General features: G+C 66.6%; 193 protein-coding genes, 3 tRNA genes, 8 pseudogenes and 1 riboswitch (2 of these 205 running past the window's edge). Of the genes and pseudogenes, 88 read left to right on the top strand and 116 right to left on the bottom strand.

Translation table 11 applies throughout. The features are described from left to right. The 4 genes in view from BDD16_RS17445 to BDD16_RS17430 are tightly spaced (at most 21 nt apart) and all read right to left on the bottom strand, a layout consistent with a single transcriptional unit that may run on beyond the window. Positions 1-2,114 carry the 5' portion of a transglutaminase family protein gene (locus BDD16_RS17445; protein ID WP_179635106.1) on the bottom strand. It extends 1,483 nt beyond the left edge of the window, so only the first 2,114 of its 3,597 coding nucleotides appear in the window; the start codon lies at positions 2,112-2,114; its stop codon lies beyond the left edge, outside the window. A 21-nt stretch (positions 2,115-2,135) separates the two neighbouring features. Beyond that, positions 2,136-3,092, bottom strand: coding sequence for an alpha-E domain-containing protein (locus BDD16_RS17440; RefSeq protein WP_179635105.1), 957 nt, complete (start codon positions 3,090-3,092; stop codon positions 2,136-2,138). A gap of 5 nt (positions 3,093-3,097) precedes the next feature. Beyond that, complete coding sequence (locus BDD16_RS17435; protein ID WP_179635104.1) at positions 3,098-4,531, bottom strand: circularly permuted type 2 ATP-grasp protein; 1,434 nt, start codon at positions 4,529-4,531, stop codon at positions 3,098-3,100. After that, the gene (locus tag BDD16_RS17430) at positions 4,528-7,017 is read right to left on the bottom strand and encodes a DNA internalization-related competence protein ComEC/Rec2 (RefSeq protein WP_179635103.1); all 2,490 of its coding nucleotides are present in this window, start codon (positions 7,015-7,017) and stop codon (positions 4,528-4,530) included. Before BDD16_RS17430 ends, BDD16_RS17435 begins: the two co-directional genes overlap by 4 nt. A 129-nt stretch (positions 7,018-7,146) precedes the next feature. Here BDD16_RS17430 and BDD16_RS17425 point away from each other — a divergent pair, with 129 nt between their 5' ends. The 4 genes from BDD16_RS17425 (at position 7,147) to BDD16_RS17410 (ending at position 10,639) form a co-directional block, all read left to right on the top strand. Then, positions 7,147-7,605, top strand: coding sequence for a RidA family protein (locus BDD16_RS17425; RefSeq protein WP_179635102.1), 459 nt, complete (start codon positions 7,147-7,149; stop codon positions 7,603-7,605). Continuing rightward, on the top strand, positions 7,602-8,129 hold the full coding sequence (locus tag BDD16_RS17420; protein WP_246332589.1) for a disulfide bond formation protein B: 528 nt from the start codon (positions 7,602-7,604) through the stop codon (positions 8,127-8,129). The genes BDD16_RS17425 and BDD16_RS17420 overlap by 4 nt, the downstream gene beginning before the upstream one ends. A gap of 154 nt (positions 8,130-8,283) precedes the next feature. Then, on the top strand, positions 8,284-9,864 hold the full coding sequence (locus BDD16_RS17415) for an ATPase, T2SS/T4P/T4SS family (protein ID WP_179635101.1): 1,581 nt from the start codon (positions 8,284-8,286) through the stop codon (positions 9,862-9,864). Next, a complete protein-coding gene (locus BDD16_RS17410) occupies positions 9,842-10,639 on the top strand; it encodes a hypothetical protein (protein WP_179635100.1) in 798 nt (265 codons plus the stop codon). The genes BDD16_RS17415 and BDD16_RS17410 overlap by 23 nt, the downstream gene beginning before the upstream one ends. Here BDD16_RS17410 and BDD16_RS17405 read toward each other — a convergent pair. From BDD16_RS17405 to BDD16_RS17360, 10 genes are all read right to left on the bottom strand, one after another. After that, complete coding sequence (locus tag BDD16_RS17405; protein WP_310732775.1) at positions 10,591-12,009, bottom strand: ATP-binding protein; 1,419 nt, start codon at positions 12,007-12,009, stop codon at positions 10,591-10,593. The two genes, BDD16_RS17410 and BDD16_RS17405, sit on opposite strands and share 49 nt — an antisense overlap. Continuing rightward, positions 12,006-12,716 carry a winged helix-turn-helix domain-containing protein gene (locus BDD16_RS17400; protein WP_179635099.1) on the bottom strand — a complete coding sequence of 237 codons (711 nt, stop codon included), beginning with the start codon at positions 12,714-12,716 and terminating at the stop codon, positions 12,006-12,008. The genes BDD16_RS17405 and BDD16_RS17400 overlap by 4 nt, the downstream gene beginning before the upstream one ends. Positions 12,717-13,192: 476 nt before the next feature. Beyond that, a complete protein-coding gene (parC, locus tag BDD16_RS17395) occupies positions 13,193-15,538 on the bottom strand; it encodes a DNA topoisomerase IV subunit A (RefSeq protein ID WP_179635098.1) in 2,346 nt (781 codons plus the stop codon). A 60-nt stretch (positions 15,539-15,598) separates the two neighbouring features. Next, entirely contained in the window at positions 15,599-16,141 is a 543-nt protein-coding gene (locus BDD16_RS17390) for a hypothetical protein (RefSeq protein ID WP_179635097.1), read from the bottom strand. Positions 16,142-16,154: 13 nt separating this feature from the next. Then, complete coding sequence (locus BDD16_RS17385; RefSeq protein ID WP_179635096.1) at positions 16,155-16,940, bottom strand: DUF481 domain-containing protein; 786 nt, start codon at positions 16,938-16,940, stop codon at positions 16,155-16,157. A 224-nt stretch (positions 16,941-17,164) separates the two neighbouring features. Continuing rightward, complete coding sequence (locus BDD16_RS17380) at positions 17,165-18,286, bottom strand: hypothetical protein (RefSeq protein ID WP_179635095.1); 1,122 nt, start codon at positions 18,284-18,286, stop codon at positions 17,165-17,167. 282 nt (positions 18,287-18,568) lie between these two features. Next, positions 18,569-19,219 (bottom strand): response regulator, encoded by a 651-nt coding sequence (locus BDD16_RS17375; RefSeq protein WP_179635094.1) that lies wholly within the window; start codon positions 19,217-19,219, stop codon positions 18,569-18,571. A gap of 14 nt (positions 19,220-19,233) precedes the next feature. Next, positions 19,234-20,820: a GAF domain-containing sensor histidine kinase gene (locus tag BDD16_RS17370; RefSeq protein WP_179635093.1), complete on the bottom strand. Its 1,587-nt coding sequence runs from the start codon at positions 20,818-20,820 to the stop codon at positions 19,234-19,236. An 18-nt stretch (positions 20,821-20,838) separates the two neighbouring features. Continuing rightward, positions 20,839-22,110: a mechanosensitive ion channel gene (locus tag BDD16_RS17365; RefSeq protein WP_179635092.1), complete on the bottom strand. Its 1,272-nt coding sequence runs from the start codon at positions 22,108-22,110 to the stop codon at positions 20,839-20,841. Continuing rightward, positions 22,111-24,108, bottom strand: coding sequence for a DNA topoisomerase IV subunit B (locus BDD16_RS17360; protein WP_179635091.1), 1,998 nt, complete (start codon positions 24,106-24,108; stop codon positions 22,111-22,113). It abuts the gene before it with no gap. Positions 24,109-24,255: 147 nt separating this feature from the next. Between BDD16_RS17360 and BDD16_RS17355 the strand changes: the two genes are divergently transcribed. The 6 genes from BDD16_RS17355 to bamC all read left to right on the top strand — a co-directional run bounded on the left by BDD16_RS17355 (position 24,256) and on the right by bamC (position 29,097). Beyond that, entirely contained in the window at positions 24,256-24,993 is a 738-nt protein-coding gene (locus BDD16_RS17355) for a hypothetical protein (RefSeq protein WP_179635090.1), read from the top strand. Positions 24,994-25,059: 66 nt separating this feature from the next. After that, entirely contained in the window at positions 25,060-26,298 is a 1,239-nt protein-coding gene (locus BDD16_RS17350; RefSeq protein ID WP_246332588.1) for an MFS transporter, read from the top strand. After that, complete coding sequence (locus BDD16_RS23220; RefSeq protein ID WP_257644977.1) at positions 26,295-26,429, top strand: hypothetical protein; 135 nt, start codon at positions 26,295-26,297, stop codon at positions 26,427-26,429. The genes BDD16_RS17350 and BDD16_RS23220 overlap by 4 nt, the downstream gene beginning before the upstream one ends. Before the next feature lie 17 nt (positions 26,430-26,446). Beyond that, positions 26,447-27,007, top strand: coding sequence for a class I SAM-dependent methyltransferase (locus BDD16_RS17345; RefSeq protein WP_179635089.1), 561 nt, complete (start codon positions 26,447-26,449; stop codon positions 27,005-27,007). Positions 27,008-27,035: 28 nt separating this feature from the next. Further along, complete coding sequence (gene dapA, locus BDD16_RS17340) at positions 27,036-27,917, top strand: 4-hydroxy-tetrahydrodipicolinate synthase (RefSeq protein ID WP_179635088.1); 882 nt, start codon at positions 27,036-27,038, stop codon at positions 27,915-27,917. 1 nt (position 27,918) lies between these two features. After that, positions 27,919-29,097 (top strand): outer membrane protein assembly factor BamC, encoded by a 1,179-nt coding sequence (gene bamC / locus BDD16_RS17335; protein WP_246332587.1) that lies wholly within the window; start codon positions 27,919-27,921, stop codon positions 29,095-29,097. Positions 29,098-29,222: 125 nt separating this feature from the next. On the opposite strand, the gene BDD16_RS17330 is transcribed toward bamC, so the two are convergent. Both BDD16_RS17330 and BDD16_RS17325 read right to left on the bottom strand, forming a co-directional pair. Further along, positions 29,223-29,474, bottom strand: coding sequence for a hypothetical protein (locus BDD16_RS17330; RefSeq protein ID WP_179635087.1), 252 nt, complete (start codon positions 29,472-29,474; stop codon positions 29,223-29,225). Positions 29,475-29,790: 316 nt separating this feature from the next. Beyond that, positions 29,791-30,990: a JmjC domain-containing protein gene (locus tag BDD16_RS17325; protein WP_246332586.1), complete on the bottom strand. Its 1,200-nt coding sequence runs from the start codon at positions 30,988-30,990 to the stop codon at positions 29,791-29,793. A gap of 64 nt (positions 30,991-31,054) precedes the next feature. Here BDD16_RS17325 and BDD16_RS17320 point away from each other — a divergent pair, with 64 nt between their 5' ends. After that, on the top strand, positions 31,055-31,582 hold the full coding sequence (locus tag BDD16_RS17320; RefSeq protein ID WP_179635086.1) for an FKBP-type peptidyl-prolyl cis-trans isomerase: 528 nt from the start codon (positions 31,055-31,057) through the stop codon (positions 31,580-31,582). 28 nt (positions 31,583-31,610) lie between these two features. Here the strand turns inward: BDD16_RS17320 and dut are convergent, their stop codons facing one another. Beyond that, positions 31,611-32,099: a dUTP diphosphatase gene (dut, locus tag BDD16_RS17315; RefSeq protein ID WP_179635085.1), complete on the bottom strand. Its 489-nt coding sequence runs from the start codon at positions 32,097-32,099 to the stop codon at positions 31,611-31,613. Between the two features lie 3 nt (positions 32,100-32,102). Continuing rightward, positions 32,103-32,516, bottom strand: a complete 414-nt coding sequence (locus BDD16_RS17310; protein ID WP_179635084.1) for a GlcG/HbpS family heme-binding protein — start codon at positions 32,514-32,516, stop codon at positions 32,103-32,105. 143 nt (positions 32,517-32,659) lie between these two features. Between BDD16_RS17310 and BDD16_RS17305 the strand changes: the two genes are divergently transcribed. Beyond that, the gene (locus BDD16_RS17305; RefSeq protein ID WP_179635083.1) at positions 32,660-33,355 is read left to right on the top strand and encodes a Bax inhibitor-1 family protein; all 696 of its coding nucleotides are present in this window, start codon (positions 32,660-32,662) and stop codon (positions 33,353-33,355) included. 70 nt (positions 33,356-33,425) lie between these two features. Here BDD16_RS17305 and dnaB read toward each other — a convergent pair whose 3' ends face one another. From dnaB to ppsA, 8 genes are all read right to left on the bottom strand, one after another. After that, a complete protein-coding gene (dnaB, locus tag BDD16_RS17300; RefSeq protein WP_310733998.1) occupies positions 33,426-35,870 on the bottom strand; it encodes a replicative DNA helicase in 2,445 nt (814 codons plus the stop codon). Positions 35,871-36,008: 138 nt separating this feature from the next. Continuing rightward, positions 36,009-36,461, bottom strand: coding sequence for a 50S ribosomal protein L9 (gene rplI, locus BDD16_RS17295; RefSeq protein ID WP_179635081.1), 453 nt, complete (start codon positions 36,459-36,461; stop codon positions 36,009-36,011). A gap of 10 nt (positions 36,462-36,471) precedes the next feature. Continuing rightward, positions 36,472-36,756, bottom strand: coding sequence for a 30S ribosomal protein S18 (rpsR, locus tag BDD16_RS17290; protein WP_179635080.1), 285 nt, complete (start codon positions 36,754-36,756; stop codon positions 36,472-36,474). A gap of 9 nt (positions 36,757-36,765) precedes the next feature. Beyond that, positions 36,766-37,104, bottom strand: a complete 339-nt coding sequence (gene priB, locus BDD16_RS17285) for a primosomal replication protein N (protein ID WP_246332585.1) — start codon at positions 37,102-37,104, stop codon at positions 36,766-36,768. After that, complete coding sequence (gene rpsF, locus BDD16_RS17280; protein WP_179635079.1) at positions 37,104-37,472, bottom strand: 30S ribosomal protein S6; 369 nt, start codon at positions 37,470-37,472, stop codon at positions 37,104-37,106. The genes priB and rpsF overlap by 1 nt, the downstream gene beginning before the upstream one ends. Before the next feature lie 117 nt (positions 37,473-37,589). Continuing rightward, a complete protein-coding gene (locus BDD16_RS17275) occupies positions 37,590-39,695 on the bottom strand; it encodes a sodium:solute symporter family protein (protein WP_179635078.1) in 2,106 nt (701 codons plus the stop codon). Beyond that, entirely contained in the window at positions 39,688-39,969 is a 282-nt protein-coding gene (locus BDD16_RS17270) for a DUF4212 domain-containing protein (RefSeq protein ID WP_179635077.1), read from the bottom strand. The genes BDD16_RS17275 and BDD16_RS17270 overlap by 8 nt, the downstream gene beginning before the upstream one ends. Positions 39,970-40,124: 155 nt before the next feature. Further along, positions 40,125-42,527: a phosphoenolpyruvate synthase gene (gene ppsA / locus BDD16_RS17265; RefSeq protein WP_179635076.1), complete on the bottom strand. Its 2,403-nt coding sequence runs from the start codon at positions 42,525-42,527 to the stop codon at positions 40,125-40,127. A gap of 219 nt (positions 42,528-42,746) precedes the next feature. On the opposite strand from ppsA, the gene ppsR reads away from it, so the two are divergent. Then, the gene (gene ppsR / locus BDD16_RS17260; RefSeq protein WP_179635075.1) at positions 42,747-43,568 is read left to right on the top strand and encodes a posphoenolpyruvate synthetase regulatory kinase/phosphorylase PpsR; all 822 of its coding nucleotides are present in this window, start codon (positions 42,747-42,749) and stop codon (positions 43,566-43,568) included. A 6-nt stretch (positions 43,569-43,574) separates the two neighbouring features. Here ppsR and BDD16_RS17255 read toward each other — a convergent pair whose 3' ends face one another. The 16 genes from BDD16_RS17255 to rpsB all read right to left on the bottom strand — a co-directional run bounded on the left by BDD16_RS17255 (position 43,575) and on the right by rpsB (position 58,749). Beyond that, positions 43,575-44,351 (bottom strand): TrmH family RNA methyltransferase, encoded by a 777-nt coding sequence (locus BDD16_RS17255; protein ID WP_179635074.1) that lies wholly within the window; start codon positions 44,349-44,351, stop codon positions 43,575-43,577. Further along, the gene (rnhB, locus tag BDD16_RS17250) at positions 44,348-45,031 is read right to left on the bottom strand and encodes a ribonuclease HII (protein ID WP_179635073.1); all 684 of its coding nucleotides are present in this window, start codon (positions 45,029-45,031) and stop codon (positions 44,348-44,350) included. Before rnhB ends, BDD16_RS17255 begins: the two co-directional genes overlap by 4 nt. Next, positions 45,003-46,151, bottom strand: coding sequence for a lipid-A-disaccharide synthase (gene lpxB / locus BDD16_RS17245; protein WP_179635072.1), 1,149 nt, complete (start codon positions 46,149-46,151; stop codon positions 45,003-45,005). The genes rnhB and lpxB overlap by 29 nt, the downstream gene beginning before the upstream one ends. Positions 46,152-46,163: 12 nt before the next feature. Next, positions 46,164-46,952, bottom strand: a complete 789-nt coding sequence (lpxA, locus tag BDD16_RS17240; RefSeq protein ID WP_179635071.1) for an acyl-ACP--UDP-N-acetylglucosamine O-acyltransferase — start codon at positions 46,950-46,952, stop codon at positions 46,164-46,166. A gap of 16 nt (positions 46,953-46,968) precedes the next feature. Next, positions 46,969-47,409, bottom strand: coding sequence for a 3-hydroxyacyl-ACP dehydratase FabZ (gene fabZ / locus BDD16_RS17235; RefSeq protein ID WP_179636215.1), 441 nt, complete (start codon positions 47,407-47,409; stop codon positions 46,969-46,971). A 59-nt stretch (positions 47,410-47,468) separates the two neighbouring features. After that, complete coding sequence (gene lpxD, locus BDD16_RS17230) at positions 47,469-48,527, bottom strand: UDP-3-O-(3-hydroxymyristoyl)glucosamine N-acyltransferase (RefSeq protein ID WP_179635070.1); 1,059 nt, start codon at positions 48,525-48,527, stop codon at positions 47,469-47,471. Beyond that, entirely contained in the window at positions 48,524-49,078 is a 555-nt protein-coding gene (locus BDD16_RS17225) for an OmpH/Skp family outer membrane protein (RefSeq protein ID WP_179635069.1), read from the bottom strand. The genes lpxD and BDD16_RS17225 overlap by 4 nt, the downstream gene beginning before the upstream one ends. 2 nt (positions 49,079-49,080) lie before the next feature. Continuing rightward, positions 49,081-51,384, bottom strand: coding sequence for an outer membrane protein assembly factor BamA (gene bamA, locus BDD16_RS17220; protein ID WP_179635068.1), 2,304 nt, complete (start codon positions 51,382-51,384; stop codon positions 49,081-49,083). A 4-nt stretch (positions 51,385-51,388) separates the two neighbouring features. Then, positions 51,389-52,753 carry an RIP metalloprotease RseP gene (gene rseP / locus BDD16_RS17215; protein ID WP_179635067.1) on the bottom strand — a complete coding sequence of 455 codons (1,365 nt, stop codon included), beginning with the start codon at positions 52,751-52,753 and terminating at the stop codon, positions 51,389-51,391. 6 nt (positions 52,754-52,759) lie between these two features. Then, complete coding sequence (gene ispC, locus BDD16_RS17210; protein ID WP_179635066.1) at positions 52,760-53,995, bottom strand: 1-deoxy-D-xylulose-5-phosphate reductoisomerase; 1,236 nt, start codon at positions 53,993-53,995, stop codon at positions 52,760-52,762. Then, positions 53,992-54,828 carry a phosphatidate cytidylyltransferase gene (locus tag BDD16_RS17205; RefSeq protein WP_179635065.1) on the bottom strand — a complete coding sequence of 279 codons (837 nt, stop codon included), beginning with the start codon at positions 54,826-54,828 and terminating at the stop codon, positions 53,992-53,994. The genes ispC and BDD16_RS17205 overlap by 4 nt, the downstream gene beginning before the upstream one ends. Positions 54,829-54,841: 13 nt before the next feature. After that, on the bottom strand, positions 54,842-55,594 hold the full coding sequence (uppS, locus tag BDD16_RS17200) for a polyprenyl diphosphate synthase (protein WP_375139081.1): 753 nt from the start codon (positions 55,592-55,594) through the stop codon (positions 54,842-54,844). Positions 55,595-55,653: 59 nt separating this feature from the next. Then, positions 55,654-56,214, bottom strand: coding sequence for a ribosome recycling factor (frr, locus tag BDD16_RS17195; protein WP_179635064.1), 561 nt, complete (start codon positions 56,212-56,214; stop codon positions 55,654-55,656). Between the two features lie 30 nt (positions 56,215-56,244). Further along, positions 56,245-56,955: a UMP kinase gene (gene pyrH / locus BDD16_RS17190; RefSeq protein ID WP_179635063.1), complete on the bottom strand. Its 711-nt coding sequence runs from the start codon at positions 56,953-56,955 to the stop codon at positions 56,245-56,247. Between the two features lie 51 nt (positions 56,956-57,006). Next, entirely contained in the window at positions 57,007-57,903 is an 897-nt protein-coding gene (gene tsf / locus BDD16_RS17185; protein WP_179635062.1) for a translation elongation factor Ts, read from the bottom strand. A gap of 96 nt (positions 57,904-57,999) precedes the next feature. Then, a complete protein-coding gene (rpsB, locus tag BDD16_RS17180) occupies positions 58,000-58,749 on the bottom strand; it encodes a 30S ribosomal protein S2 (protein ID WP_179635061.1) in 750 nt (249 codons plus the stop codon). Positions 58,750-58,962: 213 nt separating this feature from the next. Between rpsB and BDD16_RS17175 the strand changes: the two genes are divergently transcribed. From BDD16_RS17175 to BDD16_RS17165, 3 genes are read left to right on the top strand one after another with little or no spacing between them, the layout of a single operon-like run. Next, a complete protein-coding gene (locus tag BDD16_RS17175) occupies positions 58,963-60,318 on the top strand; it encodes an amidase (protein ID WP_246332584.1) in 1,356 nt (451 codons plus the stop codon). After that, positions 60,315-60,770, top strand: a complete 456-nt coding sequence (locus tag BDD16_RS17170) for a PIN domain-containing protein (RefSeq protein ID WP_179635060.1) — start codon at positions 60,315-60,317, stop codon at positions 60,768-60,770. Before BDD16_RS17175 ends, BDD16_RS17170 begins: the two co-directional genes overlap by 4 nt. Continuing rightward, positions 60,767-62,320 carry an NAD(P)H-hydrate dehydratase gene (locus tag BDD16_RS17165; RefSeq protein WP_179635059.1) on the top strand — a complete coding sequence of 518 codons (1,554 nt, stop codon included), beginning with the start codon at positions 60,767-60,769 and terminating at the stop codon, positions 62,318-62,320. Before BDD16_RS17170 ends, BDD16_RS17165 begins: the two co-directional genes overlap by 4 nt. A 9-nt stretch (positions 62,321-62,329) precedes the next feature. On the opposite strand, the gene rnr is transcribed toward BDD16_RS17165, so the two are convergent. Beyond that, the gene (gene rnr / locus BDD16_RS17160) at positions 62,330-64,702 is read right to left on the bottom strand and encodes a ribonuclease R (RefSeq protein WP_179635058.1); all 2,373 of its coding nucleotides are present in this window, start codon (positions 64,700-64,702) and stop codon (positions 62,330-62,332) included. Between the two features lie 68 nt (positions 64,703-64,770). Between rnr and BDD16_RS17155 the strand changes: the two genes are divergently transcribed. The 3 genes from BDD16_RS17155 to BDD16_RS17145 all read left to right on the top strand — a co-directional run bounded on the left by BDD16_RS17155 (position 64,771) and on the right by BDD16_RS17145 (position 65,192). Beyond that, a tRNA-Leu gene (locus tag BDD16_RS17155) sits at positions 64,771-64,855 on the top strand. An 81-nt stretch (positions 64,856-64,936) separates the two neighbouring features. Further along, a tRNA-Leu gene (locus BDD16_RS17150) sits at positions 64,937-65,021 on the top strand. Positions 65,022-65,107: 86 nt separating this feature from the next. Then, positions 65,108-65,192 (top strand) — tRNA-Leu (locus BDD16_RS17145). 114 nt (positions 65,193-65,306) lie between these two features. Here BDD16_RS17145 and BDD16_RS17140 read toward each other — a convergent pair. The 22 genes and pseudogenes from BDD16_RS17140 to BDD16_RS17035 form a co-directional block, all read right to left on the bottom strand. Next, positions 65,307-65,828 (bottom strand): phosphoribosyltransferase, encoded by a 522-nt coding sequence (locus tag BDD16_RS17140; protein ID WP_179636212.1) that lies wholly within the window; start codon positions 65,826-65,828, stop codon positions 65,307-65,309. A gap of 30 nt (positions 65,829-65,858) precedes the next feature. After that, a complete protein-coding gene (locus BDD16_RS17135) occupies positions 65,859-67,208 on the bottom strand; it encodes an adenylosuccinate synthase (protein ID WP_179635057.1) in 1,350 nt (449 codons plus the stop codon). 47 nt (positions 67,209-67,255) lie between these two features. Then, entirely contained in the window at positions 67,256-68,419 is a 1,164-nt protein-coding gene (locus tag BDD16_RS17130; RefSeq protein WP_179635056.1) for an ATP phosphoribosyltransferase regulatory subunit, read from the bottom strand. Between the two features lie 146 nt (positions 68,420-68,565). After that, positions 68,566-68,754 carry a DUF2065 domain-containing protein gene (locus tag BDD16_RS17125; RefSeq protein WP_310732777.1) on the bottom strand — a complete coding sequence of 63 codons (189 nt, stop codon included), beginning with the start codon at positions 68,752-68,754 and terminating at the stop codon, positions 68,566-68,568. After that, positions 68,755-69,633: a protease modulator HflC gene (gene hflC / locus BDD16_RS17120; protein WP_179635055.1), complete on the bottom strand. Its 879-nt coding sequence runs from the start codon at positions 69,631-69,633 to the stop codon at positions 68,755-68,757. A gap of 15 nt (positions 69,634-69,648) precedes the next feature. After that, positions 69,649-70,995, bottom strand: a complete 1,347-nt coding sequence (hflK, locus tag BDD16_RS17115) for an FtsH protease activity modulator HflK (RefSeq protein ID WP_246332583.1) — start codon at positions 70,993-70,995, stop codon at positions 69,649-69,651. 20 nt (positions 70,996-71,015) lie between these two features. After that, the gene (hflX, locus tag BDD16_RS17110) at positions 71,016-72,266 is read right to left on the bottom strand and encodes a GTPase HflX (protein WP_179635054.1); all 1,251 of its coding nucleotides are present in this window, start codon (positions 72,264-72,266) and stop codon (positions 71,016-71,018) included. A 41-nt stretch (positions 72,267-72,307) separates the two neighbouring features. Then, positions 72,308-72,550: an RNA chaperone Hfq gene (gene hfq, locus BDD16_RS17105; RefSeq protein WP_179635053.1), complete on the bottom strand. Its 243-nt coding sequence runs from the start codon at positions 72,548-72,550 to the stop codon at positions 72,308-72,310. 75 nt (positions 72,551-72,625) lie between these two features. Next, positions 72,626-73,966, bottom strand: a complete 1,341-nt coding sequence (gene der / locus BDD16_RS17100; protein WP_179635052.1) for a ribosome biogenesis GTPase Der — start codon at positions 73,964-73,966, stop codon at positions 72,626-72,628. A gap of 51 nt (positions 73,967-74,017) precedes the next feature. Beyond that, positions 74,018-75,157 (bottom strand): outer membrane protein assembly factor BamB, encoded by a 1,140-nt coding sequence (locus tag BDD16_RS17095; protein WP_179635051.1) that lies wholly within the window; start codon positions 75,155-75,157, stop codon positions 74,018-74,020. Continuing rightward, positions 75,154-75,828 (bottom strand): YfgM family protein, encoded by a 675-nt coding sequence (locus BDD16_RS17090; protein WP_179635050.1) that lies wholly within the window; start codon positions 75,826-75,828, stop codon positions 75,154-75,156. Before BDD16_RS17090 ends, BDD16_RS17095 begins: the two co-directional genes overlap by 4 nt. 66 nt (positions 75,829-75,894) lie before the next feature. Beyond that, positions 75,895-77,178: a histidine--tRNA ligase gene (gene hisS / locus BDD16_RS17085; RefSeq protein WP_179635049.1), complete on the bottom strand. Its 1,284-nt coding sequence runs from the start codon at positions 77,176-77,178 to the stop codon at positions 75,895-75,897. Positions 77,179-77,212: 34 nt separating this feature from the next. Next, positions 77,213-78,496, bottom strand: coding sequence for a flavodoxin-dependent (E)-4-hydroxy-3-methylbut-2-enyl-diphosphate synthase (gene ispG, locus BDD16_RS17080; RefSeq protein WP_179635048.1), 1,284 nt, complete (start codon positions 78,494-78,496; stop codon positions 77,213-77,215). Between the two features lie 8 nt (positions 78,497-78,504). Next, positions 78,505-79,473 carry a helix-turn-helix domain-containing protein gene (locus BDD16_RS17075; RefSeq protein WP_179635047.1) on the bottom strand — a complete coding sequence of 323 codons (969 nt, stop codon included), beginning with the start codon at positions 79,471-79,473 and terminating at the stop codon, positions 78,505-78,507. Then, entirely contained in the window at positions 79,466-80,377 is a 912-nt protein-coding gene (gene pilW / locus BDD16_RS17070; protein ID WP_179635046.1) for a type IV pilus biogenesis/stability protein PilW, read from the bottom strand. The genes BDD16_RS17075 and pilW overlap by 8 nt, the downstream gene beginning before the upstream one ends. A 15-nt stretch (positions 80,378-80,392) precedes the next feature. Next, positions 80,393-81,559, bottom strand: a complete 1,167-nt coding sequence (rlmN, locus tag BDD16_RS17065) for a dual-specificity RNA methyltransferase RlmN (RefSeq protein WP_179635045.1) — start codon at positions 81,557-81,559, stop codon at positions 80,393-80,395. Positions 81,560-81,585: 26 nt separating this feature from the next. After that, on the bottom strand, positions 81,586-82,011 hold the full coding sequence (gene ndk, locus BDD16_RS17060) for a nucleoside-diphosphate kinase (RefSeq protein ID WP_179635044.1): 426 nt from the start codon (positions 82,009-82,011) through the stop codon (positions 81,586-81,588). Between the two features lie 96 nt (positions 82,012-82,107). Continuing rightward, a complete protein-coding gene (gene rluB / locus BDD16_RS17055; RefSeq protein ID WP_179635043.1) occupies positions 82,108-84,222 on the bottom strand; it encodes a 23S rRNA pseudouridine(2605) synthase RluB in 2,115 nt (704 codons plus the stop codon). Between the two features lie 91 nt (positions 84,223-84,313). After that, a pseudogene (gene scpB, locus BDD16_RS23460) lies at positions 84,314-84,454 on the bottom strand (SMC-Scp complex subunit ScpB); the annotation flags it as partial. 127 nt (positions 84,455-84,581) lie between these two features. After that, positions 84,582-85,661, bottom strand: a complete 1,080-nt coding sequence (locus tag BDD16_RS17045; protein ID WP_179632624.1) for an IS5 family transposase — start codon at positions 85,659-85,661, stop codon at positions 84,582-84,584. Between the two features lie 64 nt (positions 85,662-85,725). Beyond that, a pseudogene (gene scpB, locus BDD16_RS17040) lies at positions 85,726-86,103 on the bottom strand (SMC-Scp complex subunit ScpB); the annotation flags it as partial. 206 nt (positions 86,104-86,309) lie between these two features. Next, a complete protein-coding gene (locus BDD16_RS17035) occupies positions 86,310-87,335 on the bottom strand; it encodes an RluA family pseudouridine synthase (RefSeq protein WP_179635041.1) in 1,026 nt (341 codons plus the stop codon). A 57-nt stretch (positions 87,336-87,392) separates the two neighbouring features. Between BDD16_RS17035 and BDD16_RS17030 the strand changes: the two genes are divergently transcribed. After that, positions 87,393-88,208, top strand: coding sequence for an outer membrane protein assembly factor BamD (locus BDD16_RS17030; protein WP_179636209.1), 816 nt, complete (start codon positions 87,393-87,395; stop codon positions 88,206-88,208). Between the two features lie 18 nt (positions 88,209-88,226). Here the strand turns inward: BDD16_RS17030 and BDD16_RS17025 are convergent, their stop codons facing one another. Beyond that, complete coding sequence (locus BDD16_RS17025) at positions 88,227-90,251, bottom strand: DNA repair helicase YoaA (protein WP_179635040.1); 2,025 nt, start codon at positions 90,249-90,251, stop codon at positions 88,227-88,229. 39 nt (positions 90,252-90,290) lie between these two features. On the opposite strand from BDD16_RS17025, the gene BDD16_RS17020 reads away from it, so the two are divergent. Further along, the gene (locus tag BDD16_RS17020; RefSeq protein ID WP_179635039.1) at positions 90,291-91,058 is read left to right on the top strand and encodes a PP2C family protein-serine/threonine phosphatase; all 768 of its coding nucleotides are present in this window, start codon (positions 90,291-90,293) and stop codon (positions 91,056-91,058) included. A 15-nt stretch (positions 91,059-91,073) separates the two neighbouring features. Here the strand turns inward: BDD16_RS17020 and zapE are convergent, their stop codons facing one another. The 5 genes from zapE to BDD16_RS16995 all read right to left on the bottom strand — a co-directional run bounded on the left by zapE (position 91,074) and on the right by BDD16_RS16995 (position 99,527). Then, the gene (gene zapE / locus BDD16_RS17015; RefSeq protein ID WP_179635038.1) at positions 91,074-92,174 is read right to left on the bottom strand and encodes a cell division protein ZapE; all 1,101 of its coding nucleotides are present in this window, start codon (positions 92,172-92,174) and stop codon (positions 91,074-91,076) included. Between the two features lie 101 nt (positions 92,175-92,275). After that, positions 92,276-93,703 carry a dihydrolipoyl dehydrogenase gene (gene lpdA, locus BDD16_RS17010; RefSeq protein ID WP_179635037.1) on the bottom strand — a complete coding sequence of 476 codons (1,428 nt, stop codon included), beginning with the start codon at positions 93,701-93,703 and terminating at the stop codon, positions 92,276-92,278. An 83-nt stretch (positions 93,704-93,786) separates the two neighbouring features. Continuing rightward, complete coding sequence (odhB, locus tag BDD16_RS17005) at positions 93,787-95,016, bottom strand: 2-oxoglutarate dehydrogenase complex dihydrolipoyllysine-residue succinyltransferase (RefSeq protein WP_179635036.1); 1,230 nt, start codon at positions 95,014-95,016, stop codon at positions 93,787-93,789. Positions 95,017-95,037: 21 nt separating this feature from the next. Then, positions 95,038-97,893, bottom strand: a complete 2,856-nt coding sequence (locus BDD16_RS17000) for a 2-oxoglutarate dehydrogenase E1 component (protein WP_179635035.1) — start codon at positions 97,891-97,893, stop codon at positions 95,038-95,040. A 413-nt stretch (positions 97,894-98,306) separates the two neighbouring features. Then, entirely contained in the window at positions 98,307-99,527 is a 1,221-nt protein-coding gene (locus tag BDD16_RS16995) for a TIGR03790 family protein (protein WP_246332582.1), read from the bottom strand. Here BDD16_RS16995 and BDD16_RS16990 point away from each other — a divergent pair. Beyond that, a complete protein-coding gene (locus BDD16_RS16990; RefSeq protein WP_179635034.1) occupies positions 99,490-100,266 on the top strand; it encodes an IclR family transcriptional regulator in 777 nt (258 codons plus the stop codon). The two genes, BDD16_RS16995 and BDD16_RS16990, sit on opposite strands and share 38 nt — an antisense overlap. Positions 100,267-100,288: 22 nt before the next feature. On the opposite strand, the gene pbpG is transcribed toward BDD16_RS16990, so the two are convergent. From pbpG to BDD16_RS16950, 8 genes are all read right to left on the bottom strand, one after another. Beyond that, positions 100,289-101,251, bottom strand: coding sequence for a D-alanyl-D-alanine endopeptidase (pbpG, locus tag BDD16_RS16985; RefSeq protein ID WP_179635033.1), 963 nt, complete (start codon positions 101,249-101,251; stop codon positions 100,289-100,291). 194 nt (positions 101,252-101,445) lie between these two features. Next, a complete protein-coding gene (locus BDD16_RS16980) occupies positions 101,446-102,987 on the bottom strand; it encodes a 2-isopropylmalate synthase (RefSeq protein WP_179635032.1) in 1,542 nt (513 codons plus the stop codon). A gap of 42 nt (positions 102,988-103,029) precedes the next feature. Further along, positions 103,030-104,739, bottom strand: coding sequence for a 2-isopropylmalate synthase (leuA, locus tag BDD16_RS16975; protein WP_179636207.1), 1,710 nt, complete (start codon positions 104,737-104,739; stop codon positions 103,030-103,032). 215 nt (positions 104,740-104,954) lie between these two features. Further along, a complete protein-coding gene (gene pssA / locus BDD16_RS16970; RefSeq protein ID WP_375139099.1) occupies positions 104,955-105,806 on the bottom strand; it encodes a CDP-diacylglycerol--serine O-phosphatidyltransferase in 852 nt (283 codons plus the stop codon). Then, positions 105,806-106,594, bottom strand: coding sequence for a class I SAM-dependent methyltransferase (locus tag BDD16_RS16965; protein WP_179635030.1), 789 nt, complete (start codon positions 106,592-106,594; stop codon positions 105,806-105,808). Before BDD16_RS16965 ends, pssA begins: the two co-directional genes overlap by 1 nt. 166 nt (positions 106,595-106,760) lie before the next feature. Beyond that, positions 106,761-107,777 (bottom strand): ketol-acid reductoisomerase, encoded by a 1,017-nt coding sequence (ilvC, locus tag BDD16_RS16960; protein ID WP_179635029.1) that lies wholly within the window; start codon positions 107,775-107,777, stop codon positions 106,761-106,763. A gap of 36 nt (positions 107,778-107,813) precedes the next feature. Further along, positions 107,814-108,305 (bottom strand): acetolactate synthase small subunit, encoded by a 492-nt coding sequence (gene ilvN / locus BDD16_RS16955; RefSeq protein ID WP_179635028.1) that lies wholly within the window; start codon positions 108,303-108,305, stop codon positions 107,814-107,816. Between the two features lie 107 nt (positions 108,306-108,412). Further along, complete coding sequence (locus BDD16_RS16950) at positions 108,413-110,197, bottom strand: acetolactate synthase 3 catalytic subunit (RefSeq protein WP_179635027.1); 1,785 nt, start codon at positions 110,195-110,197, stop codon at positions 108,413-108,415. A 285-nt stretch (positions 110,198-110,482) separates the two neighbouring features. Between BDD16_RS16950 and BDD16_RS16945 the strand changes: the two genes are divergently transcribed. The 5 genes from BDD16_RS16945 to BDD16_RS16925 are packed head-to-tail and all read left to right on the top strand — an operon-like array spanning position 110,483 to position 113,329. Then, complete coding sequence (locus BDD16_RS16945) at positions 110,483-111,049, top strand: RNA polymerase sigma factor (RefSeq protein WP_179635026.1); 567 nt, start codon at positions 110,483-110,485, stop codon at positions 111,047-111,049. Positions 111,050-111,054: 5 nt separating this feature from the next. Then, entirely contained in the window at positions 111,055-111,597 is a 543-nt protein-coding gene (locus tag BDD16_RS16940) for a DUF3619 family protein (RefSeq protein WP_310732864.1), read from the top strand. A gap of 4 nt (positions 111,598-111,601) precedes the next feature. Continuing rightward, positions 111,602-112,333, top strand: a complete 732-nt coding sequence (locus tag BDD16_RS16935) for a DUF3106 domain-containing protein (protein WP_179635025.1) — start codon at positions 111,602-111,604, stop codon at positions 112,331-112,333. 21 nt (positions 112,334-112,354) lie between these two features. After that, entirely contained in the window at positions 112,355-112,903 is a 549-nt protein-coding gene (locus BDD16_RS16930; RefSeq protein ID WP_179635024.1) for an RDD family protein, read from the top strand. Between the two features lie 45 nt (positions 112,904-112,948). Further along, positions 112,949-113,329: a diacylglycerol kinase gene (locus tag BDD16_RS16925; protein WP_179635023.1), complete on the top strand. Its 381-nt coding sequence runs from the start codon at positions 112,949-112,951 to the stop codon at positions 113,327-113,329. 19 nt (positions 113,330-113,348) lie between these two features. Here the strand turns inward: BDD16_RS16925 and BDD16_RS16920 are convergent, their stop codons facing one another. Further along, a complete protein-coding gene (locus BDD16_RS16920; RefSeq protein ID WP_179635022.1) occupies positions 113,349-113,687 on the bottom strand; it encodes a P-II family nitrogen regulator in 339 nt (112 codons plus the stop codon). 64 nt (positions 113,688-113,751) lie between these two features. Beyond that, positions 113,752-115,416 (bottom strand): energy-dependent translational throttle protein EttA, encoded by a 1,665-nt coding sequence (gene ettA / locus BDD16_RS16915; RefSeq protein ID WP_179635021.1) that lies wholly within the window; start codon positions 115,414-115,416, stop codon positions 113,752-113,754. A gap of 204 nt (positions 115,417-115,620) precedes the next feature. Between ettA and BDD16_RS16910 the strand changes: the two genes are divergently transcribed. From BDD16_RS16910 to BDD16_RS16880, 7 genes are read left to right on the top strand one after another with little or no spacing between them, the layout of a single operon-like run. Continuing rightward, positions 115,621-116,130 carry a type IV pilin protein gene (locus BDD16_RS16910; RefSeq protein ID WP_179635020.1) on the top strand — a complete coding sequence of 170 codons (510 nt, stop codon included), beginning with the start codon at positions 115,621-115,623 and terminating at the stop codon, positions 116,128-116,130. A gap of 2 nt (positions 116,131-116,132) precedes the next feature. Further along, the gene (locus tag BDD16_RS16905) at positions 116,133-116,771 is read left to right on the top strand and encodes a pilus assembly FimT family protein (protein ID WP_179635019.1); all 639 of its coding nucleotides are present in this window, start codon (positions 116,133-116,135) and stop codon (positions 116,769-116,771) included. A gap of 10 nt (positions 116,772-116,781) precedes the next feature. Beyond that, on the top strand, positions 116,782-117,222 hold the full coding sequence (locus BDD16_RS16900; RefSeq protein WP_179635018.1) for a PilV family protein: 441 nt from the start codon (positions 116,782-116,784) through the stop codon (positions 117,220-117,222). Positions 117,223-117,233: 11 nt separating this feature from the next. After that, entirely contained in the window at positions 117,234-118,421 is a 1,188-nt protein-coding gene (locus BDD16_RS16895; protein ID WP_179635017.1) for a PilW family protein, read from the top strand. A 22-nt stretch (positions 118,422-118,443) separates the two neighbouring features. Next, on the top strand, positions 118,444-119,109 hold the full coding sequence (locus tag BDD16_RS16890) for a pilus assembly PilX family protein (RefSeq protein ID WP_180552406.1): 666 nt from the start codon (positions 118,444-118,446) through the stop codon (positions 119,107-119,109). 43 nt (positions 119,110-119,152) lie between these two features. Beyond that, positions 119,153-122,524 (top strand): pilus assembly protein, encoded by a 3,372-nt coding sequence (locus BDD16_RS16885; protein WP_179635015.1) that lies wholly within the window; start codon positions 119,153-119,155, stop codon positions 122,522-122,524. 1 nt (position 122,525) lies between these two features. Then, positions 122,526-123,194: an energy transducer TonB gene (locus BDD16_RS16880; protein ID WP_179635014.1), complete on the top strand. Its 669-nt coding sequence runs from the start codon at positions 122,526-122,528 to the stop codon at positions 123,192-123,194. Between the two features lie 29 nt (positions 123,195-123,223). Here BDD16_RS16880 and BDD16_RS16875 read toward each other — a convergent pair. Further along, positions 123,224-124,161, bottom strand: a pseudogene (locus tag BDD16_RS16875) (histone deacetylase family protein). Between the two features lie 87 nt (positions 124,162-124,248). Between BDD16_RS16875 and BDD16_RS16870 the strand changes: the two are divergent. The 3 genes from BDD16_RS16870 to BDD16_RS16860 are packed head-to-tail and all read left to right on the top strand — an operon-like array spanning position 124,249 to position 128,326. Then, positions 124,249-125,214, top strand: a complete 966-nt coding sequence (locus BDD16_RS16870) for an AAA family ATPase (RefSeq protein ID WP_179635013.1) — start codon at positions 124,249-124,251, stop codon at positions 125,212-125,214. A gap of 2 nt (positions 125,215-125,216) precedes the next feature. Further along, on the top strand, positions 125,217-126,233 hold the full coding sequence (locus tag BDD16_RS16865) for a DUF58 domain-containing protein (protein ID WP_179635012.1): 1,017 nt from the start codon (positions 125,217-125,219) through the stop codon (positions 126,231-126,233). Continuing rightward, positions 126,230-128,326, top strand: coding sequence for a transglutaminase TgpA family protein (locus tag BDD16_RS16860; RefSeq protein ID WP_179635011.1), 2,097 nt, complete (start codon positions 126,230-126,232; stop codon positions 128,324-128,326). The genes BDD16_RS16865 and BDD16_RS16860 overlap by 4 nt, the downstream gene beginning before the upstream one ends. On the opposite strand, the gene BDD16_RS16855 is transcribed toward BDD16_RS16860, so the two are convergent. Beyond that, complete coding sequence (locus tag BDD16_RS16855; protein WP_179635010.1) at positions 128,264-129,202, bottom strand: sugar transferase; 939 nt, start codon at positions 129,200-129,202, stop codon at positions 128,264-128,266. The genes BDD16_RS16860 and BDD16_RS16855 overlap by 63 nt on opposite strands. Before the next feature lie 259 nt (positions 129,203-129,461). Continuing rightward, entirely contained in the window at positions 129,462-130,442 is a 981-nt protein-coding gene (locus tag BDD16_RS16850) for a glycosyltransferase family A protein (protein ID WP_179635009.1), read from the bottom strand. A 326-nt stretch (positions 130,443-130,768) separates the two neighbouring features. Between BDD16_RS16850 and BDD16_RS16845 the strand changes: the two genes are divergently transcribed. Then, positions 130,769-135,043, top strand: coding sequence for a DEAD/DEAH box helicase (locus tag BDD16_RS16845; protein WP_179635008.1), 4,275 nt, complete (start codon positions 130,769-130,771; stop codon positions 135,041-135,043). A gap of 60 nt (positions 135,044-135,103) precedes the next feature. Here BDD16_RS16845 and BDD16_RS16840 read toward each other — a convergent pair whose 3' ends face one another. The 4 genes from BDD16_RS16840 to BDD16_RS16825 form a co-directional block, all read right to left on the bottom strand. Beyond that, positions 135,104-136,672, bottom strand: a complete 1,569-nt coding sequence (locus tag BDD16_RS16840; RefSeq protein WP_179635007.1) for a chemotaxis protein CheW — start codon at positions 136,670-136,672, stop codon at positions 135,104-135,106. After that, positions 136,665-139,073 carry a methyl-accepting chemotaxis protein gene (locus tag BDD16_RS16835; RefSeq protein WP_179635006.1) on the bottom strand — a complete coding sequence of 803 codons (2,409 nt, stop codon included), beginning with the start codon at positions 139,071-139,073 and terminating at the stop codon, positions 136,665-136,667. Before BDD16_RS16835 ends, BDD16_RS16840 begins: the two co-directional genes overlap by 8 nt. A 117-nt stretch (positions 139,074-139,190) precedes the next feature. Next, positions 139,191-140,741: a methyl-accepting chemotaxis protein gene (locus tag BDD16_RS16830; protein ID WP_179635005.1), complete on the bottom strand. Its 1,551-nt coding sequence runs from the start codon at positions 140,739-140,741 to the stop codon at positions 139,191-139,193. A 120-nt stretch (positions 140,742-140,861) separates the two neighbouring features. Then, a complete protein-coding gene (locus BDD16_RS16825) occupies positions 140,862-142,157 on the bottom strand; it encodes an acetyl-CoA hydrolase/transferase family protein (RefSeq protein WP_179635004.1) in 1,296 nt (431 codons plus the stop codon). Positions 142,158-142,269: 112 nt separating this feature from the next. Here BDD16_RS16825 and BDD16_RS16820 point away from each other — a divergent pair, with 112 nt between their 5' ends. The 4 genes from BDD16_RS16820 (at position 142,270) to BDD16_RS16805 (ending at position 147,448) form a co-directional block, all read left to right on the top strand. After that, the gene (locus tag BDD16_RS16820) at positions 142,270-143,127 is read left to right on the top strand and encodes a 23S rRNA (adenine(2030)-N(6))-methyltransferase RlmJ (RefSeq protein ID WP_179635003.1); all 858 of its coding nucleotides are present in this window, start codon (positions 142,270-142,272) and stop codon (positions 143,125-143,127) included. Between the two features lie 114 nt (positions 143,128-143,241). Further along, the gene (locus tag BDD16_RS16815; RefSeq protein WP_179635002.1) at positions 143,242-145,095 is read left to right on the top strand and encodes a multicopper oxidase family protein; all 1,854 of its coding nucleotides are present in this window, start codon (positions 143,242-143,244) and stop codon (positions 145,093-145,095) included. A gap of 5 nt (positions 145,096-145,100) precedes the next feature. Continuing rightward, positions 145,101-145,769 (top strand): SCO family protein, encoded by a 669-nt coding sequence (locus BDD16_RS16810; protein ID WP_179635001.1) that lies wholly within the window; start codon positions 145,101-145,103, stop codon positions 145,767-145,769. Further along, entirely contained in the window at positions 145,766-147,448 is a 1,683-nt protein-coding gene (locus tag BDD16_RS16805) for a c-type cytochrome (protein ID WP_179635000.1), read from the top strand. The genes BDD16_RS16810 and BDD16_RS16805 overlap by 4 nt, the downstream gene beginning before the upstream one ends. Here BDD16_RS16805 and BDD16_RS16800 read toward each other — a convergent pair. The 8 genes from BDD16_RS16800 to BDD16_RS16765 form a co-directional block, all read right to left on the bottom strand. Then, positions 147,390-148,751 carry a sensor histidine kinase gene (locus tag BDD16_RS16800; RefSeq protein WP_179636205.1) on the bottom strand — a complete coding sequence of 454 codons (1,362 nt, stop codon included), beginning with the start codon at positions 148,749-148,751 and terminating at the stop codon, positions 147,390-147,392. The two genes, BDD16_RS16805 and BDD16_RS16800, sit on opposite strands and share 59 nt — an antisense overlap. 26 nt (positions 148,752-148,777) lie before the next feature. Then, positions 148,778-149,437, bottom strand: a complete 660-nt coding sequence (locus tag BDD16_RS16795) for a response regulator transcription factor (protein WP_179634999.1) — start codon at positions 149,435-149,437, stop codon at positions 148,778-148,780. Between the two features lie 50 nt (positions 149,438-149,487). Next, positions 149,488-150,039 carry a cytochrome b/b6 domain-containing protein gene (locus BDD16_RS16790; RefSeq protein ID WP_179634998.1) on the bottom strand — a complete coding sequence of 184 codons (552 nt, stop codon included), beginning with the start codon at positions 150,037-150,039 and terminating at the stop codon, positions 149,488-149,490. A gap of 30 nt (positions 150,040-150,069) precedes the next feature. Continuing rightward, complete coding sequence (locus tag BDD16_RS16785; RefSeq protein WP_179634997.1) at positions 150,070-150,327, bottom strand: PepSY domain-containing protein; 258 nt, start codon at positions 150,325-150,327, stop codon at positions 150,070-150,072. Between the two features lie 118 nt (positions 150,328-150,445). Further along, positions 150,446-151,405, bottom strand: coding sequence for a cation diffusion facilitator family transporter (locus BDD16_RS16780; protein WP_179634996.1), 960 nt, complete (start codon positions 151,403-151,405; stop codon positions 150,446-150,448). A 19-nt stretch (positions 151,406-151,424) separates the two neighbouring features. Next, a complete protein-coding gene (locus BDD16_RS16775; RefSeq protein WP_179634995.1) occupies positions 151,425-152,045 on the bottom strand; it encodes a bifunctional 4-hydroxy-2-oxoglutarate aldolase/2-dehydro-3-deoxy-phosphogluconate aldolase in 621 nt (206 codons plus the stop codon). Positions 152,046-152,102: 57 nt separating this feature from the next. Beyond that, a complete protein-coding gene (gene edd / locus BDD16_RS16770; RefSeq protein ID WP_179634994.1) occupies positions 152,103-153,920 on the bottom strand; it encodes a phosphogluconate dehydratase in 1,818 nt (605 codons plus the stop codon). A gap of 237 nt (positions 153,921-154,157) precedes the next feature. Further along, positions 154,158-154,682 (bottom strand): OmpA family protein, encoded by a 525-nt coding sequence (locus BDD16_RS16765; protein WP_179634993.1) that lies wholly within the window; start codon positions 154,680-154,682, stop codon positions 154,158-154,160. A gap of 124 nt (positions 154,683-154,806) precedes the next feature. Between BDD16_RS16765 and BDD16_RS16760 the strand changes: the two genes are divergently transcribed. Then, positions 154,807-155,457 carry a gamma-glutamylcyclotransferase gene (locus tag BDD16_RS16760; protein ID WP_179634992.1) on the top strand — a complete coding sequence of 217 codons (651 nt, stop codon included), beginning with the start codon at positions 154,807-154,809 and terminating at the stop codon, positions 155,455-155,457. Here the strand turns inward: BDD16_RS16760 and BDD16_RS16755 are convergent. Further along, complete coding sequence (locus BDD16_RS16755) at positions 155,398-156,054, bottom strand: nucleotidyltransferase family protein (RefSeq protein ID WP_179634991.1); 657 nt, start codon at positions 156,052-156,054, stop codon at positions 155,398-155,400. The genes BDD16_RS16760 and BDD16_RS16755 overlap by 60 nt on opposite strands. 248 nt (positions 156,055-156,302) lie before the next feature. On the opposite strand from BDD16_RS16755, the gene pdxH reads away from it, so the two are divergent. After that, positions 156,303-156,941 carry a pyridoxamine 5'-phosphate oxidase gene (gene pdxH, locus BDD16_RS16750; protein ID WP_179634990.1) on the top strand — a complete coding sequence of 213 codons (639 nt, stop codon included), beginning with the start codon at positions 156,303-156,305 and terminating at the stop codon, positions 156,939-156,941. An 87-nt stretch (positions 156,942-157,028) separates the two neighbouring features. Further along, positions 157,029-157,817: a YdcF family protein gene (locus tag BDD16_RS16745; protein ID WP_310732857.1), complete on the top strand. Its 789-nt coding sequence runs from the start codon at positions 157,029-157,031 to the stop codon at positions 157,815-157,817. Here the strand turns inward: BDD16_RS16745 and BDD16_RS16740 are convergent. Further along, entirely contained in the window at positions 157,804-159,372 is a 1,569-nt protein-coding gene (locus tag BDD16_RS16740) for a UbiD family decarboxylase (protein ID WP_179634989.1), read from the bottom strand. The genes BDD16_RS16745 and BDD16_RS16740 overlap by 14 nt on opposite strands. A 258-nt stretch (positions 159,373-159,630) precedes the next feature. On the opposite strand from BDD16_RS16740, the gene BDD16_RS16735 reads away from it, so the two are divergent. From BDD16_RS16735 to BDD16_RS16660, 16 genes are all read left to right on the top strand, one after another. Next, positions 159,631-160,590, top strand: a complete 960-nt coding sequence (locus BDD16_RS16735; RefSeq protein ID WP_179634988.1) for a lytic transglycosylase domain-containing protein — start codon at positions 159,631-159,633, stop codon at positions 160,588-160,590. 20 nt (positions 160,591-160,610) lie between these two features. After that, a riboswitch (ZMP/ZTP riboswitch) is annotated at positions 160,611-160,743 on the top strand. A 64-nt stretch (positions 160,744-160,807) separates the two neighbouring features. Next, a complete protein-coding gene (glyA, locus tag BDD16_RS16730) occupies positions 160,808-162,061 on the top strand; it encodes a serine hydroxymethyltransferase (protein ID WP_179634987.1) in 1,254 nt (417 codons plus the stop codon). 19 nt (positions 162,062-162,080) lie between these two features. Beyond that, the gene (nrdR, locus tag BDD16_RS16725; protein ID WP_179634986.1) at positions 162,081-162,524 is read left to right on the top strand and encodes a transcriptional regulator NrdR; all 444 of its coding nucleotides are present in this window, start codon (positions 162,081-162,083) and stop codon (positions 162,522-162,524) included. 142 nt (positions 162,525-162,666) lie between these two features. Beyond that, a complete protein-coding gene (locus BDD16_RS16720; RefSeq protein ID WP_179636203.1) occupies positions 162,667-163,242 on the top strand; it encodes a GspH/FimT family protein in 576 nt (191 codons plus the stop codon). Then, positions 163,236-163,718, top strand: a complete 483-nt coding sequence (locus BDD16_RS16715) for a type IV pilin protein (protein WP_179636202.1) — start codon at positions 163,236-163,238, stop codon at positions 163,716-163,718. The genes BDD16_RS16720 and BDD16_RS16715 overlap by 7 nt, the downstream gene beginning before the upstream one ends. Further along, complete coding sequence (locus BDD16_RS16710) at positions 163,715-164,440, top strand: hypothetical protein (protein ID WP_179634985.1); 726 nt, start codon at positions 163,715-163,717, stop codon at positions 164,438-164,440. Before BDD16_RS16715 ends, BDD16_RS16710 begins: the two co-directional genes overlap by 4 nt. A gap of 16 nt (positions 164,441-164,456) precedes the next feature. Beyond that, on the top strand, positions 164,457-165,677 hold the full coding sequence (locus BDD16_RS16705) for a hypothetical protein (RefSeq protein WP_179634984.1): 1,221 nt from the start codon (positions 164,457-164,459) through the stop codon (positions 165,675-165,677). Continuing rightward, positions 165,674-166,876 (top strand): hypothetical protein, encoded by a 1,203-nt coding sequence (locus BDD16_RS16700; protein ID WP_179634983.1) that lies wholly within the window; start codon positions 165,674-165,676, stop codon positions 166,874-166,876. The genes BDD16_RS16705 and BDD16_RS16700 overlap by 4 nt, the downstream gene beginning before the upstream one ends. A gap of 35 nt (positions 166,877-166,911) precedes the next feature. Then, positions 166,912-168,063 (top strand): bifunctional diaminohydroxyphosphoribosylaminopyrimidine deaminase/5-amino-6-(5-phosphoribosylamino)uracil reductase RibD, encoded by a 1,152-nt coding sequence (gene ribD, locus BDD16_RS16695; RefSeq protein WP_375139080.1) that lies wholly within the window; start codon positions 166,912-166,914, stop codon positions 168,061-168,063. An 18-nt stretch (positions 168,064-168,081) separates the two neighbouring features. Next, entirely contained in the window at positions 168,082-169,173 is a 1,092-nt protein-coding gene (gene ribBA / locus BDD16_RS16690; RefSeq protein WP_179634982.1) for a bifunctional 3,4-dihydroxy-2-butanone-4-phosphate synthase/GTP cyclohydrolase II, read from the top strand. Between the two features lie 28 nt (positions 169,174-169,201). Then, on the top strand, positions 169,202-169,666 hold the full coding sequence (ribH, locus tag BDD16_RS16685) for a 6,7-dimethyl-8-ribityllumazine synthase (RefSeq protein ID WP_179634981.1): 465 nt from the start codon (positions 169,202-169,204) through the stop codon (positions 169,664-169,666). After that, a complete protein-coding gene (gene nusB / locus BDD16_RS16680) occupies positions 169,663-170,172 on the top strand; it encodes a transcription antitermination factor NusB (protein ID WP_179634980.1) in 510 nt (169 codons plus the stop codon). The genes ribH and nusB overlap by 4 nt, the downstream gene beginning before the upstream one ends. Before the next feature lie 32 nt (positions 170,173-170,204). Continuing rightward, a complete protein-coding gene (locus BDD16_RS16675; RefSeq protein ID WP_375139098.1) occupies positions 170,205-171,386 on the top strand; it encodes a pyridoxal phosphate-dependent aminotransferase in 1,182 nt (393 codons plus the stop codon). A 31-nt stretch (positions 171,387-171,417) separates the two neighbouring features. Continuing rightward, a complete protein-coding gene (locus BDD16_RS16670) occupies positions 171,418-172,788 on the top strand; it encodes a serine/threonine-protein kinase (protein WP_246332581.1) in 1,371 nt (456 codons plus the stop codon). Positions 172,789-172,903: 115 nt separating this feature from the next. After that, positions 172,904-173,350, top strand: a complete 447-nt coding sequence (locus BDD16_RS16665) for an acyl-CoA thioesterase (RefSeq protein ID WP_218897848.1) — start codon at positions 172,904-172,906, stop codon at positions 173,348-173,350. Between the two features lie 101 nt (positions 173,351-173,451). After that, positions 173,452-174,744, top strand: coding sequence for a tyrosine-type recombinase/integrase (locus tag BDD16_RS16660; protein ID WP_179634977.1), 1,293 nt, complete (start codon positions 173,452-173,454; stop codon positions 174,742-174,744). A 194-nt stretch (positions 174,745-174,938) separates the two neighbouring features. Here BDD16_RS16660 and BDD16_RS16655 read toward each other — a convergent pair whose 3' ends face one another. Continuing rightward, positions 174,939-175,367: a hypothetical protein gene (locus tag BDD16_RS16655; protein WP_179634976.1), complete on the bottom strand. Its 429-nt coding sequence runs from the start codon at positions 175,365-175,367 to the stop codon at positions 174,939-174,941. 26 nt (positions 175,368-175,393) lie between these two features. Beyond that, complete coding sequence (locus BDD16_RS16650; protein ID WP_179634975.1) at positions 175,394-175,600, bottom strand: hypothetical protein; 207 nt, start codon at positions 175,598-175,600, stop codon at positions 175,394-175,396. Positions 175,601-176,082: 482 nt separating this feature from the next. Between BDD16_RS16650 and drt2 the strand changes: the two genes are divergently transcribed. Next, complete coding sequence (drt2, locus tag BDD16_RS23340) at positions 176,083-177,366, top strand: antiviral reverse transcriptase Drt2 (RefSeq protein ID WP_179634974.1); 1,284 nt, start codon at positions 176,083-176,085, stop codon at positions 177,364-177,366. Positions 177,367-177,471: 105 nt separating this feature from the next. Then, complete coding sequence (locus tag BDD16_RS16640; protein WP_179634973.1) at positions 177,472-179,187, top strand: hypothetical protein; 1,716 nt, start codon at positions 177,472-177,474, stop codon at positions 179,185-179,187. A 52-nt stretch (positions 179,188-179,239) separates the two neighbouring features. Here the strand turns inward: BDD16_RS16640 and BDD16_RS23410 are convergent, their stop codons facing one another. The 5 genes from BDD16_RS23410 to BDD16_RS16615 all read right to left on the bottom strand — a co-directional run bounded on the left by BDD16_RS23410 (position 179,240) and on the right by BDD16_RS16615 (position 182,583). Continuing rightward, positions 179,240-179,368, bottom strand: a complete 129-nt coding sequence (locus BDD16_RS23410; RefSeq protein ID WP_179634972.1) for a DUF4113 domain-containing protein — start codon at positions 179,366-179,368, stop codon at positions 179,240-179,242. Continuing rightward, positions 179,365-179,586 (bottom strand): hypothetical protein, encoded by a 222-nt coding sequence (locus BDD16_RS16630; RefSeq protein ID WP_179634971.1) that lies wholly within the window; start codon positions 179,584-179,586, stop codon positions 179,365-179,367. Before BDD16_RS16630 ends, BDD16_RS23410 begins: the two co-directional genes overlap by 4 nt. Positions 179,587-180,093: 507 nt before the next feature. Further along, complete coding sequence (tnpC, locus tag BDD16_RS16625; RefSeq protein WP_179636110.1) at positions 180,094-181,725, bottom strand: IS66 family transposase; 1,632 nt, start codon at positions 181,723-181,725, stop codon at positions 180,094-180,096. Positions 181,726-181,795: 70 nt separating this feature from the next. Next, positions 181,796-182,134 (bottom strand): IS66 family insertion sequence element accessory protein TnpB, encoded by a 339-nt coding sequence (tnpB, locus tag BDD16_RS16620; RefSeq protein ID WP_034011921.1) that lies wholly within the window; start codon positions 182,132-182,134, stop codon positions 181,796-181,798. Then, positions 182,131-182,583 (bottom strand): transposase, encoded by a 453-nt coding sequence (locus BDD16_RS16615; protein ID WP_246332523.1) that lies wholly within the window; start codon positions 182,581-182,583, stop codon positions 182,131-182,133. Before BDD16_RS16615 ends, tnpB begins: the two co-directional genes overlap by 4 nt. A gap of 218 nt (positions 182,584-182,801) precedes the next feature. Between BDD16_RS16615 and BDD16_RS16610 the strand changes: the two are divergent. Beyond that, positions 182,802-183,048: pseudogene (locus BDD16_RS16610) on the top strand (ISKra4 family transposase); the annotation flags it as partial. Positions 183,049-183,084: 36 nt separating this feature from the next. On the opposite strand, the pseudogene BDD16_RS16605 reads toward BDD16_RS16610, so the two are convergent. Further along, positions 183,085-183,186 (bottom strand): annotated as a pseudogene (locus BDD16_RS16605) (SAM-dependent methyltransferase); the annotation flags it as partial. A 25-nt stretch (positions 183,187-183,211) separates the two neighbouring features. Between BDD16_RS16605 and gloB the strand changes: the two are divergent. From gloB to pal, 3 genes and pseudogenes are all read left to right on the top strand, one after another. After that, positions 183,212-183,925, top strand: a pseudogene (gene gloB / locus BDD16_RS16600) (hydroxyacylglutathione hydrolase). Next, positions 183,922-185,664: a transglycosylase SLT domain-containing protein gene (locus BDD16_RS16595; protein ID WP_246332580.1), complete on the top strand. Its 1,743-nt coding sequence runs from the start codon at positions 183,922-183,924 to the stop codon at positions 185,662-185,664. The pseudogene gloB and the gene BDD16_RS16595 overlap by 4 nt, the downstream one beginning before the upstream one ends. A gap of 283 nt (positions 185,665-185,947) precedes the next feature. Beyond that, positions 185,948-186,493 carry a peptidoglycan-associated lipoprotein Pal gene (gene pal / locus BDD16_RS16590; RefSeq protein WP_179634970.1) on the top strand — a complete coding sequence of 182 codons (546 nt, stop codon included), beginning with the start codon at positions 185,948-185,950 and terminating at the stop codon, positions 186,491-186,493. Positions 186,494-186,641: 148 nt separating this feature from the next. Here the strand turns inward: pal and BDD16_RS16585 are convergent. From BDD16_RS16585 to BDD16_RS16565, 5 genes and pseudogenes are all read right to left on the bottom strand, one after another. Then, positions 186,642-186,917 (bottom strand): annotated as a pseudogene (locus tag BDD16_RS16585) (tRNA (adenosine(37)-N6)-threonylcarbamoyltransferase complex transferase subunit TsaD); the annotation flags it as partial. A gap of 8 nt (positions 186,918-186,925) precedes the next feature. Continuing rightward, complete coding sequence (gene lgt / locus BDD16_RS16580) at positions 186,926-187,747, bottom strand: prolipoprotein diacylglyceryl transferase (protein WP_179634969.1); 822 nt, start codon at positions 187,745-187,747, stop codon at positions 186,926-186,928. Between the two features lie 265 nt (positions 187,748-188,012). Then, positions 188,013-188,213: pseudogene (locus BDD16_RS16575) on the bottom strand (ATP-binding protein); the annotation flags it as partial. 133 nt (positions 188,214-188,346) lie between these two features. Continuing rightward, complete coding sequence (locus BDD16_RS16570; RefSeq protein WP_179634968.1) at positions 188,347-188,655, bottom strand: helix-turn-helix domain-containing protein; 309 nt, start codon at positions 188,653-188,655, stop codon at positions 188,347-188,349. A 128-nt stretch (positions 188,656-188,783) separates the two neighbouring features. After that, positions 188,784-189,095: a helix-turn-helix domain-containing protein gene (locus BDD16_RS16565; protein WP_179634967.1), complete on the bottom strand. Its 312-nt coding sequence runs from the start codon at positions 189,093-189,095 to the stop codon at positions 188,784-188,786. 225 nt (positions 189,096-189,320) lie between these two features. Between BDD16_RS16565 and BDD16_RS16560 the strand changes: the two genes are divergently transcribed. From BDD16_RS16560 to BDD16_RS16520, 9 genes are all read left to right on the top strand, one after another. Next, positions 189,321-189,797: a hypothetical protein gene (locus tag BDD16_RS16560; protein ID WP_179634966.1), complete on the top strand. Its 477-nt coding sequence runs from the start codon at positions 189,321-189,323 to the stop codon at positions 189,795-189,797. A gap of 560 nt (positions 189,798-190,357) precedes the next feature. Further along, positions 190,358-192,721 (top strand): AAA family ATPase, encoded by a 2,364-nt coding sequence (locus BDD16_RS16555; RefSeq protein WP_179634965.1) that lies wholly within the window; start codon positions 190,358-190,360, stop codon positions 192,719-192,721. Positions 192,722-192,930: 209 nt separating this feature from the next. Next, positions 192,931-196,155, top strand: a complete 3,225-nt coding sequence (locus tag BDD16_RS16550; RefSeq protein ID WP_179636197.1) for a helicase-related protein — start codon at positions 192,931-192,933, stop codon at positions 196,153-196,155. Next, positions 196,152-196,940, top strand: coding sequence for a DUF4391 domain-containing protein (locus tag BDD16_RS16545; RefSeq protein WP_179634964.1), 789 nt, complete (start codon positions 196,152-196,154; stop codon positions 196,938-196,940). The genes BDD16_RS16550 and BDD16_RS16545 overlap by 4 nt, the downstream gene beginning before the upstream one ends. Then, positions 196,930-198,594 carry a GmrSD restriction endonuclease domain-containing protein gene (locus BDD16_RS16540; protein WP_179634963.1) on the top strand — a complete coding sequence of 555 codons (1,665 nt, stop codon included), beginning with the start codon at positions 196,930-196,932 and terminating at the stop codon, positions 198,592-198,594. Before BDD16_RS16545 ends, BDD16_RS16540 begins: the two co-directional genes overlap by 11 nt. Next, a complete protein-coding gene (locus BDD16_RS16535; protein ID WP_179634962.1) occupies positions 198,591-199,292 on the top strand; it encodes a DUF6988 family protein in 702 nt (233 codons plus the stop codon). The genes BDD16_RS16540 and BDD16_RS16535 overlap by 4 nt, the downstream gene beginning before the upstream one ends. 82 nt (positions 199,293-199,374) lie before the next feature. Further along, positions 199,375-201,279 carry a site-specific DNA-methyltransferase gene (locus BDD16_RS16530; protein ID WP_179634961.1) on the top strand — a complete coding sequence of 635 codons (1,905 nt, stop codon included), beginning with the start codon at positions 199,375-199,377 and terminating at the stop codon, positions 201,277-201,279. An 80-nt stretch (positions 201,280-201,359) separates the two neighbouring features. Further along, positions 201,360-204,365 carry an ATP-binding domain-containing protein gene (locus BDD16_RS16525; protein ID WP_179634960.1) on the top strand — a complete coding sequence of 1,002 codons (3,006 nt, stop codon included), beginning with the start codon at positions 201,360-201,362 and terminating at the stop codon, positions 204,363-204,365. A gap of 49 nt (positions 204,366-204,414) precedes the next feature. Next, positions 204,415-207,513 (top strand): type III restriction-modification system endonuclease, encoded by a 3,099-nt coding sequence (locus BDD16_RS16520; RefSeq protein ID WP_179634959.1) that lies wholly within the window; start codon positions 204,415-204,417, stop codon positions 207,511-207,513. A gap of 74 nt (positions 207,514-207,587) precedes the next feature. Here BDD16_RS16520 and BDD16_RS16515 read toward each other — a convergent pair whose 3' ends face one another. Together BDD16_RS16515 and hsdR are read right to left on the bottom strand one after the other, a co-directional pair. Continuing rightward, positions 207,588-208,139: an N-6 DNA methylase gene (locus BDD16_RS16515; RefSeq protein WP_246332579.1), complete on the bottom strand. Its 552-nt coding sequence runs from the start codon at positions 208,137-208,139 to the stop codon at positions 207,588-207,590. 107 nt (positions 208,140-208,246) lie between these two features. Then, a complete protein-coding gene (gene hsdR, locus BDD16_RS16510) occupies positions 208,247-211,738 on the bottom strand; it encodes a type I restriction-modification system endonuclease (protein ID WP_179634958.1) in 3,492 nt (1,163 codons plus the stop codon). A gap of 1,017 nt (positions 211,739-212,755) precedes the next feature. Between hsdR and BDD16_RS16505 the strand changes: the two genes are divergently transcribed. The 9 genes from BDD16_RS16505 to BDD16_RS16465 all read left to right on the top strand — a co-directional run bounded on the left by BDD16_RS16505 (position 212,756) and on the right by BDD16_RS16465 (position 221,168). After that, positions 212,756-213,957, top strand: a protein-coding gene (locus BDD16_RS16505) for an IS3 family transposase (RefSeq protein WP_375139092.1) whose coding sequence is annotated in 2 segments (ribosomal slippage) — positions 212,756-213,044 and positions 213,044-213,957 — 1,203 coding nt in all. Because the reading frame shifts where the segments join, the coding sequence is not laid out codon by codon here. 85 nt (positions 213,958-214,042) lie between these two features. Continuing rightward, on the top strand, positions 214,043-215,659 hold the full coding sequence (locus BDD16_RS16500; protein WP_179634957.1) for a site-specific integrase: 1,617 nt from the start codon (positions 214,043-214,045) through the stop codon (positions 215,657-215,659). Continuing rightward, a complete protein-coding gene (locus BDD16_RS16495; RefSeq protein ID WP_179634956.1) occupies positions 215,649-217,670 on the top strand; it encodes a hypothetical protein in 2,022 nt (673 codons plus the stop codon). The genes BDD16_RS16500 and BDD16_RS16495 overlap by 11 nt, the downstream gene beginning before the upstream one ends. Beyond that, complete coding sequence (locus tag BDD16_RS16490; RefSeq protein ID WP_179634955.1) at positions 217,642-218,124, top strand: hypothetical protein; 483 nt, start codon at positions 217,642-217,644, stop codon at positions 218,122-218,124. Before BDD16_RS16495 ends, BDD16_RS16490 begins: the two co-directional genes overlap by 29 nt. Positions 218,125-218,239: 115 nt before the next feature. After that, positions 218,240-218,584, top strand: a complete 345-nt coding sequence (locus BDD16_RS16485) for a YbgC/FadM family acyl-CoA thioesterase (protein WP_375139079.1) — start codon at positions 218,240-218,242, stop codon at positions 218,582-218,584. Next, positions 218,581-219,303 carry a protein TolQ gene (gene tolQ / locus BDD16_RS16480; RefSeq protein WP_179634953.1) on the top strand — a complete coding sequence of 241 codons (723 nt, stop codon included), beginning with the start codon at positions 218,581-218,583 and terminating at the stop codon, positions 219,301-219,303. Before BDD16_RS16485 ends, tolQ begins: the two co-directional genes overlap by 4 nt. A 1-nt stretch (position 219,304) precedes the next feature. Further along, the gene (locus BDD16_RS16475; RefSeq protein ID WP_179634952.1) at positions 219,305-219,766 is read left to right on the top strand and encodes an ExbD/TolR family protein; all 462 of its coding nucleotides are present in this window, start codon (positions 219,305-219,307) and stop codon (positions 219,764-219,766) included. Between the two features lie 18 nt (positions 219,767-219,784). After that, entirely contained in the window at positions 219,785-220,876 is a 1,092-nt protein-coding gene (gene tolA / locus BDD16_RS16470; RefSeq protein ID WP_179634951.1) for a cell envelope integrity protein TolA, read from the top strand. A gap of 4 nt (positions 220,877-220,880) precedes the next feature. Beyond that, complete coding sequence (locus BDD16_RS16465; RefSeq protein WP_179634950.1) at positions 220,881-221,168, top strand: GNAT family N-acetyltransferase; 288 nt, start codon at positions 220,881-220,883, stop codon at positions 221,166-221,168. A 3-nt stretch (positions 221,169-221,171) separates the two neighbouring features. Here the strand turns inward: BDD16_RS16465 and BDD16_RS16460 are convergent, their stop codons facing one another. Then, the gene (locus tag BDD16_RS16460; RefSeq protein ID WP_179634949.1) at positions 221,172-222,269 is read right to left on the bottom strand and encodes a S1C family serine protease; all 1,098 of its coding nucleotides are present in this window, start codon (positions 222,267-222,269) and stop codon (positions 221,172-221,174) included. 152 nt (positions 222,270-222,421) lie between these two features. Between BDD16_RS16460 and rarD the strand changes: the two genes are divergently transcribed. From rarD to BDD16_RS16445, 3 genes are read left to right on the top strand one after another with little or no spacing between them, the layout of a single operon-like run. Then, positions 222,422-223,300, top strand: coding sequence for an EamA family transporter RarD (rarD, locus tag BDD16_RS16455; protein WP_179634948.1), 879 nt, complete (start codon positions 222,422-222,424; stop codon positions 223,298-223,300). A gap of 4 nt (positions 223,301-223,304) precedes the next feature. Beyond that, on the top strand, positions 223,305-224,699 hold the full coding sequence (locus BDD16_RS16450; RefSeq protein ID WP_179634947.1) for a TAXI family TRAP transporter solute-binding subunit: 1,395 nt from the start codon (positions 223,305-223,307) through the stop codon (positions 224,697-224,699). A 21-nt stretch (positions 224,700-224,720) separates the two neighbouring features. Continuing rightward, positions 224,721-226,550: an aminopeptidase P family protein gene (locus BDD16_RS16445; RefSeq protein WP_179634946.1), complete on the top strand. Its 1,830-nt coding sequence runs from the start codon at positions 224,721-224,723 to the stop codon at positions 226,548-226,550. A gap of 31 nt (positions 226,551-226,581) precedes the next feature. Here BDD16_RS16445 and BDD16_RS16440 read toward each other — a convergent pair whose 3' ends face one another. Further along, complete coding sequence (locus BDD16_RS16440) at positions 226,582-227,940, bottom strand: methyl-accepting chemotaxis protein (RefSeq protein WP_179634945.1); 1,359 nt, start codon at positions 227,938-227,940, stop codon at positions 226,582-226,584. 264 nt (positions 227,941-228,204) lie between these two features. Beyond that, positions 228,205-230,686 carry the 3' portion of a zinc-dependent metalloprotease gene (locus tag BDD16_RS16435; RefSeq protein WP_179634944.1) on the bottom strand. The gene runs 305 nt beyond the window's last position, so the window shows 2,482 of its 2,787 coding nt (coding positions 306-2,787); the start codon falls outside the window, past its right edge — the gene reads right to left on this strand; its stop codon occupies positions 228,205-228,207.

Below are 230,686 nucleotides of genomic sequence, written 5' to 3'. Positions count from 1 at the left end.
GTGGCCTGGCCCACGCCTTCGGCCTTCGGGCCATTGGCGCGGCGCGGGTCACGCGCCTCGACGCACAGCGCGGTGCGGGTGATCCAGTGGGCCGACTCGAAGCGCTGCGGGTGGCGGGCGAGTTCCTCCGCACTCAGCGACGACAACGCGGACAGCGGCGCGGCACGCGACACGGTTCCCGGGCCATTGCCCACACCAGCCGCACCGCCTGCACCGGCTTCCGAACCAGCACCGAGGCCTGCGCCGGAACCCGTGCCGGTACCGGAACCCGACGTGGTCAGGTCCGCACCGAAGACATCGCCGAACGCATAGTCACCTTCGGACGGCCCGCCACGCTGCAGCGCCACCGTGCCACCTTCAGCAAAGCCGCCACCGATGACATGCGCGGCGTACTGGCTGCGCACCTGCGACGACGCCGGCAGCGTGTCGCGCTGGGCGAACGGGTCGTGGTCGATCTGGTACGGATAGTCCTTCTTGGCGACCCAGGGCAGCGAGTCCAGCGGCAGCCGGTAGCCCATCGGCGAGTCGCCGGGGATCAGGTACATGCGCTCGTCGCGGAAGAACCACGGGCCGGTCACCCAGCGCGGGCCGGCCAGCGACGGCGCGTCGCTAGGCTTGAGCGGCAGCACGTAGCCGATCGGCTCGTCCAGCCCCTGCGCGAAGACCCGGCGCAGGCGCACCCGCTCCAGCTCGTCCTCCAGCCGGCTGTCGAACGGGTCGACGTTGACCGGCAGGCGGCGCTCGCGCCACAGGTAGTACCAGGTGTCCTCGTAGCCCGTCTGCACGAACTGGTCGGTCATGCCGAGCTTGGCGCTGAGCAGGCGGATGAAGCGCTGCGCATCGTCGGCGGTGTACTGGTGCGGATCGCGCTCGTCGGCGAACAGCTCCGGGTTGTGCCAGCAGGGCTGGCCGTCCTTGCGCCAGTAGATCGACAGCGCCCAGCGCGGCAGCTGCTCGCCCGGGTACCACTTGCCCTGGCCGAAGTGCAGGAAACCGCCCTGCCCGTACTCGTCCCGCAGGCGGCGCACCAGTTCCTGCGCATAGAGGCGCTTGGTGGGGCCGAGCGCGTCGGTGTTCCATTCGGCGCCGTCGCGGTCATCGACCGAGACAAAGGTCGGCTCGCCGCCCATCGTCAGGCGCACGTCGCCCGCGACCAGCTCGGCATCCACCGCCTCGCCCAGCGCCAGCATCTCGCCCCACTGGTCTTCGGTGTAGGGCTTGGTGACCCGCGGCGATTCCCAGACGCGCGTGACGCGCATCTCGTGGCTGAACTCCACCTCGCACTTGTCGACGGCACCGCTGATCGGTGCCGCGCTCGACGGCTGCGGCGTGCAGGCCAGCGGGATGTGGCCTTCGCCGGCCATCAGACCCGACGTGGGGTCCAGACCGATCCAGCCGCCGCCGGGCAGGTAGACCTCGCACCAGGCGTGCAGGTCGGTGAAATCGACTTCGGTGCCGCTCGGGCCGTCGAGGGCCTTCACGTCCGACTTCAGCTGGATCAGGTAACCCGACACGAAGCGCGCCGCCAGGCCCAGGTGGCGCAGCGTCTCCACCATCAGCCAGCCCGAGTCACGGCACGAACCCGACTTCAGCGTCAGCGTCTCTTCCGGCGTCTGCACGCCCGGCTCCAGACGGATGCCGTACTGGATGTCGCTCTGCAGGCGCTGGTTGAGGCCGACGAGGAAGTCGATCGTGCGCACTTCCTTGCGGTCGATCGAATCCACGAACGCCTGCAGCGCAGGGGTGGCGGGCTCCGGCACCAGGTACGGCGCCAGCTCCTGCTTCAGCCCGTCCTCGTAGACGAAGGGGTAGTTCTCGGCGCTCGGCTCCAGGAAAAAGTCGAACGGGTTGTAGACCGACATCTCGGCCACCAGATCGACGGTGACCTTGAAGTGGCGCGTCGGCTCCGGGAAGACGAGACGGCCGAGGTAGTTCGAGAACGGGTCCTGCTGCCAGTTGATGAAATGGGTCTCGGGCTCGACCCGCAGCGAATACGACAGGATCGGCGTGCGGCAGTGCGGCGCCGGCCGCAGGCGCACGATCTGTGGCGCCATGTTGACCAGGCGGTCGTAGGTGTAGTGGGTGACGTGACTGAGCGCGACGTGGATGGACACGGGAGAGTGCTTTCTTGTATTTCAGTGAACGGCCACGAGGAAATCGCGGCTGATGCCGGCCCCGAGGTCGCCGACGCGGTCCAGGAACTGCGTCAGGTAGGCGTGCAGGCCGGTCGACAGGATCTCGTCGATGCGGCCGAACTCCAGATCCGCGTGCAGCCGCCCCGCGCGGCGCAGCGTCTCGGACGTGGCGTCCGGCGCCACCAGCTTCAGGTTGGCGACGACTTCCTGCGTGCAGGCCGCCAGCGAGCGCGGCATGTCCTGGCGCAGGATCAGCAGCTCGGCCACCTTCTCCGGCTGGATCACGTTGCGGTAGACCTTGCGGTAGACCTCGAAGCCGGACACCGAACGCAGGATCGCCGACCAGTGGTAGAAGTCGTATTCTTGGTCGCGGGCGTCGGCGGCGCCGTAGAAGTCGCTCTCCACGGCATGGAACTTCACGTCCAGCAGCCGGGCGGTGTTGTCGGCGCGCTCCAGGAAGGTGCCGATGCGCACGAAGTGCAGCGACTCGTCCTGCAGCATGGTGCCGACCTGCACGCCGCGCGACAGATGCGAGCGGAACTTGACCCACTCGAACAGGCCGCTCGGGTCACGCTCGAAGGTGTTCTCGCGCAGCAGGCGGTTGAATTCGAGCCAGGTCTGGTTGGTGGTTTCCCAGACTTCGGTGGTCAGCGCGCCGCGCACCGCACGGGCGTTCTCGCGCGCCGCCCGCAGGCAGCAGAAGATCGAAGACGGGTTACGCTCGTCGCGGACCATGTAGTCCATGACGCTCTTGGCGGTGACCTCGCCGTAGCGGCGCGCGAAGTCGCCGCTCAGCTCGGAGATGCTCAGCAGGCCGCGCCAGCCCAGCTCCGACACCGCCGTGGATTGCGGCAGCAGCGCGGTCTGGTAGTTCACGTCCAGCATGCGGGCGGTGTTTTCGGCGCGCTCCATGTAGCGCGACATCCAGAAGAGGTGATCAGCAGTTCTTGACAGCATTTGGTTCAGTCCTCCAGCACCCAGGTGTCCTTGGTGCCCCCGCCCTGCGAGGAATTGACAACGAGAGAGCCTTCCTTGAGCGCGACCCGCGTCAGGCCGCCCGGCACCATCTGCACCGTCTTGCCCGACAGCACGAAGGGTCGCAGGTCAATGTGACGCGGCGCCACGCCCGATTCGACAAACGTGGGGCAGGTGGACAGGCTCAGGGTCGGCTGCGCGATGTAGTTGCTCGGGTTGGCGACGAGCTGCTCGCGGAAGGCGGCAATTTCCGCCTTGGTGGAGGCCGGGCCGACCAGCATGCCGTAGCCGCCCGCGCCGTGGACTTCCTTGACCACCAGTTCGTCGAGGTGGTCGAGCACGTACTTGTAGTCGTCCGCCTCGCGGCAGAGGTAGGTCGGCACGTTGTTGAGGATCGGCTTCTCGCCCAGGTAGAACTCGATCATCTTGGGCACGTAGGCGTAGATCGACTTGTCGTCGGCCACCCCGGTGCCGACCGCGTTCGACAGCGTCACGTTGCCGGCCCGGTAGACCGACAGCAGCCCCGGGCAGCCCAGCGTCGTGTCCGGTCGGAACACCAGCGGATCGAGGAAGTCGTCGTCCAGGCGGCGGTAGATCACGTCCACCCGCTTCGGGCCGCGCGTGGTGCGCATGAAGACGAAGTTGTCCTTGACGAACAGGTCCTGGCCCTCGACCAGCTCGACGCCCATCTGCTGCGCGAGGAACGCATGCTCGAAGTAGGCCGAGTTGTACATGCCGGGGGTCAGCACGACGACCGTCGGGTCGTTGACGCCGTTCGGGGCGACTTCGCGCAGCGTCTCCAGCAGCAGGTCGGGGTAGTGGGCGACGGGGGCAATGCGGTGGCTGGCGAACAGGTCCGGGAACAGCCGCATCATCATCTTGCGGTTTTCCAGCATGTAGCTCACGCCGCTGGGCACGCGCAGGTTGTCTTCCAGCACGTAGTAGTTGCCGCTGCCGTCCGGGTTGGCGGCGCGCACGATGTCGATGCCGGAGATGTGCGAATACACGCCGCCGGGCACGTCGACGCCGATCATCTCGGGGCGGAACTGTGCGTTGGACAGGATCTGGTCGGCCGGCACGATGCCCGCCTTGACGATCTCCTGGCCGTGGTAGACGTCGTGGATGAAGCGGTTGAGCGCGGTGACCCGCTGCTTCAGGCCCTTCTCCATCTCGCGCCACTCATGGGCAGGAATGACCCGGGGAATGAGGTCGAACGGGATGAGCCGCTCGGTGCCTTCGCCGGAATCCTTGTCGCCGTAGACGGCAAACGTGATCCCGACCCGCCGGAAGATCATTTCGGCCTCTTCGCGCCGGGCATGCATCACCTCGCGCGGCTGCTGCGACAGCCAGCGCTCATAGGTCCGATAGTGTTCCCGCACCGAAGTGCCGGTGGCATTCATTTCGTCGAACATCGGTCTCATGGGGGTGGTGGTTGATCGTTGAGAACAGACTTAGCAATATCAGGGCCATCGGCGACCAGCGGCACAGGTTCGATCAATTGCCAGTAGCGGACGCGCAGATTTCGTGCGCACCAATGTGCTTCGTCCGCACTGCGCCAGTGCCATGCACCACATTGGTTCGTCCTGATGACCGAAATGCCCTGTTCGGCATAGCGCTCCATCACCGGAGGCGCCGGATGCCCATAGCGGTTGTGCCGCCCAGCCTGCACGATAGCCCAGGTCGGTTGCACCGATTTGAGAAAATACAAGCCCGAGGAAGATACGCTGCCGTGGTGGGGCACCAGCAGCACCGCGGCCTTCAGGCGCTCCGGCTGGCGAATCACCAGCCGCAGTTCCTGGTCGATGCCGATGTCGCCCGTGAGCAGCGCGGCCCGACCACCAGACGACGCCACCCGCAGCACGCACGACACCGCGTTGGGCCGCAGCATGGCGATCCCGGGCCGGTCGTGGTCAGCCGCCTCCGGATGCAGCACCTCGAACCGGACGCCGTCCCATTCCCAGCGCGTGCCGGCGGTGCAGCGCTGGTGCGGGGCCCGGGCGCGCAGCGGATGCCCCGGCTCCAGCGAACTCTGCACCAGCCCGACCGGCAGCGCCTGCAGCACCGCGCTGGCGCCGCCGCTGTGGTCCGTGTCGCGGTGGGTGATGACCAGCTGGTCAAGCACGCGCACGCCGAGTGCCTGCAGCAGCGGCACCAGCACCCGCTCGCCAGCATTGCCCGCCTCGCCATGGCGCCCGTACGCCGGCCCGGTGTCGTAGAGCAGGCTGTGGCGGGCCGTCCGCACCAGCACGGCATTGCCCTGGCCGATGTCGGCCGCGAGCAGTTCGAATTCCCCTTCGGACGGCAGCGGCAGGGCGGGCCACAGCATCGGCAGCAGCAGTGGCAGCCCCGCCAGCCGCAGCCGCACCGGCAGCGGCGCAACCAGCAGCGCGGCCGCCGCCATGCCCAGCGCCTGGGCCCATGCCGGCGCGGCCGGCAGGTGCACGCTCGCCCAGGGCCACGCAGCGAGCATCTGCAGCACATGCATCAGTCCGGCAACCACCGGCAGCGCCCAGGCCCACAGCAGGGGGAGCAGCAACCCCAGCAGCGCCAGCGGCGTGATCACCAGCGTCACCAGCGGAATGGCCACGGCATTGGCCAGCAGCGAGACCAGCGAGATCTGCTGGAAAAACAGCAGCGTCCAGGGCGCCAGTCCCAGCGTGACGACCCACTGCGTGCGCCAGAGGCTGCGCAGTTCCTGCCCCGCCCGCCCGCGCCAGCCCGGGGCCACCTCGACCGCCGAGGGCGAGCCGCCCAGCATCAGCAGGCCCACCGCGACGAAGGACAACCAGAAGCCCGCCTGCAGCATCGCCCACGGATCGTGGACCACCACCCCAACCGCCGCCGCCAGCAGGATGCGCCCGCCCGACCAGCGCCGTGCCCCGCTGCGCAGCAGCACGACGATCGCCAGCATCAGCACCGTGCGCTGCGCCGGCACGCCCCACCCGGCCAGCAGCGCATAGGCCACCGCCACCGCCAAGCCGCCCCAGCGCACGACGACCGGCACCGGCAGGACCAGCAGCCATGCACTGCGCAGGCGCCAGATCCACCCGAGGACCACGCCACCCAGCCAGCCCAGCAGCGTGACGTGCAGGCCGCTGATCGAGACGAGGTGCGCGATGCCCGTCGTGCGGAAGACGGCCCAGTCCTCGCGCTCGATCGCCGCCTGGTCGCCCACCGCGAGCGCGGCCAGCATCCCGGCGGCAGGCGTGTCCCCCTGGCGCTCACGCAAGCGGTCGCGCAGGTCCTGGCGCCACCGGTCCACCGTCTCGCCACCGGTCTCGCCCAGCATCGCCGGCCCCACCCCGGCGCGACCCTGCACGGTGCCGACCGCACCGATCCCCCGCTCGAACCAGCCCAGCGCCACATCGAATCCATGCGGATTGACGGGCCCGTCCGGCAGCCGCAAGCGCACGGGCAGGCTCCAGCGCTGGCCGGCGCGGGGCATGGTTGCCGCAGAAAAACCGGGGGCATCGCCCGAGGGGTGCCAGGACAGACTCAGACGGGCGGGAACACCCGCCGGTGACGGCGGCTCCGTGCGCTCCACGCGCAGTTCGAACCGGATCCCTTCGGAGCGCCACACGGGCAGGCCCGACACCACACCGGTGACGCGCACCGGCTGCATTTCCAGGGCGGGATCCAGCCGGTCCGCCAGGCGCTGGTGGGCCCGCCAGTCGGTCACCGACCATGACAGCGCGGTGGCCGCGAGCAGGCAGAGCAGCCCGCGCCACCTCGGCACCCGGACCGCTGCACCCAGCCAGCAGCCCCCCGCAGCCAACACACCCGCCAGCAGCCAGAGCTGCGGAGGCGCGGTGGCAGACTGCTGCAGTTGCAGGGCGCTGCCGCACAGCCAGCCGACGGCCGCCCACCATCCACCGCGCCCGACGCACAGGTCCAGCCGCGCCTTCACCGACGCTCCCTGCCCGCCTGCCGCATCCCCTGCCCCTCGTTTTCTTGATGCCAGCCAGTGTAGGATCCTGCAGACATTCGGCGATTGCACATCGCGATTTTTTCACTTGAAGCCTCTCCGGAACCTCCCATGAGCATCCTCCAACGCCTCCAGGACCTGGGCATCACGCTGCCGCCCGTGGCCATCCCCGCCGCCGCCTACGTGCCCTTCGTGCGCACCGGCAACCTCGTCTTCCTGTCGGGCCACATCGCCAAGCGCGATGGCCAGCCCTGGGTCGGTCAGCTGGGCAAGACCATGGGCACCGAGGAAGGTCAGCAGGCCGCCCGTGCCATCGCCATCGACCTGCTCGGCACGCTGCAGGCCGCTGCGGGTGACCTCGACCGCGTGCGGCGCATCGTCAAGGTGATGAGCCTGGTCAACAGCACCGGTGACTACACCGAGCAGCACCTGGTCACCAACGGTGCCTCGCAGCTCTTCGCACAGGTCTTCGGCGACCAGATCGGCGCCCATGCGCGCAGCGCCTTCGGCGTGGCCCAGATCCCGCTGGGCGCCTGCGTCGAGATCGAGCTGATCGCCGAAATCGAATGAACGCCCGGCACATGCTGAAGCGCCATGCGCGCGCGGTGCTCGTGCTGATCGCGCTGGCCTGTCTGGCCAGCGTGGGCGGGGCACTGTTCGCGCAGCACCGCTTCGGAATGGAGCCCTGCCCCTGGTGCATCCTGCAGCGCATCCTCTTCCTGGCGATCGCGGTCGTCGCGCTGCTGGCGGCGGCCCTGCCGGTCGGCGGCCCCGGACGGCTGTCGGCCGTGCTGTCGTCGGTGCTGGTGGCGGGGCTGGGCGTGGCTGGCGGTGCGGCGGCGCTCTACCAGAATCTCGTCGCCGCCAAGCTGCCATCGTGTGACATGACCCTCGCCGACCGCATCGTTTCCGGCCTCGGACTGGATGCATGGCAGCCGGAGGTGTTCGAGGTGCGCTCGTCCTGCGCCGATGCGGCGGTGTCCCTGCTCGGGGTGCCGTTCGAGCTCTGGAGCTTCGGTCTGTTTGCATTGATCACGCTGATCGCCGCAGGTCTGGTGCTGGCAGCCTTCATGCCAGAGCCAGACAATATGTGAAATACTTGGCGAAATCATCCTGATATTTCGCGATTCATGCCCATCTTCTCTTTGCAGCTGCGCCTGACCCCGCACTTGACGGGGCGTGTCTCCGGGGGCACCGGCCCACAGGCGAGGGACGGTCACGGTCCACGGCATGGGGCCTAATGGCGCCATGAGCGAGCAGGAGCAGACCAGGATGCTGGCGCAGGAACAGGCCGAGCGGGTCGTGCAGCGCCTGATGCGGCGTTACAGCGCCGACACGCACCGCCCCGTGCCCCCGTCGGTGCAGGACAGCGCGTTCCGCGACTGGCTGGGGCTGGCCAGCGGCATGCCGCCGGCCGAGCTGACACGGGCCAGCGTCGAGCAGGCCGACACCCGCCTGATTCCCCTGGACATCAGCCGACAGCGGCTGTGCGTGGCCTTGCGCGCCACGGACGGCGCGATCGCGCTGGTGCTGGCCGACCCCTTCGACCGTGACCACCGGCTCTGGCTGGAAGCGCGCCTGCGCGACGCCGGCCACCCGCGCACGCGCTGGTACGTGACCCCGGTGCAGGCCCTGCTCGGGTTCGTCGACCGGATCGAGCAGACACGGCGGACCGACGAGGCCCTGCACACCGGGGTGCGCCAGCCGGGCCTCGGCGTGCCGGCGGAAACCGCTGCGCTGCGCCACATCAACGGCGTGCTGCGGCAGGCGCTGGGCGCGCAGGCCACCCACCTGCACTGGCTCCAGGCCGAACCAGCCTCCACGCCGGACGGCCAGGCCCGACCGGCCTCCGGCGTCTGGCAGATGCGCGTCGAAGGGACCCTGCGCCGCACCGTGGTGCCCGAGACGCCGGGGCCTTCGTTCGACGCGGTCTTCGAAGCGCTGCAGGCGGCGGCGACCCGCGACGGCCATCTGCCCGTGGTGCATGCCGGACGCCAGCTGACCGCCCACATCCGGGTGCTGCAGCGCACCTCGCCCGACGGGCAGGTGCAGCGTGCCGCCGTGCTGCGTCTTCCGGCGGTGCTGACCCGCCAGCGCCAGCCCGGGCTGGACGAACTCGGACACGACAGCGGCACGCTGGAGCGGCTGCGGCATTCCCTGCAACTCGCCCATGGCCTGTGGCTGGTGGTCTCGCCGCCGGGCGCCGGCAAGTCCGACACGCTGCACGCGCTGGAACGGGAGCTGGGCACGGGTGGCCAGCGCGTGCTGCGGCTGGAACGGCCGACCGTGTCCGAACTCGCCGGGGCGCTGGCACAGGATCCGGACCGGCTGCTGATCGACGAACTGGACACGCCCGAGGTGGCTGCGCGACTGGCCGACGAGGTCCTGAGCGGTCGCCCGGTCGTGCTGGGCGTGGCAGCACCAGACCCCTGGTCGGCGCTGGTGCGGCTGGAGCGGCTGGGCCTGTCGGCGCCCGTGCTCGCCGTCACGCTCAAGGGGATGCTCGTTCAAGGCCTGCTGCGGCTGAACTGCCCTTCGTGCAGCCGACCGGTGGCTCCGGCACGGGCCGGCCAGCCACCCTCGGTGCGCGGCGCGGGTTGCCCGGACTGCGGCCACACCGGTCAGGTGGGACGCCAGGTGATCAGCCGCTGGCTCGCGCTGACGCCTCCGCTGGCCGATCTGCTGACCACACCGGCGCCGTACCGGGCACTGCAGGCGGCGGCCACCCGGGAGGGCTACACCGGCCTGCAGGATGCCGCACTCGAATGGGTCACGGCCGGGCTGGTCTCGCTGGAGGAAGCCCGACGTGTCGCTGCGCTGGCGCTCTGAGCTGCTGCTGGAGCTGCGCATGCGGGGCTGCCAGGCCCAGCTGCTCGGCCCCGGCTGGACGCAGCAGAGCCAGGCATCCGCCAGCGCGGGCGGCAGCGGCAGCAGCGCGCTGTCGGCGGCGCTGGCCGCGCTCCGGCTGGCCGATGTCGACACGCTGCCGTCGATTGCCCACCTGCGGGTGGCGGACGAATATGTGCTGCACCGGCTGATCGACGGCGACGGCCCGCGGTCCGCGGTGCTGGAACAGGCGCGGGCACATTTCGACCAGGCGCTGGGGCCGGGCGAGCGCCACGTGATGCTGCTGCCACTCGGCCGGCGGCGCCACCGCTGGCTGGCGAGCGCCGTCAATGCCAGCGACCTCGCCGCGTGGACGGACGCCCTGCAGCAGGCGGGGGTGCACCTGGAAGACATGCAGCCGATGCTGTTCGACGAATGGCAGCGCCTGCGCGGACAGATCCGCGACGAGGACGCCGTGCTGGCACTGCTGCGCGAGGAAGGGGCCACCCTGATCCGGCTGATCGACGGTCTGCCGGTGGATCTGCTGTGGGAACGCTTCGATCCGGGCGACGCCACCACGCTGGACCGCCGCCTGCGCGCCTTCGCCCGCACGCCGCAGGGCCGCAGCCTGCGTCCGGCCTGGGCCCAGACCGACCATTCCGGCATACCTGCCCCGACCGAAGCCTCCCAGGTGATCTACCTGCTGCCCGAAAGCAGGACCCTGTGCCGCTACGTCTGGGACAACGACGCCGCACGGACCGGCCCGCTCGGCCCCTGAGGCGAATCCGCCTCGGCGCCGGACAGCGCCATGCCCACCTGCACGCGCAGGCCACCCAGCTCCGGCGAACGGTCGACCTCCACCGAGAGCTGCAGCGCCAGCGCGATGCGGCGCACGATCGACCAGCCGAGACCACTGCCCGGCCGCTCGTTGCCGAGTGCACGGAAGAAGCGCTCGCCCAGCCGCGCCAGATGCTCGGGCGGCAGGCCCGGCCCGCTGTCCTCGACCACCAGCATCACCCAGTCGGGCATCACCGGCACCACCGACACCCGCACCGTCGCCCCGCGCGGGCTGTAGCGCAAGGCGTTGTCGATCAGGTTGCGCAGCAGCACCGCCAGCAGCGTCGGCTCGGCGCGGACCCGCAGCCAGCCCTCCTCTTCGGGCGCGTCCAGCTGCAGCTCCTGGCCCTCGTCGAACGCGGCCGAGGCGATCTCGACCACCTCGTCGCGCGCCAGCACCACGAGATCGACCTGGTTCAGCCGGGCCTGGGGTTCGGCCTCCAGCCGGGCCAGCGTCAGCAGCTGCTGCACGAGCCGGGTGGCACGGTCGCAGCCGACCAGCGTCGCCTGCAGCGCGTGGCGCCGTGCGGCCGGATCGTGCACGGCCAGTGCGGCCTGGGCCTGGGCCCGGATGCCGGCGATCGGCGTGCGCAACTCGTGCGCGGCATCGGCGGTGAAGCGCCGCTCGGACGCGAGCAGCGCGGTCGTCCGCTCGAACAGCTCGTTGAGCGCGCTCACCAGCGGCAGCAGCTCGGTCGGCGCATCGTGCATCCGGATGGGATCGAGCGCCGCCGGGTCCCGGCTGGCCAGCTCCTTGCCGAGCCGGTCCAGCGGAACGAGGCCCAGCCGCACGGCCCACCACACGCTCAGTCCGAGCAGCGGCAAGGCCACCAGCAGCGGCAGCAGCGAGCTGCGCAGCACCGCCTGGAGAATCTCGGCGCGCGAATAGCTCAGCTCGCCCACCAGCACGATCACGTCGGACTGGGCCGGCCGGGCCGCGAAGACACGCCAGTCCCGCCCGGCCAGATGCGTCGCATGGAATCCGGGTTGCAGCGGCGCCAGCGGTTCGGAGGGCGCGTTCCAGGAATGCATGTCCAGCTGCCCCGCGCGCCAGACCTGGAACGCGACCCGAGGCGAATACCGGTGCAGGTTGTTGGCCGGTGGCAGGAGCACTTCGCCGCCGTCCTGCAACTGCAAGGCCACCAGCAGTGCCGCCGACTGTGCCAGATGGCCGTCGAGCAGGTCATCCAGTTCGCGCCGTGTGTCTGCCCAGGCCAGCACCGCGGCCAGCAACCACAGCAGCGCCACCCCCGCCAGCACCCGCCGCAGCAGCCGCGTGCGCAGCGAACTGCTGGCGACCCCGGTGCTCACAGCGGCGCAGGACTGCTGTCGGGGCCGGCGTCGGTGGCCACCGGGCTGGACTGGGCGGCAAAGGCGTAGCCGACACCGCGCACCGTGCGGATGCGGTGGGAGCCAAGCTTGCGTCGCAGGTGGTGGACATGCACCTCGATGGTGTTGCTGCCGACTTCCTCACCCCAGCCATAGAGGTGGTTTTCGAGTTGCTCGCGGGTCAGCACCCGGCCAGGACGCAGCATCAGCACGTGCAGCAGGCTGAACTCGCGGCTGGAGAGCTTGACCGTCTCGCCGTCCGCCCAGACCTCGCGTGAAGCCGGTTGCAGATCGACGCCGTTGCAACTGAGGCGGTCCTGTGCCTGGCCGTGGGAGCGGCGCACCAGCGCCCGCAGGCGGGCGGCCAGCTCATGCAGATCGACCGGCTTGACGACGTAGTCATCCGCACCGAGATCGAGCGCCTGGATGCGCTGGGGAACCGCGTCACGGGCCGTCAGCACCAGCACCGGCGTCGCCACGCCACGGGTGCGCAGGTTGTGCAGCACGTCCATGCCATCGACACGGGGCAGGCCGAGGTCGAGGATCGCCGCGGTGTAGGTCTGGTTCAGCAACTCGCGCTCGGCGGCCACACCGTCCCGGACCCAGTCCACCTGAAACCCCAGGGCCTTCAGCCCTGCGCGCAGACCATCGCCCAGCAAGGGGTCGTCTTCTGCCAGCAGCAATCGCATGATTTGAAAATATCCCTCAGTGAATGCCCGATGCTAACGGCTGGGGATGAAGGCCGCCTTAGTCTGACACGATTCCCGAATCGAAAAAAAGAAGGCCCGACCAAAAAGGGCCGGGCCTGAAAGCCCGCGCCACCTGAGTGGCACGGTGCGGGGGAACTGGAATCAGGTCAAGGATCGACCGCATGCGCAAGAACTGCAGGGATTGAGACACCACAATCTCCAGACAGTTCCCTCCGGACGGCGCATCGGGAATAGTTGGCTCACGACAGTTACGATTTGAACACAATCTGGAGCGTGAAACCAACGGCAGGTTACACAGGCAACCTTAACTGAGATTAACCGGAACGGGACTTTATCAATTGAGGTTCCTTATATATCAAATCCACCCCCCTGACGACAATCAGACCGCCATGAATATGCGGCCTGGAATGGCGGTGCCGATTGAGCAGACTCACCCACAAACAACGGGCAACCGTTCAAAGGGCGGTGACGCACTGGACCTTCATGGTCGTGTCGATCACGCGCCCCTTGCGCGCCCGCCGGCCGACATGGGCCGCCAGCGCCGCGGGCCGCAGATCCTCGTCGCGGGCCTTGGCCCCGCGCCCGACACCACGGACCCGCAGCCCGGTCGCGAAGGGCACCGCCATCAGCAGCGGATCGGCGGCCTCGACCTCCATCAGCGTCAGCCCGCGTCCGCCGTTGGGCTGGTGCTTGAGTTCACCCAGGCCAAACACCAGCAGCCGCCCGCCGCCCGCCAGGCAGGCCACCTGCGTGTGCGATGGCTCCACCGTCACTGGCGGGAACCACTGCTCGCCGACCTCCAGCGTCAGGTAGCTCTTGCCGCCCTTCTGCCGCGTCACGAGGTCACCGAGTCTGGCCAGCAGGCCGGTGCCGCCGCTGTGGGCCAGCAGCAGCATCCGGTCGGCCGGACCCGCCAGGTAATGCAGGATCTGCGTGCCCGACTCCATCTCGATCAGCGAGGTGATCGGCGCACCATCCCCGCGCGCACCCGGCAGCGCGCTGACCGGCACCGAGTAGACCCGCCCGTTGCTGCCGCAGACGATCAGCGGATCGACGGTGCGGCACTCGAAGGTGCCGTACAGCCCGTCGCCCGCCTTGAACGCGAAGCCGGCCGCGTCGTGGCCGTGGCCAGTGCGTGCGCGGACCCAGCCCTTCTGGCTCACCACCACCGTCACCGGCTCGTCGATGACCTTCACCTCGGCGACCGCCTTCTTCTCGGCCTGGATCAGCGTGCGGCGGTCGTCGCCGAACTGCTTCGTGTCGGCCTCGATCTCGCGGATCACCAGCCGGCGCAAGGAACTGGCGTTGCCGAGGATGTCCTCCAGTTTGCCCTGCTCGCCGCGCAGCTCCGACAGCTCCTGCTCGATCTTGATCGCCTCCAGCCGGGCGAGCTGGCGCAGGCGGATCTCCAGGATGTCCTCGGCCTGCCGGTCGCTCAGACGAAAGCGCGCGATCAGCGCCGCCTTGGGCTCGTCGCTCTCGCGGATGATGCGGATCACCTCGTCGATGTTGAGCAGCACCGTCTGCCGCCCTTCGAGGATGTGGATGCGGTCGAGCACGCGGGCCAGCCGGTGCTCGGTGCGGCGGCGCACGGTGGCCAGCCGGAAGCCGATCCACTCGCTGAGCATCTGGCGCAGGCTCTTCTGCGTCGGGCGGCCGTCGGCGCCGACCATGGTGAGGTTGACCGGGGCGGAGCTTTCGAGGCTGGTGTGCGCCAGCAGCGTGGTGATCAGCTCCTGCTGGTCGATGGCGCGGCTCTTGGGCTCGAACACCAGCCGCACGGCCGCGTCCTTGCTCGACTCGTCGCGCACGCCGTCGAGCACGGACAGCACCGTGGTCTTGAGCTGCACTTGCTCGGGGGTGAGCGCCTTCTTGCCGGTCTTGACCTTCGGGTTGGTCAGCTCCTCGATCTCTTCGAGCACGCGCTGGCTGCTGGCGCCCGGCGGCAGTTCGGTGACGACCAGCTGCCACTGGCCGCGCGCCAGATCCTCGATCTTCCAGCGGGCCCGCATCTTCAGCGTGCCGCGGCCGGTGCGGTAGGCGTCGCGGATGTCGCTCTCGCTGCTGATGAGCTGGCCGCCGCCGGGGTAGTCCGGTCCCGGCAGCAGCGCGTGCAGCGCGTCGTCGCTCAGGTGCTCGTCGCGGAGCAGCGCGACCACGGCGGCCGAGACCTCACGCAGGTTGTGGCTCGGGATCTCGGTGGCCAGACCCACGGCGATGCCGGACGCGCCGTTGAGCAGCACGAACGGCAGGCGGGCCGGCAGCTGGCGCGGCTCCTCGGTCGAGCCGTCGTAGTTGGGGATGAACTCGACCGTGCCCTCGTCGATCTCGTCGAGCAGCAGGCGGGAGATCGGCGCCAGCCGCGCCTCGGTGTAGCGCATGGCCGCGGCGCCGTCGCCGTCGCGCGAGCCGAAGTTGCCCTGGCCGTCGATCAGCGGGTAGCGCAGCGCGAAGTCCTGCGCCATGCGGACCAGCGCGTCGTAGGCGGCGGTGTCGCCATGCGGGTGGTAGCGGCCGAGCACGTCGCCGACGACGCGGGCGCTCTTGACAGGGCGCGCGCCGCTGGTCTGGCCGCTGCTGCTGCGCGAGGTGGTCAGGCCCATGCGCTGCATCGCGTAGAGGATGCGGCGCTGCACCGGCTTCTGGCCGTCGCAGACATCGGGCAGTGCCCGGCCCTTGACGACGCTGAGCGCGTATTCCAGATAGGCACGCTCGGCGTAGTGCGCGAGCGTCAGGGCGTCATCGCCGGAGCCGGGGTTGCCGGCGGGAGCGGAAGAGAAATCGATCGTGGTCTGGTCCATCTTGCGGCAGTCGGGTCACGGCATGACCCGCCGCCACAGTGGAGACCGGCACGGGTCAGTTCAGGCGCATTGGTGCACCTGCGGCGCGATTGTGCAGGACATCGGCGCGCCGCCCGTGCGGACAGGTACCGGGCGCATGGCACGGGGAGACTCGACCCGGGCCTCCAGCGCCCAGTCCAGGCCGGCGGAATCCAGTGCGCTGTCCAGTGCGACACGGTCTGTCGGCGCCGACCAGTCGGCCAGGCTGAAGCGGGTGTCGGGCACCTGGCCGGGCGCCTTGCCGGGGACCGGGTCCACCTGGGCCCAGTCGGCGCAGGTGTCGGCAAAACAGGGCGGCAGCAACTCCTCGGACACGCGGCTGGACACACCCTGGACGGGTGTGCGCCGCATCGCGACCGGCAACTCGACCAGCACCGGCGCAGGCGGCACGGCAGGTGCCGCAGAACGCATGGACGGCCACGGGGTGGCCGCGGGCGTCGCTGCGCCTGGTGTGGTGTCGCGCCGCTCGCGGTGGAGCCGTATCCGGCGCCGCCCTGCGAACAGGGCCACCAGCACGAAGATCAGCAGCAGTTGCACCAGGATGGAGGCCGTGCCGAGTTCCATGGGCGGATCCGGATCAGTCGAACTTGACCGACACGCCCGTGGTCAGCAGCGTGTCACCCTTCTTGCGGCCGACGCCCGGGTCGGAGTTGAAGGCATAGCCCAGGCCGACATTCAGGTTCATCACGCTGGACATCGCCACCGACAGCCCCGACGCGAAGCTGGCGCGGAACTCGCCGCGGTTGCGCAGGTTCGGGTAGACCGTCAGGCGCTGCCAGGCACTGGTCGTGTCCGACAGGCGGTGCTGCAACTCTTCGCCCAGCAGCAGTGCGGCGTAGCCATAGGACGAGCGCGACTGCCCGTCGATGACGGTGGCGGCCACGTACTTGTCGGCGTTGTAGGCCAGACCGCCGTAGACGTCGAACGTGGTGGCCGGGGTCTTGATCACGTGCAGACCGGCACCGGCGCCGAACACGCCACGCAGCGACAGGTTGGCGAGCTTGTCACGCTCCAGGTCGGCGGTGCCGAACGCGAAGGTGTCGGTGCCCAGGTTGTAGTCGTAGCGGCCACCTGCACGCAACTGCTCGGCCGAGGTCACGCCCGCAGCACGCGCATACAGCGCCGAGCCATAGACCGTCGCCTTGTCCTGCTCCGTCGCCCGCACGCCGTGCGCAGTCAGCGAGACGTTGGACGTGCGGCTGTTGCCGGACGAGAAGCTCGCGCCGAGACCGAGGGCTGCGCGCAGCTTGCCATCCGTCTTCAGCGTGGCGGTCGGAGTGGCCGGCGCGGCGGTCTGGGCCTGTGCCACGCTGGAGGCGAAGGCCGCGATGGACATCAGGCCGAGTGCGAAGAAGTTGTTCATTGGTGTGAGCTGGTGCGTTCGATGCGTACTGACCATTCCCCTGACAGTTGCTTTTTGAAAAAGCCCTCCCTGTCAGTTGTGGTTCCGTGCGGGCCATCCGCGGGGGGGAGGATGTGCGGCCCGCCAGCGAATGGTAGGCACGCATGTTCCGTGCAGTACCGGACCGAGGTCCGGCGCAAGCCTGTCCGAAAGTCTGGTTCGACGCGCCCGGAGGCCGCACCGCCTCACCAGGCGGCCTGGTAGGACCGCGGATGGAAGCGGGGGTGGCGCGTGATGGCGCCGAGGTCGACGAACTCGAAGTCGTTGAGCTTCATGCGCTGGATCTGCCAGATCGTCAGGCGCCCCCAGCGCTCGTCCGGATCGCCCTGGACGTAGAAGTCCGAGCCGATGTCGGCCACGTAGAGGCCGTATTTCTGCATCGCCCGCGCCAGCACCTTGGCCTGGGCCGTCCACCAGAACGGGATGTCGAAGTCCGCCCGCAGGCGCAGCAGCGCACCGAACGGAATGCCATCGGCCCGGGTCGTTCCGGCCGAGTGGCTGGCGGGCCAGGTGTGGCGCCGGTCGAGCACGGCGTCGCGGAAGGTCACGCGCAGCGCATGGGAAATCACGCCCGCCTCGACCTCGTCGGCGCGCGCCAGCAGCGGCAGGATGGGCAGGCCGGCCGCATCGGCAGAGGTCCAGCCGTCGGGCCGCATCTCCATCGACTTCAGGTCCCAGGCGGCGGTGGAATAGGCGCTCCAGCGGCCGTTGATCTGGTAGGTGAAGTAACTCTCCCAGAGGCGGCACGCCCCCTGCTCCAGCACCAGCACATGCCGGTCGCCGCAGGTGGCCGGGTCGTTGCACAGGCCGCGCTCGGCCTTGAGCAGACCGTCATTGGGATAGGGAAAGCGCCGGCGCGCCGGAATCAGGCCGTCGCAGCCACGCTTGATGACGGGCAGCCCCTGGTCCCCGACCGCACAGTCGCTTTCCGATGGCACGCCACTGCCGTTCGCATCGCGGGCGTCCTGGATGGCATGGCTGACGAGCGGCCAGCGGGTCGTGGCCGGGGTGCCGTCGACCACGCTGACGGGGATGCCGTAGTAGCGGTCGGTCTGCGCGGGATCGACCGTGCGGCCCCAGTCGGCGTGCAGCTTGCGGCCCAGGCCGATGGAGCCCAGCCAGGCCGCGCTGCGTTCGTGGGGCGGGAAGCGCTGCACATCGTCGATGCGCTGGCTGAAGATGGCACTGGAGGGAAAGAGTTCGCAGCCGGCCAGGGTCGGCGCGGCCTGTGCGGCCATGCCCGACAGCGCACCAAGCGCCATCGCGGCGGCGAGCACGGTGACTCGGAAGCAGGAATGAATGGACATGGGAATCGGGGCAGCAGCCAGGTGGAGACATCGATCACCCAGTATCGATCCATCACCACCGTCGTCCGCGCCGGACCCTGGTCACAACCCCGGGTGAATCTGGCAGATTCATGTAGTTTGAAAAAATTCCTCCCTGCCAGTTATGTTCCCTGCGAGCCGTCCGCGGGGGGGAGGACATGTTGGCTCGCAGAAACAATGGTAGGCGGGAGCCGCTGCCGCGCTGCCAGCCCTGGGGCGGGGGCGACCCCAGACCAAAGTCCGGGTGTCCGGACGCGCGGGGCGTCAGTTCGGCGGCACCAGCTTGTGGCGCAAGGCGATGAGCACGGCTTCGGTGCGGTTGCCCACGCCCAGCTTGCTGAGGATGTTGGTGATGTGGAACTTGACGGTCGGCAGCGCGATGTGCAGCTGGTCCGAGATGTCCTGGTTGCTCAGGCCGCGGGCCACCAGCGCCAGCAGCTCGCGCTCGCGCTGGGTCAGGTCAGCGCCGGGGGCCGTGTTCTGCGACACGCTGATCAACGCCTCGGTGGCTTCGGGCGACAGCACACGCCGGCCCCCGTAGGCCGCGCGGATCGTGTTGACCAGTTCGTGCGCCGACGCGGTCTTGGTGAGGTAGCCCACGGCCCCCGCGGCCAGCGCCCGCTGCACCTCGCCCGGTTCGGTCAGGCTGGTGAGGATCAGGAAGCGCGTCTGAGGTGCCAGCGGGCGCAGTTGCCGGATGGCCTCGATGCCGTCCATCTGCGGCATCAGCAGGTCCATCAGCACGACGTCCGGCTGCAGCGCCGGGATCATCCGCACGGCATCCGCGCCGTGCCCTGCTTCGCCCACGCAGAGGAAATCGTTCTCGCCGGTGATCATCCCCACCAGACCGGCGCGGATCATCGGATGGTCATCGACGATGAAGACGCTGATGCGCGTCGCTTGGGGATCGTTCATGGAATCGTTCTTGTTCATGGCAGCTCCAGCCGGATTTCGGTGCCCTCGTCCGGTCCCGAGGTGATGTTCCAGGTCGCGCCGATCTCGGCCGCCCGCTCGGCCATGTTGCCGAGACCGAAGTGGCCCGGTGGCGATGCACCGGGGTCGAATCCATGCCCGTCATCGGCGATGCGCAGCCGTCCGCCGGCGCCGTGCTCGGGCACGATCCACTCGACCACGGCATGGCTCGCACCGCTGTGGCGGCCGATGTTGGACAGCGCCTCCTGGGCGATGCGGTAGATGTGGACGCGGCTGGCACCGGGCAGGCGGTCGTCGCGCGCCAGGCGCTGCGAGACCTCGATCGTGCCGCGGCTGGCCAGCGCGTCGATGGCGTGCTGGAGCAGCTCCGCCAGCGGCAGGTGCTGCAGCGCATCGGGGCGCAGCTCGAACATCAGCAGCCGCATCTCGGCCAGCGCGCCCTTGTTGAGCCGCTCCAGGGCCTCGGCCTGCTGCTGCAGCACGGCCGCCGCCGCGTCGCCTTCGGCCAGCCGGGACGCCAGCCGGCCCAGCGTGCCGGCGATCACGTTGGCCGCGAACAGGGTCTGCGACACCGCGTCGTGCAGATCGCGGGCGATGCGGTTGCGCTCGGCCACGACGGCCTGGTCCTTCTGCTGGGCCAGCAGCTGCGCGTGGCGCATGGCCAGCCCGGTCTGGCTGCCGACCGCCGTGAGCAGGCGCACCCGCTCGGCGTCGAAGAAGTCCGGCTCCTCGTGGTCGACCCGCAGCACGCCCATCACCGCCTCGCGCGATTTCAGCGGCACCGCCATCCACGCCTTCGTCCCCCGGTACAGCCCCGAGGTGCGCGCATCGTCCGACAACCAGGACCACAGCCAGGACAGCAGGCTCTGCCGCACGCGGTTCTCGACGATGGGGGCCCCTTCCCGTTCGATGTACTCGTAATGCTGCAGGTTCGATCGCGACAGGCGCATGCCGGTCAGGTCCTCGGCGGGCGACTGCCCGGCGGCGTCGTCATTCTGGCGGTAGCCCATCAGCACGACCTGCCCGCCCTCGTCACGCGCCGTGCGCGACCAGACCGAGGCGCTGGTGTAGGCCATGGTCTGCTCCAGCGCGCCCAGCGCCTCGGCGACCAGTTCATGCAGCTCCGTCTTGCTGGCCAGTCCGATCGAGAGGTCCTGCAGGGTGGAGAGTTCATGCGTGCGCAACTCCAGCCGCCGGCCCAGGGTCTCGGTCTGCGCGATCAGCGCGCGCTGGCGCCGACGCCAGACCTCGATCAGCCGGCGCAGACCCGCGCTGGCCCGCTGCAACTCGGCGCTGCCCGTCTGCAGCGGCAGGTTCACGTCATCGAGCGGCCGGCTGCGGCGCACCATCCGGGTGGCCGCGACGAGTTGCCGCAGCGAACGCCCCACGCGGTGGGCCAGCAGCACGCTGACCACGGTCGACAGACCCGCCGTGGCCAGAACGGCACCGACCACGTCCGGCGCCCCCTGCAGCCCCCAGTGCAGCACGGCAGCCACCAGCAGCGCAGGCAGCAGGGTGGCCACCGCGAACTGCCACACCAGCGGGCGGCTGTCGAAATAGCGGCGGCGCAGTCGGACCCACATGCCGGACCAGGTCCGTGCTCAGTCCGGGAACCGGATGGGCGGCGCGTCCGACGGCGGCGGCTCGGTGCGCAGGGCCTGCACGGCCTCTTCCAGCAGACGACCCGCCACATGGCGACCGCCCACACCAACAGCGACGGCCACACCCACCGCGATCGCCCCCACCACCGAGCCGAAGGCGATGCCGACGATGTCGCCCGGCAGCCCCGCCTGGCGCAGCGCCAGCGCGGCCGTGAAGAACAGGATCGCACCGCGCACCAGATTCGCCAGCGCGGGCGCATTCACCGCCGAACCCGCGCGGATCAGCCCGGCGACCCAGTTCGACAGCCAGAGCCCGCCGATCATCACGACCCCGGCGACGGCCACTCCGGCCATCACGGCACCCAGATTCGCCACCAGCGTGGTCAGGATCGCGAAGCCCAGCACCTCGCAGGCCTGCATCACCGCCACGATCACGATCGCGAACATGACCACCGAGCCGGCCAGCTCCGACGGGGTGCGCGCGCCCGCGCGTCCCATCTCGCCCAGCCCGAGGTGCTGCGAGAGCCGGTTGAAGCCCATGCCGCTCAGCACGCCGGTGGTGATGCCCGCCACGGCGCGCCCGATCAGCGCCGCGACCGCCACGATGACGGCCGATGCGGTGACCTTCGGGATCAGCGCGATCACGGTGTCGAGCAGGTTGCTCACCGGCTTGGTCACGGCGTCCAGCCCGAGCGGCTCCAGGGAAGCAGCCAGCACCGGCAGCATGATGAAGGCGAAGACCATCGAGCCGACCAGTCCGGCCAGCCCGCCCTCGCCCAGCGAAGTGGTCAGCCCCATGCGCTCGGCCATCTTCTCGGAGCCGGCTGCACGCAGCATGCCCGTGACGATCTGGCGCACGATGCGCGCGACCAGAAAACCGATGCCGAACACCACGATGGTGCCGACCAGATTCGGCACGAACCCCATGATGCGCGACACCATGACGTTGACCGGGTCGAGCAGACCCTTGAGTTCGAGCGTCTCCAGCAACCCCGGCAGCGTGAACAGCCAGACCACCCCGACGCCGACATTGGCCAGCATCGCCGAGAAGCCTGGTGACTGCAGCTTCTCGTCCAGCCCGCGCTTCTGGCACAACCGCGTGACCGCGGTGCGCACCAGCCGGCTGCCGATCCACGCGACCAGCACCAGCACCAGCGCACCGATCACCTTGGGCGCGTAAGGCCCCAGTCCGGCCGCCAGCGATCCCACCACACCATTGAACTGCTCCATCTCTCCACCCCCATCACCGGCCAGCAACCGGCCGGACTTCATTCAGACATCGACGTCCACTGCATCACCGTGCAGCTCCATCAGTTCGCGCCGAGAGGCCGCTTCACCCTTGCCCATCAAGCGGGTCAGCGCCGCGGTCGTCTCGGTCACACCCAGTGCACCGCACTCCACCCGCATCAGCCGGCGCGTGTCCGGATTCAGCGTGGTTTCCCAGAGCTGCTCGGCATTCATTTCACCCAGCCCCTTGAAACGGCTGATGCTCCATGAACCGTCGCGAGCCCCTTCCTTGCGCAGTTTGTCAAGTATCGCCTGCAATTCACCTTCGTCGAGTGCGTAAAACTTCGCGGCCGGTTTCTTGCCGCGGGCGGAAGCGTCCACCCGGTACAGCGGTGGCTTGGCGATGAAGATGTTGCCGTTCTCGACCAGCCGGGGGAAATGGCGGAAGAACAGCGTCAGCAGCAGCACCTGGATGTGCGAGCCGTCCACGTCCGCGTCGCTGAGGATGCAGATCTTTCCGTAGCGCAGACCCGACAGGTCGGGCTGGTCGTTGGGGCCGTGCGGATCGACGCCCACCGCCACCGCGATGTCATGGATCTCGTTGTTGGCGAAGAGCCGGTCGCGCTCGACCTCCCAGGCATTGAGCACCTTGCCGCGCAGCGGCAGCACGGCCTGCGTCTCCTTGTTGCGGCCCATCTTGGCGCTGCCGCCGGCCGAGTCGCCCTCGACGAGGAAGACCTCGTTCATCGCCAGGTCGCGGCTCTCGCAGTCCGTCAGCTTGCCGGGCAGCACGGCGACACCGGAGCCCTTCTTCTTCTCGACCTTCTGTCCGGCGCGCTGGCGCGCCTGCGCCTGCTTGATGACCAGTTCGGCCAGCTTCTTGCCATGCTCGACGTGCTGGCTCAACCACAGCTCCAGCGTCGGCTTCACGAACGACGACACCAACCGCAGCGCGTCCCGGCTGTTCAGGCGCTCCTTGGTCTGGCCCTGGAACTGCGGGTCGAGCACCTTGGCTGACAGCACAAAGCTGGCCCGGCCGAACACGTCGTCCGGCATCAGCTTCACGCCCTTGGGGCACAGCGCATGCATCTCGACAAAGCCCTTGACCGCCTGGAACAGCCCGTCCTTCAGCCCCGCCTCGTGCGTGCCGCCGGCAATCGTCGGGATCAGGTTGACGTAGCTCTCGCGCAGGTTGGCGCCCTCCTCGCTGAAGGAGACGCACCAAGCGGCACCCTCGCCTTCCGCGAAAGTCTCGTCGGCGCCGCTGCTGGCGTACTGCGCGCCCTCGAACAGCGGGATCAGCGGCTCGCCGTTCAGGTGCTGCGCCAGGTAGTCGCGCAGGCCGCCCTGGTACAGCCAGGTCTGCACCTCGCCGGTCTTCTCGTGCGTGAGCGTGACGGTCACGCCCGGCATCAGCACCGCCTTGCTGCGCAGCAGGTGCACCAGCTCGTGCTTGGGCAGCTCTGGCGATTCGAAGTACTTCGGGTCCGGCCAGACGCGCACCGTCGTGCCCTGCTTGCGGTCGCCCGACGAGGGCGGACCGGCCGGGCGGATCACCAGCGGCTCGACCACGTCGCCGCCAGCAAAGGCGAGCGTCGCGACCTGCTTCTCGCGCCACACCGTCACCTGCAGCCGGGTCGCCAGCGCGTTGGTCACCGACACGCCCACGCCGTGCAGGCCGCCCGAGAAGCTGTAGGCGCCGCCCGAGCCCTTGTCGAACTTGCCGCCCGCGTGCAGCCGGGTGAAGACGATCTCGACCACCGGGACGCCTTCGTCCGGGTGCAGGCCGAAGGGGATGCCGCGGCCGTCGTCCTCGACGCTGACCGAGCCGTCGGTGTGCAGGGTCACGCCGATGCGCTTGCCGTGGTGGGCGAGTGCCTCGTCGGCGGCGTTGTCGATCGCCTCCTGCACCATGTGCAGCGGGTTCTCGGTGCGGGTGTACATGCCCGGGCGCTGCTTGACCGGCTCCAGCCCTTTCAGGACGCGGATCGAGGCTTCGCCATAGGCGGCGGGGGAAGTGGAAGTCGGGGTCTTGGTGGCCATGGCGGCGGATTGTAGGTTTGCAACAGGCGGCACAACTTCCTGCACTTCGGTGCGGTCCGTCACAAGCCAGGCACAAGCCGGCAATACCCGGGTGCTAGCCTGCCCGCTCTCCTTGCACTCCAGACCCAGAACCTGAAGGATCCCCGAATGAAGCTCGCACTGCGCACCCTGCTGACGGCCACCGCCACCGCGACCACCCTGCTGGCCACCGGCGGCGCCAATGCGCTGGAGATCAACACCCTCAACCTGCTGACGCAGTCCGAGTTCCGCGCCCTGAGCGAAGACCTCGGCGCCGCGCTGTCCTACAAGGCCCTGGTGCCGGCGGAACCGCTGGGCGTGATCGGCTTCGACATCGGCGTCGGCGTCACCGCCACCGAACTGCAGCACCGCGACGTGCTGTCCAAGGCCGCTGCCGGCGCGGACGTGCCCAAGGCGCTGCCGGTGGCCTCCGTGCGCGCGGTCAAGGGCCTGCCGTTCAACATCGACATCGGCGCCTCGCTCGGCCGTGTGCCGACAACCGGCGCCACCACCGCAGGCGGCGAGCTGCGCTGGGCCTTCGTGCCGGGCGGCGTGCTGACGCCGGCGCTGGCCGTGCGTGCCAGCTATTCGCAGCTCAGCGGCATCGACCAGCTCAAGGCCAGCAGCGCCGGGCTGGACGTGTCGATCTCCAAGGGCTTCCTGTTCGCGACGCCCTATGCCGGCATCGGCACCGTCACCACCCGCACGCAGGTCACCGGCACCACGCTGCTCCAGAAGGAGCGCATCCACCAGACCCGCGTCTTCGGTGGCGTCAACGTCAACCTCGGTCTGGTGAACCTCGCGGTCGAAGCCGACAAGACCGGCGATGCCACCAGCTACGGTGTCAAGGCGGGCTTCCGGTTCTGACGCCGCGTCGAGGCACCCGGGCCGGCGTGCCAGCGGTGCCGTGTGAAGTTCGCTACAGTCTGCGGGATGCGCGCTTCACACCCACCCCCTTCCGCCCACGCACCAGCCCGCCTCTCGATGGTGCAGGTGCTGCTGTGCGGCGCCCTCATCGTCACGCTGTCGATGGGCATCCGCCACGGCTTCGGGCTGTGGCTGGCACCCATCACGATGGAGCGTGGCTGGACGCGCCAGACCTTCGCCTTCGCGATGGCAGTGCAGAACCTGTCCTGGGGTCTGGCCGGTCCGATCGCCGGCATGCTGGCGGACCGCTACGGTGCCTTCCGCGTGCTCATGGGCGGCAGCCTGCTCTACGCGGGCGGGCTGGTGCTGATGTCGCAGGCCACGACCGGGCCCGCCTTCATCGCCAGCACCGGACTGCTGATCGGCATGGCGCAATCCGGTACGACGTACGCGGTGGTCTACGGCGTGATCGGGCGCCAGATCGACCCGATGAAGCGTTCGTGGGCCATGGGCGTGGCCGCAGCGGCCGGCTCGTTCGGCCAGTTCCTGATGGTGCCGGTCGAGAACTGGCTGATCGGGCACCTCGGCTGGCAGCAGGCGCTGGTGCTGCTGGGCTGCGCCGCGCTGGTCATCATCCCGCTGGCCTGGGGCCTGCGCGAGCCGCAGCAGGCGGGTGGCCCGACGCGCCCGCAGCAGAGCATCGGCGCCGCGCTGCGCGAGGCGATGGGCTACCGCAGCTTCCAGTTGCTGATGGCGGGCTATTTCGTCTGCGGCTTCCAGGTGGTCTTCATCGGCGTGCACATGCCCAGCTACCTGAAGGACCACGGCATGGCACCCGAGGTGGCCACGACGGCGCTGGCACTGATCGGCCTGTTCAACGTGATCGGCACCTACGCGGCCGGCTCGCTCGGCCAGCGCATGGCCAAGCGGCACATCCTGTCGGCGATCTACCTGGCGCGCTCGGTGGTGATCGTCGCCTTCCTGGCCGCGCCGCTGACGCCGACGAGCGTCTACCTGTTCGCGGCCGTGATGGGCGTGCTGTGGCTGTCCACCGTGCCGCCCACCAACGCGGTGGTCGCGCAGATCTTCGGCGTGCAGTACCTGTCGATGCTGGGCGGCTTCGTGTTCCTGAGCCACCAGGTCGGCTCCTTCCTGGGCGTCTGGCTGGGCGGCCTGCTGTACGACCGCACCGGCAGCTACGACATCGTCTGGGGCATCGCCGTGGCGCTGGGCGTGTTTGCCGCGCTGGTGAACCTGCCCGTGCGCGAAACCGCTATCGCCCGTCCGATGGCCCAGCCGGCATGAGCATGCGACGGTCCGTGCGCCAGGGACTGGTCGGCGCCGTGGTGGCCGTTGCCCTGGGGCTGGTCTTCGCGGCCTACCTGCAACCGGGGCTGATCGTCGATCTGGGCAACCGCCTGTGGAGCTGTTTCTGAGCGCGCACCTGAACCCGATGCCGAACCCCTCTGCCTGGATCCGCCGCCATGCCGGCCTGATCCCGAACCTGGACAACGGCGCCTCTGTGCTGGATCTGGCCTGCGGCAGCGGCCGCCATGTGCGCTGGCTCGCGGCGCGTGGCGCGCAGGTCACGGCGGTCGACCGGGATGCCGCGGCCTTGGCCACGCTGCACGGCGTTGCGGCGGAGGTGATGCTGGTCGACATCGAGAACGGTCCCTGGCCATTGCCGGGCCGCACGTTCGACGCCGTCGTCGTCACGAACTACCTGTGGCGACCGCTGCTGCCGGCGATCGTCGCCAGCGTGGCGCCGGGCGGCGTGCTGCTGTACGAGACCTTCGCGCACGGCAATGCCAGCGTGGGCAAGCCGTCGCGGCCTGATTTCCTGCTGCAGCCGGGCGAGTTGCTCGACCGGGTCCGACCGGAACTGCGGGTCGTCGCTTACGAAGACGGCTTCCTCGACAGCCCGCCGCGCTTCGTTCAACGCATCGCCGCCGTGCGCCAGACCATCGCCGACACGTCAGCCAACCCGGAGCGGTGGCCCCTGCCCGACAGTTAGAATCCCGAGATCACAAGGACTATTGCACATGAATCCCATCATTGGCAGCATCGTCGCACTCGTCACGCCGATGCATGAAGACGGCAGCGTGGACTACCCCAGCCTGCGCCGCCTGATCGACTGGCACATTGCCGAGGGCACCGCCTGCATCGGCGTGGTCGGCACCACCGGCGAATCGCCCACGGTGTCGGTCGAGGAGCACTGCGAGATCATCCGCGTCGCCGTCGAGCAGACCGCCGGCCGCGTGCCGGTGATGGCCGGCGCTGGCGGCAACTCGACCCGCGAGGCCATCGAGTTGTCGAAGTTCGCCAAGGAAGTCGGCGCGGACTGCACGCTCAGTGTCGTGCCCTACTACAACAAGCCTTCGCAGGAAGGCATGTTCCAGCACTTCAAGGCCATCACGGAAGCCGTGGACATCCCCGTGATGCTCTACAACGTGCCCGGCCGGACGGTGGCAGACATGCTGCCCGAGACGGCGCTGCGGCTCGCGAAGCTGCCCGGCGTGATCGGCATCAAGGAAGCCACCGGCAACATCGAGCGCGCCTGCTGGCTGATCAAGCACGCGCCGGAAGGCTTCGGCGTCTACTCCGGCGACGACGGCACCGCCATCGCGCTGATGCTGATGGGCGGCCAAGGCAACGTGAGCGTCACCGCCAACATCGCTCCGCGCGCCATGGCCGACCTGTGCCGCGCCGCAGTGGCGGGTGACGCGAAGACCGCCCGCGAGATCCACTTCAAGCTGCTGTCGCTGAACAAGCTGCTGTTCGCCGAACCGAACCCGGTGCCGGTCAAGTGGGCGATGCAGCGCCTGGGCCTGTGTGGCGGCGCACTGCGCCTGCCGATGGTGCCGATGTCCGACAGCCTGGTCGCGCCCCTCGAAGGCGCCATGCGCGAAGCCGGCATTCTCTGAGATGGAAAGCAACCTGATGTCCCTGCGCTCCCCCGCACGTGCCTCGCTGGCCGCGGCCCTGTTCGCTTGCGGCCTCGGTGGCTGCACGACCGTGTCGGACTCGTTCACGTCAAGCAAGATCGACTACCGCTCGGCCGCGGCCACACCGGCACCGACCCTGCAAGTGCCGCCGGACCTGACGCAACTGGCCAGCGATCCGCGCTACCAGCCACCGGCCGGTGGTGCGATCAGCGCCAGCGCCATGCAGACCGAAGCATCGGCGCCTCAGGCCGGAGCTCCCGTGGCAGCAGCGCGGGTGAACGACGACGTGCGCATCGAGCGCGCCGGCAACCAGCGCTGGCTGGTTGTCCGCCAGACCCCCGAACAGGTCTGGGACACGCTGCGCACGTTCTGGCAGGACAACGGGTTCACGCTGGTCATCGACACCCCCCAGGTTGGCGTGATGGAGACCGACTGGTCAGAAAACCGGGCCAAGCTGCCGACGGACATCGTCAGCCGCGCAGTGGGCAAGGTATTCGACAAGCTGAGAGACACCGGCGAACGGGACCGCTACCGCACCCGCGTCGAACGCAATGGCCCGGTCACCGAGATCTACATCAGCCACCGCGGGGTCGAACAGGTCAGCGTCGAGCGCACTGCAGACATCCTGCGCTGGCAGAGTCGCCCCAGCGACTCCGGTCTCGAAGCAGAAATGCTGGCCCGGCTGATGCTGCGGCTCACCGGGGCAGAAGATTCCAGCAAGGCTGGCAGCGCCAAGGCGGTGGATGCGGCAGTCCGATCGGTCAGCGCGGCAACGGCCGCCGCACCCAGGGCACGGGTGGTCGATGAGGCCACTGGAATGGTGTTGCAGATTGACGACAATCTGGAGCGCAGCTGGCGCCGGGTCGGGCTGGCACTGGACCGCAGCAGTTTCACGGTCGAAGAGCGTGACCGTGCCCAGAGTGGGTATCTGGTGCGTTACGTCGATCCCAGACTGGCCGGCCAGGAAGAACCCGGCTTCTTCTCGCGTTTATTCAGCGGCGCCCGCAAGGAGGATCTGAAAGGCACGCGGTATCGCCTGAAATTGAGTCCAGGCAGCGGCACGTCGACGTCACTGTCCATACTGGACGAGCAGGGTGCCACCATCAAGGATGAAGGCGCGCGCAATATCGTACAGTTACTGGCCAACGAGTTACGCTGAAGTTTCAGGCAGCAATACGGCATTTGCTGCCACCCCATGCCGCCTGCGCGGCATGGGAGATCTCGCAAGCTTCAAGACAAGAAAAAAGCCGCCCTGAGGCGGCTTTTTTGCTTTCGGTCGACTGCTTACTTGGAAGCAGCGGCATCGACAGCAGCCGAAGCGGCATCAGCCACAGCGGCGGCGGCGCCGGATGCAGCGTCGGCAACGGTGCCAGCAGCCGAAGCAGCAGCGTCAGCCACGGCCGAAGCAGCGGGAGCAGCCATCGAAGCGGCGGCGTCAGCAGCCGGGGCGACCACGGCAGCGGCTTCTTCCTTCTTGCCACAGGCGGCCAGAGCAACAGCGGCGATCACGGCGGCCATCAGGAGCGACTTGTTCATGCTTTATTCCTCAGTCAAAGAGTCTAACAATTACCGGTAATTGACGGCCTCTCTGACAAGTTGCTGCTGCAGCATCCAGTCATCAAGCGCCTTCACGGGAATGAAAAGCTCGAGCATTTCCATACCCAGCCTTCCATTATACATAACGAAACCATCTCGGCTTCTTACGGTCCCCGGTCTGACCAAAAGCGCCTGAGAGCTCACGGCCATCTTCAGAATGGCGCAATCAGGCTGCTATGTGCTGATCATGCTAACGCGTCAGCATGTCAGTCCAGACTTTCTCGCTTGCGCCGGAGCGTCAAGTGTGTCATTCACGCTACGCCAGTGGGTGGATCCAGCCATCGTCACACCACTGCTCCAGCAATCCGCGCACGTCACTGCTGGCCGCAGCCAGGGTCGCTGCATCCAGTCGCCGCGCATCCGCGAGGCGCCGAAGAACCTGCGCATCGTCGCCAGCGGCGTGCCATGAATCGCCATTCATGAAGACATGGTGATCGTCGTAGAGCATGCAGCTGCGCGCGTCGAGCACCACCCCGCGGTTCGCCGGCAGGGGATCCCCGAACGCGAAGCTCACCGTCGGCTTGGGCTCGCTCATGTATTCGCCCAGTGCACGCTCCAGGGCACCCGGCTCTTCCAGCACACGGCGCAACCCATCCGCGGCAAACCGCACCAGCGCGGCCGGAATGCGCCCCGGCTCGGTGGTCGCCGGCTGGTCAGGGTCCGCATAGACGACCGGGCGAACACCCTCGTCGCCCGCGTCTTCCACCGCATCGGCCAGGCGCAGCAGTGTCTCGCGCGCCAGTTCGGAGCGGTGCGGCGAGCGGAAGCCGACGGAGCAGGTCATGCATTCGCCACCCACCGCATCGCCATCGTGTGCCCAGCCAGGCGGGAGATAGAGCATGTCCCCGGGCGAGAGCACCCACTCCTGCTCGGGCTGGAAGTTCTCGATGATCTTGACCGGCAAGTCCGGGCGCAGCCGGGCGTCCGGCATGCGGCCGATGCGCCAGCGGCGCTGACCCTGGACCTGGATCAGGAACACGTCGTAGGAATCGAAATGCGGACCGACGCCGCCCCCTTCGGCCGCCCAGGAGATCATCAGATCGTCCAGTCGGGCCTGCGGAATGAAGCGGAATGGCGTCAGCATCCCCTGTGCACTGGGCAGGTGCAGGTCCAGCCCCTGGACCAGCACGGTCCAGTCCGGCTGCTTCAGCGCCGGCAGGCGGCGCCGCGCCAGCGGGCCACGCTCCAGGCTCCAGACCTCGTCAGCGCCCCGCCCGCGGCGCGTCACGAGGCGGGATTCCACCTCTTCGCTTTCGGCCAGCTTGAAAAGATCGGCACGCGTCAGCGGTGGCTGGATGCCCGGCAAGGCCTGGCGCACCAGCAGCGGCGCGCGTTGCCAGTGCTGTTGCATGAATTCGGACGGGCTCAGACCACCCAGCAGCACGGCGGGTTGATCGAGCGGAGGGACGGCTGCATCGGGGTGCTGCCGCAGCGAGGGGCCGGAAGATTGGTTCATCCCGACATTGTGCCGGTCCGCCGGGCAGCACTCGCGGGCGCGCGCGCATGAGATGATGTCGCCCATGCAGATATCAGCCCCTTGCGTCGTCAGCCTGACCTGGCGACTCGAAGACGCCCACGGCCAACTGATCGACGACCTCGGCGACCCCGTCGAGTTCTATGTCGGTGGCGACGACCTGTTCGCCAAGGTCGAAGAAGTCCTGACTGGCCAGGGCGTCGGTTACCAGAACACGCTCCACCTGGAGCCGGAACATGCCTTCGGCGAGTACCACGCCGAACTCGTGTTCTTCGAAGAGCGCAGCATCTTCCCGGACGAGGTCTCGCCCGGCATGCAGTTCGAGGGACCGCCACCCGGCAGCGCCACCCCCGACATGCCCGCGGACGTGATCTACACCGTCACCGAGGTCTACGACACCCACGTCGTGCTGGACGGCAACCATCCGCTGGCCGGCGTGGCGCTCGTGCTGCAGCTGGAAGTCCGCGGCGTGCGCGAGGCGACCGAGGCCGAGATGGCCCAGGGCAGCGTCGGCGACGGTGAGGGCGAAGGCGGCCTGTTCAGCGTGGTACCCCCCGGCACGACCCTGCACTGACCCGCCCTGCCCGGTTCACGCCACCCGCTCAGGCGGGTGTGCTGGCGCTGGTAACGCCGGTCGAACCGAATCCACCCAAGCCCCGCTCGCTGCTGGCGGCGAACTCCTCCACGACCACCAGCCGCGGCCGCAGGATCGGCACGAACAGCATCTGCGCAATCCGGTCGCCCGGCTGGATCACGATCGGCTCCCCCGACGGATTGCGGTTCCAGACACTCACGTAGCACTGGGCCATGTAGTCCGCATCGATGACGCCGATGCTGTTGCCCAGGACCAGCCCCTTCTTGTGGCCGAGGCCCGAGCGCGGCACGATCACTGCACAGAAACCCGCACTGTTCATGTGCAGCGCCAGTCCGGTGGGCACCAGTTGCGCCGGCGCCTGCGGATGGATCTCCAGCGGCGCATCCAGGCAGGCGATCAGATCGATGCCGGCGGCCTGCTCGCTCTGGTAGCGTGGCAGGCCCCAGTCCTGCAGACGGGCATCCAGCACCTTGACTTCGACATCCGGTCCGACCACGGCTCAGGCCCCCGTCACGAGTGCAGCGATGCCGGCGCGCGCCACCTGCGCATCCTCGCTCGACTTCACGCCGCTGACCCCCACGGCACCGACACAGACGCCCTGCACCAGGATCGGCACGCCGCCTTCCAGCAGGCCTTCCACCGCCGGCGCGCTCAGGAACGAATACCGTCCCTGGTTGATCATCTCTTCATAGACGCGCGACTCACGCTGCCCCAGGGCAGCCGTGTGGGCCTTGGCCGGCGCGATGTGGGCCGACAGCGGGGCGGCACCATCCAGCCGCTGCAGCCACAGCAGGTGACCGCCGTCATCGACGATCGCGATCGTCACCGCCCAGTGGTTGCGCACGGCCTCGGCTTCAGCGGCCTGGGCCATGCGGCGGGTATCGTCCAGCGTCAGTACGGGCTTGGTCTTCATGGGATCGGTCCTGTTGTCCTGTTACGAAACACAAAGCGTCGCACTTTACCGCGCCGCTTCCCATGGCGCACGGCCCGGAACTAAACTGGACCTGCGGGCTCCAACGAACCGCAACATCTTCTTCACACCCTACTGGAGGTTCCATGAACGAACGCCTGCCCACCTTCCCCGGCGTGTCTGGTCAAGGCGCGCTGGCTGCACAGCAGAACCGCGTGCTGCGCAACACCTACCTGCTGCTCGCCGCATCGATGGTGCCCACCGTGCTGGGCGCCTGGATCGGCGTCTCCACCGGCCTGCTGGCCACGATGGGCAATGGACTGTCGATGGTCTTGTTCCTGGCCGGTGCGTTCGGCTTCATGTTCGCCATCGAGAAGACCAAGCACTCGGCCGCGGGCGTGGGCGTGCTGCTCGGTTTCACGTTCTTCATGGGGCTGATGCTCTCGCGGATGCTGGCCTTCGTGCTGGGCATGTCCAACGGGGCCTCGGTGATCATGCTGGCCTTCGGCGGCACGGCGGGTGTGTTCTTCGCGATGGCCGCACTGGCCAGCGTGATCAAGCGCGACCTGTCGGGCATGGGCAAGTTCCTGTTCGTCGGCGCTGTCGTGCTGATGGTGGCGATGGTCATCAACCTGTTCGTGCAGTCGAGCGCGATGATGATGGCGCTGTCGGTGCTGGCCATCGGCATCTTCTCGGCCTTCATGCTGTACGACATCCGCCGCATCCTCGACGGCGGCGAAACCAACTACATCAGCGCGACGCTGGCGCTGTACCTGGACCTCTACAACGTGTTCCAGAACCTGCTGATGCTCTTCGGCATCGGCTTCGGCAGCGACGACTGATCCACGGCGTTTCCACAACGCAGAAGGGGCCGCGAGGCCCCTTTTTCATGCACAACCGGCAGGAGACCGGTCAGTATTCGCCGCCGTAGCTGCCGGGCGCCAGGTTCTCGAACTTGGTCAGCGGCTTCATGAAGGCCAGCTTGACCGTGCCCACCGGGCCGTTCCGCTGCTTGCCGATCACGATCTCCGCCACCCCCGGCTCCTTCGACTCCTTGTTGTAGTAGTCGTCGCGGTAGATGAACATGATGACGTCTGCATCCTGTTCGATGGCACCAGATTCGCGCAGGTCGCTCATCATCGGCCGCTTGTCGGTGCGTGTTTCCACCGACCGGTTGAGCTGCGACAGGGCAATCACGGGGCACTGCAGCTCCTTGGCCAGCGCCTTCAGACCACGCGAGATCTCGCTGATCTCGGTCGCCCGGTTTTCACCGCTGCTGGAGCCGGAGCCGCTCATGAGCTGCAGGTAGTCGACCACGATCAGGCCAAGCTGCCCGAACTGCCGCGCCTGCCGACGCGCCCGCGCCCGCACCTCACCCGGCGTCAGCGCGGGCGTCTCGTCGATGAACAGGTGAACGCCATGCAGCAGGTCCAGCACCTCGGACAGCCGCCCCCATTCATCGTCGTTCAGCGCCCCGGTGCGCAGGTGCTGCTGGTCGATGCGACCGAGCGAGCCGACCATCCGCAGCGCCAGTTGGGACGCCCCCATTTCCATGGAGAACACGACGACCGGCTTGCGCTCCTTGACGGCGACGTGTTCGGCGATGTTGAGCGCGAAGGCCGTGTTGTGGGTGACGATGTCCTGGTCCGTGATGTAGAGCCGCTCAGGGTGACTGACGGAGATGCACTGGCAGACCGTCTCCCGTGTCGGCTCGATCGAGGTGATCGTCAGACGCTTCTGACGGGTCCAGGCCGCTGGCGCGCGGGCCTGTTTTTCCGAGAGGAGGAACAGGCTCTGTGGTTCCGGGTGGCTGATGTGGCAGACATAGGCCGGCAATCCTGGCACCCGCTCGCCGGCCGCGTTCGTGAAGTGTGGTTGCTTGACAGTGATCGAACACCAGCCGCCGAGCGAACGCACCAGTTCCGCCACATCGTCGGCCAGTTGCCGGCTCGACGTCGAAAAGCGAACGCTGCCCCATCGCTCCACCCAGCCATCGGTGTCGAGCAGACCGCGCAGCACATCCAGACGAGCGTCCCGATGAGCCTCCAGATAGCAGCGAGGCACGAACTTGTGCGCACTGGACAGGCCAGACACACCTAGCGCCTCCAACGCCATGCGCAAGGGATTGGGTTGCGAGCCAGCCAGACCTGCGACATGGCCCCGGTCCTGTCGCACGATCCGGTAGTCGTAGCCTCCAGCCTCGGTCATCACCATGCCGTCGCCAACCCGCGCCGACATCAGCGCGCACATCTGGGCGGACGCCGTCGAGAATCGAACGCTGCCGGTGCCCGAGAGTCCGCCATCCCCCAGCAATGCGCCGAGTACCCAGGGATCCACGGGCAATGAATCATGGTGTCCAAAGTCGCCACTGGCTCGATCAACCCAGAGTCGGGACTGGTGGCGCTTGGACCGAAGCAGGCCGATCAAGTCGGCTGTAGACACGACCCGCGGCGCCTTCCAGTGCCGCGAAGACACCCGCCAGAGATGTTCCGCACAACATTCGGTCGATCGACCATCCGAGAACGTGATTCGATAGACCTGACGAACACCCTGCGGGTAGACACCGGTGACGATCGACGGCCGGCCGTCCACCGACGCCAGCGCATCACCCACCGCCAATTCGCCCATCGATTTCCAGCCACCGCGGGTGCGCACGCGGGCATCCAGCGGTTGCGCCTTCCCCATCGAGGGCCGCGCCGCCAGGATGATCAGATCGCCGCCCTGGAACCCCGCCGTCATGCGGTCCAGGTCGATGAAACCGCTCGGCACACCGGTCACGTCACCCGCGCCGCTGTCGGCCAGTTCCTGCACGCGGTCGATCAGCGAGACGACGAGGTTGTCGAGCGAATGGAAGCCCTGCTTGTTGCGCGAGCCCTCTTCGCCGATCTTGAAGATCTTGCTTTCTGCTTCGTCGAGGATGATCGAGACGGGTGTGCCCTGCGGGTTCAGCGCCTTGGTCGCGATCTCGTCGCTGGTCTCCACCAGCTTGCGCAGGATGGCCCGCTCGCGGACGATCTCGGCGTACCGGCGCAGGTTGGCGGCGCCGGGCACGCTGTTGGCCAGCGCGTTCAGATAGCCCAGACCGCCCACGTCGTCGGACTTGCCCAGGCTCTGCAGGTGCTCGAACACCGTGATCACGTCGGCGGGCTTGTTGCCGCTGATGAGGGCCATGATGGCCGCGTAGATCAGCTTGTGTTCGTAGCGGTAGAAATCGTTGTCGGTGAGCAGGTCACCGGCGCGGTCGGACGCGCTGTTGTCGAGCAGCAGGCCGCCCAGCACGCTCTGTTCGGCTTCGACCGAGTGGGGGGGCACGCGCAGGCGCGCGACCTCGTCGTCACCGCCCCGGGAGGACGGCATCATGGATCCGGATGACAGGGAAGACATCGTTCGATGATAGGTCGGGAGGCGGGCTGTGGACAGGCCAAATGAAAAGGCCGGCTTGCGCCGGCCTTCAGGAGCGCCGTGACCAGCACGGCGCGGGCACAAGGACTGGGATCAGTCCGTCGCGCCGACGACAGCCACGGTCACATCGACCACGACGTCATGGTGCAGCGCAACCGCCACGGTCTGCGAGCCAACGACCTTCAGCGGGCCATTGGGCATGCGGACCTGGGCCTTGGCGACGACAAAGCCGGAAGCCTTGAGGGCTTCGGCGACGTCGGCGTTGGTCACGGAACCGAACAGACGGCCATCGACACCGGCCTTCTGGGCGATGGTGACGGTCTTGCCAGCCAGCTTTTCGCCTTCGGCCTGTGCGGCAGCCAGCTTGTCAGCCAGCACTTTTTCGAGTTCGGCGCGGCGGACTTCGAATTCCTTGATGGCCTTTTCGGTGGCACGACGTGCGGCACCGGTCGGGATCAGGAAGTTGCGGGCGTAGCCGTCCTTGACCTTGACCACGTCACCCAGGGTGCCGAGGTTGGCCACTTTTTCGAGCAGGATCACTTGCATACCGGACTCCTCAGACCTTGTGCTGGTCGCTGTACGGCAGCATCGCGAGGAAGCGCGCACGCTTGATCGCGGTGGTCAGCTGACGCTGGTAGATCGCACGGGTGCCGGTCAGGCGGGCCGGGGTGATCTTGCCGTTTTCGCCGACGAAATCACGCAGGATGTCGAGATCCTTGTAATCGATCGATTCGACACCGGCGACGGTGAAGCGGCAGAAACGCTTGCGCTTGAACAGCAGGGATTGCTGGTTGCGCTTGACCTTGCGGTCCTTGGAAAACTTACCACGTGGCGGGGGCATGACAACCTCCTAAGTCAATACTGGAACGTTGGGACGGGTGTCGAGCTGACGGATGTGGAACATGACGCCTCGACCGCTGCGCTGCTTGCCCAGGAATCCGTGGAAGACCGCGGATTCGCCGACGGCCAGTCTTTCGAGCTGGCGGGCAGTGTCCCCGAGGGCCGTCGCATGGATTTCCACGCTGACCTGCCTGGGGTGTCCGGCGTGCTCGATCTGCGAGGCGTGAGCCAGCCGCACATCCAGCGCCGGCAGACCTGCCGGGGTATAGCGCATGGCCGCACGCTCGACGACCTGGGCTGCGAGCAGCACCTGGTTGACCATCGGAGCGTGGCAGGCGTCTGCCGACATCAGTTGCTCGTTTCCTGCTGGGACGACGACTTGCGCGCTTCTTCCTTCTCCACGCGCTTCATCATCGACGAAGGACCGGTTTCGGCCTTGTCGCGACGAACCGTCAGGTGGCGCAGGACTGCGTCGTTGAAGCGGAAGCCGGTTTCGATTTCAGCCAGGGTTTCCTTGCTGCATTCGATGTTCAGGCACAGGTAGTGCGCCTTGGCCAGCTTGTTGATCAGGTAAGCCAACTGGAAGCGACCCCAGTCTTCGACACGGTGGATCTGACCACCGGACGCGGCCACCAGAGCCTTGTAACGCTCCAGCATGGCCGGAACTTGTTCGCTCTGGTCGGGGTGGACCAGCAGAACGATTTCATAGTGACGCATGGATACTCCTCATGGATTCCTGTTGCGGAAGCCGCCCCGTCGCGTCAAGAAACGGGTGCAGCAAGAGAAAAGCCTGCGATTGTAGCGCGTTTCTGGAATCGGGCGGATTCGGAGCCGCTACGACCACCCCGGCGTGCGCAGACGGTCCACCACCGCCTGCTCCGCCGGCCCTGGCGGTGGTGTCAGCAGGCTGGCGATCACGAGCACCAGCGCGCCGGCAGGTGCACCGAACACACCCGCCGCCATCGGATCGATGCCCCACCACGCACAGTCCTGCAAGCTCCGCGTGATACCGAACGCCCGGCGCAGCAGTTCGTGGTTGGTGACCATGTAATAGGCGCACACGCTCAGGCCCGACAACATGCCCAGCACCGCGCCGACCCGGTTGGCCCGGCGCCAGAAAATGCCCATCACCAGCGCTGGAAAGAAGGTGGCGGCCGCGAGCGAGAACGCCGCTGCGACGAACTGCAGGATGTCGGCAAACCGCATGGACGCGATGAACGCCGCCAGCAGCGCCACCACCAGCACCAGGAACTTCGACAGCATCACGCGCCGCATCGCCGGCGCACGCGGATTGATGAGCCGGAAATACAGGTCATGCGACAGCGCGTTCGAGATGGTCAGCAACAGGCCATCCGCCGTGGACAACGCCGCCGCCAGCCCGCCCGCCGCCACCAGATAGGTCACCACCAGCGGCAAGCCACCGATCTCGGGAGCGGCCAGCACGATGACGTCGCCCCCCAGGTGCAACTCGGCCAGCTGCAGCAGGCCATCGCCATTGATGTCCTCGACCGACACCAGCGTGGAATCCAGCTTGGACCAGCGCCGGATCCAGCCGGGCAACTGGTCGAAGGGCGTGCCGATCAGGTTGGTGAACACCTCGTACTTGACCATCACCGCCAGTGCCGGTGCCGCCAGGTACAGCAGCGCGATGAAGAACAGCGACCACGCCACCGAGCGCCGCGCCTCGCTGACCGATGGCGTCGTGTAATAGCGCGTCAGCACATGGGGCATTGCCGCCGTGCCCAGCATCAGGCACAGCACCAGCGCCAGGAAGTTGCGCCGCCCCACTTCGTAGGCCTCCCGCGCCACGGCATCCCCCCGCGGATTCCCCGCGGCGATCGGCTGCGCCTGAGGCGGCATGCCACCCAGCGGCAACGCCCGTTGCCGGGCATCGTCGTATTCATGCTGGTAGGCCATGCGGGCAGCACTTTCCGTCTGGGGCCGGCTCAGCAGCCGGCGCTCGGCCTGCTGCACCCGTGCCGGTGCCGCATCGGCGACCTGCAGGGCCTTGACCTGTGCCGACAGCGTCTCGGCATCATCGACCATCGCCTGGCGGACGTCGGCGAGCTTGCGCAGCGCATCGTCCGCACGCACCTGCAGTTGCCGGATCACGGTGAGTTCGGCCGGGTCCTTCTTGAACACCTCCTCGCGCTGGGTGACATGCTCCAGTTGCTGCCCGTACGAAAACAGCGGGAACGGGCTGCCGGTCTGGTTCAGCGACATCCACACCACAGGCGTCAGATAGGCCAGGATCAGGATGATGTACTGCGCCACCTGCGTCCAGGTCACCGCCCGCATGCCGCCGAGAAACGAGCACACCAGCACGCCACCGAGTCCGACGAAGATGCCGATCTCGAAGCTGAACCCGGTCAGGTGCGAGGTGATGAGCCCCACCCCGTAGATCTGGACCACGACGTAGACAAAGGACACCAGCGCGACCGCCACGACACCGACCAGCCGCGGCAGTTCGCCGCCGTAGCGCGCGCCCAGGAATTCGGGGATGGTGAAAAAGCCGAGTCGGCGGAGATAGGGCGCCAGCAGCAGCGCCACGAGGCAGTAGCCCCCCGTCCAGCCCAGGATGTAGGCGAGCCCGGCGAAGCCCTGCAGATAGAGCACACCCGCCGTGCCGATGAAGGAGGCGGCCGACATCCAGTCCGCGGCGGTCGCCATGCCATTGAAGATCGCCGGCACGCGGCGGCCGGCGACGTAGTACTCCGCCTCGTCGGTCGTGCGCGACATCAGGCCGATCGCCGCATAGACCGCCACCGTGGCAATCAGGAAGGTGCCGCCGATCCAGCTGCGCGGCCAGCCCATCCGCTCCATCGCGCCCAGCCCGAGGATGAACAGGAGCACGCCCAGCGTGTAGACCGCATAGCGGCGAAACAGCACCTGCGTGAAGACCCGTGTCTCCTCGGACGCCCCCAGACGCGGATCAGCCATGGCGGGAATCGCCCTCGGTCAGGACCTCGCGCTCCAGGCGGTCCATCAGCCAGGCGTGTCCGACGATGATCAGCAGGTACACGCCGATCGCGCCCTGCGTGGCCCACCAGTAGCCAGCCGGCATGCGCCCGACTTTCCAGGCATCCAGCGCATGGGCCCACCACGACACGCCGAAGGTGACGCCGAACCACAGCCCCAGCCCCAGCAGCGTCCACAGGCATACCCGGTGCCAATAGGTCCGTTTCGGGGAGCGGTCGTGTGTCCTGTCATCCATGCAATCACCTCTGGCGTGAATTGTGCGCAGCCGCTGTCAGACTCGCCACAGGAATGACACCAAGACGAACCACGCAATGCAACAGCCCACCGGGATGGGTGGGCTGTGCGGGGCGAGGCGACGGTGGTCGCCTCATGGGGTGCGCCGAGGCGCGGTCAGCGCTTGGCCAGACGCTGCCAGGTCTCGACGACCGAGTCCGGGTTCAGCGAGATCGACACGATACCCTCCTGCGCCAGCCAGTCGGCGAAATCGGGGTGGTCGCTGGGGCCCTGGCCGCAGATGCCGATGTACTTGCCATGCGCGCGGCAGGCCGCGATCGCACGGGAAATCAGTGCCTTGACGGCCGGATCCCGTTCGTCGAAGTCGGCGGCGAGGATTTCGAGGCCCGAGTCGCGGTCCAGGCCCAGGGTGAGCTGGGTCAGGTCGTTGGAGCCGATGGACATGCCGTCGAAGAACTCCAGGTACTGCTCGGCCAGGATGGCGTTGCTCGGGATCTCGCACATCATGATGACGCGCAGACCGTCCTGACCGCGCTTGAGGCCCTGGTCCGCCAGCATGCCGACGACGCGCTCGGCCTGCTTCAGCGTGCGCACGAACGGCACCATGATCTCGACGTTGGTCAGGCCCATGTCCCCGCGCACGCGGCGCATCGCCTCGCACTCCATCGCGAACGCCTCGCCGAACTCGGCGCTGACGTAGCGCGCCGCGCCGCGGAAGCCCAGCATCGGGTTCTCTTCTTCCGGCTCGTAGCGGCTGCCGCCGATCAGCTTGCGGTACTCGTTCGACTTGAAGTCCGACAGGCGCACGATCACCGGCTTGGGCCAGAAGGCCGCGGCGATGGTGGAGATGCCTTCGACCAGCTTGTCGACGTAGAACGCCCGCGGGCTGGCGTGGCCACGCGCGACCGACTCGACCGCCTTCTTCAGGTCGGAGTCGATGTTCGGGTAGTCGAGGATCGCCTTCGGGTGGACGCCGATGTTGTTGTTGATGATGAATTCGAGGCGGGCCAGGCCCACGCCCGAGTTCGGCATCTGGCAGAAGTCGAAGGCGAGCTGCGGGTTGCCCACGTTCATCATGATCTTGACCGGCGAATACGGCAGCTCGCCGCGCTGCACCTCGCTGACCTCCATGTCGAGCAGGCCGTCGTAGATGTAGCCGGTGTCGCCTTCCGAGCACGCGACCGTGACGAGCTGACCGTCCTTCAGGTGCTCGGTCGCGTCGCCGCAGCCGACCACCGCCGGGATGCCGAGTTCACGCGCGATGATGGCCGCATGGCAGGTGCGACCACCGCGGTTGGTGACGATGGCAGCGGCGCGCTTCATCACCGGCTCCCAGTTCGGGTCGGTCATGTCGGTGACCAGCACGTCACCGGGCTGCACGCGCTCCATCTCGGCGATCGAGTGGACCAGGCGCACCGGGCCGGTGCCGATCTTCTGGCCGATGGCACGGCCTTCGGCGAGGATGGTGCGGTCGGTGCTGCTCTTGAGCTTGTAGCGGTGCTCGACCTTGCCGGCCATCTGGCTCTTCACGGTCTCGGGACGCGCCTGCAGGATGTAGAGCTGGCCGTCGCCGCCGTCCTTGCCCCACTCGATGTCCATCGGGCGGCCGTAGTGCTTCTCGATGATCAGCGCGTAGCGGGCCAGCTCGGTCACGTCAGCATCGGTCAGCGAGTAGCGGTTGCGCATCTCGGGCGGCGTGTCGACGGTGCGCACCAGCTTGCCGGTGGCGGCCTTCTCTTCCGGCGTCGCGAACTCCATGCGGATCAGCTTGGAACCCAGGTTGCGGCGGATCACGGCGGCCTTGCCGTTGCGCAGCGTCGGCTTGTGGACGTAGAACTCGTCCGGGTTCACGGCGCCCTGCACCACCGTCTCGCCCAGGCCGTAGCTCGACGTGATGAAGACGACATCCTGGAAGCCGGATTCGGTGTCCATCGTGAACATCACGCCCGCAGCGCCCAGGTCCGAACGCACCATGCGCTGGATGCCGGCCGACAGCGCGACATCGGCGTGCGCGAAGCCCTTGTGGACGCGGTAGGAGATCGCGCGGTCGTTGTAGAGCGAGGCGAACACTTCGCGGATCTTGTGCAGCACGGCGTCGATGCCGACGACGTTCAGGAAGGACTCCTGCTGGCCGGCGAACGACGCATCCGGCAGGTCTTCCGCGGTGGCGGACGAGCGCACGGCGAACGACGCGCCGGGGTTGCCAGCGGTCAGCTTGTCGAACTCGGCGCGGATCTGCGCCTCGAATTCGGCCGGGAACGGCGCGGACTCGACCCAGCCGCGGATCTCGGCACCGGCTTCCGCCAGCGCACGCACGTCGTCGGTGTTCAGGGCGTCCAGGCGGGCGTTGATCTTTTCGGTCAGATGGCTGGCCGTCAGGAACTCGCGAAAGGCCTGGGCAGTCGTGGCAAAGCCGCCAGGCACGCGCACACCCGAGGCCGCGAGCTGGCTGATCATTTCACCGAGGGAAGAATTCTTGCCGCCGACGGTATCGACGTCGGTCATGCGCAGGTGTTCGAAGGGAACTACCAGGGCGGTCGCCAGAGGGGAAGAAGACATGACAAAGCTCCATGATGTAAAAAACCTGGAGCCGATCCGTGGGTCCCTGGGCAGCGGTGGCGCGGGGCGCAGCTCGACACGCATCCGCTTTCTGGATGTTGTTCGTGCGTGAGGGGTGTCGAGGAGCGCATGACGGTCGGCGTGTTGCCGCGGATTCTAAGGGTGCTGCGGCCTATGATGTACCCCATCTGTACCCTTACGCGCCAACACGCAGAACACATGCCCAATCGCACAGTCTTCTTCGTCTCCGATGGCACCGGCATCACCGCGGAGACCTTCGGCAACTCGATCATGGCCCAGTTCCCGGCCAAGCACCGCCACATCCGCCGACCCTTCATCGACACCCAGGAAAAGGCGGAGCATGTCGTCAAGGAGATCAACCAGCTCGCACTGCAGGAGGGCCAGCGACCGATCGTCTTCCTGACGCTGGCCAAGAACGATGTGCGGGACCTGCTCAGCGAACAGTGCAATGCGCTGGTGCTGGACATGTTCCGCACCTTCGTCGAGCCGATCGAGATCGAGCTGGGCGTGAAGAGCAACCACCGGGTCGGCCGCTTCTCCGACGTCGCCAAGAGTCAGGAGTACCACGACCGCATCGAGGCAATCAACTTCTCGCTGGCGCACGATGACGGCCAGTCGGCACGCAACCTGGCCGAAGCGGACGTGATCCTGGTGGGCGTGAGCCGCTGCGGCAAGACACCGACCTCGCTCTACCTGGCGATGCAGCACGGCATCAAGGCCGCCAACTGCCCGCTGATCCCCGAGGACTTCGAGCGCGACAGCCTGCCCACCATGCTCAAGCCGCACAAGCGCAAGTGCTTCGGCCTGACCATCGACGCCGACCGCCTCAGCCAGATCCGCAACGAGCGCCGCCCCGGCAGCAAGTACGCCGCGCTGGAGAACTGCCGTGCCGAGATCAACGAGGCCGAGCGGATGATGAAGCGCGAGGGCATCGCCTGGCTGTCCTCGACGCACAAGTCGATCGAGGAAATCGCCACGACGATCCTGCGCGACATCCGGCCGGACCGGCTGATCTACTGAGCCGGATCAGAGCGCCTGCCGCGCCGATTCGTAGAGACAGATGGCGGTCGCTGCCGCCACGTTGAGCGACTCCTCGCCGCCGGGCTGCGGAATGCGCACCGTCAGCCCGCAGCGCTGCATCAGCGGCTCGGCAACGCCCTGCCCTTCATGGCCGAAGACCCAGGCGCAGGGCGCGGGCAGGGTCAGCTCGTGCAGCGCCTGCGCGGCGTGCGAACTGGTGGCGATGAGGGTGATGCCCAGCGAATCGAGTTCGCTGACGATCACGCCCTCGACCAGATGCAAGGCGAAGTGCGCCCCCATGCCAGCACGCAGCACCTTGGGCGACCACAGGCCGGCGCTGCCCTTCATCGTCAGCACCTGTTTCACGCCCAGTGCGGCGGCACTGCGCAGGATGGTGCCGACGTTGCCCGGGTCCTGCAGGCGGTCGAGCACCACCGTGGCCACGCCCGCCAGCGGCGCCTGCCCTTTGGCGGGACCGTCGATCAGGAACCCGATCGGCGCAGGCGATTCCAGCGAACTGACCTCGGGCAGCAGGCTGTCGTCGAGCACGCTGATCTCGTCCGCCCTCAGCGCCAGCTCGCGCGGGCCGGGTTGCAGCCAGGCCCCCGCACCGATCACGGCCTGCCGCGGCCGCCCGCCGCGCGCCAGGAAGGCCCGGCACAGGTGATCGCCCTCCAGCCAGACGAGACCGAGCTTGCGGTAAGCGCCCGGCTCCTGGGCGAGCCGGCGCAGGTCCTTGACCAGCGGGCTGCTGCGGGAGGTGATGTGGCGAGGTTCTTTCATCGGGTCGGGTTCGGGATCAGGGGCAGGATCGTGGACGGGTGCAGCAGGGCCGCGGCGCGCACGGGCGCGTAGGAGCGGCGGTGCTGGTCGCAGGGGCCGTGCTCGCGCAGCAGGCTGAGATGGGCGGCGGTCGGGTAGCCCTTGTGGACATCGAAGGCGTACTGGGGATAGCGCAGATGCAGCTCAGCGCAGAGCCGGTCCCGGTGCACCTTGGCCAGGATCGACGCGGCCGAGATCGCCTGCACCTTGGCGTCGCCTTTGACGATCGCCTCGGCGGGGATGCGCAGCGTCGGGATGCGGTTGCCGTCGACCAGCACCTTGACCGGCCGCAGCCGCAGGCCCTCGACCGCGCGGCGCATCGCCAGCATGGTCGCGTGCAGGATGTTGAGCTGGTCGATCTCTTCGACCGTGGCCTCGGCGATGCAGCAGGCCAGCGCCTTGGCGCGGATCTCGTCGAAGAGCCGTTCGCGCCGCTTGGCCGTGAGCACCTTCGAGTCGGCCAGGCCGGCGATCGGCTGCAGATCGTCGAGGATCACCGCTGCCGCCACCACCGGCCCCGCCAGCGGACCGCGGCCGGCCTCGTCCACGCCCGCGATCAGGCCGGGGCGGTCGAAGCTCAGCGCGAACTGCTCGCTGATGAAGGGCGGTGGCTCAGCGGCCGAGGATCTGCGCGATGGCATCGGTGGCTCGTCGCGCCGTGTCCTGGCGCAGCAGGTGGTGCAGTTCGGTGAAGCGCTGGCGCACGCCCTCGCAGCGCGCGGGGCTGTCCAGCCACTGCTCGGCCGCCTGGGCCAGCGCTTCGGGCGTGCAGGAATCCTGCAGCAATTCCGGCACGACAAAGCCGCGCGCCAGGATGTTCGGCAGCCCCACCCACGGCTGGTAGGCCATGCCCTTCATGCGCAGCCAGGACAGCCAGTGCATGTTGTAGGTGATGACCATCGGGCGCTTGAACAGGGCCGCTTCGAGCGTGGCCGTGCCGCTGGCGATGAGGGTCAGGTCACAGGCGGCCAGGGCCTCGTGCGAGCGGCCATCAATGACCTGCAGATCGATCTGGCCAGCAAACTTCGCCACCAGCGGATCGATCAGGTCGCGCACGCCGCGCATCGCGGGCAGCACGAACTTCAGCGCCGGCCGTTGCTTCGTCAGCAGTGCAGCCGCTCCCAGCAGGCTCGGCAGGATGTAGCGGATCTCGCTGCGGCGGCTGCCCGGCAGCAAGGCGATCACGGTCGCCTCATCGGCCAGACCAAGCGCCGAGCGGGCGGCAGCACGCGGCACCTCCATCGGGATCGCGTCGGCCAGCGGATGGCCCACGTAGGTGGCGGCGATGCCGGCGCGCTGGTACAGCTCCGGCTCGAAGGGGAACAGGCACAGCACATGGTCCACGGCGGCGCGGATCTTGTGGATGCGGTTGCCGCGCCAGGCCCAGATCGACGGGCTGACGAAATGGATGGTCTTGATGCCAGCCTTCTTCAGGCGGGTTTCGAGGCCGAGGTTGAAATCAGGCGCATCGACCCCGATGAAGGCGTCCGGGCGCTCCTTCAGCAGCCGATCGCCCAGCTCTGCACGCATCTTGAACAGCCGGCGCAGCCGCCAGAGCAGCTCGAAGCTGTAGCCATGCACGGCCAGCAGGTCGTACGGCCACCAGGCGTCGAAGCCGTGGCGCTTCATCTGCGGCCCGCCAATGCCCGCGGACTGCAGGTCAGGCCAGCGCTGCTTCAGGCCACCCAGCAACAGGCCGGCCAGCAGATCGCCGGACGCCTCGCCGGCCACCAGCGCCAGACGCGGATCGGTCGTGTTCATCGCGTCAAGCGCTCAGCGGACGATGCCGCGGGGCGCGTTGGCCAGGAAGTCCAGCATCAGCCGCACCTCGCCGTCTGCGTCCGGCACCGTGCCCAGCAACGCCTCGATCTCGGCCTTCGCGGCGTCGAGCGTCAGGCTCTTGCGGTAGAGCGCGCGGTACATCTGCTTGACCACACCGATGCGCTCGGCGCTGAAGCCGCGGCGCTTCAGGCCTTCCTGGTTGAAACCGTGGGCTTCGCAGGGGTTGCCGGCGACCATGACGAACGGCGGCACGTCCTGCGCGATGCGCGAGGCGAAGCCGGCCATCGCGTGGGCACCGACGCGGCTGAACTGGTGGATGCCGGTCAGCCCGCCGATGATGGCCCAGTCGCCCACGTGCACGTGGCCGGCCAGCGTCGTGACGTTGGCCATGATGGTGTGGCTGCCGATGCGGCAATCGTGGGCGATGTGGACGTAGGCCATGAGCCAGTTGTCGTCGCCGATGCGGGTGACGCCCTCGTCCTGCGTCGTGCCGGTGGACACGGTGCAGGATTCGCGGAAGGTGTTGCCGTCGCCGATTTCCAGCCGGGTGGGTTCGCCCGCGTACTTCTTGTCCTGCGGATCGGAGCCGATCGAGCAGAACGGGTAGAAGCGGTTGTCGCGGCCGATCGTGGTGTGGCCGTCGATCACGCAGTGCGGACCGACACGGCTGCCCTCGCCCAGGCTGACGTGTGCACCGATGATCGAATACGGCCCGACCTCGACCGAGGGGTGCAGGCGGGCGGCAGGGTCGACGATCGCGGTGGGGTGGATGCTGCTCATGCGCCGTTCGCCCGACTCAGGAGACGATCTTGCGCATCGTGCACATCAGCTCGGCCTCGGTGGCGAGTTCGCCGTTGACCGTGGCGCGGGCCTTGTACTTGAAGATGCCGCCCTTGGCGCGCTCCAGCGTGGATTCGAGGATGAGCTGGTCACCCGGCTCGACCGGCCGCTTGAAGCGCGCGCCGTCGATGCCCGCGAAATACACCACCGTGTCCTCGCCCGGGTCCTCGCCCATGGTCGCGAAGGACAGCAGCGCCGATGCCTGCGCCAGCGCCTCCAGGATCATCACGCCCGGCATCACCGGGCGGTGCGGGAAGTGGCCCAGGAAGATCGGCTCGTTGATCGACACGTTCTTCAGCGCCTTGATGCGCTTGCCCAGTTCGATCTCCAGCACGCGGTCGACCAGCAGGATCGGGTAGCGGTGCGGCAGCTTCTTGAGGATCTGGTGGATGTCCATCTTGAGCAGGACCGGAGCGGGCGTCTCGGTCGTGTCGGCGGGCAGGTTCGGCGTCGTGGTCATGGTGTCATCTTCTTTTCGAGGGCGCGCAGGCGGTCGCGCAAGGTGTGCAGTTGCCGCAGCGTGGCGGCATTCTTCTCCCACGAGGCGTTGTCGTCGAGCGGGAAGACCCCGCTGTACTGCCCGGGCTTGGAAATCGAGCGCATCACGACGCTGGCGGCGGAGATGTGCACGCCATCGGCCAGTGCCAGGTGGCCCAGCACGATCGCGCCACCGCCCACCGTGCAGCCGCTGCCGATGCGCGCGCTGCCCGCAATGCCGACGCAGCCGGCCATCGCGCTGTGGTCACCGATCTGCACGTTGTGGCCGATCTGGATCAGGTTGTCGAGCTTGACCCCCGCACCGATGACGGTGTCGTCGAGGGCGCCGCGGTCGATGCAGGTGTTCGCGCCGATCTCCACGTCGTCGCCGATCTGTACGCCGCCGAGCTGCTCGATCTTTTCCCAGCGGCCCTGGGTGGGGGCGAAGCCGAACCCGTCGGCACCGATGACGACGCCGCTGTGCAGCAGGCAGCGCGCACCGAGGCGTGTGCCTGGCATCAGCGTCACGCGGGGTGCCAGCCGACTGCCCTCGCCGATGACGACACCGGCGCCCACGAACGCATGGGCGCCGACCACGGCGTGGTGACCGATCACCGCACCAGACTCCACCACCGCCAGCGACCCGATGGAAACGCCCTCCCCGAGGACCACATCCGGTGCCACCACGGCGCTGGGATGCACGCCCACCGGCGCGACCGCGCGCGTGCGAGCGGCCCACCACTGGGTCAGGCGGGCAAAGTAGAGGTACGGATCGGGGGTGACCAGCGCGACACAGCCGGCGCGGACACCGTCCTGCACCGCAGGCGCCACGATGACGCAGCCAGCGGCCGTGTCCTGCAGTTGCGCGCGGTAGCGGGGATTCGACAGGAAGCTGATCGTCGTGCCATCCGCGCTGTCGAGCGGACCGATGCGCCGGATCAGGCGCTCGCCGAGTGCGTCGGCGCCGTCGTTCGAGACCAGATCTCCCCCGAGCGCCGCCTGCAGCTCGTGCAGACGCACGGAGAAGACGGGGCTCACTTGGTCGGCGCGGGAGCGGCGTTGAGCGCCTTGATCACCTTGTCGGTGATGTCCACGCGCGGACCGGCGAAGACCACCGGATCCTGCAGGATCAGGTCGTACTTTTCTGCGTCGAAGATCTGCTTGATGACGCGGTTGGCACGCTCCACGACAGCCGACAGCTCTTCATTCTTGCGCTGGTTCAGGTCTTCCTGGAACTCGCGGCGCTTGCGCTGCAGGTCACGCTCCTGCTCGACCAGATCGCGCTGGCGGCGACCACGCTCGGACTCGGCCAGCGTCACCTGGTCCTTCTCGAACTTGTCGGCGGCCGTCTTCAGGCGGGCCGCAGCGTCGTTGAGTTCTTTCTCGCGCTTGCCGAATTCCACTTCCAGCTTGGCCTGCGCGGCCTTGGCAGGGGCGGCATCGCGCAGCATGCGGTCGCTGTTGACATAGCCGATCTTGAACTCCTGCGCCGAGACTGCCGGGGCGGCCAGCAGCGCAGTTGCAGCAACCACGCTGGTGGCGAGGGCGAGCAGGGTCCTGGCGGTCAACGGACGTATGAAGGAAGTCATCATCAGAATGCGGTACCGATCTGGAACTGGAAGCGTTGGATTCTATCCTGAGCAAACTTGCGGATGGGTTGGCCCCAGCTGAGTTTGAGCGGGCCGACCGGCGAGATCCAGGACAGGCCCAGACCGGCCGACGTGCGGAACGAGGCGAGGGTCGGAGTCTCGTTGTCGCCCCAGACATTGCCCGCATCGAAGTAGCCGAAGAAGCGCAGCGTCCGGTCGTTGCCGGTGCCCGGGAACGGGAAATAGAGTTCGCTGTTGAGGTTGATGCGCTTGGTGCCACCGATGTAGGCACCGGTCACGTCCACCGGGCCCATCGAGTTCTGGTCGAACGCCCGGACCGTGCCCAGACCGCCGCCGTAGAAGTTCTTGAAGATCGGAAACGCCCGGCCGCCAAGGCCCATGCCGTGACCGATTTCGGCGTTCAGGCCAAGCGTCAGTTTCTTGCTGATCGGGAAGTACTGCTGCAGCTGGTAGTTGCTGCGCAGGTAGCGGGTGTCGCCAAAGGCGCCCCATTCCAGATTGATCCGCTGGTAACGCCCGTCGGTCGGCACCAGGGCACTGTCACGGCCATCGCGCTGCCAGCCAAGCGTGAGCGGGAACGACGTGCTCGACTGCCCGTAGGTGGCGCGGTAGCGGTAGAAGTTTTCCGGCAGCGCGGTGGCCGACCGGATGCTGGTGCGTTCGACACCAGCCCCGAAGTAGACGGTGTCGTAGTCCGAGAACGGCACGCCGAAACGGATGCCGGCACCCGGAGTGACCAGTTCGTAGGCCTCGCCCTGGCTGTTGAGCGGCTTGTTGGTGCGGTAGTAGACATCCAGCGAGCGCGAGATGCCGTCGCGGGTGAAATAGGGATCGACGCTCGACAGCACCAGCGTGCGGGCCGACTTGCTGGTGTTGACCTCGATGCCCAGGTAGTTGCCGGAGCCGAACACGTTGTCCTGCTTGATCGATCCGGTGAAGGAGAACTTGTCCGCGCTGGAGAAATTCGCACCGACCATCAGGCTGCCCGTGGGCTTTTCCTTGACGTTGATCGTCAGGTCCACCTGGTCGAAGGTGCCGGGCACTTCGTTGGTGTCGACGTCGACCTCGCTGAAGTAGCCCAGGCGGTCGACCCGGTCCCGCGACAGCTTGATGCGCTGGCCGTCGTACCAGGCGGATTCGAACTGGCGCAGTTCACGGCGGATGACTTCATCGCGGGTGCGGGTATTGCCCGACACGTTGATGCGGCGCACATAGACACGCCGGCCCGGATCGGCATTGAGCGCGATCTGCACCCGGCCCGTGTTGCGGTCGATCTGCGGCACCAGTTCCACCTTGGCGAAGGCGTAGCCGAACAGGCCGAAGCGATCGGTGAAGGCCTTCTGGGTGTTGGCCACGTCTTCGGCACGGTAGGGCTCGCCGGGACGGATCTTCACCAGTTGCTTGAACTCTTCTTCCTTGCCCAGGAAATCACCCGTGAGCTTGACGCCGGTGACGGTGTAGCGCTGGCCTTCCTTGATGTTGATGGTGATCGAGATGTCCTGCTTGTCCGGCGAGATCGCCACCTGCGTCGACTCGACGTTGAATTCGAGGTAGCCGCGGTTCAGGTACCACGCGCGCAGCGTTTCCTGGTCGGCGTTGAGCTTGGTGCGGGCGTAGCGGTCACTCTTGGTGTACCAGGTCATCATGCCGCCCGTGGTCAGGTCGAGCTGACCGAGCAGCGTGCCCTCGGAGAACGCCTCGTTGCCGGTGATGTGGATGTCGCGGATGCGCGCCACACCGCCTTCGCTCACGGCGAACGTGACGTTGACGCGGTTGCGGTCCACCGGCGTGATGGTCGTGACCACCTCGGCGCCATAGAGGCTGCGGGTCAGGTACTGGCGCTTGAGTTCCTGCTCGGCGCGGTCGGCCAGGGCCTTGTCGAAGGGCTGGCCTTCGCCGACGCCGATGTCCTTGAGCGCCTTGATCAGCGTCTCGCGGTCGAACTCCTTGGTGCCGGTGAAGTCGACGCTGGCGATGACCGCGCGCTCCTCGACGACCACGACCGCGACCTGCGACTCGACCTCGATGCGCACGTCCTTGAACAGACCGGTGGCGAACAGCGCGCGCAGGGCGGCAGCGCCCTTCTCGTCGCTGTACGTGTCGCCCACGCGGAACGGCAGGGCGGCGAACACGGTGCCGGCCTCGGTCCGCTGCAGACCCTCGACACGGATGTCCTTGATCACGAAAGGCTGTACAGCCAGAGCGGGCAGAGCCGCGGACGCCACCAGCACCGCAACGGCACAGGCACGGGAAGAGAGAGCGAAGTGGTAGGCGGGTACGCGCATGCGGTCAGTGCAGGCCCAGGTAACGGGCCACATCGTTGTAGAGGGCGAGCGACATCATGAGCAGGATCACCATGAAACCGCCACGTTGCAATCTGGCGGTCCAGAGGTCGGAGATCGGCCGACCGATGGCACCCTCGATCAGATAATACAGGAGGTGCCCACCATCGAGCATGGGCAGCGGGAGCAGGTTCAGGACGCCCAGACTGACACTGACGACGGCGAGGAAGCCGAGGTAGTAGGCCAGCCCGAGTTCCGCGGACTGCCCGGCATAGTCGGCGATCGTGAGCGGCCCGCTGAGATTCTTGAGCGATGCTTCACCGATCAGCATGCGGCCGAACATGCGCAGCGACATCATCGACATGTCCCAGGTCCGCACCGCCCCCTGCTGCAGGCCTTCAGCGAATCCCAACGTGACGAGGTCCGTTTGTGGCCGGCTGCCGACAACGGCCTCGATGCGGCCGATCTGCACACCCTGGTCCTCGACACGCACGGGCCGGATCTCGATGACCATCGATCGCCCGGCGCGCTCGATCAGCCAGGACTGCGGCACCGGCTCGCCCTGGGCACCCGAAGCACGGATCCGCGCACGCAGGCTCGTCGCATCGACCACGTCGCGCCCATCGACCCGCAGCACCCGGTCACCGGCCTGCAGACCAGCGCGTTCGGCCGGGCCACCCGGCTTGATGTCGCCCAGCACGGGCTCCGAATAGGCCGACACCAGCCCGATGCGACGCACCAGCTCCGCATCGGCTTCACTGGCCTCCAGGCTCGACAGCGGCAGCACCACCTCGCGACGGCCACTGCCCCCGCTGCTGGTCACCTCCAGCCGCAGATCGTGGTCGTCGAGCGCGGCGCGCGTGAGCTGCCAGCGCAGATCGGTCAGCGAGGCCACGTCCTGCCACTGCTCGGCGTCTGCAGGCGACCAGCGCCGCACCCACTCGCCCGCCTGCAGCCCGGCATGCGCAGCCAGACTGCCCGCGGCGGGCGAGCCGATCACGGCCCGCGGTTCCTGCGTGCCGATCCAGGACGACGCGGCGTAGAGCAGCACCGCGAGCACCAGATTCGCCACCGGCCCCGCGGCGACCACGGCCGAGCGCTGCAGCAAGGTCTTGCGGTTGAACGCGCGATGCACCTCCTCCGGTGCCACCGGTCCCTCGCGCTCGTCGAGCATGCGCACGAACCCACCCAGCGGCAGCGCGCTGATGGCCCATTCGGTCTCGCCGATCTGCCGCTTCCAGAGCGTCGGGCCGAACCCGATCGAGAACTTCAGCACCTTGACCCCGCACGCGCGCGCCACCCGGAAGTGGCCCCACTCGTGCACGACGATCAGCACCCCGAGGGTGACGAGAAAAGCCAGCAGCGTGTTCATGCCGGGTCAGACGCCGTGGCGCCCGACAAGTTCAGCGGCCAGACGGCGGGCCGAGGCATCCAGATCGAGCAGACCCGCCACCGACGCCGTCGCATCCGCCGGAACAGCGATGCGCGCCAGCGTCTCGGCATTGACGGCGTGGATCTGGTCGAAGCGCAGGCGCCGGTCCAGAAAGGCCTCGACGGCGATCTCGTTGGCCGCGTTCAGCACGGCGGTGCTGCCGGGCGTACCCTCCAGCGCGGCCCAGGCCAGTTGCAGACCGGGGAAGCGCTCGGCGTCCGCGGGCTCGAAGGTCAGCGGCTTGAGCGTCAGGAAATCGAGCTGCGACGCGCCGGACTCGATCCGCGCCGGCCAGGACAGCCCATAGGCGATCGGCACGCGCATGTCGGGTGTGCCGAGCTGCGCCAGCACCGAGGCGTCGCGGCAGACCACCATCGAATGGATGATGCTCTGAGGGTGGATCACCACCTTCACCTGGCGCGGGGTCAGGTCAAACAGCCAGCGCGCCTCGATGACTTCGAGCGCCTTGTTCATCATCGTGGCCGAATCGACCGAAATCTTGCGGCCCATGACCCAGTTCGGGTGCGCGCAGGCCTGGTCCGGCGTCACGTCGCGCAGGGTCTTCGGGTCGCGGTCGCGGAACGGGCCGCCGGACGCCGTCAGCACGATGTGGTCGATGCGCTGTGCCCAGGTGCCGCGGTCTTCGGGCAGGCACTGGAAGATCGCGGAGTGCTCGCTGTCGATCGGCAGCAGCTGCGCCCCGCCCTCGCGCACGGCGCGCATGAACAACTCGCCGCCGACGACGAGCGCTTCCTTGTTCGCCAGCAGCAGGCGCTTGCCGGCACGGGCCGCCGCCAGACACGGCGGCAAGCCGGCAGCGCCGACGATGGCAGCCATCACGCTGTCCACGTCCGGATGGGCAGCGACCTCTTCCAGTGCAGCCGGGCCGACCAGCACCTCGGTCGACACGCCGAGCGTGCGCAGGCGATCGACCAGCGCACAGCCGAGTTCGGCGGTCGGCAGCACCGCGAAACGCGGGCGCCAGACGCGGCACTGCTCGGCCAGTTCCTCGACGCGGCTGTGCGCGCTGAGCGCGAACACCTCGTAGCGATCGGGGTGGCGCGAGAGCACGTCCAGCGTGCTGGTGCCGATGGAGCCGGTCGAACCGAGCACCGTCACGCGCTGGCGCGGCGTGCCGGAAGAGGCGGATGCCACGGAGGCAGCGGAAGCAGGAAAGGTCATGAAAGTACCAGGGCTAGTGCCAGCGGACACACGGGCAGGAGCGCGTCGATGCGGTCCAGCACGCCGCCGTGGCCGGGCAGCAAGGCGCTGCTGTCCTTGGCGCCGGCACTGCGCTTCACCAGCGACTCGAAGAGATCGCCGACGACACTCAGACTCGACAGGAACAGGCAGGACGCCAGCAGACCGGCCCAGCCCCAGCGTTGCAGCAGCAGCGTGTAAAGACTCGCACTGTCGGCAAGTCCGCGTTGATCAAAAGCGATCCAGGCCAGCGCCAGCAGCAGGACACCGGCCATGCCGCCGTAGACACCCTCCCAGCTCTTGCCGGGGCTGATCACCGGGGCCAGCTTGCGGCGGCCGAAGGCACGACCGCTGAAGTAGGCGGCGATGTCGGCCATCCAGACCAGACAGAACACCGAGAGCAGGAAGTTCAGGCCGCGCGCCTTGCCCTCCGCGATGGCCAGCCAGGCCAGCCAGAGCAGCAGCACGCCGCCCAGCAGGCGAAGCGCGCGGGGCACATGCTGCCAGGCCTCGACGCCACGCCCGAGCACCAGCGCACCGCCCAGCACCCAGACCAGCATCGCCAGCACCCACAGCATGCCCGGCGTGTGGCCGATCCACCCGGCCTGCCAGAGCAGCGCCGAGCCTGCGGCCACGACACCGCCCGTGAGCAGCGCGGAGACACCGGGGAAGCCATTCAGCCGGGCCCATTCCCAGCCGGCCGCGGCGATCATCACCAGCGTCAGCAGGGCAAACGGCCAGACGGCCTGCGCGAACAGCGCCGGAAGTAGCACCAGCAGCATGAGGACTGCGGTGATGATGCGCTGTTTGAGCATGGGAGCGGAGAGGTCAGGCGTCGGGCGCCAGGGTGATCTTCTGCCCGCTGGCCGAGATGTCGGTTTTCACGCCACCGTAGCGGCGATCGCGGGCGGCGTAGTCGGCCAGGGCCTTGTCGATCTCGGCCGCGTCGAAGTCGGGCCACAGGCAGTCGGTGAAGTACAGCTCCGAGTACGCCACCTGCCAGAGCAGGAAGTTGGAGATGCGGACCTCGCCCCCCGTGCGGATGAACAGGTCCGGATCCGGCGCATAGGCCAGCGCCATGTACTTCGACAGCAGTGCCTCGTCGATCTGCTCGGCGCGCGCGCCATCGGCCACCGCCCGCTGGCAGGCCTGCACGATGTCCCAGCGGCCGCCGTAGTTGAAGGCGACCGACAGCGTGATGCGCTTGTTGCCGGCAGTCACCCGTTCGGCGTGCTCCCAGGCTGCGCGCACCTTCTCGGACACCGCCGCGCGGTCACCGATGATCTGGATGCGCACGCCGATGTCCGACAGGCGGGCCAGGTACTTCGCCACCGCCGTCAGCACCAGGTTCATCAGACCGGAGACCTCGTCCTCGGGGCGCTTCCAGTTCTCGGACGAGAACGCGAAGACCGTCAGGTACTCGATGCCACGGTCGGCACAGGTGTTGATGCAGCCGATGAGCGCATCCACACCGTACTTGTGGCCGACGATGCGCGGCATCAGGCGCTTGTTGGCCCAGCGGCCGTTGCCATCCATCACGACAGCGACGTGGCGGGGAATGCGTTTCGCGTTGTCAGCCACGGCAACAGGCCTCGTGTGCGGAGATGTCGATCGAGAGGTGCATGCAGACGCGGCCTGGCTCAGACAGCCAGGACCTCGGCTTCCTTGGCCGCCACCAGACGGTCGATCTCGGAGATCACGCGGTCGGTGAGTTTCTGCACGTCGTCGATCGAGCGGCGCTCCTCGTCTTCCGAGATGAGCTTGTCCTTGAGCAGGCGCTTGGCCTGGTCATTGCCGTCGCGGCGCAGGTTGCGCACGGCGATGCGGGCATCTTCACCGGCATTGCGCACGACCTTGGTCAGGTCGCGGCGGCGCTCTTCGGTGAGTGCGGGCATCGGCACGCGGATGAGTTCGCCCAGCGACGACGGATTCAGGCCCAGATCCGACTCGCGGATGGCCTTCTCGATCGGCTTGGCCATGCTCTTTTCCCACGGCTGCACGCTGATGGTGCGCGCGTCGATCAGCGACACGTTGGCCACCTGGCTGATCGGCAGCATCGAGCCGTAGTACTCGACCTGCACCTGGTCCAGGATGCCCGGGTGGGCGCGGCCGGTGCGGATCTTCTGCAGTTCGTTCTTGAAGGACTCGATGGACTTGGCCATCTTGGCTTCGGCGTTTTTCTTGATGTCGGCAATGCTCATCGTGGTGCTCCTGCTGGGTCCCGGACGCCGTCAGACGTGGACTAGCGTTCCCTCGTCTTCACCCATGACGACGCGCTTGAGGGCGCCCGGCTTGAAGATCGAGAATACCTTGATCGGCAGGTTCTGGTCACGGCACAGCGCAAACGCCGTCGCATCCAGCACCGCCAGGTTGCGACCGATGGCCTCGTCGAAGGTCAGGGTCGCGTAGCGGGTGGCCGTCGGGTCCTTCTTGGGGTCGGCCGTGTAGACGCCGTCCACCTTGGTCGCCTTCAGCACGATCTGGGCACCGATCTCGGCGCCCCGCAGCGCAGCCGCGGTGTCGGTCGTGAAGAAGGGATTGCCGGTGCCACCCGCGAAGATGACGACCTTGCCCTCTTCCAGGTACTGCAGCGCCTTGGGACGCACATACGGTTCGACGACCTGGTCGATGCTCAGGGCGGACATGACACGCGCGGTCATGCCTTCCTGGCGCATCGTGTCGGACAGGGCCAGCGCGTTCATCACAGTCGCCAGCATGCCCATGTAGTCGGCGGTGGCGCGGTCCATGCCGACCGCACCGCCCGCCACACCGCGAAAGATGTTTCCGCCGCCGATCACCACCGCCACTTCGCATCCCAGCTGGGTGACTTCCTGCACCTCGCGCACCATGCGCACGATGGTGGCGCGGTTGATGCCATAGGCATCGTCGCCCATCAGGGCTTCACCAGACAACTTGAGAAGGATGCGTTTGTAAGCGGGCATGCAGTGACCTCGAAACAGAAAAATGGCGATCGCGAGTTTAGAGCAGGAAGGTCACAGACCCTTGGCCGCGGCCACCTGCGCAGCCACTTCGGCAGCGAAGTCGTCCTGCTTCTTCTCGATGCCTTCGCCGACGACGAACATCGTGAAGCCGATCGGGGTGGTGCCGGTGGCCTTGAAGTACTGGCCGACGGTCTGCTTGCCGTCCGCAGCCTTCACGAACACTTGGTCGAGCAGCGAGACCTCCTTGAGGTACTTCTGCACCGAGCCTTCGACCATCTTGACGACGATGTCGGCCGGCTTGCCCGATTCGGCCGCCTTTTCGGTCGCCACGCGGCGCTCGACCTCGATCAGCGCAGCCGGCACATCGGCCGACGACAGCGCCACCGGCTTCATGGCGGCGATGTGCATCGCTGCATCCTTGGCCGCCACGGCGTCGCCGTTGTACTCGACCATCACGCCGATGCGCACGCCGTGCAGGTAGTGGGCCAGCTGGCCACCGTCGGCATAGCGCTTGAAGCGGCGGATCGACATGTTCTCGCCGATCTTGCCGATCAGGCCCTTGCGGACGTCCTCGACGGTCGGGCCGAAATCGCCCATCACCAGCGGCAGCGCCGACAGCGCGGCCACGTCGGCCGGGTTGTGCGCGACGATCAGATCGGCACACGACTGCACGAACGACAGGAAGCTGTCGTTCTTCGAGACGAAGTCGGTCTCGCAGTTGACTTCGACCAGCGCACCGGTGCTGCCCGACACGGACGCGGCGATGACGCCTTCGGCCGTCACGCGGGAAGCGGCCTTGCCAGCCTTGTTGCCGAGCTTGACGCGCAGGATTTCTTCCGCACGCACCATGTCGCCGTCGGCTTCGGTCAGTGCCTTCTTGCACTCCATCATCGGCGCGTCGGTCTTGGCGCGCAGGTCGCCGACCATCTTGGCGGTAATAGCAGCCATGTCAGTACTCCTCAGGTCCGGATTTCTGCCCGGACATCGTCAAATCTTGAAAAAAAGGGGCTGAATCAGCCCCTTGCACATCGAACCGGAAGGGGCTCAGGCGGCGCCGTTCTCTTCGACGTATTCGTCCGAGCTCGGCGCAGCGACGGCTTCGACCACTTCGTTCAGCGACTGGGCCTTGCCTTCGAGGACGGCGTCGGCCATCACGCGGGCGTACAGCGCCACGGCCTTGGCCGAGTCGTCGTTGCCGGGGATGACGTAGTCGATGCCGACCGGGTTGTGGTTGGTATCGACCACACCGATGATGGGGATGCCGAGCTTCTGGGCTTCAGCGATCGCGATCTTGTGGAAACCGACGTCGATGACGAACATCGCGTCCGGCAGCACGGCCATGTCCTGGATGCCGCCGATGTCCTTTTCCAGCTTGGCCAGCTCGCGCTGGAACAGCAGGCCTTCCTTCTTGCTCATCGACTCGAGGCCGGCTTCCACCTGGGCCTGCATGTCCTTGAGCTTCTTGAGCGAACCCTTGACCGTCTTGAAGTTGGTCAGCATGCCGCCGAGCCAGCGCTGGTCGACGTAGGGCATGCCGGCGCGCTGCGCTTCTTCGGCCACGATGTCACGGGCCTGGCGCTTGGTGCCGACGAACAGCACGGTGCCACGCTTGGCAGCCAGCGAACGGGCAAACTTGGTGGCTTCCTGGAACAGCGGGACCGTCTTTTCCAGGTTGATGATGTGGATCTTGTTGCGGTGACCGAAGATGTACGGGGCCATCTTGGGGTTCCAGAAACGGGTCTGGTGACCGAAGTGGACGCCGGCTTCCAGCATTTCACGCATCGTGAAGGACATGACTAACTCCAGAAATTCCAAAGGTTGGATCTAGAATCCGACTCGAATTGCACGCAGTGCACAGTCAACACCGCACTCGGCGCAACACCTTCAGCCAGTCGGATTCGGGATTGATTTTTCCGTCCCGTGCACCGGGTCTGTCGAGCACACCATGCGCCGGACAGCTCGCCGCTGTGGAAACGGCATCGGAAAAACCCCGAGATTGTAGCAGCCTTGAATCCCATCGATCCAGTTCGGCCACGCGCCGCCCCCATCTCCCCGGCCCATGCGGCCCGCGAAACCTTCGACATCTCGCTGGACATCGCCCTCGGCGAAGCAGCATCGGCCTTCGTGCACGTCGACTGCGACGGCGCACGCGCCGCAGCCGATGCGTCCGACCAGCGCCGCCAGCGTGGCGCAGCGACCGGTCCGCTGGACGGTCGGGCCGTCAGCATCAAGGACCTGTTCGACGTGGCCGGGCAGACCACCACGGCAGGCTCCATCGTGCTGGCGGACCGCCCCGCCGCGACCACGGACGCCCTCGCCGTGGCACGCCTGCGCGCTGCTGGCGCCGCCCTGATCGGCCGCACGCAGATGACGGAGTTCGCCTTCTCGGGCATCGGCATCAATCCCCACCAGGGCACGCCCGTCAATCCGGTGACCGCCGCACTGGGCCTGGCGCCCCGCATTCCAGGCGGATCCACCTCGGGCGGCGCCGTGTCGGTGGCCACTGGCGCCGCGTGGGCCGCGCTGGGCACCGACACCGGTGGCTCCATCCGCATTCCGGCTGCCCTGCAGGGGCTGGTCGGCTTCAAGAACACCCAGTCCCGCACGCCCAACGACGGAGGCATCCCGCTGTCGCCCAGCCTGGACACCACCTGCGCCATCACCCGCAGCGTGGGCGATGCCATCCTGGTGCACGAGGTCCTCTCCGCTCGACGCTGCACGCCCGTCCGCCGTTCACTGGCAGACTGGCAGTTCGGCGTGGTCGAGCCGCTGCTGGATGGCATGGACCCGGAGGTTCAGCGCGCCTTCGAGCGCAGCCTGGCCGACCTGGGCCGCGCCGGCGCACGGATCACCCGACTCGCCCTGCCCGCGCTGGACGACCTGCCCGCCCTGCTGCAGGACGGCGGACTGCCCGCTGCAGAGAGCTGGGCCTGGCACCGCGAACTGCTAGCCCGTGATGGCGATCGCTACGATCCGCGGGTCGCGGCACGCATCCGGCGCGGCGCAGCCATCACGCCAGCAGCCATCGCGGAACTGCATCGACTGCGCGCGCGCTGGATCGAGCGCATGGCCGTGGACCTCGGTGCCGTCGATTGCGTGCTGAGCCCGACCGTGCCGGTGATCGCCCCCCTGCTGGCACCGCTCATCGCCGACGACGAGGCCTTCTTCCGGGTCAACGCCCTGCTGCTGCGCAATCCGTCGATCGTCAACCAGCTGGACGGCTGCGCCATCAGCCTGCCCTGCCACCTGCACGGCAACGCACCGGTCGGCCTGATGCTCTGGACCACCGGCGGACGCGACGAAGCACTGCTCGGCGCGGCGCTGGAAGTCGAAGCCACCCTGCAACCCGGACGCACCCGATGACCCCGGACATCATTCTCGACACCAACGTGGTGCTCGACTGGCTGGTGTTCGAACACGCCAGCGGCCTCGCCATCGGCGAGGCCGTCACCGAAGGCCGGGTCCGCTGGATCGTCAGCCCGGCGATGCAGGAGGAACTGGTCGATGTGCTGGGGCGCCTGCTGTACCTGCCGACGCTGCTGCGCTGGTCCGCCCGCCATGCCCCGGCCATGGCCGCCGTGCAGGCGTGGTCGCAGCCCGTGTCGCCACCCGGTCCGCTGCCGCACGGGGAACGCCTGCGCTGCACGGATCCGGACGACCAGTGTTTCATCGACCTGGCCGTGGCCCGGCGCACGCCGTGGCTCGTCACGCGCGACCACGCGCTGCGCCGGCTGGCACGGCGGGCGCAGCCACTGGGGGTCGCCGTGCTCACGCCCGAAGCGTGGGCCGAATCACAGCCAGTACCCAGCGCATGAACCGCCCGCCTCCCGTCCAGCTCTCGACACTGCTCCGGACAGCCGCCGGCCCCTGGCCCACCCACGACAGCGCCGCGTCCCGCGCGATCGATGCCCTGTCCGCCCAGGACTTGCCGCCCCACACGCTGATGCAGCGCGCCGGCCGGGCCGTCGCGCAACTGGCCATGGCGCTCGTGCCCGACGCCCGCCGCATCGATGTGCTGGCAGGCCATGGCAACAACGGCGGCGACGGTTACGAAGCCGCCCTGCATCTGCACCGGGCCGGTCGGAACGTCGTCGTGCACACCTTCGGCCGGGACACCGACTGGCCACCGGATGCCGCCGCGTCACGCCAGCAGGCGCAGGCAGCGGGTGTGCGCATCGTGGCCGGACTGGACGCTGCCGAGTGGTCCCGCTCCGAGCTGGTCATCGACGCCCTGCTGGGCCGCGGCCTGACGCGACCCGCCAGCGGCGAACTGGCCGAAGCGATCCGCCTGCTGCGCGGACACGCCGCACCCGTGCTGGCCGTGGACCTGCCTTCCGGATTGCCCGGCGACACGGGTGCGCTGGAGGTGGGCGCGCCCTGTGTCCAGGCCCGCTGGACGCTCGCCCTTCTGACCCTGGCACCCGGCCTGTTCACCGCCCGCGGGCGCGACCACGCCGGCGAGATCTGGTGGGACGATCTGGGCGCCACGCTGACGCATGCCGGCACGCCCCTACCGGCCGCCTGGCTACACAGCCCGGTCTGGGCCGAGTCCGTCTGGCCGGCACGCCTCCACGCCCAGCACAAGGGCAGCTTTGGCGATGTCTGGGCGCTGGGCGGCGGACGGTCGATGACCGGTGCCGCCCTGCTGGCCGCCCGCACGGCGCTGTGTGTCGGCGCTGGCCGCGTCTACGTCCACCTGCTCGACCCCGACGCGCATCGGCTCGACCCGCTGCACCCGGAGCTGATGCTGGCCGATGCACCGACCGCCGCGCGCCTGCAGAACGCCACTGTGGTGGCCGGCTGCGGTGGCGGGCAGGCGATCCGCGAACACCTGCCCGACACGCTGCACCATGCAGCCAGACTGGTGCTGGACGCCGACGCACTGAACGCGCTGGCCGAAGATCCCCGCCTTGGTGAAGCCTTGCGCGATCGACGCGACAACGGCTTGCCAACCGTGCTGACGCCGCACCCGCTGGAAGCGGCGCGCCTGCTGGGATGCAGCGCGGCCGAGGTCCAGTCCGATCGCCTGGTCGCGATCCGGACGCTGGCGGCACGCACAGGCGCCGTCGTGGTGCTCAAGGGCTCCGGCAGCCTGGTCGCGTCACCGGACGACATCCCGTGGATCAACACCAGCGGGAATGCTGCGCTTGCCACGCCCGGCAGCGGCGACGTGCTGGCCGGCTGGATCGCCGGACTGTGGAGCCAACTGGCCGGCGCACGCGCCAGCAAGAGCGCATCGCAGGTGTGGCCGGAGGCGGGACTGGCCGCCTGCCACGCCGTGTACCAGCATGGCCTGCGCGCCGAACAGCTCAGCCCGGCTGGCGACGTGCTAGTCGCCAGCCAGCTGATTCCGTCCAGGCCCTGACCGACCGCCTCAACGCTTGCTGCGGCGCCGGCGGCCCTCGACGGCTGGCGTCGTGGCGGCCGCTTCCATCGGCGGATCGACCGGCAGCGATGCCGGACGGGCCGCCGGCTTGCCGGACGATTTCCCCGCCGCCTTCCCGGCGGCTTTTCCTGCGACCTTGCCGGCGCTCTTGCCTGCGGTCTTGCCGGCATGCGGGCCGGACTTGCGTGCAGCCGTCTTGCGCGACGAGCGGCGCACGGCACGGTCCGCTTCCTGGATCGAGGCCAGCTCGTCCTGCGCCGTGGCGTGCCGCTCGCGGGCCGGCTTCGGCACCGCCGCGGGCGTCAGCGGATCGCGCACCATCCGGAAATCGATGCGGCGTCCGTCGAGATCGACCCGGCTGACCTGCACCCGGATGCGCCCACCCACGGCATAGCGCACCCCGGTGCGCTCGCCGCGCAGTTCGTGGCGCACGTCGTCGTAGCGGAAATACTCGCCACCCAGTTCGGTGATGTGGACCAGACCCTCGACGTACAACTCGTCGAGCTGCACGAACAGACCGAAGCTGGTGACCGAGCTGATCGTGCCGCCGTACTCCTCGCCCAGCCGGTCGCGCATGAACTTGCACTTCAGCCAGGCCTCGACGTCCCGCGAGGCCTCGTCCGCTCGGCGCTCGTTCGCACTGCAATGGGCACCGGCAACCTCCCAGACCTCGAGGTCACGGGGTGCGATGCCCTCCATGCGGGGCGCAGGCCCCTCGACCTTGGCCGGCTGCCGACGACGTGCCGGCACTGCCGCACCAGGGACGGCCGCCCGCACCACCAGGCCGTACTTCTTGCCGGCCAGCAGCCCCTTGATGACCCGGTGCACCAGCAGGTCCGGGTAACGGCGGATCGGGCTGGTGAAGTGGGTGTACGCGCTGTAGGACAGGCCGAAGTGGCCATTGTTGAAGGGCGTGTAGATCGCCTGCTGCATGGAGCGCAGCAGCATGGAGTGGATCTGCGTGGCGTCCGGGCGGTCCCGGGTCAGCTGCGCGAGTGCCTGCAACTCGCCGGGCGTCGGCTCGTCGCTGACCGTGAGGTTCAGGCCGAGGCTGCGCAGGTAGTTCTGCAGAGCCAGGCGCTTCTCCGGGGTCGGACCTTCATGCACCCGGTACAGCGACGGGTGCTTGCCCGCCTGGATGAAGTCGGCGGCACAGACATTGGCTGCGAGCATCGCCTCCTCGATCAGGCGGTGCGCTTCAGTGCGCACCCGCGGGATGATCTTGTCGATGCGCCCGTTCTCGTCGCAGACGATCTGCGTTTCGGTGGTCTCGAAATCGATCGCACCGCGTGTCGTGCGCTGTTTCAGCAGCAGGCGGTAGACCTCGTGCAGATGCAGCAGATGCGGCACCAGATGGACCTGGCGCTGGGCCTCGGCTCCACGGGTGTTCGACAGCACGGCCGCCACCTCGGTATAGGTCAGCCGGGCATGCGAGCAGATCACCGCCGGGTAGAACTGGTAGGCAGACACCTCGCCTTCGGCGTCCACGAGCATGTCGCAGACCATCGAGAGCCGGTTCTGGTCCGGATTGAGGGAGCACAGGCCGTTGGACAGCTTTTCCGGCAGCATCGGAATGACACGCCGCGGGAAGTAGACCGAGGTCGCGCGCTCGTAGGCGTCGTCATCCAGCGGGTCGCCCGGCTTGACGTAGTGGCTCACGTCGGCGATCGCCACCAGCAGGCGCCAGCCCTTCTTGCGCCCGACCTTGGCCGGCTCGCAGTAGACCGCGTCGTCGAAGTCGCGCGCATCCTCGCCGTCGATCGTCACCAGCGGCACGTCCGTCAGGTCGACGCGGTGCTTCATGTCGGCGGCGCGGACCTTGTCGGGCAGCTTGCCGGTCTGCGCCAGTGTCGCAGGAGAGAACTGGTGCGGTACTTCGTACTTGCGCACCGCAATCTCGATCTCCATGCCGGGGTCGTCGATGTCCCCCAGCACCTCGGTGATCCGTCCGACCGGCTGCGAGTGCAGTGAAGGCGGCTCGGTCAGTTCGACCGCAACCACCTGCCCGGCTTCTGCATTGGCGGTCGCGTTCTTCGGAATCAGGATGTCCTGTCCGTAGCGCTTGTCCTCGGGTGCCACGACCCAGACACCGTTCTCGAGCAGCAGCCGACCGATGATCGGCGCCTTGCGGCGCTCCAGAATGTCCAGTACGCGGCCTTCCGGGCGCCCCTTGCGGTCCTGGCGCATCACACGCACGCGCACCCGGTCATGGTGGAGAACTGCCCGCATTTCCTGCGGTGCCAGATAGATGTCTGCCTCACCGCTGTCGAGCACGACGAAGCCATGTCCGTCACGGTGACCCTGCACCGTGCCGACGACTTCATTCAATGAATTACCGTTGTTCAACGAGACTCCTTGCATCCTGCTTTTAAGTCATGCTACACTAGCATTCTGCGCTGGTTGGGACAAAATTTCTTCCAGCAAAGAATGCCCAGATGGCGGAATTGGTAGACGCACTAGTTTCAGGTACTAGCGGGTAACTCCGTGGAGGTTCGAGTCCTCTTCTGGGCACCAATGAGATTCAGCATACTCTGAATCTTGCCACTTGCACAGACTGATGAAATCCAAGTCTGTGTTCGTATTCAGGATTTCAATGCCCAGATGGCGGAATTGGTAGACGCACTAGTTTCAGGTACTAGCGGGTAACTCCGTGGAGGTTCGAGTCCTCTTCTGGGCACCAATGAGATTCAGCATGTCTTGAATCTTGCCGTTTGACTTGCACAGACTGATGAAATCCAGGTCTGTGTTCGTATTCAGGATTTCAATGCCCAGGTGGCGGAATTGGTAGACGCACTAGTTTCAGGTACTAGCGGGTAACTCCGTGGAGGTTCGAGTCCTCTCCTGGGCACCAACATGAAAAGCCAGCTTTCGAGCTGGCTTTTTTATGTCCATTCACAAGCCACAAACAAACAAGCAAAAAACCCGCTGGCCCAGCAAGGCAGCGGGTTTTTTGCAGGCCAGTCGTTCAGACTGACAGCTTGCGGGTCAGCGCATCCGGGCGCATCGCGTCATATTCTTCGAACGGCTGGTGAATCCACGGACTCGTGGGCAGCGCCTCGACAAAATAGTCGGGGGTATAACAGGACACGCCCTTCACCCACAGCACGGCCGAACGCAATTCGCGGATCGAAGGCATGCCGCGCAGTCGCTCCACCACCGCCTGCAGCGTAACCCCGGAATCGGCGAGGTCATCCACCAGCAGCACCCGGCCGGCCAGCTCGCCCTTGGGCATGGTGATGTACTTCGCCATGTCCAGTCGACCCTGGATCGTGCCGCTCTCGGCGCGGTAGGAACTGGTCGCCATGATGGCCAGCGGCTTGTCGAATACCCGCGACATCACATCGCCAGGGCGCAGGCCGCCGCGCGCCAGACAGAGAATCTGGTCGAACTCCCAGCCGGACTGGTGCACCTTGATCGCAAGTTTCTCGATCAGCAGGTGGTATTCGTCCCAGGAGACATAGAGGTGTTTGCCGTCATCGGTGAGCATGCTGAATCCTTGCTTGAACGGGGCGGACATTCAGTCCTTGTAGGGATGGCGCAGCAGGATGGTGTGGTCGCGGTCAGGCCCAGTCGACACCATGGCGATCGGCGTCGCGATGAATTCCTGTACACGCTCCAGATAGCGCTGCGCATTCAGCGGCAGACCTTCCCACGTCGTCACGCCGAAGGTCGTTTCCGTCCAGCCCGGGAACACTTCGTAGATCGGCTTGCAGTTGACGATCTCGTCGGCATCGAGCGGCAGGATGTCCACACGCTCCCCGTGCAGTTCATAGCCGACACACATGCGGATCTCGGTCAGTCCGTCCAGCACGTCCAGCTTGGTCAGGCACAGGCCGGTGATGCCGTTGATCAGCATCGCGCGCTTGAGCGCCGCGCCATCCAGCCAGCCGCAGCGACGCGCCCGCCCGGTGACGGTGCCACGCTCCTGGCCGACCGTGGACAGGTGATGACCCACGGTGCCCGGCTCGTCCATCGGCAGCTCGGTCGGGAACGGACCGGAGCCGACCCGCGTGGTGTAGGCCTTGGTGATGCCGAGCATGTAATGCAGCAGTTGCGGGCCGACGCCCGAGCCGGCCGCCGCGTTGCCCGCCACGCAGTTGCTCGACGTGACGAACGGATAGGTGCCGTGGTCGATGTCGAGCAGCGTACCCTGCGCGCCCTCGAACAGGATGCTGCCGCCCGCACGGTTGGCTGCATCGATGCGCACACCGACGTCCGCCATCATCGGCTTGAGCTGCTCGGCCATCTGCATGGCGTGCTCGAAGATGGGCTGGAATTCCAGCGCAGCGCTGTTCAGATAGCCTTCGAGCGCGAAGTTGTGCAGGGCCAGCAGTTCGCGCAGCTTCCTGGCGAAGCGCTCGGGGTGCTTCAGATCCTGGACGCGCAGCGCACGGCGAGCGACCTTGTCCTCGTACGCGGGGCCGATGCCCTTCCCGGTCGTGCCGATCTTGCCGGCGCCACTGGTCTCGCGCAGCGCTTCGCGTGCCTTGTCCACTTCGACATGGAAGGGCAGGATCAGCGGGCAGGACTCGCTGATGAACAGGCGCGAGCGCACATCCAGGCCGGCCGCTTCCAGGCGGCCGATCTCCAGCAGCAGGTGGGCCGGATCGACCACGACACCGTTGCCGATGTAGCAGGCCACGCCAGCGCGCATGATGCCCGAGGGGATCAGTTGCAGGGCAGTCTTCACGCCATTGATCACCAGCGTGTGACCAGCATTGTGGCCACCCTGGAAGCGCACCACACCAGCGGCGTGGTCGGTCAGCCAGTCGACGACCTTGCCCTTGCCCTCATCACCCCATTGCGTTCCGACAACGACGACATTGCGTCCACGAACTTCTGCAGACGCAGCACTGCGTGTATCCATCTCAAGTATCCGATCGAAAGGAAAGGTCCGGTCAGCGGCGGTGGCGCTCAGCGCGCACAGATCACCCACTGCCCGTTGACGGCGACCAGTTCCCGGTCGCACTCGAACTCGTCTGCCTCGTGCTCATGCCCGGGCAACACACAAACCACCGCCTCGCCCATTTCGCGCAGGCGGCGCACGGCAGCACGGAGCGCCGTGTCTTCGCTCCAGGGCGCACGGATGGCGGCACGGCGTCCGTCGAAACGGACATGCTCCACGACCGACTTCAGGTCAAGACTGAAGCCCACCGCCGCGCGCCGGCGTCCGAAGACGGCTCCGACATTGTCATAGCGCCCGCCACGCACCAGTGCATCGGTGCCGCCAGCGCTGTAGATCGCGAACCGGGTACCACTGTAATAGGCATAGCCAGACAGATCAGCCAGATCGAAACCCAGGCGCAACGACGGGTAATCCCTGCGCAGGTGCGTGGCGAGCCACTGCACATCGTCCAGCGCCGCGGTGATCAGCGTGTTGTTCGGCAACCGCGCCCGGGCGATCTCCAGCACCTCGTCGCCACCAAACAAGGCCGGCAGCAGACGCAGTGCCTCGCGGTTCATCGCAGGCAGATCGGCGGTCAGCGCCTCCAGTTCGGCCTGGTCCTTGGACGCCAGCGCGGCACGCAGCGCATCGCCCTGGACAGGCGACAGTGTCACGCCCACCAGCGCACCCTGAACGAAGCGCGCATCCGCCAGATCCATCACCAGCGACTCGACCCGTGCACGGCCCAGGCACTCGAGCGCGAGCTCGTGCACCTCCAGATCGGCTTCGAGCCCGGCATGTCCGTAGATCTCGGCCCCGAACTGCAGGGGCTCGCGCGTGCTGTCCGGGCCTGCCGGCAGCGTGTGCAGCACAGGGCCGCAGTAGCACAGGCGGGTCAGTCCGGCACGGTTCAGCAGATGGGCATCAATGCGCGCCACCTGGGGGGTGGTGTCGGCGCGCACACCCAGCGTGCGGCCGCTGAGCTGGTCGACCAGCTTGAAGGTCCGCAGGTCCAGCGCACGGCCGGTGCCGCTCAGCAGCGACTCCAGATGCTCCAGCAGCGGCGGCATGACCAGCTCATAGCCATAGCCACGGGCGGCATCCAGCAGGATGCGCCGCAACTCCTCGATTCGCCGAGCCTCGTGAGGCAACACATCGGCAATGTGCTCGGGCAACAGCCAAGCAGAAGACATAACGGTGCAGGAAATCAAAACGACGATTCTACCCGGGGGACACCGGCTTCACTGCCCGCCACGACGCAAGAAGCCGCTGCGGGCCTGCTCCAAGTCGGCATGATGACAACAGGCAGGATGGCCGGCAGGAACCGACCACAGGGCGCTCAACTGAAGAGCAGCAGCAACAGAAGTCCGGTCAGGACACTGATCAGACCGATGAACCGGATCTGTCCGTCCCCGAGCGCCAGAACCTGCTCGAAGACGCTGCGCCACCGCCGAGGACCGAACAGCGGCATCAGCCCCTCGATCACCAGCACCAGCGCCAGGGCCGACAGCAGCGTGTCCAGCGTCACTTACTTGCCACCCACACCGCCGTTGCGCATCACACGGAAGAACTCGCTCGACGGGTCGAGCACAAGCACGTCGCTCTTGCTGCGGAAACTCGAACGGTAGGCTTCCAGGCTGCGGTAGAAACTGGCGAACTGGGGATCACGGCCAAACGCCTCGGCATAGATGGCCGAAGCCTTGGCATCGCCCTCGCCCTTGACCTTCTGGGCTTCACGGTAAGCGTCTGCCAGGATCACCTCGCGCTGCCGATCCGCATCGGCGCGGATCTTTTCACCATCCGCCGAGCCTTCGGAACGCAGTTCATTGGCAACACGCTTGCGCTCCGACTCCATGCGGCGATAGACCGACTCCGTGATCGTGACAGCGAAATCGACCCGCTTGATGCGAACATCGACGATCTCGATGCCGAAGTTCTTGGCATCGTCGCTGAGGCGCTGCATCACACCCTGCATCACCTTGTCACGCTCCGTGGAGAGCATCGCCCGCACGGTGCGCTTGGTGACTTCCTCGTTCAGCGCCGCCTGAACGATGGGCGACAGGCGCGCCTCGGCATTGCGCAGATCGACGCCGGTATTGCGGATGAACTGGCGCGGCTCGGTGATGCGCCACTTGACCAGCCAGTCGATCACCAGGCTCTGCTTCTCGGCGGTGAACACCGGGCGCGTTTCCGGGCTGTCGAGCGTCTGCGTGCGGCGGTCGATGAAGATCACGTTCTGCAGGGGCGGCGGCAGCTTGAACTTCAGTCCCGGCTCGGCGATGACTTCCTTGATCTCGCCGAGCGAGTAGACGACGGCGAAGTTGCGCTGATCGACCACGAACAGCATCGACATGGAGACGAGCAACGCCATCAAGGCGCTGATCGCGATTAGTCCGATTCGATTCATTTGAAGTTCCCCTGCTCAGCGCACGTCACGGTCGCGACTGCGTTGTCCGTCGCGTGAACGCACGTCCACGCTGCTGCCCGAAGCACCGTCGTTGCCTGACAGCACCAGCGGCACGCCCGACGCCGCGGTGGCCGATGTGACCGCCGACTGCTGCATCAGCTTGTCCAGCGGCAGATAGAGCAGGTTGCTGCCGCTGCGCGAATCGACCATCACCTTGCTGACATTGGCGTAGAGCTGCGACATGGTGTCGATGTACATCCGGTCGCGGGTCACGCCCGGCGCCTTCTGGTACTCGGCGAGCACGCTGCGGAAGCGCTCGCCATCGCCTTCAGCCTGTGCCACCACGCGGGCGCGGTAGCCTTCGGCCTCTTCGGCCAGGCGTGCAGCCGTGCCGCGGGCCTTGGGAATGATGTCGTTGGCGTAGGCCTGGCCTTCGTTCTTGAGGCGTTCACGGTCGGCGCCGGCCTTGAATGCATCGTCGAAGGCAGCCTGCACCTGCTCGGGCGCCTGCACGCTCTGGACATTGACATTGACGACGAGGATGCCCGCCTTGAGGCGGTCGAGCTGGGCCTGGATCGATTTCACCAGATCCACGGCAATCGCATCGCGCTGCTCGTAGAGAACAGAATCCATCGTGCCGCGCCCGACGATCTCGCGCACTGCCGATTCGGCCGCCTGCAGGACCGCCTCTTCGACATTGCGGTTCTCGAACAGGAAGTCCTTGGCCTGTTTCAAGCGCCATTGCACGGTGAAGCGGATGTCGACGATGTTCTCGTCCTGCGTGAGCATGGACGAGTCGCGCAGACCCGTGGCCTGCACGACGGAGTTGCGCCCCACCTCGGTGGAACGCGTCTGCGTCACGCTGACGGTGTCATGCGACTGGAACGGCGAGGGCCAGCGGTACTGGATGCCGGCATCCACCGTGCGGCTGAACTTGCCGAACGTGAGGATCACGGCCTGCTGACCTTCCTGCACGATGAAGAAGCCGCTGCCCAGCCACAGCAGCGCCGCCACACCCACCAGCAGCCCCCCGCCAACGCCGAACAGACGGCCGTCGGACGAAGGGTCCGGGCGACCGGAGGGCGGCGAGCCCCCTCCGTCACGGCCAGCAGGCGTCTTGCCGCCAAACAGGCCACCGAGTTTCTGGTTGAAGTCGCGCCAGAGTTCGTCCAGATCCGGCGGACCGTCGTTGCGACCGGAATTGGCCATCACGTCTGCGCCAGCGGGCGCATTGCGCGCGCCACGCAACTGGCAGACCAGGGTTCGCGCGGCCCCGGCGACCAGATTCAGCGCAGAACCAGCCACAGCCCCCCACGGGGCCCGAACAGGCGTGTAAGCGTCCATCGGATTCGTCTTGTTCATGTCCGAAATTACAACATGCTTCACGCCGTGGGCGGCGTGGGCAGGGTTTCGACCCGTTCAGGCGTCGTGTCTTCGATCTCGATCACATCGGTATCGCTGCGATCAGGGTCGAAACGGGGATCGGTACGACCAGCAACCTCCATGCGGTCCTGGTTCAGAGCCGCTTCGGCAATGGCCTGCCGCAATGCAGGCAGTCCCTCGCCGGTGCGGGCACTGACAAACCAGCGTGGCACCACCAGCCCAGGCGCGAGCTCGTAGAGATCACCAGGCGCACGCGGGCGCTGCGCCGATTCCATGGCGTCGATCTTGTTGAAGACCAGCACCTGCGCCACGTCATCGGCACCGATCTCGTGCAGCACCCGCTGGACCTCCCGAATCTGGTCAAGCCAGACCGGGCTGGCCGCGTCGACCACGTGGAGCAGCAGATCCGCATCGGCGGCCTCCTGCAGCGTGGCCTGGAAGGCATCGACCAGCGTGTGTGGCAGGTCACGGATGAACCCCACGGTATCCGACAATGACACGCTGCGACGGGCGTCCTCGAGGTACATCTGGCGCGTGGTCGTGTCGAGGGTGGCGAAGAGCTGGTCGGCCGCATAGGTCTGCGCCTTGACCAGCGCATTGAACAGCGTGCTCTTGCCCGCGTTGGTATAGCCCACCAGCGAGACGCGGAAAGTACCTTGGCGCTCGCGCGCCTTGCGCTGCGTGCCGCGCTGACGCTTCACCTTGTCCAGCCGCTCTTTCACGGCCTTGATGCGCACGGCGATCATGCGCTTGTCCAGCTCGATCTGGGTTTCCCCAGGACCGCCGCGCAGACCGACGCCACCACGCTGGCGTTCCAGATGGGACCAGCGGCGCACGAGGCGGGTGGAGAGGTATTGCAGCCGCGCGAGTTCGACCTGAAGCTTGCCTTCATGGCTGCGCGCGCGGGCGCCAAAGATTTCGAGGATGAGTGCGATGCGGTCGAGCACTTCGACGCCGAGGTGGCGCTCGAGGTTGCGTTGCTGAGCAGGGCCCAGTGCCTGATCGAAGATCACGCACTGGGCGCCGTGCTCGGCCACGACGAGCTTGATTTCATCGGCCTTGCCCGAGCCCACGAACAGTGCGGCATCGGGAGCGCGACGGCGGGCGATGATCCGGGCGACCGGCTCATCGCCCGCAGACTGGGCCAGCAGGGCCAGTTCATCCAGCGTCGAATCGAAGGACGCGTTTGCGCCGAAATCGACCCCGACCAGAACAGCGCGTGGGAGAGGGGAAGAGTCCGTTGCAGTCAAGGTGCTTCGAGTTGACGCGTCTGGCTGGCCGCTGCGGGCGGTCAGCTGGCTTCCGGCGATTCTGCCGCGTGGAAGTTCACCGGTCGGCCCGGCACGACGGTCGAGATCGCGTGCTTGTAGACCATCTGGGTGACGGTGTTGCGAAGGAGTACCACATACTGATCAAAAGACTCGATGTGGCCCTGCAGCTTGATGCCGTTGACGAGGTAGATCGACACCGGAACATGCTCCTTGCGCAGCAGGTTGAGGAAGGGGTCTTGTAGCAGTTGCCCTTTGTTGCTCACGATATTCTCCGTGTTGGAAATGGAGTTCAAGAAGGCCCGCACGTTATCACACGCCCGGGACCACGATCCGACGGATCAGGAATCCTTTTCCGTGAAGGGATTGCGCGAGGCGCGCAACTCGATACGCAACGGAGTGCCCACGAGCTTGAAATGCTCGCGAAAACGGCTCTCCAGATAGCGTTTGTACACGTCGGTGATGTGTTCCACGGCATTGCCATGGATCACGATCAACGGCGGGTTCTGCCCACCTTGGTGGGCATAACGCAGTTTGGGGCGGGAAATTCCCGCCCGCTTGGGCTGTTGAAAATCCACCGCTTCCTGCAGCAGACGCGTCAGCACCGGCGTGGGCAGCTTGCGCTTGGCCGACGCCCAGGACTCGTCGATGGCACTCCACAGCGGCCCCAGGCCCTGGCGACGCTTGGCGGAGATGTGCAGGATCGGCGCGAACTTCAGGAAGGCCAGCCGCTGTTCGATCGAGCGCTGCAGCGTCTGGCGCTGGTACTCGTCGATGGCATCCCACTTGTTGATGGCGATGACCACCGCACGGCCTGCGTCCAGGATGTAGCCCGCGATGTGCGCATCCTGGTCCGACACGCCTTCAGTGGCGTCGATCAGCAGCAGCACGACGTTGGCGTCCCCGATGGCCTGCAGCGTCTTGACGACCGAGAACTTCTCGATCGACTCGAACACCTTGCCCTTGCGGCGCAGGCCGGCCGTGTCGATCAGCTTGTACTTGCGGCCATTGCGTTCGAACGGCACCTCGATCGCGTCGCGGGTGGTTCCCGGCAGATCGAAGGCCACCAGACGCTCTTCGCCGAGCCAGGTGTTGATGAGCGTCGACTTGCCGACATTGGGACGGCCACACACCGCCAGACGCGTCGGGCGCTCCTCTTCCGGCAAGCCGTCGTCTTCCTCGACCTCGGGCACCAGGCCTTCGAGCGCCAGCTCGATCAGGCTGCGGATGCCCTGGCCGTGGGCCGATGAAACAGCCAGCGGCTCGCCGATGCCGAGTTCGTGGAACTCGGCCAGCTGCGGGCCGTCCTTCATGCCTTCGGCCTTGTTTGCCGCCAGCAGCACACGCTTGCTGGTGGTGCGCAGGAAGCGGGCGATGTCGTGGTCCTGGGCGGACAGGCCCGCGCGCACGTCGACCACGAAGATCACCGCGTCCGCTTCGGCCACGGCCTGCCGCGTCTGCTTGGCCATCTCCTGGAAGATGCCGGAGGTGCAATCGGGTTCGAATCCGCCGGTATCGATCACGATGAATTCATGCCCGGCCAGGGCGCCGTCGCCATAGTGGCGGTCGCGGGTCAGGCCCGCGTAGTCGGCCACGATGGCATCGCGGCGTCCAGTGAGTCGGTTGAACAGCGTGGACTTGCCGACGTTGGGACGTCCGACGAGGGCAATCACGGGTTTCATGGGTCGGTTCCGATCTGTAGCAGTTGAATGGTTGTTATGGAAAACGCGGGGTCATTCCGGCCGGAACGCGAACACGTTGCCGGACCGGGTCACGGCCAGCATCGTCAGGCCGGAGCGCACCAGCGGTGCAATGATCGCGCTGCCATCGGTGGGCAGACGCAGCAGGGGCTCGCCCCGGTCCTGCGACAGGACATGGAGCCAGCCTTCGCTGTCGCCGAACACCAGCGTCGAGCCGACGGCCAGCGGGGCCGTCAGACCACGGTAGCGGAGCTTGTCCGAGGTCCACGCCACATCCCCGCTGGCGCGGCGCCAGGCGCTGACCCGGTCGGTCGCGTCCGCACCGGACACGAACTCGGCATCGATCGCCAGACCCTCGAAGCCGCCTTGCGGTCGACTCCAGAGCACGGCATGTCGTTCGACATTCAGGCAGGTCACCGCGACCTGGAAGGAACGGGCGCAGACCACGTCCCCGCTGCGTGCAGCCGGCCCGACGAGGTCGGCCAGCCGCTCGACCTCGTTGGTCCCGCGCGGCGATGCGAGGGTGCTGTCCGCGCGCAGGGCCCCCGTGAGCGGATCGAGCGCCAGCAGGCGCGCGCCCATGCCCACCAGCAGCGTGTTGCGGTAGGCCAGCAGCACGCCCGGCTGCGCCAGCGACAGGGCATCGCCCGATCGGCCCACGGTCCACAGGCGGCGACCATCGAACACGTCGAAGGCCTGCACGCTGCGGTCGACGGCCTGGATGAACACCCGCTCGCCCGCCACCAGCGGCGCGGTGACTACCCGCGAGTTGAGCCGGGTGCGCCAGATCTCGCGGTCGCCGTCGATCACGACCAGTTCGTTGTTCCTGGTGACGACGGCCGCATGCCGTCCGTCACTGCCGACACCGGCCGACAGCGGTGCACCGACCGTCACCTGGCCGCGGACCGTGCCGGTTCCAATGTCCATGCTGACGATCTTTCCATCGTCACCCGCGAGCATGAAACGATCGCCCAGCACGGCCACCGTCTGCCCGGCCAGTGGCCGGCCCAGACTCTGGCGCCAGACCTGCTTGCCGGCGATCCGGGGCGTCAGCGGCTCCAGCGGCGTGGGCTTGGGCCGCTCGACCGAAGAGCAGGCCGCCATCAGCAGGGCCACGGCCACCACCAGACAGCGCCGGACAGCGCTGGGACCGCACGCGTTCAGGATGGTCATTTTGCGGCTCCCGAGGCAGCGCCCTCTTCCTGCGGCGCCGCACCCAGCGCAACCAGCTTGGCCTCGACCAGACGGCGGTAGTCCACGTCCTTGGCGAGTGCCTTCCAGGCCTGCTGGTAAGCCGTCACGGCCTCCGCAGTCCTGGACTGGGCCTGCAGGATGTCGCCACGGCGGTCCGCGGCCAGCCCGGCCCAGGCCTCGGGGACCTCGCTGCTGACCAGTTTCAGAGCCTCGTCATGGCGCTTGGCTTCGAGGTGCACGCCCGCCAGACGCAGGCGGGCAATCGCCCGGTATTCGTCTTCCTTGGCGTTCGCGGCCACCCACTCCAGCGTGCCGCGCGCGGCATCGGCCTGGCCCTTGTCGAACTGCACCTTGGCGGCGAGCAGACCGCCCTGCTCCGCAAATGCGGTCGCCGGATAGCGGGCCTGCAGATCGGCCCAGACCTTGGTCACCCGGTCCGCATCGCCGGCCTGGGCCGAGCGCTCCAGTTCGTCGTAGATGCCCCCGGCCTTGGCGGCCTGGTCGCGCTGCCAGTACTGCCAGCCGTTCCAGCCGGCATACGCCGTCAGCACGATCAGCAGCACCCAGGTGATCAGGTTGCCGAACTTGGCCCAGAACTGCTTGAGCTGGTCGAGCTGTTCCTGTTCTTCGAGGTCGAGATGGGATGCCATGCGCGTGTGTCGGAGGTGTAACCGTGGAGAGAGGGATTATGCGGGCCGCACTGGGGCGACGCCGGATCAGTCGGCGATCTCGGCCGACCAGGCGGCCACGTCGGCCAGCGGACGCAGCGCCTGGGCACGGCCGCCATCGCGCAGCGGCTTCACGGCCACCATGCCCTGCGCCAGCTCGTCGCCGCCGAACACCAGTGCGTAACGGGCACCGCTGGCATCCGCCTTCTTGAACTGGGACTTCATGCTGCCCAGGCCGTCCTTGCCACCCGCGTGCAGCACGACCTTCAGGCCCAGCGCACGCAGCGCCTCGGCCGTGACGGTCGCCGGAGCGAGCGCGGCAGCGTCAGGCACGATGGCGTAAGCGTCCGGCACCTGCACCGGCACCTTGACGCCACTGTCCTCCAGCAACGCCAGCACCCGCTCGATGCCCAGGCCCCAGCCCACGGCTGGCGCCGGCTTGCCGCCGATCTGCTCGATCAGGCCGTCGTAGCGACCGCCGCCGCAGACCGTGCCCTGTGCGCCGAGGCGGTCGGTGACCCACTCGAACACGGTCAGGTTGTAGTAGTCCATGCCGCGCACCAGGCGTGGGTTGATGCGGTAGGGCTGGCCGACCGCATCCAGCACAGCGCGCACGGCGTCGAAGTGCTTCAGCGACGCCTCGCCGAGGAAATCCATCAGCTTCGGCGCGGCTTCGACCACCGCCTGCATCGCCGGGTTCTTCGTGTCGAGGATGCGCAGCGGGTTGCTGTGCAGGCGACGCTTCGCTTCCTCATCCAGCACGTCGGCGTGGGCTTCGAAGTGGGCGATCAGCGCGGTGCGGTGCGCCTTGCGCTCGTCGGGCTGGCCCAGGCTGTTGATCTCCAGCCGCACGTCGGTCAGGCCCAGGTCGCGCCACAGGCTGCGCGCCATCAGGATCACCTCGGCGTCCACGTCCGGTCCGCCGTAACCCAGCGCCTCGACGCCGACCTGGTGGAACTGGCGGTAGCGGCCCTTCTGCGGGCGTTCGTGGCGGAACATCGGGCCGATGTAGAACAGCCGCTTCGGGCCTTCGTACAGCAGGTTGTGCTGCACCACGGCGCGCACGACCCCCGCCGTGCCTTCCGGGCGCAACGTGAGCAGATCGCCATTCATCTTGTCTTCAAAGGAGTACATCTCCTTCTCGACGATGTCCGTCACCTCGCCTAGGCCACGCACGAACAGCGGCGTCGGCTCGACGATCGGGGTGCGGATGTTGGCGTAGCCGTAGCGGCGCATCAGGGCGCGCACGCTGTCCTCGAACCACTCCCACCGCGCCGAATCCGGCGGCAGCAGGTCGTTCATGCCTTTGACGGCTTGGAGTTTTTCGCTCATCAGGAAAATTCAGGAATTCGGAGAACTCGGGAGTTCAGGAAACGGCCGTCTTCTGGCCAAAGCGCCGCTCGATGTACTGCTCGACCACGGCCTGGAACTCGCTGGCAATGCCCTCGCCGCGCAGCGTCATGGCCTTCTCGCCATCGATGTAGACGGGAGCCGCCGGGGCTTCGCCGGTGCCGGGCAGGCTGATGCCGATGTCGGCGTGCTTGCTCTCGCCGGGGCCGTTGACGATGCAGCCCATCACGGCCACCTTCATCGTCTCGACGCCCGGGTACTTGACGCGCCAGACCGGCATCTGCGCGCGCAGGAAGTGGTCGATCTGCTGGGTCAGTTCCTGGAAGGTGGTGCTCGTCGTGCGGCCGCAGCCGGGACACGCCGTCACGCTCGGCACGAAGGTGCGCAGACCCAGCGACTGCAGGATCTCCAGCGCGACGGTCACTTCCTGCGTGCGCGCCTCGCCTGGCGCGGGCGTCAGGCTGACGCGGATGGTGTCGCCGATGCCCTGCTGCAGCAGGATGCCCAGCGCCGCGGCCGAGGCGACCGTGCCCTTGGTGCCCATGCCGGCTTCGGTCAGGCCGAGGTGCAGCGGATGGTCACAGCGCTTCGACAGCTCGCGGTAGACCGCCACCAGATCCTGCACGCCACTGACCTTGCAGCTGATCAGCACCTGGCCCGGGTCCATGCCCAGCTCGACCGCGTAACCCGCCGAGTCGAGCGCCGACTGGATCAGGGCTTCGTACATCACCTGACGGCCTTCCCACGGCTGCGCGCGGCGGGCGTTGGTGTCCATCAGGCTGGCGAGCAGTTCCTGGTCCAGGCTGCCCCAGTTGACGCCGATGCGCACCGGCTTGTCGTGGCGCAGCGCGGCCTCGATCATCATGCCGAACTGGCGGTCGCGCTTGTCGCCCTTGCCGACATTGCCCGGGTTGATGCGGTACTTGGACAGCGCCGCCGCCATCGCCGGGTACTCGGTGAGCAGGCGGTGGCCGTTGTAGTGGAAGTCGCCGATCAGCGGCACGTCGATCTGCATGCGGTCGAGCTGGTCGCGGATGTGCGGCACGGCCTCGGCGGCTTCGGGCGTGTTGACCGTGATGCGGACCATCTCCGAGCCGGCCAGCGCCAGCTCCTTCACCTGGATGGCGGTGCCGATGACGTCCACCGTGTCGGTGTTGGTCATCGACTGCACGCGCACCGGCGCATCGCCGCCGACCGTCACGACACGGTCGCCCCAGACCACACGGGCCTGCAGGCTGCGACGCGCGGCAGGTTCGCCCAGCGGAATCGGTTGTTCGGAGGTCGTCAGGGGAGCGTGCATGGTCGGACTCACTTCAGAACGGCGTTGGCGATGTTGCCGCGGGTGAACGGGGCCAGGCTGAACGGCTCGCCACGCACGGTCACCTGGGTGACGCTGGCGATGCCCACCTTCATGCGCATCGGCATGGCGCCATCCAGGCCGATCACCTCGCCCGGCAGCACCGTGCGCGACAGCAGCACGGCGCCCGCCGCATCACGCACCTCGACCCAGGACTCGCCCGTCGTGCGCAGCACCACCGTGCCCGCCGCGGCCGGCGGCGCGCTGGCACCGACAGGCGCCGTGTCGGTGGGTGCCGAGTGCACGGTCTCGGACACCGGAGGGGCCAAGGGCGCGGATGCAGCCGGCGTCACGGGCGTCAACGGAACCGCAGGCACCACCACGGCGGTCGGCGCGGACACCAGCACCCCATCCGACGGCGCCGCAGTGCCACCACTGGCCGCCCCCGACGATGACACGGACGAGGGCACATCGGACACGGCGCTGGCACTGCCCGCGGGGGCATCCGCCGCAGGCCAGCCCAGGCCGCCAAACACCGAACGCATCGGCGGAGCGAACCAGAAGGCCAGTGCGGCCAGCAGCAGCAGCGCCGGCACCAGATAGGCGGGCTTGAGCCATTCCGGCTGCCCTGCTCCGCCGCGGCCGAAGGTATTGCCGCTCACGCCTTCGCGGTACGGCGTCTGCAGCCCGCGGGACACGTTCTCGAGCTGCTGCGGCGGCGTTCCGGACATCGGCAGCACAGCCAGGACCTTGGTGGAGTCCAGACCCAGCTGGCGGGCGTAGGACTGCGCCAGACTGCGCACGAAGGCCAGTCCCGGCAACTCGTCATAGCGATCGGCCTCCAGCGCCACCAGCCGGCGCTCGGGCACCTTCAGCAACTGTGCCAATGCATCGATTTCCAGCCCACGTGCCTCGCGGGCGGCGCGCAGCATGGCGCCGGCCGAGAGGGAGCCAGCTGGCAGCGGTGTCACTTCACTCATCGAACTGTCCTTGGTCATAGGCCGCTGCCTCCCGTGATTTCGGGAATCGTGCACGCAGCAATGACCCCAATTCTTCCACGGACGAGGTGAGGTTTCGTCGGTGCTGGATGCGAATCGCCAGCCACAGCGTTTCAGGGCTCACCAGCTCAGGGGTCTGGTTGAGCCGCTGGATGTAAAGAAATGCACGTTCCAGATCACCTCGGCGCTTCAGGACGTCCGCCAGATTGAACACGGTGGCCGGATTGCCCGGGTCCTGGTCGAAGCTGCGCTGCAGGATGATCTGGGCCGCCTGCAGCTCACCGGCCCGGGCCTCGCAGATGCCGGCAGCGAGCAGCGTGCGCGCCGATTCGCGGTACTGCGGCACCGCCATCGCCGCTTCGAACTGCTGGCGCGCCGGCACGAAGCGGCGCTGCTGGCAGAGGAACCAGCCGTAGTTGTGCAGGGTGTCGGCATCGGCGGGGCGGACCCGCAGGGCCGAGCGAAAACTCTCCTCCGCCAGCTCGTACTCCCCCATGTTGGCGTAGATGAGCCCGCGCAGGCCCAGGGCAGGCACATGACCCGGATCGACGGTCAGCGCGCGCTTGACCTCGTCCAGCGCGGTCACGTACTGCCCCTGGCCGAAATAGGCCGCGGCCAGTTCGGTGCGGATGCGCGCACGCCTGGCCGAGTCGGACTCGTCCGATTCGGTGACCAGATCGCGTCGGCCACCGGTGGCAGCATTCGCGGCAGCCGAACCGCTGGAGTTCGTCGGGCGGGGTGCGTTGATACTGGTGGGACTCGCCTCCCCCATCGGCACCGGCAAGGCCGGCCCGGACACGCAGCCAGCCAGCAGCACCGCAGCCAGCAGCAGACTGCCACACCGGCCGGTGCGGCGCTCGAACCAGCGCAGTGGGGTCATCGTCATCCTGGGGAAGATCGCTCAGTTCGGCGCAGCCGGGGGTGCGCTGCGCACGATGCGGATCGGCGCACGCACCATGCGCTCGTGCGCCCGGGTGCGGTCCTGCACCTCGCCAGCGAGCTGGCCGCAGGCGGCGTCGATGTCATCACCACGGGTCTTGCGCACCGTCGTGACCAGCCCCCCCTCCAGGAGCACCTTGGCGAAGGCCTGCACGCGGGCATTGTCCGAACGCTTCAGGCCCGACGCCGGGAAGGGGTTGAACGGAATCAGGTTGAACTTGCAGGGCAGCCGACCGACCGGTCCCTTCGGCCCGACCAGCGCCAGCAGCGCCCTCGCCTGCTCGTCGCTGTCGTTGACACCGTCGAGCATGCAGTATTCGAACGTGATGAAGTCGCGCGGCGCCGTGTCCAGGTAGCGCTTGCACGCGGCCAGCAGATCGGCCAGCGGGTACTTGCGGTTCAGCGGCACGAGCTCGTTGCGCAGCGCGTCGTCGGGCGCGTGCAACGACACGGCCAGCGCCACCGGCAGGTCGTCGCGCAGCCGGTCCATGAACGGCACGACGCCGGAAGTCGAGACCGTCACGCGCCGGCGCGACAGGCCGTAGCCATGGTCGTCGAGCATCACGCGCAGCGCCGGCACGAGCGCGCCGTAGTTCTGCAGCGGCTCGCCCATGCCCATCATCACGACGTTGGTGATCACGCGCTCGCCAGCGGGACGGTTCAGGTCGCGGCGCAGCGTGTGTTCGGCATACCAGAGCTGCGCGAGGATCTCGCCCGTGCTCAGGTTGCGGGAAAAGCCCTGGTGGCCGGTGGAGCAGAAACGGCATCCCACCGCACAACCCGCCTGCGACGAGATGCACAGCGTTCCGCGGCCTTCCTCGGGGATGAAGACGCTCTCGACGGCATCGCCGGCGCCCACATCGAACAGCCACTTGACTGTGCCGTCGGCGGAGCGGTGTTCGGAAAGGATCGCCAGCGGACGGATGACCGACCCGCTGGCGAGTTTGGCGCGCAGCGACTTGGCCAGATCACTCATCTGGTCGAAGTCGCGCGCACCGCGCTGGTGGATCCACCGGAACAGCTGGACGGCGCGAAAGCGCTTCTCGCCCAGGCGCTCGCAATGCGCAGCCAGCCCGTCGAGGTCAAAGTCGAGCAGGTTGACAGCGTCGAGGGCAGCGTCGGTGGTCATGTCTTCAGCGCGGGTTCAGCAGCCGATCAGCGGCTGTAGACGTTCATGCCGGGGAAGAAGAAGGCGATCTCGACGGCGGCCGTTTCGGCAGCGTCGGAGCCGTGCACGGCGTTGGCGTCGATCGAGTCGGCGAAATCGGCGCGGATGGTGCCGGCTTCAGCCTTCTTCGGATCGGTGGCGCCCATCAGCTCGCGGTTCTTCAGGATGGCGTTCTCGCCTTCCAGGCACTGGATCATCACCGGGCCGGAGATCATGAAGTTCACCAGGTCGTTGAAGAACGGGCGGGCCTTGTGGACGCCATAGAACGCTTCAGCGTCGGCACGCGACAGCTGCACCAGCTTGGCAGCGGCGATCTTCAGGCCGGCGCCTTCGAAACGGGCGTAGATCTGGCCGATGACGTTCTTGGCGACGGCGTCGGGCTTGATGATGGACAGGGTGCGTTCGATGGCCATGGAATGGTTTCCTTGAAACAGGGAGGACAAAGTCGGTCGAATGGGGGTCGAAGCCGGGGAAAACCCGGCATTCTAGCGTTGAAGCGTGTCAGGCCATCAGCGCCGACGGCCGCCGCGGCCCTTGTTGTTACCGCCGCCAGGGCGGGTGAAGTAGGCCTCGGCACCGATGTAGCCGACCGAGGTCTCCATCGGGTCCGGCTGGCGCGGCTCGCCCTTGCGGTTGCCACCTCCGCTGCCCGGCGTCGGCTCCTCGGTCGGCCGGCCGAAGCCGGTCGTGATGCGCTTGGAGCCGGACACGAAGCGCTTGTCGAAGGTCTGCTCCAGCGGATTCGGGATGTGCAGCGGGTCATCGCCCTCGTTGCGCGGACTGCGGCCACCGCCCTGCCCGCCGCCCTGGTTGCCGTAGCCGCCACCACCTTGCGGCGGTCCATCCTGCCGCGGGCCACGCGGCGGACGGTTCTGCTGACCTTGCGGGGCATTGCCCGGGCCGTTCGGACGCCCGCCCTGGCGGTCACCGCGGTCCTGGCCACGGTCACCTCCGTGCTGCGCACCCTTGCCACGCGGCGCCTGCGGATCGCGCTCGGCACGCGGCTCGCCAGCTCCGCGTCCACCGCGGTCATTGGCACGCAGCTCGCCACCACGGTCCGGGCGGTCCTGGCCACGGCCCTTCTGGGGCCGGGCACCACGCGGGCCATCGTTCGGCACCGGCACCACGCGGGCGGGCTGGTCGGGATTGGCAAGAGCACGGATCGTGCGCACGTCCTGGTCGTCCAGTTCCACCCAGACACCGCGCTTGAGACCACGCGGCAGCACCACGGTGCCGTATCGGATGCGGATCAGCCGGCTCACCGCCAGACCCACCTTGTCGAACAGCTTGCGCACTTCGCGGTTGCGGCCTTCGGTGATGACAACGCGGTACCAGCGGTTGATGCCTTCGCCGCCACCGTCCTCGATCGACTTGAAGGCCGCCTTCTGGCCCTCGATGTCCACGCCGTCCAGCAGACGCGCACGCTGCTCGGTCGCCAGGGAACCCAGCACGCGCACGGCGTACTCGCGTTCCACGCCGAAGCGCGGGTGCATCAGCTGGTTCGCCAGATCACCGGAGTTGGTGAACAGCAGCAGGCCTTCGGTGTTGATGTCCAGGCGACCCACCGACAGCCACTTGCCGGTGTGCAGGCGCGGCAGACGGCGGAACACGGTCGGTCGACCTTCAGGATCGTGGTGCGTGACCACTTCGCCGACTTCCTTGTGATACGCCAGCACGCGGGCCGGCGGCGGCGCGATGCGCACCTTGATCGGGCGGCCGGCGATGCGGATCTGGTCGCCCTGGGCGATGCGCATGCCGATGTGCGCCGCTTCACCGTTGACGGACACCTGACCGTCCTGGATCAGCTGCTCCATCTCGCGGCGCGAGCCGATGCCGGCCTGGGCCAGCACCTTGTGCAGCTTGGGCGCCTCGGGCTCGGGACGCAGCACGCGCTTGCCCGGATCGACCAGTTCATCGTCCGCGTCGGGAGTGACTTCGGCGTCGTAGTCGCCCGAGATCACCTCGGCGAACAGCGTGCCGGCATCGACAGGGTCATCGTCACCGCCGCTGACCACGATCACCTCGAACTCTTCCTCGCTGTCAGCCACCGACCCGGCAGCAGCCTGCGCACCGGAAATCGCGGCACCGCCCTCCTCGCGCGGACCACGGCGCTCCTTGCGGCGCTGGCGATCACGGTCGCGCCGGCGACCACCGGCTTCTTCACCCACCGGTGCCGCAGCGCCCGTTTCCGGCGCAGCGTCCGGGGCCGACTCTGCCGCCACCGGCACCACCACCACCGGTTCAGCGACCGGCTCCACGCTCGGAGCGACGTCCGTCGAAGCGATTGCCGGCTCGGCGACCACGTCCTTCTTGCGGCTGCGCGGCGCCCGCGCAGGGCGCGTGGCCGGCACCGCGACGTCAGCGGCCTCGACCACCGCCGGAGCGACGTCCTGGGCCACCGCCTCGCCCGCAGGCTCGACCGACACAACCGCCGCCACCGGCTTGCGGGGCGCACGCGGCTTCTTGGCGACAGGCGCCGCTGCGGGCGCCTCGGTCGTGCCCACGTCCACGGCCACGACGTCCGCAGCCACCTTGCGGGGCGCACGGCGCTTCTTCGGGGCCTCGGGGGTCTCTGCAGCGGCGTCGGCGCCAGTCTGGTCAGCGGTATCTTGATGTTCGTTCATGCGTTCGGCCTCAGGCCTCGGAGAGAGATGACGATGCGCCATCGGGTCCCGAGGGCACAGGGTTGGTGTCGACGACCAGGTCGGACCCGATCGCCTCCAGGGATGGCAGTTGATCCAGGGATTTCAATCCCAGATCGTCCAGAAATTGTCGGGTCGTCGCATACAGCGCGGGACGCCCTGGGCCCTCGCGGTGCCCGATCACCTCGATCCAGCCACGCTCTTCGGGGCACTTCTAGAAACCGGCCCTGCAGCCCTGAACCTGGTCTGAGCCTGCACAAATCCAGCTCAGACGAGCAGTGGATGACGGCGGCGAGCCCCTGTCCCCGCCGCCGCGGTGCCCCGCGACGGGGTTTTTCCCCTCACGCGGGCTGTGCGGACGGACCTGCGCTCTTGACCAGCCACACCAGCCTGCGCGCGTTGTAGGCCGCGCACTGCAGCGTGATCGCCAGCGCATTGCGCGCCAGCGTCATCGCCCGCACGCACTTGCCGCCCTGCTGGCTCAGCGCCGCGAACACGTGCTCGACCCGCGCCCGCGTGCGGTTGATCGTCTTGTTGCGCTGCTTGAGTCGAACCTTGGCCGTCTGCCCTGGCTTGGCGCGACGCGCGATGCCGTCGGCCAGTCCGTGCTGCTGCAGCGTCTGACGGTTGGCCGCGCTGTCGTAGCCCCGGTCGGCCAGCAGCCGCTTGCGCGTGTTCGCCACCTGCAGCACGTCGGGCAGTTGCTGTCCGTCGTCGGCGTTGGCCGCCGTGATCTTCATCTGGCGGATCAGCTTGTAGCGTGCGTCCACGTTGCCGTGCAGCTTGTAGCCGTAGTACGACTTGCCGTGCTTTTGCGTCCAGCGCGCGTCCCGGTCGGTGTGCGCCAGGCGCTTCTTGCTCCAGCCCTCGGGCGCCTCCCCCTTGTTCAGCGCATCGCGCTCCCGGGCGTTGGCCTGCGTGATCGGCGCCTGCACGATGCTGGCGTCCACGATCTGCCCGCCCCTCGGGATGAAGCCGTGCCGCTGCAACTGCTGGCTCAACGCCTCGAAAATCGCCCGGCCTCCCAGCCCGCCTTCGGCCAGCCGCTGCCGGAAGTTCCACAGCGTGCGTGCGTCCGGAATGTTCAGCGCGCCGTCCAGCCGGCAGAACCGCTGGAAGCTCATCCTGTCCAGCACCTGGTGCTCGCACTGCTCGTCCGACAGGTTGTACAGCCCTTGCAGGAACACCATGCGCACCAGCGCCTCGGTCGGGTACGGCGGGCGTCCGCCCTTGCTGCGGTCAGCGCGAGGGCAGGCCTTGTCCACCGCCGCGGCCATCGCTGCGAAGTCGATCAGTTCGTCCATCGCCGCCAGCGTCTGTACGTAGCCCTCCAGCTTGGCCTTGCGCTGCTGCACCACGAACAGGTCGTCCGCGGCCTCCTCAGGAAAGAAGCTCGATGGCTTGGTGCGGGGTGTGATCATGGGGCGGTATCTTGCCGCAGCGCGCGGCTCAGGCGGCGGTCAGGGTCGGTTTCTAGAAGTGCCCTTCGAGCTGCCGGACGATCTGCGTGCTGACCGTCACGCCACGGATGTCCTCGATGTCACCCCGGGTGACGGGCTGGCGGTAGGCCACGATGGACAGGGTCTCCATCGTGGCGCGCGAGTAGCGGGCTGGCTTGTCCGGATACAGCCGGTCCAGATGGACCCGCATCTCCGGGCGGCTCTGAAACCGCCACCCGCTCGCCACACAGACCAGCTCGACACCGCGCCCCTGCCAGTCCTGCGCCAGTCCGTCCAGCAGCATGCGCACCGTGTCCGCGCTGACTGCACCATCGAACAGTTGCCGGAGTTCGCGAACCGGCAACGGCTGGTGCGCACAGATGAGTGCGGTCTCGAGGACGCGTTTGGCATCCCGTGTATTCATGAATTCCGTCTGATACCTGGGCGGCCCTGACCAGCACATCGCCAGGGGCGGCCGGTCCGGGGAATTCGCTGTCGGGTTTCGGGGTGTGCGCCCGGACCAGGTGGGGTCGGGGCTCGCAGGACGCAGGCGCAAGGCGCAAGGCTCGTTCCTGCTGGATTGGACCACATTCTAGCGTCGAACGGACCGCCGTGCGCTGTGGCCGCCGTTCAACCTTGCGTGACCTGCTTCCACACGCCAGCCAGATCGTCCGGCAGCGCCGCATCGAAGGACAGCCATTCGCCCGTCAGCGGGTGCTCCAGCCCGAGGTGCGTGGCATGCAGCGCCTGCCGGGTGACCCCCAGCACCGGCTTGCCACCGTACACCCCGTCCCCCAGCAGCGGGTGCCCGCGCCGCGCCAGATGCACGCGGATCTGGTGGGTGCGCCCGGTGTGCAGCTTGCAGCGCACGGCACTGACACGCCCGGCCTCGGGCGACTTGCCGAAGTCCCGCACGGCCAGACAGGTCACATCGGTGCGTGCCGGCTTCCCATTGGTCACGACGGCCATGCGGATACGCGACACCGGATCACGCCCGATCGGCGCCTCGATGGTGAACGGCTCCTCGTCGACCGCGCCATGCACCAGCGCCAGGTATTCGCGGTGCACTTCGCGCGCCGCGATGGCGCGGGTCAGCGCGGTCTGCGCCAGCTGCGTCTTGGCCACGACCATCAGGCCGGAGGTGTCCTTGTCGAGCCGGTGGACGATGCCCGCCCGTGCCAGCGACGCAGCACCTGCGTGGTGTGCCAGCAGACCATTGAGCAGCGTGCCCGACCAGTGCCCCGCGGCCGGATGCACCACCAGACCCGCCGGCTTGTGCACCACCATCAGCGTCTCGTCCTCGTAAACCACGTCCAGCGGGATCGCCTCGGCGCGGAAGGCACTGCTCTGCGCCGTGGGCTGCAGCGCCACCTCGATGATCTGCCCGGCCCCGACCTTGCGCGACGCGCTGGTCAGCACCTGCCCGGCGCTGCGCACATGGCCGGCCTCGATGAGCTGCTGGAGATGGCTGCGCGAGAACTCCGGCGCCAGCCCCACCAGCCACTTGTCCAGCCGCAGTCCGTGCGAGGCACGGTCGACCTCGGCCTGCCGGCATTCGATCTCGGCAGTCGATGCCGCACCGCCCGGCTCCGGGCTCTCCTCTTCAATGTCCTCGACAACTTCCGAAGCTTCATGCTGGCCCTGGGGCCCGTTCATATAATTCACGCTCTGTATCCAATCTGGCCCGACCTGCGGGTCCGGCCCATGACCACCATGTTCAAGCCCTGCCCGACACCGGCTCTGCGCCTCGCCTCCCTCGTGCTCGGGGTGGCGTTGGCCTGTCAACTGGGCGGTTGCGCGTCGGCGCCCAAAAACGTCGATGACGGCAAGAGCATTGCCAAATTGTACGAAGAGGCCCGGGAAGAATCCGCCAACGGCGCCTACGACCGTGCGATCAAGCTCTACGAGCGCATCGAAGGCCGTGCGGCCGGCACCCTGCTGTCGCAGCAGGCGCAGCTCGAACAGGCCTATCTGCTGTACAAGCAGCAGGAAAAGGCACGCGCGCTGGCCGTGGTCGAACGCTTCCTGAAGCTGCACCCGACCAGCCCCGCAGGCGACTATGCCTACTACCTCCAGGGGCTGATCAATTTCAACGACGACCTCGGCCTGTTCGGCTCCATCGCCAGGCAGGACCTGTCCGAGCGCGACCAGCAGGCCTCGCGCGACGCCTACCAGAGCTTCAAGCAGCTCGTCGACCGCTTCCCCGAGTCCAAGTACGCACCCGACGCCAAGGTGCGCATGAAGTACATCGTCAACGCGCTGGCCTCCTACGAGGTGCATGTGGCGCGCTACTACTACATGCGCGGCGCCTACCTGGCCGCCGCCAACCGCGCCCAGCAGGCACTGCAGGACTTCCGCGGCGTGCCGGCCGCCGAAGAAGCCCTGTTCCTGATGGCCGCCAGCTACGACAAGCTCGACCTCGCGCCGCTGCGTGACGACGCGCAACGCGTGCTGAAGACCAACTACCCGCGCAGCGAGTGGATCGGTCGCGACTACGACGAAAAGGCGCGCTGGTGGCGCCTGTGGTGACCGGCTGAGCGCCTGGCGCTAGACCGGCGTCGTGGCGTGCGACGCCGACGCAGCGTGGGCCTCCGCCAGCTCCCGCAGCCACGCCAGCGCCAGATCCTCGCTCGCCAGTGGTGTCATCGGCGGCAGTGCAGCCCGCAGGCGCCTCCCGTAGCCCATCTGCACCAGCCGGCTGTCGCACACCACCAGCAGGCCGCGGTCGGTCTCGCTGCGGATCAGCCGTCCGGCGCCCTGCTTCAGCGCGATCGCGGTTTCGGGGATGAAGTAGTCATTGAAGGCGTTGCCGCCCTCGGCTTCGAGCTGCCGGCTGCGTGCCTCGGCCAGCGGATCGTTCGGCGGCGGGAACGGCAGCTTGTCGATCAGCACGCACTGCAGCGCATCCCCCGGCACGTCGATGCCTTCCCAGAAGCTGTGCGAGCCGACCAGCACCCCGCGCGGCGCGGCCAGGAACTGCGCCAGCATGGCCCGCTTCGGCGCCTCGCCCTGCACGAACACGGCAATGCCGTCCGGCGCCAGCCGCTCGCGCAAGGCAGCGCCGATCTGCTGGAGTGACCGCAGCGTGGTCGTCAGCACGAAGGTGCGGCCGCCCAGCGCCTGTGCACAGCGTCCGGCCAGTTCGGCCACCGCGCCCGGATGCGCCGGCTCGCCCGGCTTGGGGAAGCGCGTCGGCACATACAGCCGGGCGTGCGCCGCGTAGTCGAAGGGGCTGCCGGCCTGCAGCGTGCGGGCCTCCTCCATGCCGACGCTGCGGGTGAACCAGCTCAGCGCCGGATCCGCGCCCAGCGTGGCCGAGGTGAAGATCCACGCCCGGCTGCCACCCTCGACCTGCGCGCGCAGCGTCTCGCGGATGTCCAGCGGCGCTTCGGTCAGGCGGGCCTGGTGGGTGGTCAGGTCGATCCAGCGCACATGGTCGTGCGCAGGCGCCTGCAGGAAGGCTTCGACACGGGCCGCCAGCGCCCGCGCCCGGTCTTCGAGCTTGGCCAGATCGGGGCCACCATCGGCCACGGCGACCAGGTGCTCCAGCATCTCGGCGCTCACCGTGCGCACACGCTCCAGCGCCTCGGTGAATTCGGGGCGACCTGCGCGCTCCTCCCAGCGCAGCCGCACGGCGCCCCGCAGCGGCCCCGCGCTCGCCAGCCGCAGCTCGCGTGCCGCCAGCTCGCAGCGGGCGGCCAGTTCGGTCCATGGGCCGAAGCCGCGTGCCTCGGTCAGCCCGACCGCCAGCAGATCGCGGCTGAAGTCGAGCAACTGGCTGGTGCCGAGCATCTTGCCCAGGAACTGCACGCCGGCCTCGTTGAGCTGGTGCGCCTCGTCGAAGACCACGGCGTCCACCGTCGGCAGCAGCTCGGCCATGCCGGTGTCCTTGAGCGCCATGTCGGCGAAGAACAGGTGGTGGTTGACCACGACGATGTCCGCCTGCAGGGCCGTTCGGCGCGCCTGCACGACGTGGCACTGGCGGAACTTCGGGCACTCGCTGCCGAGGCAGTTCTCCCGGTTCGACGTCACCAGCGGGATCACGGGCGAGCGTTCGTCGAGGCTGTCCAGTTCGGCCAGATCCCCCGTGCGGGTGCCCTGCGCCCAGACCTCGATGCGCGCCAGCTGGCGCATCGCCTGCCGGTCCGGCCATTCGCTGGTGTGGCGGGCCTGCTCCAGCCGGTGCAGGCAGAGGTAGGAGCCACGCCCCTTCAGCAGCGCGATCTGCACCGGCAGGCCGAAGGTCTGCATCAGCCGGGGAAGATCGCGCAGGAAGAGCTGGTCTTGCAGGCTCTTGGTCGCCGTGCTGACCATCGCCCGCAGCCCGGACAGCAGCAGCGGCACCAGGTAGGCGAAGGTCTTGCCGACCCCCGTGCCGGCCTCGGCGACCAGCACGCTGCGCGACTCCAGTGCCTCGGCGACGGCGTCGGCCAGGTCCGTCTGCACCTCGCGCGACTGGAAACGGCGATCGGCCTGCGCCAGCTCGCCGTCCGCGGAAAACGCCTGCGCCACTTCCGCGCGCAGCGGGGATCGTGCGCTCGTTGCCGCTATTCGCTCTGGCGTTGACTTCATGGGCAGGAAAAGCGGGTTGAACCGTTTATAGTTTTCGACATGACACCGGACTCCCCTGGATATCGATTATTGGCGGCCACAGGCATCGACCGCGGTGATCGACTGTATCAACAAGATCAGGTGGAGGTCTTCACGCACCCTCGCGCCGAAGGTTGCCTGCTGGCCATTCTTGCCGACGGCATGGGTGGCAAGAGCGGGGGCCGCAAGGCCGCCGACCAGGTGCTGCTGATCGCCCGCCAGCTCTTCGAGCGCTTCGCGCCGGCCAAGGACTCCGCGTCCGAACTGCTGCGCAAGATCGTGCTCGAATCGCACCTGATGATCAAGCTGACCGCGATCACCTCCGAACAGGAGCCGCACAGCACCCTCGCCGCCTTCCTCGTCCTGCCCAACCGCGAGTGCCACATCATCCACGCGGGCGACTCGCGGGTGTATGTGTTCCGCGGCTCGAACATGCTCACGCGCACCTTCGACCACTCGCTGGTGCAGCGCATGGTCGAAGATGGCGAGATCAACGAGGAAGAGGCGAACGACCACCCCCATGCCCACCTGCTGACCGGCTGCCTGGGCGCGGACGAGGACCCGCCCATCACCGTGGCCCGCATGGACCGGCTGGAAATGGGCGACTCGCTGCTGGTGTGCAGCGACGGTCTGTGGCACTACTTCACATCGCGCGAGCTGGGCACCATCGTCAACGCGCTCAAGCCGCGGGATGCCAGCAAGATGCTCATCAGCAAGGCGCGCCAGCGTGCCCGGGGCGGCGGCGACAACCTCTCGCTCGCCCTCGTCCGGCTCGACACGCTGGACTGACGGCCCCCCAGGGGATCAGGTCAGCGACGTGTCCACGTCGCGCCGCTCCAGCGCCATGAACTCCTCGGACTGCATCTCCGTCAGGCGCGAGACGGTGCGCGGGAATTCATGCGACATCGGACCTTCGGTGTAAAGCTCCTCGGGCGGCACGGCGGCCGAGATGATCAGCTTCACGCGCCGGTCGTAGAGCACGTCGATCAGCCACGTGAAGCGCCGCGCCTCCGACGCCAGCCGTGGCGGCATCATCGGCACGTCCGACAGCAGCAGCGTGTGGAACTGGGTCGCCAGTTCCAGGTAGTCGTTCTGCGAGCGCGGCCCGCCACACAGCTGCTTGAAGTCGAACCAGACCACCCCGCCCGCCTTGCGTCGGGCATGGATGACGCGGTTCTCGATGCGCAGCTCGGGCGATTCGTCCTTCACCTCGGCCAGTTCGTCGAAGGCCTGCGTCATGGCGGCGTCCGCCTGCGCGCCCAGCGGCGTGTGGTAAAGCTGGACATGCTGCAGCGTGCGGCGGCGGTAGTCGGTGCCGTTGTCGACGTTGATGACTTCGAGCTTGGCCTTGAGCAACTCGATGGCCGGCAGGATGCGGTCGCGGTGCAGCCCGTTCGGGTACAGCTCGTCGGGGTGGAAGTTGGACGTCGTGATGATCGACACCCGGTTGGCGTACATCGCGTCCAGCAGCCGGTGCAGGATCATCGCGTCGGTCACGTCGGCGACGTGGAACTCGTCGAAGCAGATCAGCCGGAAGCGCCGCCCGATGCGCTTGCCCAGTTCGTCGAGCGGATTGGCGATGCCCTTGAGTTCCTGCAGCTCCCGGTGGACTTCGCGCATGAACTCGTGGAAGTGCAGCCGCGTCTTGCGCTGCAGCGGCACGGCCTGGAAGAAGCTGTCCATCAGGAAGCTCTTGCCCCGCCCCACCCCGCCGTGCATGTAGACACCGCGCGGCAGCGGCGGCCGGATCAGCGCCTTGGTCAGCACATTGCTGCGCCGGGACTTGTAGGCGATCCACTCGTCCTGGCAGCGCTGCAGGGCGGCCACGGCGCGCAGCTGGGCCGGATCAGCCTGGTAGCCGCGCTCGGCGAGGGTCTGGTGGTAGATCTCGGTGACGGTGGGCATGGTCGACAAGGCCTGGACAGGACGGAAAGAAGAACAACGGAAAAAGGGGCGACTCGCGCCGCCCCTGATGGTTGCATGCTGCGGGCGGAACCCGCGCAGGCTCAGAAATTGAGCGTGCGCTTGTCCACGGCCAGCGCCGCTTCCTTGGTGGCCTCCGACAGCGACGGGTGCGCGTGGCAGATGCGGGCGATGTCTTCGGCCGAGGCCTTGAACTCCATCGCGACCACGGCTTCCGAGATCAGCTCGGAGGCCATCGGACCGACGATGTGCACGCCCAGGATCTCGTCGGTCGTGGCGTCGGCCAGGAACTTGACGAAGCCGGTGGTGTCACCCAGCGCGCGCGCGCGGCCATTCGCGAGGAACGGGAACTGGCCGGCCTTGTACGCCACGCCGTCCGCCTTGAGCTGCTGCTCGGTGCGGCCGACCCAGGCGATTTCCGGGCTGGTGTAGATCACCCAGGGGATGGTCGCGAAGTTGACGTGGCCGTGCTGACCGGCGATGCGCTCGGCCACTGCCACGCCTTCTTCCTCGGCCTTGTGCGCCAGCATCGGGCCGCGCACCACGTCACCGACCGCCCACACGCCGGGCAGGTTGGTCTTGCAGTCGGCGTCGACGACGACCATGCCACGCTCGTCCAGCGCCAGGCCGACGGCTTCCGGGTTCAGGCCGATGGTGTTGGCAACCCGGCCGATCGACACAATCAGCTTGTCCACCGCCAGCGTCTGCTCCGCACCCTTGGCGTCGGCGAAGAACACGACCACGCCGTCACCCGACGCGTCGACCTTGGAGATCTTCACGCCGAACTCGAACTTCAGGCCCTGCTTCTTGAACGCCTTCAGCGCTTCCTTGGCCACGCCTTCGTCGGCGGCGCCCAGGAAACCGGGCATCGCTTCCAGGATGGTGACTTCTGCACCCAGGCGGCGCCAGACCGAGCCCATCTCCAGGCCGATCACGCCCGAGCCGATCACGCCCAGCTTGGCCGGCACCGCGCCGATGCGCAGCGCGCCGTCGTTCGACAGGATCTTCTCTTCATCGAACGCAGCACCCGGCAGCGCGCGGGCGTTGGAGCCAGTCGCGACGATGACGTTCTTGGCCGTCAGCACTTCGTTGGCAGCGCCCGCGACGTTGATTTCATAGCCGCCTTCGACCGCCTTGGCGAACGAGCCGCGGCCGTGGAAGAAGCTGACCTTGTTCTTCTTCAGCAGGAACAGGATGCCGTCGTTGTTCTGCTTCACGACGGTGTTCTTGCGGCCGACCATCTTGGCCACGTCCATCTTCAGGTTGTCCAGGCTGATGCCGTGGTCGCCAAAGTGGTGGGCGGCGTGCTCGTAATGCTCCGAGGACTGCAGCAGGGCCTTGGACGGGATGCAGCCGACGTTGGTGCAGGTGCCGCCAGGGGCCGGGCCGCCCTTCTCGTTCTTCCATTCGTCGATGCAGGCGACCTGGAAGCCCAGTTGTGCTGCGCGGATGGCAGCGATGTAGCCGCCGGGGCCGCCGCCGATCACGACGACATCAAATTGCTTGGACATGGTGAATTCCTGAAGTCTTGGCAGAACGCCCCCGAAGGGGCGTCCGAAATCACGTCAGTTCGACGCAGAGGCGCAGAGGTCGCTCAGATGTCGAACAGCAGGCGGGCCGGGTCTTCCAGCGCTTCCTTCATCGTCACCAGACCCAGGACGGCTTCGCGGCCGTCGATGATGCGGTGGTCGTAGGACATCGCCAGGTAGTTGATCGGGCGCACCACGACCTGACCGTTTTCCACCACCGCGCGGTCCTTGGTCGCGTGCACGCCCAGGATGGCCGACTGCGGCGGGTTGATGATCGGGGTCGACAGCATGGAGCCGAAGGTGCCGCCGTTCGAGATCGAGAACGTGCCGCCCGTCAGGTCGTCCATCGAGATCTTGCCTTCCTTGGCCTTCTTGCCAAATTCGGCGATCTTCTTCTCGATGTCAGCGAAGGTCATCTGGTCAGCGTTGCGCAGGATCGGCACCACCAGGCCACGGGGCGAACCGACGGCGATGCCGATGTCGAAGTAGCCGTGGTAGACGATGTCGTTGCCATCGACCGAGGCGTTCAGGACCGGGAACTTCTTCAGCGCAGCGACCGCGGCCTTGACGAAGAACGACATGAAGCCGAGCTTGATGCCGTGTTCCTTCTCGAACTTGTCCTGGAAGCGCTTGCGCATGTCCATCAGCGGCGCCATGTTCACTTCGTTGAACGTGGTCAGGATGGCGTTCTGCGACTGCGACTGCAGCAGGCGCTCGGCCACGCGGGCACGCAGGCGGCTCATCGGCACGCGCTGTTCGGCGCGGTCACCCAGGGCCACCGGCGCAGCGGGTGCGGCCACGGCCGGCGGCTTGGCAGCCACCGGCGCCGGAGCCGCCTTGGCCCCCGCGGCGACGGCACCCAGCACATCACCCTTGGTGACACGGCCATCCTTGCCGGAGCCGGCGACATCGCCGACGCTCAGGCCGTTGTCGGCCAGCAGCTTGGCAGCAGCGGGCATGGCGACATCGCCCTTGCTGGCGGCCACGGGTGCGGCGGCCACTGCCGTCGTGGCAGGAATGGCCGCGATCTGCAGCGGGCTGACCGCCACCTGTCCGTCGGTGTCGATCTTGGCGATCACCTGTTCGCTGGCGACCGTGCCGCCGTCGCCGACGACCAGTGCAACCAGCACGCCAGCGGCGGGCGCCGGCACTTCGAGCACGACCTTGTCGGTCTCGATCTCGATGAGGATCTCGTCGATCGCCACGGCATCACCGGGCTTCTTCTTCCACTGCAGCATGGTTGCTTCCGCAACCGACTCGGACAACTGGGGGACTTTGACTTCAACAATGGCCATGATGGTAGGAACCTGTTTGGATTACTTGGTGAGCACGAAGCCCTTGAGCTTGCCGAATGCCTGGTCGAGCAGCGTCTTCTGCTGCTCCTGGTGCAGGTGCGCGTAGCCGACCGCCGGCGATGCAGAGGCCGGACGACCGGCGTAGCCGAGCTTCTGACCGTCCTGCATGTTCTCGTGGATGTAGTGCTGCACGAAGAACCAGGCGCCCTGGTTCTGCGGCTCGTCCTGGCACCACACGAGGTCGGTCAGGTTCGGATACTTCTTCAGTTCGTTGGCAAACGCCTTGTGCGGGAAGGGATAGAGCTGTTCGACGCGGAGGATGGCCACGTCGCCGGACTTCTTCTCTTCGCGCTTCTTGACCAGGTCGTAGTAGACCTTGCCCGAGCAGGCGATGACACGCTTGACCTTCTCCGGATTGATGTCGGCCTTCTGCTCCGCGATGACGGTGCGGAATTCGCCCTTGGTGAAGTCGCTCACCGGCGAGGTCGCATCCTTGTTGCGCAGCAGCGACTTCGGCGTGAACAGCACCAGCGGCTTGCGCAGCGAACGCACCATCTGGCGGCGCAGCACATGGAAGATCTGGCTGGCCGTGGTCGGCTGCACGATCTGCATGTTGGTGTCGGCAGCCAGCTGCATGAAGCGCTCCAGACGGGCAGAGGAGTGCTCCGGACCCTGGCCTTCGTAGCCGTGCGGCAGCATCAGCGTCAGGCCGTTGACGCGGCCCCACTTCACTTCGCCGGAGGCGATGAACTGGTCGATCACGACCTGCGCGCCGTTGGCGAAGTCACCGAACTGCGCTTCCCAGATGGTCAGCGTGTTGGGTTCGGCCGCGGCGTAGCCGTATTCGAAGCCCAGCACGGCCTCTTCCGACAGGATCGAGTCGATGACGGTGAACGTGGCCTGGTTGTCGGCGACGTGCTGCGCGGGGATGTAGGTGCCTTCGTCCCACTTCTCGCGCTTCTGGTCGTGGACCACGGCGTGGCGGTGCGTGAAGGTGCCACGGCCGCAGTCTTCGCCCGACAGGCGCACCGGATAGCCGGCGGCGACCAGCGAGGCAAAGGCCATGTGCTCGCCCATGCCCCAGTCGACGTTGACCTCGCCACGGCCCATCGCGGCGCGGTCGTCGTAGACCTTCTTGACCAGCGGGTGCGGATTGACGCTGGCGGGAATCGTCGTCAGGCGCTCGGCCAGACGCTTCCACTCGGTCAGCGGGATGGCGGTGTCGGCAGCATCGGTCCACTTCTTGCCGAGGAAGGGCGCCCAGTCGACCGCGTACTTGCTCTTGAAGTTGCTGATCACCGGATCGATGGTGTGACGACCCTGGTCCATCGCGGAGCGATAGTCCTTGAACATGTCGTCACCCAGCGTCTCGCCCAGACCCTGGGCGGACAGCTTGTCGGCGTACAGGCGGCGGGTACCGGGATGCGCGCTGATCTTCTTGTACATCAGCGGCTGGGTCAGGGCCGGGGTGTCCTGCTCGTTGTGGCCCAGCTTGCGGAAGCAGATGATGTCCAGCACCACGTCCTTGTGGAACGCCATGCGGTAGTCGAGCGCGAACTGGGTGGCCAGCACGACCGCTTCCGGATCATCGCCGTTGACGTGCAGCACCGGCGCCTCGACCATCTTGACGATATCGGTGCAGTACAGCGTCGAGCGCAGGTCGCGCGGGTCCGCCGTGGTGAAGCCGATCTGGTTGTTGATGATGATGTGGACCGTGCCGCCGGTGGAGTACCCCCGCGTGGCCGACAGCATCAGCGTTTCCTGGTTGACGCCCTGGCCACCGAAGGCCGAGTCACCGTGCACCAGCACCGGCAGCACCTGGGCACCGGTCTTGTCCTCGCGGCGGTCCTGGCGGGCGCGCACGGAGCCTTCGACCACCGGGTTGACGATTTCCAGGTGCGACGGGTTGAACGCCAGACTCAGGTGGACCGGACCGCCGGGGGTGGAGATGTCCGAACTGAAGCCCTGGTGGTACTTCACGTCGCCGGCGGGCAGATCTTCCGGAGCGGTGTGGTCGAACTCGGCGAACAGGTCCTTGGGCATCTTGCCCAGGGTGTTCACCAGCACGTTCAGGCGGCCGCGGTGGGCCATGCCGATGACGATTTCCTGGATGCCCTTCTGGCCGGCACGCTGGACCAGTTCGTCCATCGAGGCGATGAAGCTCTCGCCGCCTTCCAGCGAGAAACGCTTCTGGCCGACGTACTTGGTGTGCAGAAAACGCTCCAGGCCCTCGGCGGCGGTCAGGCGGTCGAGGACGTGCTTCTTCTGCTCGGTGGAGAACGACGGCTTGCTGCGGACCGACTCCAGGCGCTCCTGCCACCACCGCTTTTCGGTCGGCTCGGTGATGTGCATGATCTCCGCGCCGAGGGTGCCGCAGTAGGTCTCGCGCAGGGCCTGCACGATCTCGCGCAGCGTCATGCTGTCGGACTTCGTGAAGTACGTGTTCGTGGCCGAGAACGTGATGTCCATGTCGGCCTCGGTCAGGTCGTAGAACGCCGTCTCGAGTTCGGGGATCTTGGGGCGTTCGGTGCGCTTGAGCGGATCGAGGTCGGCCCAGCGCGAGCCGAGCGAGCGGTAGGCCGCAATCAGCGACTGGACATGGACCTGCTTGCGTGCGACGGCCAGATCGGCTTCGCTGGCCTTGTGCGCAAAGGCGTTCGCCGTGGCACGCTGGGCGAAGGATTCGATGACAGGGGCATGCGCCACGTCGCGGCTGTCGGAGCCATTGGCGGCGGGAACGTGCTGGAGCGCGTCGAAGTAATCGCGCCAGTTGTCGGGCACCGAGCCCGGATTGTCGAGGTACGCCTCATACATTTCTTCGACGTAAGGGGCATTGCCACCGAAGAGGTACGAGTTCGTCCTGTATTGCTGCATCATATTTCGCTCACCTTGCGCCCTGGTATCCGGGGCTCCGATGGGTTGGACAACCTTCCGCGACACGGCTAAACCGATTGGCGGATCGCGACCCGCCTTAGCTGTTGCCAGGAAAGGGGACGGGAAGGACCTATAAAGTCAAGCCAGAGACTTTAGCACCTGCAGTGAGGTGCCTGGCATGTCGTTTTGGCGCGCACCGGAACAGATTGTGGTCAAAATGACGCACAGTCACCGCGAACAGATGCTCCAAGTCGCAGCAGAGGCTGCAGGGGTCGTGTGGCACGACAGTCTCCTTCGTTCTTCTTGCGTCCAGTGTCTTGCGGAACATGCCATGGCCTCCGGCAGAGGCTGCAGCAATACCGCAATGCGCTGGTCTCGCTTGTCATCTGATAGTTATCCACTCGCGCACTGACCACTCACTGACGGGCAAATGGTGCGGCCAGCGGCTCCCCCACAAACACACCCTGCTGCGGCCACGCCACGCTCTTCCAGTAGGCTTCCAGCGCGGTGCTGCCTTGCAGGTAATGGAGCAGCAGAATTTGCGGATGGGGGAACTTCTGCAGATGGTTGCACGGTTCGCTGACAGTTCCATAACTGGCAGTGGCTCCCGCATCCAGCCAGTCGAGCACCGTGCTCTGTCCACCAGTGCGGTCGAGTTGCCCACCGAACGAGGTCAGGTGATCGGCCAATGCCCCCGGCACCCAGTCGATCGCATCCGCCCCGAGGAACTGTGCCACCCCGGTCTGCACGAGCACCACCCGGGAGGTTTCGCGCGGCAGATCGCCATGGCCCAGGTGGTTTTCCAGCCCGATGCGGCGCTGCAGGCCGGCCGGCGGAAACAACGAGGAGCGCACGCTGCGCGCGGCATCGGCTGTCGTCATGAAATGCGCCTGTACCGGAGCCGCCCCCACCAGACCAAGGGTGTGGTCGGACGATGCACCACGGTCGATGAGACGGCGCGCGCGGTCCGCATCGGAAGCAGCCAGCAGCATCGACGGACGCAACCCCAGATCCTTGAACGGGGCCGCAGAAGCAGAATTGAAATACGGTGAAACCGGGCGGCGACCGCAGGGCTGCTCGCACGCCTGGGCATCGAACCCCAGCGTCACGGCCGACGTGATCGACTGGCACTCGACCGCATGGGGCTGCACCCAGGCAAGCGCCAAGGCCTGCACGCCACCATCGAACTGCTCGTCGATGCGGCGGCGCAGGCGCTCCAGATCGGCGACCGAGAGGCGGGACTGCACGGGCAGGTCGATGCGCAGGACATGGCCGTCCGGAATGCGGCGGACACGCCGGTAGTACTCGCCGACTTCGACCGAGTACGGATCAGCCGTGTTGATGACCAGCCCGAGATCCCCTGCATGCAGGCGACCGATGACACGGGGAACACGCGTCATCGGTCGCGGCCGCGGTCGCACCGATGGTGTCGATGCAGCGGCAGTACCGGAAGCTGCCTGCGGGCCTGCGTCTGCGGGCTGGGCCAAAGCAGGTCCGGCCCCCACCATGATCAACAGACCGCAGACAACAAAACCAAGGGACTCCCGCATCCAGTGTTTCGCCATGCAAAAATAGGCATTGATTTTCAAACGAGTCACCATGACGAAAAAGGACAGTTCCAGCCAGACACCGGCCATTCAGGTGATGGACCGCATGTTCACCCTGCTGAATGTGCTGGCGGCGCACCAGGATCCTGTCTCGCTGAAACTGATCAGCGAGCAGACGGGTCTGCACCCGTCAACCGCACACCGGATCTTGAACGATCTGGCCATCGGCCGCTTCGTGGACCGGCCTGAAGCGGGCAGTTATCGCCTCGGAATGCGACTTCTTGAACTGGGCAATCTGGTCAAGGCCCGGCTGGACGTGCGGGACGCGGCTTTGGGGCCGATGCGGGAGTTGCACAAGCTGACCCACCAGCCCGTCAATCTCTCGGTGCGTCAGGGCGACGAGATCGTCTACATCGAACGCACCTATTCCGAGCGTTCAGGCATGCAGGTGGTGCGCGCAGTCGGCGGCCGCGCCCCACTGCATCTGACATCCGTCGGCAAGCTGTTCCTTGCGCACGACGATCCGCAGCGGGTGCGCAGTTACGCCACGCGCACGGGCCTGGCCGGACACACCCGCAACAGCATCACCGATCTGCCACTGCTGGAGCGCGAGCTCGCACGGGTGCGACAGACCGATCTGGCCCGGGACAACGAAGAACTGGAACTGGGCGTGCGGTGCATGGCGGCCGGCATCCATGATGACCAGGGCCGCCTGATCGCCGGACTGTCGATCTCGGCACCCGCCGACCGCCTGGAAGAAAGCTGGTGTGACAAGCTGCTGGACACTGCTGCCGCGATTTCCACGGCACTCGGGCACCACCAGCCCTGACCAGGCCAGAGAATGCCGGCCCTCAGGACACCGAAGCGGGCGAACGCACCGGGGGACTCGGCACATGCTGCACGGGCCGCACCGCGTCGGACGACTCCAGCCAGCGACGCACCCGCTCGGCATCGCCCAGGCGGGAGTACTTGCCCGCCGAATCCAGGAACACCATGATGAGATGCCGCCCTGAAAGCCGCGCCTGCATCACCAGGCAGCGCCCGGCCTCGACGATGTAGCCCGTCTTCTGGAGACCGATTTCCCAGGTTGGATTCGTCACCAGCTTGTTGGTGTTGTGGAACTGGAGCGTGCGGTGGCCGAGTGCCACCTCCAGTTCCGGCGAGGTCGACAACTGCCGCAGCAGCGGGAAGTTGTAGGCCGTCTTCACCAGTCTGGCCAGATCCGAGGCGCTGGACTGGTTGTCGCTGGACAGGCCAGTCGGTTCCACATAGCGGGTACTGGACATGCCGAGCGTGCTGGCCTTGCGGTTCATGGCGGCCACGAATGCAGGCAACCCGCCCGGATAGTGGCGTCCGAGCGCGTGCGCAGCGCGATTTTCGGACGACATCAGCGCCAGATGCAGCAACTCGCCCCGGCTGAGTTCGGTGCCGACCACCAGTCGGGACCGGCTGCCCTTCTCGGTGTCGATGTCTTCTTCCGTGACCTGGAGCATCTCGTCCATCGGTGCCCTGGACTCCACGACCACGATGGCGGTCATGAGCTTGGTCAGCGAGGCGATCGGCAGCACCGCCTGGGAGTTCTTGCTGAACAGCACCTCGGAGGTGTCCTGGTCCACCACCAGCGCGACGCTGGATTTCAGATCCAGCGGATCACGCGTGGCGTGCAGTCCCCCCGCCTGGCCAAAGGACAACCGCAGAGGCTCGGTGACCGGCACCGGCCGGACAGCACGGTTGGCGACCTTGCGAACCTTGCCGGCATGGGCCTTTCCCTTCGCGGCATGCGGCGCAGCATCGACTGCACCGGACACCAGCATCAAAACCCCCAGCACCAAGGATGCCCACTTCGACGAAGTCCGCGCCAGACTCAGTTTTATTTGATTCACAAAATACCTTTGGATACCGCACGACAGGACACTGATTTCAGTCTAGGTTAAGCAAACCACTGCCCGCAAGGCCCGCAAGCCTTGATGATTTTCAGTTTTGTCCCCCTGTTCGCGCGATACCTGTGTCAACCCTGCGCAGCGACTCGCTCGGCCTTGCTGTGCAGCTTGTTCAAGGCGGCCAGATAGGCCTTGGCCGATGCGACCACGATGTCCGGATCCGAGCCGACACCGTTGACGACGCGGCCGCCATGTTGAAGCCGAACCGTGACTTCTCCTTGAGACTCCGTGCTGCCGGACGTGATGGCATTCACGGAATAAAGCAAAAGCTCGGCTCCGGACGCCAGCTTCGACTCGATCGCCTTGAGGGTCGCGTCCACCGGGCCGTTGCCGTCGGACTCGGCGTGGTATTCGGTCGGCCCTGCGGAAAACGCCACCTTCGCGTGCGGCCGCTCGCCCATTTCGGACTGCTGCGAAAGCGCCAGAAGGCGGTAGTGCTCCACATCGGCGCTGACGCTCTCGTCACTGACGAGCGCCAGGATATCCTCGTCGAAGATCTCGCTCTTGCGGTCGGCCAGGTCCTTGAACTTCATGAACGCGGTGTTGACCTCGGCCTCGGACTCCAGCGAAATGCCGAGATCCTGCAGGCGCTGCTTGAAGGCATTGCGGCCCGAGAGCTTGCCCAGCACGATCTTGTTGGCCGCCCAGCCCACGTCCTCGGCACGCATGATCTCGTAGGTGTCACGCGCCTTGAGCACACCGTCCTGGTGGATGCCGGAGGCGTGCGCAAAGGCATTCGCACCGACGACCGCCTTGTTCGGCTGCACGACGAAACCGGTGGTCTGCGCGACCATGCGCGAGGCCGGCACGATCTGCGTCGCATCGACGCGCAGCGCCAGATCGAAGTAGTCACGGCGGGTCTTCACCGCCATCACGATCTCTTCGAGCGAGCAGTTGCCCGCGCGCTCGCCCAGACCGTTGATGGTGCATTCCACCTGGCGTGCACCACCGATCTTGACACCGGCCAGCGAGTTCGCCACCGCCATGCCGAGGTCGTTGTGGCAATGCACCGACCAGATCGCCTTGTCCGAATTCGGGACGCGCTCGCGCAGGGTCTTGATGAAGTTGCCGTACAACTCCGGGATCGCGTAGCCGACGGTGTCGGGGATGTTCAGCGTGGTGGCACCCTCGTCGATCACGGCTTCCAGCACGCGGCAGAGGAAATCCACGTCCGAGCGGTAGCCGTCTTCGGGCGAGAACTCGATGTCGCCGCACAGGTTGCGCGCGAAACGCACCGACAGCCGTGCCTGCTGCAACACTTCCTCGGGTGTCATGCGCAGCTTCTTCTCCATGTGCAGGGCACTGGTGGCGATGAAGGTGTGGATGCGCGCCGAGTTGGCACCCCGCAGCGCTTCGGCCGCGCGCGCGATGTCGCGGTCATTGGCGCGGGCCAGCGAGCAGACGGTCGAGTCCTTGATCGCGTCGGCGATGGCCTTGACCGCCTCGAAGTCGCCGTTGGACGAGGCGGCGAAACCGGCCTCGATCACGTCCACCTTCAGCCGCTCCAGCTGGCGGGCGATGCGCAGCTTCTCGTCGCGGGTCATCGAGGCGCCGGGCGACTGCTCGCCATCGCGCAAGGTGGTGTCGAAAATGATCAGTTTGTCGGTCATGGTGGTGGGCTCCTCAGCACGTCGGGATTCGGGATTCAGGATTCAGGAGATCGTTTCTTCAGCCGCACCCGTCCGGGTGGCGGTCTGGTGGCGCTGGCGGGCACGTGTCCAGCCCGACAGCACGGCATGGAGCGAGGCCGTCACGATGTTGGCATCGATGCCCACGCCGAAGCAGGCCGGACCCTGGTCAATGCGCACTTCGACGAAGGCCGCCGCCCGCGCACCCGCGCCAGCCCCGATCGCATGCTCGTGGTAATCGAGCACCTCGATCGACTGGCCAGTCGCCGCACCGAGTGCCGCAACGAAGGCGTCGAGCGGCCCGTTGCCCTGCCCGCTCAAGGCTTGCCAGCCGTTCGGGCCATGCCAGTCGGCGCTGACACGCACCGAGCCGTCCGGCGCGACGTCCTGCTGGTGCAGGCCACGCAGATCGGTCGAGCGCTGCTCCAGGCCATATTCGCGCGAGAAGATCGCCCACAGGTCGGCGGCCACCACCTCGCGGCCCTCGCCGTCGGTCACCGCCTGCACCGCCTGGCTGAACTCGATCTGCAGCCGCCGCGGCAACTCCAGCCCGTATTCGGCCTCCAGCAGATACGCGATGCCGCCCTTGCCCGACTGGCTGTTGACGCGGATCACCGCCTCGTAGCTGCGACCCAGGTCTTTCGGGTCGATCGGCAGATAGGGCATGTCCCAGAGCTCGCCCTCGCGCCGGGCCGCGAACGCCTTCTTGATCGCGTCCTGGTGCGAGCCGGAGAACGAGGTGTAGACCAGATCGCCCACGTACGGATGACGCGGGTGGACCGGCAGCTGGTTGCAGTGCTCGACCGTGCGACGGATGGCGTCGATGTCGGAGAAGTCCAGCCCCGGCGCCACGCCCTGGGTGTAGAGGTTGAGCGCGATGTTGACCAGGTCGACATTGCCGGTGCGCTCACCATTGCCGAACAGGCAGCCTTCGATGCGGTCCGCGCCGGCCATCAGCGCCAGCTCGCCGGCGGCCGTGCCGGTGCCGCGGTCGTTGTGCGGGTGGACCGACAGCACGATCGCGTCGCGCCGGGCGAGGTGGCGGTGCATCCACTCGACCATGTCGGCGAAGATGTTCGGCGTCGAGTGCTCCACCGTCGACGGCAGGTTGATGATGCACTTGTGCGCGGGCGTCGGCTGCCAGACGGCGGTGACCGCATCCACCACGCGGCAGGAGAACGCGAGTTCAGTGCCGGAGAACATCTCGGGCGAGTACTCGAAGGTCCAGTGCGTCTCGGGGTGCTGCGCAGCGCGGTCGCGGATCATCTGCGCGTGGGTGACGGCGAGATCGACGATGCCGTCCTCGTCCAGCCCCAGCACCACGCGGCGCATCACCGGGGCGGTGGCGTTGTAGACATGCACGACCACGCGGGGCGCGCCTTGCACCGCCTCGAACGTCCGGTCGATCAGGTGCTCGCGGGCCTGGGTCAGCACCTGGATGGTGACGTCGTCGGGGATGCGGCGCTGCTCGATGAGCCGGCGCACAAAATCGAAGTCCGTCTGCGACGCCGACGGGAATCCGACCTCGATCTCCTTGAAGCCGATGCGCACCAGCAGCTCGAACATGCGCAGCTTGCGCTCGCTGTCCATGGGCTCGATCAGGGCCTGGTTGCCATCGCGCAGATCGACGCTGCACCAGACCGGGGTCTGCGTCAGCACGGCATCGGGCCAGGTGCGGTCGGTCAGGCGCACCGGGGCGAACGGGCGGTATTTCTCGGCGGGGTTGCTCAACATGCTCATGGGGGTGTGACGATCGGGTAGGAGTCGAGGATCCTGCAACGCCGCACCACAAATACAAACGGCCCGCTGCGTTGCGCTGAGGCGGGCCGTTGATCCACAAAGGGTACAGATGTGACTGATCAGCGCGCCCGGGGCACTCCTAGTAGTCGCAGCGAGAAGAAGCGGACAACGCAGATCATCAAATCACTATAGCACGCAGCCACGGCACTTCAGCGGTGCAGACCTTCTTCGTCAGGCTCGTCGGTGGAGGTCGCGATCACGCTCACCGGTCGGCCATGCGACTTCTTGATCGCGTAGACCACATAGCCCGAGATGCCATAGACGATGAACACGCCGAACAGCACCAGCGGCGGGTGGTAGGTGATGACGGCGATGCCGAGCGCAATCGCCACGATGACGATGAAGGGCACCGTGCGCTTGAAGTTCACGTCCTTGAAGCTGTAGAACGGCACGTTGGTGACCATGGTGAGGCCGGCATACAGGGTCAGCGCAAAGGCCAGCCAGGTCAGCCAGGGGATGTCTCGCACGCCCTTGTAGCCCATGTCGTCCATCACCCAGATCAGGCCGGTGACCAGCGCCGCCGCCGCCGGACTGGGCAGCCCCTGGAAGAAACGCTTGTCGACCACGCCGATGTTGGTATTGAAGCGCGCCAGACGCAGCGCAGCCCCCGCGCAATAGACAAACGCGGCCAGCCAGCCCAGCTTGCCCAGGCCGCGCAGCGCCCATTCGTAGACGATGAGCGCAGGAGCGGCACCGAACGACACCATGTCGGCCAGGCTGTCCATCTGCTCGCCAAAGGCGCTCTGGGTGTTGGTCATGCGCGCGACCCGGCCGTCGAGGCTGTCGAGCACCATCGCGCAGAACACGCCGATCGCGGCCTGGTCGAAGCGCCCGTTCATGGCCATCACGACGGCGTAGAAGCCACCGAACAGACCCGCCAGCGTGAACAGGTTGGGAAGGATGTAGATGCCTTTGCGGCGGGGACGGCTCGGCGCCGGGCCATCCAGTTCGTCCAGGGGGTCGGGACGGTCTGTCGAGAGTTGATCGTTCATGGAATGGATTATCGCGAAGCGCGGGCGTGCACGTACACCCACGGGTCCGTCAATCGCGCGCGCTGCTGTAGATCGTCGATCTGCCGACCGCGCAGATCGTAGAGCCGAAGACCATCGAAGCCCTGCTCCAGCGTCTGCCGGACCAGTTCCGACGGACGCACGTAGTAGTTGCGCCCACCCGCCAGCGGGTCGAGCAGTTCGACCCATGCACGCTCGGCAATCGGCCACACGCCGCGGTTGAGATGCCGCATCCGCGACCAGAAGCGCTGGGTTTCGACATAGTCGCGCAGACCCTGCCAGCGGATGCCCCACCGACTGTCCATCCAGTTCAGGTTGTGCGAGGAATAGACCAGGTGCCCGCCCGGACGCAGGACCCGGCGACACTCGGCCAGCGCCGTCGCCCGCGCATCGGCGCCCACCAGATCGATGCCATTGAAGCTGAACAGCACGATGTCGAACGATGCATCCTCGTAAGGCATCGCCCGGGCGTCGACGACGTCGAAGCGCAAGCCATGCCGGACGATCAGGTCACTGAACCGCTCGCGACAGGCCCGCACCATCGGCTCCGCGTAGTCGGCCCCCACATAGCGCTGGCAGCGGTGCGCGAGTTCCATCGTCGTGCGGCCACCACCGACACCGAGGTCCAGCAGATCGCCGTGCGACAGGGCCGCACCGATGGCCGTGTCGAAGATGACCCGCTCGGGAACTTGCAGGTGCGACTGCTGCGCATAGCGGCGCACGACCTCGGTCGAACCATAGAACTCCTCCCACCGGGTGACGGCGCGGGCCTGGGGCATGGAATACTCCTGAAGCTGGTGATGTTATGAAACAAATAATTACACAACATCGGCAAAACCACCTTCTCAGGTGAGGTCCAGGCAAAAAAAAGCAGCGCCGAAGCGCTGCCTTGCCACAGTCCATCGCGGACCGTACAGGTGCGGGGCCTGCCCGCACGCCGTCACATCAGTTGCGGCTCTTGTCGACCAGCTTGTTGGCCTTGATCCACGGCATCATCGCGCGCAGCTTCTCGCCGACGACTTCGATCTGGTGCTCTTCGGTCAGGCGGCGGCGGCTGATCAGCGTTGGGGCGCCGGCCTTGTTTTCCAGGATGAAGGACTTGGCGTATTCGCCGGTCTGGATGTCCTTCAGGCACTGGCGCATCGCGTCCTTGGTGGCAGCGGTCACGACCTTCGGGCCCGTCACGTACTCGCCGTACTCGGCGTTGTTCGAGATCGAGTAGTTCATGTTCGCGATGCCGCCTTCGTAGATCAGGTCCACGATCAGCTTCAGCTCATGCAGGCACTCGAAGTACGCCATTTCGGGCGCGTAGCCAGCTTCCACCAGCGTCTCGAAACCAGCCTTGATCAGCTCGACCGCGCCGCCGCACAGAACCGCCTGCTCGCCGAACAGGTCGGTTTCGGTCTCTTCGCGGAAGTTGGTCTCGATGATGCCGGCCTTGCCGCCGCCGTTGGCGGAAGCGTAGGACAGCGCCAGGTCACGCGCCTTGCCCGACTTGTCGGCGTAGACGGCGATCAGGTGCGGCACGCCACCACCTTGCACGTAGGTGCCGCGCACGGTGTGGCCCGGGGCCTTCGGGGCGACCATCCACACGTCGATGTCGCTGCGCGGCACGACCTGGCCGTAGTGGACATTGAAGCCGTGGGCGAAGGCCAGCGAAGCGCCTTCCTTCATGTTCGGGCCGACTTCGGCGTTGTAGACCGAGGCGATCTGCTCGTCGGGCAGCAGGATCATCACGACGTCGGCATCGCGCACGGCGTCGGCGATCTCGGCGACCTTCAGGCCGGCCTTCTCGGCCTTGGACCACGAAGCGCCGCCCTTGCGCAGGCCGACGGTGACCTTGACGCCCGAGTCGTTCAGATTCTGGGCGTGGGCATGGCCTTGCGAGCCGTAGCCGATGATGGTGACGTTCTTGCCCTTGATGAGGGACAGGTCGGCATCCTTGTCGTAGTAAACCTTCATGGGAGTTCCGTTTTCTGAGTCTGTAGCGGGGATCGATCAAACACGCAGGATGCGCTCACCGCGCCCGATCCCGCTGGTACCGGTGCGCACGGTTTCTAGGATGGCGGTGCGGTCCACCGCCTGGATGAAGGCATCGAGCTTGTCGGAGTCACCCGTCAGCTCGATGGTGTAGCTCTTGTCGGTCACGTCGATGATGCGGCCGCGGAAGATGTCGGCCAGCCGCATCATCTCCTCGCGTTCCTTGCCGACGGCGCGCACCTTGATGAGCATCAGCTCACGGGCGGTGAAGCTGCCTTCGGTCAGGTCCACCACCTTCACCACCTCGATCAGGCGGTTCAGGTGCTTGGTGATCTGCTCGATGACCTCGTCGGAGCCACTGGTGACGATGGTCATGCGCGACAGCGAGGCGTCCTCGGTCGGCGCGACCGTCAGGCTCTCGATGTTGTAGCCACGGGCCGAGAACAGGCCGACCACGCGCGACAGCGCGCCGGCTTCGTTCTCCAGCAAGAGGGCAATGATGTGTTTCATGTCGGTCTCCTGGCCATGGGCCGCACACCGGCAGCGGTAACCGCCGGCGCACCCCATGCGCCTGTCCACAATCGGTCGGATGGAAGGGGCTCAGCGCCCCTGGTGCGTCACAGGTCCTCGGAGCCCAGCAGCATCTCGGAGATGCCCTTGCCCGCCTTGACCATCGGCCAGACGTTCTCGGTCCGGTCGGTGCGCACATCGAGGAACACGGTGCGGTCCTTCAGGCGGATCAGCTCCTTCAGGGCCGGTTCGACCTCGGAGGGCTTCTCGATCTTGATGCCGACGTGGCCATAGGCCTCGGCCAGCTTCACGAAGTCCGGCAGCGCGTCCATGTAGCTGTGCGAGTAGCGGCCCTGGTAGTCCAGTTCCTGCCACTGGCGCACCATGCCCAGGTAGCGGTTGTTCAGGCTGATGACCTTGACCGGCGTCTGGTACTGCTGGCAGGTCGACAGCTCCTGGATGCACATCTGGATCGAGCCTTCGCCGGTGATGCAGAACACGTCCGACTCGGGCTTGGCCAGCTTGATGCCCATCGCGTACGGCAGACCGACACCCATCGTGCCCAGACCGCCGGAGTTGATCCAGCGACGCGGCTCGTCGAAGCCGAAGTACTGCGCCGCCCACATCTGGTGCTGGCCGACGTCGGACGTGATGTAGGTGTCACGGCCGCGGGTCAGGTTCCAGAGGGTCTCGACCACGTACTGCGGCTTGATGACCTCGTCGGAGTTCTTGTACTTCAGGCACTCGCGACCACGCCACTCGTTGATCTGCGCCCACCAGGCGTTCATCGCGGCCGGCTCGGCACGCTGCTGGTGCTCGCGGATCTGGGTGATCAGCTCCTGCAGCACGTCCTTCACGTCGCCGACGATGGGGATGTCCACCTTGACGCGCTTGGAGATCGACGACGGGTCGATGTCGATGTGGATGATCTTGCGCTCGACCGAGGCGAAGTGCTTCGGGTTGCCGATCACGCGGTCATCGAAGCGTGCACCGACTGCCAGCAGGACGTCGCAGTTCTGCATCGTCATGTTGGCTTCGTAGGTGCCGTGCATGCCCAGCATGCCGAGGAAACGCGGATCGGTGGACGGCGTGGCGCCCAGACCCATCAGCGTGTTCGTGACCGGATAGCCCAGCAGATCGACCAGCTCGCGCAGCTCGGCCGAGGCATTGCCCAGGATCACGCCGCCGCCGGTGTAGATATAGGGGCGCTTGGCCGACAGCAGCAGCGCGACCGCCTTGCGGATCTGGCCGCCATGGCCCTTGCGCACCGGGTTGTACGAGCGCATCTCGACCGTTTCCGGATAGTGGAATGCGGCCATCTTCAGCGACACATCCTTCGGAATGTCCACGACCACGGGACCGGGGCGGCCAGTGCGGGCGATGTGGAAGGCCTTCTTGATGGTGACGGCCAGATCGCGCACGTCCTTCACCAGGAAGTTGTGCTTGACGACCGGACGCGTGATGCCGACGGTGTCGCACTCCTGGAAGGCGTCCAGACCGATCGCGGCCGTAGGCACCTGCCCGGTGATGATCACCATCGGGATGGAGTCCATGTACGCCGTGGCGATGCCGGTCACCGCATTGGTGACGCCGGGGCCGGACGTGACCAGGGCCACGCCGACGTTGCCGGTCGCACGGGCATAGCCGTCCGCAGCATGCACCGCCGCCTGCTCGTGGCGCACCAGAACGTGCTGGATCGTCTCTTGCTTGTAGAGCGCGTCGTAGATGTAGAGCACCGATCCACCGGGATAGCCCCAGATGAATTCGACGTTTTCGGCCTGCAGACTGCGGACCAGGATTTCCGAACCATTGATCTCGGCAGCGGGCGCGGTGTCGCGCGTGGCAGTGGCCGTCGAGGCGGCACGCTTTTGTTCAGCAGCAGACATGTCCATTTGGATGAACCTTTCGGGTTTTCTCTGACGAAAATCGATCGGTGCGCCTCCCCGCGCCCTCGTGGGGTGGGATCGGTGCCGGGGGGTCGTTCACGCGGTCTCCCGGGTCGGGCGATCGGCGCAGACCATTGCACGCGTCGTGCGAAGGCGGGATTATCGCACTCTTGGGGAGCGCCTTGCTGCACGACGCCGCAAAGGCAGCGGGTGCCATAATCGCGGCCGCTGACCCGACACCCTCGGCTCCCCCGCCCACACTGCACGCCGACACCACCTGGCGCAAATTCCTTGGCCGCAGATCAAGAACTATCCGACTTCCTGCAAAGTGTCGAAAAACGCGCCTTCAAGCGCACCGTCTACATGGTGCGTGATGAAGATGCCGCGCTCGACATCGTCCAGGACGCGATGATTCGACTGGCGCAACGCTATGGAGACCGGCCCACCAGCGAGTGGCCGATGCTGTTCCAGCGCATCCTGTCGAACGCGACGATGGACTGGTTTCGCCACCAGAAGGTGCGCAATGGCGTCCTGAAGAACTTCTCCGATTTCGAGGGCGCCGATGGCGATGCAGATTTCGATCTGCTGGAACACCTGGCCACCGAAACCACCGCGGGCGATACCGAAAGTGCCGACAGTGCGTTTGCACGGGTACAGACCTTGCAGCACATCGAAGAAGCGGTCTCGACGCTGCCAACTCGTCAACGTGAAGCCTTCCTTATGCGTTACTGGGAGGAAATGGATGTTGCCGAGACAGCCGCGGCCATGGGCTGCTCGGAAGGTAGTGTCAAGACGCACTGTTCGCGCGCAGTGCATGCATTGGCCAAAGCGCTCAAAGCCAAGGGAATTTCACTGTGAACACCGTGTCGACTGCACGAACCAGACTGCCCGCAGAAGCAGACGCCCTGGAGGCACGCTTCGCGTTGCGACTGACCGCCCGCCTCGAAGCCGACGCCCAGTCGCTGCCGCATGACATCAGCGAGCGATTGCGTGTGGCACGCATGCAGGCACTCGCGCAGGCCCGCCATCAGGCGATGGCGAGCAAACGCCCGCAGACCGAGGCGGCGTCGGACATCTCGGTCGTTGGCGTCGATGTGCGCACCGGCACGGTCGCGCTCGGACGCATGGGTGGCCCGGGCGAATCGGTCTGGTGGAGCCGACTGGGATGGCTGGTGCCGACCCTGGTGCTCGCACTGGGGCTGAGCGGCCTCGGCGAATGGGAGTCCCGGGAGCAGATCGCGCGCGCAGCCCAGATCGACACGGAGCTTCTCGGCGACGACCTGCCTCCGGCGGCCTACCTCGACGAAGGATTCGGCGAATTCCTGCGGCGCCCGCCCGAAGTGCTGGTGCCGGTCGTGGCGCCGGCGGAAGCGCCCTCCGACCTGCTCGCCTCTGCAGGAAGCTGAGACCATGGCATTTCAAACGGTGCTGGTCACGCTGACACTGGCGCTCTCGATGCAGGTCGCTGCGCAAGGCCGGCCTGCTGGTCCGTCGGGTCCGGCATGGACGGAACTCAGCGCCAGCGAACGTCAGGCGCTCCAGCCACTGCAGCGCCAGTGGAACGGGATCGACAACCAGCGCAAGCAGAAGTGGCGTGACGTCGCCAGCCGCTACGCCGGTCTCCCGGCGGTGCAGCAGGAGCGCCTGCACGAACGCATGGTCGAATGGGCCACCATGAGTCCGACCCAGCGCAATGCAGCGCGCATCAATTTCGAAGAGTTGCGGAAGGTGCCCGCCACGGAGCGCCAGACCCGCTGGGAGGCGTACCAGAGCCTGCCGGCCGAGGAGCGTCAGGCACTGCTCGCCCAGGCCGGCAACCGGCCGCTCGCGGCATCAGCGGCACAGACCCCCGCGGCAGCACGCAAGACCCTGTCTGCTGCCAGCGTACAGCCCAAATCGAACATCGTGGCCACGCCCCAGCAGACGGCGAAACCGCAGTCGGTCGCACCAGGCACGGTGCAGGCCGGCGTCGGTGCCAGCACCCGTCCGATCAGCAAGCCGCCCACCCCTCCGCGCCACCAGCAGAGCGGCATGCCGAAGATTGCCGGCACACCGGAGTTCGTCCAGGACGAGACGCTGCTGCCCCAGCGTGGCCCGCAAGGAGCCGGCGCAATGCCCGCCGTGCCGCCCGCCCCCCATTGATTCCCGCAAGATCATTCCCTGATGGCTCCCCGGACTGCCCTGCCCTACACCCCTGAAGATGCCGATCCGGCCACCCTGCCCACGCCGGGATTGCGGCGGCGGTTCGCAGCCATGCTCTATGAAGGCGTGGTCCTGTTCGGTGTGCTGATGGTGTCCGGCCTGCTGTTCTCGACCCTCACCGACCAGCGTCACGCACTACAGGGACGGCTGGAGCTGCAAGGGTTCCTGTTCGCGGTGCTGGGGCTGTATTTCGCATGGTTCTGGGTCCATGGTGGCCAGACAGTCGCGATGAAAACCTGGCACGTCCGGGTGGTCCGACTGGACGGACGCCCGCTGGGGTGGCGCGGTGCACTGGCCCGGTATGCGCTGAGCTGGATGTGGTTTCTTCCGGCACTGGGGGTGGCTGGGGCGCTGAACCTCCACAGTTCTGGCGAATACGCACTGGCATTGCTGGCGGGCATGGCGGCCTATGCCATCCTGACGCGCCTGCTGCCAGACCGCCAGTTCCTGCATGACCGCCTCTGCGAGACACGACTCGTCACCTGGCGTCCGGCACCGCGGCGCCGCTGAACGGCGCGCGCACGCCAGGAGAGCGCTGGCACAATCCGCGCCACCATGTCCAATCCCCACAAAGGCCGCACCGGCCTAGACCGCATCCGCCACGCCGCGGGCTATTCGCTCGACGGCCTCTGCAGCGCCTACCGCGGCGAAAGCGCCTTTCGCCAGGAAACCTGGCTCGCCGTCATCCTGCTTCCGCTGGCCTTCTGGCTGGGCAGGAACTGGGTAGAGACCGCCCTGCTCGCCGGCAGCGTGGTGATGGTGCTCGTCGTCGAGTTGCTCAACTCGGCCGTGGAAGCCACGGTCGACCGCATCTCGTTCGAACTGCATGAACTCGCCAAGCGGGCCAAGGACTTTGGCAGCGCGGCCGTCTTCCTCAGTCTGGCGCTGACCGGTGCCCTCTGGGCTGCAGCCCTGTGGCACCGGTTCATGGCCTGAATCAAAGACTCAGGGACGCTCAGACCGCTGCTTCGTCGGTCTCGCCGGTGCGGATGCGGATGACCTGCTCCACCGGGGTCACGAAGATCTTGCCGTCGCCGATCTTGCCCGTCTTGGCCGCCTTGACGATGGCCTCCAGGCAGCGATCGACGTCCACCGTCTTCACGACCACCTCGATCTTCACCTTCGGCAGGAAGTCGACCACGTACTCGGCGCCACGGTAGAGCTCCGTGTGGCCCTTCTGGCGACCGAACCCCTTGACCTCGGTGACGGTCAGGCCGGTGACGCCCACTTCGGCCAGGGCCTCGCGGACCTCTTCGAGCTTGAAGGGCTTGATGATGGCGGTGATCTGTTTCATGCGCGGGCTCCGGAAGCGTTGCAGGTCAAGGTTCGAATCAATTTAACACCAGTTCGCAGCCGCTTCACTTGAGGGCCTTGTAGCGGAAGCGCTTCGGACGCGCACCCTCTTCGCCCAGGCGACGCTTCTTGTCGGCCTCGTATTCCTGGTAGTTGCCGTCGAAGAAGACCCACTGCGAGTCGCCTTCGGCCGCCAGGATGTGCGTGCAGATGCGGTCCAGGAACCAGCGGTCGTGGGAGATCACCATGGCCGAGCCGGCAAACTCCAGCAGCGCCTCTTCCAGCGCGCGCAGGGTTTCGACGTCCAGGTCGTTCGACGGTTCGTCCAGCATCAGCACGTTGCCGCCCTGTGCCAGCGTCTTGGCCAGGTGCAGACGGCCCCGTTCACCGCCCGACAGGCTGCCGACGAGCTTCTGCTGGTCGTTGCCCTTGAAGTTGAAGCGGCCGATGTAGGCGCGGCTGGGCATGACGAACTTGCCGACCACGATGTTGTCCAGACCGCCGGAGACGTCCTGCCACACCGTCTTGGTGTCGTCCAGGCTCTGGCGGCTCTGGTCCACGAAGGCCAGGCGCGCCGTCTTGCCGATCTTGACGTCGCCGGTGTCCGGCTTCTCGACACCCTGGATCAGGCGGAACAGCGTCGACTTGCCGGCGCCGTTCGGGCCGATGATGCCGACGATGGCGCCCGCTGGCACCTTGAAGCTCAGGTTGTCGATCAGCACACGATCGCCGAAGCTCTTGGTGACGCCGTCGAACTCGATCACTTCATTGCCCAGGCGCTCGGCCACCGGGATGAAGATCTCGTTGGTCTCGTTGCGCTTCTGGTAATCGACGTCGCTCAGTTCCTCGAAGCGGGCCAGACGCGCCTTGCTCTTGGCCTGACGGCCCTTGGCGTTCTTGCGCACCCATTCCAGTTCGATCTTCATCGCGCGGGCACGGGCGTCTTCGGTCTTCTGCTCCTGCTCCAGGCGCTTGCCCTTGCCTTCCAGCCAGTCGGAGTAGTTGCCCTTGTACGGGAAGCCCTGGCCACGGTCGAGTTCCAGGATCCACTCGGCGGCGTTGTCGAGGAAATAGCGATCGTGGGTGATGGCCACCACCGTGCCGGTGAAGCGCTGCAGGAAATGCTCCAGCCACTCGACCGACTCGGCGTCCAGGTGGTTGGTGGGCTCGTCCAGCAGCAGCATGTCGGGCTTGGACAGCAGCAGCCGGCACAGTGCCACGCGGCGCTTTTCACCACCGGACAGGTTGCCGATCACGGCATCCCACGGCGACAGACGCAGCGCGTCAGCGGCGATTTCCAGCTGCAGGTCGGTGTTCTCGCTGCCAGCCGCGGCGATGATCGACTCCAGCTCGGCCTGCTCGGCCGCCAGCGCGTCGAAGTCGGCGTTCTCGTCGGCATAGGCCGCGTAGACCTCGTCGAGGCGCTTCTTGGCGGCGATCACGCCGCCGATGCCTTCCTCGACGGCTTCACGCACGGTCTGGTCCGGGTTGAGCTGCGGCTCCTGCGGCAGATATCCGATCTTCAGACCGGGCATCGGGGTGGCTTCGCCCTCGATGTCCTTGTCGATGCCGGCCATGATCTTCAGCAGCGTCGACTTGCCCGAGCCGTTGAGGCCGAGCACGCCGATCTTGGCACCGGGGAAGAAGGACAGCGAGACGCCCTTGAGGATCTGCCGCTTCGGCGGCACGATCTTGCCGACGCGGTTCATCGTGAAAACGTACTGGGCCATGGAGTCTTGGTAGGTTGTCTGTTGCCAATCTTCTATTGTCGCCGCAAGCGTGCAGCCGTGGTGGGGCGACACCGCGGCAATCCAGCCGACGAACGGCCCGCTGGAGGCGACCAACGGCAGCCAGCCCGCGTGACGCAGGGGCACGGGGCGCCTAGCATCCAGCCACTCTTTCATTTTTGCGCGATTACTCGGTCGCCTGCCGACATGGCCCTGCCCGCCTTCGCTTCCTTTCCTGCCACTGACCTTGCCCGCGCTCCTGCCACCGGTCGGCACACGCCGCGTGCGCGCGGCTTCACGCTCCTCGAAGTGATGGTGGTCGTAGCCATCATCGGCATCCTGGCGTCCATCGCCTTGCCGGCGTACACCGACTACCTGCGCCGCGGCGAGCTGCCGGAAGCCTTCAGCACCCTGTCAAGCCAGCGTGTGGCCATGGAGCAGTACTACCAGGACAACCGCCAGTACGGCACCAAGACCTGCGCCGAAGGCAAGATCAAGTTCTCTGGCGTGCCAGACAACGGGGCCAAGTTCAGCTACGCCTGCCAGCTCAGCGGCACCAACGGCAACCAGGCCTACACCCTCACCGCCACCGGCACCAGCCCGCACACCAAAGGCCACGACTACACGCTCAACGAGGCGGGCGAACAAGGCACCATCCAGTTCAAGGGCAACGCGGTCAGCAAGGCCTGCTGGCTCAAGCGCGGCTCGGAGTGCTGAACATGGCAATGCCGGTGGCGTTCCCACGCAGCACGGGTGGCTTCACGCTGATCGAGTTGATGGTGACGGTGGCCGTGCTGGCCGCGCTCCTGCTGGCGGTCACGCCGGTGGTGCGCGACTGGATGCTGGACATCGAGATCCGCAATGCCGCCGAATCGATCAGCAGCGGCCTGAACCGCGCCCGGGCCCTGGCGGTACAGCGCAACGAACCGGTCATGTTCTCGCTGGTGTCCAACGAGGCACAGCCGGGCACGCTGGACAACTCCTGTGCGCTGTCGGCCACCTCGGCATCGTGGGTCGTGAGTCTGGACAGTCCGGCGGGCCAGTGTGGCCAGCCGCTGGGCGCCACGACCGGCACCCGGCTGGTGGAGCGCCACGCCCGCGGCGACGGCTCGGCGGGTGTCCAGGTGGAAGTGCGCGATGCCAGCTGCCAGAGTGCCACCGGCCGTGCCCAGGTCGTGTTCAACGGCTTCGGCCGTGCGCAGACCGACCCCGCCCCGATCCGCTGCATCGTGATCACCCACCCCGGCAGCAGCACCACCCGCACGCTGCATGTGATGCTGAACACCGGTGGCGCAGTGCGCACCTGCGATCCGGCCGCCACCGATCCGCGCGACACCCGTCGCTGCCTGGTGAACTGAGGAGGCCCGCGTGACCACCCGCCGCACACCACAACAGCCCCCGGCCCCGAAACCGGACGGCTTCGTCCTGCTGGAAGCGCTGATTGCGCTGCTCATCTTCGCGCTGGCCGTGCTCGGGCTGGTCGGACTGCAGGCCTCGATGACCCGCGCGAGCAGCAGCGCCAAGTACCGCGCCGATGCCGCCTACCTCGCCAGCGACCTGGTCGGCCTGATGTGGACCGACAGCCGCAACCTGGCGCTCTACGACGCCGGTGCCTGCGCCAGCCATCCACCCTGCCAGCGCTGGCGCGAACGTGTGAGCGAGCGCCTGCCGACCGGTGCCGGCCAAGCCCTGGTATCGAAGACCGAACCCGGTCAGGTCACGGTCAAGGTGACCTGGAAAGCGCCGAGCGACGACCAGCACCAGTTCGAGACCACGACCGCGATCAATCCGAATCCCGCCCTGCCCTGACCCCGAGCGCCATGACCGCGTCCCCCTTCCTCCCAGCCGCCCAGCGCGGCGTCACGCTGATCGAACTGATGGTCGGCATGGTCATCGGCCTGCTCGCCGTCCTCGTGATCGCACAGGTCACCACGGTCTATGAGGGCCGCAAGCGCACCATCACCGCCGGCTCCGATGCCCAGGTCAACGGCGCGCTGGCCCTGCAGACCCTGCAGCGTGACGTGCAGGCCAGTGGTTACGGCACGAGCGAAGGTGGCGCCACCGGCTGCCGCATGGTCGGCCAGCGTTTCGGTGTGGTCGGTCGGTTCGAGCGCACGCTGGCACCGGTGGTCATCACCGATGGTGGCGACAGCGGCACCCCCGACAGCCTGGATGTGCTGATGAGCGACCACACGGACTTCGCGCTGCCAACCCGTGTCGCCGGCGGCCACACCCAGGGCAGCAACGTCTTCGTCATTGGCGCCAACACCGGCCTGGGCCACCACAAGGGCGACCTGATGCTGGCCGTGCCCGTGCCGACCCCGGACCAGACCGACCAGTCACGCTACTGCAGCCTGTTCAACCTGAGCGCCGAGCCCGTGGCGGGCAGCAACCAGCTTTTCCACGATGCCGGCGCCGACGGCCCGTGGAACCAGGATCTCGGCAGCACCATCTTTCCGGGCATCCAGAGCACCGACGTGTCGTACCCCGCCGGCAGTCTTCTGCTCGACCTGGGCACGCTGGTCAGCCGCCGCTACTGCCTGACCGGGCTGGGCGACGCACAGTGCGACACACCGGCATCGCAGGCGCCTTACCACCTGCGACAGGTGTCCTTCGACAGCAAGACCGGCCAGCGCGTCGCCGACGACCTGTATCCGCAGATCGTGCAGTTGCAGGCGGTCTACGGCATCGATACCAGCGTGACGGCCGACCAGGTGGCCGATGTCTGGACCCCAGCGTCGCCAACCACTGCCAAGGGCTGGCAGCGGGTCGTGGCCGTGCGGGTGGCCGTGGTTGCCCGCAGCACGCAGAACGAGCAGCGCCCGAACACCGCAGGCAAGGAGTGGGTCACGGCCGATCGGCCGGTCTGGTATCCGGATGGCGTGACGCCCACGCCACTGCATGTCGACAAGGCCCCGCCCGGCGCGGGCGATGACTGGCGCAATTACCGCTACAAGGTCTTCGAGACCGTGATCCCCCTGCGCAACCTGCTCTGGCAGCCCGCGTGAGCCGCCCATGGACCACCTCGCGATGAATGTCACTCCGACCTCCCAGCACCGCAACCGGCAGCGGGGCGTCTCGCTGCTGTTCGCCATGATCACGGTGGTGGCGCTGTCGCTGGCCGCGGTGGCGATGATCCGCTCGGTCGACACCGGCACGACCATCCTGGGCAATCTGAGCTTCAAGCAGGACACCCTGCTGGCAGCGGACGAGGCGACCCGGCTCGCCATCCAGTGGCTCGAAACACAGCACAAGAATGCGCCGGAGAGCCTGAATGTCACCCAGCGCGACCAGGGCTACTGGGCGCAACTGGTTCCCGGGCTCGATCCGACATCGACCAGCACCTCCAGCAGCCGGGTCGCCATCGACTGGAACAACGACAGCTGCCGCTCGCAGCGCGGCCCGACCCCGGCCGCCTGCCTGCAGACGCAGGCGAAATCGCTGGCCAACCAGATCACGGCGCGCTTCCTGATCGTGCGGCTGTGCTCGGAGGCTGGCAGTTCGACCGTCGGCACCAATCAGTGCCCGCGCCCGCTGAACGCCAGCAGCCAAGTCACGAGCGAACGTGGCGAGATCAACAGCCAGAACCCGGTGCGCATCGGCTCCACCACCATGGCCGAGTACTACCGCATCGTCGTGCGCGCCCAGGGCGCGCGCAACACGGTCAGCACCACCGAGACACTGGTGCACTTCTGAGGCCCCGAGCCCAACTGCGATGTTCCGAACCGCCAAGAGACCCATGCATCCGTGCCACCAACCTCCCGCCCGACTGGCCCTCGCCGCGGCGCTGGCCTGCGGGACGATCGGCGGCGGCGCCCAGGCGGCGCTGATCGATGTGTCCAACGTCCCGCTGAACGCCTCGCTGTCCCAGGTCAAGCCGAACATCATGTTCATCTTGGACGATTCCGGCTCGATGGGCTATTCCTACATGCCGGACGATGTCGGGATTCCCGACTGGACCGGCAAGGACTTCGAAAACTACGGCGCGTACTCGTCACAGTGCAATGGTCTGGCGTTCAATCCAGCACTGCCCTACAAACCGCCAGTCCGTGCGGATGGTACGTCCTATCCTGATGTCGCGTTCACTGGAGCACCGGACGATGGGTTCAACCCCTCGGCAGGGACGACCTCACTGAACGGCCGGCACTATTACGCCTACAAGAACGACAAGAATCTGCCTGCACTGTCCTGGACCTATACCACCAGTGGTGTCGTCGACAAGTCCACCGCTTTCTACGCGGACTGCGCCCTTAGCACCACCGTGGCCTCGGACCAGTTCGTCAAGGTGACGCTCGACAGCACGACGTCGGCCGAAATACAGCAGAAATACGCCAACTGGTACGCCTACTACCGCACCCGCCGACTGCTGATGCGCACGGCCACCGGCGAAGCCTTCCGCAACATCGGGGACGGCTTCCGGGTCGGTTTCACCGTTATCAGCGACAGCAGCGTCACCAGCAGCAGCTTCCTAGACATCAAGGATTTCAACCCGACCCAGCGCAGCAGCTTCTATGACCTGCTGTACACGGCGCAGACAAAAGAAGGCTACACACCACTGCGAGGTGCGCTGTCCAAGGTGGGACGCTATTTCGCTCATAAGGTACCGGATCAGATCTCCGATCCAATTAAGTACTCATGTCAGAGAAATTACGCACTGTTGTCGACGGATGGCTACTGGAACAAGGGAAGAAATGATGCCGTCGGTTACGAGACCAGCACCTATGGACCGTTTTCCCTAGATGGAAGAACACCTGTTGGTCAGCAAGACGGGCTCGCTGCACGCCCCATGAAGGACAGCACCGGCGCAGCCGGCGGCGGTGACAGCAACTCGCTGGCCGACGTGGCCCAGTACTTCTGGGCCACCGACCTGCGCGCCGATTTCCCCAACAACGTGCCGGTCACCAAGCGTGACACCGCGACCCACCAGCACCTCAACACCTTCACCGTCGGCCTGGGCGTGCGCGGCACCCTGTCCTACGACCGCAACTACCTCACCCAGACCACCGGCGACTACGCCGACATCGTGGCCGGCCGCAACAGCAAGGAATGGCCTGTACCGGCCGGCACACTGGTCGACAATCAGACCAACGCCACCCACATCGACGACCTGTGGCACGCCGCCGTCAACGGCCGTGGCCAGTACTTCTCGGCCACCGACCCGCAGACCCTGTCGGATGCCATCGGCACCACGCTGAACGAGATCAGCAAGGATGCGGGTTCCAGCGCGGCAGCCTCGGCCAGTTCGCTCACGCCGGTCACCGGCGACAACTGGGTCTTCCTGCCCAGCTACAGCAACTCGCCCACCTGGTACGGCGACCTGCGCGCCTTCCAGTTCAGCACCGACGCCGTCACCGCCGGCCTGATCGCGCCAGACACCAGCGACAGCAAGGTCATCTGGAGCGCGAAGACCCGGCTCGACTCCCGCAACCTGACCGCCCGCCCCCGGCGCATCCTGTTCGGCAACGGCGCCGACAAGCTCCTCGACTTCACCTACGCCAACCTGGCTGCCCTGCAATACAACTCGGACTTCGACGATCTGTGCGCCGGCACCCGTCCCCTGTCGCAATGCAGCCGCCTCACGACCGCCGCGCGGGCCAAGGCCACCGGCGAGAACCTGGTCAACTTCCTGCGGGGCGACACGCAGTTCCAGATGGGAGCCGCCGCCCCGGACAACCAGGTGTTTCGCAACCGCTATTCCCGCCTGGGTGACATCGTCAATGCCGCGCCGGTCTACGTCGCCAAGCCGCCCTTCAAGTACGGCGATGCCGGCTACAGCCAGTTCATCACCGACCACGCGAAACGCACCAAGATGGTCTATGCCGCCGCCAACGACGGCATGCTCCACGCCTTCCAGGTCGGCGAGAACGAGAACGACCCCGCCGGGGGTGATGAACTGTGGGCCTTCGTGCCGCGCGGCGTGCTGCCCCATGTGCGGCGGCTGGCAGACGTGGGCTACGACGCCGCCCACATCAATCTGCTCGACGCGACCCCGACCATCGGCGATGTCTACGCCAACGGCCAGTGGCGCACCATCCTCGTGGGCGGCATGGGGGCTGGGGGCCGCTACTACTACGCGCTCGACATCACCGACCCGGCGTCCCCCGCACTGCTCTGGGAATTCTCGGACACCAATCTGGGCCTGACCTTCGGCAACCCGGTGATCACCAAGGATGCCAAGGGCACCTGGCTGGTCGCCTTCACCTCGGGCATCAACAACGTCGGTGACGGCCGCGGCCGACTCTATCTGCTGGACGCACTGACCGGCAAGCTGCGCACCGGTGCAGGCGAGATCATCACCACTGCCGGTGACGCCTCCACGCCGAGCAACCTGGGCCGCCTCAACGCCTGGGTGCCCAGCGACGCGGACAACACCGCGCTGCGTTTCTATGCCGGCGACATGCTCGGCAACCTCTGGCGGTTCGACCACGATGACCGGGTAGCCCCCTCCGGCATCGAGGCCACGCTGCTCGGGCAGGCACTGGGGCCGAACCTCGTGCCGCAGCCCATCACCGGCAAGCCGGTGCTCACGGAACTGGTGAACGACAACATGCCGATCACCGTCGTCTCCTTCGGCACCGGGCGTCTGCTCAACAACGCCGATCTGACTTCGACCGGCCTGCAGACGATCTACTCCATCCGCGACACGCTCGACAGCACCGGCCTCGGCCCGCTCCGAGACCCGAACGCCAAGCTGGTCCGCCAGAAACTCAACAGCAACCGCCGTCTCGACGACGCCCAGTCCGTCAACTGGAATGCCCAGAACGGCTGGTACGTCGACCTGGACCAGTCCAGCGGCGAGCGGGTGTCGCTGGACGGCATTCCGCTGGCCTCGGGCCTGATCGCATTCGCCTCGACCGTGCCGAACGGCGACCCCTGCGGCAATGGCGGCAGCTCCTTCCTCTACCAGTTCCTGCTGCCCTCGGGCGATGTGCGGGACGTCGAGGTCTCGAACTCGCTCATCGTCGGCGTCAGCCGCGTGATGGACAGCACCGGCCGGGTCAGCGCCTTTTTCACCAAGCGCGACCAGAGCACGCAGCTGAAAGCCGCGGGAGTCGGCCTCGGCAACCGCTCCAACACCCTGCGGCGTGCGGCCTGGCGCGAGCTGAACTGACATGGCACAGCGGCGGGCGCTGCTGGCGGGCTGTGTGGCCGGGTCGGTGCTGCTGCACCTCGGCGTACTGCTGTCCAGCACGGCCCAGGCACTTGCGCAGGCAGGCGGGGCACGCGGGGAGGCCGCCCATCAGCACGGCGTGGCGGTCCGGATCGAGACCGCGCACCGGTCGAGCGGTACCATCCCGGCCCCCGAGCCGACACAGCAGATAGCCACCATCCCGGCATCGGCACAGGCCGCCCGCACGACATCGCCATCGGCACCGACCCTGCTGGAGAGGATGGAACAGCTGCCGCCGACCGGTGCCGGTACCGCCGCACAGGCGGGCGATCCAGATGCGGAGTACCTGCCGAGTCGCCTGCTCACCCGCGGTCCGGCACCGCAGCAGTCCATCGACCTGTTCTATCCGGAACTGGCGCCCACCGGGCACTTCCGCGCGGTGCTGACGCTGTTCATTGATGACCAGGGCGTGGTGCAGCGGGTGCGTGTCGATGCAGCGCAGGACAGCGGGCTGCCCGCCGCGCTGGAAGAGGCCACCCGGCAGACCTTCCTGCGCAGTGCCTTCGTGCCAGGCGAACTCGACGGGCGCCCGGTGCGCTCGCAATTGCGCATCGAGGTCGAATTCACCACCGAACCGGCGGACACTGGCACGCACACCGCCTCGCGCTGATCGGTCGCGGAGCAGCGTCCGCCCACGGCTCAGACGTCGGCCAGCACCCGCAGATGGGCCGCGACGCTGCGCGCCAGCGAACTCAGCACATAGCCTCCTTCCAGGCACGACACGATGCGGCCCTTGCTGTAGCGGTCGGCGATGTCGACCAGGCGCTGCGTGATCCAGGCGTAGTCGGCCTCGACCAGCCCGAGTTGCCCCAGATCATCTTCGCGGTGGGCATCGAAGCCGGCGGAGATGAAGACCATCTCGGGCCTGAACTCCTCCAGCCGCGGAATCCAGTACATGTCGATCAGCTCGCGCACGTCCATGCCGCGCGTGTAGGCCGGCACCGGCACGTTGACCATGTTGTCACCCATCGGCACGCCACCGCTGTAGGGGTAGAGCTGGTCCTGGAAGAAGCTGCACATCAGCACCCGCTCGTCGCCGGCGATGATGTCCTCGGTGCCGTTGCCGTGGTGGACGTCGAAGTCGATGATCGCCACCCGCTGCAGGCCGCGCACGTTCAGCGCATGGCGCGCCGCGATGCAGACGTTGTTGTAGAAGCAGAAGCCCATCGCCTCCGAGCGCGTGGCGTGGTGCCGGGCGGGCGGATGGCGCAGAAGGCGTTGCGGTAGGTGCCGTCGATCACCGCGTCGGTCGCCGCCACGGCCGCGCCCGCCGCCCGCAGCATCGCCTGGCGCGTGCCGGGGCAGACGGTGGTGTCGGGGTCGAGCGCACGGTGCTCGCCGGTCAGGACCGCCTGCTGCATGAACTCGTCGAGTTCGAGCAGGTAGCCCTCGCTGTGCGCCTGCATCAGGTCCGAGTGCTTCGCCAGCGGCACCTCGTCGGGCCGCAGCAGCGCGATGTCCAGCCCGGTGGAGAGCAGGTGGTCCTCGATCGCGTCCAGGCGCTGGGGGCACTCCGGGTGGCCGGGGCCCATGTCGTGGCCGCGGCAGTCGGGATGGGAATAAAAGGCAGTGCTCATGTTGTCTGGCACACCGGGCGTCCGCCGCCCGCTGTGTTGTCCCTCAAGCTTCGTTTCGGTTTCGGTTCGGGTAAGGTATCACCGATGATGAACCGCCCACATCACACACTCCTGACACCTCCGGCTCCGGCAATTCCCCTGACCGAGACGCTGGAGCGCCTCGTCGATCAGATCGGCTCGGTGGTGGTCGGCAAGCATGCACAGATCCTCGACAGCGTGGCCTGCCTGCTCGCCGGTGGCCACTTGCTGATCGAGGACGTTCCCGGTGTCGGCAAGACCACCCTCGCCCAGGCGCTGGCCGCTTCGGTCGGCCTGCAGTTCTCCAGAGTGCAGTTCACCGCCGACCTGACACCCAGCGATCTGGTCGGAATCAGTGTCTACGAGCGCACGCGCGAGGGATTTGTCTTTCATCAAGGCCCCGTGTTCACGCAGGTGCTGCTGGCCGACGAGATCAACCGCGCCGGGCCGCGCACCCAGAGCGCGCTGCTGGAGGCGATGGAGGAGCGCCAGGTGACCCTCGACGGCGAGACGCGCGCCCTGCCCAGCCCCTTCTTCGTCATCGCCACCCAGAACCCGGCCGAGCAGCTGGGCACCTACGCCCTGCCCGAAAGCCAGCTCGACCGCTTCCTGATGTGCCTCACGCTGGGCTACCCGGCCCCGGCAGCCGAGCGGGCGCTGCTCGAAGGCCACGACCGGCGCGAAGCCGTGCGGCACCTGCAGCCGGTGATGTCGGCGCAGGAGCTGCTGGCGGCGCAGGCCGCCGTGCAGCGCATCCATGTCGCCCCCGCGCTGCTGGACTACCTGCAGGCGCTGCTCGCCGCCACCCGCGGCGGCCAGTGGTTCACGCAGGGCCTGTCGCCGCGGGCGGCGATCGCCTGGCTGCGGGCGGCACGGGCGCGGGCCCTGCTCGCCCGCCGCACCCACGCCACGCCCGAGGACCTGCAGGCGCTGGCCGTGCCGGTGCTGGCCCACCGCCTGCAGCCACGCAGCGGCGCCGGCCGCGGCCGGGTTGCGCAGGTGCGCGCGATGCTCGAATCGGTCCGGCTCGTCTGAGCATGCCCCGGCTGTCCGGATGGCGTACGCGCTGGCAGGCCTGGTGGGACCGGCGCCACCCGCGCACCGACACGCTGCGCCTGGACCACCGCACGCTCTACATCGTGCCGACCGGCTCCGGTTTCGTGTACGGCGTGCTGCTGGGCTGCCTGCTGCTGGCCTCGATCAACTACCAGCTCAACCTCGGCCACCTGCTGACCTTCACCCTGTCCAGCGCCGCGCTGGTGGCCTTGCACGCGACCCACGCGACGCTCAGCGGCCTGCGCCTGAGCGCGCGGGTCGGCGAGGCGGGGTTCGTCGGGGAGATGGTCGACATCGAGATCACCGTGCAGGACGAGACCCGCCGCACCGGCTGGCGCCATCCGGCCCATCTCGGCCGCCATGGTCTGGTGGTGCGCTGGCGGGACGAGCCTGCGGACCTGCCGGTCGACGTGTCGCCCGATCCGGACGCACGGCGGCACCTGCCCCGCAGGCTCGCACACCGCGGACGGCAGACGCTGCCTGCACTGGAGTTCAGCAGCCGGTTCCCGCTCGGGCTCTTCCGGGTCTGGGCCGTGTGGCGGATCGCGCAGCAGCCGCTGGCCTGGCCCGCCCCGGAGGTCGATGCACCGCCGGTGCCCCAGTCCGCCAGCACCGATCCAGCCGAGGCCCCGCTGCGCCGGCACGCCCCCCAGCCAGAACCCGGCGAGGATGAAGGCGTGCGGCCCTGGCGGCGCGAAGATCGGCCGGCGCAGGTGCTGTGGCGCCGCTCTGCCCGCAGCCTCGCTGCGGGCGGCGGCCTGCTGGTGCGGGAAACACCTCCGGCACGGCAGGCCCGCGGGCTGCATCTGGACGGCGACCGTCTGACCGACCTCGACCCGGAAACCCGCCTGCGCCGCCTGAGCGCCTGGGTGCTGCAGGCCGAAGCCCTGGGGCAACCCTACCGGCTCAGCCTCGGCACGCTGTCGATCGCGGAAGGCATCGGCCCGCAGCACCGGCGGCAGTGTCTGGACACCCTCGCGCTCTGGAGTCCGCCGTGAGCCGGGTCGCCCTGCCACGCGAGTCCCGCGACACGCTGTTCCTGCTGGCGGTGCTGGCCTGGACGCTGCTGCCGCAGTGCACGCAGGTGCCCCTGTGGTGCGCGGTGCTGGCTTATGCCGCGCTGGGCTGGCGGGCGTGGCTGGCGTGGAGCGGCCGCGCCCTGCCGTCACGGCACCTGATGCTGCTCGCGCTGGCCGGTGCCTCGGCCGGCACGCTGATCAGCCACCAGTCGCTGCTCGGCCCGTCAGCCGGCGTGACGCTGCTGGTCGTGCTGTCGGCGCTGAAGACGCTGGAGCTGCGCGCGCGCCGGGATGCGACGGTCGTCTTCTACCTCGGCTTCTTCCTGGTGCTGGCCAATTTCCTGCACGCGCAGTCGCTGGTCATGGCGCTCGCGATGGGCCTGTCGGTGTGGCTGCTGCTGGCCGCGCTGGTGCTCGCCCACCTGCCCGACCGCCTGCAGACACCGCCGCCGCTGCGGCAGGCCCTGGCGCTGTCGGCCCGGCTGCTGCTGACGGGCCTGCCGCTGGTGGTCGCGCTGTTCCTGCTCTTCCCGCGGGTCGCGCCGCTGTGGTCGATGCCCGGGCCCGGCACCGCCCGCACCGGCCTGTCCGACCACCTGTCGCTGGGCGACGTGGCCGAACTGGCGCAGGACGACACGGTCGCGCTGCGCCTGCAGTTCGACGGTCCTGCGCCGGCACCTTCACAGCTGTATTTCCGCGGCCCGGTGCTGAGTGAGCCGGAAGGCAGCGGCTGGCAGCGCCGACGCCGGTTCCTGCCGGAGGCCGAACCGACCGTACCCGCTGCGCCGGCCCGGACGCTGCGCTACGAGATGACGGTCGAGCCGCTGGGCCTGTCCACGCTGCCGCTGCTGGAAAACGCCCGGACCGGACCGACGCTGCCCGATGCCGGCCCGGAGCACCGCTGGCGGCACGAGCCCGAAGGGGCGTGGACCAGCGATCAGCCGCTGACGGAGCGCCTGCGCGTACAGGCCACCGCCGTGCTCGACACCCCGGTGCATGACGCCGCCACGCCCCCCGCCGAACCGGTTCGGGCGGACGATCCGCGCTGGCAGCCCTATCTCGCGCTGCCCGGCGGTCAGCATCCGCGCACCCTCGCCTGGGCCGACGAACACGGTGCCAGCACGGGGGCGGCCCTCGGCGACAGCGCCCGCCGGGCCCAGTGGCTGCTGGACCACATCCGCCAGCGGCCCTTTGTCTACACCCTGGCCCCCGGCCTGTCCGGCCCGGACCCGGTGGACAGCTTCTGGCTGGACCAGCGCGCCGGCTTCTGCGAGCACTACGCCAGCGCGGTCGTCGTGGTGCTGCGCCGCTGGGGCGTGCCGGCACGCATCGTCACCGGGTATCTGGGGGGTCAGGTGAATCCGCTCAATGGCGTTCTGGAGGTACGCCAGCGCGACGCGCACGCCTGGGTCGAATACTGGCAAGGCGGCCGAGGCTGGGTGCGCCTCGACCCGACCGGTGCCGTCGCCCCCGAGCGCGTCCAGCGCGGCGAACGTCTGGCCACTCCGCGCGGGCTGGTCGGCCAGACGCTGGTCGATCTCGATCCCCGCCTGCTCGCACAGGCGCGCGCGCTCTGGGGTGCGGCGGAGCACCAGTGGAACCAGTGGGTGCTGGGCTATTCGACCCACCGGCAGCAGGACCTGCTGCGCGCGCTGGGATGGGACAGCGTCGACAGCCGTGCGCTGGGACAGTCGCTGGCCGGTGCATTCGCCGCCGCCGTGGGCATCGGCGCCATCTGGGTGGCGCTGCGCACGCGGCGGCTGCAGCAGGATCCATGGCTGCGGGGCCATGAACGCCTGCGGCAGGCCCTGCGGCGCCGCGGCTACGCGGTCCCGGACCACCTGGCACCGGCCGGCCTGCTGGCGCATCTGGCCACCCTGACCACGGCCGATCTGACCGAACTTCGGCGCCCGCTGGAACTGCTCAGCCAGTGGCGCTATGCCGATGCGGCACACGGACAGGACCCGCAGCGCCCGCTCTGGCGCAGTGCGCTGCGGGCCGCGCGCCACTTACCGCGGCGACAGGGGACCCAGCAGGCTCGGGCCCTTGGGTGGCGACGCGACAGGCGCTGATCGGGGCAGACCGAACCGCTCCGCCAGCGACAACCACTGGCGCTTCGCCACCCGGACGGCCCGGGCGGTCAGGCTGTTGAAGCTGCGGAACTGCCGCAGCACGTCGGGATCCGTGCTGACGTCCACCGGCAAACGGAACCGGGTCGGCGCGGTCTCCATCCTCTCGGAAGTCCAGCCGCGTACATCCTGCCTGCAGTGCGCGGCACCTTCGCCGAAACCGATGTTCTCGACCAGCGAGCGAACCGGGAAGACATCGACCAGTCCGTGGCGGAACTGGTGATAGCAGAACCGGATGGCCCAGGAATCGATCTGGCCGGCCATCTGGCGGTCCAGCATCCGGGACAGGTCGCTGCCGCCGCGGTTGAACTGGAACCGGCGGACCGGGTTCCAGCGGAAGCGGGCGTAGTCGGACACCTCCCAGTCGATGGCCTGCCAGCGGTCCCGCCAGGTGGCCCAGCCCCAGGACGATGCACGCAGGCCGAACACGGCGTCCTGCGCCTGTTCGCGGGCATGCCGGATCGGGAATGCGTAGCCCGACACGCTCATCACCCGCGGATCGGCCTCGTAGGCCTGCAGCGACTGGTTCATGAAGTCCAGGAAGCCGGCCGAGAGGTCCAGATCATCTTCCAGCACGATCACGCGCTCGTGCGTCTTCAGCATCTCGGACACGCCGCCGATGACAGACCGCGACAGCCCCAGATTGACCGCCTGCTCGTGCAGCACGACCCGGGCAAATCCGGTGATCGAGCGCACGTACTGGCGCACCTCGCGCACGCGGCTTTCCTGGCCCGGGCGCGGCCCGTCGCAAAACACATGCAACTCGCTCACGGCCGCCAGCCGGTTGGTCAGCAGCGAGGCCACGGTTTGCCGCGTCAAGGCCTCCCGTGCGTGCACGAAAAGACAGATCGGAGCCACTGCGTACTTTGTCACTTCATGAATCCAGGTGAGTAATATTGCTTTCGGGAACCATCCACACAGGAATGGAACAGCTGATTTCAATTATTTCCGGGAACGGGGAAATCAAAACAAAATCCATCACGCATTCGGCATGCAAATAGAATTGCACCCAGTTCACCCCCTTGTTTTCGGGCGCCTGAATGGGTGGTGCAGTCAACGTGCGGCGCTGCGATCGGGGTCAGCGCGGGTGATGCACCTGCGGCCCGCCCAGGCCCAGGGGGGTGGCGCCACGCGAACGGTGGGCACCAGACAGGCCGGCGGAGCACACCACCGCGCGCGCGGCGTGGCGGGCCAGACCGAGGCCATGCCCGAGCAGCCGCAGGGCCGGCGATCGCTGGAGCCGCGCGAGACGTTCGCGGCGCAGGCGGGCGACTTCCGGATCGACTTCCCGCTGGTGGCCGTGGATCTCGTCGAACACCTCCAGCGCGGCCCGCTCCTGCTGCAGCTCCTGCGCGGCCGACCAGGCCACCGGCTGCTGGACCGCCCCCCTCAACGCCAGCAGGTTCACCGCGGAAGTCCTGGCCAGCCGGGCCTGCAGGCGGTACTCCAGCGCGGCACTCTCGCGGCCCAGTGCCGGCGCCAGCCGCAGGGCGGCATCCGACGTCATGAGCGTCACGGCCATCCGGCTGTATTCGCCCCAGCGCAGATGCTGCGCCAGCTCGCCGCGGTACCAGACGGCGCCATCCAGCGCGCCGTCGGGCGTGGTGCCCGCCGGCAGATCCAGCGCCGCGCACAGCGCGCCCCGCTCGCGGAAGATCGCGCGGCGGACCACGGCAGGCCGGCCCGACGGCGTGACCGCTTCCATGCAGACCAGGTCTTCCAGCGGATTCGCACGCAGGAAGGCCGTCGTCAACGCCAGAAAACCAGGCTCCCAGCTGTGCTCCGCATCAAGGAACACCAGGTAATCGCCCGGACACCGGGCCAGCGCTGCGCCCAGCGCAGCCGCCCGCCCACCGCCCGCATGCGGGAGGCGCCGAACGCGCGGGTCCGTCCCGAGCCAGCGCGCGGCGCGGCCGCGCGCGTCCTCCGACTCGATCAGCCACAGTGTCCAGCGCCTTTCGGTCTGCGCCAGCACGCTGGCCACGGTTCGGTCGAGTGCCTCGTCGGTGCCTTGCACCGGCAACAGGATCGCCACCTGGAATTCGGATTCATCTGCCATTCTTGTTCCCCTTGCCTGTCTGTCCAGGCTTGCCCGCATGGATTCCATTGTTATATCCAATCTGAAAAAACGAACTCCAATTCATCACGGAAACAGGGGGCGGCAATCCATTACCGCGGTCGACCCCCGCAAATTGGTGAGCCCATCGAACAGGCCTTGGACAAACAATATGCATCGCCACCCCCATATTCGAGTGGTAACTCGTGCCTTGAAACCAGTCCGTTTCATTATTCGAAGCCCTGCATCGCCCTGACAAACCTGTCGCGGGCGCAAAAGGTATCCCGCAAACCGGGTGCACCCCCTCGGACGAGGCAGAATGCGGCGCCATGCGTGCGACCCCTACCCCCCCCCAGCTTGATGGCGCTGCACAAGAACAGCGCGATGTCCTACATGCCCTGGCGCTCGGCGCCACCTACCGCGTGCGCAGCTGGATCACCACCTTGCTGGCCGAGCTGGGCTGGCGCAACCGGGACGGCAAACGCTACACCGGCGAGCAGGTGCGCACGACGCTGGAGGCACTCGCCGCCGCCGGGCAAGTCGTCGAACATCCGCAGCGCCAGGGCGGCTGGCGCGTGCACCCCCGGCACCACAGCGCCACCTACCTCGCGCTGCTGCAGCGCGCCCCCGCGAACACCCTGCGCGACGCCCTGCTGAACGCGGACAGCAGCCGCTCCGCCGCCCGCTTCGGCACGGCCTACTGGCATTTCGACACCATGGAACTCGCCTGCGCCGTCACGCGGCTGGCGGTGTTCAGCGGGCAGGACGCGCCAGCGCTGGAGCCGCTCCGCCTGGGCTGCCGCTGGGGCATGGAATGGGACGCCGTGCTGGAGCGTGCGCTGCACGACGTGCTCGACGAAGTCCTCTTCGCCCGGATGCACCCGCAGCTGCAGGCCGAGACCCTGCGCGAGAACCTCATCCTGCTCAACCTGCACTGGGTGAATCCGGGCCATCTGCCGCTGCTGGCGATGACCGAGGACCTGCGCCGGCGGGCACTCGCCGATCCGGCCCTCGCCGCCGTCGTGCGCCTGACCACGCTGCCCATCGTGCAAGCCGAGCACCTGATGCTGGCCGGGCGCTTCGACGAGGTGGCGCCCGCACTGGAAACCATGCTCCAGCCCGGCGACGCCGACCTGGACGCGGGTCTGCCGGTCTGGCGCGCAGTGGCCGCGTCGTACGAGGCCGTGCACCGCTTCCGCAGCGGGGACTGGGCGGGCTGCATCGCCGGCGTGGACGCCGTGCAGGAGGTGATGCGCACGCTGTCCGGCAAGCGCAAGGCCCTCGTGTCGCCGCCGGTCGGCTTCAGCTACGTCCTCGCACTGCTGGCCGATGCCCGGCCGGCGTCCCTGCAGAAGGCACTCAAGTTCTGCCTGGCCGAAGGCGGCAAGCGCCAGCCCGTGCTGGAGACCCCCTGGGGCGTGTTCGCACTGGCGATCCAGATGAAGCTGGGCGATGCGCGGCGCGACCTGCAGACCTTCCTGCCCCGGACCAACGAATTCCACCTCGACCAGCTCGACCTGGGCCGCTGGATGGTGCGTGCCTGGCTGAAAGACCGGCCGGGCGCCGAGCCGCTCAACGCCGCCCAGCTGGACGCCGCACGCCTGCTGGGCGAGCGCCTGACAGCCGGCGGCCTGCACGACCTGCGCGCACAGCTCGACGCCGCGCTGGCCGTGCTCCGGGGCCAACACGCGCCGGCGTCCTTCTTCGTGGACACCCCGCAGGAAGGCGAGCGCTGGCGCAGCGCCCTGTCGGCCCTGGCCGCCATCGCGGGTGGCGGAACGGCGGAGAGTCCGGGCACCACGGTCACCGCGGCCGAGACCCGGCTGGTCTGGGTGATCACCATCAACGACTTCGGCGCGGTCGGCGACATCACGCCGATGGAGCAGAAACGCGGCCTGCGCGGCTGGGGCAAGCCCAAGGCGGCTTCGCTGCTCAAGCTCTCCAAGGCCGAGACGCTGCCGGTGCACGACGCCGTGGTCGCCCGCACGCTGCGTGTCAACCCGCGCGACCGCAGCCTGCGCTTCGATCTGGCCGCGGCAGCGGTGGCACTGGTCGGGCATCCGCACGTCGAGTTCGACGACACGCCCGACGTGCATGTGGCGCTGGCAGAGGTGCCACCCACGCTGGATGTCACCGACCTCGGCGACCGGCTGCGGGTGGCGCTGCAACCGCCGCCGCGCTGGACCGATCCGGCCGCCGAACGCCAGGAGCCGCAGCTCTGGATCACCAGCGCGGCCGACCAGAAGGAAGCCGACGCGCTGCGTGTGCTGACGATCCTGCGCGACGGGCCGCAGCACGCGCGGCTGGTCCGCCTGAACGCCGCGCAGACCCGCGCGGCGCAGCTGATCGGCGCTGGGCTGGAGGTGCCGAAGGCGGCGGCCAGCCAGCTCGACGAGGTGCTGCGCAGCCTGGGCGCGCATTTCCAGGTCCAGAGCGACACGACCGCCGCCGCCCGCGACGTGCCAGCCGAATCCCGCCTGCGCGCCGAACTCACGCCCGAGGGCGACGGCGTGGCGCTGCGGCTGGTGGTGATGCCCTTTGGCACCGACGGGCCGCGCGTCAACCCCGGCAGCGGCCGCGCCCGCCTGATCGCCAAGGTCGGCGACGAGACGCTGGGCGTGCAGCGCGACCTCGCGGCCGAGCGCTCGCATCTGGAGACGACGGTGGACGCCTGCCCGATGCTCACGCCGCCACTGGCCGACGCGCCCGCGGCATGGCTGGTCGAGCAGCCGGACCAGGCGCTGGCGCTGCTGGAGCGGCTGCACACGCTGAATGCCGTGATGGCGCTGGACTGGCCCAAGGGCAAGGCGATCCGGGTCGACACCGCCGGCCTCGGGGCATTGAAGGTGAACGTCAAGTCCGGCTCGGAATGGCTGGCCCTGCAAGGCGGCGTGACGCTCAACGAGCAGCTTGTCGTCAGCCTGGGCCGGCTGCTGGACTGGAGCGCCAGCGAGAAGAGCCGCTTCATCCCGATGGGCGAAGGGCGTTATCTGGCGCTGACGGAGGAGCTGCGCAGCCGGCTGGACGAACTCGCCAGCGTCGCCGAGATCCACCGCACCGATGCCGCCCGCGTGACGCCCGTGGCCGCCGCGTGGCTGGACACGACGCTGAAGGGCGCGGATCTGGACAGCGACCAGGCGTTCCGCACGCAGATCGACCGGCTGGTGGAGGCGCAGCAGTTCGAGCCGGTGTTGCCGCGCACCTTGCAGGCGACGCTGCGGCCGTACCAGGAGGAAGGCTACCAGTGGGCGATGCGGCTGGCCGAGACGGGGCTGGGCGCGGTGCTGGCCGACGACATGGGGCTGGGCAAGACGCTGCAGGCACTGGCTGTGCTGCTGGCGCGGGCGGCGGGCGGGCCGGCGCTGGTGATCGCGCCGACCTCGCTGATCGGCAACTGGCAGGCGGAGGCGCGCAGGTTCGCGCCGTCGCTGCGGCTGCTGCCGTATGCGGAAGGCGATGCGCAGGGGGACCGGGATGCGCTGCTGGCCGAGCTGGGGGCGGGCGACGTGGTGCTCGTGTCCTACCAGCTGCAGCAGCTCAACGGCGCGGCCTTCGCGGCGCGGCAGTGGCACACGCTGGTGCTCGACGAAGCGCAGGCGATCAAGAACGCCACCGCCAAGCGCAGCCAGGCCGTGCATGAGCTGGGCGCGGATTTCCGGCTGGCGCTGTCGGGCACGCCGATCGAGAACCGGCTGTCGGAGCTGTGGTCGATCATGCGGGTGTGCAATCCGGGGCTGCTCGGGACGATGGCGGCGTTCAACCTGCGCTTCGCGGTGCCGATCGAGCGCGACCGGCATCGGGGGGCGCAGCGGACGCTGAGGAAACTGATTGCGCCGTTCATCCTGCGCCGCACCAAGGCACAGGTGCTCGACGACCTGCCGCCGCGCACCGAGCTGACGATGCTGGTGGACGCCGACGCGACCGAGCACGCGCATTACGAGGCGCTGCGCCGGCAGGCGTTGCGCGACGCCGAGAAGGCGATGGAGGACGACAAGCCTGGCCAGTCGCACCTGAACATCCTCGCGCAGCTCACGAAGCTGCGGCGGGCGGCGTGTGATCCGCGGCTGGTGACGCCGGAAATCCAGCTGGTCGGGGCGAAGGTGAAGGCGTTCGGGGAGCTGGCGGCCGAACTCGCCGCCAACGGCCACAAGGCGCTGGTGTTCAGCCAGTTCGTCGACTTCCTGGCGCTGCTGAAGGAGCCGCTGGATGCGGCGGGGTTGCGGTATCAGTACCTCGACGGGTCCACGCCGGCGCTGGAGCGGACGAAGCGGGTGGCGGCGTTCCAGGGCGGGGATGGGGACTTTTTCCTGATCAGCCTGAAGGCGGGTGGGTTCGGGCTGAACCTGACGGTGGCGGACTATGTGGTGATCGCCGATCCGTGGTGGAACCCGGCCGCCGAGGACCAGGCCTCAGGACGCGCCCACCGCATCGGGCAGCAGCGGCCGGTGACGGTCTACCGGCTGGTGCGGGCAGGGACGCTGGAGGAGAAGATCGTGGCGTTGCACCAAGACAAGCGGGAGCTGGCGGACAGTGTGCTGGAGGGGAGTGAAGTCGCGGGGGTGTTGCGTGCCGAGGAACTGATGGCACTGATGCAGGGCGGCTGAGGCCAGTTCGGACGCAGACTCGGTGATCGACTCCGCCACGGGACCATGCATCCGCGCAGCCTATGGCACGGGCACATGCAACTGGTGCAGCGCACGGGCCACGCGTTGCAGGTCCAGTACCTTCAGCATGCGCGGGGGCCCTCCCCCACGGACCTGTGCCAGCTGGCGAGACTGCAAGGCACAGGCGAGTTCATCAGGCCCACCCACACCCATGCGGGGCAGTGCAGGCTCCCAGTCGGCGGACTCGATGCTGCGCAGGGTCGGCACGGCGAACCCGGTCAGCACGCCATCGACTTCGACCACCAGAACGCTGACAGCCGGTGACACCGCCGGGGAAGGCAGTCCGACCAGCCGGCACAGGCACAGCACCGGAATCGACCGCCCACGGTGTGCCACCAGCCCGAGCAACGCACCCCGAACCTCGAAAATCGACACATCGCAGGTGTAGGGCAGGATCTCCATGATCTGCTCGATCGGAGAAGCGGTTTCGACGCCGAGCTGGTAGGTGACCATCGAGCGCTGCCCGGCCCCCTGCACCATGTCCATCTCCGAGGAGGCTCCGATCTGCACACGGGCCCCGTACCGTTCTTCGCCCAGGCCCATCCGGGCCAGTTCCAACAACTGGGGGTCGGTCTTCAATGCAGCGCCATCGAGCAGCAGGAACTGGCTGATGGCCGTCGGAAACTGCTGCACCACATCCTCCGGCAGCCCGGACAGCGACAGCCCGCCCGCAAACAGCCGCGGATGCGGCAGCGCAAAGGCCGGCACCCGCATGACATCGCCTGGCAGGGTGCGCGCAACATCCAGCACCTTGTCCACCAGGAATGCCAGCAAGCCGGTATCCAAGCGCACCACGAATGCATGGTGGTCCCCGGTGTCAACGGCAGAGCCCTCGCCGAGGCCACACAGCCCGAGTACATCGACCACCGGGATCTGCTGCCCGGCGTAGTCGAGCACGCCACGGCAATGCCCGCGGGCCAGCACGGATGGCTGCACACGGGGCTGCGACAGCGTGGCATGCACCGACATGGCGTCAATCGCCAGTGGCACCTGCCCGCAGCGGAACAGCATCACCGGCACGGACTGGTCGTTGATCACCACCGCCGAGGCATCGGTCAGCGTCAGCTGTCGGCCAGGCTCAGGGTCGACCACCAGCGGCACCAGCGGCAGTTGCACCAACGCCTGAGGCGAGAGCACATTCACCAAGGTACCGTCGTCCTCGCGCCGGATGCTGCCGGCCAGCAACGATGCAATGGCATTGGTGGAGGTCGAGGTGGCTCGGCTCAAGTGCCCTTCCTGGCTGAAGAACACGCCTGTCACACCATCGCACAGCAGCCCCAGGATGCTGCCGCCGTGCACCATCAGCACCACGCAGGGTCGGGCGCAATCGGGCGCATCCCGGCCAAGCACGATCCGCAGATCGATCACTGGCACGAGCACACCCCGCAGATCGATGCCACCGATCACGCAAGGAGCTGCGGTGGGTAACTGGATCAGCGCGGTGCAGGGCACCACCTCGCGCAAGGCCGCCATCGGCAAGGCCAGACTGATCCCGCCCAAGGTGAAACCGCCGTAGCCCCTGTCGATCGCCTGTGGTGAAGGAACCAGGCCGCCCATGGTCTCAGACACGCGACTCGGCGCTCAGTGCGGTGATGAGGCAGGACACCTCATGGGCTCTCTGGCGCTGCGACTCGGTGGCACGGGCGATCTCGGCCACGCTGCTGCCGGTGCGGTTGACACTGCTGAGGACACCCTCGAAACTGCGGGCCGCCTCCCGGCTGACCTCGGCACCCTGCCCGACCTGCAGCACCGAATCGTCGATGAGCTTGGCAATCTCGTGAGCGGCCGCCGAACTGCGTTCGGCCAGCTTGCGTACCTCACCGGCCACCACGGAGAAGCCCACACCGTGCTGGCCGGCGCGGGCTGCCTCAATGGCCGCATTGAAGGCCAGCAGGTTGGTCTGGTTGGCGATCTCGCCGATCACCCGCACGATCTCGGAGACGCGGGTCGAGCTGGTCTGGATCGCGCCGATCGACTTGATCGATTTCTGCAGCGCCTCGAAGCCCGAGCGCGCCGCACTGGTGGCCTCACCGGCCATGTCGGCGGCCACGCCAGAGTTGCGTGCAATTTCTCCGATGCTCAGCACCAGGCCACGCACGCTCTCGGCCATCTCCTGCGACTTGGCGTCGATGCGCTGCTCCATCTGCACTTCGTTGGTGACGTCGTAGGCGTACTTCACCACCTTGGTGACATTGCCGTTCAGGTCGCGGATCGGGTTGTAGGAGGCCTGGATCCACACGTCCCGGTTGAACTTGCCCACGCGCTGGAAGCGGCCGCTGATGCAGTGCCCCTCGCTCAGACGCAGCCAGAAGTCACGGTATTCGACGCTCTGCACGTACTGGGCAGAACAGAAAATGCTGTGGTGGTGACCCTGAATCTCGCGCAGCGTGTAGCCCATCGCAGACAGGAAGTTGCGGTTGGCAGTCAGCACATGACCGTTCAGGTCGAACTCGATGACCGCCTGTCCCAGGTCAATGGCCGCCACCTTGGCCACGAACTCTGCACTCTTGAGCTTGCTGGCCGTCACGTCGCTGGCAAATTTCACCACCTTCACCGGCCTGCCCAGCGGGTCGAAGATCGGGTTGTAGGTGGCCTGGATCCAGACCTCCTTGCCATCACGCCCGATGCGCTTGTATTCACCGGCCTCGAATTCGCCCCGCGACAGGCGCTCCCAGAACCCCAGGTAGTCGGGAGACGCCGCATAGGTCGGATCGACGAACATCCGGTGGTGGCGACCGAGCACGTCCTCCAGCCGGTAGTTCAGCAGGTCAAGGAAGTTGCTGTTGGCCGTGAGCACCCGGCCGCCCATGTCCAGCTCGACAACCGCCTGCGCGCGGTGGATCGCATTGAGCTTGCCTTCGGTGTCCAGACGGTTGAGCTTGTCGTCGGTGATGTTCTGGGCAACCATGACCACCTTGACGAGCAAGCCGTCCAACCCGATCAGCGGGCTGCAGGTCGCCGAGAACCAGATTTCCTTGCCGCTGGCGCTCTTGCGCCGGAACTCGCCCTGGTGCGAAAGACCCTCCTGCAATTTCTTCCAGAGCTCCAGGTAGCGTGCATCGTTGCGATCCTCGTCGAACATCAGCTGCGCTTCCTCCTTGCCCGCCAGCTCGGCCGCACTGTAGCCAATCGCCTGCTGCATGCGCCCGTTGAAGCCCAGGATCACGCCGCTGCGGTCCATCTCCATCAGGCAATTGCTGCTGGACAACGCGAGCATGCGCGCCTCGGCTTCCATCTGGGCCAGCTTGACCGTGGTGATGTCGGTGCAGAACTTGACCACTTTGTACGGCTGCCCCTCCAGGTCCAGGATGGGGTTGTAGGTGGCATTCAGCCAGACCCGCCGACCGCCCTTGCCGAAGCGCAGATACTCGCCCGCATCAAACTCGCCCCGGCCAAGCTTCTGCCAGAACTGGCGATAGGACCCGCTCTTGGCCTCGTCCCGATCGATGAACAGGCGGTGGTGCTGGCCCTGGATCTCGTCCAGCGTGTAACCGGTCAGCTTCAGGAAGTTGTCATTGGCCGTCAGCACCTGGCCAGACAGGTCGAACTCGATGATGCACTGCGAGCGAGCGATCGCAGCCAGCTTGCTCTGCGCCTCCAGCGAGGCGGTCTTGGCCTCGGTGATGTCGCGGGCGATGTGGATCACCTTGCCGGTCTGGTCCGCCTTGTCCAGAAATGGCGTGTAGATGGAACTCAGCCAGACCCGGCGACCCTGGGCGTTCTGGTAGATGAACTCGCCCCACACGGTCTCGCCCAGACGCAACTGTTGCCACAGGTGTTGCCGAATCTGGGTCGCCTCTGCAGACTGGGGCAGAAAATGTTCGTGCGGTTGCCCCAGGGCACCCTCCCGGGTGGTGCCCATCAGCGTCAGAAAGTTGCTGTTGACCTCGATCAGATGCTCGTTCAGATCGAACTCGACCACGATGTGGGAGCGATCGAGCGCGGCGTGGAGGGCGGCGGATACTGGCATGTTTGGTCAATTCTGGCGTCAGGACAAAGGGGACCGACAGGCGGGTGAACGGTATGGCTTTGCTGTTGATTCTGTAGAGCGGCCTGCGGCACCAATACCAAGAAAAAGCGGCCGTTTTCAGACCACCGGCGCTGCGTTCACCCGGAATTGACGCACCGACTCGGCCAGCACCTGGGCGTTGCTTTCGAGTTCGGATGCCAGGGCGGTGCCCTGGGCCACGAGCGAGGCGTTCGAGCTGGCGTCGCGCGCGAGCGAATCGACCAGCGCGCCAAGCTGGCCGATGCTGGCGCTCTGGGCCTGGGCCGATGCCGAGGTGCCACGCACCAGGGCGTTCATCTGGTCCACCCGGTCGACCATGCGGTGGATGGCGCTGCTGGCGTCGCGGGCAAGGTGGTGGCCGCTGCTGACCTGCTCGGTGCTGGTGCGGGCCAGCGTGCGGATCTCGCGGGCCGCGTGCGACGAGCGGTGGGCGAGCTGGCGCACCTCGGTCGCCACCACGGCGAACCCGCGCCCCTTGTCGCCGGCACGGGCAGCCTCGACCGCCGCGTTCAGCGCCAGCAGGTTGGTCTGGAACGCGATCGACTCGATCACCTCCACGATGTCGGCCACCCGGTGCGACGAGGTGGAAATCGCGTGCATCGTCTCGACCATCCGGTCCATGGAAGCCATGCCTTCGCCAGCCACCGCGGACACCGACTGCAGCAGCGTCTCGGCTGAGCGAGCGGCCTGCGCATTCTGGTCAACGATGGCACTGACTGATTTCAGGCTGGCCTCGGCCATGCGCATCTCGCCTTCATGGGCATCGGCACGGGATTTGAGATGGACATTGCCGGCCGTGATCTCGGCGCTGGCCTGGTCGATGTGCTGACAGCTGCGGCGCACGCCATCGACCATCGTGCCCAGGCGCGTACTCATGCGGTTGAGTGCCTGCAGCAGCCGGGCCGGCTCGTCCTGGCCATGCACCTCGACCTGCACCGACAGGTCACCTCCGGCCACCGCCTCAGCCAACTCCACCGCGCTGGACAGTGGCGCGACGATTGCCCGAGAGATGATCCAGCCGAACGCGCTCACGCTCGCCAGTCCCAGCGCGAGCAGACCACCCAGCACCAGGGGCACCAGTTCGTGGGTGCGCGCGAACGCCGACATGGACTGCGCTGCCAGCGCATTGCCAGACGCCACGGTCACATCGACCGCCGCCCGGTGCGCCTGGTAGATGTGATGCAAATCGCTGAGCTGTACACGGGCGTCCTGTACCCGGCCCGCCGCCAGGGCCCGCAGGTCCGCCAGGGTTGCCGCGAGAAACGCCTTGCCCGTCTCGTGCTGCGCGCCCAGCAGATCATGCTCCAGCCCGAAGGGGGGATGCGCTGTCCAGTAGTCCACGCGCGCCAGGTACTCCTTCTCCAGCCGCTCGATCTCCTGCACCGCCTGGGTCGGCGCCAGACTGCCTTCCAGCGCCTGCGACAGCACCAGGCGCGCCTCGATCAGGTACATCGGCGGCGGCAGGATGTCGGCCACCACATCCTTGGCCACGAAAGCCATCTCGCTGTCCCTGGCCAGCCGGTCCGCCACGGTGAGACCGACCGCCACGCTGGTGCAGACGGTCAGGGCGCTGAGGCCGACCAGCAGCCACTGACGCGTCTGAACCGAATATCGATGAAGCAAGTCCATGGGAGGTCGAGCCGAGCCAACGCGCGGCCGGAAGTGGCGACTACCCTTCGATTCTGCAAAGTTTTCTTGTCGCGCAATGTCCCGAAATGGCACGCAATTCCTGGGGATCCACGCTGATCGCTACAGGCTCAGGCTTCTGGCCGCAGCACGCAATTCGTCACGAAACGCCGGATGCGCGATCGCGATCAACTCCCGCGCCCGCGCCCGCAGGCTCTTCCCCCGCAACTGCGCCACCCCGTACTCGCTGACCACGTAGTTCACGTCGTTCTTGCTGGTCGAGACGAGCGTGCCCGGCGTCAGCGTCGGCACGATGCGCGAGATGGTGTCGCCCTTGGCGGTGGACGGCAGCACGATGATCCCGCGCCCGCCGTTCGAGCGGTTCGCCGCGCGGATGAAATCGGTCTGCCCGCCGGTGCCCGAGTACGGATTCGGCCCCAGACTTTCCGAGCCGCACTGGCCGAACAGGTCCACCTGCAGCGTCGCGTTGATCGCCACGAGGTTGTCGTTCTGGCCGGCGATCGCGGGGTCGTTGGTGAAGTCGACCGGGTGCATCTCCAGCGTCGGGTTGCGGTCCATCGCCTGGTAGAGCCGCTTCGTGCCCATGCCGAAGGTGGCGACGATCTTGCCGGGCAGGAAGTTCTTGCGCCGCCCCGTCACCGCCCCGCTCTCCAGCAGCGAGATCAGCCCGTCCCCGATCATCTCCGTGTGGATGCCCAGATCCTTCTTGCCGCCCAGCTGCATCACCACCGCGTCCGGGATGCTGCCGTAGCCGAGCTGCAGCGTGTCGCCGTCCTTCACCAGTTCGGCGACATGCAGCCCGATGGTGCGCTGGATCTCGTTGATCTGCGGGAGGCCGACCTCCCGCAGCGGCGCCTCCGACTCGATCAGCGCGCTGACCTGCGAGATGTGGACGTGGCAGTTGCCGAAGGCGTAGGGCACGTTCGGGTTCACCTCCAGCACGAGGTCGCGCGTGCGCTCGATCGCCGCCATCGTGAAGTCGGGGCTGAGGCTGATGGAGAAGTAGCCGTGCGCGTCCATCGGCGAGGCCATCGTCATCACCACCTCGCAGCGCTGCTCGCCGCGCCGCACCAGCCGCGGGATCTCCGAGAAATGGCACGGCACCAGATCGGCCCAGCCCGCCTTGAAGCCGGCGCGCACCGCTGCACTCAGGAACAGCGAGCGGTGGCGGATGTGCGGCGCGCTGTCCACGTCCATGTAGGCCTGCGGCGACAGCGGCAGCAACTGGCTGAGCGTCACGTCGTTCAGTTCGGCGCGCCGGGCGGCCAGCGCCTGCAGCAGGGCCGGCGGCTCGCCCACCGCGGAGGCGACCAGCACGGTGTCGCCATCGCGCACCAAGGCGGTCGCGTCCTGGGGGGTGCGGAGTTTCTGGCGGTACTGGTCGAGCGCGGCGGACATGGCAAATCCTTGTATTGATAGAGACAGTCGCCCATTCTAGGAACCTCCTCCCCCATCCGGCCATGCACAAGCCTTGATGTCCATCACGGCGGGAAGCAGCGACAATCCCGCCATGCTCGCCTACCGACACGCCTTCCATGCCGGCAACCATGCCGATGTCCTCAAGCACCTCGTCTTCACGCAGGTGCTCCGCTACATGGCGGAAAAGGACAAGCCCTTCACCCTCGTCGACACCCACGCGGGCGCCGGTGGCTACGGCCTCGACAGCAACCACGCCCGCAAGCACGCCGAGTACGACGACGGCGTGGGCCGCCTGTTCGGCCGCAAGGACCTGCCCGCCGCGCTGAACGACTACCTCGCGCTGGTGCGCCGCTTCAACCCGCAGCCCGACCGCCTGACGCGCTACCCCGGCTCGCCCGCGCTCGCCCAGATGCTGCTGCGCGCCGACGACCGGATGCGCCTGTACGAGCTGCACTCGACCGACTTCCCGCTGCTGCAGACCGCGCTGGAAACCCGCCGCGAAACCGCGGTGATGAACTCCGACGGCTTCGCGGGGCTGAAGGCCGAACTGCCGCCCCCGTCGCGCCGCGGCGTGGTGCTGATCGACCCGAGCTACGAGATCAAGACCGACTACACCAAGGTGGTCGCCGCCGTGCGGGACGGGCTGGAGCGCTTCGCCGACGCCGTGATCCTGGTGTGGTATCCGCAGTTGCAGCGACTCGAACCCAAGGAGATGACCGACCGGCTCAAGGCCGCGGCAGACGCGCAGGCCAAGCGCGGCTGGGTGCATGTGCGCATGTCGGTGGCCGAGCCGGACCAGAGCGGCTTCGGCATGCTCGGCAGCGGGATGCTGGTGATCAATCCACCGTTCGTGCTGCATTCGATGCTGCAGGAGGTGATGCCGGTGCTCACCGAGACCCTGGGGCAGTACGCCGGGGCCAATTTCATTCTTGAAAAGCGTTCGAAATAGTTCGACTGAACCGAGAATTAATACCCTGTTGTGTCAATGGCTAAAAATATCTTCACGTATTGAGGGATTAGTTCACAAACTTCACACTGTCTTCAGCTTTTTCTGAGGGACAGCATGATCAGTCGACGCAGCATCTTGAAGCGTGGCGCGGTGGCCAGTCTGGGCGCCACGACCTCTCTGAGCACCGCCAACGCGCAAACCGCAGCGGGTCAAGTCACCACAGGGACCCAGCTCCTGCAAGGCGGCAGCCACCCCAAGTTCGTCCAGCCACTGCCCAACCCGAACGCTCCGCTCAATGCGTTCGCGGCGACGACGCCCGGTGGAAGCAGCTACACCTTGCTGCTGCGGGAATTCGTGAGCCAGATCGGACTGGTATCGCCCGCTGGCAACAAGCTCTCCACCGTGCTCTGGGGCTACGGCACCCCGACGCAGTCGCCCACGTCACCGGGTCGCAGCTTCTCGGTCCGGTCCGGCAGCAAGATCACCGTCAGCTACGTGAACCAACTGGGCGCCGGCCCTCGCCAACTCGGCTACCGGCTGCCACTGGACACCACGCTGATGTGGGCCAATCCGGGCAACCTCGGAGGTCTGGCGCCCGTGCCACTGGTGGCCCACCGCCATGGCGGTGACCAGCCGACCATCACCGATGGCCTGCCGGATGCATGGACCACCGCGGACCGCAACCTGGACGGACAACCCGACTACGCCGGGCGCCTCTGGAGCACCCCCTACACCTACCAGCACCAGCAGGAAGCCGGGCACCTCTGGTACCACGACCACGCCCTGGGCGTGACGCGGCTGAACGTGTTCATGGGGCTGGCCGGGCACTACTTCATCCGCGATGCCAACGAGGATTGGCTGCTGCAGCGCAACCGGCTGCCTGCCAGCCCCTACGAAGTGCCGCTCGTGATCCAGGACCGGATGTTCGACAGCACCGGCCGGCTGTTCTACCCCTCGACCGACCCGCTCAATCCGAGCGCCCCCCGCACCACCCATCTGCCCGAATTCTTCGGCGACTTCATCCTGGTCAACGGGGTGCCCTGGCCGCAGCACGCGGTGGAACCACGCGCATACCGGCTGCGGGTGCTCAACGGCTCGGACTCGCGGTTCTACGACCTGCAGTTCCGGCGCGCAGACGGCAACACCCTGGCCTTCCACCAGGTGGGCACCGAACTCGGCCTGATGAACGCGCCGGTGCCGCTGACGCACCTCGTGCTGGCACCGGGCGAACGGGCGGACCTGGTCGTGAGCTTCAGGGGACTGGCCGGGCAGCGGATCACGCTGGTCAACACCGCGCCGACGCCGTTCCCCTTCGGTGCCCCGGTCGATCCCGCGTCAGCGGGGCAGATCATGGCCTTCCCCGTCAGCCTCGCCCTGGACACGCAGCGCCCCCACACCACGCTGCCGGCATCGTTGCGGCCCGTGCTCGGCCCGCTGCCAGCCCTTGTGACGGCCGGCGTTCCCGTGCGCAAGCTGCTGCTGGTCGAGGGTGTCGATCCCTACAACCGCCTGCAGACCCTGCTGGGCACGGTGAATCCTGCCGCAGGCAACCCGACCAGCCCCGCCCACGGCACCTTCTTCTATTCGGACCCGGTCACCGAGCGCATGGCCCTCGGCAGCACCGAGCTCTGGGAGTTCCACAACACCACCGTGGACGCGCACCCGATCCACCTGCACCAGACCGCCTTCCGGGTGCTGAACCGCCAGGCCTTCGACGGCGTCGTCGTGCCCAAGCCCATGGGCGCGGGTGGCAGCACCGTGGGCGGCTGGCTGACCGGCGTGACCACGCTCGGCCCGGCCCGGCCCGCCGAGCCGAACGAAGCCGGTCGCAAGGACACGGTCGTGGCCTACCCGGGCGAGATCACGCGGATCCTGGTGCGCTTCGACCGGCCGGGCGAATACGTCTGGCACTGCCACATCCTCTCGCACGAAGACCACGAGATGATGCGGCGCTTCGTCGTCGCCTGAGCGCCATGGCCGCGCGACGCTGCGGGAGGATCGCTTCCCGCGCCGCCAGGTGGGTGGTGCCGAGCCTGCTGGCAGCCGGTCTGTCGGCGGCCCAGGCGCAACCACGCCCACCCTCGGCGCCCGTGCAGACCCCGCTGGAGGATCTCTGCCTGACACCGCCGGTGACCACCGCCAGCAGCGCGGGGGCAAGCCTGCCCGTGACGGTGCGCCTGCCCGCGGTGCGCCTGCGCAGCCACAGCGGGCCGTCGGTGGAGTTCGCCACCAGCCTGGACGCGCAGCGGCCCGTGCTGCTCAACTTCATCTTCACCAGCTGCACGACCGTGTGTCCACCGATGTCGCAGATCTTTGCGGCGCTGCAGGATCGGCTGGGCACACGCCGCGAGCAGGTGCAGATGGTGTCGGTCTCGATCGACCCCGAGCACGACAGCCCGGCACGGCTGCGCGACTACGCGGCGCGGTTCAGCGCGGGTGCGCAGTGGCGCTTCCACACGGGCAGCACCGACGCGATCGATGCCGTGCAGCGCGCCTTCAACGTCTACCGCCCCGACAAGATGGGCCACACCCCCGTGACCTTTGTTCGCCCGAAAGGCAGCGCGCCGGGGCAGTGGCGGCGGCTGGATGGCTACGCGACGCCCGACGAGTTGCTGCGTGTGGCGTTCGCGACAGCCCCATGACCACGGCGCGCCGGGCGACCCGGTACCTTCGGGTGGGGCTGCTCCTGCTGACCGGGCTCGCCGCCGGGCAGGCCCGCCCCGAGGAACCCGCCGCACAGGCCGACAGCGCAGTCACCCGGGGCGCGCAGCTTTTTCGCGAAGGGCTGCGCGCCGATCGTTCGCCCGTGGAAGCACAGCGCGGCAACGGCGTGGCGGTGCAGGGCCAGGAGGCCGCCTGCATCCAGTGCCACCGGGCCAGCGGCATGGGTGGCGCCGAGGGCAGCACGGCCGTGCCGCCGATCGTCGGCAGCATCCTTTTTGCACCCGGTCGGCCGGTCCAGCCACGCCAGCCACGCGTCTTCTCCCACCTGACCCGACAGGCTCCTGCAGCCCAGATCCGCCCGGCCTACTCGCTCGAAACGCTGCTGCGTGCACTGAACCGGGGCATCGGCCCCACCGGGCAGTCGATGGATGCGCTGATGCCACGCTACCAGCTCACCGAGGCCGAGGTGCGCGACCTGGCCGCCTACACCACGACGCTGCGCATCGGCGAAGCACCGGGGCACGACGGCCGCACCCTGCACCTGGCCACGATCGAGACCGCCGACAACACGCCGGCCGTGCGGCAGGCGGCCACGGACCTGCTCGTCCAGTGCATGGCCGAGCGCAGCCCGCCAGCGCAGGACAGCCCGCACGCCCCGCCGGCCTGGACCCTGCACCGCTGGCAGCTCGGCGCCGACCCGGCGCGCTGGCCGACCGAGCTGGAGGCGCTGCAGCGCCAGCAGCCGGTGTTCGCCCTCGTCTCGGGCATCACCGGCCCGACCGGGCGTGGCGCCTGGCAAGCCATCCAGCAGCACTGCGAACGCGACGCCCTGCCCTGCGTGCTGCCCAACACCGCCTCGGTCGACGACAGCCAGCCCTCGGTCTGGTCCTTCCATTTTTCACGTGGTGTCAGCCTGGACGCGGCCACGATGGCCGAGGTGCTGGTCGAGCACGCCCCGCCCGGCGGCTGGCGACAGATCCACCTCGTCGTCGAACCCCGCCACGAAGGAGCGGCCATCGGAGCCCGCCGCCTCGTCGAACGCCTGGGAACCCGTCCGGTGGTCCGCCGCCCCGAGTGGTGGGTCCATGCCCCGGACGCACCAGACACCGCGGCATGGTTGTCGGGCCTGGGGAAACACGATGCGCTGGCCCTGTGGCTGCCGGGCATGGCCCTGTCCGCGTGGACCACACGGCACGAGCCCCCTCCGGGGGCACCGCGCGTGCTCGCATCGGGTGAGCTGATCGACCTGGACGCGGGCGCCGTGGCGCCATCCTGGCGGGCCGCCGTCCAGCTGACCTGGCCCTATGCACCCATCGAGCGCCACCTGCCCCGCGTGGCGCAGAACGTCGGCCAGTGGCTGCAGTCGCACCAGCGCGCACTGGCCAGCGACCCGGCGTTGATCCGGTTGCAAGGCCACACCTATTCGGCCTGCGAAGTGACCGCCAACGCGTTGCGCCGCATGGGCGCGCGCGTCAGCCGGGCTTACCTCGCCGAACTGCTCGAAGGGGCCGAAGAGGCGGCCACCGCCACCGCCTACCCCCGCTTCACCCTGGGCCCGGGCCGGCGCCACGGCTCGCAGGGCACCTGGCTGATGCGGTTCACCGATCCTCGTCACGCACGGCTGCAGCCGGAAGGGGACTGGTTCGTCCCCGAGTGAGGCGGGCCGCGGACCGGTCACGGGCCAGCGTCATCTCCACCCGCAGCCCGTTGCCCGACGGGCCGTGGTCGAGGTGCAGACGCCCCCCGTGCGCGCGGGCGATCAGGTCCGCCAGAATCAGACCCAGGCCGGACAGCGCCGAGTAGTCCTCCTGATCGAGCGTGGCCTGCAGGGTCTGCAGCATGTCGGGGGTCAGGCCCGGCCCGTCATCCGTCACCCGGAGGCACCACCCGCCCGCAGACTGCGCATCCACCCCCACCTCGACCGACCGGGCGCCATGCCGCACCGCGTTGTCGAGCAGGTTCGCCAGCGCCGCCGCGAGCAGGTCGGGATCGGCGTCCGGCACCACCATCGGGCCCTCGCCCGGGGCGTCGACCAGCCGCACCTCCAGCCTCGCCACCGGCATGCGCGCCAGCAGGGTCGCGACATCGACCGGCTGCCGGTGCAGTTCGGCCCCGCTGCGGAACAGCGTCAGCAGCGCGCTCACCACCCGCGCGAATCGCCGGGCCGCCTCGCGCACGCGCTGCAGGCGAGGCTGCTGCGCAGGCGCGCACTCGCGCAGCGCGACCGCCAGTTGTGCGTCCATGCCGGCCAGAGGCGTGCGCAGCGCGTGTGCCGCATGGGCGGTGAACGCCCGCTCGTTGCGCACCCGCACCGCCAGCCGGCTGCCCAGGTCGTCGATCGCGTCGCGGATCGGGCGCAACTCTTCCCGGGTCACCGGCGGCAGCGTCTTCGTGCCATCCAGCGGATCGTGGGCCTGCACATCCGCCACCAGCCGGTCGATCTGCGCCAGCTCGGAGCGCATGCGCCGCAGCAACCCCACCAGGCACACCGCCCACACCGACAGCGAGGCCATCATCGTGTTCAGGGCAGCGTCACGCAGCGCCTCGGTGCGCTCGTCGAGCGTCTGCGCCACGTACAGCACGTGGCCCTGGTGGCCGATCGCCACGCCGAGCACACGCCAGCCCAGGGCTGAATTGGCAAAGCCGATGCTCGGACGCGGCATCAGTGCCGTTTCGGGCGCGTGCGGTGAATGAAACTCCACATCCGCCCCCGGACCGACCAGTTGCCAGGCGAATCGCCCGCGCACGAAGTCACCCGCCGGGCTGATGGTCGCGCCACCCGGCACATGGGGCAGCGAACCCAGCGGCAGCGTGCCCTTCAGCACCCCCGACAACGCTTGCGCAGAGGCCCGCAGCGTGTCGTCCAGCAGTTCGTTGATCTCGTGGCGGATCGTCAGCACCACGGTCAGCGGCGCCACCACGCCCCAGACCACCGACACCCACAGCAGCGACGCCAGCATGCGCCGACGGATCGACAGGGGTGGCCTCACGCGCACGGCATGACGCGGTAACCCAGGCCGCGCACCGTCTCGATGAACGTGCGCCCGAGCTTGCGGCGCAGGTTGGAGATGTGGACTTCCAGCACATTGCTGGACACCTCGGCGTCCTGGCCGATGACCAGCCTGTCCAGGTCACTGCGGGACACGATGCGCCCGGCGCGCAGCACCAGCGCCTCCAGCAGCGCCCATTCCCGCGCCGTCAGATCGACACGGACCTGCGCGTGCCAGACAGCCTTGGCGGTGAGATCGACCTGCACCGCACCGAATTCGATCCGCTCGCCGCCCGTTCCCGCCGTGCGGCGGCACACCGCGCGCAGCCGCGCGGCCAGTTCTTCGGGCTCGAAGGGCTTGACCAGGTAGTCATCGGCCCCGGCGTCCAGTCCCCGCACCCGGTCGCTGAGCAGGTCACGCGCCGTCAGCATCAGCGCCGGCGTGGTCAGACCGCGCTGGCGCAGACGCCGCAGCCAGTCCAGCCCGCTGCCGTCCGGCAATTGCCAGTCGATCAGCAGCGCGTCATAGGGCTCGCTGAGCAGCACCGCGGCATCGTTCAGGCGCAGGCACCAGTCCACGACATGCCCCTCGCTGCGCAGGTAGTCGCGCAGTCCTTCACCCAGTGTGGGATCGTCTTCCAGCAGCAGCAGGTGCACGGTGTCTCGCCCTTCGGTCGTCGTTCGGTTCCGTGGTGAACGGAACGGGTTCAGCGCCGCTGCTTGACGCCGGTGACCATCGCGGCCACCAGGTTGGTGCGCTCGATGCGACCCATGATGATCGCCGCAGCCGCGTGCAAGCCCGCCAGCGCGATCAACGCGGAGCCCAGCACCTCGTGCAGATCCTGCAGCCACTCCTCACCCCAGAAGGTGTCGGTCGTCTGCAGGAAACCGGTCACGCCCAGGCCGAGCACCACCGCCATCAGCGCCAGCATCATCAGCGCGCCGAGCGGATTGTGACCGGCATGGGATGCTTCCTTCCCGCTGCGCATCGCCACGATGTGGGCGCGCAGGCGGGCCCGTGTCGGAAAGAAGTCGGCAAAACGCGCATGGCGGGTGCCGATGAACCCCCACACGATGCGCATCACCACCAGGGCACTGGCCACGTAGCCGAGCCACTGGTGGATGGTTTCGCCATCATCGATGACGAAATAGTTCAGCAGCACACAACTGACCAGGCTCCAGTGAAAGACCCGCACGAACGGATCCCAGACTTTCACGGCACCCTGGGGTTCTTCTGGGTTGTGGGGGATGGTGCTCATGGCGTCTGCCCGGTCAGGATCGGGGAAAGATCACTTCGATTCGAGCGGGGCGGCGGTGACCGGATCGAAGTAGATCTCGACCTTCTTGCCAGCCTTGTCGAAGCCGTAGATCTCGTAGCACTTGCCCTTGCTGACCTTGAAGGTCTTGATGGTGTAGCCCTGACCTTCGATCTTGGTCTTGAAGTCGGCTTCCTTCATCCACTTGTCTTCGGTGGCGGTGCAGGCCGGGCCCGCCATGGCGCCCGTGGCGGTCAGCAGGGCGGCGATGAGGGCGAGGATCTTGTTCATGCGGAGTTTCCTGAGGGAGTGGATTGCGTTTCGAGGTCCATCGATCCCCTGGCCGGGAGTCGATGAACGCATTGAATCCATCCGACATGAAGCCTGAATGAAGCTGGAATCCCGTCCCTCAGCCGTTGGCCGACACCGCCTGCGGCCCGTGGTCACGGTCCGGGCGGTGCCACGGATCGACGTGGGTCATCAGGTTGAGCACGCGGTGGCGCTGCAGCACGCGGTGGCGCGCCTCGACGGCGATGTCGTGGCCCTGCTCGACGGTGAGCGTCCCGTCCACCTCGATGTGGGCATCGACCACGATCATGTCGCCCATCTTGCGGGTGCGCACGTCGTGCACGCCGCTGACGCCCGGCGTCTCGACCAGCGTCTGGCGGATGGCAGCGACCTCCTCGTCGTCGATGGCGCGGTCCATCAGGTCGTGCATCGCCTCCCAGCCGAACTCCCAGCCCATGCGGCCGACCATGAAGCCGACGATGAGCGCGGCGATCGGGTCGAGGATCGGGTAGCCCAGCAGGTTGCCGGCAATGCCGATGCCCACCACCAGCGACGAGGCCGCGTCCGAGCGCGCGTGCCAGGCATTGGCCACCAGCATGCTGGACTTGACCCGCTTGGCCACGGCCAGCATGTAGCGGAACAGCGCTTCCTTGGCGAGCAGGGCCGCACCCGCCACCCACAGCGCGACGATGCCCACCGGGGCGACCGTCTCGGGCGACTGCAGTTTCTGGAAGGCCGACCAGACCATGCCGATGCCGACCGCCAGCAGCAGCGCACCCAGCACCAGCGAGGCCGCGTTCTCGACCCGCTGGTGGCCGTAGGGGTGGCTGTCGTCGGCACCGCGCTGGCTTTGCCGGTTGGCCGCCAGCACGACGAAGTCGGCCACCAGATCGGACAGCGAGTGGATGCCGTCCGCCACCAGACCCTGCGACTTCGCCACGATGCCGACCGTGATCTGCAGGGCGGTCAGGAACAGGTTGACGACCACGCTGACCCAGGTGCTGCGTGCGGCGGCGGCAGCGCGCTCCTCGGCCGAGTATTCGGTGTCTTCGGGATCGTCGGTGTGGTCGGCAAATTGCATGGACCGAAGGTTACCGCGATCAGCGCAGTGCCTGCGCCTCGGCCGCCAGCCGCGTGATGCGCGCCCAGTCGCCGGACTTGACCGCGTCGGCCGGCGTCAGCCAGGAGCCGCCGCAGACCTTGACGTTCGGCAACGCGAGGAACTGCGGTGCGGTGTCCAGCGTGATGCCGCCGGTCGGACAGAACACCACGTCGTGGAAGGGGCTGGCAAAGGCCTTGAGCAGGTTGATGCCGCCGACCGCCGTCGCCGGGAACAGCTTCAGGAAGCGGTAGCCGTCGGCGTTGGCCATCATGACTTCGCTGGCGGTGGAGACACCGGGCAGCAGCGGCAGGCCGATGTCCAGGCAGGCGCGGCCGATCTCGCTCGTGTAGCCAGGGCTCACGGCGAACTGGCAGCCCGCGTCCTTGGCGGCCTGCGCATCGGCGATGGAGCGCACGGTGCCGGCGCCGACAATGGCCTCGGGCACGGCGGCGACCATGGCGCGGATGCAGTCGAGTGCGGCTGGCGTGCGCAGCGTCACCTCCAGCACGCGCACACCACCAGCGACGAGGGCACGGGCCAGCGGGACGGCGTCCTCGACGCGGTCGATGACGATGACGGGGATGACGGGGCCGCAGGCGGCGAGTTCGAGGGTGTTCATGGCGTGGTCAGGTAGAGGGGTTCAGTTCAGAAAGGGTTCGGCATCGCAGCGCGCGGCTCACAGCCAGGTCACGGCGCCTTCTTCGGCCGTGCGGACATTGCGGCGCATTCCGCCGAACAGCTCGCGGCCCATGCCGTGGCCAGCGTCGTCGGTCAGCGCCTCCGGGCGCTCCTCGATCACGCGGGCAGCCCACTCGTCGGCCGGCACCAGTGCATCCAGCGTGCCAGTGACGGCGTCGACGCGCACCAGATCGCCAGTGCGCACCTTGCCCAGCGGACCACCGGCCAGCACTTCCGGGCTGACGTGGATGGCGGCCGGCACCTTGCCCGACGCACCGCTCATGCGCCCGTCGGTGACCAGCGCGACGCGGAAGCCCTTGTCCTGCTGCACGGCCAGCGGCGGCGTGAGCTTGTGGAGTTCGGGCATGCCGTTGGCCTTCGGACCCTGGAAGCGGACGATGGCAACAAAGTCGCGCTCCAGCTCACCCGCCCGGAAGGCGACATGCAGCGCTTCCTGGCTGTCGAAGACGATGGCGGGGGCTTCGATGATGTGGCGGTCCTCGGGCACCGCACTGACCTTCATCACGCCGCGGCCCAGGTTGCCGGCGAGCAGCTTGAGACCACCCGACTCGCCGAACGGCGCCGCCGCGGTGCGCACGATGGCGTCATCGATCGGCGTGGCCGGCAGGTCGTGCCAGACCAGCGTGCCGTCCGCACCCTGCGCCGGCACGCGGCCGTAGGCGGCCATGCCACCGGCGGCGACCGTCAGCACGTCGCCGTGCAGGCAGCCACTGTCGAGCAGCTCGCGCAGCACGAAGCCCGGCCCGCCCGCCGCCTGGAACTGGTTCACGTCCGCCTTGCCGTTCGGGTAGACCCGCGACAGCAGCGGCGTGCAGGCCGACAGCTCGGAGAAATCGGTCCAGTCGATCACGATGCCCGCCGAGCGCGCGACCGCGACCCAGTGGATCAGGTGGTTGGTGGAGCCGCCGGTGGCCAGCAGCGCGACCATCGCGTTGACGATGCAGCGCTCGTCCACCAGCTCGCCGATCGGCGTGAAGCGCTGGCCCTTGCGGATCGACAGCACGGTGCGCACGGCCTCGCGGGTGAGCGCCTCGCGCAGGCCGGCGTGCGGGTGGATGAAGGCGGTGCCGGGCACGTGCAGGCCCATCGCCTCCAGCAGCATCTGGTTGGAGTTGGCGGTGCCGTAGAAGGTGCAGGTGCCAGCGCCGTGGTAGGCGGCGGACTCGGCTTCGAGCAGCTTGTCGCGCCCGACCAGCCCTTGCGCGAACTGCTCGCGGACCTTGGACTTGTCGCTGTTCGACAGGCCCGTGCTCATCGGCCCGGCCGGCACGAACACGCACGGCAGGTGCCCGAACTGCAGCGCACCGATCAGCAGACCGGGAACGATCTTGTCGCACACGCCCAGCAGCAGCGCCGCGTCGAACACGTCATGCGCGAGGCCGACCGCCGCGGCCATCGCGATCGTGTCGCGCGAGAACAGGCTCAGCTCCATGCCGGCGAAACCCTGCGTCACGCCGTCGCACATCGCCGGCACGCCGCCCGCCACCTGCGCGGTCGCGCCCTGGCGGTGGGCCTCGTCGCGGATCAGCGCCGGGTAGCTCTCGTAGGGCTGGTGCGCCGACAGCAGGTCGTTGTAGGCGGTGATGATGCCGATGTTGGGCGCCTTCTCGGCCACCACACGGAACTTGTCCGAGCCTGGCAGCGCGGCAAACGCATGCGCCACATTGGCGCAACCCATGCGATCCGCCCCGCGGGGCTGCGCCGCCGCCGCCCGTGTCCGGCGAAGATAGGCCTCGCGCTGCGGACGGCTGCGTTCACGGATGCGGGCGGTGATGTCGGCGATCTGGGTTTTCATGGCGTTGGCAGTCTTGAAACTTGTCGCACGATTAAAGCGTAACTAAGTTACAGCGTCAAATCTTTCCACCCCTGGGGCAGCGGTCTTCCATACCCCCCGTGCACCGTCCATGCCAGCCCCAGAACGAACACAGCCCGTCCACTCGGAAAACCTCCGGCCGGACGGGCTGCGGGAGCGGGCCACCGGGCAACGCGCAGGCCGTAACCTGGCTGTAACCCGGCGGACTGCCTGGAGAACTTACTGGGCGTCGACGAGGCGAATCTCGACGCGGCGCGCTTCGCGCTCGGTTCCGGTGCCCGTGGTGCTTTCCGGCTTGCGCAGGAGCACCTGGTTCAGCGGAATGCCCGCCACCAGCAGGGCCGCACGCACGGCCTTGGCGCGCTGCTTGGCCAGCTCGGCGTTCATGGCCGGATCGCCGGTCGAGTCGTGGTAGCCCGACAGCAGCACGCGCTTGCCCGGATCAGCGGCGAGCGCCTTGACCGTGTCGGCCAGGGCCGGGTCCGCGTCCGGCAGCAGCGCGGCCGAGCCCGATTCGAAGTACACGGTCGCCAGGGCGGCGGTCGTGGTCGTGTAGTCCACCAGCACGTCGGCGGCTTCGGTCGCGCTGGCCGCAGCGGCAGCGGTCTGGGCGACTGGCGCAGCCGGGCCCTTCATCGTGCGTACGACGGCAAAGCCGAGCACGCCCAGCAGCAGCACCGCCACGCTGGAAAACACCACCCAAAGGCCCACCTTGCGGCTGTCGTCGCGATCGTCGTCACTCATGGAGAATCCTCCTCATCGTTAAAAGATTCACAAGTTTAAAGGCCTGCGCCTTGCTGGGGCGTGACGCGTCCGACGCGCGCGCGGGCTTGTCGCACCTGCACCACTGCGGTGACACTGCAACGCCATGAGCCTTCCACTGCCCCCGCCTGCCGTGCCTTCGGGTTGTTCGGCACATTCCCTGGCCTTGCTGCAGGCCACCCGGCACCAGTTGATCGAACGGCTGGAGCGGAACGAATCGTTCTGGCTCTACGCCTATGGCTCGCTGCTGTGGCGGCCCCAGTTCGAGCCGGCCGAGATCCGCCCGGCACGGCTCTGGGGCCACCACCGGGCCCTGCGGATGCGCTCGCGGGTCAACCGTGGCTCGCCGGACTGCCCGGGGCTGGTGTTCGCGCTGCTGCCGGGGGGCTCCTGCGTCGGACAGGTCCACCGGGCCGGCACCGACGAGGCAGTGCAGCAGCTCGACGCCCTCTGGGAGCGCGAGATGCCCAACGGGGTCTACACACCACGCTGGCTGCGCTGCCACACGCCGCAAGGCCAGGTCACCGCGCTCGCATTCACGCTCGACCCGTCCCACCCGTCCCACACCGGCCGGCTCGACGATGCCACGCACCTGTCGATCTTCCGCCACGCCGAGGGGCGCTACGGCCGGACCGCGGACTACCTGCACCGCACCGCACAGTGCCTGCAGGCGCTGTGCATCGACGATGCGGAGGTCTCACGCCTCGTTCGGCTGGCCCAGCGGCACGGACTGCTGCCAGGCCATGACGGGTCCTGACAGGCGCAGGCGCTCCAGATCGGCAGCGGTGTTGATGTCATCGAGCACCCCCGGATCGGACACCTCCACCGGATTCGACGGATAGCGCACCAGCATGCGGCGCAGGCCCTCGTCGCCACTGAGCAGGACCAGCTCCGAATACAGCTCCGCCGACAGGCCCACCGGGAACCCCTGCCGGCCGCGGTACTGGGCGTAGGCCACCGGCGCCGCATCGAGCGCCCGCGCCACCGCGCGCAGCGTCTCGGGCCGCACCAGCGGCATGTCACCCGGCAGGATCAGCCATCCCGGCACATGCGGCCGTGCGCCGACACCGGCGGCAATCGAGAAGCCCTCCCCCAGCGGCTCGCGGCTGGCAGAGCCGACCGGCGGCAAGAGCACGATGTCGCGCGAGGCCACGACACTGCGGGCGACCTCCACCAGCGAGGCCACGGTGACCACCACCAGCGGCAGACCGGAGCTGACCACCGCGTCGAGGGTGTGCGACAGCACGCTCGCGGCACCAAAGGCCTGCGCAAGTTTCGGCCCCGTGCCCTTGTAGCGCACCCCGCCGCCGGCAGCGAGCACCACCACGGTCGGCAGACTCCGGGTGGGACTCATGTCCAGCTCCTTGCCGCGATGTCGTTGACCGTGTCCATGACGCTTCCTCTCTGCGCTGGTTCGCACGGCCCGGGCGGGCCCTGCCTTCCATGACGCCATGGGAACCCACATCGCCCCCGAAGTGAACTGGTGCCTTCACTTAAGGACAACTGCTAGCCACGCGGACCAGACTGGATCAGTCCGGCGTCAGACAGGTGTGTTGCGCTGGAGCACTGCACCGGTCGCGGGACCTTCCTATACTCGGCGCCATGAAGAACATCGCCGATCTGCGCAAGAGCTACGAAGCCGGGGAGCTCGACGAGCACAGCGCCGCCAGCGCCCCCCTGCAGCAATTCGACCAGTGGCTGCAGCAAGCGCTGAAGGCCGGCGTTCCTGAGCCGAACGCCATGACGGTCGCCACCGTCGGTGCGGACGGCCGCCCCTCGACCCGCATCGTGCTGATCAAGGGCTATGACACGCGCGGGCTGGTCTGGTACACCAACTACGACAGCCGCAAGGGCCAGGAACTGGCGCTGCACCCCTGGGCTGCGCTGCAGTTCCACTGGGTGGAGCTGGAGCGGGTGGTGCGCATCGAAGGTCCGGTCGAGAAGGTGTCCGCCGAAGAGTCGGACGCCTACTACGCCTCGCGGCCGCTGGACTCGCGCCTGGGTGCCTGGGCCTCGCCGCAGAGCCAGACGATCCCGTCGCGCACCGTGCTGGTCACCAACGCCGCCCGCGCCGCCGCCCAGCACGGCCTGCACCCGCCACGCCCGCCGCACTGGGGTGGCTACCGGCTCGCGCCGCAGCGCTGGGAATTCTGGCAGGGCCGCAAGTCGCGTCTGCACGACCGTCTGGTCTACCGGCAGGATGCCGACGGCCTCTGGCTGCGCGAACGCCTCGCCCCCTGACCCCTGCCCTCCCGGCATGGCGAGCGGCTCGGGCAGAATGCGCCCGGTCCGATCCCCACCCCAACCCGGCTGTCGCCCTGCCCCTCCGTGCTGCTTGATCCGTCCTGGAAACCCCTGCTGTCCGCGCTCGTCCAGCCGCCGGCCAGCCTGCTGCTGCTGATCCTGCTGGGCCTGTGGCTGATGCGGCGCCGGCCACGCCTGGGCGGCGGCCTGATCGTGTTGTCCACGGCCGGGCTGTGGCTGATGTGCTGTGTCGCAACGGCACACTGGCTGCAGGACGCCGTGCTGCGTCCGCCCCCGGCGCTGAGCACGGCGCAGGTCCGGGCACTGATGCGCGGACCAGGCCAGACCCCGACCGCGGTCGTCGTGCTCGGCGCGGGCCGCCACCGGCTCGCGGCCGAATATGGCACCTCCAGCCTCACCCAGCAGGCCATGGTCCGGCTGCGCTACGGCGTGTGGCTGGCGCGGCGCACCGGTCAGCCGCTGGCGTACGCAGGCGGCGTCGGCTGGGCACAGACCGGCGAACGCTCCGAGGCCGAGACGGCCGCCCAGATCGTGCAGGACGACTACGGCACCAGCCTGCGCTGGACCGAGTCCCGTTCGCGCGACACCCGCGAGAACGCGGACCTGATGGTGCCGATGCTGGACAGCGCCGGCATCAAGCGCATCGTGCTGGTCACCCATGCCTCCCACATGCCCCGTGCCATGCGCGCGTTCCGCGATGCGGCGGGCAAGGGCATGGTGATCGTGCCCGCACCGGTCGCCGCCGTGACCCGCGACGAGCAGCCGCTGCTGGACTGGATGCCCTCCCAGCAAGGCTTCGTGCTCGTCCACAATGCCCTGCACGAAGTGCTCGGCCTGATCACCGGCTCTTGAACAGCGTCGTCCACAGCGCATCCATGCGCTGGGTCACCGCCTGGTCCATCTCGATGGTGCGCCCCCACTCGCGGCTGGTCTCGCCCGGCCACTTGTTGGTGGCATCCAGCCCCATCTTGCCGCCCAGCCCCGACACCGGAGAAGCGAAGTCGAGGTAGTCGATCGGCGTGTGCTCCACCAGCGTCGTGTCGCGCACCGGGTCCATCCGGGTCGTGATGGCCCAGATCACCTCCTGCCAGCTGCGGATGTCCACGTCGTCGTCCACCACCACGATGAACTTGGTGTACATGAACTGGCGCAGGAAGCTCCAGATCCCGAACATCAGCCGCTTGGCGTGCCCGGGGTAGCTCTTGCGGATGCTGACGATGGCCATCCGGTAGCTGCAGCCCTCGGGCGGCAGGTAGAAGTCGGTGATCTCCGGAAACTGCTTGCGCAGGATCGGCACGAACACCTCGTTCAGCGCGACCCCCAGGATGGCCGGCTCGTCCGGCGGCTTGCCGGTGTAGGTCGAGTGGTAGATCGGGTCCTTGCGCGTCGTCATGCGGCTGATCTCGAACACCGGAAACCAGTCCTGCTCGTTGTAGTAGCCGGTGTGGTCGCCGTACGGCCCTTCGAGGGCGTGCAGGTAACCATCCTTTTCCTTAAGCGGAATGCCTTGTTCGCTGCGGCCCTCGAATCCGGGCGTCGCCGTCGGGATGTGGCCTTCGAGCACGATCTCGGCAAACGCAGGGACCTGGAGCTTCAGATCACCCTCGCCGACGCCGCTCTCCGCCAGCTCCGTGCGCCCGCCACGCAGCAATCCGGCGAACTGGTACTCGGACAGACTGTCCGGCACGGGGGTGACAGCACCCAGGATCGTGGCGGGATCGGCCCCTAATGCCACTACCAGCGGAAAGGGCTTTCCAGGATTTGCGTGTGCAAATTCACGAAAATCCAACGCACCTCCACGGTGGGCCAGCCACCGCATGATGGTTTGGCGCGGTCCGATCACCTGCTGGCGGTAGATCCCGAGGTTCTGCCGCTTCCGGGGTCGCGGAACGGACTGCGGACCACGGGTTACCACCAATCCCCAGGTGATCAGAGGGGCTACATCGCCCGGCCAGCAATGTTGTACCGGCAATTTGCCCAGATCGATGTCATCACCCGAAATGATCAATTCGTGACACGCAGGATGACGGACCACGGAGGGCTTCATGTCCCACAGCGTCTTGGCCATTCGTAACAAATGACCGGCATCCTGCAGTCCGCGGGGAGGCTCCGGCTCCTTGAGACGGGCCAGAAGTTCACCTATTTCACGTAACGAGGAGACCTGCTCCGCCCCCATGCCGAGCGCCACCCGCTCCGGCGTTCCGAACAGATTGGTCACCACCGGGATGGACGACGCCCGGCCTCGGGTCGTCGGATTCTGGAACAGCAGTGCGGGTCCGCCGGCACGCAAGGTGCGGTCGGACAGCCAGGTCATCTCCAGTTCGGTGGCCACCGGTTCTTTCACTTGGAGCAGGAGCTTGCGCTGCTCCAGCAAGGCCAGAAAGTCTCTCAGATCGCGGTATTTCATAATTTTACAATCTCATTACGTTGTTTCTTATTGTTGACTGGTTATTTGGACGACTTCTAGAATTCATCCGTTTTCGAACACAGGGGGCTTGTGGCCTGCCGCATCTGCGCAGCTGCCTCCTTCGATCCCGTTGCATGGAGGGGGTTGACCACCCGGCAAGACCACTCGAACGAGGGCTGCCGGCTGTTGCGCAACGGGGATTATCTGGGCGCCTGCCAATGGCCACACGGCGCCTGCAGTGATCGAAAGAGGAGTTGCATGACTGCACCCCGATCCTGGAAGCGAGTCCAGTCCGCCACCGCGCAATCGGTGCGGGTGTTCATCGCGGATCTCGGCAACGGCCTGCTGGCCGTCAGCCACAACAGTCTGGCCGTCATCGGGCTGGCTGTCCTGAGCGTCACCTTTGTCATCGGCGGTCGCGCCGACGTGCGCGGCATGCTGGAAGAACGGGCGCTGGACTGGCTCGTCGAGCGCCAGGAAGCCCGCTCGGCCTCCGCCACGCAGATGGACGAACCCACACTGCTGGCCCAGGGCGACTTCTCGGCCGTGGACCGCGCCACCGCCGTGGACCCCAGCGAGCTGAATCGACAGCAGGCGGCGGTCGCGCAATGGCTGTCGCGCCGCTACAAGGTGGCGCCGGAGCCGGTCGGCCGTCTCGTCCAGGAAGCCTGGTCGCTGGGCAAGCGTGTCGGCCTGGAGCCGACGCTGATCCTGGCCATCGTCGCCATCGAGTCCTCGTTCAACCCGTTCGCGCAGAGTGCCGTCGGCGCGCAGGGACTGATGCAGGTGCTCACCCGCGTGCATGACGACAAGTACGTCGCGTTCGGTGGCAACCACGCCGCGTTCGACCCGCTGACCAACCTGCGCGTGGGCGTGCAGGTGCTCAAGGACTGCATCGCCAAGGCCGGTTCGGTCGAAGGGGGTCTGCGCCATTACGTCGGCGCAGCCAACCTCGCCAGCGACGGTGGCTACGCCTTCAAGGTGCTGGCCGAGCAGGAGTTCCTGCTGCAGCTCATCAAGGGCCGTTCGGTGCCCGTGACCGCACGCCTGCCGGTGCCGCCGGTGTCGCCGCCGGCCGAACCGGTGCCGGGCACGACCCCGACGCTGACCTCGCCGGTCAACCAGGGCAGCCGCCCGTCGGCAGCCGCCGGAACCGGGACAGGCGCCAACCCGGTCCTGCAGGGCAAGCCCGACCGCGTGGCCGCCCTGAGCTACTGAGCACGCGATCTTGTAAACTCCGCGGACCGCGCAACTGGCGTTCACGGACCCCGCCCGGGGTCCGAGGTGGGTCAACCACCAGGGAGCGCGGTCGCTGCCGGCCCGCTTCGGGGCTCGTCAGCAGTTTCTTTGCCGTGCGCCTGGGCAGCCCACCGCCTCCGCCTTCCATCCAGGCGAGGCCGGCGGGGCCGGACATCACCGACAGGACTGCCTCCCCATGTTTGACCGCGCTACCCAGACCCTCGCCGCCGTCGATCCCGAGATCACCGCCGCCATCAACGCCGAAGTGCGCCGCCAGGAAGAGCACATCGAGCTGATCGCCAGCGAGAACTACACCTCGCCCGCCGTCATGGCCGCGCAGGGCTCGCAGCTCACCAACAAGTACGCCGAAGGCTATCCCGGCAAGCGCTACTACGGCGGCTGCGAACACGTCGACGTCGTCGAGCAGCTCGCCATCGACCGCGCGAAGAAGCTCTTCGGCGCCGACCACGCCAACGTGCAGCCCAACTCCGGCTCGCAGGCCAACCAGGCCGTCTTCTTCGGCCTGCTGCAGCCCGGCGACACCATCATGGGCCTGAGCCTGGCCGAAGGCGGCCACCTCACCCACGGCATGCCGCTGAACATGTCCGGCAAGTGGTTCAAGGTCGTCTCCTACGGCCTCGATGCCAACGAGGACATCGACTACGACGCGATGGAGCGCCTGGCCCACGAGCACAAGCCGAAGCTGATCATCGCGGGCGCCTCGGCGTTTGCGCTGCGCATCGACTTCGAGCGCTTCGCCAAGGTGGCCAAGGCCGTCGGTGCCTACTTCATGGTCGACATGGCGCACTACGCGGGCCTGATTGCCGCGGGCGTCTACCCGAACCCGGTGCCGCACGCCGACGTGGTCACCACCACCACGCACAAGACCCTGCGCGGCCCGCGTGGCGGCCTGATCCTGATGCGTGGCGACGACATCGCCAAGAAGATCAACTCGGCCATCTTCCCCGGCATCCAGGGCGGCCCGCTGATGCACGTCATCGCCGGCAAGGCGGTCGCGTTCCAGGAAGCGCTGCAGCCCGAGTTCAAGGCCTACCAGAAACAGGTCGTGAAGAACGCCGCCGCGATGGCCGAGACGCTGACCAAGCGCGGTCTGCGCATCGTGTCCGGCCGGACCGAGAGCCACGTCATGCTGGTCGATCTGCGCCCCATGGGCCTGACCGGCAAGGAAGCCGAGGCGCTGCTGGGCCGTGCGCACATGACCTGCAACAAGAACGGCATCCCGAACGACCCGCAGAAGCCGATGGTCACCAGCGGCATCCGCCTGGGCTCGCCGGCGATGACCACGCGCGGTTTCAAGGAAGAACAGGCGGTCCTGACCGCCAACCTGATCGCCGACGTGCTGGAAGCCCCGAACGACGAAGCGGTGCTGGCCCGCGTGCGTGAACAGGTCGCCGCGCTGACGCGCGACTTCCCGGTCTACCGCGGCTGATCGGCGCGGTGTCCTGACGATGCGCTGCCCCTATTGCGGTCACCAGGACACCACGGTCGTCGAGACACGCGCCTCGGACGAAGGCGACGCGATGCGCAGGCGCCGCCGTTGCAGCGCCTGCGACAAGCGCTTCACCACCTACGAGCGGGTCGAGCTGGCCATGCCCGCGGTGGTGAAGAAGAACGGCAACCGCATCGAGTTCGACCGCGCCAAGCTGCGTGCGTCGATGATGCTGGCCCTGCGCAAGCGCAACGTGAGCGTCGACCTGATCGACGCCGCCATCGCCCGCATCGAAAGCACGCTGTTCACCAGCGGCGAGAGCGAAGTCACCACCTCCCACATCGGCGAGCTGGTGATGCGCGAACTCAAGCGGCTGGACAAGGTGGCGTACGTCCGCTTCGCGTCGGTCTACCGGCGTTTCGAGGACGTGGACGCCTTCAACCAGCTGATCCGGGAAATCTGAGCCGAGGCCACCCGGCCTCCCCCCCGCACACCCCCGAAATACCCGGAGTTTTCCCTCTTCGGAGGGAGGCGTCCGCCCCCCTCGCCTGCCTAGACTGGTCGCCAGCGATCCAGCACAGGCGCGCGGCGAAACGGGGGCACGGATGGTCCGGACAACAAGGCAGACAGGCAGGCACGCCACCCGCGCGGACGGCGGCCTGACACTGGTGGAGCTGCTGGTCGTGCTGGCGGTGGCCGCGGTCCTGCTCCAGGCCGCCACCCTGTCGTTCGCGGCCTGGCTGCAGCGGCAGCACCTGCTGGGCGTCTCCGCGCAGTTCAACGCCGATCTGCAGTCCCTGCGTGCTGCGGCCGTCACCCGCCACCGCATCCTGCGTCTGAGCTTCCAGGACACGCCCGCCGGCATGTGCTATCTCCTGCACAGTGGCGACGTCGATGCCTGCCGCTGTGCCGCCGACCCGCAGTCCGAACCCCAAGTCCGCTGCATGGCAGGCACCGAACTGCTGCGGGCGGCACTCGTGCCGGTGTCGCGGCGCATCCGGCTCCAGTCGAACGTCGCCAGCCTGCGCATCGACCCCCGGCACGGCACGGTCACCCCCACGGGCAGCATCGACGTGACCACCACCGACGGCAGCAGCGCCCTGCGCCACGTCGTCAACATCCTGGGCCGCGTCCGCACCTGTGCGCCAGGGCCGCGGTTCACCGGCTACAGCGCATGCTGAACACCGCCATGTACCGCGGTCACTGCCACCCCGCGCACAGCGGCATGACCCTGATCGAGCTGGTCATCACGCTGCTCATGGTCGCGGTCCTGGCGACGCTGGCTGCACCCGGCTGGATCAGCCAGATCCAGCGGATGCGGCGCAGCGACGCCATCGTCACGCTGGCCAGGCTCCAGCAGGCCCAGGAGCGCTGGCGCTCGCAGCGTCCGGTCTATGCCGGCGGTCTAGGCAAGGACGGCCTCGACCTGCCCGCGGTCAGCCCCGCGGGCCACTACGACGTCAGCACCTCCATCCAGCCGGACACCGCACAGCGCGACTACCGGGTCACAGCGGTCGCCCGGGGCACGCAGGCCGATGACCGCCTGTGCCGCTGGCTGGTGCTGGAGGTCGTGTCCGGTCTGCTCCAGCACCGGTCCGGCCCGGATGCACAGGTCGGCAACGCAGAGCCGCTCAACCGGCAGTGCTGGAAATCATGAGCCCGCACGGCCGCCAGGCCCGTCTCCGCGGGTGGAGTCTCGTCGAGCTGATGCTGGCGATCGCACTCGGCCTGCTGCTGCTGTCCGGCCTGCTGCAGCTCGCGGCGGCACATGTCGATGAACAGCGCCGGCTGCTGCTGGAAAGTCGCCTGACGCAGGACCTGCGCACGGCGATCGAGCTGATCTCCCGCGACGTCCGGCGCGCAGGCTACTGGGCCGACGTGTCCGGCGGCGCCTGGGACAGCGCCCACCCGTCGGCCACACTCGCCACCAACCCCTACCGCGGCGTGGTGCTGAACGGCCCCGCAGCGGCACCCTGGCTCGGCTACAGCTACAGCCGCGACCTCACCGAGGACCAGGTCAACAGCAACCAGGAGAAGTTCGGCCTGCGCCTGAACACCACCAGCCAGGTCCTCGAGTGGCGCATGTCCGGCAGCGCCATCGCCCCGGACGAGCGCGACAGCTGGCAGGCACTGACCGACCCGGCGCTGGCGCGCGTCACGCGCCTGTCGATCCGGGTCGAGGAACAGCGGCAGAGCCTGCTCGCGCTGTGTCCGCGGACCGCCTGCAACGGACAGGCCGGCTGTCCGCCCGAACGGGTGCAGCGCCGGGTCCGGGTCGAACTGGACGCGCAGGATGCGCGCGACAGCCGCGTGCAGCGGCAGCTGGCCACCGAAGCCCGCCTGCGCAATGACGAGGTCACCGGTGCCTGCCCGGCTTGATGCACCGCCACACACCATGGGTTTCAGCACGCTCGCGATGGTGCTGACCCTGCTGCTGATCGCGCACCTGAGCCTGCTCTACAGCCACCGGGCGCTGCTGGTCGAGCAGCGTGCCAGCGCCGGTCAGATCCGCGCCGTGCGTGCACAGGAGGCCGCGCAGGCCGGGCTCGACTGGGCCGTGTCGCGCCTGAACGACCCCCGGGCGCTGGACAGCCGGTGCCTGCCGACCGCGCAGGACACCGCCGCAGCCCCCGCCGCGCTACGCGCCCGCTGGGAGCGCAGCCTCGCCGCGGCTGTCCCGCTGCAACCCGCCTGCGTGCTGGACGAAGCCGGTCCGGACTGGTCTTGCCACTGCCCCGACAGCGATGCGGGCCGAGTTTGGCCACCAGCTGCCGATCGGGAAGCGCCAGCCTTTGCCGTGACATTGCAGAACGGCCCGCGCACCGGGCTGTGGACACTGACGGCCGAAGGCTGTTCGAACCCCAGCCCGGACTGCGGCGACGCAGGCGCAACCGAACCCGATGCCCGCTACCGCGTCAGCACCACACTGGCCGCACTCGGGCAGGTGGTGCAGGCGCCGCTGGCAGCGCTGACCAGTGTCGGTGCCGTCACGCTGGCGGACGGCGCCGGTGTCCTCAATACCGAGCATGCCAGTGGTGGCATCGCCATCGACAGTGGCAGCACGATCACCGTGCAGGCCCCGGCCAAGGTGTTCGGCCCTGCCGGGCAGCCCGCAGCGACCGGACTGGTCGCCGATGATCCACCGCTCGCCGCGGGCAGCGATGCGCTCTGGCAGCGCCTGTTCGGGCTGGACGTTGCGGCACTGAAGGCGCTGCCATCGTGGCAAGTCCTCGCCTGCGCGGGCGGTTGCGCCGGCAGCGCCCTGGATACGGCCTGGGCGCAGGGGGCTCGGGCGCTCTGGCTGGACGGTGATCTGACGCTGGCACAGGGCCGCTGGGGCACAGCCGAGGCGCCACTGCTGCTGGTCGTGCGCGGCACGCTGCGCGTGGGTCCGGGCGCCTCGCTGCAAGGGCTGGTCATCGCCGACCGTGTGGACGTGCAGGTGCTCGCCAGTCCGCGCAGCCTGCTCCGCGGTGGTCTGGTCAGTCTCGGCGCCACCATGCTGCAAGGGCCGATCGACGTGGTGCGGGATGCCCCCGTGCTGGCGCGCGCCGCGGCGCTCGGCGGTGCGCTCGTCCCGGTACCCGGCAGCTGGTTCGACCCGCACACCCGATGAGGCACCACCATGGCCCTGCCGGTCTGGCGCTGGTCGAGCTGCTGGTGGCCGTGGCACTGCTCGGTCTGGGCACGGCGTCCCTGCTGCAACTGCACCTCGAACTGCGCCGCACCACCGACCTGTCCCGCCAGCGCAGCGAAGCCGTCCGCCACGCCGCCCAGGATCTGGAACAACTGCGCTGGCGCGGCCCGGCCGACATGACCGCCACCGGCCCGGCGCCGGTCGACGCGGCCACGCCGACCGGCTATACCCTGCAGCGCAGCGTGCGCGCCGATGCGGCCGGGCGCCTGCGCACCGTCGCCACCACCGTGCGCTGGCAGGACCGGCAGGCCCTCGACCATGCCGTGACGCTGGGCACGGCACTTACCGCACTCGATCCCGCACTGGGAGCCGCCACGCTGCTGAACCGCAGGCTGCCGCCAGGCAGTCCCGGGCCACTCGGCCCAGGCCTGCCGGAACGCTCGCTGCGCATCCCGGCCACCGCGCACGACCTCGGTGATGGCCGCCACGCCTTCAAGCCGCGCACCGACGCGGCGCTGGTCTGGCTGTTCGACAGCCGCTCCGGCGACGTGACCGGGCGCTGCGACAGCGCGGTCGGCGTGCCGGCCGCCGCGCTGGACGCGGCCAGTCTCGGCAACTGCCGGGCGCTCGGCGGCCTGCTGCTCGGCGGCCACATCCGCTTCGCCACGGACAGCGACACCCTCACCTCCGCGGATGCGGAACGGCCCACCAGCCTGGCCATGGGCACCGGCCTTCGCCTGACGCTCACCACCACAGGCCACCCCAGTCCGGCCTGGGAGTGCGCACAGGACGGTCCGACCGGCGTACCACCCGGCATCACGGCCAGGACCTCGATCGCCTACCACTGCGTGGTCCAGCCAGTGCCTCCGGTCTCGGGCGGCGCGCCCCGCTGGTCCGGCCGGCTCGATCTGGTGCCACAGGACTGGCTGCTGGTCAGCGTGACAGGGGGCAACACCGGGCGCTTTCGCATCTGCCGCTACAGCGCAGACCACGACGGCAACGGCCGCATCGACAACATCGAGCACCCCGCCAGCTACAGCGTCGTGACCACCGCGCTGGGCAACCAGAATTTCCTGGTGATCCGGGCCGCGGCGCGCTGTCCGCTCGACGCCGGCCCCTTCGGCACGTTCACCACGGACAATCCGGTGGACGACAGCACGCTGGCGCACCAGCCGTGAAGGCTGGCCAGTCGCCAGCGCCGACAATCACGCCCATGCGCGACACACCGACCTCCTCCTCCTTCACGGCCCACGACCAGGTGGCCATGGCCCAGGCGCTGACATGGGCGGCGCTCGGCATCGGCCTGACCGACCCCAATCCGCGGGTGGGCTGCGTGATCAGCGACGGGCGGGGGCGTGTCCTCGGTGCCGGCCACACCCAGCAGGCCGGCGGGCCGCATGCCGAGATCATGGCGCTGCGCGCCGCCCAGGCCGATGGCCACGACGTGCGCGGCGCGACCGTGCACGTCACGCTGGAGCCCTGCGCCCACCATGGCCGCACGCCGCCCTGCGCCGACGCGCTGGTCGCCGCCGGCGTGGGCCGGGTGGTCGCCGCCGTGCTGGACCCGAATCCGCTGGTCGCCGGACAGGGGCTGGCGCGCCTGCAGGCGGCCGGCATCCAGGTCGCCCACGGGCTGATGGCCGACGCCGCGCGCGAACTCAACATCGGCTTCTTCTCGCGCATGCTGCGCGGGCGGCCCTGGGTGCGGCTGAAGGTCGCCGCCAGCCTGGACGGCCGCACCGCCCTGCCGGACGGCACCAGCCAGTGGATCACCGGCCCGGAGGCCCGCGCGGACGGCCACGCCTGGCGCCGCCGGGCCGGCGCCGTGCTGACCGGCATCGGCACCGTGCGCGAGGACGATCCGCGGCTCGACGTGCGGCTCGTGCCGACGGCCCGCCAGCCGCTGCGGGTCGTGCTCGACGCGCGGCTCGACACTCCGCCGTCGGCCCGGCTGCTGGAGGTGCCCGGCGAAGTACTGCTGTGCTGCACCGCGGCAGCGCTGAACAGCACGCGGGCCGCGGCGCTGTCGCGCTCGAACGTGACCCTGGCGCCGGTGCAGACCGACAGCAACGGCTGGATCGACCTGCCGGCCGTGCTGGAAACGCTGGCCCGGCGCGGCGTGAACGAGCTGCACATCGAGGCCGGCCAGCACCTCAACGGCAGCTTCGTGCGCGCCGGACTGGTCGACGAATACCTCGTCTACCTCGCCCCCAAGCTGATCGGCGCCGGCCGCGACATGGCCGCCTTCGGCCCGCTCGCCGCGCTGGCCGACGCCGCTCCGCTGGTGTTCACCGACCTCACCCGCGTCGGCGGCGACGTGCGACTGATGGCACGATCTGCAACGGGGTTCGGCTCGCCGGCCTGAGCCGCCTACAATCGCGGGATGCCGATTTCACCCATTCCCGAGCTGGTCGCCGAGCTGGCGGCCGGACGCATGATCATCCTGGTCGACGAAGAAGACCGGGAAAACGAAGGCGATCTGGTCTTTGCCTCCGATCTGGTCACCCCTGAAGCGATCAATTTCATGGCCCGCTACGGCCGTGGACTGATCTGTCTGACCCTGACGCGCGAGCGCTGCGAGCACCTGCAGCTGCCGCCCATGGCCGCGCGCAACGGCACCAAGCACAGCACCGCGTTCACCGTCTCGATCGAGGCGGCCACCGGCGTGACCACCGGCATCTCCGCCGCCGACCGCGCCCGCACCGTGCAGGTCGCGGTCGCGCGCGACAGCGTGGCGCGCGATCTGGTGCAGCCCGGCCACATCTTCCCGCTGCAGGCGCAGGACGGCGGCGTGCTCATGCGCGCCGGCCACACCGAAGCCGGCTGCGATCTGGCGCGCATGGCCGGGCTGTCGCCGTCGGCCGTGATCTGCGAGATCATGAAGGACGACGGCACGATGGCGCGCCTGCCCGACCTGCAGGAATTCGCCCGCGAGCACAACCTCAAGATCGGCACCATCGCCGACCTGATCACCTACCGCAGCGGCAACGAGTCGCTGATCGAGTGCCTGCACCAGGACCGCCTGACGACGCCCTGGGGTGCCTTCGACAGCCGCGTCTACCGCGACCGCACCGGCCAGGTGCATCTGGCGCTGAGCGCCGGCCGCTGGACCGACGAGGACGAGGTGCTGGTGCGTGTGCACGAGCCGCTGTCGGTGATGGATCTGCTGGACATCGGCCGCGCCCGCCATTCCTGGTCGCTGCCGCAGGCGCTGACCACGCTGCAGGACTCCGGCCGCGGCGTGGCCGTGCTGCTGAACGTGGCGCAGGATGCCCAGGCCCTGCTCGGCGTGGCCCTGCCGCCCACCGGCGAGCCGCCGCGCCCGACGATGGACCTGCGCACCTATGGTGTCGGTGCCCAGATCCTGCGCGACCTCGGCATCCGCCGCATGAAGCTGCTCAGCAACCAGCGCCGCATGCCCAGCATGGTCGGCTATGGTCTCGAAGTCACCGGCTTCATGCCGGTGGCCGCCTGAACCTGAACTCCAACCCAAGGAACACACCATGCTAGGCGCAGACAAGGGCACGGCCCCCCGCCTCGACGGCAGCGACCTGCGGGTAGCGATCGTCCAGGCCCGCTTCAACGCGGCCATCACCGACGCCCTCGCGGAGCACTGCGTGAACGAGCTGGTGCTGCTCGGCGTGCAGCGCAAGCACATCCGCCATGTCAGCGTGCCGGGCGCACTGGAAGTGGCCGTCGCACTGCAGGCCCTCGCCGACTCGGACGACCACGACGCGCTGATCGCCCTGGGCTGCATCATCCGCGGCGAGACCTACCACTTCGAGCTGGTCGCCAACGAGAGCGGTGCTGCGGTCACCCGCGTGTCGCTGGACCACGGCGTGCCGATCGCCAACGCCATCCTCACGGTCGAGAACGAAGCCCAGGCCTGGGCACGCACCGAAGAGAAAGGCCGCGACGCTGCCCGCGTCGCCGTCGAAATGGCCAACTTGCTGGAAGACCTGACTTGAACTCGACCCCCAAACCCCGCGGCACCACCACCGGCCCGGGGGCTGCACGTCCCAAATCCGCCCGCCGCCGTTCCCGTGAGCTGGCGCTGCAGGGCCTCTACGAGTGGCAGATCAGCCGCGCCGAGACCAGCGTCGTGCGTTCCCACATGCGCGAGCAGGACGAGTTCAGCAAGTGCGACAGCGCGATGTTCGATGCCCTGCTGCAAGGCTGCATCGAACAGGCCATCGCGCTGGACCTGCTGCTGACCCCGCACCTCGACCGTCCGATCGTCGAGCTGTCGCCGATCGAGCACGGTGTGCTGCTGATCGGCCTGTACGAGCTGCAGCACTGCGTGGACGTGCCCTACCGCGTCGCCATCAACGAGGCGGTCGAGCTGGCCAAGGCCTTCGGCGGCACGGATGGCCACAAGTACGTCAACGGCGTGCTGGACAAGGCCGCCGTCGATCTGCGCCCGGACGAGGTGGCTGCCCAGCGTCTGGCCCGCTCGGCCCCCCGCGCCGGATGAGCCTGCGCCCCGCACCGTCGAAGCCCGATCCGCTGCGCCTGGCCCAGCGCGTGGCCGGCATCGAGCCGTTCTGGGTGATGGAGTGCGCCAAGGCGGCGGATGCCATCGCCCGCACCCCGGCCTGCGATCCGGCGCAAGGTGGCGAGCGGATGCTCTACCTGAACATCGGCGAGCCGGACGAGACGGCACCGCCCGCGGTGGTCGCGGCTGCGCAGGCCTGCCTGGACGCCGGCCGCACGCAGTACACCCACGCCGTCGGCCTGCCCGCGCTGCGCCGGGCGCTGTCGGGCTGGTACGCCAGCCGCTGGGGCGTGGACATCGATCCCGGCCGCATCGTGGTGACCGCGGGCGCCTCGGCAGCGCTGCAGTTGCTGTGCACCGCGCTGGTCGAGCCGGGCGACGAGTTCCTGATGCCCGACCCGTGCTACCCCTGCAACCGCCACTTCGTGACGGCCTCGGGCGGCACGGCACGGCTGCTGCCCACCACGCCGGCCCAGCGCTTCCAGCTCGACGCCACCTCGGTCGCCGACGCCTGGGGACCGGCCACGCGCGGCGTGATGCTGGCCTCGCCGTCGAATCCGACCGGAACCTCGGTGCCCGCCGAGACGCTCGCCGGCATCGTCGAGGTCGTGCGCGCCCGTGGCGGCATCACCATCGTCGACGAGATCTACCTCGGCCTGAGCTACGACGGCGATGCCCGGACGGCGCTCGCGCTGGGCGACGACGTGCTGGTGGTCAACAGCTTCTCCAAGTACTTCGGCATGACGGGCTGGCGCCTGGGCTGGCTCGTGCTGCCCGAAGCGCTGGTGGCGCCGGTCGAGAAGCTGGCGCAGAACCTCTACATCTGTGCCTCCGCCATCGCGCAACAGGCCGCACTCGCCTGTTTCACGCCCGAGACGCTGGCCGTGTGCGAGGAGCGCCGCGCCACGATGAAGGCCCGCCGCGACTACATCGTGCCCGCGCTGGACGCACTGGGCCTGACGGTGCCGGTGCAGCCGGACGGGGCGTTCTACGTCTGGTTCGACGTCACCGCCCACGCGCCCGACAGCTGGCAGTTCTGCTTCGACATGATGGAGCGTGCCCACGTCGCGCTCACCCCGGGCCGCGACTTCGGCCACGCCGAGACGGGCCGCTACGCGCGCCTGTCCTTCGCCAGCTCCATGGACGATCTGCACGAGGCCGTGCGACGCCTGCAACGCGTGCTGGGGCGCTGACGACCTCCGGGCCTGCCCAGCGTCCCTGCCCATGACCCGCCTGATGCCCCCGACGATCCGAACGCCCGACGACACCCGCCCCGCAGCCCGGGACGCGTTCCTTGCCGACAGTGCGTCCGGCCTCTGGCTGCCGACCAGTCCGGGGGATCCGTCCGATCTCGGCGAAGACACCCTGCCGCCGGACAGCATCCCGTTCGAGCAGCAGATCGGGGAGGCCCTCGGACGACCACCACGCCGCCAGAGCACAGCGCCCAGCGAATCCACCCAGCTGCTGGACGCGGATCTGAACGGACAGGCACCGGGCCGCGTGTCCGTGCCCTTGCCCTTGTCCCCTGCACCACGGACCGAGGACCAGGACCCCCTGGCCGCCAGCGGCCAGATGGGGCGCTACGTGCTGGAGCGGCCACTCGGGGCGGGTGGACTGGGCACGGTCTGGTCGGCCTATGACACCGTGCTGGCCCGGCGGGTGGCCGTCAAGACCCTGCCGCTGGTGGTGCCCGAGCACGAACGCCAGCACCTCACCGAGCGCGTGCTCGACGAGGCCCGCGCTGCCGCCCGCCTCAGCCACACCCACATCGTGACGGTGCACGACGCCGGTGTCAGTCCGGACGGTGCCTACATCGCGATGGAGCTGCTGCGGGGCAAGGACCTGTCGCAGATGCTGCGCACCGGCTGGCGCCCCACCGCCGAGCAGGCCGCGCTGATCGTGCGCCGGGTGGCCGATGCGCTGAGCTACGCGCACGGCAAGGGCGTGGTCCACCGCGACATCAAGCCCGCCAACATCTTCATGGTCGGACGCACGCGGCCGGTGGTGCTCGATTTCGGCATCGCCCAGCTGCTGCACCAGACCGACACCGTGGGCGGACCGGCACTGGGCTCGCCGTTCTACGCAGCCCCCGAGCAGTTCGACGGCCTCGAATGCGATCCGCGCACGGACGTGTACTCCCTGGGCGTGGTGCTGTACGAGCTGCTCACCGGCCACCGCCCGTATGGCGGCACCTCGCTGGCCGAGATCCGCGCTGCCGTGCGCGCCGCCCGCCCGCGGCCACCGCGCGAGCACAACCCCGACGTGCCCGCCGCGCTCGCGGCCATCGCGCTGCAGGCCATCAGCATCGACCCCGTGCAGCGCCAGCGCACCGCCGGCACGGTGGCCCGCGAACTGCGCGCCTGGCTGGCCACGCAGGCCCCTGCGGGCCTGGTCATCGACGCGTCGTCGGCCTCGGCCTCGGCCTCGGTGCCGCCGCTGCTGACCTCCGACGTGCAAGCCACCACCACCCCCGCCACCATGCCCGAACCGGCACCGCCGGCACGGGAGCGGCCGAGCTGGATCCTCAGCGCCCTGCTCGCCGCCGTGCTCGTGCTGCTGCTGCTGGTCGTGGTGATGCTGTGGATGAACACCTGACCACCGAGACCGACATGGCCGACGCGCTGTTCCACTGGCCCCTGCGCATCTACTGGGAAGACACCGATACGCGCGTGTTGCAGGTATGGACATGCTAGTAGCGTGATAGCAGGCTATGGACATCTCAATCGCCAGCGCGCCCATGCATGAGACCTCTCCACGCAGCTTGAACGTCGAGTTCAAGGTTCGAGACTACGAGTGCGACATGGGACATGTCGTCAACCACGCGGTCTATCTCAACTACCTGGAACACGCCCGCCACGAGTTGCTTGGCAGCATGGGCATCCGGTTTGGCGACCTGGCCAAGCGCGGAATCTTCCTGGTGGTCACGCGCGTTGAGGCTGACTTCAAGGCCTCGCTCATCAGCGGTGACGCCTTCATCGTCCGCACCGAACTTCAGCGCCATGGGCGCCTGCGGCTGCAGTTCAACCAGCAGATTCAGCGCTCTCCTGACGGCAAGGTAATGCTGAGCGCCATCGTCACAGGCACCGCCCTCAATGCGCGTGGGCGTCCCGAGATCCCGGCTGAGCTAGATGGCCTGATTGGGCCTTCAATTTCATAAACATCGTATGACAAGCGGAGAGCAGGCAAACCAAGGGGTTGTCCAAGCGATCTAAGATCTGCAAGTCTCCTCTCTACACGCCCGTTCTGGGCGGCAAGCTGATGGCCTCGCTTGAGCTGATTCATTACATCCCTCATCGCATCATCGTGGGTGACGATGGCGTGGTGCGCCGTGAACAGGACCGGGCACTTCGACCGACCAGAGGACTGCCGCAGATTTTTTGGGCTGACGGTTCGAGTTGGAGAGAAGCGAATCTGTGGGCGCACAGCCGGGCGACCAACGGATTGACCGACATCAAGACTGTTAGGTCGAATCTCGGTCATCTCCACAAGTATGCGCAGTGGCTCGAAGGCGAGCAGTTAGATTGGCAGCACTTTCCGATGCTGGAGCGAGACCGGGTGCTCATCCGATGGCGAAAGCACTTGATGGAGCAACGCGACAGGCTGGGCTTGTTGGCGCCCTCCACCGCCAGCCATCGCATGAACGCCACCATTATTTTTTACCGGTTTGCCCAGGTGCATGGGCTCATCGGTCGTGACGCTCCCTTGTGGCAGGAGCGGCAAGTCGTCCATCGGTATTTCGACTCTGTGGGCTTTGCGCGAACCTTGCTTCTTCGCAGCACCAACTTGATGATTCCGAACCGAGCCCGGCACGGGCTCAAACTGGAAAACGGACTGAGCCCGCTCACCGACGAGCAGAGGCAAGAGTTACTGGCCTTCACCGGTCGACCGGGTAACGTCAGCCGAGAGCTTGACCTGATGCTCAAGTTGGGGTTTTTTTCTGGCGCCCGTATCGAGACCATCACCGATCTCAAGCGTGACACGATCCTCAACGCTTCGCCTGCCCCGAACACGCCCGGACTCGTCTTCCTTTCAGTGGGCCCAGGTCATCGCCCACATGTCGCCACCAAATTCGATGTGAATGGCCAGATCGTTGTGCCCGCCGCATTGCTAGAAGATCTGCGTGACTATCTGGTCGATGTGGGCCGACTCAAGCGCGAGGCCTTGGCAGCCCCCGGAGACAAGGATCTTGTCTTTCTCACCCGCTATGGCCGCCGTTACGTTGACCGGGACTCGGGTTCTGGCACGGCAGTTGGGCGAGCAATGGTGGACTTGCGGCGCAAGGCGACACAGGCCGGGCTGGCGTTTGCGAAGCACTTTCACTTTCACATGACGCGGGCCACCTTCGGAACATCGCTGACTTCACTGCTTCTTTCCCAAGAAGGAGCCACCGAGAAAGCGGTGCTGGATTTGGTCAGCACACTGATGCTCCATAAGGACGTGAGCACCACGCTCAAGTACATCAAGTTCGTGACGCAAGCCCGCATGAAGGCCAAGGTCGCCAACGAGTTCAGCGAAGCTTACCTTGGTCTGAGCACGCGCTTGGGAAACTGACCAGCCGAACCACTGCGCCCGTGTCCGAGTGACCGGTGTATGAGGTGTTCCAAGCCACAGGTCATCCGAACCCACCAGCCCTGTCAGGGCCAACACGCTCTGGACAAACCCTTGCGTCTGACGCAGACGTATCCGTCCGGCCAAGTCATCTTTGACGACCAGCGCTACTTGGGCGGATGGGGAGCGTGCCGCGCTTACCAGCCTTCTCGCTGGTAGCGGTCGGCTTCGAGGAAGTAATCGTGGTGTGCGTAATCCCGGTAGAGCCGGTAGCAGCCGTACGCACAAAGGAGCATTGCCAAGGTGTAGAAGCCGATCTCGGCCCACTGGATAACCACCGACGGTTTAGACTGCCCCGGAAGAATGCTGAAAACCTTGGCGAAGAAATTTGCGAGGGCAAGCGGCACGGTGCTTACCACTAAATAGAGCGCACCTCGCAATATGCCGAATTTGTATGCCATGCGGCCGGTGTCCAACAAGTAGCGCATTAAATCCCCAGTACCGATTCTTGCGTACATGATAGTCACTATTCGACCCAAATGACAGGACGTGAGCACCTCGACGAACTGCGAAGCGCGACGGCGCATGATCGCCGGCCAAGGAAGCAACACGCTGTAGTTGACCACGGGGACAAAACCCAGTTACACGTCGATCACAGCGCACACATCTTCGTCATTCTGCGCCGCATCGTGCTCGTCCCGCTCGGGCGCACAGCGCTCATTGCCGCGGGTTGTAGCCGCGCACTACAGCGTGTGGCCAGCTCGTTGCGCTCCAGCGTCATCGCACGCATGCACTTGCCGCCCTGCAGGCTCAGCACCACAAAGACCTGCTCGACCCGCATCCGCATGCGTTTGAACATCCTGTTGCGCTGCTTGAATCGGATCCTGACCGTCTGTTCATGCTTAGCACGTCAGGCGATGCCGATGCCGTCGGTCGGTCTGTGCTGCTGCAGCGCCCGACGGTTTGCCGCACTGTTTGAGATCCCTTAAACAGTTCAGGTTGTAGATCTTGTGAACTACTCCCTGTATCAGGGGTGATGTGCATCTAGAGTTTTGAGGTAATCATGTTATTCTGAAGTTGCCTCAACAAATTGGAGTTGAGGGTATGTCACAGGATGTCAAGCCACCCGGCCTCGCCGGTCAAACTTGACAGCTCTACTTGGATGTTCAACTTCATGGACACCTCCAGGATACTGTACGACATTGCTAACACGCGTGGCTAGGTGGCGCCCTGTGCGTTATCCGATGGTGATGAGTAGTCATCAGTTAAGCCGGGGGGAGTGCATGGAGATTGCCACGGTCTTATCTCCCCCCGGTTTTGCTACCAACCTGAGGGTTTTGTGTGGCCGTCGCTCCTCCAAAATGGTTTAGGCAGCGTCGATATCTCCATTTCGACGAGCCGCTAAGTCTGACCAAAGCCAAATCCTTAGTGACTAACTCAACGGCTGTAGCAACACATTCTTTCTGGCCACTAATACGCTTTACCGTTGAAACATCGAAGATTAAGTACGATAAATCTACTGGTCAACTAAAAAATAATTTAAAAGATAGGCATATTTCATATGCGGCGCATAGCGACTCTCAAATATTCAGTTACTATTGTAGTTTACTGACAGAACGCTACGAGGCCGAAATCAAGAAGCGCGGGCTCTCCGATGTTGCGTTGGCATTTCGTTCACTCGGAAAGAGTAACATCGAATTCGCGAAAGATGCCTTCGAAGAAATTCGTTCAAGGGGCAATTGTGTCGCTGTCGCATTGGATGTTACGAAATTCTTCGACAGAATTGATCATACCATTCTGAAAGAGCGCTGGGAAAATCTGCTCGGGGTGAGAAGGCTTCCAATCGATCACTTTGCAGTATTTCGCGCGCTGACTCGCTACTCAACCGTTGAGCAAAATGCGGTCTTCGAAGCACTTGGCATCTCCATTAATAATCCCCGAGCACATCGTCGGAGGCTGTGTACTCCAGACGAATTTAGGTCATTGGTTCGTGGAGGGCGACTTATCAAAAAGAATCCAGATGTTTTCGGGATTCCCCAAGGTACAGCCATTAGTGCAATGCTTTCAAATCTCTACATGTTGGAGTTTGACTCAACTGCTAACTCGTTTGCCATAGAGAACGGCGGCCGTTATATGCGTTATTGCGACGATATGTTATTCATCATGCCTCCGGGAATGGCGGCCGATGTTGAACATTTTGCAGATACGCAAACAAATCGACTAAAGATTGAAATCAATCCCGCAAAAACTGATCGATGCGAATTCCGTATATCGACTGGAACTATTACATGTGAGAAGCCATTGCAGTATCTCGGTTTTCTTTTTGACGGGCAGCGCGTAATCATTAGATCGGCTGCGTTTGCCAAGTTTTCCAACCGCATGAAGCGAGGCGTAAGCCTTGCAAAGCAAACAATGCGTAGCCGAAACAAGGCGCGCATTCGACTTGGGGCCAAAGAACAGGATTTATATTTGAAGAAAATTTATGCGCGCTATTCCCATCTGGGTAGACGAAATTTTCTTCGCTACGGTTACAGAGCTTCGGACATCATGAAGTCCTCTGCTATTCGTCGCCAACTTCGACCCCTCTGGGGGCGATTGAAGCAGGCTGTGAGTGACTCGGAGTAGATAAGAAAATCTCGAAGCCATCGAGAAAAAGACTAACTTTCTCGAAGTTAGTGAGAAAACGATCGAACACTGCCCTCCACAGAAGAGGGCGTGGGGGAGACAAAGATGGAACAGCCTCAGGCACCAGCGGGGAGCTTTGAGCCTCCGCCGCCTCAGATCCGTAATTTTCCGACAGGCCCTGGGCTTTGGCGGATCGATTGGTTCGGGCTGGTCATGTTCCCCGATCGGGCGATGCGGGCGCGTCAGCCATCGGTGCTCGTGTACCTGTCGCTGGTCGTTGCACCAGATGCGCTGACCGACCCATCCGTGTTGCTGAAACCGGACGCCACGCTGGCCCGCCGCCAGACCAAGCGATGGGTTTCGGTCGGCACCCTGATGCTGCTGCGCATCGGTGATATCTGGTCAGACCAGAAGCCTGTGGCTTCGCCGGACTACGAGTCCGCTGTCTTCGAAAAGCTCCAGATCAGCCGCGAAACCACCGACCTGATCAAGGCCGGCGTGAGCCTGGACAAGGGCTTGTTCCTGTTGCCGCTCGGCGAGCACCCCTGGCATGGCGAGAACACCCATTCGTATTGTTTGCGCGTGCAACTACCTGACGGCCGATCACTCGTCGTGCCCTGCATGGAACTGATTCGTTTCTACTTCGGCTCATCCAGTGCGCTTCTGTCTCGACTTTTTGATTCGCCTTTGCTGAAAGTGAACCTGTTCAGCAATGTCATCTTCAATCCAGCGACCAAGTGGATGAGCCTTGATCTGGCTGAGGGCCTTCCTCGGGCCAGTGCAAGCGATGTTGCGCGGATTGCTGGTAGCCACACCGCATGGTTGGCGGCGCTGAGGATCGTGACCTCCTGTCTGAAGGCTTCCACAGCAGGGCAGGACATCTACCCGCAAGCCGTGTTCCCGTTCGAGGGCCTGACAGACCTGACCGTGACAGGAAAATGGCTTTCGCTTGGCGGCCAGGCCAACCAGACGTTTCTTGTCTATCACCTCGACGTCTGCACATACGAGTTCCCGTTCAACTCCGTTCGGTACCGGACCTTCAATGAGCGCAAACGGCGATCGTCGGTGATGCCAGGGACAGGCGCTGAAGCCAAGCCGAAAGTGGTCACGAAGACCGGCAAAGCAACCGAGCCTGGTCTGGTCGAACAGGATGCGTCCACCACGCTGAGCGAAACCCAGGTTCCGGTCTGGCGAAAGCGACACTTCCCTGATCTTGATCGCAAGAAACTGGTGGGGCGTCGGAATCTGACCAAGCCGCCCCCGATAGTTTCCTCGGGGCCTGCTGCGCCTCCTGTCACTGAAGTGGCGGTCGGCGACCCCGGGTCATCGAAGCGAGTGCGAAGCGTCATGCTGGCGGAATCCGCACCGCTGCAAGAACTTGGCATGCCGGACTTCCTGAAGTCGGTGGTGAAAGCGATGGAAGGCTTGGATCGCTTCGAGGTCAGCCTGCTGACTGCGAGTGACGACGATGGCTGGACTGTTCCCGTCGAACTGCTCAACGATGGTGATGGCGTGATCGCGAATGAACTGTTCATCGATCGCGACGGACATTCGCTGCAACGGCGTGCTGCAGCATTCGGACTGTCTCATCAGTCCGAACACGCAGTTCTTGTGGTGCTGGAAGGTGAGCAGTTGATCCCGCTCGTCTATCCAGTCGATCAGGCAGGACTCCAGGATCCATGGCCAGCACTGCGTTGCGCAGCGCAGGACTTCGTGTCCAAGGTGACCCATCCGAATCGGATCGATGTGGCGTTCTACAACGGGGACACGCCGAGCCAGCGTGAGGCCATCAGGGGCTGGATCAGGGATCTGTGGGACTGACAAGGAGATCGGTCATCAGAAGCCAGGAGATCACCGAATTCAGTATGAGCGACTATGTCCGCACAACCGGCATCTCGTACCAGCACGTCGTGTAAGCCAGGGTCCGGCGCTCCTGCTTGCCGGGCCACGGGGTGACCGCCGGGCCTGCGCGCTCGCGATTTTCAGGGTGCCGCGCCCTCAACGCGCGTTGACCCCGTCAAGGGCCTTCATCAGGTGGCTGACGTTCCGTGGGCTGCCCAGGGCCTCGAAATCCAACTCACCTTGCCGCACCGAGGTTGCCACTGACCCCGCGGGGGTTCCGGCCTGCGTGTCACTGGGCAGGCAGGTCTGCAACTGCACCAGTATCACGCTGGCCTTTCGGCGCTCTCCCGCTTCTGTTTTCTTCTCAGGGAGGTTCAAGACGGCACGCTCCGCGCGCTTTGGTGTGCTACAAAATGAAGAAATCACACTCCGAGCAGCCATCTGCCCCGCGCGGTACCAACCAGGAGCCGAAGCAGACTGTATCCGCGCCATCCCAATCCGAGGAACAGGAGTCCCCATGAAGCCTCCGGCCAGAACCTCCCAACCTTCCGCCAGCCAGTCTTCATCTGTGTTGCGGGACGATCGTTCACTCGCGTCGATCGATTCCGCCAGACCACGCGGCCTGTTCAGTTGGTTCACCCGTCTGCGCTTGCGCAGAACCGACTGCTCGGTCTGCGGACGCTCTGTGGCACGCTGTGCCTACGATGGTCGACATCCGGAGATCGGGCGCTGATGGCGTGCAGGTGGGGGCCAGCGATTCTGGTTTGACACATAGGCCGTCATACCCGGCAATGTCTCATCCTCGCTGTGGCCCGCCGCGGACTGTGTCTCCGATACACCAGACCATGCGTGAGCGACCAGCGGTCCCCCGTCAGGCGAGCCTGATCAGTCCGGGATATGCAGAGACTGCCAGCGATGAGGCAGCAAGTCGTCAATGCGGCTGTTGAGGTGGGTGGGCAGCCGTCCAAGGACATCGCGCAGGTAGGCCCAGGGTTCGAGCCCGTTGAGCTTGGCCGACTGCACCAGGCTCATGACCACGGCCGCACGCTGGCCGGCGAGTTCGCTGCCACAGAACAACCAGGCCTTCCTGCCCATGGCCCAGGGCTTGATCTGGCGCTCCAGATAGTTGTTGTCCACGGGCACGGCCCCGTCGAGCAGGTGGTGCGTCAGCGCTGGCCAGTGGTTGAGGCTGTAGTCGATGGCGTTGGCCGTGGCGCCGCCATCGGCGACACGACCGCGTTCGAGCTTGAGCCAGGTGTGCAACTCCTGCCACAGCGGCGCGGTGATGCGTTGACGGGCCTGCGTTCGCGTCGGGCCGTCCATGCCGGCGAACGACTTCTCGGCGTGGTAGATCGCCGCGAAGCGTACGATCGCCTGAGTGGCCAGGGTGCTCTTGCCGGACTTGGCGAGTTCGTCGAACTTGCGTCGGGCGTGCGCGGCACAGGCTGCCGAGACGCGCCGCGGGAAGACCTTGGGGTCGAGCACCGAGTCATAGCCGCCATAGCGATCGCACACGAGCGTGCCGCTCCAGGGCGGGTCCCGGTTCTCGGTGGGCAGCCCGCCCAGGAAGGCCAGCGGGTACTTGCTGCCCCGCCCCAGGCAGAAGTCGTAGACCACGCCGGGCTGGGGATCGAATTCCCCGCGTGCATAGGCCCAGACGTACGCTTTCCTGGTCTTGCCCGCCCCCGGGTCCAGCATGTCCACCGTCGTCTCGTCGGCCTGCACGACCGCGCTGCCCAGCACGAAACGCTTGAGCGCCTCGTACAGCGGGTGCAGCGCCGCGCCCGCCTGACCGGCCCACGCGGCCAGCGTCGAGCGCGGGGTGTGCACGCCCGAGCGGGCATTGATCGCCTCCTGCCGGTAGTACGGCACGTGGTCGGCGAACCGGCTGATGAGCGTGTACGCCACCAGTCCGCTCGCCGGGATGCCCCGCTCGATGACCTGCGGCTCGGCCGGCTCCTGCACCAGGCGATCGACGCCCTGGCGCTGGCAGCACCGGCAGACCCACTTGCCTCGGATGTGCCGATGCACGAAGAACTCCGCCGGCACGATGTCCAGCCGCTCGCTGACGTCCTCGCCCACCCGGGTCATCGGCTCGCCGCAGTCCACCGCCGGGCAGTGGGTGTCGGCCGGCTCGTGGTGATGCTCCACGCGGCGCAGGTGCTCGGGCAGCGCCTGCCGGCGCGGGGGCTGGGGTGCCTTCTCGGGGCTCACTGGCGGTGGCGACTGCCGGGCCTGCAACTCGGCGAGCTGCGCCTGCAGGTCCGCCTCGTCCTCGACCAGCGTCTCCAGGAAGAGCTGTCGCTGCTGCGCATCCATCGCCTCGGTGCGCGCGCCGAACTTCCAGCGCTTGAGCCGCGCCAGCTCGAACGTGATCTTCTCGATCTTCGCGTCCCGCCACACGATCTCGCGCGACTGCTGCTGCACGCGCACCAGCAGGTGCTGCGCCAGGGCCTCCAGGGCCTGTGGCGTCAGGCCCCTCAGGTCCTGGCTCTGGAGCGCGTCCACGTCATGCATGCGCCCATGCTGCCCGCACGAGGCCAGCCCCGCCATCGGCAACTTCAGCAATTGCGCCTCCGGCATCCGCTCACACCCGCGTGATCACCCGCCGCTCGTGCAGCCGCTGCCACGGCAGCCCCACGATCAGCGCATCGAACTGCTCCTGCGTCAGGGCCAGCGGGGTGCTCGACTCCAACCCCCGCGGCCACACGAAGTGCCCCGCGTTGAGTCGCCGGGCCGCGCACCACACCCCCCAGCCGTCATGGACGATCAGCTTGACGCGCGTGGCCCGCGCATTCGCGAACAGGTAGCCGTGGTGGGCCTGCGCCGCCCCCAGCGTCTGCACCACACACGCCAGCAGCCGGTCCGCCCCGGCGCGCATGTCCACCGGCGCCGTGCAGGCCCACAGTGCGTCGATGCGAATCACTTCGTCACCCCGGCGGCCAGTTCGCGCAACCACGCCGCACACGCCTGGGCCTGCGCTGCCGGCCAGCTCACCGTCAGCCGGGCTGCACCGCTGCGCCACTCGATGTGAATGTCCGGCGTGCTCGGGTTCGCCATGCCAGGGCCTTCGGCGCTCGGCCGCGGCCTGTCCGGTGCTGGCAAGGCCAGCGCTACGAACTGGGCATCGACCACCGGCGCCGGGTTGCCCATGACCATGGGTGCTGACGCCGCCGTCGGCACCTCGCACCCAGGTCCCAGCAGGCCTGCCCGCTTGACTCCCCGACCCGCCAGCCACTGACGCACCACGTTCGCGTTCAGCCCATGCCTGAGCGCCACGGCCGCAATCGACGCGCCAGGCTGTCGGCATTCACCCAGCACCTTCGCCTTGAACTCGGCGTCGTGTACCCGCCTCGTCTTGTCCTTGTGTTCCATTGCTGTCCACCAATTCACATTGCTGGACACCATCGTCTCGGAGCTATCCAGCTCCTTCAAGTGGGCATGGCTGGTCGCTCACGACCATGCCGTCTCGGTCATCCCCGGATGGGAATGGCCGAGGGCAGGGCGGGTGCATCTGCTGGACGTGGGGGGGGAACTTGCCAGTTCGGCTCCATATGGAATGGCACGGTTAGCGGCCATGTGGCCACTGCCCCAACTATGGCGAGCGATACCGGTCCAGGGAGCCGATTTCGTCAAGCATCGCGGAATCGACCGTCAACGTCGTGATCTGCAAGCGTTTCGCCAAACGCCAGCAGATGCAGTGGACCAAGCGGGGTGCGCGTTTGTAGCAGCAGATGCGCACCCCGCGCGCTCGACGGGACGCTGCGCCCGCTCTTCGAGCGCTGGTATCCCGGCATGGCCAACGACAATCCGGTCGACGTGCTGCGGGCTGCTGCTTGAGCCCCCACAACTCCTCATGCTCTCGCAGCCGACCTACAGCGCGTGGTAGCCGAAGATGTCCGCTACCACGCGGTCAAGCGGGCGCTGCTCCCACGCCAGCAGATATCGTCCGGCCGGTGCCTTCAGCAAGGGGGCCATCTCTATAATCACTGGACCTTGCGCCATGAATTTACTTGCCCTGCCTGCCTTCGAAGACAACTACATCTGGATGATCCACAACGGCTGCGAAGCGGTGGTGGTCGATCCGGTAATTCAGCACCGGTCATTTGGCACGCTGGACCAGTCCGCTGTATGACTCGTCGGCATTCTAGTGGTCCACAAGCATCCCGATCATGTCGGCGGTCTGGCAAGGTTGCGAGCCCACTCGCGTTCAGCCGGTGCAAAGATCTGGGGACTGGATCGGCGTGCTGGATCTGGAAATCCTGGTCATCAACGTACCCGGCCACACGCTGGGCCACCTCCGTTTTTCACGAAATCGGTCCTGTTCTGTGGCGATACGCTGTTCTCTGGCGGCTGTGGTCGTCTCTTCGAAGGAACACCCGCCCAGATGTACGCCTCGCTGAGCCGGCTGGCGGCGCTGCCTGCGACGACGCTGGTCTGCTGCGCCCACGAATACACCTTGGCCAATCTGCGTTTCGCGCGCGCAGTCGAGCCGCACAGCCTCGCCCTGGCGGCGCACGAGGCCGAGTGCCAGTCCTTGCGTGACCGCGGTCTCCCCACCCTGCCCTCGACCCTCGGGCGGGAGCGGATGATCAATCCTTACTTGCGTTGCGACCAACCCGAGGTGATCGCCTCCGCGGTGGCCCGTGGCGCCGGCGGCCGGGATCCGGTGTCGGTGCTGGCAACGATACGACAGTGGAAAGACAATTTTCGATGACCCGCTACGCCCGCCTCAAGGCCCTCAGCGCCCGTGCAGCCCGCTCCACTCGCAGCTCGACCTCCACCTTTGCCCTGTCGGCGCTGATGCTGGCCCTGACGGGGTGTGCCTCGGTGCCCGACAGCAACGACGACGCGAAGCCGCCGCCGATGGTGGCCACGGTGGGCGCGCGCGAACAGCCGCTGGCCGCACGCTCCGAAGGCCCACTCTCGCCGGTGCCGGGCATCGAGCAGGTGATCACCGTGAAAGCGCCACTGTCCAGTGGCGAGGATCTGCGCGAGGCGATTGGCGCACCGGTCGACCCGCTGAGTCCGGACCAGTCAATGGTGCTCAACGATCCCAATGCCCGTCAGGATCTTTGGGGCCGCGTGCGCGCCGGCTTCGGTATGCCGACGCTAGACAACGAACTGGTGCGTGACCATGAGCACTGGTACACCAGCCGCCCCGACTACGTCAAGCGCATGACCGAGCGCGGTTCGCGCTACCTCTTCCATGTGGTGGAGGAACTGGAGCGCCGCAAGATGCCGACCGAACTGGCGCTGCTGCCGTTCATCGAGAGCGCCTTCAATCCGCAGGCGATGTCCTCCGCTCGCGCCTCCGGCATGTGGCAGTTCATGCCCCTGACCGGCAAGGACTACGACCTCAAGCAGAACATGTTCCGCGACGACCGTCGCGACGTGTTGGCGTCGACCCGCGCGGCGCTGGACTACCTCGGCCGGCTGAACAAGATGTTCAACGGCGATTGGCAGCTCTCGCTGGCCGCTTACAACTGGGGCGAGGGCAACGTCAAGCGAGCCATCGCCCGCAACGAGCGCGCCGGTCTGCCGACCGACTATGAGAGCCTGAACATGCCCGCTGAGACACGGCATTACGTGCCTAAGTTCCAGGCGGTCAAGAACATCGTGACGGCGCCGCAGGATTTCGGCCTTGAACTTCTTCCCCTCGAAAACCACCCGTATTTTGTCAGCGTGCCGATCCGCCGTGACATGGACGTGTCCGTGGCGGCGCGGCTGGCGGGCATGAGCATGGAAGAGTTCAAGGCGCTCAATCCGCAGATGAACAAGCCGGTCATCTTGGCCGCCGGCACGCCACAGGTGCTGCTGCCGTACGACAACGCGGACGGCTTCATCCGCCGGCTTGCCGAGTACCGCGAGCCACTGGCGAGTTGGACCGCCTGGACAGCGCCCCGGACGATCCGCCCCGCGGAAGCCGCGCGCCTGACGGGCATGAGCGAGGCGACACTGCGCGAGATGAACCGCATCCCGCGCAAGATGCTCATCAAGGCCGGCTCTACACTGCTTATCCAGCGCAGCAGCGAACACCGCGTGCAGGACGTGCCCGAGCATGTGGCCAACAATGCGTATATGGCCTTGGCGCCCGACGTGCCGCCGCTGCGCAAGGTGGCGATCAAGGCCCGCAAGGGTGACACGGTGCTCGCGCTGGCCAAGCGCTACCGCGTGTCGGCGTCGCAACTCGCCCAGTGGAACCGCATCGACGACGGCACGCGCTTCAAGAAGGCGCAGTCCCTCGTGATCTGGCAACCGATCAAGGAAGCGGGTGCGTCACGACGTGAGATGGCGTCCTTGAACAAGGCAGATCGCAAGCTGTCGCGCAAGGTCGGCGGCAAGTCCGCGAAGGCCTCGACCCGGATGGCGAGCAAGACGGCTCGGCGCCAGATGGCGAGCATGGCCGCCGTCAAGGGCACCAAGATCCGCCCGATACGCTTGGCCCGCAAGTAAGCAAGAAGTGAGGTTGCCCCTAAAAGTCGGAGTGCCTAGCCTGATCATCAGGCGGCAGACCTACCAGCGTTGCTCCAAACGGCGCGGGCTTGCCCTCGCTTGTCATTCATTCAAGGGCAACCGTATCATGCTTCCATCGTACGTTTTTCCGTTTTCTGCAGCAGCGCGACGTGAGACTCACATAGGCAGATGAATGTTCTCGTAACATACGATCCCCACGGCTTGCCCTATCGAGGGTGCTCGCCCGGGCATTGATCTTCAATCGCATGTCAGAGACAATCAGATGCAAATCACCAAAATCGCGGCATTGATCCTTGTTGCGAATGCTGCGCTCGTGGGGTGCAGTAGCGCACCTGTTGCCCAATCCCTTGCCAAACCAGAACCGACTGCCATTGCTGCAACGGCGACTCCAGCAAGCGCACAGACGCCGGTTGCGTCATTGACGGTCGTGCCGGTGACAATACTGCCGCACCTTGACCCCAAGAGCTTGATTTCGACGGAGCGCAGCGTTTATTTCGATTTCAATGTCTTCACCGTCAAGAGCGAGTACACAGGCTTGATTGAGCGCCATGGCAAGTACCTGTCTTCCAAGCCAGCCTTGTCGATCAAGATCGAAGGCAATGCGGATGAACGAGGCAGTTCTGAATACAACCTCGCGCTGGGACAAAAGCGTGCGCAGTCGGTGCTGCAGACCTTGAAGATACATGGCGTCAAGGATAGCCAGATGGAGGCCATTAGCTGGGGCAAGGAGCGCCCGAAAGCCATGGGTCACGACGAGGCAGCTTGGGCTGAGAACCGTCGCGCCGATCTGGTCTATCCGAAGCAGTAGTTCCCAAAAGCATGCAGAGCCGTGATTAGCGTGACCAAGGCTGCATCCATGCGATCGACTGATAGATGTCTAACGGCCTGAGCCAGGTCGTTGATGTCGATATCGTGTCGACCGCACACGACGCTTAACGCCCACAACTGCACACCGTCACCCCTGGTCCGTGCGTGCAGGTCACGATCTCGATCGCGTCTCGCCCCAGCCCCGCGCCCGCCAGCGTCTCGCGCAGCAGCGGCACGACGCGGCGGATGTGGTCCCGTGACGCCAGTTCGGGCACCACGCCACCGTAGGCTTGGTGCATGTCGATTTGGCTGTGCAGCGCCTGCGCCAGCCGCGGCGGCGGTGCGGTGCCTTCCATGCTCTCGGGCAACTCGACCAGCGCGATCCCCGTTTCGTCGCACGACGACTCGATACCCAGTACCCGCATCGGACCGCTCACGCCCGTCTCCCCGCTGAAGCCCAGATGACGATGCCCGCCACCACCATCGGCACGCACAGCCACTGCCCCATACTCAGGTTCATCGTCAGCAGCCCCAGGAAGCTGTCCGGCTCGCGGAAATACTCGGCGATGAAGCGGAACGTCCCATACCCGATCAGGAACAGCCCCGACACGCGGCCCCAGAGGATCGAGCCATCCGCCCGGTAGTGCGCCGAGCGGGTGCGGCCGTAGAGCCACAGGATCGCGAACAGCAGCATCCCCTCCAGCAAAAACTGGTAGACCTGCGACGGGTGGCGTGCGACCTCGCTGCCTGACTGCGGGAACACCATCGCCCACGGCAGGCTGGCGTCCGCCGCGCGGCCCCAGAGTTCGCCGTTGATGAAGTTGCCCACCCGCCCGCAGGCCAGCCCGGTCGGCACGCACGGCGCCACCAGGTCCGTCACCTCAAAGAAGCGCTTCTGGTGCACCCACGCGAACACGGCCATCGCCACGATCACGCCGAGTAACCCGCCGTGAAAGGCCATGCCACCCTTCCACACCGCCAGGATCTCGCCCGGGTTGGCCAAGTAATACGACGGCTTGTAGAACAGCACGTAGCCCAGACGCCCGCCCAGGATTACGCCCATGACGCCGTAAAACAGGAGATCATCGACCTCGCGCGGCGTCCAGCCGCCGGCTGCGTACGGCGCCTGCTGGATCCGGCGCGTTGCCAGCCAGGAGAACATGCCGAACGCGGCCAGGTAGGTCAGGCCGTACCAATGGATCTGGATGAAACCCAGGTTGATCGCAACGGGGTCAAACTGGGGATGCACGAGCATCGGCAACACTCCGTGAAAAAGTGGACTTCAGGGGAAACAAGGGCGGATTGTCACCGCTGCGTGTGCCGAGTGTCATTTTCAGAAGACGACGCCTGAATCGCCTGGGCTAAGACATCGAAATCAATGCACGACCGGCGTCCAAGCCGATTGGGCACATCACGCTTGTGTAGCGCGTCAATCTGGCTGAGAGGCGCGCGACAATCTGGATGAGAACAGTGTCGCGGCGCGACCATCATGCCCGACAGTTGATTGTCGCGGGGTGGCTCTATGCGACAGGCGGGTGCTCACTGGATTGAGACCCGCCGACATTCTTCGGTGTCGCATAGCTGGCGGGCCGTCCTGCACCGACTTGCTTGCGTTCAATGGCGGCGCGCCGACGGTAGCTCTCCACGTTCATCTCGAAGATGGTGGAGTGGTGGACAAGCCGGTCCACAGCGGCCAGGGTCATGGCGGGATCCTGGAAGATCGCTTATATACCCTATACCGTATTGCGATTGGTCACGCTTTCATATCGGACCAGGGATGATGAGCAGCATATGACCCCGTTGCAGCATGCCGGATCTACGTCCACTCTGGGCCGAAAGCTGTTACGGGGTATCTTATTCCGCCGAAGTCGCATCCTCGACCATCGCCTGCTCCACCAGCGTGACCAGCGCCCCAGCCTCATACCCCAGCGCCGCCGCCACCTTGAGGATCACGTACAGCGTCGGCTGGTTCTGCCCCCGCTCCACTCGGCCGAAGTACGACCGCTCCACACCGGCCATGTAGGCAAGCGACTCCTGAGAGATGCCGGCCTCCAGCCGCGCCTGCCGGACCACACGCCCGAATGCCGCAGCCGTCGCCGGATCGAAGCTTGTCGAGCCGGGAGGTCTGCCACGCTTGAGTGGCGTTTGGGGACGGGTGGTCATCCACCCGAGGTTCCCGGAGTCGTTCTATCTGGACCACGTTATAAAAAACGCAGCCTGCATCGGATTCGTGACTGCTGGCGGCTCACCGCCCTGCCCATCACCCCACTCGCGCAGCCCGGTTGCCCAACCTACGACGGATCTCTCCGACGACTCCGCGCCACACGCCGAGCCCGGAACATGGCGTCCGGAATCGGCAGCCCCTCCAGCCGATTGTTCAGCTCGCTCATGAAGGCCGAGAAATCGACATCCAGCGCGCGCAGCCAGGCCAGCAGTTCGATGACATCGAGTCGGCGCTCGCCGCGCTCGACCTTGCTGATGGTGGCCTGATCCCGGCCCAGGCGGATGGCCAGATCCGATTGGCGCAGGCGCTGCGCTTCCCGGCTGCTGCGCAGCATGGCCAGGAACACGTCGTTGTGCCGGGTGTGGATCGACTTGAGCATGGCGACCTTTCTTGGATCACCCTAGACCAGTTGGCACCGTATTCGGAATCCGAATCTATGGCCTGACACCCTCGTCATCTTCGTGCATCCAAGTTGGTGTTTCGGCCAGCTTCGCACAAAATGCAGACGTTATAAATAACGCAAAGTTGGTGCCTTGCGGACTCAGTTCCGCGGGCCCGCCAACCCTCTTGCAATGTCTGCCCACCCGTGCGCGACCTGACCACCATGACTGAACGCATCGGCGCCTTGCAGACCTACCCGGACGACGAATGGATGCCGGCAGACCCCCAAGCTCGGAGCGACTGCCGCTACTGGACGAGCGCCGAAATCGCCAGCGACTACTGGTTCCTCGTCGAGTTCCACGGTGATCCGTCGGCACGAGACCGCCCCGTGCGCCAGATGTGGATCACCGTCTGTGCCGAGACGGCGGTCAAGTTGACCCAGCGGCCGGACCAGGGTCCGGCCAGCCTCATGGCCTGCCTGCCCGCGCCTCGTGATGGCGACACCGAACGCATCTTCCTGTTCGGCGAGGTCGAAGAAATCCTGGCGGATCAGACCAGCGACCGGCAGGTCGTTCGCTTGCGCGATGGCCGCGCGTTCTGGGTCGAGCGACAGGGTGCCGGCGCTAGGCACAGCACCCAGTTGAGCCGCTTGTACGTCGCGCCGCCCGACAACCCCGCCTCCATGGTCTCTGCGCCGTGACCGGCTCGCCCTCCTGAGTCTGCACTGAACACCCACCGGACCGTTCGACCGCGTGATCGTCATGCTGTCCGGGTGGAGCGCTCCGGCGCCTCGAATGATTCTCTTCCTGCTTGTGGTGCCCATTCCGCCAGTCCGCGATCTCGCGATCGACGCTGGCGCCGGCATCCACCCCTGTGCAACGCAGCACCCCCGCTGCGTGACAAGACCCCACCGATCCTTTCGGCCTCGGTGACTCACCCACCACCCCCTGTCTCGCCCTTGCGGTTCATGTCCTCTTCCAAGGGAAGCGGATCCGACCGACGGACCTCACCAAGCGCTGGTCCGCGCTGCCCGATGCCACTGCGCTGCAGCCAGTGGCTGCTCTGCAGGTCATGCCCGCAGGCGTCCTGGTTGCATGACTGCGACCGTCCAACCGACCACTCCCCCTATCGCACACCACACCAAGACCGCCCCGGCGCGACATGACAGCCATGAACACGAACAACACCCACCGCCCATCCAGGGCGCACAACACCCCAGTGCCTGGAGGCTCACCGAGTCGGCGGAAATCTGACGACGCCATGGCCGCGGCGATGCGGCGCGTGCGCACCGCAGTCCGAGACGGTGATGCAAACCGGCTGCTGGCAGCGATGGCTCGACAGCCCGATGTCGGTTTGCAGGGAGTGCTGTTCGGGGCCTGGACGGTGGCTTCAGGCGCCTTGGCCTGGCGTCGGCCGGCGGGCGCGACAGCCATGACGCCTGAGCAGGTGCAACGGGTCAAGCGGTGTCTGTGGGGACTGGCTGGTGATGCGGTCTGGGTGGAGGCATCCGTTGACCTGCTGACCAGCGAGCCGCGCCGGCTGGTGGCCCTGGCGCCGCAGCTTTCTCGACCCGAGGTGCTGGACCATCTACTCGGGATGGTGGTGGCACGGGTGGCACTCGATCGGATGACGGGGCGATCGGGGGGAGGATCCAGTGGCGTGGGCCATGAACCGTTTGGCCACCCCACGGCGGAACGTCACGAAGCGCGTTCCGAAGGACCGGGCGCGGTAGTGGGTGGCCGTGCCACCGAAGGGGATCCCTTGATCGCTGACAAACCGCCTGCCGTCCAGCGCGCACATCTGAAATCACCGGTGCTGGTCATGCTCGCCAGCGCCGAGGGTCTGACGGGAGTGGCGCTGGCCGCGGCCAAGCCTTTGCGCCTGGCGCTTGATGAGCAACGCTCCCGCATCGCCCGGCTGGATGCCCTGGACGTCTGCATCGACCGATTGTCGGCCGTGATGCCCGAGGCTCGGGCTCTGGAGTGCTTGACCGAGGAGTTGCTGACGGCGGTCGAGCCTGCGCTGCATGGGCCTCGCCACCGGGAGTTACAGCTCAAGCCGGCTGTTCGCCGGATTGGCGTCAAGTGGCGCGATTTGCGAACAGAAGGTTGGGACAGTGACAGCCCCGACGGACTGACCGACTTGCTGACCATCCCGGGTGCGGACCAGCTCAGAAAGGATCTGGCCCCGATCATGAGGCTGTGCTGGCGCGAACCGCTCGACGAGCAGTTGCACGACACCGAAGAGGCGGCGGCGCTGATCCGGCTGTTGCGGCTCTACGTGCAGTTGAACCTGGACACCTCGCTGGACCAGCCGGCACAGCCGACGCTGAATGCGTGTGCGCGGGCATTCGGAATGTGGGCCGCGGTCGAGCAGCGGCTGCCGGACTTGCCGACACGACCCGGTGGGCCCGCAGCGCTGTACTGGGACGAAGAGTCGGACGAGACTTCAGCCATGGAGCCTGGTGCCGCTCTGCGGGCGTTGCTGCGGGACAGCGTGCAAGTGCGTCAGCAGGCAACGTTCCAAGTGGCCGGTCACACCGACATCATGGACGCGGTGCAATCGCGACCGGCGTCGAAATCAGCGGGCTCCAGTCCGATGGTGCCGAGACCAACGTCAACAGAAGCGGCGATCACTGCCGCGCGTGACGCGGCCGTGGCCGCCTCGGTGAAGGCGGTGGCGGCGCACCAGGAACTGCTGGCCGAGCGATTCCCTCAGCAGTCGCTGAGCACATTGGTCGAACACACCACGTGGGTGGTCATCCGCGAGCCAATTGCGGAGATGCGCGACAAGGACGACCGCTTGATCCTGGCGTCGTATGAAGGGCTGCGGGTGCCGTTGCCACTTGCACTGCTTCCGGAGGCGGTCGAACTGGAGGCACGCATCGCGCAGTTGCACACGGAATTCCCCTGGGCAACCCGGGCGATCGAGATCGTGGCGGGCGAGATGCTGGCCCGCCGCCGGCTGGCGGCGGTGAGCTTCGCATGGGCACCGATCCTGCTCGTCGGCCCGCCTGGTACGGGCAAGACCCGGCTGGCGCGGCGGCTGGCCGAGGTGATGGGGCTGTCGTTCCTGCCGCTGGGTGTCGGGGGAAGCAGCGACAGCAAGTTGCTGACGGGGACAAACCGCGGCTGGGCCAGTGGCGAGCCGTCACCGATCGTGCGGGCGCTGCGGGATCGGCGGATGGCGCAGATCCTGGTGCTGCTCGACGAGGTGGACAAGTGCAGTCATCGCACGATGAACGCGGTACCGATCCAGGCGGCGCTACTCGGGCTGCTGGAGCCGGAATCCAGTCGGAACTGGATCGACGCCTACCTGCAGGTTCCCTGCGACCTCAGCAAGTTGCTGTTCGTCGCGACGGCGAATCGGCTGGGGACAATTGACGCGGCGCTGATGTCGCGGTTGCAGCCGGTGTTGGTGCCGACGCCGGAGCGGCGGCATTACCCGGCGATCATCGAGCAGGTGGTGCGGGATGTGGCCAGCGACTGGGGGCTGCCGTTCGAGGTGATGCCGGAACTGGATGTGTCGGGCATTGCGCAGGCGGCGGGGTCGGTGCGGGAACTCGTGCGGCTGGTAAGGCGGGAGATCGTGCGCGCAGTGACCGCAAGGGGGCAACCGCATTGAACACATAGAAGGGAACCAAATGCAGACAGATTGACGCTGGCAGCTCGAATACGCTTCGCTCGGAGTGCTACGAGGCACCAGACCCATGCTGGGCAGTCATATACAACCACCCAGAAATACAAAGATCGCACATTTCCAGTTCATGTCACCCTGTGAGCTTCGGCCCTTTTCGCCCCGAGCACCTAGAGTTATCACAGGGACGGGGATGCATGAAACTGATACCAAATGCAGGCACTGATCGTGTCATCGACTGCCTGCAACCACATCTGAAAGCCGGCCACCGGCTTGACCTGCTGAGCGCTACCACGTCGCTGTTCGCTTTCGAGGCATTGCGTGTCTCCGCTACCGAGCTTGCCTCTGCGCGCGTCATCATTCCGGGTGACGCCCAGGAGATGCAACTGCTGGGCAACGAGGCCGACCGGGCAGGACGGAACCGACTCCAGGCACCACGACTTGCCAAGCAGTTTGCCGACTGGCTACGCCATCGGGCTGAAGTGCGTTGCGCACGGGGCGCGGTCCCGCAGGGAACGCTGGTGGTCCGCGACGGATCGGGCGCACCCGTGCAGGTGGTTCACGGCGCACTGGCCTTCACCACCGATGGCCTTGGCCTGACGCCCGGCAACCCCCTCAGCTTCATCCAGGCTTCGGAGACCTCGCAGGAGAGCGAACTGCTGGCCCAGTGGTTCGACATGCAGTGGGACAGTCTCCAAGTACAACCCCAGGCCAAGGACGGGCTGCTGTCCTGTCTGGAACAGATCGCGCAGCCTCGCGATCCGATGAGCATCTATGCCTCGATGCTTTTCAATCTGTTCCGCGCCGACCGCCAGGACATGGACGAGGACCGCATCGTCAAGGCGGCTACGGGCATCCGGAATACGGTCGTCTGGAAGAAGCTCTACAAGTTCCAGCGGGATGGTGTCGTCGGTGCCATCGACAAGCTGGAACGGTTCGGCGGCTGCATCATTGCCGACAGCGTGGGGCTGGGAAAGACGTTCGAGGCACTGGCCGTCATTAAGTACCACGAGCTGCGCAACGACCGTGTACTTGTGCTCTGCCCGAAACGGCTCCGTGACAACTGGACCATCTACAAGAGCAACGATGCGCGCAATGCGCTGGCGCCGGACCGGCTCAACTACGATGTGCTCAACCACACCGACCTGTCGCGCGATGCCGGGTATTCGGGCGACATCGATCTGGCCCATGTGAACTGGGGCAACTACGACCTGGTGGTGATCGACGAGTCGCACAACTTCCGGAACAAGAAAGCTCCGCGGCAAGGGGCCGAGACGCGCTATGACCGTCTGATGCGCAAGATCATCCGGGAAGGGGTGAAGACGCGCGTGCTGATGCTGTCAGCGACACCCGTCAACAACCGGCTGGCTGACCTGAAGAACCAGATTGCTTTCGTCACCGAGGGCGACGATACCGCGCTGTACGACCACGGCATCGCCAGCATCGACAGCACCACACGACGGGCGCAGAAAGCCTTCAACCGCTGGCTGGAACTGCCGGAAGCCGACAAGACCCCGCAGGGTCTGATCGAGATGCTCGGGTTCGACTACTTCGCGTTGCTGGACCACCTGACGATTGCGCGGTCTCGCCGGCACATCGAGAAGTATTACGGCACGACGGAGACCGGTCGCTTCCCGAGCCGCCTGCCGCCGATCAACATCAAGGCGGATGTCGATCGCGCGGGGGAGTTCCAGTCGATCAAGCGCATCAACCTGGAGATTCGTCGCCTGACGCTGGCCAGCTACGCACCGCTGCGCTACGTGCTGCCGGAGCGGCTGGCCGCCTATGACAAGAAGTACAGCACCGCCATCCGCGGTGGTGAGAGCATCTTCCGGCAGGTGGATCGCGAGGAAAGCTTGATCCACCTGATGCGCGTGAACGTACTCAAGCGCATGGAGAGCGCTGTGTCGTCATTCGGGCTGACCGTGGGGCGGCAACTGGACGATGTCGAGCGCACGCTGGCTCGCATCGAAGCCCATCTTCAGGCCCGTCAGGAGGGGAGCGGTGAGGGCGAGGAAGACGCTTTCGAAGAGATCGACATTGCCGACGTGGACGTGGATGACCCCGCGTTCGAGTCGCTGCTGGTCGGGCGCAAGGTCAAGGTCTTGCTGCACGACATGGACCTGGTGCGCTGGCGACAGGACCTGACCGAGGACCGCAACCGGCTGGCCACGCTCCACGCCGCCGCCGAGCAGGTCAGTGCCGCCCGGGATGACAAGTTGGGGCGTCTGCGAGAGCTGATCGCAGCCAAGGTGCGCAACCCCGTCAACGCGGGCAACCGCAAGGTCATCGTCTTCACCGCGTTCGCCGACACGGCGGGCTATCTCTTTGAACACCTGGCTGGGTGGGCGCAGGATCAACTTCAGATCCACACCGCGCTGGTCACGGGATCGGGCCGCAACCGCTCGACGCTGCCAGCCTTGCGCAATGACCTGTCCACGATCCTGACGGCGTTTTCGCCGCGATCGAAGGAGCGTCCGGCCAGCCTGGCCAGCGAGGGGGAACTGGATCTGCTGATCGCCACCGACTGCATCAGCGAAGGCCAGAACCTGCAGGACTGCGACTGGCTGGTCAACTACGACATCCACTGGAACCCGGTGCGCATCATCCAGCGCTTCGGCCGCATTGATCGCATCGGCTCGCCCAACCACACGGTCCAGTTGGTCAACTTCTGGCCCAACATGGAGCTGGAGGAATACATCAACCTGGAGCAGCGGGTCAGCGGGCGCATGGTGCTGCTGGACATCTCGGCCACAGGGGAAGAGAACCTCATCGAGCAGCAATCCGGCGACCCGATGAACGATCTGGAGTACCGCCGCAAGCAATTGTTGAAGCTGCAGGATGCCGTGATCGACCTCGAAGACCTCTCCAGCGGTGTGTCCATCACGGATCTGACGCTCACGGATTTCCGTATCGATCTGGCCCGCTACCTGAAGGCGAACCCCGACAAGCTGGAGACGATGCCGCTGGGCGCCTGTGCCGTGACCACGACGCACGATGCCGACATCCCTCCCGGGGTGCTGTTCTGTCTGCGTGCCGAGGGTGCTACTGCAGAGAAGGCAATCGATCCGTCCTATCCGCTCGCCCCGATCTACCTCGTGCATGTGTCGGACAACGGCGCGGTGTCGCTGCCGTACACCCAGGCCAAGCACCTGTTGGACCGACTCAAGCGGTTGAGCATGGGGCGCGATCTGCCGGATGCCGGGGCGGTTGCTCGCCATGCCAAGGCTACACGGCAAGGCGATGACATGCGCCACGCCCAGCAACTGCTGGCAGCAGCGGTCGCGTCTATCGTTGGCAAGAGCGAGGAGCGGTCTGTCGCCAGCCTGTTCTCGCCGGGCGGCACCCATGCCCTCAAGGGCGAATTCGCCGGCAGCCAGGATTTCGAGGTGGTGTCCTATCTGGTGGTGTTGCCTGCATGACCACAGCGCAGGAACTGATCGGCGCACTGGCGTTGCCCGAGACTTGTCTGGTGCGCCAGCGGGTACCCAAGAAGCTGCTCGCTGAACACGGCGCGACGACGACGCAGGATCGGCAGCAGATCCTGTCCGACATCGAGGAAGTGGTCTGGGTGGCTGCGCTCAAACCCCACCTGATCGGGGTGCCGAGCTACCACGACGCGGACCGTCAGTACGTCGAACTGGCGGTGCTCACCTTGCAATTGCGCGCAGAAGCCAGCGGGATTGCCCGGCTGGCTGGTCTGGTACACCGTGCGATCCCGTATCCGGTGCTGCTGCTGATCACGGCGGCGGATGGACGGCTGAGTCTTTCGTTGGGGCATCTGCGTGGTGCGCAGAACGATGCCGACAAGATGGTGCTGGATGGCCCGGTGCGGGTGGTCATGGTCAGCGTCTCAGGTACAGATGGACCTTCCCGATTTCTCGATGCGATGGCGTTGCACCGACAGCCGCAGACCGATCTGCAGGCGCTCTACCAAGGCTGGATCGACACCGTCGATGCACTCGACATGGCGCAGGAAACCGGTGTCTTCCAACTCAGTGAGACGCGAGAGCAAGCAGTCGCTCGCCACGCCGCGTTGCAGCAATACCGACAGCTCACGGCCAAACTGGCGCAATTGCGCTCTCAGGCCAGCAAAGAGCGTCAGTTGGCGAAACAGGTCGCGATTAACCAAGAAATCAGAAAACTGGTCACTGATATTCAATCAACAGAAAATTATATAAAAATGGAGAACGGTTATGGCAAATAAAAATCTAACAATTCGAAAAATTGTTGGCTATATCAACAACCCCGATGAAGAAGGCGGATTTTGGTTGCCAAATATTCAGCGCCCGTTTGTCTGGGGTGAGGGGCAAATTTGCAGGCTGTTTGACTCAATTCTCAGAGAGTATCCAATCAGCACATTGCTCGTTTGGAAGACTACCAGTGCAATTCGTCGGCGAAAATTTATCGACAATTGGTCAGACTCGCTGAAGCTCAGCACTTTTTTCGTTCCTGAGGATGCCAGAAAGAAATGCTTAGTTCTGGATGGTCAGCAACGCCTGCAAAGTCTGTATATCGGGTTGCGTGGAAGTTTTTCTGGTAAAGAGTTGTATTTTGACGTACTGAGTGGGACTTCATCTTTACCTGATGATATTAAATACAAATTTGATTTCAAGGTGGCGGGAAAGTCCGAGTTTCCCTGGGTAAAATTCAAGGATCTTGTCGTTACGCAGAAGCGGAAGAAAGATCTGTTGAATCAGATTGCATCAGAATCTGGCCGACAGTTGACTGACGATGAAAAAGATCAGATTGATAGAAATCTTGATTCGATCGACAAGTCTTTCAAGATGGATGAGTCGATTACATACCAAGAACTCGACAGCATCGACAGGCCAGATCTCTATACTGAAGATGATGTGGTTGAGATATTCATCCGAGCCAACTCCGGAGGTACAAAACTGGAGAAATCAGATCTTTTATTCTCTTTACTGAATGCCACTTGGGAGGTTGCGGACGACCTGATGGAGAAACTGCTCGAAGATCTCAATCGGCATGGCTTTGCATTTGATCGTGACTTCGTGCTGAAGACCTGTCTGGTCTTGCTTGATCAGGGGGCGCAGTATGAAGTCACCAAATTCCGAAAGCCTGGAGTTAGGGAATCGATCGAAGAGCAATGGGACAAGTTGTCTGACTCTATTCGATCGGTGGTTGATTTCATCCGCGGCAAGACCTACATCCAGTGCGATAAGGCGCTCCCTTCCTATTTGGCCTTGATTCCACTGATCTACGTTCGGCATCATTTTCCAAAGTCTTGGAAGAAGGCCGCTGGAGTAGAGCTATTTTTGGTGAGATCGCTCTTGGCTGGGGCTTTTGGCGGCCAGTCCGACCGTCTGCTAGATGCATTGGTCAAACGATTCAAGGAACTGGGTCGATTCGATGCGGAAGAAGGATTCAACGTCATTCGATCACAGGGACGCAGTCTTGAAATAACCCGTGATCGATTCTTTGATATGGGCTATGGCTCCAAGACGATTCATCTCATATTAAATCTTTGGTATCCAGTATTTAGTCATGTGCCGGCATACGATAACAATTTGCCCCAAGTGGACCATGTCTTTCCTCAGGGCAGGTTGAAAGCGGTGAAAGTTGTTAATCCTGAAACAGGGAGGCCAGGCCGACGTTACCGCGATGATGTACGCAATCAGTTGGCTAACTGCATGTTGCTGACCCGCGCTGAGAATGGCCCCAGCGGAAAAGGTGATGCATCGCCGGACGAGTGGTTCGAAGGAAAGTCTCCTGAGTATCTGGATCTTCACCTGATACCGAGTGATCCTGCGCTATGGAAAATGGATCGATATGAAGATTTCATCGAAGCGCGCAAGGCCCTGATTTCCGCCAAGTTCAAGCAGTTACTGGCATGACCCGAGCGTCCCAGGCTAAAGCGGGCCCAGCGCCTGTCGGTGACAGTGATGCCTTGTCGCTGGTGCAGGCACTGGATCGAGCGAATGCACTGGATGTGGCCCTGATGGCGGCGGTCGGTGCTGACCGCTACCGGCCATTCGATGATTCGGACCGCATCAGTGCCAGCGTCTCGGCCGTGCTCGTGGCGCTGGAGCATGGGCGCGCGACGCGGGTATTGCTGGCGGATGGTCTACCTACAGCAGCTTTCAGCCTGCTGCGCCTGCAGCATGAAGTGCTGGCCCGTTCAGTTTGGCTGCTGTATGCGGCCAGTGATGGTGCTGTGGCCAAGCTGGCCGCGCCATTGAATGCGGAGTCCGAAGCGGCGGCTGGCAAGTTGCCGATGTTGGCGGATATGCTCAAGCAACTGGCTGACAAGCCGGGTGCCGTGCAACCGCTGGCGGCGCTGTTGGCTTTCAAGACCCACAATGCGAAGGCGCTGAACTCGTTTGTTCATGGTGGTATCCATGCGTTGCAGCGCCAAGCGCAGGGCTATCCGGTGCCGCTGGTCATTGGTGCGCTTCGCAACAGCAACGGGCTGATGCTAATGGCGGCGATGATGCTGGCGGTGTTGACGGGCAGCCAGTCGCTGGTGCATCGGGTGAGCCTGTTGCAGACCGAATTTGCTGATGACTTACCGCCGACGCTGCAACTGGCCTGACCGATTCCAGCGTATTTGGCAACCACTTCCTGGCGGATCACCTTCCCGCACTCCAAGAACTTCAGCAGTTTAGAGACCTCTCATGTCCCTTGAAAAAATCGAACCCGGCTCCCCCGAAAGCCAGAGCGCCGACCTGCTCGCCGACAACCTTGCCAAGCTGAAGGCGCTGTTTCCTGAACTGGTGACGGAGGGACCGCAGGGGGTGGCGGTCAATGTCGATGTGCTCAAGGGGCTGGTGGGCGATGCGTCGGTGACGGATGCCGACGAGAAGTACGGGCTGAACTGGCATGGCAAGCGGGCGGCGCGGCAACTGGCACTGACGCCGAGCACGGGGACCTTGCGGCCGTGTCCAGACGAGAGCGTGGACTGGGACACGACGCAGAATCTGATGATCGAGGGCGACAACCTGGAGGTGCTCAAGCTGCTGCAGAAGAGCTACGCCGGCAAGGTCAAGCTGATCTACATCGATCCGCCCTACAACACGGGCAAGGATTTTGTGTACCCGGACAACTACAAGGACAGCATCCAGAACTATCTGGAACTGACGGGGCAGGTCGAAGGCGGGCGCAAGGTCAGCAGCAACACTGATTCCAGCGGGCGGTTTCACACCGACTGGCTGAACATGATCTATCCGCGGCTGAAGCTGGCGCACAGCCTGCTGAAAGACGACGGCGTCATCTTCGTCAGCATTGCCGATCACGAGATTCACAACCTGCGTGCAGCGATGAATGAGGTCTTCGGCGAAGAGAACTTCATCGCGGCTGTAATTTGGCAGAAGGTATTTTCGCCGAAAAACTCGGCAAGGCACTTTTCTGAAGATCACGACTATATCGTCGTGTACGCAAAGAGTGCCGAAACTTGGGTTCCTAGATTTCTTCCGCGTACTGAGGAAATGGAAGCGAGGTACACGAATCCTGATAATGATCCGCGCGGTGTATGGGCTTCTGACAATCTTACGGCTAGAAATTACTATGGTGCAGGAACTTACGCGATCACTTGTCCATCTGGGAGAATAATAGCTGGCCCGCCAGCAGGCAGGTATTGGGCAATCTCTATTGAGAAATTTCAAGAATTGGATCGGGATGGTCGTATCTGGTGGGGTGCAGATGGTGAGAATATGCCGCGATTAAAGAGGTTCCTTCATGAGGTTCAAGGGGGTAAGGTTCCACAGACTTTCTGGTCTTATGAAGATGTTGGACATACCCAGGAAGGTAAAAAGGAGCTTCTCGCTGCCGTGAATTTTCCGAACTCAGATGTCGTCTTCGATACGCCCAAGCCGACACGGTTGATGCGTCGGATTATGCAGATCGCAACCTCAACCGACGAAGCTGATCTTGTGGTCGATTTTTTTGCAGGCACGGGCACGACGATGGATGCCATGTTCGCCCAGAACGCAGAGGATGGCGGCAAGCGTCGGTGCATTCTGGTGCAATTGCCTGAACCACTGGCTGGCGCCGAAGCAGCAGGCTGGACCACGATTGCCGATGTCACGCGGGCGCGTATTCGCGGTGCCGGACAGCGTCACAAGGGCAAGGACCCGATGTACACCGGTGATGTCGGCTTCCGCACGTTCCGGCTGGATACCTCCAACATCCGCGCCTGGGCACCCGACCGCGCTGATCTGCCCACCTCGCTGTTCGACCACCTCGACCACGTGGACGCCGAGCGCACCGACGAGGATGTGCTCTACGAAGTGCTGCTGAAACTCGGCCTCGACCTTTGCGTGCCGATCGAGCAGAAGCTCATCGCCAACAAGATGGTGTTCAGCATCGGCGGCGGCGTCCTGATGGCGTGCCTGGAGCGCGAGATCACCACCGGCGACGCGGAACCGCTCGCCCTCGGCCTCGTCGCATGGCGTGACCAGCAAGCCCCCGCCGGAGACGTGACCTGTGTGTTCCGCGACAGCGCGTTCCAGAACGACGTGGCCAAGGCCAATCTGGCGGCGATTCTGGAGCAGCACAGAATTGCCAAGGTTCGAAGCCTTTAATAACATGTCAGCGATAAGCGGTTCGTGTTCAGTCGGAACAAAAGCTGCTGCATCACAGATAACACAGGGAGCGCGAGAACATGAGTGACGCCAGAGACCGAGCATACAGCCAAGCCGAATTGACTATTCTTGAAGGCGTCATTGATTATGCGGATCGAATGATTCATGAGGAACGGCACCTTGATGTGCGTGGAGGAATGGCCGACGCAACTGGAGTCAGTCTTCCACCGTCCACCGCACCTCTTTACAACCAACTACGCCGTCATGCTTATGCCAAGACTGTCGTCATCGACACGGCACGGAAAGGGCGCATTGAAATCCGGCTGAGTACCACGGAAGCAACATACCCCAATGCAGCGTCAGGGTACTGTACCCCTCATAACCCGATCGGCCGTCTCGTTGTTACCTTAAGTCCGAATGATGAAGGTGAAAATAAGATTTGGGGAGAGTACACCGTTGCCGAGGTGCGTTCATTCGATCGCTATGCCGGACAAAAATTTGAACCCAATGTACGCAATTTCCTGCAAATGTCGTTTGAAGGAGATAACGGCAAAGGCAACGTCACAGATTTGCGAGGATTTGTCCAGGCGAAGCGATCCCGCACGCGAAAAAAAATAGCTTCGGATACACCACTGGCAGCGCCACCGCCGGCACCAGCAGATGCGCCTATTTCCCCTGGCGCCATTTTTCCTCCACGGGCAATCGTCGCTCGCCCTCCAGTAGCGCCGCTGCCTTCGGTGCGAATTACGCAACTCTCCATAGCGGAGGAATGCGATGCACTCGATACAGGTTTTGATATCGACGATGCAGAATGGAGTGCCGGAGAAGTTGACAATCAACCGGAAGACTATTTCGGCTTGAATGAGCGGTTTCTTACTCACCAAACTATGGAGCAGAATCAAGTCATCTCCCGATCCCCATTTGGGGCGATGTTTGTGCAGGGTATTGCCGGGTCTGGAAAAACATCCGCCGCCTTGGGAAGAACCAAGATGTTGACTACCTTCAACATGAATCAAGTTTTCGACGAAGCATCGTTTCGTGATGTCGTCGGGGATGATCAAGCCTATTGGGCAAAGCAATACGCTGGCCAATTTTCGCAAGACAGTTGTGTGGGTTTTGTACGCACGGGCGAGTTGATTCAGTATCTAGAAGAAACTTGCCGACGTATTGAACTTCAGCATTTGCCAATCCTCGAATACAAGGAGCTTCAAACACGCTTGCGTGATCATCGTCGAATTACTCATAGCGATATTGCGGGCCGGCGTTGGAGTGGGTTTGCTGGGGTCCGAGGCGAACATGTCAGCACGAGAATGGTGTGGCTGCATGCCGCCGATCAAGCAATTGGCAGACTAATTGGCCGCCGCCTGCTGGATGTGTTACCGTCGGCGGAAGAATTGACCGAACCCTTTGAACCAGATGCGCGAGACAAGGTGCGTCGAGTCACTGGAATTGCACTCGACGAATTGCGTCGAGAACTGAGGGACATCGCAAGCGATCTGCTGTTGCCGCCACGAGGTGACAGATTCACAACAGACCGCCTCGCATCACGTTTGACCGCCAAGGTTGACAACGTTCGCAAGCGAGTAATGGGTACGAAGGTAATCTGGACCCGAATAGACGGCAAAATTTTGTTTGCCAGCGACGAACAAGCCTTGGCGCAGCAGTTGGTTGAACTTAAGACGGCACTATATTTTCGGCCAGCACAGAGATTGGTTTTTCTTGGCGCTGACGGACTGATCGACAAGTCCTTGGAATTAATCACCACAGCAGGTGAACCCGTTGCTTGGTCCGATAATGTTCGTACTCAAATGTCACGATACCAGGTTATCGTTCGTGAACCGTCAGGCAAATGTTTTCACGCAGTACCTTCGGATGCCAACCATCTCTATTTGAGACTCCTGCCGGAGTCATCTGAGCGCGTCCTTGTACCAGTCGCTGGTGAGCTTCATCGACTGCCTCTTGCCCGTGGATGGGGGCGCCAAAAACTGGCGTTGCGGGGAGCAGAAGACGATCAAAGTGCAGATGGAATTTCATTGGAAAATTCCGCTCAGAAAACCATGACCCCTGAATCAATATTCATGCACGTGGTTCAGCAGCGACTTCTGCAACCATTGGCAAATATTGCCGACACTTACTTGGCAGCTTTGCAAGAATTCCCTGATGCCTTTCCTGATGCAGAGCTTGTATCTTCTGTTCGCCTTCAGTTGGAAAAATTCAGGCTTGCCGATGCTGATATTGATACAATGTTGTGCTTAGCACATCTGGTTGGACGAGATTTTCGTTCGGGTAACAGGCGGTGGCCGCAGTTACAAGAGCCTGTTTTCTTTCAGGCGGTTTTTGTCGATGAGGTACAGGATTTCACGGAGCAGCAAGTCTTTCTCATGGTCGAGCAGGCTAATCCGGCTTATCGTGCTGTGACCGTTGCTGGTGACTTGGCTCAGAAACTGCATCACGGGAACAGTATTGATTTGACTGCGTGTTTCCCCGGTCAGTCCATACCGAATATTCAATTGACCGAAAATCTGCGGCAGTCTGACAGACCAGGTATTGCGCTGTTCAGTGCTTGCTTTCGCGCAGTGATGCAAGGAGGATCTCAGCCCTCCGAAAAACTGACTTCAGCTAGCCGTCTTCAGGGCGATGCCTTAGTCATGCCGCGCTTCAAGACCTGCACCACGGACGAAGAAGTGGATGCACGGATCCTCGAAGAACTGTCACAGACTCAACGGTACCAAACGGCGGCCATTCTTTTCTCGACAGCCGCTGAAGCATCGAGGGTTTTCAAGCGGCTGGAGAATAACCTAAAAGAACAGTTGATTGATGCGAAATTATCAGAAAAGGTTGATTTGGCACGTCGTTATATCCGGCATTTTGCCGATGTGGCTAATGCGAAGGGGTTAGAGTTTGATGTAGTCGTATTGGTGGGTGTGGATGGGTACGATCTTGCACGCGTGTCTGACATCAATCGGCTCTATGTGGGTGTCACCCGAGCGCGCCAACGGCTGACCATACTCAACCACCGCAAGACGCTGGCGGCGCCTTGGTCCCGCGTGCTGTCGCTCTATCAGGCTTGCCTTGGCGTGTCCTGAATGCCCTGTATATCTGCCTAGTCTTGCATATATTAATCTCATCGCTTTCATGAAACTCCTTTTCGAATCCGACTTGCTGTACCAGCAGGCGGCCATTGACGCCATCTGCGGCCTGTTCCGCGGCCAGGAGGTGTGCCGCTCCGAGTTCACAGTGACGGCCAGCACCTTCGCTTCAGGCACGCAGGCATCGTTCGAAGGCCGGCAGTTCACCGAGTCTGGCGGTGTCGGTAACGCTCTCAGGTTGCTACAGGACGAGGAGATCAGCGAGAACCTTGCGGCCATCCAACTCCAGAACGGCCTGAAACCGACCGGCCCGCTGCCCGACAAGGCGCCGCTCGATTTCACCGTCGAGATGGAAACCGGCACCGGAAAAACCTACGTCTACCTGCGCACGGTGTTCGAACTGAACCGCCGCTATGGCTTCACCAAGTTCGTGGTGGTCGTGCCCTCAGTGGCGATCAAGGAAGGCGTCAACAAGACGCTCCAGATCACCCGAGAGCATTTCGAGTCGCTTTATCCCGGCGCCAAGGGCTATGAGTTTTTCCAGTACGACTCGGCCCGGCTCGGCCAGGTGCGCAACTTCGCGACCAGCCCGAACATTCAGATCATGGTCATCACAGTCGGTGCCATCAACAAGTTCGGCGATGAGCAGGAAGCCGCCGAGGAGGAGGCCGACGAAGCCCTGCGTCGCGAGAAATCGAAGAACGTCATATACCGCGCCAGCGAGAAAACCGGTGGCGAGAAGCCGATCGACCTCGTGCGCGGCACACGTCCGATCCTGATCGTGGATGAACCGCAGAGCGTGGACGGCGGTATCGATGGCCGTGGCCGCAGGGCTATGGCGCGCATGCACCCACTGTGTACCTTGCGCTACTCGGCCACCCACGTTGACAAGTACCACATGGTTTACCGTTTGGATGCTGTGGATGCCTACGAGCAGAAGCTGGTCAAGCAGATCGAGGTGGCCTCTGCCACTGTAGAGCAGGGCTTCAACCGGCCCTACGTCAAACTGCTGGGGGTGACCAACAAGCGCGGTGTCATCACTGCCACGGTCGAACTCGACGTGCAGCGCCGCACGGGGCATGTGCAACGGGAAGTGGTGGTGGTGCAGGACGGCGACGATCTGGAGCAGACGACAGGCCGCGCCCTATATACCCACCTGCGCATCGGCACGATCCGAGCGGCCAAGAAGGACGAACTGCTGGAACTGCATGTCCCCGGCGGCCAGTCATACCTGCGACTCGACGACAGTTGGGGCGGCACCGAGCCGCTGGCCATTGAGCGGGAGATGATCCGCCGCACGATCAAGGAACACTTCGACAAAGAGAAGCGCCTGCGTCCGATGGGCATCAAGGTGTTGAGCCTGTTCTTCATTGACGCAGTGGACAAATACCGTCAGTACGACGCCCAGGGGCAAGCGCACAAGGGCGTCTACGCGACGATCTTCGAAGAGGAATACCGCCGCCTGGCCGGACATCCGGACTACCGCGAGTTGTTTCCTGGCGTGGACCTGAGCGTGGCGGCGGACGAGGTCCACAACGGCTACTTCTCGATCGACAAGAAGAAGGTCGGCGGCAAGTCGGTGGAAGTCTTCAAGGACACCCGAGGTGATACCGCGACCGACAACGACACCTATCAACTGATCATGCGCGACAAGGAGCGGCTGCTCAGCTTCGCGTCGCCGCTGAAATTCATCTTCAGCCACTCGGCGCTGAAGGAAGGCTGGGACAACCCCAACGTCTTCCAGATCTGCAATTTCAGCACCCGAGAGACGGAACGCTGGCGCCGCCAGACCATTGGCCGCGGCCTGCGCCTGTGTGTGAACCAGGAGGGCCAGCGCCTGCGCGGCTTCGATGTCAACACGCTGACGGTGATCGCCAACGAGAGCTACCAGCAGTTCGCGGACAGCCTGCAGAAGGAGATCGAGGCCGACGGATTCCAATTCGGTGTCGTGCCAGACCACCTGTTCGCCGGAGTATCGGTGCTGCAGCCTGGAGGAACCCAGCAACCGCTCGGGTTCGATGCGTCCAAGATGCTGACGGAGCACCTGCGCAAGCTGAAGATGATTGATGCCAAGGGCAAGGTACAAGACAGCCTGCGGCAAGCCATCAAGGCGGGAGTGCTGTCGCTACCGCCGGAGGTCGAAGCACAGCGCAGCCAGATTCTGGAGATGTTGCGCAAGGTCACTGGCAAGCTGGAGATCAGGAATGCCGATGAGAGGCGCTCGGTGCCGGTGCGCCGAGCTGTGCTCGACAGCCCTGAATTCAAGGCACTTTGGGATCGGGTCAAGTACAAGACCACCTACCGCGTCGAATTCGATAACGACAAGCTCGTCCGCGACTGCACCTATGCGATTTCACAAGCTGCACCCGTCAGCAAGACCCGACTGCAATGGCGCAAGGCCGGTATGGAGATCGGGGAGGCTGGCGTGACAGCCGTGGAGCGCAAAGGCTCGGAGTTGGTGGTGCTCCACGACAGCGACATCGAGCTGCCTGACCTGCTGACCGAATTGCAGAACCGCACCCAGCTCACCCGCCGCAGCATCGCCAAGATGCTCGTGGACAGCGGACGCCTGGACGACTTCAAGCGCAACCCGCAGCAGTTCATCGAAACCGTGGCCGACGCGATCAACCGCTGCAAGCGGCTTGCTCTGGTCGATGGAATTCGCTACGTGCGCTTGGGTGACGCGCACTACTACGCGCAGACCTTGTTCGAGAAAGAAGAGCTAACCGGCTACTTGCGGAACTTGGTGAGCGACACCGAGAAATCGGTCTATCAGTCCGTGGTCTGCGACTCGAATACCGAGCGGGACTTCGCCGAGGAGCTGGAGCGCAACAGCGACATCAAGGTCTACGCCAAGCTGCCGGGCTGGTTCAAGGTTCCGACCCCGCTGGGCAGCTACAACCCGGATTGGGCTGTGCTGGTCACGACGCCCGAAGGTGATCGCTTGTACTTTGTCGTGGAAACGAAAAGCACGCTCGACGGATTCGACCATCGGCGTGATGAGGCGGCCAAGATGGACTGCGGTGCGGCGCACTTCAAGGCGCTGAAGGAGATGAATGAGTCACCGGCCGTCTACGGCAAGTTCTCCAGTGTGAGTGGGCTCATTCAGCAGGTGCAGTCTTCTGTAGGTGATCAACAAAGTTGACTAGCTCAGTAACTGTTTGATTTGTAAAGACTTTTCAACTTCAAACTTTCCAAGTTCAGTCGCAAAATTAAGTGTTAAGTCGCATCAATTGATGGAATTAACACCGGATCCTGGATCGTCTCGCCCGGCTGCGGCTGCATCAGGTGGACGATGCTGTCGATCAGCGGCCGGGGGGTGAAATACTGGCCCGCCCCGCTCTTGGTCTCGCTGGCGTTCTTCTCCAGCAGCCCTTCGTACAGATCGCCCAGCCCGTCCTTGGCCGCGCTGAACCAGTCGATGCCCTCCAGGCTTTTGATGAGCTGCTCCAGATGCCGCGCTTCCTTCAGCCGGGTCTGCGCGTCGGCGTAGATCGCGGCGATCAACGGATCGGTGCTCTGGCTCAACTGCAGCAGCGTGCTGCGGTAGTGGTTCAGCAGGTTCAGCCCGCTCAGGCCCAGCAGCGTCTTCCAGCGTGCGAACTCCGGCAGCTTGTGCGCCTGCAGCACGCCGTTGTCCGCGTTCTCCTGCTCCATCTTGATGAACAGCAGCAGCACCAGCTCGGTCACGTAGTCGCTGTAGTTGATGCCGTCGTCGCGCAGCACGTCGCAGAGGTTCCACAGCTTCTGGACGATGTCGTTCTGGGTCATGGGAATCGATTCGGTTCTAGGGGGTCAGGAAATGCGCACTTCGGGATTGTCGGTCAGCCCCTGCGCTGGGCCGGACTGGCCGGCGTCAGACGGACGAGCCCGCGAACTCAGGCCGCCTGAGGCCAGAGATGCTCGGCCAGCGCGTCCATCACCTGCGTCAAGCCGCCACCAAGCTGGCGATCCAGCCCGCGCTGCCCGCCTTGCTCGGCAAAGGCCCGGTTGACGAAGGCCGCGTCGATCACGACCTCGTGCGTGAGCTGCTTGGCCAGCCGCTCCAGCCACTTGCGCTGCACCGGCGTCCAGGTGCGCAGGCCGTAGACCCGCTGCATGGCCTGCGCGACCCGCTGCTCGAAGGGCAGCAGCGCCTCGCCCAAGGCAGCCTGCCGGATGTAGCCGACGATGCTGGCGGCGATCTCCACCTGACTGCGGTTGCGCCACGCCGACTTCAGTTGCGCCTCGCTGTAGCCGTTGGCGTCCAGCAGCAGCCGCACCTCGCGCAGTTGCTCGCGGGTCAGATCCTTCGGCCGGTTGACCACCACCGCCAGCGCCACCGACTGGTTGACCTGCTCGCGCACGAAGCGGGTGAAGCTGTCCAGATAGTCCTCCGGCTTGGCGTAGGCACCCCAGCTCTGCTCCCGCGCGACCAGCTCGTCGGCATGGTCGGACAGGATGGGACCGTAGGCCGAGCCCATCAGCACGCGCACCTCGGCGAGCTGGTTCAGCAGCCCTGCGTGCTGGCCCAAGAATTCGGCCGCGGGCTGTGGCCCCAGGCTGTGCAGATGCTGGTGCAGCTTCTCCGGCGGTACGCCCCATTGCTGCTCCAGTGCCTCCAGCCGGGCCTTGAGCTTGGCGCCCTTCTCGGTCGGCTGCTCCGCCTGGTGGCGGGCGGTGCGCAGCACGCGCATGAGCTTCTGGCCGAGCTGGTCGAGCACATCATGCGCATGGCTGCGCTCGGGCTGGCTGCCGGGCAGCGCCAGACTGGCCGGGTTGCGCAGCTCCTCGACCAGTTGCGCCAGCGTGACGTTCGGATCCTTGACCAGCGGCTGCATGGTGTTGACCGGGTCCAGCGCCGCATAGAGATCGACCGGGTCGTAGATGCGGAACACGGTCTTGCCGATGTCGTCACAGCGCCGCGTGGCCCGGCCGATCATCTGCTCGTACAGGATGCGGCTCTTCACCCGCCGCATGAACACCAGATGGCAGATGGCCGGCACGTCGATGCCGGTGGTCAGCAGATCGACGGTGATGGCGATGCTGGGCAGCGCGTCGTTCTTGTAGCGGCGGATGCGCTGCTCGACCTTGTCGCTCGCACCTGTGATCTTGCGCACCGCGGCCTCGTTGTAGTCGTCCTGGTAGACGGCCCGGAACGCCTCGTCGAGCAGCCGCTTGACCATGTCGGCGTGGGCGTCGGTGGCGCAGAAGATCAGCGTCTTCTCGGCGCTGAAGGGGTCGATCTCCTGGGCGAGCTGTTCGCAGATGACGCGGTTGAAGTGTTCGCTGATGACCTTGCGGTTGAAGCTCTCGATCTGGAAGTCGAGTTCATCGTCGAGTTCGGCGGCCTCGATCTCGCCAGTGTCCAGGTGCAGCACCTCGACCTGTTCGCCCTTGTCGAAGTGGATGCCCTTCTGGCTGAGCAGGGTCTGGTAGCGGATGGGCGGCTCGTGGTCGATCAGCCAGTCTTCGGCCACGGCCTCGCGGTAGGAGTAGGTGAAGATCGGCTTGCCGAAGATCTCGGTCGTGTGGCGCGCCGGGGTGGCGGTCAGGCCGATGCGCACGGCGTCGAAGTAGTCGAGCACGCGCCGGTAGCTCGACAGGTACTGGGCGTGGTCGCGCAGGGCCAGCTCGCCCTCGGTCATCTCCTGGTCAAGCGTGTAGCCGCGGTGGGCCTCGTCCACGATCAGGCAGTCGTAGGTGTCCACCGGGGGCGGGTTGTCGCTGCCGAACAGGCGCTTGACCATCGCCTGCACGGTGGCGACCTGGACCCGGGTTTCCGCCTCGGCGGCCATGTCGCCCAGCTCGGCGATGTTGTAGATCTTGCTGAGCGGCTGGTTCGATTCCAGCGGGGCTTCGTTGAAGGCGTCCTGGGCCTGCTGTCCCAGCGCCGTGCGGTCCACGAGGAAGAGGATGCGCTTGAAGCGCTCGGCCTTGAGCAGCCGGTAGACCAGCCCGATGATCGTGCGCGTCTTGCCGGTGCCAGTGGCCATCGCCAGCAGGCAGTTGCGGCGGTGGTCGGCCAGCGCCGCTTCGACGGCGCCGATGGCGCGCACCTGGTAGTCGCGCAGTTGCAGGTAACCGTAGGGCTCGGCCTGCAAGCGCGTTTCCGCCTCCTCCCGGCTGCGCTGCAGCAGATCAAGCAACCCTTGGGGCGAGTGGAAGCCCGGGAGTGAGCGAGCCGTGTTCGACGGTGCCCGCACATCACGGAACCAGGTGCCGCTGACCTCGGCCAACTGCTTGACCTGGGGTCGGCCGTTGCTCGAATAGACGAAGGGGATGTGGAAGTGCGCGCCCTGACCGTCCGGCCAGGGCTCGGTGCGTCCTTCCTGCTGCCAGGCGGTCGGCTGATGGGCCTCGGGCGTGTGGCTGCGGGCGTAGCGTTCGGCCTGCCCGATCTTGCCGGCGACCTGGATGTTCTGGCGCTTGGCCTCGACCACGGCGATCGGCGTCAGACCAGCGAACAGGAGGTAGTCGGCCGATTGCCGGCCGCCCATGGGCCATTCCGCAATCGCCTTGTACCGGCCGCGCTCCGGTCGGGCGCCGCTGGCGTGGGTGAGTCGGGTGGTGTCGGCGTCCCAGCCCGCTTCAATCAACTGCAGGTCGATGACGAGCCGGGTGGTGGCCTCATCCATCTGCAGATGGGTGGCGGCTTCGGCGGCGCGGCGGGAATATCCGGCTAGGGTCTCGCCGCCTACGGGCTGGGTGGTGCGCTGCGCCTGGGCGTTCAGGCGGGACTCGAATTCCGCTTGCAGCGAGGCATAGCGCTGGCTGGCTTCTTCGGCGAGCTGCTGATAGACGGCGTTTTCTTCCTGGGCGTGGCGCGCCATGGTGCGTTCCTGCTCGGCCTGGGCTTCGAGGAGCCGGGTGAGCTGTGCCTGCTGGGTCTGTGCGGTCTGGGCGTCGGACAGCTCGCCGCGCAATTGCTCCAGTTGCTGCTGCAGCGTGGCCAGCTTCTGGCTGGGGTCGTCCGGCAGGCGGAAGGGGCCGGGCTGGAACGACGGATTCGAGCCGAAGGTGCGGTGGAACCAGACGGCCAACTCCCGCGCCACGCGCAGGGCTTCCAGTCCTTCGCGGTAGCCAATGCCGTGCTGCACCTCGTGTGCGGCGGCGTTGCCGGTGCGGCGCAGCAGGTGGAAGAGCTGGCGCACCTGGGCGTCCATGCCCAGCCGGGCATCCACGGCGCGCAGCAGTTCGGCCTGGGTCGGCTGCACGAGAGCCACGCCGACACGGGCGGCGATGTCACGGGTGATGGCTTCGGCCAGCAGGCGCAGCTTGAGCACGCAGCTCGACGGGTCGAACGGGTAGAGCCGCTCGGCCGTGGCGCCGAGATCGGCCAGCAGCGTCGAGTGCTCGACCAGGAATGCGAAGTTGCTCGGACCCGTCATGTGTTCCCCCTCCCTCTCTGTGCGATCAGCCTCCGGCGCCACTGGTGTCGTGTGCTCGGAAGCGTCTTGGCAATCTAGCCCAGAGGGTGGGTGGTGGCCCGGGTGCAGAGCGGGCCGGGGCGGACGAACTGCGTGATTCTTTTAACGATCCGAGATGGCGGTTGCGGGAAGCAGCTCCGGTAGGCACCTCCACGTCGTCGTCAAGCTTGTGCCCGTCGCAGCACTGACTGGGCACGCTGCCGAGTGCCACCTCCAGCCCTCCGACATGAAGCTGCCGCGTGAGCCGATCGATCTTGTCCAGCTCACCCGCAAGACCTCGGCAATCGCCTGACTGCCAGCGCCTTCAGCCTCGTGCCGGTGACTCGTCGCGGTTCAGCAGGAACGGCGTGTAGACCTCCACCGAACGGCTCCTGCAGCGTCCATCGGCAGGGCCATTGCGACCCGAAAACGGAAAAGTAGCGGGGGCGGTTTGCGGCGTTATATCGTCGCAAATCAACTAATTTGAAGACACTTAGGCAATTTTAGACTCTGTTGCAATCATGACACAAGCATTGACTTGACGCTACTACAACGCAAAAGTGCCACCTTCAGACCTGCCATGTGGCACCAGGATTGATATCTGTTCTGCAACTTTTGGGATCCGAACAGGCCCCAAGCGTCCTCAATGCGCAGCTCGCCACCCACCATCGTCTCTGAAGGACGTAGGTGTGTTGGCGCCAGACCAAGTCTCGGTCGGCGTCAACAACCTGCTGTTCGTCGCGACAGCGAATCGGCTGGGGACGATTGACGCGGCGCTGATGTCGCGGATGCAGCCAGTGCTGGTGCAGACGCCGGAGCGGCAGCGGTTCGGGTCGGACTCGGGAGACCCGGAAAGAATTCCCGAGGCAAGGTCTTTCTCAAGAGCCCCAAGAAATTGTCAACCATGCCTGATGTTCCTCTGCCCGATCTGAGTTTTCCCGGGGTGGCCTTCGGCCCACTGTCCTGGTCTAATGATTTCGCACACACCGATAGGTGGAAATCACCTGGACAACGAACGTGACGAACACGAAACGAAGAGTCTTTGACGCGAGCTTCAAGCTGCAGATCGTGCAGATGATCCGGTCGCAGGGCCTGGGCATTGGCGAGGTCTGCCGGGACATGAAGCTGGGCGAGACGGCGGTGCGGCGCTGGCTGGCACAGGCCGATGCGGAACAGCTGGGGCAGCCTGGCATCGGCAAGCCGTTGACGGCGGAGCACCAGCGCATCCGCCAGCTCGAAGCCGAGAACAAGCAACTCCGGGGCGACGTAGAAGTTTTAAAAAAAGCATCGGCCTTCTTTGCCCGGGAACTGCGATGAGCTTCAAGCTCGTCGGGCAACTGCAAGAGAAGGCCGCGGTGGTGGAGCAGGTTTGCCGGGTGCTGGGCATCAGCCGCTCGGGCTACTACGCGGCCCGCAGGCGCAGCCGAATGCAGCCGGCGGTGTGCGAGGCCAGCGTGCAACTGAAGGCGGCATTTGCGGCCAGCGGCGGGGCGTACGGCAGCCGACGGCTGCGCACGGCGGTGGCCTCGCGTGGCATCGTCATGGGGATCTACCGCGTGCGCCGTTTGATGTGCCAGCATGGTCTGCGCTCGACGTGGAAGCGCAAGTTCGTGCACACGACCGACAGCAAACACGCGCTGCCGATCTCGCCCAATGTGCTGGCCCGACAGTTCAACCCGACGCGGCCCGATCAGGCCTGGGTCGCCGACATCACCTACATCCGCACGCGCAGCGGCTGGCTGTATCTGGCGGTGGTGCTGGACTTGTTTGCGCGCAAGGTGGTGGGCTGGGCGATGGCCCCGGACATGCAGGCCGGGCTGGTGTGCCGGGCGTTGCAACTGGCCATCGTGCAGCGCCAACCTGCGCCGGGCTTGATCGTCCACACGGATCGCGGCAGCCAGTACGCCAGCGCGGCGCATCAGGCGCTGCTGGCCAGACACGGCCTGGTCGGCAGCATGAGCCGCAAGGGCAACTGCTGGGACAACGCGGTGATGGAGCGCTTCTTCCTGAACCTCAAGATGGAGCGCGTCTGGCAGCGCGATTACGCCAACCATGCCGAGGCCACGAGCGACATCGCCGACTACATCGTCAGCTTCTACAACAGCGTGCGTCTGCACTCCACACTGGGCAACTTGCCACCCAATGCCTTCGAGCATCAATCGGCAATCACACAACCTATCGGGCTGTGCGAAATAACTTGACCAGGACACACAGGAGACCTCCTGGGACTTGAAGCCATGGCTTTTCAAAGGTGGGACGCAGGTACCCGTAAGAGACGTGGACTCAATGATCGAGGCCGGCAAGTTGGGTCGCCCCCTGATCGAGCGGATTGAACTCGTGCGCCTGATTCGTGAATCGCTGCTGAACTACGTCGACGGGGGTGGGCGAAGGAAGACGGTGCTGGGTTGTATCGAGAAGCTGAGACTGTTCTTGCGATGGGCCGATGAGTCCAGTACCCAAGCGCTAAGCCTCGCCACCGTCGAAGAGTGTTACCGGCACTGGTGCGATGCACTTTTGCATCGGGCTCGGGTAGGGCGTGGCCTCCTAGAACGCACCGCCTACGGCTACGGCAGCAAAGTCGGCTGGGTCTTGGACAGGGTTTTGGGACGCGCCACCCCCCTCATCAAGAGCACCCGACTCAGAAGTCGAAAGCGCGGTCCTCGGGCGGTCAGCCCCACCACCGACAAACAGAACCTGGAAGAGGCATTCGCCTTCGGTCGCTTCCTGCTGGACCTGGCCGACGGCCTCTCAGTCGAGGCGATTTGGGGGCCATTGCCCCTGCAGATCCTTATGCGCAATGGCAAAACACTGGAACTCTGGTCTGGGCTCAAGTCACCCAATACGCTGAAGCCGCCGAACCCAAAGTGGCCTGCCCAATCGCGACAAGCAGAACAGCGTGCAGCCCAGAATCGCGCTGATTGGCAGGCCGATAGGACGTATCGAACCCGCTATTCAGTTATCAACTTGCGCATCACAGCCGAGATGTTCATGTTGATGGGTCAGTCGGGAGTTAACCTCGCCCAATCTCATCAACTGCGCATGGATCAGTGGCGCTTCAAGCCCTCCAGCCAGGGCTACGAAATCCGCACCTACAAGCACCGCCGCTGGGGCCCAGTGGTCTTCCAAATCTATAGCGAATACCGCGAAGTCTTTGATCGCTACCTTCATTGGCGAAAGGCCATCTTCCCAGAGGACCCGGATGGATTGCTGTTCCCCTCTTTGGGCAAAAACGGCACCCCCGCACAACGCCGGTCGGATGCCCCGCCGAATTTCAAAACCCTACAAAAGATATCCAAACGCGCCGGGGTCGCGTTCGTCGGCCCGCAGGCTCTGCGCAGCACCAACGTGAACTGGATGCTCCGCCGAACGGCCGACCCCGACCTCACGGCCGAGGAGAAGCAACACGCCAAGCAAACCCTGATCAGGGTCTATGAAAAGCCCAGCCTGCAGCGAGCTATGGTGCAAACACAGGTGTATTGGGCGGAGTACGACCCCACCATGGCCCCCCCTGGCCCAGGCACCTGCACGGGCAAAAATCCTCACCCGGTGGCAGACATGCCAGCCACCGCGGTGCAGCCGGACTGCATGACACCTTCTGGCTGCCTTTTTTGCGATCACCAGCGCGACATCGACAGCCAAGACCATGTATGGTCTTTGGCGAGTTTCAGGTTCCTCAAATCTTTTGAGGAAGTTGAGGCGAAATCGAATATGAACCAAAACCCAGCGCAGGCTGCGATAAATCGCATCACGGCTAAACTGAACTTCATTGAAGCCAGCAGCTCGGAGCGCGCCCAGTGGGTGAAGGAAGCCCTGCTTCGGCTAGATGAAGAGCGCTATCACCCCGCTTGGAAAGGGCTCATCGAGAGCCACGTGAAGACCCCCAGGAACCACTATGAAACTTGACCTCCTGGGCTTGCACATTGACAGCCCCATCGTGCATCCGAATGCTGCAAATTTCAGGCCCCCGAGTTGGCCCCCACCGCCTGACTGGCCCCCCATACTCGATGCTAATGGAGAGTCGGCGTGCTTCTACCGGGACTCCATCTGGCCGCTCGATGTGTGGGCAGGCACGGCGCGCAAGATGAATTTCGGGGATGGGAAGTCAACGAGAGGTGCCCGCATTGACCCCGCCAATGCCGAGCTTCTGCGACAGTGCATAACCTGGTTCATGTATGGCCCTAGGGGTTGTCGAACGGCTGGGGCGCTCAATCATAAATTCATTTCAATCAAACCCCTGTTTGCCATTTGCAGCCAAGAGGGCGTCCTAGCCAGCGACCTGATGCGCTTTGACGCGGTGATCGACAAGGTGGCGCAAGCATTGGCAAAGTCGAATTTCGGCCATGTCCTCAGCTACCTGCATGACCTTTTGGACGCGAGCGAACTTCTGGGGTTTTGCTTGCTGAACCAAGAGGGCTTGGCGCGACTTACCAAGCTGCGACCTGCGCACGAAAGAGAACAAACGCCCTACATCCCCCCGCGCATCTGGACCTATCAACTCAAGCGACTGCACGCGTGCATGCAGGACTACACCGAGCACCAAGATCGCATTGAGGACTGTTTTCGATTCTGTCTAGAAGCGTATGCCGCGAGCCATGGCTCGCTCAAGGCGGCCATGAGTTCGACGGCCGCCACAAGTAAATCACCATTCCCAAACAGGCCATCCAAGACTTCCAAAGGAGCCTTCAAACTGACGGCTGACCGCTTTGGCGTCACCGATTTGCTGGAGCGCTGGACTGGGCCGTTTACCAACGAGAAGTCCGAGAAGCAAATCATCAAGCTCTCTCAGTACCTGGACCTAGTCTCCAAGGCGGGCTTGGCTTATTTACTCAACTTATCTCTCATGCGCATCGAAGAGGGCTACAGCCTGCGCTCGAATTGTCTCCTGGTCGAGCATGACAAGACGTATGGCGACATCCCCATGCTGGTGGGCGCGACGACCAAGACCGACCCTGATTCGGATGCACGCTGGCCGGTATCCAAAAGTACCCTGACTGCGATAGAAGCCATGAAGCACATCGCCGCTCTACGCATGCTTTGTGCCCGCGAACGTGACGACCTGGGCATCACTGGAGAAGACAAAGTAACGCCCTACCTGATGTCCTACCAGTATGAACCTTGGAGCAAAAGCAAACATAAACCCTATGGCACAAGGCCAAAGCCTTCGGCTTATCAGCAGGTTCTCTCCTCTTATCCCCTCTTGCTGGACAACGAGCAAATTACGATCACGGCGGAAGATCTGCGGATCGCACTGCAGATCACGCCGACCTTGAATCAGGACGCCTTCAAAATCGGGGTGGCTTGGCCCTTCGCCTACCATCAATTGCGCCGCACCGGAGCGGTCAACATGCAGGCATCAGGCTTGGTGGATGAACCATCCTTGCAGTTGCAGCTCAAACATCAGACCCGTGCGATGACGCTTTACTACGGCCGCAACCACTCGCGCTTAGTGCTCAATGAAGAGACGCGAACGATGTTTCTCAAGGCCATGTACCAAGAACAGGCACGGGCGTTGAGTGCCATACCGGGCCCCCAGTTCGTCAGTCCATTGGGCGAGACACGCAAGGCTGCCATCGTGCATCTGATCGCCGAGAAGGATGCTGTCGCCCTCAGCAAGGCCATCAAGCGAGGCGAAGTCAGCGCGCGCAACATCCGCGCTGGCTTTTGCTTCAACGCCCGCCCCTGCCCGTATGGTGGTATCGAGTCCATCACGCACTGTCTCGGGGAAGAGGATAGCAAGGGCTGCCCCGACCTGCTACTGGACAAAACCAAAGTTGGCGACATCAAGCGCTACGAGAAGGCCGTTGACGATCAGTTGGCAGTTGTTCATCCTGATTCCCCCCGCTGCCGAGCCCTCCAAGGCGAGAAGCGCTCAATCGAGAAGTTCTATGCCCACGCCCAAGCCAAAAACTGCTGAGACCAACTTCCGCGAGGCCTTTGAGCGCCTGAAGTCCGGAGTACCCAAGGTCTTGCCAGCGGGCACACCTGTGAGCCAAAACAACGTCGCCAAGGAAGCCGGTTGCGACCCCTCTGCGTTGCGCAAGGCGCGGTTCCCTGGCCTCGTCGAAGAGATCCAAGACTACCTCGCCACGCACGGGCATGAACGCCCGACTTCTGAGCGACAACGCCTGCTCAAAGCCCGCCAGGTCTCACGCGGCAAAACGGAGACCATCGCCAGCCTCAAGGTGCAACGCGACGATGCAGTGTCACGGCTGGTCGAGGCAGATGAAGTAATCGGCAGCCTCACCCTCCGCGTCAGGGACTTGGAGGCGAGATTGGAGAGTCTTCAGCCTCGCGCCAGCATCATGCCCGTGGCCGCCGCCAAGCCCAAGGCCATCCTGCGAGCCATGGACATCATGGACCAGAAGTAGGCGACAATCGCGCCCGATGTATGGACAGTGCTTCGCCCGCAAAAAACGCCTATTTTCAAGACATTCTGGTTATGTCCATGGGTGTTCAACACGCCGGTCGCTCGACGCCGGCGGCGTGGTGTTTTACGCCAACTACCTGAAGTTCTTCGAGCGCGGCCGCACCGAGTGGCTGCGTGGTCTCGGCTTCTCGCAGGAAGCGCTGCGCCGTGACGAGGCCGCGATGTTCGTCGTCAGCGACACGACCGTGCGCTACCTGCGGCCGGCGCGGCTGGACGATGAAGTCGTCGTCACCGTGCGGCTGGCCGAGTCGGGCAAGGCCAGCCTCGTCATCGACCAGCAGGCGCTGCGCGGTGGCGAGGTGCTCGCCGAAGGCCGCATCCGCATCGGCTGCGTGGACGCACAGACGCTGCGCCCGCGCCGCATTCCCCCCAACCTCCTTGCCTCCATCGGACCCGCATGAACCAGGACCTGAATATCCTGCAACTGATTCTCCACGCCAGCGTGGTCGTCCAGATCGTGATGGCCATCCTGCTGATGGTGTCGCTGGCCAGCTGGGCCGTGATCTTCAGCAAGATCGTCGGACTAAAGAAGGTCCGCCAGGGCAACGACCAGTTCGAGCGCGACTTCTGGTCCGGCCGCCACGTCAACGACCTCTACCAGCAGAGCGAGCGCAACGCCCAGCACGCCGCCCCGATGGAGCGCATCTTCACGGCCGGCATGCGCGAGTTCCTGAAGCTGCGCGAACGCCGGGTGAGCGACGGCGGCGCGCTGCTGGATGGCGCCCGCCGCGCCATGCGAGCGAGCTGCCAGCGCGAGCTGGACGTCGTCGAGTCGCACCTGTCGTTCCTCGCCACCGTCGGTTCGGTATCGCCCTACGTCGGCCTGTTCGGCACGGTCTGGGGGATCATGCATGCCTTCACCGGGCTGGCGAACCTGCAGCAGGTCTCGCTGTCCACCGTGGCCCCCGGCATCGCCGAGGCGCTGGTGGCCACCGCGATCGGCCTGTTCGCCGCCATCCCGGCCGTGATCGCCTACAACCGCTTCGCGCGCGACATCGACCGCATCGCGATGCAGCAGGACAACTTCATGGAAGAGTTCTCCAACATCCTGGCCCGCAACGCCAACCAGTCGGTCGGTGCCACGGCCTCTGCCCCGGTCTCCGCACCGGGTCGGCTCTGACATGCCGGCCGTGAGCAGCCGCGGCGCGGGCCGCCGCCGCACGATCAACGAGATCAACATGGTCCCGTTCATCGACGTGATGCTGGTGCTGCTGATCATCTTCATGGTGAGCGCGCCGCTGATGACACCGGGCGTGATCGACCTGCCCACCGTCGGCAAGGCGCAGCGCCAGCCGGACCGCATCGTCGAGGTGCAGCTGGATGCGGGCGAGCTGCTGCGCGTCAAGGTCGATGGCAAGGCCGACACCGCCAGCCCGGACGCCGAGGGCGAGCGCATCGCGCTGCCCCAGCTCGCCAGGCGCATCAAGGCGCTGCAAGGTGACGGTGCCCATGCCGCCCAGACCCCGGTCATCATTTCAGCCGACAAGGGCGTGAAGTACGAAGCCGTCGTCAAGGTGATGGACACGCTGCAGAAGGCGGGCATCGTCCGGGTCGGACTGGCCGTGCGCACGACCGGGGCCTGAGCGACGATGGCCGGGCCGATGACACCTCCACCGCCGCCGCCGGACCACCTGCGCGACCCGATCCGCCACCCGCCCTCGGCGGACAGCCTGCGCATCGGCACCTCGGTCGCGCTGCTCGCACACGCGGGGCTGATCGCCGCGCTGGCCTTCGGCGTGGCGTGGAAGCGCGAGGAGATCGCCACGGTCAGCGCCGAGCTGTGGGCGGCCGTGCCGCAGCAGGCGGCTCCCGCTGCGCCGCCGCCGGCACCGGCCCCACGGGTCAAGGCAGAACCTGTCGCGCCGCCACCCGCACCCGAGCCACCGGCCCCGGTCGTCAAGCCGCCGCCCCCACCGCCAGCCCCTGCACCCAAGGTGGTCGAGCCCCCGCCGCCACCCGCCCCGCGCGAGGCCGACATCGCCCGCGAGAAGGCCGACAAGCGCCGCCGCGAAGCCGAAGAGGCCGAGAAGCTGGCCAGGATCGAAAAGGCCCGACAGGACAAGGCCGAGAAGGCGGCCCAGGACAAGGAGCGAGAAAAAGAGAGAGCGAAGGAACGCGAGCGGGAGAAGGCCGAGCAGAAGGAAGCCGACAAGCAGGCCGCACTCAAGAAGGAGGCCGAGCGCAAGGCGGCAGAGAAAGCCGCAGAGAAGGCCGCCGCCAAGGAAGCCGAAAAGGCTGCCGCAGCGGAAAAGGCCAAAGCCGCCGCCCAGCAGGAAAAGACCGCCAAGGCCCGCGAGGACAACCTCAAGCGCCTGCAGAAACAGCTCGGCGAAGGCAGCGACGACGCCGCGCCGCCCACCCCGTCCCGCGCCACGCCCGGCACGGGCAGCGGTGGGGGCAACGCCGCGCAGTCGTCCGGCCCGTCCGCGGGCTATGCCGGCCGCCTGCGCGCCTACCTCAAGCCCAAGCTGGTCTACACCGGCCGCAACATCGGCTCGACCCCGGCCGTGGTGCGCCTGCGCGTGGCACCGGACGGCACCATCCTCTCGCGCGAGCTGATCAAGTCCAGCGGCCAGGCCGATTGGGACCAGGCCGTGCTCGACGCGATCGACCGCGCGGGCGTCGTGCCGCGCGACACCGACAGCCGGGTTCCTCCGGTGATCGACATTCCCTGGACCGCTTCCGAGCGCTGACGACATGACCGCCGCCACCTTCCCCATCACCCACAACGAAGCGGCCTCGCGCTTCGAGGCCACCGTGGACGGCCTGCTCTGCGTGGCCGCCTACCGCCGCAGCCCCGGCGTGGTCGACCTGAACCACACCGGCGTGCCGCGCGCACTCGAAGGCCGGGGCATCGCCGCGGCGCTGGTGCAGCAAGCGCTGGCCTGGGCGGCCACCGAGGGGCTGGCGGTCCGTCCGTCGTGCTCCTACGTGCGGGTCTACCTGCGCCGGCACCCCGAGCTGTCGGTGCGCCAGGCCGACTGAGCCTCAGGCGCGCAGGTCGATCACCTTGACCCGCACCTTGCGCTCCTTCTCGCCGCGCCGCACGGTCAGCTCCACCGTCGCGTTGATGCCCGCCCGCTCCAGCTCGCCGACAAAGGTCGACAGCGTCTCCACCGGCTTGCCGTTGACCCCGACGATGACATCGCCCAGGCCGCCCGTCTGCGGGTTGTAGGGCACCAGCCCGGCCGACGCAGCCGGTGTCCCGCGCCCGACCGCGCCGAGCACCACGCCGGTGATCCCCGCCCGCGCCACCTGGTCCGGCGAGATCGGCGTCACGCCGATGCCCGGCAAGGGCGCGTGGCCGCGGTTGATCAGCGACGGCACCACCCGGTTCACCAGATCGACCGGGATCGCGAAGCCGATGCCCGACGAGCTGCCGCTGGTCGAGCGGATCGCCGAGTTCACGCCGATCAGCCGCCCGGCGCTGTCCAGCAGCGGGCCGCCCGAGTTGCCGGGGTTGATCGCCGCGTCGGTCTGGATGACCCCGGCGACTTCGCGGAAATTCGCCGTCGGCAATTCCCGGTCGAGCGCACTGACCAGCCCCTTGGTCAGCGTGCGCTGCAGCCCGAAGGGATTGCCGATGGCGTAGACCGTCTGGCCGATGCGCAGGTCGCGCGAGCTGCCCACCGGCACCGGGCGCAGATTCTTCGGCACCGTCTTCAGCCGCAGCACCGCCAGGTCGTACTCGGGCGCACCGCCGACCGGCTCGGCCTCGATCGGCTTGCCTGCGTCCAGCCGGACGAAGACCTTGCGCGCATCCTTGACCACATGGAAGTTGGTCACGACATGCCCGGCACTGTCCCAGACGAAGCCCGAGCCGGCGCCCTGGCTGACCTCTGCGCCGCCGAAGGTGCCGCGCTGCACGGTTTCCGTGGTGATGTAGGCCACCGAGGGCGCCGACTGCTCGAACAGCGCCACCACGGCCTGCTCGTCCGCCAGCAGCGTGCCGCGGGTGGTCACGGGACGTGGCGCTGCACCGTCCTCGCGCCCGCACGCCGTCAGCGGGCAGATCAGCGCCAGCACCAGGCACCCACCGAGCACCTTCCTGCGGCTGTTGTTCTCGTTGTTCGCGTTGTTCGTCATGGCGTTGTTCGTCACAGGCAAAGTCCTTGCATTTTGTCACCGCCAGACGGTACCCGTCGGTGACAGGCGGGCATCCAGCGCACAGGTATCCTTGCACCCATGCCCTCTGTCCCATCCGTTCTGGTCCGCTTGCGGACACCCGGCCCCCGCTGATGCGCAACGGCATCCTGCAGGCCTCGCTGGCCTATGTGATCTGGGGACTGTTTCCGCTGTATTTCCGGCTCCTGCACGGTGTTGCCGCACTCGAAGTGCTGGCGCACCGCGTGGTCTGGTCGCTGCTGTTCCTGCTGGGCGTGCTCACGGCGCGCCGGCATTGGGCCTGGCTCGGCCCGGCCCTGCGCAACCGGCGCGTGGTCGGGCTGTTCCTCGCTTCTTCGGCGCTGATCGGCACCAACTGGTACGTCTACATCTGGGCGGTCAGCCACGGCCGGGTGGTGGACGCCAGCCTGGGCTACTTCATCACGCCGCTGGTCAATGTGGTGACCGGCTGGCTGGTACTGAAGGAGCGGCTGCGCCCGGCCCAGTGGGGTGCGGTGGCCACGGCGGCGGCCGGTGTCGCCTGGCTCACCTGGGCACAGGGCACGCCACCGTGGATCGCGCTGATCCTGGCCGCCAGCTTCTCGTCCTACGGCCTGCTGCGCAAGACCGCCACGCTCGGTGCGCTCGAAGGCCTGACGCTGGAGACGCTGCTGCTCGGCCCGCTCGCGCTGGCAGGCCTCGGCTGGGCGGTGGCGCACGGCCAGTCGGTCTTTCCGGGCGCACCCTCCGACCTGCAAGGGCTGCTGATGGCCGCCGGACCGCTCACCGCCGTGCCGCTGCTGCTGTTCGCGGGCGGCGCACGGCGCATTCCGCTGAGCCTGCTGGGCATGCTGCAGTACATCGGGCCGACCATCCAGCTCGCGCTCGGCGTCTGGCTGTTCCACGAACCCTTTGCGGGCGCACGGGCCCAGGGCTTTGTCATCATCTGGGCCGCCTGCGCCCTGTTCAGCGCCGAACTCTGGTGGCGCAGCCGCCAATCCGCGACGATGTGACCCCATGAGCAGCACCCTCTCCCGCCCCCTGAAGCGCCACACCGGCACCGCGCTGCTGCGCGTGCGCTCGGCCCTCATCTCGCTGAAGGAAATGCTGATCACCGGCGGGCCGGTGCTGCTGCTGGCGGTCGGGCTGGTGTGGATGGCCTACGTCATGCTCGACCCGAACCCGCCGCGCCGCATGGTGCTGGCCACGGGCACCGCGCAAGGCGCCTACGCCGAGTTCGGCGCACGCTACCAGCAGGCGCTGGGCAAGTACGGCATCGAGGTCGTGCTCCGGCCCACCCAGGGCTCGCTCGACAACCTGCAACTGCTGAAAAGCGGCGACGTGGACGCCGCCTTCGTGCAGGGCGGCTCCGACGAGGTCCGGCTCGGTGACGAGACCCCGGACGACCCGTTGCTGAGCCTGGGCAGCCTGTTCCGCGAGCCGGTCTGGGTGTTCTACCGCGACGACACCGCCAAGGCGAAGCTCGGCCGGGAGACGCTCGACAGCCTGTCGCAGATGGCCGGCTGGCGGCTCAACGTCGGCCAGGACGGCAGCGGCGTGACCAACCTGATGCGCCGCCTGCTGGACGCCAACGGGCTGGACACCGCCTCGATGCCACTGACCCGGCTGGCGACCACGCCCGCGGTCGTCGCGCTGCTGGCCGGCGAGATCGACGCGATGGCGATGGTCTCGGCGCCCGAGTCGCCGATCGTGCGGATGCTGCTGATCACGCCCGGCATCCGGCTGCTCGACTTCGCGCAGGCCGAGGCCTACGCGCGGCGCGTGCCGCAGGTGTCGCCGGTCGGGCTGCCGCGCGGGGTGGTCGATCTGGCCAAGGACCTGCCGGCGCAGGACGTGCGGCTGGTCGCGGCCACCGCGATGCTGGTGGTGCGCGACGACACCCATCCGGCCCTGCAGCAACTGCTGGTGCAGGCCGCGCGCAAGGTCCATGGCGAGCCGAACTGGTTCCAGGCCAAGGGCGAGTTCCCCAAGGGCGTGGGCGGCGACTATCCGCTCGCACCCGAGGCCCAGCGCTTCTACGCCACCGGCGAGCCGGTGCTGCAGCGCCACGTCAGCTTCTGGATGGCCAACCTGGTGGACCGGATGTGGGTGGTGCTGGTGTCGATCATCGCGGTGCTGATTCCGTTGTCGCGGGTCGTGCCGCCGCTCTACAACTTCCGCATCCGCTCGCGCATCTTCCGCTGGTACGGCAGCCTGCGCGAGATCGAGCAGCACATCACCGACGGCACACGCGACGCTGCGCTGCTCCACAGCGACCTGGACCGCATCGAGGAACATGTCGAGCGCCTGCCGGTGCCGCTGTCCTATGCGGACGAGCTGTACTCGCTGCGCAGCCACATCACGCTGGTGCGCCAGCGGCTCGATGGCCAGCCCGCCACCCCTTCGACCTGAACCCGACCCGACCACGCCACCATGACGACCACGCCCGCGCCGACCTCCCCGGTTCCCGAACGCCTCGCCCTGCTGCGCGCCCGGCTGCAGCACCACGGACTCGCCGCCGTGCTGGTGCCGTCCGCCGACCCGCACCTCTCGGAATACCTGCCCGAGCGCTGGCAGGGCCGCGTGCGCTTCTCGGGCTTCACCGGCTCGATGGGCACGCTGGTGGTGACACCGACCCGCGCCGCGGTCTTCGCGGACAGCCGCTACTGGGCGCAGGCCGAGGCGGAGCTGGCCGGCACGACGGTCGAACTGGTGAAGATCCCCACGGGTGCGGCCACCCACCACCTCGACTGGATCGCGCAGACGCTGGCCCAGGGCGAGGTGCTGGCGGTGGACGCCGCCGTGCTCGGGCTCGCGGCGGCCAAGCAGCTGGGCGATGCGCTCTCCGCACGCGGCATCGTGCTGCGCACCGATCTGGATGTGCTGGACGAAGCGTGGCCGGGTCGCCCGGACCTGCCCGCCGCGCCGGTCTACGAACACCGCGCGCCACACGCCGCCGTGTCGCGCGCCGACAAGCTCGCCGCCGTGCGTGCCGGCATGGCCAAGTCTGGCGCGGACCACCACCTCGTCTCCACCGTCGACGACATCGCCTGGACCACCAACCTGCGCGGTGCGGACGTCGACTACAACCCCGTCTTCCTCGCCCACCTGCTGATCGACGAACAGGCCGCGACGCTCTTCGTCGGCGCCGGCAAGATCGACGCGGACCTGCAGGTGCGGCTGGCGGCCGACGGCGTGGTGCTGGCCGACTACGCGGACGCCCGCGCGGCGCTGGCCAGCCTGCCGGACAGCGCCACGCTGCTGGTGGATCCGAAGCGGATCACGCTGGGACTGCGGCAGGCGGTGCCGGCCGGTGTGCGCGTCGTCGAGGCGACCAACCCGAGCACCTTCGCCAAGAGCCGCAAGACCGCCGCCGAGGCCGCTTTCGTGCGCGAAGCGATGGAAGTGGACGGCGCGGCGATGTGCGCGTTCTACGCCTGGTTCGAGTCGGCGCTGGGCCGCGAGGCGATCAGCGAGCTGACCATCGACGAGCGCCTGACGGAAGCGCGGGCACGCCAGCCGGGTTTCGTCTCGCTGAGCTTCCCGACCATCGCCGGCTTCAACGCCAACGGCGCGATGCCGCACTACCGCGCCACCCCGGAATCCTTCGCATGGATCTCGACGCCCGACGGCCTCGTCGCCGAAGGGCTGCTGCTGATCGACTCGGGCGCGCAGTACCTGGGCGGCACCACCGACATCACCCGCGTCTGGCCGATCGGCACGCCGAGCGCGGCGCAGCGGTCTGATTACACCCGCGTGCTCAAGGGGACGATCAACCTCTCGCGCGCCCGCTTTCCGCTCGGCACGCTGTCACCGCATCTGGACACGCTGGCCCGCGCGCCGCTGTGGGAGGCCGGACTGGATTTCGGCCACGGCACGGGGCACGGCGTGGGCTACTTCCTGAACGTGCATGAAGGGCCGCAGAGCATCTCGCGCGCCGTGCCGGACGCCTCGATGGCGATGTGGCCGGGCATGATCACCTCGATCGAGCCGGGGCTGTACCGCGACGGCCGCTGGGGCATCCGCATCGAGAACCTGGGGCTGAATGTCTCGGTCGGTGCACCCGACGAGTTCGGCGAGTACCTGGCGTTCGAGACGCTGACGCTGTGCCCGATCGACACCCGCTGCCTCGACCACGGCCTGCTGCGCGACGACGAGCGCCAGTGGCTGAACGGCTACCACGCCGAGGTGCGCCGCCGCCTGGCGCCGCGGCTGTCGGGCGCCGCGCTGGACTGGCTGGTGGCGCGGACCGAGTCGGTCTGAGCGCCACCGGCATCGACGGCCGGGTTCAGTTTCAATAGGTCGTCGAGTCGCCACCGCTGCCATTGCCGTCGCCACGGTCGTCCGATCGGCGGCGCAGGCGGGCAGCGGCCTGGCGGTTCTCGTCGAGCGTGCCCCAGTCGGACGACGGGAACGGCGGCATCGGCGTGACCTGCTGGCCCTTGGCCCGCTGGCGGGCGCTGGCGATGGCGTGGTGGGCGTTCCAGGCGGCTTCCTGGGTCTGCTGCAGCATCTGGAACGCGCTGACCACCTTCTGCAGCCGCTCGGCCTGCAGGCGCAGGGCCTCGGCGGTCGAGGCACTCTCGGCGACCATCGTGGCGTTGCTGGCATTGAGGCGGTCCAGCAGCAGCACATCCTGCTCCGGCTGGGCAGCCTGGGGACCGCCGAGCTGCGGGTTCTGGCGGCGGTGCTCGACCAGATCGGTCATGCGCTGCACCGAGACGATGATGGCGTCCATCGTCAGATCGGCGTCGCGCGCCAGCTGGCCGCCGAACTCGACCTTCTCCGCCGACGCATGCACCAGCGTCTTGATCTCCTTGGCCGCGTTGGCCGCCCGCACCGCCAGCGCACGCACCTCGCCCGCCACCTGGGCAAAGCCCTTGCCCTTCTCGCCGGCCTGGGCCGCTTCCACCGCCGCGTGCAGCGCCAGCAGATTGGTCTGGAAGGCGATGTTGTCGATCTTGCCGATGATCTCGAAGATCTCGCGGCTGGCCGCACGGATGTCGTCCATGTTGGCCACCACCTGCGACACGACCTCGCCACCCCGCTGCGCCGCGGTCACCGCGACGCTGAGCATTTCCTGCGCCGTGCGCACCGACACCTGCAGCGGCTGATCGCCGTCGGACAGGGTCGGCACGGCGACCACCGGCGCGCGCTCGTCGACCGGTTCATCCGTCTGCGCCGGCATGGCCTGGGCCGTGGCCTGCGCCGCGTCCTGCGTGGCCGACTGCAAGCGGCGGCGGATGTCCGTCATCGCGCGCAGCAGGTGGCCGAACTCGTCCTGCTGGTGCGCGTCGGCCGGGTGGTGGTCCTCGCCGTCGGCCAGGCGCTCGGCCATGTCCACGGCGCGGTCGAGCGGCCATTTCACGCTGTCGACCAGCGCCCAGGCGATCACCGAGCCCCCGAGCAGCGCCAGCGCGCCGAGCGAGCCCAGCAGCACGATCCACTGCTGCTGCTGCGACTGGAGCTGGGCGATCTGCACGGCGGACACGGTGCCGAGCTGCGCGACCTGCACGCTGCTGTCCTGCAGGGCATAGACGCCGAACAGCGTCAGCACGAGCATCAGGGCGATCAGGGCACCGAAGCCCATGCCCAGCCGGGTGCCCACGGTCAGGTCGGCAAGCAGGCGGCGGGTGTGGTGAAGGGAAAACATCGGGGACGGACTCCGGTCTGGTCGATGCCCCGATTCTGTTCAAGGTCTACGTTTTGCGAAATACATCACGTCTCGTCACACTGGCGTCGAAATGCAAGAGCCGGCATGACGCGCCTGCAAGCAGGGGAGCCGGATCCCGCAATCCGGCCATGGACGTGCGCCTGGTCGCCGAATGTTGCAAAAACAGACCTTCATTCGAAGGTTCCGGGGGCACTCGATTCAAGGCTGATCGCGCCTGCGCGACCCGCTCGAACCGCACGCCCTTCACACATTCGGTCGTACCACCTTGGCCTGCAGCGCCCCGCGCAGCAGGTCGATGCTGTCCTGCAGGTGCGCGGCGGTCTCTGCAGACCAGCCGGAACGATAACGTACCGAGCGTAACCTGGCGAGCAGGTCTTCCGCACGGCGCCGCATGTGCGTGCGCAATTCCACGCGACCGGCCTGCGCGGGCTGCATCAGCAGGCCGATCAGGCGGGTCGTGTGCTCGCGCTGGAGCGCGCGGCGCGCTGCCGGGATGTCCCCGTGGCCGGGCACCAGATCGGCCCAGACCTCGGCGTCCAGACGCCGGTTCAGCTCGGCCAGCGTCAGGCTCTGCGCCGGATCGCTCGCCTTGGCGGCGCCGTCGAGCAGGCGCACGGCCACGCCCTCGCTCATCAGCTGCGCCAGCACGCCGCGCTGCAGGTCCGACAGCTGGGTCAGCGGCGTGAAGTCGGTCGCGACCGAGGGGGCACCGCCGAACAGCGCATCCGCACGCTCCAGGTAGTCCGGCGCCAGCCGACGCTGCAGTCCCGGCGAGACGGTCAGGCTGTCCGGCGAGAGCACCTCGGCCACCAGGGTGTCGAAGGCCGCGCGCTGCTGCGCAGCCGGCACGGGCGTCAGCGGATCGCGGCCGGTGCCCGGCGCGTCGCGCAACGTGCGCAGGCCGCCGATCTGGCGCAGCAGGGTGCCGCTGACCCGCGCCACGTCGCGCAGGGCGTAGGACACGCCACGGCGCAGCGTCGGATGGTCGGCCTCGGCCGCCGGGCGGGCCTCCAGCCGGCGCAGCAGGTCGCGCGCGATGCCGATGCGCTTGCGGGCGAAGGCCACCGGATCGCTGCCCAGATCGCCCTGCAGCGACTCGGGGTCGATGCCGAACAGGTTGTCCTCGTCGCTGCCGTAGGCCAGTGCCGGCTCGGCGCTGCGGGCAGCGATGCGGCCGAGTTCAGCGGTCTCCTGCGCGGCAGGCAGCGTCCGGTAGGCGTAGTCGATGGCCCATTCGTCGTAGGGCCCGATGGTCGTCAGGAAGGGCGCGACGGCGGGCTGGCCGCGCCCGGGCAGGTTGACCGCCGAGTAGTCCATCACCGAGCCGGACAGGGCGCGGGTGCGCGTGAAGTCGGGGTCGGAGAGCTGCGCCTCGCTGTAGACGTGGGACGCGCGGAAGTTGTGGCGCAGCCCCAGCGTGTGGCCGACCTCGTGCATCGTGACGTCCTTGAGATAGGCGGCGACGAAGGCCTGCGCGTCGGGTCCGGCCGGATCGGCGCCGTCGCGCAGCGCGAGCACGTCCAGCGCATAGCCCAGCTGCTCGCCCGCCGCATCCGCGTGCTGGCACAGATCGCCAAGGTCGTTCAGCACGAAGGGCCGGGCGAAGGCCGCAGCCGTCGCCGGGCGCTCGCGCTGCGCGTCACGGGCCTGCATCAGCGCCAGCCAGTCGTCCACGCCGGGATGGGCCAGCACCTGCGACTGCAGCGTGCGGATGGCGCGCGAACTCAGGCTCTCGATGGCGATGTCCGCATCGAGGATCTCGCCGCTGCGCGGGTCCACATGCACCGGGCCGACTGCGCCGAACATCGCGCTGGCGTTGGTCATCCAGCGGATCGAGGCGATGCCGGTGTCCAGGGTGTCGAACGTGGCGTCGTCCGGCTGGACCTGGACCACGATGGCGTCCTGGAAGCCGATCTTCTCGAAGGCCTTGTTCCACTCCAGGATGCCGGCGGTGATCGGCGCCCGGTAGCGCTCGGGCACGCTGCGGTCGATCCAGTAGGTGATCGGCTTGACCGGCGGGGACAGCGCGGCGGCTGGGTCCTGCTTCTCCAGACGCCAGCGGTGGATGTGGCGCAGGCGCGGGGTGCGGGCGATGTCGTCGCTGTAGTCGTCGACGGTGGACAGGAAATGGCCGATGCGGGCGTCGGCGGCGCGTGGTGCCATCGGCTTCTCGGGCAGGCGCGACAGCGAGTAGTGCAGCTGCACGAACAGGCTGCGCGCGTCGGGCAGCGTCGTCGGCACGCTCGGGGCGACGGGCGCACCGGGCTGGCCTTCGCTCAGCGCGGCGGTGGCGAAGTGGCTCTGCACCTGCACCACCAGCAGATCCGGCTGGGCGCGCACCGCGGTGATCGCCGAGTTGCGCTGGTCGAGGCTGTAGCCCTGGCGGTAGGTGCGCTGCAGCTGGGCACCGAGGCCGAGCAGGTCGCCCATGAACAGCGCGCTGGCGTCGACCAGCACGGTCTTGCGGTCCGGATGCGGCTGGCTGGCGACCACCGTGCTGCCCAGCAGGCTGGGGGAGAAGGCGGCGGCCACGGCGCGGGCCTCGGGCGTGCCGGCCTTGGCGACGTACTGCGCGTTGCGCGCGATGAGCTGCACCTGGTTGTGGACACGCCGGAACTCGACCCACTGCGCCCGCCCTGCCCCGGTGCGTCCGCCCATCAGGCCACCCAGCACGCCGCCTTCGCCGATGCCGCCGGCGATCTTGGGCGACAGGAAAAACGGCACG

Source organism: Sphaerotilus montanus (assembly GCF_013410775.1).
GTDB lineage: Bacteria > Pseudomonadota > Gammaproteobacteria > Burkholderiales > Burkholderiaceae_C > Sphaerotilus > Sphaerotilus montanus.
This window is presented reverse-complemented; position numbering and strand designations above follow the sequence as displayed.

What these genes read in the sequence shown, in the direction of transcription:
- BDD16_RS17440 (WP_179635105.1), bottom strand. Translation starts at nt 3,092, where the DNA reads ATGCTGTCAAGAACTGCTGATCACCTCTTCTGGATGTCGCGCTACATG.
- BDD16_RS17435 (WP_179635104.1), bottom strand. Translation starts at nt 4,531, where the DNA reads ATGAGACCGATGTTCGACGAAATGAATGCCACCGGCACTTCGGTGCGG.
- BDD16_RS17425 (WP_179635102.1), top strand. Translation starts at nt 7,147, where the DNA reads ATGAGCATCCTCCAACGCCTCCAGGACCTGGGCATCACGCTGCCGCCC.
- BDD16_RS17420 (WP_246332589.1), top strand. Translation starts at nt 7,602, where the DNA reads ATGAACGCCCGGCACATGCTGAAGCGCCATGCGCGCGCGGTGCTCGTG.
- BDD16_RS17415 (WP_179635101.1), top strand. Translation starts at nt 8,284, where the DNA reads ATGAGCGAGCAGGAGCAGACCAGGATGCTGGCGCAGGAACAGGCCGAG.
- BDD16_RS17400 (WP_179635099.1), bottom strand. Translation starts at nt 12,716, where the DNA reads ATGCGATTGCTGCTGGCAGAAGACGACCCCTTGCTGGGCGATGGTCTG.
- parC (WP_179635098.1), bottom strand. Translation starts at nt 15,538, where the DNA reads ATGGACCAGACCACGATCGATTTCTCTTCCGCTCCCGCCGGCAACCCC.
- BDD16_RS17390 (WP_179635097.1), bottom strand. Translation starts at nt 16,141, where the DNA reads ATGGAACTCGGCACGGCCTCCATCCTGGTGCAACTGCTGCTGATCTTC.
- BDD16_RS17385 (WP_179635096.1), bottom strand. Translation starts at nt 16,940, where the DNA reads ATGAACAACTTCTTCGCACTCGGCCTGATGTCCATCGCGGCCTTCGCC.
- BDD16_RS17380 (WP_179635095.1), bottom strand. Translation starts at nt 18,286, where the DNA reads ATGTCCATTCATTCCTGCTTCCGAGTCACCGTGCTCGCCGCCGCGATG.
- BDD16_RS17375 (WP_179635094.1), bottom strand. Translation starts at nt 19,219, where the DNA reads ATGAACGATCCCCAAGCGACGCGCATCAGCGTCTTCATCGTCGATGAC.
- BDD16_RS17370 (WP_179635093.1), bottom strand. Translation starts at nt 20,820, where the DNA reads ATGTGGGTCCGACTGCGCCGCCGCTATTTCGACAGCCGCCCGCTGGTG.
- BDD16_RS17365 (WP_179635092.1), bottom strand. Translation starts at nt 22,110, where the DNA reads ATGAAGTCCGGCCGGTTGCTGGCCGGTGATGGGGGTGGAGAGATGGAG.
- BDD16_RS17360 (WP_179635091.1), bottom strand. Translation starts at nt 24,108, where the DNA reads ATGGCCACCAAGACCCCGACTTCCACTTCCCCCGCCGCCTATGGCGAA.
- BDD16_RS17355 (WP_179635090.1), top strand. Translation starts at nt 24,256, where the DNA reads ATGAAGCTCGCACTGCGCACCCTGCTGACGGCCACCGCCACCGCGACC.
- BDD16_RS17350 (WP_246332588.1), top strand. Translation starts at nt 25,060, where the DNA reads ATGCGCGCTTCACACCCACCCCCTTCCGCCCACGCACCAGCCCGCCTC.
- BDD16_RS23220 (WP_257644977.1), top strand. Translation starts at nt 26,295, where the DNA reads ATGAGCATGCGACGGTCCGTGCGCCAGGGACTGGTCGGCGCCGTGGTG.
- BDD16_RS17345 (WP_179635089.1), top strand. Translation starts at nt 26,447, where the DNA reads ATGCCGAACCCCTCTGCCTGGATCCGCCGCCATGCCGGCCTGATCCCG.
- dapA (WP_179635088.1), top strand. Translation starts at nt 27,036, where the DNA reads ATGAATCCCATCATTGGCAGCATCGTCGCACTCGTCACGCCGATGCAT.
- bamC (WP_246332587.1), top strand. Translation starts at nt 27,919, where the DNA reads ATGGAAAGCAACCTGATGTCCCTGCGCTCCCCCGCACGTGCCTCGCTG.
- BDD16_RS17330 (WP_179635087.1), bottom strand. Translation starts at nt 29,474, where the DNA reads ATGAACAAGTCGCTCCTGATGGCCGCCGTGATCGCCGCTGTTGCTCTG.
- BDD16_RS17325 (WP_246332586.1), bottom strand. Translation starts at nt 30,990, where the DNA reads ATGAACCAATCTTCCGGCCCCTCGCTGCGGCAGCACCCCGATGCAGCC.
- BDD16_RS17320 (WP_179635086.1), top strand. Translation starts at nt 31,055, where the DNA reads ATGCAGATATCAGCCCCTTGCGTCGTCAGCCTGACCTGGCGACTCGAA.
- BDD16_RS17310 (WP_179635084.1), bottom strand. Translation starts at nt 32,516, where the DNA reads ATGAAGACCAAGCCCGTACTGACGCTGGACGATACCCGCCGCATGGCC.
- BDD16_RS17305 (WP_179635083.1), top strand. Translation starts at nt 32,660, where the DNA reads ATGAACGAACGCCTGCCCACCTTCCCCGGCGTGTCTGGTCAAGGCGCG.
- dnaB (WP_310733998.1), bottom strand. Translation starts at nt 35,870, where the DNA reads ATGCCGTCCTCCCGGGGCGGTGACGACGAGGTCGCGCGCCTGCGCGTG.
- rplI (WP_179635081.1), bottom strand. Translation starts at nt 36,461, where the DNA reads ATGCAAGTGATCCTGCTCGAAAAAGTGGCCAACCTCGGCACCCTGGGT.
- rpsR (WP_179635080.1), bottom strand. Translation starts at nt 36,756, where the DNA reads ATGCCCCCGCCACGTGGTAAGTTTTCCAAGGACCGCAAGGTCAAGCGC.
- priB (WP_246332585.1), bottom strand. Translation starts at nt 37,104, where the DNA reads ATGTCGGCAGACGCCTGCCACGCTCCGATGGTCAACCAGGTGCTGCTC.
- rpsF (WP_179635079.1), bottom strand. Translation starts at nt 37,472, where the DNA reads ATGCGTCACTATGAAATCGTTCTGCTGGTCCACCCCGACCAGAGCGAA.
- BDD16_RS17275 (WP_179635078.1), bottom strand. Translation starts at nt 39,695, where the DNA reads ATGGCTGATCCGCGTCTGGGGGCGTCCGAGGAGACACGGGTCTTCACG.
- BDD16_RS17270 (WP_179635077.1), bottom strand. Translation starts at nt 39,969, where the DNA reads ATGGATGACAGGACACACGACCGCTCCCCGAAACGGACCTATTGGCAC.
- ppsA (WP_179635076.1), bottom strand. Translation starts at nt 42,527, where the DNA reads ATGTCTTCTTCCCCTCTGGCGACCGCCCTGGTAGTTCCCTTCGAACAC.
- ppsR (WP_179635075.1), top strand. Translation starts at nt 42,747, where the DNA reads ATGCCCAATCGCACAGTCTTCTTCGTCTCCGATGGCACCGGCATCACC.
- BDD16_RS17255 (WP_179635074.1), bottom strand. Translation starts at nt 44,351, where the DNA reads ATGAAAGAACCTCGCCACATCACCTCCCGCAGCAGCCCGCTGGTCAAG.
- rnhB (WP_179635073.1), bottom strand. Translation starts at nt 45,031, where the DNA reads ATGCCATCGCGCAGATCCTCGGCCGCTGAGCCACCGCCCTTCATCAGC.
- lpxB (WP_179635072.1), bottom strand. Translation starts at nt 46,151, where the DNA reads ATGAACACGACCGATCCGCGTCTGGCGCTGGTGGCCGGCGAGGCGTCC.
- lpxA (WP_179635071.1), bottom strand. Translation starts at nt 46,952, where the DNA reads ATGAGCAGCATCCACCCCACCGCGATCGTCGACCCTGCCGCCCGCCTG.
- fabZ (WP_179636215.1), bottom strand. Translation starts at nt 47,409, where the DNA reads ATGGACATCCACCAGATCCTCAAGAAGCTGCCGCACCGCTACCCGATC.
- BDD16_RS17225 (WP_179635069.1), bottom strand. Translation starts at nt 49,078, where the DNA reads ATGACTTCCTTCATACGTCCGTTGACCGCCAGGACCCTGCTCGCCCTC.
- bamA (WP_179635068.1), bottom strand. Translation starts at nt 51,384, where the DNA reads ATGCGCGTACCCGCCTACCACTTCGCTCTCTCTTCCCGTGCCTGTGCC.
- rseP (WP_179635067.1), bottom strand. Translation starts at nt 52,753, where the DNA reads ATGAACACGCTGCTGGCTTTTCTCGTCACCCTCGGGGTGCTGATCGTC.
- ispC (WP_179635066.1), bottom strand. Translation starts at nt 53,995, where the DNA reads ATGACCTTTCCTGCTTCCGCTGCCTCCGTGGCATCCGCCTCTTCCGGC.
- BDD16_RS17205 (WP_179635065.1), bottom strand. Translation starts at nt 54,828, where the DNA reads ATGCTCAAACAGCGCATCATCACCGCAGTCCTCATGCTGCTGGTGCTA.
- frr (WP_179635064.1), bottom strand. Translation starts at nt 56,214, where the DNA reads ATGAGCATTGCCGACATCAAGAAAAACGCCGAAGCCAAGATGGCCAAG.
- pyrH (WP_179635063.1), bottom strand. Translation starts at nt 56,955, where the DNA reads ATGCCCGCTTACAAACGCATCCTTCTCAAGTTGTCTGGTGAAGCCCTG.
- tsf (WP_179635062.1), bottom strand. Translation starts at nt 57,903, where the DNA reads ATGGCTGCTATTACCGCCAAGATGGTCGGCGACCTGCGCGCCAAGACC.
- rpsB (WP_179635061.1), bottom strand. Translation starts at nt 58,749, where the DNA reads ATGTCCTTCACGATGCGTGAAATGCTGGAAGCCGGCGTCCACTTCGGT.
- BDD16_RS17170 (WP_179635060.1), top strand. Translation starts at nt 60,315, where the DNA reads ATGACCCCGGACATCATTCTCGACACCAACGTGGTGCTCGACTGGCTG.
- BDD16_RS17165 (WP_179635059.1), top strand. Translation starts at nt 60,767, where the DNA reads ATGAACCGCCCGCCTCCCGTCCAGCTCTCGACACTGCTCCGGACAGCC.
- rnr (WP_179635058.1), bottom strand. Translation starts at nt 64,702, where the DNA reads ATGCAAGGAGTCTCGTTGAACAACGGTAATTCATTGAATGAAGTCGTC.
- BDD16_RS17140 (WP_179636212.1), bottom strand. Translation starts at nt 65,828, where the DNA reads ATGCTCACCGATGACGGCAAACACCTCTATGTCTCCTGGGACGAATAC.
- BDD16_RS17135 (WP_179635057.1), bottom strand. Translation starts at nt 67,208, where the DNA reads ATGGATACACGCAGTGCTGCGTCTGCAGAAGTTCGTGGACGCAATGTC.
- BDD16_RS17130 (WP_179635056.1), bottom strand. Translation starts at nt 68,419, where the DNA reads ATGTCTTCTGCTTGGCTGTTGCCCGAGCACATTGCCGATGTGTTGCCT.
- hflC (WP_179635055.1), bottom strand. Translation starts at nt 69,633, where the DNA reads ATGAATCGAATCGGACTAATCGCGATCAGCGCCTTGATGGCGTTGCTC.
- hflK (WP_246332583.1), bottom strand. Translation starts at nt 70,995, where the DNA reads ATGAACAAGACGAATCCGATGGACGCTTACACGCCTGTTCGGGCCCCG.
- der (WP_179635052.1), bottom strand. Translation starts at nt 73,966, where the DNA reads ATGAAACCCGTGATTGCCCTCGTCGGACGTCCCAACGTCGGCAAGTCC.
- BDD16_RS17095 (WP_179635051.1), bottom strand. Translation starts at nt 75,157, where the DNA reads ATGACCATCCTGAACGCGTGCGGTCCCAGCGCTGTCCGGCGCTGTCTG.
- BDD16_RS17090 (WP_179635050.1), bottom strand. Translation starts at nt 75,828, where the DNA reads ATGGCATCCCATCTCGACCTCGAAGAACAGGAACAGCTCGACCAGCTC.
- hisS (WP_179635049.1), bottom strand. Translation starts at nt 77,178, where the DNA reads ATGAGCGAAAAACTCCAAGCCGTCAAAGGCATGAACGACCTGCTGCCG.
- ispG (WP_179635048.1), bottom strand. Translation starts at nt 78,496, where the DNA reads ATGCACGCTCCCCTGACGACCTCCGAACAACCGATTCCGCTGGGCGAA.
- BDD16_RS17075 (WP_179635047.1), bottom strand. Translation starts at nt 79,473, where the DNA reads ATGAGTGAAGTGACACCGCTGCCAGCTGGCTCCCTCTCGGCCGGCGCC.
- pilW (WP_179635046.1), bottom strand. Translation starts at nt 80,377, where the DNA reads ATGACGATGACCCCACTGCGCTGGTTCGAGCGCCGCACCGGCCGGTGT.
- rlmN (WP_179635045.1), bottom strand. Translation starts at nt 81,559, where the DNA reads ATGACCACCGACGCTGCCCTCGACGCTGTCAACCTGCTCGACTTTGAC.
- ndk (WP_179635044.1), bottom strand. Translation starts at nt 82,011, where the DNA reads ATGGCCATCGAACGCACCCTGTCCATCATCAAGCCCGACGCCGTCGCC.
- rluB (WP_179635043.1), bottom strand. Translation starts at nt 84,222, where the DNA reads ATGAACGAACATCAAGATACCGCTGACCAGACTGGCGCCGACGCCGCT.
- BDD16_RS17045 (WP_179632624.1), bottom strand. Translation starts at nt 85,661, where the DNA reads ATGATCACACCCCGCACCAAGCCATCGAGCTTCTTTCCTGAGGAGGCC.
- BDD16_RS17035 (WP_179635041.1), bottom strand. Translation starts at nt 87,335, where the DNA reads ATGAACGGGCCCCAGGGCCAGCATGAAGCTTCGGAAGTTGTCGAGGAC.
- BDD16_RS17030 (WP_179636209.1), top strand. Translation starts at nt 87,393, where the DNA reads ATGTTCAAGCCCTGCCCGACACCGGCTCTGCGCCTCGCCTCCCTCGTG.
- BDD16_RS17025 (WP_179635040.1), bottom strand. Translation starts at nt 90,251, where the DNA reads ATGAAGTCAACGCCAGAGCGAATAGCGGCAACGAGCGCACGATCCCCG.
- BDD16_RS17020 (WP_179635039.1), top strand. Translation starts at nt 90,291, where the DNA reads ATGACACCGGACTCCCCTGGATATCGATTATTGGCGGCCACAGGCATC.
- zapE (WP_179635038.1), bottom strand. Translation starts at nt 92,174, where the DNA reads ATGCCCACCGTCACCGAGATCTACCACCAGACCCTCGCCGAGCGCGGC.
- lpdA (WP_179635037.1), bottom strand. Translation starts at nt 93,703, where the DNA reads ATGTCCAAGCAATTTGATGTCGTCGTGATCGGCGGCGGCCCCGGCGGC.
- odhB (WP_179635036.1), bottom strand. Translation starts at nt 95,016, where the DNA reads ATGGCCATTGTTGAAGTCAAAGTCCCCCAGTTGTCCGAGTCGGTTGCG.
- BDD16_RS17000 (WP_179635035.1), bottom strand. Translation starts at nt 97,893, where the DNA reads ATGATGCAGCAATACAGGACGAACTCGTACCTCTTCGGTGGCAATGCC.
- BDD16_RS16990 (WP_179635034.1), top strand. Translation starts at nt 99,490, where the DNA reads ATGACGAAAAAGGACAGTTCCAGCCAGACACCGGCCATTCAGGTGATG.
- BDD16_RS16995 (WP_246332582.1), bottom strand. Translation starts at nt 99,527, where the DNA reads ATGGCCGGTGTCTGGCTGGAACTGTCCTTTTTCGTCATGGTGACTCGT.
- pbpG (WP_179635033.1), bottom strand. Translation starts at nt 101,251, where the DNA reads ATGCTGGTGTCCGGTGCAGTCGATGCTGCGCCGCATGCCGCGAAGGGA.
- BDD16_RS16980 (WP_179635032.1), bottom strand. Translation starts at nt 102,987, where the DNA reads ATGACCGACAAACTGATCATTTTCGACACCACCTTGCGCGATGGCGAG.
- leuA (WP_179636207.1), bottom strand. Translation starts at nt 104,739, where the DNA reads ATGTTGAGCAACCCCGCCGAGAAATACCGCCCGTTCGCCCCGGTGCGC.
- BDD16_RS16965 (WP_179635030.1), bottom strand. Translation starts at nt 106,594, where the DNA reads ATGCCCCAGGCCCGCGCCGTCACCCGGTGGGAGGAGTTCTATGGTTCG.
- ilvC (WP_179635029.1), bottom strand. Translation starts at nt 107,777, where the DNA reads ATGAAGGTTTACTACGACAAGGATGCCGACCTGTCCCTCATCAAGGGC.
- ilvN (WP_179635028.1), bottom strand. Translation starts at nt 108,305, where the DNA reads ATGAAACACATCATTGCCCTCTTGCTGGAGAACGAAGCCGGCGCGCTG.
- BDD16_RS16950 (WP_179635027.1), bottom strand. Translation starts at nt 110,197, where the DNA reads ATGGACATGTCTGCTGCTGAACAAAAGCGTGCCGCCTCGACGGCCACT.
- BDD16_RS16935 (WP_179635025.1), top strand. Translation starts at nt 111,602, where the DNA reads ATGGCATTTCAAACGGTGCTGGTCACGCTGACACTGGCGCTCTCGATG.
- BDD16_RS16930 (WP_179635024.1), top strand. Translation starts at nt 112,355, where the DNA reads ATGGCTCCCCGGACTGCCCTGCCCTACACCCCTGAAGATGCCGATCCG.
- BDD16_RS16925 (WP_179635023.1), top strand. Translation starts at nt 112,949, where the DNA reads ATGTCCAATCCCCACAAAGGCCGCACCGGCCTAGACCGCATCCGCCAC.
- BDD16_RS16920 (WP_179635022.1), bottom strand. Translation starts at nt 113,687, where the DNA reads ATGAAACAGATCACCGCCATCATCAAGCCCTTCAAGCTCGAAGAGGTC.
- ettA (WP_179635021.1), bottom strand. Translation starts at nt 115,416, where the DNA reads ATGGCCCAGTACGTTTTCACGATGAACCGCGTCGGCAAGATCGTGCCG.
- BDD16_RS16910 (WP_179635020.1), top strand. Translation starts at nt 115,621, where the DNA reads ATGGCCCTGCCCGCCTTCGCTTCCTTTCCTGCCACTGACCTTGCCCGC.
- BDD16_RS16905 (WP_179635019.1), top strand. Translation starts at nt 116,133, where the DNA reads ATGGCAATGCCGGTGGCGTTCCCACGCAGCACGGGTGGCTTCACGCTG.
- BDD16_RS16895 (WP_179635017.1), top strand. Translation starts at nt 117,234, where the DNA reads ATGACCGCGTCCCCCTTCCTCCCAGCCGCCCAGCGCGGCGTCACGCTG.
- BDD16_RS16890 (WP_180552406.1), top strand. Translation starts at nt 118,444, where the DNA reads ATGAATGTCACTCCGACCTCCCAGCACCGCAACCGGCAGCGGGGCGTC.
- BDD16_RS16885 (WP_179635015.1), top strand. Translation starts at nt 119,153, where the DNA reads ATGCATCCGTGCCACCAACCTCCCGCCCGACTGGCCCTCGCCGCGGCG.
- BDD16_RS16880 (WP_179635014.1), top strand. Translation starts at nt 122,526, where the DNA reads ATGGCACAGCGGCGGGCGCTGCTGGCGGGCTGTGTGGCCGGGTCGGTG.
- BDD16_RS16870 (WP_179635013.1), top strand. Translation starts at nt 124,249, where the DNA reads ATGAACCGCCCACATCACACACTCCTGACACCTCCGGCTCCGGCAATT.
- BDD16_RS16865 (WP_179635012.1), top strand. Translation starts at nt 125,217, where the DNA reads ATGCCCCGGCTGTCCGGATGGCGTACGCGCTGGCAGGCCTGGTGGGAC.
- BDD16_RS16850 (WP_179635009.1), bottom strand. Translation starts at nt 130,442, where the DNA reads ATGGCAGATGAATCCGAATTCCAGGTGGCGATCCTGTTGCCGGTGCAA.
- BDD16_RS16845 (WP_179635008.1), top strand. Translation starts at nt 130,769, where the DNA reads ATGCGTGCGACCCCTACCCCCCCCCAGCTTGATGGCGCTGCACAAGAA.
- BDD16_RS16835 (WP_179635006.1), bottom strand. Translation starts at nt 139,073, where the DNA reads ATGCCAGTATCCGCCGCCCTCCACGCCGCGCTCGATCGCTCCCACATC.
- BDD16_RS16830 (WP_179635005.1), bottom strand. Translation starts at nt 140,741, where the DNA reads ATGGACTTGCTTCATCGATATTCGGTTCAGACGCGTCAGTGGCTGCTG.
- BDD16_RS16825 (WP_179635004.1), bottom strand. Translation starts at nt 142,157, where the DNA reads ATGTCCGCCGCGCTCGACCAGTACCGCCAGAAACTCCGCACCCCCCAG.
- BDD16_RS16820 (WP_179635003.1), top strand. Translation starts at nt 142,270, where the DNA reads ATGCTCGCCTACCGACACGCCTTCCATGCCGGCAACCATGCCGATGTC.
- BDD16_RS16815 (WP_179635002.1), top strand. Translation starts at nt 143,242, where the DNA reads ATGATCAGTCGACGCAGCATCTTGAAGCGTGGCGCGGTGGCCAGTCTG.
- BDD16_RS16810 (WP_179635001.1), top strand. Translation starts at nt 145,101, where the DNA reads ATGGCCGCGCGACGCTGCGGGAGGATCGCTTCCCGCGCCGCCAGGTGG.
- BDD16_RS16805 (WP_179635000.1), top strand. Translation starts at nt 145,766, where the DNA reads ATGACCACGGCGCGCCGGGCGACCCGGTACCTTCGGGTGGGGCTGCTC.
- BDD16_RS16800 (WP_179636205.1), bottom strand. Translation starts at nt 148,751, where the DNA reads ATGCTGGCGTCGCTGCTGTGGGTGTCGGTGGTCTGGGGCGTGGTGGCG.
- BDD16_RS16790 (WP_179634998.1), bottom strand. Translation starts at nt 150,039, where the DNA reads ATGAGCACCATCCCCCACAACCCAGAAGAACCCCAGGGTGCCGTGAAA.
- BDD16_RS16785 (WP_179634997.1), bottom strand. Translation starts at nt 150,327, where the DNA reads ATGAACAAGATCCTCGCCCTCATCGCCGCCCTGCTGACCGCCACGGGC.
- BDD16_RS16780 (WP_179634996.1), bottom strand. Translation starts at nt 151,405, where the DNA reads ATGCAATTTGCCGACCACACCGACGATCCCGAAGACACCGAATACTCG.
- BDD16_RS16775 (WP_179634995.1), bottom strand. Translation starts at nt 152,045, where the DNA reads ATGAACACCCTCGAACTCGCCGCCTGCGGCCCCGTCATCCCCGTCATC.
- edd (WP_179634994.1), bottom strand. Translation starts at nt 153,920, where the DNA reads ATGAAAACCCAGATCGCCGACATCACCGCCCGCATCCGTGAACGCAGC.
- BDD16_RS16765 (WP_179634993.1), bottom strand. Translation starts at nt 154,682, where the DNA reads ATGAGTGACGACGATCGCGACGACAGCCGCAAGGTGGGCCTTTGGGTG.
- BDD16_RS16760 (WP_179634992.1), top strand. Translation starts at nt 154,807, where the DNA reads ATGAGCCTTCCACTGCCCCCGCCTGCCGTGCCTTCGGGTTGTTCGGCA.
- BDD16_RS16755 (WP_179634991.1), bottom strand. Translation starts at nt 156,054, where the DNA reads ATGAGTCCCACCCGGAGTCTGCCGACCGTGGTGGTGCTCGCTGCCGGC.
- pdxH (WP_179634990.1), top strand. Translation starts at nt 156,303, where the DNA reads ATGAAGAACATCGCCGATCTGCGCAAGAGCTACGAAGCCGGGGAGCTC.
- BDD16_RS16740 (WP_179634989.1), bottom strand. Translation starts at nt 159,372, where the DNA reads ATGAAATACCGCGATCTGAGAGACTTTCTGGCCTTGCTGGAGCAGCGC.
- BDD16_RS16735 (WP_179634988.1), top strand. Translation starts at nt 159,631, where the DNA reads ATGACTGCACCCCGATCCTGGAAGCGAGTCCAGTCCGCCACCGCGCAA.
- glyA (WP_179634987.1), top strand. Translation starts at nt 160,808, where the DNA reads ATGTTTGACCGCGCTACCCAGACCCTCGCCGCCGTCGATCCCGAGATC.
- nrdR (WP_179634986.1), top strand. Translation starts at nt 162,081, where the DNA reads ATGCGCTGCCCCTATTGCGGTCACCAGGACACCACGGTCGTCGAGACA.
- BDD16_RS16720 (WP_179636203.1), top strand. Translation starts at nt 162,667, where the DNA reads ATGGTCCGGACAACAAGGCAGACAGGCAGGCACGCCACCCGCGCGGAC.
- BDD16_RS16715 (WP_179636202.1), top strand. Translation starts at nt 163,236, where the DNA reads ATGCTGAACACCGCCATGTACCGCGGTCACTGCCACCCCGCGCACAGC.
- BDD16_RS16710 (WP_179634985.1), top strand. Translation starts at nt 163,715, where the DNA reads ATGAGCCCGCACGGCCGCCAGGCCCGTCTCCGCGGGTGGAGTCTCGTC.
- BDD16_RS16705 (WP_179634984.1), top strand. Translation starts at nt 164,457, where the DNA reads ATGGGTTTCAGCACGCTCGCGATGGTGCTGACCCTGCTGCTGATCGCG.
- BDD16_RS16700 (WP_179634983.1), top strand. Translation starts at nt 165,674, where the DNA reads ATGAGGCACCACCATGGCCCTGCCGGTCTGGCGCTGGTCGAGCTGCTG.
- ribD (WP_375139080.1), top strand. Translation starts at nt 166,912, where the DNA reads ATGCGCGACACACCGACCTCCTCCTCCTTCACGGCCCACGACCAGGTG.
- ribBA (WP_179634982.1), top strand. Translation starts at nt 168,082, where the DNA reads ATGCCGATTTCACCCATTCCCGAGCTGGTCGCCGAGCTGGCGGCCGGA.
- ribH (WP_179634981.1), top strand. Translation starts at nt 169,202, where the DNA reads ATGCTAGGCGCAGACAAGGGCACGGCCCCCCGCCTCGACGGCAGCGAC.
- BDD16_RS16670 (WP_246332581.1), top strand. Translation starts at nt 171,418, where the DNA reads ATGACCCGCCTGATGCCCCCGACGATCCGAACGCCCGACGACACCCGC.
- BDD16_RS16665 (WP_218897848.1), top strand. Translation starts at nt 172,904, where the DNA reads ATGGACATCTCAATCGCCAGCGCGCCCATGCATGAGACCTCTCCACGC.
- BDD16_RS16660 (WP_179634977.1), top strand. Translation starts at nt 173,452, where the DNA reads ATGGCCTCGCTTGAGCTGATTCATTACATCCCTCATCGCATCATCGTG.
- BDD16_RS16650 (WP_179634975.1), bottom strand. Translation starts at nt 175,600, where the DNA reads ATGTTCAAACGCATGCGGATGCGGGTCGAGCAGGTCTTTGTGGTGCTG.
- BDD16_RS16640 (WP_179634973.1), top strand. Translation starts at nt 177,472, where the DNA reads ATGGAACAGCCTCAGGCACCAGCGGGGAGCTTTGAGCCTCCGCCGCCT.
- tnpC (WP_179636110.1), bottom strand. Translation starts at nt 181,725, where the DNA reads ATGCATGACGTGGACGCGCTCCAGAGCCAGGACCTGAGGGGCCTGACG.
- BDD16_RS16615 (WP_246332523.1), bottom strand. Translation starts at nt 182,583, where the DNA reads ATGGAACACAAGGACAAGACGAGGCGGGTACACGACGCCGAGTTCAAG.
- BDD16_RS16595 (WP_246332580.1), top strand. Translation starts at nt 183,922, where the DNA reads ATGACCCGCTACGCCCGCCTCAAGGCCCTCAGCGCCCGTGCAGCCCGC.
- pal (WP_179634970.1), top strand. Translation starts at nt 185,948, where the DNA reads ATGCAAATCACCAAAATCGCGGCATTGATCCTTGTTGCGAATGCTGCG.
- lgt (WP_179634969.1), bottom strand. Translation starts at nt 187,747, where the DNA reads ATGCTCGTGCATCCCCAGTTTGACCCCGTTGCGATCAACCTGGGTTTC.
- BDD16_RS16570 (WP_179634968.1), bottom strand. Translation starts at nt 188,655, where the DNA reads ATGACCACCCGTCCCCAAACGCCACTCAAGCGTGGCAGACCTCCCGGC.
- BDD16_RS16565 (WP_179634967.1), bottom strand. Translation starts at nt 189,095, where the DNA reads ATGCTCAAGTCGATCCACACCCGGCACAACGACGTGTTCCTGGCCATG.
- BDD16_RS16560 (WP_179634966.1), top strand. Translation starts at nt 189,321, where the DNA reads ATGACTGAACGCATCGGCGCCTTGCAGACCTACCCGGACGACGAATGG.
- BDD16_RS16555 (WP_179634965.1), top strand. Translation starts at nt 190,358, where the DNA reads ATGGCCGCGGCGATGCGGCGCGTGCGCACCGCAGTCCGAGACGGTGAT.
- BDD16_RS16550 (WP_179636197.1), top strand. Translation starts at nt 192,931, where the DNA reads ATGAAACTGATACCAAATGCAGGCACTGATCGTGTCATCGACTGCCTG.
- BDD16_RS16545 (WP_179634964.1), top strand. Translation starts at nt 196,152, where the DNA reads ATGACCACAGCGCAGGAACTGATCGGCGCACTGGCGTTGCCCGAGACT.
- BDD16_RS16540 (WP_179634963.1), top strand. Translation starts at nt 196,930, where the DNA reads ATGGCAAATAAAAATCTAACAATTCGAAAAATTGTTGGCTATATCAAC.
- BDD16_RS16535 (WP_179634962.1), top strand. Translation starts at nt 198,591, where the DNA reads ATGACCCGAGCGTCCCAGGCTAAAGCGGGCCCAGCGCCTGTCGGTGAC.
- BDD16_RS16530 (WP_179634961.1), top strand. Translation starts at nt 199,375, where the DNA reads ATGTCCCTTGAAAAAATCGAACCCGGCTCCCCCGAAAGCCAGAGCGCC.
- BDD16_RS16525 (WP_179634960.1), top strand. Translation starts at nt 201,360, where the DNA reads ATGAGTGACGCCAGAGACCGAGCATACAGCCAAGCCGAATTGACTATT.
- BDD16_RS16520 (WP_179634959.1), top strand. Translation starts at nt 204,415, where the DNA reads ATGAAACTCCTTTTCGAATCCGACTTGCTGTACCAGCAGGCGGCCATT.
- BDD16_RS16515 (WP_246332579.1), bottom strand. Translation starts at nt 208,139, where the DNA reads ATGACCCAGAACGACATCGTCCAGAAGCTGTGGAACCTCTGCGACGTG.
- hsdR (WP_179634958.1), bottom strand. Translation starts at nt 211,738, where the DNA reads ATGACGGGTCCGAGCAACTTCGCATTCCTGGTCGAGCACTCGACGCTG.
- BDD16_RS16500 (WP_179634957.1), top strand. Translation starts at nt 214,043, where the DNA reads ATGATCGAGGCCGGCAAGTTGGGTCGCCCCCTGATCGAGCGGATTGAA.
- BDD16_RS16495 (WP_179634956.1), top strand. Translation starts at nt 215,649, where the DNA reads ATGAAACTTGACCTCCTGGGCTTGCACATTGACAGCCCCATCGTGCAT.
- BDD16_RS16490 (WP_179634955.1), top strand. Translation starts at nt 217,642, where the DNA reads ATGCCCACGCCCAAGCCAAAAACTGCTGAGACCAACTTCCGCGAGGCC.
- tolQ (WP_179634953.1), top strand. Translation starts at nt 218,581, where the DNA reads ATGAACCAGGACCTGAATATCCTGCAACTGATTCTCCACGCCAGCGTG.
- BDD16_RS16475 (WP_179634952.1), top strand. Translation starts at nt 219,305, where the DNA reads ATGCCGGCCGTGAGCAGCCGCGGCGCGGGCCGCCGCCGCACGATCAAC.
- tolA (WP_179634951.1), top strand. Translation starts at nt 219,785, where the DNA reads ATGACACCTCCACCGCCGCCGCCGGACCACCTGCGCGACCCGATCCGC.
- BDD16_RS16465 (WP_179634950.1), top strand. Translation starts at nt 220,881, where the DNA reads ATGACCGCCGCCACCTTCCCCATCACCCACAACGAAGCGGCCTCGCGC.
- BDD16_RS16460 (WP_179634949.1), bottom strand. Translation starts at nt 222,269, where the DNA reads ATGACGAACAACGCGAACAACGAGAACAACAGCCGCAGGAAGGTGCTC.
- rarD (WP_179634948.1), top strand. Translation starts at nt 222,422, where the DNA reads ATGCGCAACGGCATCCTGCAGGCCTCGCTGGCCTATGTGATCTGGGGA.
- BDD16_RS16450 (WP_179634947.1), top strand. Translation starts at nt 223,305, where the DNA reads ATGAGCAGCACCCTCTCCCGCCCCCTGAAGCGCCACACCGGCACCGCG.
- BDD16_RS16445 (WP_179634946.1), top strand. Translation starts at nt 224,721, where the DNA reads ATGACGACCACGCCCGCGCCGACCTCCCCGGTTCCCGAACGCCTCGCC.
- BDD16_RS16440 (WP_179634945.1), bottom strand. Translation starts at nt 227,940, where the DNA reads ATGTTTTCCCTTCACCACACCCGCCGCCTGCTTGCCGACCTGACCGTG.